Genomic DNA, 230,686 nt, shown 5'->3' with positions numbered 1-230,686 from the left:
GGGCCACCCGTCACGTTGAGTGGCGGCTTCAGGCGGGACTGTGGGGGGCGGTGGTGCTCACGCTACTTTCTGCCTGCCTGACCGGCCCCTGGCTGCACGGCGTGCTGCGGTTCTTTATTGGCTGGGCCAGCGGCTGGGCCATGGTACTGGTCGCCGCCTGGAGCAACGACCAGCTGCACCGGCTGGGGCGGGCAGGGCTGAGCGCGGCGGTCTTTGCCGGACCCGGCACCGGCATTTTCATCAGTGGCATGCTGGCGGTGCTGTTACACAGCCAGCAAATCACGGCCGCCTGGGCGTGGATCGCCTATGGCCTGCTGGCCCTTGTGCTGGTTCTGCCGGTGGCCCGTAATCTGCCGCGCCGGGGAGAACTGCATCGTCCCGAAACAGCGCCCGAGCCGCTGATGCTGACGCCCGGCCTGAAAAAGCTGGTCTGGAGCTACAGCCTGGCTGGGTTCGGTTATATTTTGCCGGCCACTTTTCTTTCACAAATGGCCGCAGCCCGCTTCCCGGACAGCCCGTTTGCCCAGTTTGTCTGGCCTGTATTTGGCGGCGCGGCGGTGATTGGCATCGGCCTGGGGATTCTGATGCGCCGTCGGGGCAGCGCCAACGTTCGCCTGGCGATTACCCTGTGGGCGCAGGCTGCTGGCGTCTTCTGTGCGGATGCCATCCCCGGCCTGAGCGGGCTGGTGCTGGGTGCCGTTCTGGTGGGCGGAGGGTTTCTGAGCGTGGTGCAGCTTTCACTGCAATATGGCCGCGAACTGGCACCGCGTCACACCCGCTATCTGGCCGGTCTGCTGACCACTGGTTATGCGGTGGGCCAGCTGGTGGGGCCACTGCTCTCCGCGCTTTCCACCTCGCTGACCCACAGGCTGGAGCCTGCGCTCTACGTGGCAGGCGTGGGACTGCTGATCGCGGGGGCGCTGGTCTGGCGGCGTGACCCGGCGGCGGAATGAAACTGTTTCACCGGCGTTTAAATTGATTCGCTGGATTAACGGGGCATTGTGTACCAGAATAGCGCCTCAGAAATAAGGCCGGTTCCACAGGGATCGGTAAGTCACCTGCTGGAGAAGAAATCACCATGGCTACGTTAAGTCAGGAAGCCGCACTGGTTCACGAAGCGCTGCTTGCCCGTGGATTGGAAACCCCATTACGCGCCCCGGCGCGGGAAATGGATGACGAAACGCGTAAGCGTCTGATCGCGGAGCATATGACCGAAATTATGCAGCTGCTGAATCTCGATCTGACCGACGACAGCCTGGTGGAAACGCCGCACCGCATCGCCAAAATGTACGTTGACGAGGTTTTTTCGGGGCTGGATTACGCCAATTTCCCCAAAATCACCGTGATCGAAAATAAGATGAAGGTAGATGAAATGGTGACGGTGCGTGAAATCACGCTGACCAGCACCTGCGAACACCATTTCGTGATAATCGATGGTAAAGCGACGGTTGCCTATATCCCGAAAGATAAAGTCATTGGCCTGTCGAAAATTAACCGCATCGTGCAGTTCTTTTCCTCTCGTCCGCAGGTGCAGGAACGGCTTACTCAGCAAATCCTGGTGGCGCTGCAAACGCTTCTGGGCACCAATAATGTGGCTGTCTCCATCGATGCGGTGCACTATTGCGTGAAGGCGCGCGGTATCCGTGACGCGACCAGCGCCACCACGACCACCTCGCTGGGCGGCCTGTTCAAGTCCAGCCAGAATACCCGCCAGGAGTTTCTGCGCTCGGTACGCCACAGCTGATTAACCGGCAGGATCGCCCCCTGCCGCCGTGAAGTAAAACGTCGCCGCCAGAGCGGAAAGATTGACTGGACATGGGAAAGCGTCATGCCGCGCATTCACACGCTGGATTTCATTCGTGGATTGGCCATTCTGGGGATCCTGCTGCTGAATATTGTGGCGTTCGCGCTGCCCAGCGCGGCTTACCTTAATCCTGCGTGGCAGGGAAGGGTGTCCTCAAGTGATGCCTGGACCTGGGCGCTGCTCGATCTCTTTGCCCAGGTTAAATTTCTCACCCTCTTTTCGCTGCTGTTTGGCGCCGGTCTTCAGATGCTGCTGCCAAGAGGTAAGCGCTGGCTCCAGGCGCGCCTGACCTGGCTGGTTCTGTTCGGTTTCTGCCACACTGTTTTTTTCTGGAGTGGCGACATTCTTTTTGACTACGGTCTGCTCGGCCTGGTGGCCTGGCGGATGATCCGTGATGTGCCTTCCAGTAAACAGCTTTTCAATACCGGCGTGCTGCTCTATCTCGTCGGTAGCGGTGTGCTCATCGTGCTGGGAATGGCTTCCGGCAATCAGTCCAACAGCGCCTGGCTGCCGGGACCCGCCCTGGTGCAGTATGAAACCTTGTGGAAAACCGGCGGCGGATGGCTTGCGGTGCAAAACCGGCTGGATCTGTTTTCTTCCGGACTGCTGACGCTGGCCGCCCAATATGGCTGGCAGCTTGCCGGTCTGATGATGATTGGCGCCGCCCTGATGCGCAGCGGCTGGCTTAAAGGCAGCTACAGCCTGCAGCACTATCGCCGCAGCGCGCTGATCCTCATCTCCGTTGCCTGGCTTATCCAGATCCCCGGCATCTGGCTGCAATGGTGGTCCGGCTGGGATTTCCGCTGGGCTGGCTTCTTTCTTCAGGTCCCGCGGGAAATCGGCGCGCCGCTCCAGGCCATCGGCTACGCGGCGCTCTGTTTTGGCTACTGGCCCACGCTATCACGTCTGAAAGTGACGCGCGCCATCAGCCTTACCGGACGGATGGCCCTCAGTAACTACCTGCTGCAAACCCTGATCTGCACCACGCTGTTTGAACACTTTGGCTGGTTCAATAAACTGGATCGCAGCCAGTTGCTGGCGCTCGTTCCTCTTATCTGGCTGGCCAATCTGCTTTTCTCGCTGCTCTGGCTGCGTTACTTCCCGCAGGGGCCGGCTGAGTGGCTGTGGCGTAAACTGACGCTGCTTGGCGGCGGCCCGCCGCTTGACGGCACCCCAGTTAAGAATGATTTGCGTCACAAAGGTTAAATAATTGTATGTAACCGTTTTCATCGCTGTGACCTGTTTCACGTAGTCCCGCCTTAACCCCTGCCAGAATAGCCGCCAGGCACACTGCGTCTGGAAGAGTTATGCAAATTTTATCAAGAGTGAGCGATCATGATTACCATCCGTGATGTGGCGCGGGAGGCTGGTGTCTCCGTGGCGACCGTGTCACGCGTGCTGAATCAGAGCGCTGCGGTCACGCCCGAAACGCGCGATATGGTGCTACATATTGTCGATGCGCTCGGATACCGGCCCAACGCGAACGCACAGGCGCTGGTCACCCAGGTCAGCGACACCATTGGCGTGGTGGTGATGGACGTTTCCGATCCATTTTTTGGTGCGCTGGTTAAAGCCGTGGATACGGTGGCGCAGCGTATGAATAAGCACGTCCTGATCAATAACTCCTACCATCAGGCTGAAAAAGAACGCCATGCCATTGAAGTTCTTATCCGCCAGCGGTGCAATGCGCTGGTCGTGCACGCAAAAGCGCTGGATGACGCCGAACTCGCCGCGCTGATGGAGCAGGTGCCCGGTATGGTGTTAATCAACCGTACCCTGCCGGGCTACGCTCATCGCTGCGTCTGTCTGGATAACGTCAGCGGCGCGCTGATGGCGACACGCATGCTCCAGCAGCAGGGCCATCAGCGTATTGGCTATCTCGCGTCAAGCCATCCAATCGAAGATGTGGAGCAGCGCCGCCAGGGCTGGATCCAGGCGCTGGCTGAGCAACAGCTGGTGGCACAGGAAAGCTGGACGGCGAGCGCGGAGCCCGATCTGCAGGGCGGGGAAGCGGCCATGGTGGAGTTATTAGGGCGGAATCAGCATCTGACGGCGGTCTTTGCCTATAACGACAGCATGGCCGCCGGCGCGCTGGCCGCGCTGAAGGATAATGGCATCGCCATACCGCAGCAGATTTCGGTGATCGGTTTCGATGATATCCCCATTTCCCGCTACACCGATCCTCAGCTAACCACGGTACGCTATCCTATTGTTTCCATGGCTAAAACGGCGACAGAACTCGCACTGAAAGGGGCGGCTGGCCTGCTTGATGAGAACGCCACGCACTGTTTTATGCCGACGCTGGTTCGCCGGCATTCCGTCGCGGCCCGGCAAAATGTGGTGCCCGTCACTAACTCAAGCGATAGCGCCGTGTAACCGTTTTCAAATTGTGAGTAAATTCACAGTTAATTAACATCGCCTTCTCTATGATGGCAGCGACTCAACGGGTGTGAAACATTATGTAACGCGGTTCAAGCCCCCCGGACCGCCAGTTTACCGCCCGCTGAAACCCTTTTTTACACAGCTTTCTGGAAGCGTTGCCGTACAGGGAAGTCGGGTTTGGTTTTAACAAATAATCGGCTTTGCGACACGTTACCCCAACATTTCGCCTCGCCGTAACCATTGCGCCGCCACGCTCACTGATAACGAGCCGGGCGCTGAGAACGACCCTACAAAAACCGGAGATACCATGAATAAGAAGGCTTTCACGCTCACAGCCCTGGTTGCCAGCATGATGTTTGGCGCAACGGCTCACGCCGCCGACACCCGTATCGGCGTGACTATCTACAAATATGACGACAACTTTATGTCCGTTGTGCGTAAAAATATTGAGAAAGAAGCGGATAAAACCGATGGCATTCAGCTGCTGATGAATGACTCTCAGAACAGCCAGTCAACGCAGAACGATCAGGTTGACGTTCTGGTGGCGAAGGGCGTGAAAGCGCTGGCGATTAACCTGGTTGACCCGGCTGCGGCCGCGGTGATTATCAGCAAAGCCAAATCAAACGATATTCCGGTGGTTTTCTTCAATAAAGAGCCAACCGCCAAAGCGCTGGCCAGCTACGACAAAGCTTACTATGTCGGTACCGATTCGAAAGAGTCTGGCGTCAAGCAGGGCGAACTGATTGCGAAACACTGGAAAGCGAGTCCGGCCTGGGATCTGAATAAAGATGGCGTGATCCAGTTTGTGCTGCTGAAAGGCGAGCCAGGCCATCCGGATGCAGAAGCACGTACGAAATATGTTATTGATACGCTGAACACCGGCGGCGTGAAAACGCAGCAGCTGCACCTTGATACCGCGATGTGGGATACGGCGCAGGCGAAAGACAAAGTGGATGCCTGGCTCTCTGGTCCGAACGGCAACAAAATTGAAGTGGTTATCGCCAATAACGATGCGATGGCGATGGGTGCGGTAGAAGCGCTGAAGGCCCACAATAAGTCTGCGGTTCCGGTCTTTGGCGTGGATGCGCTGCCGGAAGCGCTGGCGATGGTCAAATCGGGCGCCCTGGCGGGCACCGTGCTTAACGATGCTGAAAACCAGGCAAGAGCAACCTTTATGATGGCGAAAAACCTCTCTGAAGGTAAAGCCGCCACCGAAGGCACCGATTACAAACTGGATGGCAAAGTCGTGCGCGTCGCTTACGTGCCGGTTGATAAAGAGAATCTCTCTCAGTTCACGAAATAACCGTTCCGCAACCGGGCGCAGTTCGCTGCGCCCATTTCCGGGCTCGCAGTCGGGTCAGCCCGATGGTGCGCCACATTCAGCCAGGTAGAATTATGGGCAGTGATAAAGTTCAGCCAGAGCGCGAATATCTGCTGGAAATGACCGACGTCAGTAAGTCATTTCCCGGCGTGAAAGCGCTGGATAACGTGAATTTAAAAGTTCGCCCGCACTCTATTCACGCTCTGATGGGTGAAAATGGCGCGGGGAAATCCACGTTATTGAAATGTCTCTTCGGCATTTACAGTAAAGATTCAGGCAGCATTCTGTTTCAGGGGAAAGAGATTAATTTTAATAGCGCAAAAGAAGCGCTGGAAAATGGCGTCTCAATGGTGCATCAGGAACTGAACCTGGTTTTACAACGCTCGGTCATGGATAACATGTGGCTGGGACGATATCCCCGAAAAGGGGTATTTGTTGACCAGGATAAAATGTACCGCGATACCAAAGCGATCTTTGAAGAGCTGGATATTGATATCGATCCGCGTGACAAAGTGGTGACGCTCTCTGTTTCGCAGATGCAGATGGTGGAAATCGCCAAGGCGTTCTCCTATAACGCAAAAATCGTTATTATGGATGAGCCAACGTCATCGCTGACGGAAAAAGAAGTTAACCACCTCTTTACGATTATTCGTAAACTCAAAGAGCGTGGCTGCGGTATTGTGTATATCTCGCATAAAATGGAAGAGATATTCCAGCTCTGCGATGAGATCACTATCCTTCGTGATGGACAGTGGATTGCGACCCAGCCGCTGGAAGGGCTGGATATGGACAAAATCATCGCTATGATGGTCGGGCGTTCGCTTAATCAACGCTTTCCTGACAAGTCCAATGTTCCGGGTGAAACCATCCTGGAAGTGCGTAACCTGACCTCGCTGCGCCAGCCCTCTATCCGGGATATCTCGTTTGATCTCCGCAAAGGGGAGATATTGGGCATCGCGGGACTGGTTGGCGCAAAACGCACCGACATTGTGGAAACCCTTTTTGGTATCCGCGAAAAATCTGGCGGGACGATTAAGCTGCACGGCAAAAAAATTAATAACCACAGCGCGAATGAAGCTATCAACCACGGCTTTGCCCTGGTGACTGAAGAACGACGCGCGACGGGGATTTATGCTTTCCTGGATATCGGCTTTAACTCGCTGATTTCAAATATCCGTAAATATAAAAATAGTTTTGGCCTGCTGGATAACAGCCGCATGAAGAGTGATACCCAGTGGGTGATTGACTCGATGCGGGTGAAAACGCCGGGGCACCGGACATCCATTGGCTCGCTCTCCGGCGGGAATCAGCAAAAGGTGATTATTGGCCGCTGGCTGTTAACCTCGCCGGAAATACTGATGCTGGATGAACCGACGCGCGGTATCGACGTGGGTGCCAAATTTGAAATTTATCAGTTGATCTCCGAGCTGGCGAAGAAAGATAAAGGCATCATTATTATCTCTTCCGAAATGCCGGAGCTTTTAGGGATTACCGACAGGATTCTGGTAATGAGTAACGGCATGGTCGCGGGTATCGTTGAAACAAAATCGACAACGCAAAACGAAATATTACGTTTGGCATCGTTGCACCTTTAATAGGGTAAGGGCTGTTACCATGAATGCAGTAAATAAAAAAAACGCGCTCAACTGGTTTAAAGAGGGTGGGATATATGTGGTGTTGCTGGTGCTTCTGGCGATTATTATTTTCCAGGACCCGACCTTCTTAAGTCTGATGAACTTAAGTAATATTCTGACTCAGTCCTCCGTGCGTATTATTATCGCGCTCGGCGTGGCTGGTCTGATTGTGACTCAGGGAACCGATCTCTCCGCCGGACGTCAGGTTGGTCTGGCGGCCGTTGTGGCGGCAACGCTGCTACAGGCGATGGATAACGTCAATAAGGTGTTTCCACAGCTGGAAACGTTACCGATCGCGGTGGTCATCCTGATTGTCTGCGTTATCGGTGGCCTGATTGGCCTGGTGAACGGCCTGATTATCGCCTATCTGAAGGTGACGCCGTTTATCACCACCCTGGGCACCATGATTATCGTGTATGGCATTAACTCGCTCTATTACGATTACGTGGGCGCTTCCCCTATTGCAGGCTTTGACGAAGGGTTTTCGACCTTTGCGCAGGGTTTTATCCGCATGGGGGATTTCAAACTCTCTTATATAACTTTCTATGCCGCCATCGCGATCTTCTTTGTCTGGGTCCTGTGGAATAAAACGCGCTTTGGTAAAAACATTTTTGCCATCGGCGGCAACCCTGAAGCCGCCCGCGTTTCCGGCGTGAACGTCAATTTCAACCTGATCCTGATTTATGCCCTGTCGGGTGTGTTCTACGCTTTTGCCGGGATGCTGGAGGCGGGCCGTATCGGCTCGGCAACCAACAACCTCGGCTTTATGTACGAGCTGGATGCGATTGCTGCCTGTGTGGTGGGCGGGGTTTCCTTCGCGGGCGGTGTGGGTACGGTAGCAGGCGTGGTGACTGGTGTGCTGATCTTCACCGTGATCAACTACGGGCTGACCTATATCGGCGTTAACCCTTACTGGCAGTACATTATTAAAGGCGGCATCATCATTTTCGCCGTGGCGCTGGATTCACTGAAGTACGCCCGGAAAAAATAACCGGGGCCGTACGGCGCTAAAAGCGTCAGCAGTGCAGGCAAAAACGCATCCCTCAACGGATGCGTTTTTTTATTTCTTCGCTTTTTTTTCCTGCTGCTGCTCCAGCTCCAGTAGCTGCTCCGGCGTAACGGCCGGGTAGCTTTGCGCATCTTCCGGGATTTCGTATCGGGCAGGGATCGGCACCAGCGGCCCAAGGAAACGCGGTTCCCGTTTCATCAGAAACAGATCGGCCAGCGCACCGAGACGGGCGCCCACTTCACGTACGCGGATATTGAGCATGTTTTTCGGTGAAGGCACCGCATAGCACTGCGCCTGAATGCCCATATGTAATGCGATAAACAGCGCACGCTCGCAGTGAAAGCGCTGCGTGATGATAATGAAGTCGTTAGTATCAAACACTTTACGGGTACGCACGATGGAATCCAGGGTGCGGAAGCCTGCGTAGTCCAGCACGATATCCGATGCGGGAACGCCTGCGGCGATCAGATCGCGGCGCATCGTCATAGGTTCGTTATAACTTTGCAGCGCATTATCTCCGCTGAGCAGCAGATAATTTACCTTGCCGCTGTTATAGGCGTTAATCGCTCCCTGAATGCGATAGCGGTAATACTGGTTAATGCCGCCCGTACGGTAGTATTTCGCGGTGCCCAGCACCACACCGACCTGGCGGTAAGGCAGCGTTTTGAGATCGTCATAGACGTAGGGAGCCGTTTTGATGCTTATCCAGCGATCGAGACCGAGCGCGGTCATTACTATCAGTGTTGCTATGATAATAAGACCAAAAATCAAGCGTTTTATCATGCCGGATGTTGCTCAGACTTGCGGGGAAAAGGTGGATTAAGGCTACTTTACCCGGCCTGGCGAAGCAAGCCGGGGTTCGCCGTATGACGGGTTTTCGCACAATTTTCGCGCGTGACAGTTGCGGCCGGTAAATAAAAGGTGCGCGAATGCGTTATTTCTTAACATCCTTCTAACTTCCCGCGGGGAAACAGGCCGGGTAAAGGAATACCCGGCACTCGTCGTCAGATGGAGGTTCGGCGGTAATTACGGTACTGCGGCAGCCAGAAGTTAGCGGCAATGGCGCGTGAAAGCACATCTTCGGACGTGACCACGGCGACGCCCGCCAGCTGTGCCGCCTTGCCAACGGCCATGGCGATCAGCTTCGATACGCCCTGAATATCCTTCACTTCCGGCAGTACCGGGCCGAAACCGTCGTTGACCAGCGGCGAGCAGTCTGCCAGCGCGCGGCTGGCCGCCATCAGCATGCTGTCGGTGACGCGGGTGGCGCCAGAGGCGATCACGCCAAGCCCGATGCCGGGGAAAATATAGGAGTTATTGCACTGGGCGATCGGGAAAACCTTCTCCTTCCACATGGCCGGTGCAAACGGGCTGCCGGTGGCCACCAGCGCTGCGCCTTCGGTCCAGGCAATAATATCCTGTGGCGTGGCTTCAACACGTGACGTTGGGTTAGAGAGCGGCATCACAATCGGACGAGCACAGTGCTTATGCATCTCGCGTATAATTTCTTCGCTGAACAGGCCCGGCTGGCCGGAAACGCCAATCAGGATATCCGGACGGGCATTGCGCACCACATCCAGCAGCGAGAGCGCGTCAGAGGTGACGTCCCAGCCCGCCAGCGCGTCGCTTTTCTGTACCAGCTTGCTCTGGAAGTTCAGCAGGTTTGGCAGCTTGTCGGTTAACAGGCCGAAGCGGTCCACCATAAATACCCGCGCCCGCGCTTCTTCATCGCTCAGTCCTTCCGATTTCATCTGGGCAATAATCTGTTCGGCAATACCACAACCGGCAGATCCCGCACCGAGGAATACCACTTTCTGCTCGCTCATTTTGCTGCCCGCCGCGCGGCTGGCGGCGATTAGCGTGCCCAGCGTGACCGCCGCGGTGCCTTGAATATCATCATTGAAGCAGCAGACTTCATCACGGTAGCGCTCCAGCAGCGGCATGGCGTTCTTCTGGGCAAAATCTTCAAACTGCAACAGCACGTTCGGCCAGCGGCTTTTTACCGCCTGGATAAACTCGTTGACGAAGTTGTCATACTCTTCGCCCGTGATACGCGGGTGACGCCAGCCCATATAGAGCGGATCGTTGAGTAGCTGAGTATTATTGGTTCCCACGTCCAGCACTACCGGCAGCGTATAAGCGGGGCTGATACCACCGCACGCGGTATAAAGTGACAGCTTACCGATCGGGATACCCATGCCGCCGATGCCCTGATCCCCCAGGCCAAGAATGCGCTCGCCGTCGGTGACGACAATCACTTTCACGTTTTGCTTGGTGGCGTTTTGCAGCATATCTTCGATGTTGCCGCGATTGGGGTAGGAAATGAATACGCCGCGCGCGCGACGATAGATTTCTGAGAAGTGCTCGCAGGCGGCGCCCACCGTTGGGGTATAAATGATGGGCATCATCTCTTCCAGATGATTGTCCAGCAGGCGGTAGAACAGTGTTTCGTTAGTGTCCTGAATATTACGCAGGTAAACGTGCTTATCGTTATCGTTTTTAAAATCCTGAAACTGGCGCCAGGCGCGCTGGGCCTGCTCTTCAATGGTTTCCACCGTTTCAGGCAGCAGGCCGCGAAGATTGAACTCATTACGCTCCTCGACGGAGAAAGCGCTGCCTTTGTTCAGCAGGGGAAATTCCAGCAAAATAGGGCCAGCATAAGGGATATAAAGCGGACGTTTACTTTCGTACTCGAGTTCCATGCAATCTACTCATCAATTCAGGATGTGCGGCAATCCTAAAATAATTCATCTGAAAGTACAGCTTTTGTTACCTGCTGATAACAAAAGCTGTGACTTGTATGCGGTGAAGCCGCAGGAAAGGGTCAGTTCAGCGGAACGGTCGTGACATTGGCGCAGCCAAGCGCCTGCAGGGTAGCCAGTGTCGCCTGGCGCTGAATCACGCTGGCGTCGGGGGCTTCAGCCAGTACCGCCCGCTGGATCTTCAGCACATCACGGCCAGAGAGACTCAGCAGATTCAGGGCGGCCTGCAGCGGCGGCAGGCTCGGGTTAAAGGCGGCGTTTTCGGCATAACTTCCGGCGAAAATCGCGCCGTCCTCGCTTTGCAACGCCACGCCGCTCCAGGCCTGCGTATAGGGCGCATGGCTGCGGTTAGCGGCCTGAAGCGCCGCCTGGCTGAGCGGATCGCCTTTCAGGGTGAAACCGTGATCGACTTTATCCAGTAGCAGGGTTTTGATATCCAGATCGCGGGGACCAAAGGCGTCCGGCAGGTAGTCGCCCAGCGTAGCGGGCTCCCGGCCCGGCAGAGAAATCTGCAGCGCGGTGCCGCTGTTAAGTTCATTCATAAACTGGCGGCAGTGGCCGCAGGGCGTGTAGTTCACGGTGATCGCCTCAAGTGAGGGTTCACCGCGTAGCCAGGCGTGCGTGACGGCGCTCTGCTCGGCGTGGACCGTCTGCTGCATGGTACTGCCGGCAAACTCCATATTGGCCCCAAAATAGAGGTGACCGCTGCTGCCGCGTGCCAGCGCACCTACGCTGAAGTGGGAAAGCGGAACGACGGCGCAGGCGGCGGCCAGCGGCAGCAGGGCAAAAGCCAGCTCGCTGTCATTCATCCCTGTCTGGCTTTTAACCCTGTCGATCTGTTCCGGCGTTAAAAAAGCGGCAAAGTCATCAGCGGCAAGAACTGGGTGCAGGGCGCTTTGCAGCGGCGCAGGCAGCGTGGCAAAAGCAGTCTGGAAACGTGGGTGCATATCGGGCCTCTCAGGGTGGTCGGCCGCTTATTCTGTCGGGCCGTCCGGGCGTTGTATGTGATTTTTATCACATTTAGAATGTAACCTGTGAAATTCATTTCTTAAATGCGGGACTTATCGCAACTTTTATCCCCAGAGTGCCATCAGCAGTGGATAGATAAAAGGTGCCAGCAGCGAGGTGATGATGCCGCAAATCACCAGCGCCAGCGAACTCCATGCCCCTTCCTGATAGTCCAGCTCGACGCAGCGTGCGGTGCCCAACGCATGGGAGGCATTGCCTATCGCCAGCCCACGCGCTGGTTTGCTTTTTATCTTAAAGAGGTTAAGCAGCATATGACCGAATACGGCACCCAGCACGCCGGCGATAAGTACGCAGATGGCGCTGATAGCCGGGATACCGCCGAGCGTGCCAGAGATCGCCATAGCGATTGGAGTGGTCACGGATTTGGGCAGAATAGTGGCGGCAATCTCCGGCGTAGCCCCCATCCAGAGCGCGATGGCCGTGCCGGAGATCATGGCAGTCAGGCTGCCAATAAAGCAGATGCTGATAATCGATTTCCAGCGCGCACGAATTTGATGCAGCTGTTCATAAAGCGGCAGCGCCAGCGCGACGACGGCAGGCTGCAGAAGCTGGTTCAGCACGCTGCTTCCCTGAAAATAACGGGCGTAAGGCATCTGCAGCAGCAGCAGCAGGGGAATAATCACCGCCATGGAGATCAGGAGCGGATTCAGCAGCGAGATTTTTACCTTCGCCGCCACCTTACGGGCGAGAAAGAAGACCACAAGGGTCAGCGGCAGCGACCACCAGATATCACTCATCGCCTGCTCCTTTCTTCGCCGGGACCCGGCTGTGCACCTGGTGTGAGGTCAGCCCAACGGTCAGCAGCACAATAAAGGTGCTGGCGACGCAGGAGACCACAATCGGACCAAACTGCGCGGTCAGCACGTCCATATAGCTCATCACGCCGACGCTTATCGGCACGAACAGCAGCGCCATATAGCGGATCAGCAGAAGGCTGCCTGGCTTCACCCAGTTAACGGGGACAAGGCGGGAAACCAGCAGGAAAAAGAGAATAAGCATGCCCAGAATGCTGCCCGGGATGGTCACAGGAAGCAGGGCAGCCAGCCCGATGCCGGCATAAAGACAGAGATAAATGATGATAAAGGCGCGAAGATAACGCCAGATAACGGACAGCGCGCTGCGCATGATAAGCTCCCGGTATTCAGAACGTTAATCATACGTCGAAATAATAAAACGTGCTATGAGTCACGCTCTGAGGATAAAAAAAGGGGCGAATCAGATCGCCCCTTACCGTTTCTGCGGTGAAGGTCGTTACTTCACCTGCATGCCGGGTTGAGCGCCGCTGTCGGGACTCAGCAGGAAAATATCCTCGCCGCCAGGGCCCGCCGCCATCACCATGCCTTCGGAGACACCGAAGCGCATCTTACGCGGCGCCAGATTGGCAACCATCACCGTCAGACGCCCCACCAGCAGAGCAGGGTCAGGGTAAGCCTGACGGATGCCGGAGAAGACCTGGCGGGTTTCGCCGCCCAGATCCAGCGTCAGGCGCAGCAGCTTGTCCGACTTCTCTACCAGTTCGGCATTCTGAATAAGCGCGATGCGCATATCGACCTTCGCAAACTCATCAAAGCTGATGGTTTCCTGAATCGGGTCGTCAGCCAGCGGACCGGTCAGCGTAGGCTTGCTGGCCGCGACGGCATCTTCCTTTGACGCCTCAATCAGCGCGTTGACTTTGTCCATCTCCACACGGTTGTAGAGCGCCTTAAAGCTGGCGACGGAATGGTTAAGCAGCGGCTGCTGAATGCCTTCCCAGCTCAGTTCCTGATTGAGGAAGGCTTCGGCGCGCTCGCTCAGCGAAGGCAGCACCGGCTTAAGCCAGGTCATCAGCACGCGGAACATATTGATGCCCATTGAACAGATGGCCTGCAGCTCGGCGTCGCGGCCTTCCTGCTTCGCCACTACCCACGGCGCCTGCTCATCCACATAGCGGTTGGCGACGTCGGCCAGCGCCATAATTTCACGCACGGCACGGCCAAACTCGCGGCTGCTCCAGGCCTCACCGATGCTGGTTGACGCATCGGTAAAAGTTTTATAGAGCGCCGGATCGGCCAGTTCAGCGGAGAGCTTGCCGTCAAAACGCTTATTGATGAAGCCCGCGTTACGTGAGGCGAGGTTCACCACTTTGTTAACGATATCGGCATTGACGCGCTGAACAAAATCTTCGAGATTCAGGTCAATATCGTCAATGCGCGAGGAGAGCTTGGCCGCGTAATAGTAGCGCAGGCTGTCGGCATCAAGATGCTGCAGCCAGGTGCTGGCTTTGATAAAGGTACCGCGTGATTTGGACATCTTCGCGCCGTTCACCGTCACGTAGCCGTGCACAAACAGGTTGGTCGGCTTGCGGAAGTTGCTGCCTTCCAGCATCGCTGGCCAGAAAAGGCTGTGGAAGTAGACGATATCTTTACCGATGAAGTGATAGAGATCGGCATCGGAATCTTTCTGCCAGAAAGCGTCGAAGTCGATATCGCCGCGCTTGTCGCACAGGTTTTTGAACGACCCCATGTAGCCGATAGGCGCATCCAGCCAGACGTAAAAATATTTGCCTGGCGCATCCGGGATTTCGAAGCCAAAGTAGGGCGCATCACGCGAGATATCCCACTGATGCAGGCCGGATTCAAACCACTCCTGCATTTTGTTCGCGACCTGCTCCTGCAACGCACCGGAGCGTGTCCACGCCTGCAGCATCTCGCTGAACTCCGGCAGATCGAAGAAGAAGTGTTCGGAATCACGCAGTACCGGCGTGGCACCGGAGACCACGGACTTCGGATCGATCAGCTCGGTCGGGCTGTAGGTGGCGCTGCACACTTCGCAGTTATCGCCATACTGATCGGGCGATTTACATTTCGGGCAGGTGCCCTTCACAAAACGATCTGGCAGGAACATGCCTTTTTCGGGATCGTAGAGCTGCGAAATAGTGCGGTTTTTGATAAAGCCGTTCTCTTTCAGCCGGGTATAAATCAGCGCGGAGAGTTCGCGGTTCTCATCACTGTGCGTAGAGTGATAGTTATCGTAGCTGATATTAAAGCCGGCAAAATCGGTCTGATGTTCCTGACTCATCTCGGCAATCATCTGTTCAGGCGCGATGCCCAACTGCTGCGCTTTCAGCATAATGGGCGTCCCGTGCGCGTCGTCTGCACAGATGAAGTAAACCTGATTGCCGCGCATTCGCTGGTAACGAACCCAAATATCTGCCTGGATATGCTCGAGCATGTGGCCGAGATGGATGGAGCCGTTAGCGTACGGCAGTGCGCACGTTACCAATATTTTTTTCGCGACTTGAGTCATAGTGGGACTTGTTATACCTGATTAACTAGGGGGCTTAGATGGTAACTGAGTGTCGTCGCTGCGTAAACATTCCCGCGATCCCCACGTCGTTTTTGCTTTCCCTGCGCCTCATCTGCGGCCACTTCTGATATGCTTAACGCACGAAAACCAATATGAAAACAAGGAGCCCGGATGCGTTCTCAATCCCAGGGGCAACACTCACCGGAGGCGCTGCGCGCGATGGTGATGGGCGTATTAACGGCGTTTGAACACCCCACGCTGACCCACAATCTGACCCGACTGAAAGCGCTGCATCACTGTACGCTGCTGGACAATACGCTGCACGTCGATCTGGTGATGCCGTTCGTCTGGAACAGCGGGTTTGAGGCGCTGCAGGAGCAAACCAGCGCCGAACTGCTGCGCCTGACCGGTGCTGAGGCGATCAGCTGGCGGCTGAAGCATGAGGTCGCCACCATGAAGCGGGTCAAAAATCAGGCTGGTGTTAAAGGCGTAAAAAATATTATTGCCGTCAGTTCCGGTAAGGGCGGCGTCGGCAAGTCCAGCACTGCAGTGAATCTGGCGCTGGCGCTGGCGGCTGAAGGGGCGAAAGTGGGCCTGCTTGATGCGGATATTTACGGCCCGTCGATTCCTGACATGCTGGGAACACGCGACGAGCGACCCACCTCGCCGGATGGCACCCATATGGCCCCGATTATGGCGCACGGCCTGGCCACTAACTCGATCGGCTATCTGGTGACTGAAGATAATGCGATGGTGTGGCGCGGCCCGATGGCGAGTAAAGCGCTGATGCAGCTGCTTAACGAAACGCTGTGGCCCGACCTGGATTATCTGGTGCTGGATATGCCGCCAGGCACCGGTGATATCCAGCTGACGCTGGCGCAAAACGTCCCGGTGACCGGTGCGCTGGTGGTGACCACACCACAGGATATCGCGCTGGTTGATGCCCGCAAAGGCATCGTGATGTTCGAAAAAGTGGATGTGCCGGTGCTGGGCGTGGTGGAGAATATGAGCATGCATATCTGCAGCCAGTGTGGTCATCACGAGGCGATCTTCGGCAGCGGCGGCGCGCTGAAACTGGCGGAACAGTATCAGACGCGCCTGCTGAGTCAGCTGCCGCTGCATATCACGCTCAGGGAAGATCTGGATGACGGCCAGCCAACCGTGGTTCGCCGGCCAGACAGCGAGTTTACCCAGATCTATCGCCAGCTGGCGGGCAACGTCGCCGCACAGCTCTACTGGCAGGGCGAGGTGATCCCTGACGATATCGCTTTTCGCGTTATCTGAGGCCTTCTCCCGGCGGTGCTGCCGGGAGAGAATCGATTAACGCAGTACGGCTTACCTGTCACAAAACATAGTGCATCAACCAGTATTCGCCGTGCTCGCTCTCCCCATCGCTTATCACCTGCCAGCCATGTTTCTGATAAAATTTCACCGCAGCGGTATTCGCTTTCATGCACTTAAGCGCCCCGGATGAGGTGAAATTTTGCTGGACGGCGTCGAGCAGCGCCGTGCCAACGCCACGGCCCTGCCAGGCGGGATCGACAAAAAGGCTGTGCAGGAAATTGTCGTTAGGCAGCACGGCGGCAAAGCCGGTACGGTGCCCATCCGCTTCCGCAACCAGAATACGTTCTCCCAATGTCACTTCATCGAAATCTTCCAGCTGCCATTCGCTGCCGTCCAGCCAGTGCCAGTTGGCCCGGCGGGAGGCCAGGAACAGCGTGCGTAAAAAAGGGCGGTCAGCTTCGGTAAAGGGGCGGATATTCATGGCCAGAGATCTCTCGTTAAAATGATGCGCGACGCCGCCCTGTATGGGCTGTTATACACGACGTTTAAGGCTACGTTTCAGCGTACAAGCTTGACATGTCTTTCGCCGTCAAGACCGCTACCGCGATAATCATAGTCAACCTTTCCGGCATCAAACAGCTGATTGAGCAGGGTGAAGTTATCTGGCGGCGTTACGTTACAACGGTGATTCAGCACCCTATCCTGGATAGAAAACGCTGGATCGCCGCGTGAGATGCGTTCCAGATAATTGAGCATCTGCAGCGCCGCCACGCTGATACCGTACTGTTCGTTAAGGGGTCTGATCATGTTGTCTCCCGTCGTCTGCCGCTCTCTGACCGGGCGGTTGTCGAAAAATTGCTGGCCGGACTTTAGCAAAAAGCGGAAGCAGAGGGGAGAGCCGTCAGACTTATGGCGCATAAAATGAGTGGTGAGCAGGTCAATGCTGATGGATATTCTTGCTACGATGACAAGAAAGCAGGCAGTAAGCGTCAGGCGCAGCAAGAATCGTGGAACCACAACTGTCAGCGAAACCTGAAAAAGTGTTAACCATTGCTGATGCGTAGGCCATGTACAAAGATGAAAAGGGGCTCAACTGGACGAAACCGATCTCAATGGCGAGTGCTCGTTACATGGAAGTGTTGTTAACGGTCTTGGGAGGGGAAACTGATGTCACGGCGATCACAAAGCAGGACATTAAACAGGTGATGGAAGTTGTTGAAAATCTCTCTAAGCGCGTTGTTCAGCCTTACCGCTCAATGACCATCCAGCAACTGATTGAATGTGATGATGTTCCACCGGATCAACTGGTAGGCGTTGAGGCCATCCATAAGCATCTCAAGCAGTATAAATCACTCTTCAAAACCTTCCTCACAGAAAGCAAAGACATTTTATCTAAGGCGCCAACTGATGGCGTAGTGGCTGCACCTTCAAAAGCGAGATTTGGCGCTTAGAGCACAGCAGAGATGAAAAAATTTGTAGGATGGGCGCTCAAGCAGCCAGATAACTGGCAAAAATGGATCACGTTGTTGGCATACACTGGAGTCAGAAGAAGTGAGATAGGCAAGCTGGAAAAGTCACAGATCAAATTCGATGAGGACAGCCAGCGTTACTACTTCCTGATTGCCGAAGGAGGGCAAGGGAAGACGGAGAATGCTACAAGACAGGTAGTTATTCATCCTAAGCTGATCGAATGGGGATTCATGGAATATGTTGATCGCCAGTGGAAAGAGCGGATTTTTTCAGAAGTGGCAGGTACGAACATGACGAAGATCGGTAGAGTGTTTGCTGATGTTCGAGATCAGTTGGGTATTCCTTATCTGGACGATTATGGACAACGGCGGTTACTGCATTCTATCCGTCATAGTGTTTGCTCTTCGGCAATGGCTGGTTAGGTGAAAAACATTCTGCACTTACAGCAGACCGTGGGCCACGAGAAAAGCGGAGGGATCACAAAACGCTATTTACATACGTTTCCTTTGTCCTCAGTTTCTTATGTGATTGATGGGATTCATTGGAAGTGAATAAAATAGCCAAGCGTAAAACTTGGCTATTTATTTTATTGTCGTTAAATGAATGATGGTAAATAGAAAACTGCTAGCATCATGAATAGAAAAATAATACCAACGATGGAAAGTCGCACTTTTATACGTAACCAATCGGTGTGCTGATTAGGAAGTTCTTTAATGAAGCGTATTTGTTCATTATTCATCCCTCGCGTATGGAATGAGTTTTCTTTAAAGTATAATGCTTTGATAAAGAACGCATCACGCATAAACGAGAAAAAGAAACCCCCACCTTGATAAATTAAAACTTCTGCTGGTCTTGCGCCAAATTTATTTACGAATAGTGAGCAAAGCGTAAGGAATTTTTCTTTGGATAATTTGTCGTGTATTATGCTGAAAGCGTATGTTATTATTCCGAGAATCATAAAGATTCCAGAAATCTCAATTCGATGCATGGTCAGAAAATTAATTGCCGTAGACATCATACAGCTGCTCCCCGCTTAATTCCCCAACAGCACTCCCTACTGTGCTACCTGCATAGCCTAAACCAATACCGGCAATGACAGTACAAACAAGCCCACCAACACCTGCACTACCAACGCCAATTGCTACACATAATGGTATAGCGTTGCCACCAGCGTAAATACCACCGACTGTACCCAAAGCAAAGCTACCAATCTCAGTATACTTTTTCTTAGTACATTCAGCTTCGCGACCAACAGAACACGCTTCATGAATTTCGTTAAGAGAATGGAGTCCGCTAAAACCAATGCCTAAATAACCAGTGTAACGCATTGCTTTTACGTATTTAGCTGCCCGTTCGATGTGGGTAGCATAGCCTTCAATGTCACTGATCCCCGTTTCATTCCATTTGTGGGTAATAGAACTGCTGGAAAGGCCGAGTGCATTTTTTATTTTTATATACTCACCGAACTTCATAGCCTTATTAAGGAAACTGACTTTGAGTATGGATTCAAGTTCTTTAAACAACTGGCTACGTCTGACATAAAATTGTTCTCCAATCAATGAGCCTCTTGTTATGTAGGTATTCTTATACGTTTCTTGAATCTCTTTGAGTATTTTTTCGATACTCTCAAAGTATTTTCCAACAGGATCAGCAGCAAGGCCAATTCCGGTATCAGCGTAGCTGGTGAAATTAGCTATGGTAGCGTAATGTTTATGAAGGAAGTTAGCCTCTTCATGCGTCAGCGGTTCTAACGCAGCATCGACTCGCGCTTTCGCGGCTTTCATGTGGGCGATCTGTTCGTCGTCCTGCTTCTCAGGATCAACCAGAAGCATAATCGAACCAGCTTTGTATCTTTCATCCGGGCCGTTCAGCGTAGCGAATAGTTCCTTTGCTCCCGCTGGTGGGGTTTCGGTGAATAGCAGACGTTGCCAGGCTTCTGTAGTGCCGCCGTAGGGGAGAACGGCAAAACCTGCGTCGATACCTGTTTTCTTTTGCGCTACCTGGGCGTGCTGATCTGGTCCTGGCTCAATCGGGCCAGGCAGAACAGGAAACTCTACCTCGTGATAATTGTCTGTGGTTATTGTTGACTGGCTCTCAAGTTCATAATCATCAACGAAGTTTGAAGGAACGAATTTCGATTTGCATGGGCAGGAGCTATAGCTGTGCAGTGTTCCAGCTATTCTTTTTCCATGTATGTCGTCGTTATTAAGACCGCCGCAAATACGATAATATCCTGGATGTTTGCCACAGGTTACTTTATGGCCTTCACAGGCCATGTCTTTATCAAAAAACTGGTGATCGGTACATCCTTCAAGAATTCTGCCACCGCAAACAGTCTTATCACCCCTGAATAGATAATTACCCCTGGCTCCCATTAGTGCTTACTCCCTGGCATGGTTAGGAATCCATTCGGGAGAGTGTCACCTTCACGGAATACCAGTCTATTGCTGGATTGTGGCGTTGAGATTATTTCATCTCCATTATCAAGCATACTTCCAACCAGTGCAGAGGATACCCCCTGCATTACTCGTGCTGCACCAGCACCGGAAATGATAGTGGCTTCACTGCCGTCTGCGTCTACAACCTTATCTCCTACTCGTGCAACCTGAAATCCCCCGGCAGTGCTCTTACCTGATGCTTTTTGATGAACGCTACCGTTACAGGTAAGACTCCCGATCGTTGCTATCCTGAACATTAGCTTTACAGGGCAGGTGGCTAATCGTGTAATCAGGTTTAGGACTTCTTGCTGCGTGCTTTCGTCAAATGTGGTGATCTCTTCAGCTGCGAATGGTGGTTGAGCACATAATTTTTTAATTTCGGTGGTTAGTTCGCTGGTGTATTGATGCATAAGTCCCTCTACTTGTTATGGAAATAATCACGATGGTCATTTTACAATCAATGGCTACATGCGCAACCAGTATTAAACCTAAGTTAAACTTCGTTTCTTAACAGAAGGTTATCCGATTAAATTGTGGGGGGTGGTCTTCGATAAATTTTAGTTAGGGGATGTTATGACCGGTGTATTGGCAAGCACGGCGGCTGCGGTAGGGATTCTTGATAAAGCGGTGAGCATCACCCAGAAACTGCGAATAACAGTGATGAACTGGACAAGGCCACGCTCAAACTTGAGTTGGCTAATCTGATGGTTGAACTTGCTAACGCCAAGATAGAAGCCGTGACAATGCAAACACTTTTGTTCGATGCCGAGCAAAAGATCAAAGATCTTGAGGGGAGTTTAAATGAATCGCCACGGATAACCTAGACACTTCCGAGCCGTTGATAATATTGGTTTTCATATTCTGCCGGTGAAATCTGATTGCTCGAACCATGCCGACGCTTACTGTTATAAAACATTTCGATGTAATCAAAAATATCGCTGCGGACTTCCTCCCGCGTTCCGTAGATCTTTTTCTTTATCCGCTCGCGTTTCAGTAACTGGAAAAAGCTTTCTGCAACCGCGTTATCGTGACAGTTACCGCGACGGCTCATACTCCCCTCTAGGCCGCGTGATTTCAGGAACGACTACCACTCATGGCTTGTGTACTGACTGCCCTGACCGAGTGAACCAGCACCGCCATACAGCCATCAGCAGTGCGTTCAGGACAATGTCCTTTGTCATCCGGGATTGCATTGACCAGCCGATAACCTTACGTGAGAACAGGTCAACAACCGCGGCCAGATACAGCCAGCCTTCGTGGGTTCGGATGTAGGTTATGTACGTTACCCAACGCTCATCCGGAGCATCCGGATTGAACTGTCGCTGGAGCCTGTTGGGCGACACGATACTGGCCTCGCCTTTGCGTGCCCGCAGACTCCGGTACCCGACCTGAACCTTTATCCCGACACGCTTCATCAGTCGCCAGACTCTGTTCACTCCGCATTGTTGCCCGGTATCCCGCAGATCGAGATAGATCTTGCGATAGCCATAAACGCAGCCCGATTCCAGCCAGAACTGCTTGATATGCCCCGTCAGCTTCAGGTCAGCATGATACCGTCGTGAATGTGGCTGCTTAAGCCAGGCGTAAAACCCACTCGGATGCACATCCAGCACCTGGCAGAGCAGGCGGACAGGCCAGCAACGATTGTTGTCACGGATAAAGGCGTACCTCAGTCGGACAGCTTTGCGAAGTACGCCGCGGCTTTTTTTAATATGTCCCGTTCGTCAGTAATCCGCTTCAGCTCCTTCTGGAGTCGGCGGATCTCGGCCTGAGCATCTGACTGTCCTTTATTAGCTGATGAGTCCGGACCGTACTTCTTTATCCAGGCGTAAAGGCTGTGGGTGGTGATATCGAGACGTGTTGCAACGCTGGAAACAGAATGACCGCGATCAGCAACCTGTTTTACTGCTTCAATTTTTAAACTCTTCGGGATAACGCTTACCGCTCAGGGGCACCTCTCTTCAGGTCATTTTAAATGATTCTGAGGTGTCTGTTAAACCTGTGGCGATTCATTTTGCTTCCCTATGGGGTACAAAACGGGGCACAAGGTGAGGTACAATGCTCAATAGTGAAGCTCGTAAAAACAAGCTTATATAAGCATGTGATTTTATGTAACTCATTAATTAATAAATAAATGCAATCTATATGACTCGGGGTGCCCGTAAGGGCTGAGAAATACCCGTTGAACCTGAACTGGATAATGCCAGCGTAGGGAAGTCAGATGCCTGACCGCATCAGCCTTCTTGATCGCCGGTTGGGAGCTTTACCATGATCCAACCTCAACGCTTTACGGCGGCCGCCGCCTCGCTCACGCTTTTTCATCAAAAAAAACCGCTTATCCACTGCCTCACCAATGATGTTGTGCAGACGTTCACCGCCAATGTTCTGCTCGCGCTGGACGCCTCGCCCGCCATGGTCATCGATCCGGAGGAAGCCGGACAATTTGCCGCGCTGGCTGATGCGCTACTGATTAATGTCGGAACGCTCACGCAGGCCAGTCGCGAAGCGATGCTGGCAGCGGTAGAGGCTGCCGCTGCGGCAGAGAAACCCTGGACGCTCGATCCCGTCGCGGTAGGGGCGCTGAGTTTTCGCAGCGAATTTTGCCAGCAGCTGCTTGCTTATCGTCCCGCCGCCATACGCGGCAACGCCTCGGAAATTCTGGCGCTGGCGCGTCAGCCCGTCTCCGGACGCGGTGTGGACAGCCTGCACGCCTCCAGCGCTGCCCTGGAAGCCGCTCACCAGCTGGCGCTCGACTGCGGTGCCATCGTGGCGGTGACCGGCGAAGACGATTTTGTGACCGACGGGCAACGCTGCCTGCAAATCCCCGGCGGATCGCCGCTGATGACGCGGGTTGTTGGCACGGGCTGTGCGCTTTCAGCCGTGGTGGCCGGGTTCACCGCGCTGCCGGGCGATCGTCTCTGTCATATCGCCAGCGCCTGCCGGATCATGAGCCTGGCCGGGGAGCGTGCTGCTGCACTTGCAGGCGGGCCGGGCAGCTTCGTTGCTGCCTTTCTCGATACGCTTTACGGCCTGAAGGGAGAGACGATCCAATGAAACGCATCAATGCACTGACAATCGCCGGCACCGATCCCAGCGGCGGCGCGGGTATCCAGGCCGATCTGAAAACCTTCTCCGCGCTTGGCGCTTACGGCACCAGCGTGATCACTGCGCTGGTGGCGCAAAACACCTGCGGCGTCCAGTCGCTTTACCGTATTGAACCTGACTTTGTCGCCGCGCAGCTGACGTCGGTGCTGAGCGATGTACGTATCGACAGCGTCAAAATCGGCATGCTGGCAGAGAGCGATATCATTGAGGCGGTGGCGGAAGGTTTACAGGCGGCGCCGGTTCCCTGGATCGTACTGGACACGGTAATGCTGGCGAAAAGTGGCGATGCTTTACTCACGCCCGGCGCGGTGGCAACGCTACGTCAGCGGCTGCTGCCACAGGTGTCGCTAATCACGCCGAACCTGCCCGAGGCTGCCGCACTGCTTGAATGTTCTGTCGCCACCAGCGAGCAGGAGATGCGTCAGCAGGGCAGAGCGCTGCTGGGATCAGGCTGCCGGGCTGTACTGATGAAAGGCGGCCATCTCAGCGATACGGAAAGCCCGGACTGGCTGATCACGCCCGATAGGGAGCTGCGCTTCACCGCGCCGCGCGTACCGACCCGGCACACGCATGGTACGGGCTGTACACTGTCTGCGGCCCTGGCCGCGCTCCGGCCCCGGCATCAGGAATGGGCGACGACCGTGCAGGAGGCGAAGCGCTGGCTGCAGGGCGCGCTTGAACAGGCCGATACGCTGGAGGTAGGCAAAGGCATCGGCCCGGTTCATCATTTCTGGCGCTGGTGGTAGCGGTGAAAATTTCCGTGGGATGGTTCTGAAAAATGGCGTCAGCCATTTGCGTTAGCCGGTGCAACGGGTCCAGGCTGTCTGGGTTCAGGAATCACTAATTCCCTTCAATCAGGAGCTAACATGACGGACATCGTAAAGTTACTGGGCAATGAAGCTGACGCACTGCTGCAACACCGTTGTATGACTATCCCTGCCGCAAACCTTTATCTGCCTGGTGCGGATTATGTTGATCGGGTCATGATCGACAATAACCGTTCACCCACGGTCCTGCGTAATATGCAGACGCTCTACAATACAGGCCGTCTGGCGGGAACGGGTTACCTCTCTATCCTGCCCGTTGATCAGGGCGTGGAGCATTCGGCAGGGGCGTCGTTTGCCGCCAATCCGCTTTACTTTGATCCGCGCAACATTGTCGAGCTGGCGATTGAGTCAGGCTGTAACTGCGTCGCCTCGACCTTCGGCGTGCTCGCTTCTGTTTCGCGCCGTTATGCGCACCGCATTCCGTTTATGGTCAAACTGAACCATAACGAAACGCTGAGCTACCCGACCCAGTATGACCAGACGCTTTATGCCAGCGTAGAGCAGGCTTTTAACCTTGGTGCGGTTGCCGTTGGGGCCACTATTTACTTTGGATCGGAGCAATCCCGCCGTCAGCTGGAAGAGATCGCCGTGGCGTTTGAGCGGGCGCACGAACTTGGTATGGTTACCGTACTGTGGGCTTACCTGCGTAACAATGCCTTTAAAAAAGAGGGTGTTGACTATCACGCCAGCGCCGATCTTACCGGGCAGGCAAACCATCTGGCTGCGACCATCGGCGCGGATATCGTGAAGCAGAAAATGGCGGAGAACAACGGCGGCTATAACGCCGTGAAGTTCGGCTCTACCGATGAGCGGGTTTATACCCATCTGACCAGCGACAACCCGATTGATCTGGTGCGATATCAGCTGGCCAACTGCTTTATGGGGCGGGCCGGGCTGATCAATTCCGGCGGCGCCTCGGCGGGCGAAACGGATATGGCCGAGTCGGTACGTACGGCGGTGATTAACAAACGAGCGGGTGGCATGGGGTTAATTCTGGGACGTAAGGCGTTTAAAAAGTCGATGAAAGAAGGCGTGGCGCTGATCAATGCGGTGCAGGATGTCTATCTGGCTAAGGATGTGACCATCGCCTGATGGGAACTGACGGGCAGGCTTGTTCCTTAGCGGCAGGCCTGCCTGAGCGTCAGGGTTGCTCGAACCACTCGCTGTTCTGTTCCGCGATTGGCGTTATCGAAAAAATCATCTCCTGAAGATGACGACGCAGCGCGGCTTCCGCGCCCTCAACGTCCTTTGCCACCAGTGCCTGATAAATTTCATTATGCTGCGCGATCAGGATTTCCGGCGGGGAAACTTTACTTAAGGTCAGAAAGCGCACCCGATCCATGGCGGCTTTGATATTCTCGATAGTCTCCCAGGCCAGTTCGCACTGGATACTCTGCGCGATAATCAGATGGAATTCATCGTCCAGCAGCAGAAAGGCCTGGCTGTCATGGCGCGCGGCGGCCATTTTCTGTAGCTGAAGATTCTGTTCCAGTCGTGACAGGGAGGCGGCCGAGGCCTCCAGCGCGGCGCGGCGCACCACGGCAACCTCCACCGCTTCGCGAATAAAACGGCCATCGGCAACGCGCTGCGCGGAAATTTTGCGCACAAAGGTGCCGCGCTGGGGAAGCACCTGTACAAGATCGGCTTCGGCCAGCTTAATAAAAGCTTCACGCACCGGCTGGCGCGAGACGGAGAAGCGGGCTGACACCTCTTTTTCTGACAGCAGCGAGCCCGGCGGGATGGCGCAGGTGACAATATCCTGGCGTAAAAAGCGATAAATCTGCTGATTAACGGGTTCGCTGGCGGTGATGGTATAAGCAATAGACATTCGGCACGATTCGTTATGGGTAAAGCCTCACTGAGGCTGGCGCAGGAACATTCAGTCTAATCAGCCTGATGCACCAGCGCCAGCCCTTTCGCCGTGAAACGATCAGTAAGCCGCAACGACCTGTCTGACTGCCTCTTTTGCACCCACTTTTAGCAGCAGCGCATAGTAGTGAATGACTTTTTCGCAGAACGCTGAGCTGTCCGGCAGATCCTCACCGAATACTGATTTCAGCGAGAGCAGGGCAGCGACGCGCGGCTCGCCTTGCTCGCTGGTGGCGACCAGCTGCGCCAGGGTTTCATGCATTGGATCGTTGATAATAATCGGCTGACCCTGTTCATCAACGCCGCCCACGAAGCGGATCCAGCCCGCCACGCCCAGCGCCAGCAGATCGAAACGGCTGCCGTTATTCAGGTGCCAGCGAATGCTGTCGAGCCAGCGCTGCGGCAGCTTCTGCGTGCCGTCGGTAGCGATCTGATAGGTGCGGTGACGAATGGCGCGGTTCTTATAACGGGCAATCAACGAATCCGCATAGGCGACCAGATCCACATTTTCAGTCCGTAATGTCGGAGCCTGCTCGTCTAACATCAGCTTACGCGCTGCCTGTAAAAAGGCTTCATCGCCCATACAGTCGCTGATGTGCTCGTAGCCCGCCAGATAGCCGAGATAGGCCAGCAGCGAGTGGCTGCCGTTGAGCATACGCAGCTTCATCTCTTCAAACGGCAGGACGTCCGCCACCAGTTCGGCTCCCGCTTTTTCCCACTCAGGGCGGCCATTGACGAAGTTATCTTCAATCACCCACTGAAAGAAGGGCTCGCACTGTACGCCGGCCGGATCGGCGCAGCCCAGCTTCTCTTTTAGCGCATCGAAGGCCTGTTCGGTCATCGCGGGCACAATGCGATCGACCATCGTCGAAGGGAAGGTGATATGGGTGCGGATATAGTCTGCCAGTGCCGGGTCGGTTTGCTCCGCAAGTTGGGTGACGACGTTGCGGGTGACGTGTCCGTTTTCCGGCATATTGTCGCAGGACATGACGCTGAAAGGCGGCAAACCTGCATCGCGGCGGCGGCGAATGGCGGCAAGGATAACGCCTGGCACCGATTCCGGTTCCTCAGGGTGCGCGAGATCGTGCACGATGGCCGGATGATCAACGATAAGCTGGCCGGTAGCGGGCTGATAGCAATACCCTTTCTCGGTGACGGTAATAGAAACAATCGCCACCTCAGGCTGACACAGGGCGGCAATCACGGCGTCGATGCCGTCGCCGTTGCGGTAGAGCGCCTGCCTGACCACGCCCACGACCCGGGTGTTCAGTCCGCTGTCGGCCATCTCGGTCACGCTGTAGAGCATATCCTGCTGGCGCAGCGCGTTGATCAGCTCACCCTGGTTAAAAGTGCTGGTTTCACACTCACAATACCCCCAGTCGCTGTTATGTTCAGCCGCCAGTCTGTCTGCACAGACGGCCTGGTGTGAGCGATGAAACGCCCCGAAGCCAATATGCACGATGCGCGCGCGCAGCCGGTTACGATCGTAGCGGGGAATGAGGGTGCCTTCAGGCAGTTGCTCAAGGGATAGCATAATTAATCCTTAATGTAATCGCGGGCGCGCCCTTGCGCGCCCAGTTAAACTCAGACAGATACCGCTTTGGCGGCAGGCCCTTTTGGACTTCTGATCACAAACAGCACCAGCATCGCGCCCAGTGCGGCAACACCGCCCGCCAGGACGAAGGCGCTGTCGAATTTGCCGGTTTGCTGAACGATAACCCCGGTCACGTAAGGGCCAATGATACCGGAGAGGCTGCCGACCAGATGGATGAAGCCGCTGATACCGCCCACGCGGCTCTTATGCACCACATCCTGCACAATCGCCCAGTAGATAGCGCCGGTGATATAGAGGAAGAAGATAGAAACTGACATCAGAATCACCGCCGGATAGACGCCCTTCACGGAGCCAGCGAGCGCCACGCAAATCGCCGCAGCAAGCAGGGAAACCACCAGGACGATTTTACGTGAAAGCAGGAGGCGACCCGTAATGTTGAAGATTTTATCGGAGATCCAGCCACCCAGCGCCAGCCCCACGAAACCGACAATCCAGGGGATCATGGTGGTATAGCTCATCGATTTGATGTCGAGGTTATGCGCCTGCACCAGATAGGCAGGAAACCAGCTGAGAAAGAAAAAGAGAATGTAGTTGTAACAAAAGAAAGCGAAGGCCGTGACCAGGATAACAGGCTGACGCAGATAGTGGCCCAGCCCGTAAGAGGACTGAGTCGCTTCTGACTCTTCAGACGCGGCCTGCTCCTCTTTCATCTGCAGAATCAGCGCACGTTCCGCTTCACTGACGCGGCGGCTTTTCAGCGGGTTATCAGCGGAGAGGAAGAACCAGAACACCATCCAGACCAGGCCGATGGAGCAGATGATCATAAAGGCCGGACGCCAGCCAAAGGCGAGTGCCAGATAGCCGATAATCGGGCCGGCAACCGCGCCACCGAGCGGCGAACCGGCGCTCAAAAAGCCCATGGCGGTGGCGGCCTGTTTTTTGGGGAACCAGCCGTTAATCGCTTTGTTGGCCGAGGCGCAGATCGGTCCTTCGGCCATGCCAAACAGCACGCGCAGGATCAGCATCGACCAGAAGCCGGTCGCCAGCGCCGTAAAGCCGCAAAACAGCGACCAGAGCCCTACCGCGACGCCAAGCACCAGAGTTGGGCCATATTTGTCGGTGGCCAGGCCGCCAACGAAATTGAAGATCGCATAGCCGAAGAAAAAGCTACTGAAAATTAAACCGAACTCTTCGGCATTGAGCATCAGATCTTTTTCAATCAGCGGCAGCGTCAGCGAGAGCGCTACCCGATCGAGGTAGTTGATCATATAGACCATGAACAGTAGCAGTACAATAATCCAGCGTAGGTTCTTAAACATAATAATACCTTGATTATATTTATCTTTATTATCTGAGGGATTATCCCGTCGGTCTGTGAGCTCGATCCGGGCAGACGTTTTTCTGCCGCTGACTCAAAACCCCACCGACCGACAGGCCGATGTTCAGGCCAGGCTCAGTATGACCTTACAGCAGTGTCGGGGATCTTTTTCAAACAGCGTCATGGCCTGTTCAATATCCGCCAGCGGGAAATAGTGGGTCACCAGTTTTTCCGGCTGGATCAGGCCCTGCTTCATCCAGTCGATCACCTGCGGAAAGCGATGGCTGTTAAGCCGTGAGGTGAACAGGGAAAGCTCTTTGCTGGTCAGGCTTTGCTGAGTCAGCGTACAGGGCTCGCCGGAGAAGCCGAGCAGGCCAATACGGGCAGCCGGCGAGGCCAGCGCAACGGCTTCTGACAGGATGGCGGGATGGCAGGCGGCATCGATAATCAGCGTCGGCATTTCGCCCTGCAGCAGATCTGAAAGCGGCTGCTCGCTGTTATTCAGTACTACGTCCGCACCGCTCTCGCTGGCCATCGCCAGACGCTCAGGCAGCCGATCGGCGACAATAACTTTGCGCACGTTATAGACGCCTTTCAGCACCTGAATCGCCGTCAGGCCCATCGGACCAGAACCGTAAATCAGCGCCACATCATCCGGCTGAGGTTTCAGGAAGGCGGTGATATTGGCCGCAATGGTAAAAGGTTCAACCAGGCTCGCCAGCTTATCCGGGATACTTTCCGGCAGCGTATAGGCGTTTGCTGCTGGCGCGACGGCATACTCGCTGAAGCCACCGTCGCGGTGTACGCCAATCACCTTGAGTTCGCGACAGACGTTAGGACGTCCGACCGAGCAGGGATAGCAATGACCGCAGCTGACCACCGGATCAACCGCCACGCGTTCTCCAACGCGGGCCGCGTCAACGCCTTCGCCTACCGCCTCGATCAGGCCAAAAAATTCATGTCCGATAACGCGCGGATAGCGGGCGAACGGATTATGACCATGCCAGATATGCACATCGGAACCGCAGATGCTGGCATATTTTACGCTGACGCGGACTTCACCTTTTGCCGGTTCCGGCAGAGGACGATCCTGTAATACCAGCTCGCCCGGACGTTCTATCACTACACTTTTCATCATTTTCTCCTTACCAGTTCCTGAGCGTGCCGTCTTCATGACGGGCGGCTGACAAAAAGTCAGGTTCACAGGGATACTTTGCCGCCAGCTTCTCAACATTTCTGCCGGAGCAGTGAATAAACACTTCAGCCCTGACGATCATCATTTTTGCCTTTGATAGTCATACTGATGTCTGGACGTTAATCACTATCGTACTACCATACAAGGCGACAGGTGCAAATCAGCGATCGTGATCACAGAGTTTTTGAAGCGGGATGGCAAAGCAGACGTTATCTGACGGGCGTGAAAAGAGGATGAAAAAAACACCGGATGAGGACGATATTTGATGAGAAAAACTGAAAGGCGGGGCCTTTCAGTCAGATGAGCCCGGAAGAGATCAGGCTAAGAGTTCACAGTCGGGCGGCAGGCGGCACAGCAGGGCATCCGGCATCACCTCAATGTGAAAGTCGGTGCCGCTGAGCGGTTCGCCATCAAGGTTAAACGTCATCTCATTGGGTGAGGTGATCCTCAGCCACGGCAGCGTGGCGGAAACGATATTCGGATTCTGCTCATCGCTGGTTAATGAATGCAGAAGGGTGGATAACAGTTCCTGCGAGGTGAGGATGCTGACGTTTAACAGGCCATCGTTGATTAATGCCGATGGGCAGAGCCGCTGACCACCGCCCGCCTGGCGTCCGTTACCAATGCCAATCACCAGCGCATCGCCCTGCCAGTTGAAGTCCGGACCGCTGAGCTCGCAGCTGTCCGCTTTCAGCTCATCCATCCGCATCAGGCCATGAATAAAATAGGAAACCCCGCCCAGCGCCGATTTCAGTTTAGCTGGTGTCTCGGTAGTAATCCGGGTGCCGAAACCGCCGGTGGCCATATTGATAAAATAACGCTCATGGTTCACGCAGGCCAGATCGACAGGCGTCGCCTTACCAATAATGGCCAGGCGCAGCGCGTTATCCATTTCATCGGGAATGCCGGCGCTGGTGGCGAAATCGTTCGCCGTTCCCAGGGGAAGAATGCCTAAAACAGGGCGTTGCGCCGCGTCGATGGTCGCCAGCGCCGTGGCAATTTCATTCAGGGTGCCGTCGCCGCCGCCGGCCACGATAGTGGCTGCCCCGGCTGCCAGCGCTTCTTTGACGTAACGTTCACCGTCGCCATATTCCCAGGTTACGCGAACCTCTACCGGCAGGCCCTCTTCACGCAGGGCGAGGATGGCCTCACGCAGCGCCTCATTGCCCGCGCTTTTACCATTAAGGATCACGAAAGACAGCGAATGTTTGTCCATGGTTGAAATCTCGTCAGAACAGGCCGTCAGGCCGGAAGTGTCATTGTTATAGCATATTCAGGGAAGGGCGGAACGGGGCTACGTCTGAATTCACGGCAAAGAAAAGCCCGCCCGGGGGAGCCGGACGGGCGAATGAGGTGGTGCATGGTGAAGCCTGCTGTTTCGTCTTGCTCATTTTTAGCAGGCCTTATTCTATCCAGAAACCGCCAGGGGTTATGTGATCAAATTCTAATTAAGGTTACTTCAGGTAACTTTAACGTAGTTATTGTCAACTGACGCCGTGACTGGCGGGCTTGTTGCAAGATTCCGCATCAGCAGTGCATAGGAAAGATCGACCTCATCCGGCACCGGGATCCAGACAAAATGCCCGTTACCCGGTGCGACCTCCACCGGCTGCGCTTTACGGTTCTCCATCCGGGCAAGCGTAAAGGTCAGATTACCGGCGGGGGTCATCATTTCCAGGCTGTCGCCGAGGGCGAATTTATTTTTTACATCGACCAGTGCCAGCCCGTCGCGGCGCTCCCCGGTAAATTCGCCAACAAATTGCTGACTGTCCGAGGCGGAGTAGTTGCGATCGTAAGTCTGATAGCTGTCATGCGTATGGCGGCGCAGGAAACCTTCGGTATAGCCGCGGTGCGCCAGGCACTCCAGCGTTTCCAGCAGGGTGGGATCGAAGGGCTTACCGGCTGCCGCATCGTCAATCGCACGGCGGTAAACCTGAGCGGTACGCGCGCAGTAGTAGAAGGATTTGGTCCGCCCTTCGATTTTCAGCGAATGGACGCCCATCTGCGTCAGCCGCTCAACGTGCGCTACCGCACGCAGATCTTTGGAGTTCATAATGTAAGTGCCGTGCTCATCCTCAAAGGCGGTCATATATTCGCCAGGACGCGTCGCCTCTTCAATCATAAACACCTTATCGGTTGGCTGACCTTCGCCCAGTACCGGCTCCACGTTGCTGACCGGAATAGGCGCATGCTGATGAACAATGTTGCCAATTTCATCCTGCTTGCCTTCCTGTACCTTATATTCCCAGCGGCAGGCGTTAGTGCAGGTGCCCTGATTAGGGTCGCGCTTATTGATATAGCCAGAAAGCAGACAGCGACCCGAATAGGCCATACAGAGCGCACCGTGAACGAAAATCTCCAGCTCCATATCGGGTACCTGCTGGCGGATTTCAGCAATTTCTTCCAGCGACAGTTCGCGCGAAAGAATGACTCTGGTGAGCCCCATCTGCTGCCAGAACTTGACCGTGGCCCAGTTAACCGCGTTGGCCTGGACCGACAGATGAATATCCATCTGCGGGAAGGCTTCCCGGACCATCATGATCAGGCCAGGATCGGACATAATCAGCGCGTCCGGTCCCATCTCGACCACTGGCTGGAGGTCGCGGATAAAGGTTTTCAGCTTGGCGTTATGCGGTGCGATGTTAACCACGACATAAAATTTCTTTCCCTGCGCGTGGGCTTCATTAATGCCGATCGCCAGGTTTTCGTGGTTGAATTCGTTATTACGCACGCGAAGGCTGTAGCGAGGCTGACCGGCATAGACGGCATCAGCGCCATACGCAAAGGCGTAACGCATATTTTTCAGCGTACCGGCCGGGGAGAGCAGTTCCGGTTTGAACATAGGGGTTTCCTGATAGCAGATCGGCATGACTTGTTGTTGCCGCACTTAGGCGCCGCTGCCTCAATACGCCATTAAGCGCAGGTAAAGCGCGCCCTGAGACGCTGTGCGATATTCAACAGAAATTTCGTGTTTCGCCCTGTGCGCCAGCGCGAGCCGGAACAGAGCGGATAACGTCGGGCAGATAAGGCTGCTCTACGGGCAGCCTTACTGAATGTGCGGGGATTGTAGAAGCTGGCAAAACAAATGTAAATTGCGCTAGATCAAACGGCAGACATCTGCCTCCCAGCGGTAACCCATGCCATAGACCGCCCGGATAAACGGCTGGTCGGCGTCCAGTCCCTCCAGCTTGCGTCGCAGATTCTTAATATGACTGTCGATGGTGCGGTCCGTAACCACGCGATAGTCATCGTAGAGATGGTTAAGTAACTGTTCGCGCGAAAAAACCTTGCCCGGCTCCTGCGCCAGGGTTTTGAGCAGACGGAACTCTGCGGGCGTCAGATCCAGATTAGCGCCGTCCCAGCTTGCCTGGAAACGATCTTCGTTGACCAGCAGGCGCGACGCCTTCTCCGCTTCTTCCGGCGTACGCGAACAGCGCCGCAGAATCGTTTTCACGCGGGCGACCACCTCGCGTGGGCTGAAGGGCTTACAAATATAGTCATCTGCGCCGATTTCCAGGCCCAGTAAACGATCGATTTCCTCCGTTTTGGCGGTGATCATCATCACCGGCACGTCGGAGAAGCGGCGGATTTCACGACAAAGCGTCAGGCCATCCACGCCGGGTAGCATCAGGTCCAGCAAAATCATCTCCGGCGAGGCCTGTTTTACCCATTCAATCACTTCAGCGCCATGCAAAATATGGTGCGTGCGGTAGTTGGCAGCCTGCAGATAGTCAGTCAGTAACTGACCCAGTTTAGGTTCGTCTTCTACCACCAGAACCAGTGGGGCAAGCGTTTCTTGATTCATGAGATACCTGCTTAACGCATTAAAATCGCTCAATGATTTTTGTGCGGTAAGTGTACCGTAATTCGCACTCCTCCGGCATCAGAGTGATCCGCTTTAATGGTGCCATCATGCGCTTCCACAATATTCTGACAGATGGCAAGCCCCAACCCTGAACCGCCGCTGGCACGGTTACGCGAGTTTTCAGCCCGGTAAAAACGTTCGAATATCTGCTGGCACTGTTCATCAGTAATGCCGGGCGCGGAGTCGTCAAAGTAGATCCATTCTCCGTCAGGACGATTTTCAAGCGCGATCGTCAGCCCGCCGCCAGCGTCAGTGTAGCGCAGGCTGTTTTCCATAAGATTGGTAAAAAGCTGCATCAGACGATCGGGATCGCCGAACAGAGGCGCCTGTTCCGGCAGCCTCAGTGTCAGCCTCAGCGCACGGCTGCTGAAGCGACCGGCAAAATTGCTCGCCACCATTTCCAGCAGCGGCACCAGGTCGGTGTGGCGTTTCCGGTAGGCGAGCGCGCCCTCGTCTGAAAGCGAAAGCTGATGGACGTCGTCAACCAGCTTGGTCAGGGTACTCACTTCCCCCTGAAGAGAGACGATCGACTCCGGCGTCAGTTTGCGCACGCCATCCTGAATCGCCTCCAGTTCACCGCGCAGGATCGCCAGCGGCGTACGTAATTCATGCGAGATATCGGCCATAAAGGCGCGGCGCATCCGCTCATTTTTTTCCAGCGTGCTGGCCAGCCGGTTGAAATCCTGGGCCAGCCGGCCCAGCTCGTCACGGCTGCTGGCCTCGACGCGGCTGGTGAAATTGCCCGCCGCCAGATGCTGTGTTCCTTCGACTAAGCGTTTGACCGGCGCCAGCAGCCCACGGGACATCAGCCAGGTCACCAGCGCCGCCAGCAGCATGGTCAGCGCCACGATAATCCAGCTGGTACGCCTTTGCTGCTGATCGAAGTTGATATCCGCGCTGCGCGTCAGTCGCTCCGGCGGCGAGCCGATAACCCAGCCGACGATGCGGCCATCGCTGGTGGTAATGTTACGACGTGTGCCTTCAGGCGGAACCGGTCCGCGAGGGCCAATCATCACGTGAAAATGCTGATCGATGACCCAGAACGGGGTGCGCCAGCCGTGAGGCGGCAGGGTGCTGGTAGCGTCAGGATTCTGCTCCAGCGAGCGGAGGATCTGAAATATGAGTTTGTTATTGTGCCGCAAAAAATCCCAGTTGCCGTGCTGTTCGTACTGATCGGAGAGCGCATCGCTCAGCATAATAAGCCGCTGTTCGTTGCCCTTCTTGATGTAATCAATAAAGCCGTGCTCAAAGCTGAGCCGCACGCCCCAGTGCATGGTAATCAGCACCAGCATGCAGGTGGAAAAGATGGCGGCGAACAGCTTGGCGGTGATGCCAATGCGTATTTTCGCAAACATTAATGTGTTCTCCTGCGGCTGAGCTGTGCGTTTTTGCTGGCGTCAGGCGGCACGCGCCAGAAAATCAGCGCCGGCAGCGCAATCACCACAGCCACGCAAAGCCAGCTGTAAATAAAGGCCTGGTGTACCACTGCACTCCCCGCCAATGCCTGTTGACCGAAGGTGCCGAGCAGCAGTCCGGCGACGGTGACGCCGATACTCATCGACAGCTGCATCACCATCGAGAGCAGACTGTTACCGCTGCTGGCAAGATCGTCCGGCAGCGCCTTCAGCGTCAGCGTGTTCATGGCTGAGAAACGGATACCGTTGACCATCCCCTGAAAAAAGAGCACTACGGGCAGCAGATAATTCCATTCAAGCAGCGCAACCGCGGCAAACAGTAGCACCACCGCCGCCAGACCGAGTGTCGATCCCACCAGCACATTACGGTAACCGAAGCGGTTAACGATCTGTACCACGATGCGTTTTATCCCCATGCTGCCCAGTACCATCGGGATCATCATCAGTCCGGCATGAAACGGTGAAAACCCCATCCCGACCTGAAGAAATATCGGCGTCATAAATGGCAGCATTCCGCTGCCAATACGGCCTGTCAGGCTGCCCAGCAGACCCAGCGAAAAGAGACGGTTATCGAACAGCTTCAGGCTGAAAAGCGCGTTAGCGTTGCCGCGTGCATGCAGTAAATAGCCGAGCAGGGAAAAGAAGCCCAGCAGGATTGCCGCGCCGGTCATCAGAGGTAAAGCGCCCAGGCTGCGCTGCCCATCCAGCGCCAGGGTCAGCGTGGCCATGCCGACAGCCAGCAGCAGGAAACCTGCAAAATCAAAGCGGCGGGGCGGCATTCGCAGATTCGGCATCAGCATCAGCGTCGCCGCGGCACCGATCAGCCCTACCGGCAGATTGATCAGGAAGATCCAGTGCCAGCTGGCGTACTCCACCAGCACGCCGCCCAGCGCCGGACCCAGCAGCGGGCCGATCTGGCCGGGCAGCGTGACGAAGGTCATCGCCGCCATATACTGCTCACGCGGCACCAGCTTCATCACCGTCAGCCGCCCGACCGGCACCATCATTGCCCCACCGATCCCCTGCAGCACGCGGGCTGCGATCAGCTGATCGAGCGTGGAGGAGAGCGCGCAACATAGCGAGCCAAGGCTGAACAGCACGATGGCGCTGAAAAAGATATTCCGCACCCCACAGCGATCGGCCAGCCAGCCGCTGACCGGCAACATAACGGCGACGGTCAGGAGATAGGAGACGATGACCGAATGCATATGCAGCGGATCCTGCCCCAGGCTGACCGCCATTGAGGGCAGGGCGGTATTGACGATGGTGGTATCCAGCGTCTGCATAAAAAACCCGAAGGCAACGATCCAGAGCTGCCAGCGTACATTCTGGGGAAGCGTATTCATCGCCTGACGGACTCCTCCTTCACGCCGCGCCGGTTATGAAAGGGCACCGAGGCGTTCTGTCGTTTTCTTACGCCGCAGTTTATCCATATAGAGATAGACCACCGGCGTGGTGTAAAGCGTCAGTAGCTGACTCATTACCAGACCGCCAACGATGGTAATTCCCAGCGGCTGGCGCAGTTCAGCGCCGTCGCCGGAGGTCAGGACCAGCGGCAGCGCGCCGAACAGCGCGGCCAGGGTGGTCATCATAATGGGCCGGAAGCGCAGCAGGCTCGCCTGGAATATTGCCTCACGGGCGCTCAGATTGCCGCTACGCTGCGCATCAAGCGCAAAGTCCACCATCATAATGGCGTTCTTCTTCACGATACCGATAAGCAGCAGAATGCCGATAAGGGCAATCAGGCTGAAAGGCGCGCCAAACAGCTCCAGCGCCAGCAGCGCACCCACCCCGGCAGAAGGCAGCGTGGAGAGGATCGTCAGCGGATGCACGTAGCTTTCATAGAGCATTCCCAGCACGATATAAACGGTGGCAATCGCCGCCAGAATCAGCCAGAGCTGACTGTTTTGCGACTCTTCAAATACCTGAGCCGTACCGGCGAAGCTCCCGCGCACGCTGGAGGGGACACCCAGGGAAGTCATGCTGCGTTCAATCGCTTCTGACGCCTGAGACAGGGAAACGCCCTCCGGCAGGTTAAACGAGATAGTGGAGGCCGCAGAAAGGCCTTCATGGTTGACCGACAGCGGTGAATTGGCAGGCTGCCAGCTGGCGAACCAGGCAAGCGGGATCGCCTTGCCCTCGCTGTTAATTACGTACATTTTATCCAGCGCGCTGATATCCTGGGTATAGCGCGGATCGACCTGCATAACGACCTTGTACTGATTCAGAGGCTGGTAAATGGTAGAGATCTGCCGCTGACCAAAGGCGTTATTCAGCAAGGTATTCGCCTCTGAAACATCAATCCCCAGCCTGGCCATGCTTTCACGATCGTAGAGTAAGGCCATCTCCGACCCTTTATCCTGCTGATCGGAGTTGACGTCCGCCAGCTGCGGCAGGGCGGCAAAGGCCCGGCGGATTTTGGGTTCCCACTCACGCAGCTCGTCCAGGTCATCCGACAGCAGAGAATACTGGTAGCTGGCGTTTGACTCACGTCCGCCTACGCGCAGATCCTGCACCGCCATCAGAAAGAGGCTCGCGCCCGGCTCTTTCGCCAGTTTCCCTCTCAAACGAGCAATCACTGCCTGAGCGCTCTCGCTACGCTGATCCAGCGGCTTAAGCGAGATAAACATGGAACCACTGTTGGTACGCGAGCCGCCGGTAAAGCCCACCACGTTATCGACAGCCGGATCGTCATGAACGATCTTCATAAAATCTTCCAGCTTGCCGCGCATCGACTGGAAAGAGATGCTCTGGTCGGCCTGAATAAAGCCCATCAGCCTGCCGGTATCCTGTTCCGGCATAAAAGTTTTGGGGATCACCACGTACAGATACATGGTCAGTCCGATGGTGGCGAGAAAAACCAGCAGCGTCCAGCGTGAGTGATTAAGCACCCAGTTAAGCGAACGGCCATAGCCCTGCTGAAGTCGCAGAAACAGCTTGCCCGCTCCCCGGAGGCGGGACTGCTCGCGCGGGCGATGAGGGCGCAGCAGACGGGCGCACATCATTGGTGTCAGCGTCACTGAGATCAGGAGCGAAATGGCAATCGATACCGAAAGCGTGACGGCAAACTCGGTAAAAAATCGTCCGATCAGCCCCCCCAGCATCAGCAGCGGCAGGAAAACCGCGATCAGCGAAAGGCTCATCGACAGCACGGTAAAACCCACTTCCCGCACGCCCTGTAACGCCGCCTGGACCGGTTTCATGCCCGCCTCAACGTGGCGGGAGATGTTTTCCAGTACCACAATGGCGTCATCGACCACGAAGCCTGTCGCCACCGTCAGCGCCATCAGCGACAGATTATTCAGGCTGAAGCCGCAGAGATACATGGCGGCGAAGGTGCCAATCAGCGACACCGGCACGGCGACGGCGGGAATAAGGGTGGCGCGGCCGGAGCGCAGAAAAACAAAGACCACCAGGATGACCAGCCCCACCGAAATCACCAGTGAATGCTCCACTTCCTCCAGCGAGGCGCGAATAGTGGGAGAACGATCCTGCGCAATCTCAAGATGGATGGAGGCTGGAATAATGTTTCTCAGCTCGGGCGCTTCTGCACGGATGCGATCGACAGTATCGATAATGTTGGCTTCGGGCAGTTTGCGTACCAGCACCAGAATGGCCGGTTTGCCGTTGGCCATCCCGGCGTTGCGCGTATCCTCTACCGAGTCGGTAACGTTGGCCACATCTGCCAGACGCACGGCGCTGCCGTTACTGTAGTGCACCACCAGAGAGCGGTATTCGGCGGCGCTTTGCAGCTCGTCATTAGTTTTTAACTGCCAGCGGTGCAGCTTCTCCTCAATGGCACCCTGCGGCCTGCGCTGGTTAGCGCTGGCAATTGACTCCCGCACCGCGTCCAGCGAGACACCCTGGTTAAACAGCGCCTGTGGGTTAAGGTCAACGCGCACGGCAGGCAGCGAACTACCGCCGATGGTCACGTCGCCGACACCCTCAATTTGCGCCAGTTTCTGTGCCAGCTGAGTGGAGGCGAAGTCATAAAGCTGGCCGGGCGAATAGGTCTCTGACGTCAGCGACAGGATCATAATCGGCGCGTCAGAGGGGTTAATTTTACGGTAGGTCGGGCGGCTCGGCATACCGCTCGGCAGCAGGCTTTGCGCCGCGTTAATCGCTCCCTGGACGTCGCGCGCGGCGCCGTTAATATCACGATCGTAATCAAATACCAGTATCACCCGCGTGCTGCCAAGTGAACTGGTTGAGCTCATTTCGCTGACGCCCGCAATGCGGCCAAGCGCCCGCTCCAGCGGCGTGGCGACCGAGGAAGCCATCGTCTCTGGCGACGCGCCCGGCAGCGAGGCGGAGACCAGAATGACCGGAAAATCCACCTGTGGCAGCGGGGCCACGGGCAGCAGACGGAAGCCGAGAATACCCGCCAGCGCGATGGCGATGGTCAGCAGAATGGTGGCAACCGGCCGGTGGATAAAGAGCGCAAAAAATTTCACTCTGCCTCCTCACGCACCAGACGACGGCGGGTCGCCTGTGCCAGGCGGTCGAACAACAAATAGATCACCGGCGTGGTAAACAGGGTCAGCACCTGGCTGACAATCAGTCCGCCAACCATCGCCACGCCGAGCGGCCGCCGCAGCTCGGCACCGACCCCCTGGCTCAGCATCAGCGGCAGGGCGCCGAGCAGGGCGGCCAGGGTGGTCATCAGAATGGGCCGGAAGCGCAGCAGGCAGGCCTGATAAATGGCCTCATAAGGCTTCATGCCCTGCTCACGCTCGGCGGCCAGCGCAAAGTCGATCATCATGATGGCGTTCTTCTTCACGATTCCGATCAGCAGAATAATCCCGATGATGGCGATCACATCCAGCTCGTTACCGCTCAGCATCAGCGCCAGTAACGCCCCGACGCCTGCGGTAGGCAGCGTGGAGAGGATCGTGACCGGATGAATAAAGCTCTCATAGAGCACGCCGAGTACGATATACATCGCCACAATAGCGGCGACAATCAGCCACACGGTGCTGGAGAGCGCCGCCTGGAAAGCCAGGGTACTGCCCTGGAACTGGGTCATGATCTCCGCTGGCATCGCCAGATCCTGCTCAGCCTGGGTGATGGCATTCACCGCCTGTTCCAGAGAGTACCCGTCGCTGACGTTAAACGAGAAGGTGGTGGAGGGGAACTGATCCAGATGATTGATGGTCAGTGCGCCGTGACGCTGCTCCACTTTGGCGATCGCGCTGAGCGGCACCATGCCGCCATCGCTGCTGGTCAGGCGGATCTCATTCAGCGCCGCGAGGCCCGGTGTGCTGGCAATATCCTGTTCAAGCACCACGCGGTACTGGCTGGCCTGCGTATAGATGGTGGATATCAGGCGCTGGCCGAAGGCGTTATAAAGCGCATTATCGACGTCCGCCATACTGATGCCAAGGCGGCTGGCGCTGTCGCGATCGACGCGGATAAAGGCTTCCAGCCCCTGATCCTGCCAGTCGCTGCTGACATCTTTCAGCTGCGGCAGCGTTCCCAGCGTTGCCAGCAGCTTCGGCACCCACAGGCTCAGCGAGTCGAGCGATCCGGTCTGCAGCGTAAACTGATACTGGGTACGGCTTACCTGGGTATCGATGGTCAGATCCTGCACCGGTTGCAGGTAAAGCTGAATGCCCGGCACCCGGTCTACTTCAGCCTGGAGACGGTCGATAATGGCCGGAATCCGGTCATCGCGCTCGTCGAGCGGCTTAAGGTTAATCTGCAAACGCCCGCTGTTGAGCGCCGGGTTGGTTCCGTCAACGCCCACAAAGGAGGTCAGGCTCTGGACGGCCGGATCTTTCATAATCAGTGAAGCGACCTGCTGCTGGCGTTCTGCCATATTGGCATAGGAGACCGACTGAGGCGCCTGCAACGTTCCCTGAATAATGCCGTTGTCCTGAAGGGGAAAAAATCCTTTCGGAATCGCCACCCAGAGCAGCACGGTAATGGCCAGTGCGCCCAGCGCCACGCTCAGGGTGATCCAGGGATGGTTAAGCACGCGACGCAGCATCTGGCCGTAGCGGGCGATGATACGTTCAAACATCGCCTCGCTGGCGCGCGAAAAGCGATTCTGTTTACGCAGGGATTCCGCGCTGAGCATACGGGCGCACATCATCGGCGTCAGCGTCAGCGATACCAGGGCGGAAATCAGGATGGCAACGGCCAGCGTGACCGCAAATTCCCGGAAAAGCCTGCCGACGATATCCCCCATAAAGAGCAGCGGGATCAGAACGGCAATCAGCGAGAAAGTCAGGGAAATAATGGTAAAAACGATTTCGCCGGTGCCTTTCAGCGCCGCGGCCATCGGCTTCTCGCCTTTTTCGATATAGCGCGAAATATTCTCAATCACCACGATGGCATCATCCACCACAAAGCCGGTGGCGATAGTCAGCGCCATCAGCGTCAGGTTATTGACCGAGAAGCCAAGGAAATAGATTACCGCGAAGGTGCCCACCAGCGAGAGCGGCACGGCGACGGCGGGAATAATGGTAGCCGGCACATTTCGCAGAAACAGATAGATAATCATCACCACCAGCGCCAGCGCCAGCATCAGCTCAAACTGCACATCATGTACCGAGGCGCGGATGTTGGTGGTGCGATCGCTTAGCACCTTAACCTCGACCGACTTCGGCAGTGAGGCGGTCAGGCCCGGCAGCATCCGGCGAATGCTGTCGGCGGTAGTAATGATGTTCGCGCCGGGCTGGCGCTGTACGTTCAGCACGATAGCAGGCTGACGGTTAGCCCAGGCGCCAAGCCAGCGGTTTTCCGCGCCGGTCTCGACTGTGGCCACATCCCGCAGACGAACCGGCGATCCATTCTGGTAGGCCACGATCAGCTGGCGGTAGTCCTCGGCGGACTTCATCTGGTCATTGGCGGAGAGGGTGATAGAGCGCTCTGGCCCGTCCAGGCTGCCCTTCGCCGAATTGACGTTGGCGCTGGTGATGGCGGTGCGGATCGTCTCGCTGTCAAGGCCCAGCGCCGCCAGCGCCTGAGCGTTCAGACGCACGCGAACCGCCGGACGCTGGCCGCCGGAAAGCGTGACCAGCCCCACGCCTGAAACCTGGGAAATCTTCTGCGCGATGCGCGTTTCAACCATATCCTCGACCTGGGTCATCGGCATACTGGTTGTGGTCACGGCGAGCGTCATGATGGGCGGATCTGCCGGGTTAACCTTGCTGTAGACCGGAGGATTAGGCAGGTCAGACGGCAGCAGATTGGTGGCTGCATTAATGGCGGCCTGCACCTCCTGCTCTGCCACGTCCAGCGGCAGCGTTAGCTGAAACTGGAGCGTGACCACCGACGCGCCGCCGGAGCTTTGGGACGACATCTGCTTGAGGCCGGACATCTGACCAAACTGGCGTTCGAGCGGTGCGGTAATTGAGGAAGTGACCACATCCGGGCTGGCACCAGGATAGAGAGTGACGACCTGAATAGTGGGATAGTCCACTTCCGGCAGCGCGGAGACGGGCAGGGCGCGGTAGCCCAGTATCCCGGCCAGCAGGATCGCCACCATCAGCAGCGTTGTGGCGACTGGCCGCAGGATAAAGTGGCGGGATGGCCCGCCGCTGGCGCTTGGAGGCATCACCTGCATCAGTCGCTGGCTCCCTTCGCTGGCTGAACGCTTTTCGCGGAGGTCAGGGGGGTTGACTGTGCGGCAACGACTTCCACTGCAGCGCCTTCGGTCAGACGGTCGATGCCGTCAGTAACTACCCGCTCGCCAGCTTCCAGACCAGCCTCAATCACCACTCTGGTACTCTCCTGCAGGCCGGCTTTGACGCTCTTCTTGCTCACCTTGTTGTCACTGTTCACGACCCAGACAAAATTGCCTTCGTTACTCATCTGCAGCGCAGCCGCCGGAATGACAATGGCATTCTGTAGCGTGTTGACCTTCAGCCGGGCATTCACAAACTGGTTAGGGAAAAGTTCATCACCCTCGTTGGTAAAGCGGGCTTTCAGCTTCACCGTCCCGGTGGTGGCATCGATCTGATTATCCATGCTCAGCAAGGTGCCGGTGGTCAGCAGCGTGCTGTTGCTTCTGTCCCAGGCTTCAACCGGAATCGGCTCACCGCTTTTCTGCGCGGTCAGGATCGTGCTGATAGTGTTTTCCGGCAGGCTGAACACCACGTCGATAGGGTGAGTCTGGGTAATGACCACAATGCCATTGGTATCGCCGCTGGTAATATAATTGCCAATATCCACCTGTTTTAAGCCAACGCGTCCTGACACCGGCGCGGTGATGCGGCTGTAGGTCAGGTTAAGCTGTGCGCTGGCGACGCTGCCCTCATCGGCTTTCAGGGTGCCGAGCGTTTCGCTGACCAGCGAGCGCTGGGTGTCGATCTCCTGCTGAGAGACGAGATTGGTCTTGGCCAGCTTTTCGTAGCGCGCCAGGTCGCGCCGGGCATTTGCAAGCGTAGCCTGATCCTTCGCCAGCTGTCCCTGAGCCTGCATCAGTGCCACCTCATAGGGACGCGGATCGATCTCCGCCAGCAGTTGGCCCGCTTCAACCTCTTCACCTTCTTTAAAATGCAGCGCGATAAGGTTGCCCTCCACGCGGCTGCGCAGCGTCACGGTATTGACGGAGGTCACCGTTCCCAGGCCGGAGAGATACAGCGGTACGCTCTCACGCGTGGCGGCGGACGCCTGCACCGGCGAAAGCGGACCACGGCCTTTGCTGCCCGGCCCGCGGGGATCGCCCGTACCGCGGGCGGTTTCTGGCGATGATGCATGATGACTTTGCCACCAGTAGTAGCCGCCTGCCGCAGCGGCCAGAACGATCAGGATAAGGACGAGCGAAGGAAAACGGCGTTTGGCGTTCATGCTGTGGTGAGCTCTCCGGTAGCAAATTACAAAGTCAGGGCCAAAGTAAGTCCCATAATGGCGCTAGTGTAGCGAGTTTGCAGGACAAAAAATTGAAGGAATTAAGGATAACTTGCGCAGGAGGTGTAACTATTCATGTCCTTACATACTTTTACGTTAAGATGACCAGGCAGTACAAAGGCCGGGAATAGTTTAAGCTTACCTGCGCTCAAAACTCAAAGGGCAAAGCCCACACTGACTGCCTGGCACAGGCGCGGCGGATCGGCGGGTGAAGGCTACCGCCCTGGCGGCGGCAACCCTGAGAACGAATCAGCAAAAGCTGGCTTTAGCGGAACATCACCTGCGCCCAGCGCGCCAGACCGGCGGTGACGGAGCCGAAATCATCGCCGCTGGTAAGCGGGATGCCCGGCAGCATTTGGTTGATTGCCTCGCGCAGCACCGGCGATTTCGCGCTGCCGCCGGTCAGAAACACCACATCCGGACGTACGCTGCTGCCGTCCAGCGCCAGCTTCACCTGCTCCCTGATGCGCTCAAGCGGCTGGGCGACGGCGGCCTCCAGCGTGTCGGTGGTCAGGGTTGTTTCCAGCGCCTGCTCAATAAAATGCAGCGTACTGGTGACTGCCTGACGATCGGAGAGGGCGATTTTACTCTCTTCAGCGGCCCGCACCAGCCGGTAGCTGAGACGCTGCTGCCAGACTTTCAGCAGGCGCTTCACTTTTTCCGGCTCAGCGGCGTCGCGTATCAGCTCCTGAAGCTGCTTGCGGCTGGCCGTGGCGTAAAAATCACTCTGCGCGGGAACGTCATTAATGGCGACCGCGTTCCACCACGGCAGCGCGGGCAGGGCAATGCCTTTTTCCGTCGCTCCACCCAGCCCAAGCAGCGGCATTAACTCTTTAAACGCCAGCATAATATCCAGATCGTTTCCGCCGACGCGGCAGCCGCTGTGGCCCAGCAGGCTGCTGCTGCGCTCTGCTTTATCGTGCCATTCCGGCCCCATCAGTAGCATGGAGCAGTCGGTGGTGCCACCGCCGATATCCACCACCAGCACCCGGGTTTCTTTATCCAGCGTCGCTTCGAAATCGAGTCCTGCCGCCACAGGTTCAAACTGAAACTCGACGTCTTTAAAGCCGGCACGGCTTGCAGCGCGCGCCAGAATGCCCTGCGCCTGGCGGTTTGCCTCATCGCCGCCCAGCCCCTGGAAATTCACCGGGCGACCTATTACCGCCTGGGTCACCTGCGCATTCAGCTGCTGCTCCGCCGTCTGGCGAATGTGCAGCATCATGGCGCAAACCAGATCCTCGAAAAAGGCGACCTGTTGCGGCTTAAGGCCGCCTGCGCCCAGAAAGGATTTGGGCGATTTTACAAACCAGACGTCTTCCGGATCGGCCATATAGTGCGCCAGCGAAGCGAGGCCAAACTGGACGCTGCCGGGCAGCACGTCGATATCTTCTTCGCGATTCAGCGTCAGCGCCCGGCGCAGGATCGCCTGATTCTCCGCCGCCGGGGTGGGAACCTGATGATGGCGGAACAGCCATTCGCTGACCGCATCGCGTGTGGGGGCGCAAAGCATAGAAGGCAGTAGCGTGGAGCCCTGCTCAAGGGGCAGCAGCTGCGGGCTACCCTCATTCATAATAGCGACCGAGCAGTTTGCCGTGCCGTAATCAAAGCCGATGAACATTCGTCCCCTCCGCTGGCAGTGAAAAAAGGGGGCGACTTTAGCCCAGCGATGACGGCAGAGCAAGAACCGGCGCGTATTTTGTCTTAGATCGGGAGGCCCTGTTCACCATGTGACGCAGAGGAATCGCGCAGAGAGGATCGGCACCGCCTCCGCAGGATCAGTTTTCCGGGCGGGACGCCGTCAGCGGCGTTGGTGGCGGCGCTTCGTAAACGGCAAGCTGCCCACGGCCGCTACGCTTGGCGCGATAGCAGGCCATATCGGCCTGAGCCATCGCCTCGCTGGCGCTGTTACCGGCGAGGATGGCAGTAAGTCCGGCACTGGCGCCAATACGATGCAGGAGATTTTCCCAGACGAAAGGATACCCAAGTACGGCGCTGATAATCTGCTCCACCCGCTCACGGCCATTCTCCAGTGGGCAATCCTGCAGAAGGAGACCAAACTCATCGCCGCCCAGGCGGGCAAGCACGTCGCTGTGGCGGAGATGGCTTTTCATCACCACGGCGATTTCACGTAACAGCGCATCGCCTGCCGCATGTCCCGCCGTATCGTTCACCGCTTTGAAATGATCGAGATCGAGGAAAACCAGTACGTGCTGACGCCCCTGTTCAGCGGCGGAGTGCAGCATTGTCATCAGCTGATGTTCAAAACTGACCCGGTTTGGCAGACGCGTCAGCATATCATGGGAGGCGCTGTAGCTCAGATGACGCAGCATGGCACGCGATTCACTGACGTCCTGCATCACCATCACGCTGCCGATATTCTCTCCCTGCTGGGTTTTTAGCGGGGTGATACTGTAATGGATATCAAACCGCTCGCCGTCGCTGTTATGCAGCACCAAATCCCGATCGAGATCGGGAACGGATTTTTTGGTTGGCAGTTTACAGAGCAGGAGGTTCTCAACTTCCGGCCCGTCATTCCCCTCGGTGATGCGCAGGATTTCACTGATGGGCCTGGCGACGGCCTCTTCCTGGCGCCAGCCGCTCATCTCTTCCGCCACCGGGTTCATAAAGATAACCCGCATCTCCTCATCCGTCGTGATAACGGCTTCACCGATAGCGTCCAGCGTAATATGCATCCGCTCTTTTTCCTGATAAAGCGCATCGGTTAACTGGTGCATGGTGGTGACATCCTGATTGATGCCCAGCATTTTCTCCACTTCGCCCTGTTCATCCAGCATTATCCGTGCCTGGCTGCGGATATAGCGGGTGCCATGATCGGTTGCAATACGGAACTGGATATCGATAGGCGAGGCGGTTTTAATGCTCAGATTAAAGGCGTCTATCGCACCCTGTCTGTCAGCAGGGTGCATGCAGTTGACCCAGGTCAGATAGGTCGCTTCGCCTTCCGTTTGCAGATCGTAAATCTGCAACATCCGCTTGTCCCAGTGCATTATGCCGGTTTTCAAATTCCAGTCCCAGACGCCGATACCTCCCGCTTCATTTGCCAGCGTGATGCGCTGCATCAGCCGCTTATTCACCTCTTCGGTATGCCGGAGCCCGGTAATATCCTCGATCTGAGAGATAAAATAGAGCGGCAGCTGCTCACTGTCTCTGACCAGCGAAACCGTCAGTAAGGCGCGGACAAGTTCGCCATCTTTGCGTAAATAGCGTTTTTCCATGCTGTAGGTTTCAATATCGCCGAGCAATAACGCGTGAAGCTGACGAAGGTCGGCATCCAGATCGTCAGGATGCGTGATCTGCTGGAAGGTCATCGCACTCAACGCTTTTTCGTCATAACCCAATAGCTGGCAGAGTGACTTATTGACCTGCAGCCACTGACCCTGAGGCGAAACAAGCGCCATACCGATCGCCGAATATTCCATCGCGTGGCGGAACCGGGTTTCACTTTCGGTAATGTGCTTTTTCTCTTTGCGAAAGGAGTGCATCACCAGCGCCATCATATGGCTGGGGATAATCGCCATCAGAAAGGGCAACCAGGGGACGCTGCTGAATATACCCGTATCCGCCTTAACATTGAGCCTGTTCAGCGCAAGGACCAGCGTCATCAGGGTCAGCGTTGCCAGGAAGACCATAAAGGCTTCAAAGCGAGGCAGCCGCACGGCGCTGTAAAAGAGCACCACTATTACAAAGGTAAAGGGCCAGGGAAGATAACGCAGGGATAACCAGGTCAGCGTCAGCGTGATCGCCAGCGTCAGTAGCGTTTCATAAAGTACGGCGGGATTGAAATTGGTGCGAAAGTAATCGCCCCGCCAGAGCAGACAGACCGGACCCAGCGAGAGCATGCCGATCGCCTCGGAAACTATCCAGGTGGAGAAGAGCTGCGGACTGGCGCGATCGAACAGCGTCATCAGCCAGCTTACCATCAGCGCGCCCGCCAGCGGCGTCAGAACGCCGGTTGTTATGACCATCTTGCTCCAGCTGAGCAGCGATCCGAGCGGGGATTTCCGATCCAGCAGCCGTCGCAGCAGCGCACCGCCCATCATGGCCTGGAAAAGGTTGATCAGCGGAAACAGAATATGCGGAAATCCGGGCCCGGAAATTGCAGCGATGGCGGCGGCGTTGCCGGCGGTGCAGGCAAGCGCAATCAGCGGCAGCGAGGCGACGGGCTGGCGAAAGATCAGGACCGTCAGCAGCGCGGTGCTGAACCACAGTGGAGAAACCGCGCCGCTGACTTCAATCAGCGTCATGCAAAAAAAACTTAACGCAAAGGTGATGGCGCCAAACGTCAGGGCGGCGCGCCACGGCAAACAGGTGCGGTTTAGGCTAAATAAAGTCTCAGTCGTCATCACTAATCCAGCAGGGTGCCAGACGCTCCTGTCCGCGCATTTATCTGTACATTAGTTATGCTAACATATCGTTTTCTTCCTGCCTGCCGCTAATTCAAAACACCCCTCTGTTCGGACGATTGACCCGGTATTTTGCCGGAAAAGTGGTGCTACTGACGAAATTTAAACAGATCACTGCGTGTCCAGGGGTGATCGATACCGGCGATCTCAACCGACAGACGCTGCAGAAACTGCTGCGTGGTGGCGATGCGGCCATGGCTCAGCAGCAGCAAAGGCAATAAAAGCGCGATGCAGAGCTGACCGGCGGAGAAGGTTTTCAGCTGCGATCCGCGCTGGCTGACCAGAAAAGCGGTACTGAGCGTGAAGCCGAGCAGCAGGCCGGTGACGACTTCGCTGTGGGAGTGATAGCTCAGTATCAGCCGTGACACGCCAACCATCAGGGGGATCAGATAGCCGATACCGACGGCAACGCCGCGCCAGAATCCTTTCAGACGACCGCTGAGCAGCCAGAGCATAACCGGCCAGAGCGTGGCGGCCATCGCACTGTGGCCGCTGAACCCGGTAAAATTGTAGCGTGCGCTGCCGATGCCAAAGCCAAGGAAGGCGATTTTTGACAGGCTGACGATGGCGCCCGTGGCGCAAAAGGCGAGGATCCAGTACCAGACCGCACGACGGTTACTGTTTTTCCAGGCAATCAGAATGGCCATAATGGCGGCGGTCGGGATCAGCAGCCAGCTGTCGCCAAAGTAGGTCAACGTATGAATAATTTGCCAGTACACCATCTTTCCTTTTTGCTGTGTTAAGGAGCCAGACACGCGGCGAACCAGGTTAATGCTGGGATTAACCTGCGCGGGTAAGGGCGGTTCGCTGGCTCAAAATGTGAAGCGGATCGCAATAAAAACAGTTTACCGGTGAACACAAACCGCGCCTAACGGGAAAGTCTGAAAAGCATTCCGGCGCTTTTCACTGGCATCAACCCCGCGAAATCCCTATAATTACGCGCGAATTCTCCTCTCCATTGTCTCTGACAACCAGTAACCAGGTCTTTAATTTATGACTGACAAGTCGCATCAGTGCGTCATCGTAGGTATCGCCGGCGCATCTGCCTCGGGAAAAAGTCTTATCGCCAGTACCCTTTATCGCGAAGTGCGCGAGCGGGTGGGTGATGAAAATATTGGTGTGATCCCTGAGGACGCGTATTACAAAGACCAGAGCCATCTGACGATGGATGAGCGGGTTAAAACTAACTACGACCACCCCAGCGCGATGGATCACAGCCTGCTGCTCCAGCATTTGCAGATGCTGAAGACGGGTAACGCTATCGATCTGCCGGTCTACAGCTATGTTGAACATACCCGTACTGAACAGACCCTGCTGCTTAAGCCGAAAAAGGTGATTATCCTTGAGGGTATATTACTGCTGACCGACGCGCGCCTGCGCCAGGAGATGAATTTTTCCATCTTCGTAGATACGCCGCTGGATATCTGCCTGATGCGCCGTATGAAGCGCGACGTCAACGAACGCGGCCGCTCTATGGATTCCGTTATGGCGCAGTATCAGAAAACCGTCCGGCCGATGTTTCTGCAGTTTATCGAACCTTCCAAGCAGTATGCCGACATTATCGTGCCACGCGGCGGTAAAAACCGCATCGCGATCGATATTCTGAAGGCGAAAATAAATCAATTCTTCGAATAGTCGCGACGGTAGCCTGTCCGGCTTCAGGCCCGACGGGCTATCCGACATGCAGGAAGCGTTGCAGCCAGCTTCCTGATAGAGTTCAGGCACTTTTGACCCATGTGGAGTTTCCGTCATGAGATTATGCGATCGCGATATTGAAGCCTGGCTGGACAGCGGCCAGCTTGATATTTCCCCCCGTCCTCCGGTAGAGCGTATTAATGGCGCTACGGTTGATGTGCGTCTGGGTAACCAGTTCCGGACCTTTCGCGGGCACACTGCCGCGTTTATCGATCTGAGCGGCCCCAAAGCGGAAGTCAGCGAAGCGCTGGATCGCGTGATGAGCGATGAGATTGTGCTGCCGGAAGGAGAAGCTTTCTTTTTACATCCCGGTGAGCTGGCGCTGGCGGTCACGTTTGAGTCAGTCACCCTGCCAGACAATCTGGTCGGCTGGCTGGATGGCCGTTCGTCGCTGGCGCGTCTGGGGCTGATGGTGCACGTCACCGCACATCGTATCGATCCTGGCTGGCAGGGCCGCATCGTGCTTGAATTCTACAATTCAGGTAAGCTGCCTCTGGCGCTGCGTCCCGGTATGCTGATTGGCGCGCTCAGTTTCGAACCGCTTTCCGGTCCGGCGGCGCGTCCCTATAACCGCCGGCAGGATGCGAAATACAAGGGGCAGCAGGGCGCTGACGCCAGCCGGATAGATAAAGATTAATACACAGCGTTGCCGGTTTGCCCGCCAGGCATTACCTCCTGTTCTCCGTCTGTACCCATAAAGAGCAGGTCAGCCCATGCAGCAGCGAACCGACAGGGATAAGGGGAAGGAATGAGAAGATTCATTACCACGCTGGCTATTTTGCTGGTGGTGATCGTAGCGGGCATGACCGCGCTGGTTCTGTTGGTTAATCCCAATGACTTTCGCGATTATATGGCGCAGCAGGTTGAACAGCGCAGCGGCTACCGTCTTGCGCTGGATGGCGATCTGCGCTGGCATGTCTGGCCCCAGCTCAGCATTTTGTCCGGCAAGATGACCCTGACCGCGCCCGGCGCGACGCAGCCGGTGGTCAGTGCTGACAATATGCGGCTCGACGTGAATCTTCTTCCTTTACTTTCCCATCAGCTGGCGGTTAAGCAGGTGATGCTGAAAGGCGCGGTGATCCGCCTGACGCCTGACAGCGAAGCGCGCCGTCCGGCTGATGCGCCGGTTGGGCCGCGGGATGCGACTCCACCAGTCAGCACTCAGGGCTGGAAGTTTGATATTGCAGACCTCAGAGTGGCGGACAGCCTGCTAATCTGGCAGCAGGCAAGCGGCGAACAGCTGAACGTACGCGACCTGAATCTGCAGATGTCGCAAAATCAGCGCCGCCAGGCGCACCTTGAGCTGAGCAGCCGTATCAGTCGCGATCAGCGCGAACTTCAGGTCACTCTTAACGCGGATATGGACGTCAGTCGTTATCCGCAGCACCTTTCCGCGATGATCAACCAGCTCGACTATCAGCTAACCGGAGCCAGCCTGCCTGCGCAGGGCGTGGCGGGGCAGGCGAAAATGCAGGCGGAATGGACGGAGAAAAGTCACGCCTTTAGCCTGAAAGATCTCGCGATGAGCGTTAACGAAAGCCAGCTTTCCGGCAGCATCAGCGGTGAACTGGCCGCGCGGCCAACGCTCAGGATCGATCTCCATTCACCGATGCTCGACATCGATTCACTGATGGGGCTGGCGTCTGGTGAAACTGACAATGATGAACGCGTAGCTTCGCCGCGTTCCGCGCCCGGACCGGTTATCGCCCGCACCGTTGAGGAAGAGCATGCCGGTGAGATCCTGAATGCGGTGGATGGTGAAGTGGCGCTTGCGATCGATAAGCTGCGCTGGCGGGGAATGGATTTGCAGCAGGTTGCGCTCAATGCCACAGGCGAGCAGGGTGTACTCAGCCTGAACACGCTGAAAGGGAAAGCCGGAAACGGTGAATTCTCTCTGCCCGGCAGTGTTGACGTGCGCCAGAGTAAAACCGCCGTCAGCCTGCAGCCCGCGCTGAGCAATATCGCCGTGGCGCCGCTGCTGAAGGCCTTTGATATGCCCGCCTCGCTCAGTGGCGATCTGTCGCTGACGGGACGCTTTACCGGCACGGGACTGTCGATCGCTGCCTTTAAGCGCGACTGGCAGGGCAAGGCTCAGGTCCGTCTGAGCGATGCTCAGATGGCCGGGCTTAACTTTCAGCAAATGATCCAGCGGGCGGTTGAGCGCAGCAGCGACCGCGTGCAGGGTCCGGATGAAGCCACGACCAGCAGCGCGCTTCAGCAGATCGAAGGCGGAGCCACGCTGAATAACGGTGCACTGGACTTTATCACGCTGAATGGCAGCAGCAGCATGCTTAATTATCAGGGCAAAGGCAGCGTAGACCTGATCAAACGCCTGGCAGATCTCCACTTTGGCATCACCGTGACGCAGGGCTGGCAGGGAGACGGCGAACTCGTCAGACGGCTGCAGCAGACCCCGGTGCCGTTGCGGATTTACGGTCCCTGGGCCGGACTGCATTATTCACTGCAGGTTGACCAGGTGCTGCGTCAGCAACTTCGCGACGAGGCGGAAAAAAGGCTTAAAAACTGGGCGGAACGGAATCAGAACGGGGAGACCAGGAGCCCGGTACAGAAGCTGATTAATAAGCTTTAAACCGGTAACGCCGCCTGCGGGCGGCGTTTATACTTCGTAATCCTGTTCGCTGTTTTCTAACGGTATAATCTCTACTTTCTGCACCCGATGGCTTTCAATCTGCAGGATGCGGAACAGGTAATCGCCAATCTGAATTTCTTCCCCTTCCTGCGGAATACGCTGCATATGTTCCATCAGCAGCCCGGCCAGCGTGTGATATTCACGTTTTTCACTCATCGGCAGCGCCACATACATCACCAGATCGTCAAGCGGCATATGGCCGTTAGCGATCCAGTGTCCCTCAGGAAGCTGCTGAATATCATAACGGGGATCGAGACGCTCATCTTCGTGAGGGAGATTGCCTGCGATCGTCTCCATCACGTCACTCAGCGTTACCACACCTTCCACTGAGCCAAACTCATCCACCACAAAGGCAAAATGCGTTCTGGCTGCCCGGAACTGCTCCAGCGCCGCCAGCAGCGTAAGCTGCTCCGGGAAAACCAGCGGCTGACGGACAAGCGAGCGGATATCCAGGTCACTGCTGTGCAGAGACTGATGGAGCAGGTCGATCACATGCACCACGCCAAGCGGATCGTCGCTATTGTCGGTAACCACCAGTCTCGTATGGTGATTATTGTCCAGCACTGCCATTATTTTGTCGGGTGATTCACTGAGATCCAGATGCGTGACGTCATGACGCGACGTCATAATGCTGCTGACGGATCGCTGCGCCATTCCCAGCACGCTGGCGATCATCATCCGTTCCTGCTTGTTGAATACCGGCTGACGCTCACCGTTGTCCGCGACCATCAGGGAGGTTTCCGTATCCAGCGTGACCGGTTCATGACTGCCGCGCAGCAGGCGTAACACCGCTTCCGCCGTGCGCTGACGTAGCGGCGATTTTGCCGTCAGGAAGCGGCGGCGGTTAAACTGCGCGAGTTGATTCAGCCCTTCGATAACAATTGAAAAGCCAATGGCGGCATAGAGATAGCCTTTCGGCACCGGATAGCCAAACCCGTCGGCGACCAGGCTGAAGCCAATCATCAACAGGAAGCTCAGACAGAGAATAACGATGGTAGGGTGGGCGTTAACGAAGCGGGTTAGCGGCTTACTGGCAAGCAGCATCAGACTGATGGCAATGATTACCGCCGCCATCATCACCGCAAGATGATCGACCATACCGACTGCGGTGATCACCGAATCCAGCGAGAAGACCGCATCCAGGACCACTATTTGCGCGACAACGGGCCAGAATTTAGCGCCGCGCTTTTGTAGATTTTCCGTCTCATCCTTCCCTTCAAGCCGTTCATTAAGTTCGACGGTGGCTTTAAACAGCAGAAAGAGGCCGCCGATCAGCATAATCAGATCGCGGGCGCTGAACGCATGTCCGTTCAGGGTGAAGAGGGAATGGGTTAAAGAAGAGAGCCAGGAAATTGATGCCAGCAGCAGCAGACGCATCACCAGCGCAAGGAGCAGTCCGGTAACGCGTGCTTTGTCACGCTGAGCAGGAGGCAGTTTTTCCGCCAGAATCGCAATAAAAACCAGGTTATCAATGCCCAGCACCAGCTCTAAAACGACCAGCGTGACAAGGCCAGCCCAGATTGACGGATCGACGATCCACTCAAACATCACATTCTCACCAGAAGAGGTTTCAGGAGCAATCATGATGCTAGCGATGCTGGCGCAATTCAACAAATAATCCCAACGCGAGGTCAGGGAACAGATTATCGCCACAATTTAAGCGGGGATGTCGGACTAATAGCGTTGAAAAAAGGCGGAAATATCTGCGCTTTTTTTCAAGAATATTCGCATAGGTTGATTAAGCGAACTGGGGGATACTTATCCGGCAATGAGAAAGCGTTAAGGATTATTCTTATTTTCAGATCGAATTAGTCTGAATTTTAACTGACGGGGGAAAGAAGAAATGCAAGGTACTGAGTGGAACGGAAGGTAGTCTTAATCCTAAAAGGGAGTACGGACGGGGACGAACTCTTGTAAACAGGCCATTTATAACTAGTATAGCAACGTGTTAGTAAATGTCTGAGTTAATCAAAAATTAACGCGGTAACGGTGTCTGATTGGCATTTTATGCGTACAGCAGCGCATAAAGTGACGAACGCGCCAGCCTGCCGGTCAGAGAGGACAGGATAAAACCAACAAAGCGTCGACCGGTACAGTGCATTGGTAGCTACAAGCCAGGGGCGGTAGCGTGCCTGACGGGACGAGTTCCTGACGGAAATATGTACCAGTAACTGGCGTTGTTGTTGATTTTACATGTCAATTCTCTACGGCATCGCTTGTTACAATGACCTTTTATACACAACTCCCAAAATACGTTTCCTGTGTAATAAATGATGTGAGTAAAACCACGCAATTATTTCCAGAGATGGAAATTAATAAATCACAGGCTTCCGGAAAAGAAATTAAGAGTTAATTATGCGCGATATTGAATACACCTTTAAAGGGCTACTAATAAAACTGTCATTGGCACTCTCCGATCTCATTTGTTTCAATGCCTCTTTATTTATTGCCATCTTATTTATTAAGGCTTTACCAGGGGATTTGCTAAATGATATTTCTTCCTCGACGTTACAATTAAAGATTGTAACGCATATTGCCCTGTCCGTTCTCTGCGTTGGCTGGTTCTGGGTACGCCTGAGGCATTATACTTACCGCAAGCCTTTCTGGTTTGAGTTAAAAGAAATATTCAAAATCGTCCTGATTTTCTCAGTCATCGATCTGTCGATTACTGCCCTGTCAAAATGGGAAATGTCCCGCTGGATCTGGGTATTCACCTGGCTGCTGGCGATGGCGTTAATTCCACTGGGACGGGCAATCGTCAAACGCATTCTTAACCATTACGGCCTGTGGAAAAAACAGTCGATTATTATCGGCAGCGGCAAAAATGCGGAAGAAGCCTGGCTGGCGCTGCAGAGCGAAGAAGTGATGGGCTTTGACGTTGTCGCCTTCTATGACGTTGATAACACCACGCCGGCACACGCTCTCTTTGGCGTACCGGTAATCCGCGAAGAAGGCGAGCTGTGGCAGCTGGTTAACAGCGAAACACAGTTCATCGTGGCGGTCGAGTATGAGCAGAGCCAGTACCGCGATCTCTGGCTGAAAAATCTGGCGAAGCATAACTGCCGCTCCGTATCCGTTATCCCTTCACTGCGTGGCGTACCGCTTTATGGTACCGATATGGCCTACATCTTCAGCCATGAAGTGATGATACTGCGCGTGAGCAACAACCTGGCGAAGCGCACGTCACGCATTCTGAAACGCACCTTTGATATCGTTGGCGCGCTGGGGATTATCACCATGCTGATGCCAGCGCTGGCGGTGCTGATCTTTATGGTTGCCCGTGACGGTGGCAATCCTATCTACGGCCATGAGCGTGTGGGTATGAATGGCCGTAAGTTCAAATGCCTCAAGTTCCGCTCAATGGTCATTAACTCTAAAGAAGTGCTGGAAGAGGTGCTGCGTACCGACCCCGTTGCGCGTGCTGAATGGGATAAAGACTTCAAACTGAAAAACGATCCCCGCATCACGCGTATTGGTCATTTCATCCGTAAAACCAGCCTGGACGAGCTTCCTCAGCTGTGGAACGTGGTTCGTGGCGAGATGAGCCTTGTCGGCCCGCGTCCGGTTATTGAAGATGAGCTGGAGCGTTATGCAGGCGATGTTGATTACTACTTCATGGCGAAACCGGGCATGACCGGACTGTGGCAGGTAAGCGGCCGCAACGATGTGGATTACGAAACGCGTGTCTATTTCGATTCCTGGTATGTCAAAAACTGGTCGCTCTGGAACGATATCGCCATTTTGTTTAAAACCATCGGCGTGGTATTGAAACGCGATGGCGCTTATTAACGGTCTGTTTTATCAAAAAAGAAGTGGGTTAATTGTCAGCGCAATTCTACCCGCTTCGGTTGACTGTTTGTCATTAGTTTGCGAACTAAACATTTTTTTTGAATCTGGTGTTGAGCGTCACATATCGCGCCGGCAAGCCATTAAAGGATAGGGAGTTAAATTAAATGACCGACAATAACCGGGCCTGAGCAACGGACTCACCTGAATACTTTTGCATGACGCTACACAGCGGCGATTTCGCCACTATCATTCAAATTACTGATAGCGATGATATAGATGATTAAAATCAAAACCAAATTGATACCTCTGTTGGTATCGGCAGCCATTCTGTCCGGTTGTACTGTTTCACCGGGCACAAAACTTTCCACCAGCGGAAAAGATGTCATTAAGCAGCAGGACAGCAATTTCGATATCGATCAGTACGTCAACGTCTTCCCAATGACGCCTGCACTGGTCGAGCAGATGCGTCCGGAACCTGTCGTGGCGCGGCAGAATCCGGAGCTGCAAAATGAACTGCAAAATTACGAATACCGTATCGGCGTTGGCGACGTCCTGACGGTTATCGTCTGGGATCACCCTGAGCTGACCACGCCTGCCGGTCAGTACCGCAGCGCCAGCGACACCGGCAACTGGGTTCACTCCGACGGCACGATTTTCTATCCCTATATCGGCAAAGTACGCGTTGCTGGCCGCTCCGTTCAGGAAGTCCGCGGCGATATCGCTCGACGTCTTGCGCAGTACATCGAGAGTCCGCAGGTTGATGTCAGCGTCGCTTCCTTTAAATCACAGAAAGCCTACGTAACAGGTGAAGTGACCAATTCTGGTCAGCAGCCGATCACCAACGTGCCGCTGACTATTCTTGATGCGGTCAACGCCGCCGGTGGTCTGACCCAGGACGCCGACTGGCGTAACGTGGTACTGACCCATAACGGCAGGGACATGCCTATCTCCCTGCAGGCGCTGATGCAAAACGGCGACCTCAAGCAGAACCATCTGCTTTATCCGGGCGACATTCTTTATGTACCACGCAATGACGATCTGAAAGTGTTTGTGATGGGCGAAGTCCGGCAGCAGACCACCCTGAAAATGGACCGCAGCGGTATGACGCTGGCTGAAGCGCTGGGAAGCTCGCAGGGCATGGATCAGACTGCAGCAGATGCCACCGGCGTGTTCGTTATTCGTCAAATTCCGGGCAAAAACCGCAAGAAGATTGCCAATATCTATCAGCTGAATACCAAAGATGCTTCAGCGATGGTGATGGGATCGGAGTTCCGGCTGCAGCCTTACGACATCGTCTACGTGACCTCGACGCCGCTGACGCGCTGGAACCGTGTGATTTCGCAGCTGGTACCAACTATCAGCGGCCTCTACGATGCAACGCGCAACGTACAGACGATTCATAACTGGTAAGTACTGGAAGATATGATGATTAACTCAATCTTGGTGGTGTGCGTCGGAAATATCTGCCGCTCGCCAACGGCAGAACGGCTGCTCAAGTCGTCGCTGCCGGAAAAAAAGATTGCATCTGCGGGACTGAGCGCGATGACCGGCCACGCGGCGGATGAAACTGCCGCAGGCGTGGCCAGTGAGCACGGGGTTTCACTGGAGGGGCATGTCGCCCAACAGCTGACCTCAGACATGTGCCGGGATTATGATCTGATCCTGGTGATGGAAAAAAGACATGTCGAGTTGGTCAATCGCATCAACCCTTCCGTACGCGGCAAGACCATGTTGTTTGGTCACTGGCTCAACCAGCAGGATATAGCGGATCCTTACAAGAAAAGCCGCGAAGCCTTTGAAGCCGTGTACGGATTACTCGAAAACGCTGCCCAGAAATGGGTCAACGCATTAAGCCGATAGTTGGGATTATCCATGAATATAAAAAGTAAGGTATCGCCATCGCCGAAAGAGGGCGCCAATGGCTGGGATTTGGCGCATCTTGTGGGACAACTTATCGATCACCGCTGGATCATTATAGCTGTTACCGCCTTCTTCTTACTGATAGGCACGTTATACAGCCTGCTGGCGACGCCAATCTACAGCGCCGATGCGCTGGTGCAGGTTGAGCAGAAAAGTCCTAACACCGTACTGAATCAGCTGGGCGATATGCCACCTGCACCGGCTTCAGCGACTGAAATACAAATCCTGCAGTCCCGCATGGTCATCGGCAAAACGGTTGAAGATCTCGGTTTAGATATTCTGGTTGAGCAGAACTTCCTGCCGGTTATCGGCCAGGGCCTGTCACGCCTGATGGGTAACAAGCCTGCGGAAATTGCTGTTTCCCGCCTGACGCTGCCTGATGCCTGGGGTGAAAACACCCTGGAAATCGAGGTTGATGGCCCGGACAGCTATATCGTCTCTAAAGATGGCGATGAACTGTTTAAAGGCAAAATCAACCAGCTCGAAAACCATAATGGCGTCACGATGCTGGTTAGCGGCATTGATGCTGAACCCGGCACCAGCTTTACCATCACCAAGCTGTCCGAACTCTCTGCAATCAAAATGGTGGTCGGTAACCTGGCCATTGCGGATAAAGGGGCGGATACCGGCGTGCTGGGGCTGACCTATACGGGTGAAGACCCTGAACAGATCAGCAAGGTTCTGAACCAGATTATCAACAACTATCTGGTACAGAATATCCAGCGTAAATCAGCGGAAGCGCAGAACAGCCTGGAGTTCCTCGAACATCAGATGCCGCTGGTGCGCACTAAGCTGGACGAAGCCGAAGACAAGCTCAACACTTACCGTCGTAACAACGAATCAGTTGATATGTCGCTGGAAGCCAAGTCTGCGCTCGACTCTTCGGTCAGCGTCCAGACGCAGCTGAACGAGCTGACGTTCCGTGAAGCGGAAGTGTCCCAGCTGTTTAAGAAAGATCACCCGACCTACCGCGCACTGTTAGAAAAACGTAAAACGCTGGAAGACGAGCAGAAAAAGCTGAACCAGAAAATTGGTCAGATGCCGCAAACCCAGCAGGAAATTTTACGACTGACCCGAGACGTGCAGGCAGGCCAGGAAATTTACATGCAGCTGCTGAACCGTCAGCAGGAACTGCGTATCAGCAAGGCCAGTACGGTTGGCGATGTGCGTATTATCGACCACGCGGCCACCGGCGCGAAACCTGTCGCACCGAAGAAAGCCATGATTATGCTGGTCAGCCTGATCCTTGGCCTGCTGGTTTCCGTCGGGCTCGTGCTGCTGAAGGCGCTGTTCCATCACGGTATCTCCAGCCCTGACCAGCTTGAAGAGCACGGCATGAACGTCTATGCCAGCGTGCCGCTCTCTGAATGGCAGCGCAAGAAGGATGCTGAAGCCTTACTGAAGCGTGGCGTCAGCAATAAGCAGGACCCACATAACACGCTGCTGGCGTTGGGCAACCCGACTGACCTTTCTATCGAAGCGATTCGTAGCCTGCGTACCAGCCTGCACTTCGCCATGATGGAAGCCAAAAACAACGTACTGATGATCACCGGTGCCAGCCCGGGTATTGGTAAAACCTTTATCTGCGCCAACCTGGCGACGCTGGTGGCGAAAGCGGGCCAGAAAGTGCTGTTTATCGATGGCGATATGCGTCGTGGTTATACCCACGAACTGTTAGGTGCCAGCAGCAAAGTCGGCCTGTCCGATATTCTGTCCGGCAGAAAACCGTTCACGCCTGAGCTTATTCAGCATGGTGATTATGGTTTCGATTTTATCGCCCGCGGTCAGGTGCCGCCTAACCCTTCTGAGCTACTGATGCATTCACGTATGAATGAGCTGCTGGAGTGGGCGAACAAGAACTACGATCTGGTGCTGATCGATACGCCACCTGTGCTGGCCGTTACCGATGCGACCATTATCGGCAAGCTTGCCGGCACCTCGCTGATGGTGGCGCGTTTCGAAACCAATACGCTGAAAGAAGTAGACTTCAGCTACAAGCGCTTTGCACAAAATGGCATTGATATTAAGGGCGTTATCCTTAATGCCGTGGTGCGCCGTGCCGCAAATGCGTATGGCTACGGTTATGATTATTACGATTACAGCTATAAAGGTGATAGCAAAAGTAAAGCGTAAGGAGAGGCGCCTTTCAGCCAGTGGCTGGAGGGCGCTCTTTACCGGAAATCATCTCTAATTAAGCCGTTTCTTCGTAACGTTAAAAGGTGCCTGGCAATGAAGGATATTTTCTTTTCCATCGTCATTCCTGCATATAATGCATCAGAATCAATTATCACGACGCTTGACTGCGTTAAGGCGCAAAGTTATCAGAACTTTGAAGTGATTATCGTTGACGATAAATCCGCCGATGCCGCAAAGCTGGCCGACGTGGTTAACGGCGAGCGCTACAGCGAACTGAAGAAAACGCTGCTGCTGTCTGAGGTGAAACTCAACGGCGCAGGAGCCAGAAACAAAGGTATCGATCTGGCAACGGGCGATTATGTCTGCTTCCTGGATGCTGACGATGAGTGGCATCAGGATAAGCTGCTGGAAACCGCCAAAAGAATTGAAGAGCTGACCGCACAGGGCAAAGATCGCGTGGTGATCTTCAGCCAGGTCAATATTATTCAGGATGGGGCATTCCTTAAAGTTATGCCGCTGAACCTGCCCGCCAGTGACGAAAGCATCGCGGAATATCTCTTCGGCTGCTACGGTTTTATTCAGACCAGTACCATTGTGCTGAAACGTGAACACGCTGCCGAAATTAAATTCGACGAACGTTTTATCCGTCATCAGGATTACGACTTCTGCATCCGGGCGGATAAAAGTGGTTTCGAATTCAATATGATTGCCAAACCGCTGGCCAATTATCATATGGTGACCTCGTTTAACTCGAGTCATAAAGGCGAGTCTGTGAAGTATTCCAGCTTCTGGCTGGAAAGTATGAGCCCGTACCTGAGTAAGCGGGATGTTTACACCTATAAAGCCTATAAGCTTCCAATTCGCTACAAAATGGATGGCAAAGTCCTCCATGCCAGCCTCAGCTTCGCGCAATATTTCTTCCTGACAAATAAAGGTAATCGCAATTATTTTATCGGTCGTATAAAACAGAAGTTTTCTGAACGCTTGTCGAAAAAATAGCACCGATTAGAATAATACGGCGGAAAATTAGCATGGCAATTTATTGGATTATCAGTTACAGCATTATGGCATGCTGTATTTTTGAGTTGGCAGCAATAAACCAACTGAATGACACCAGGATTAAACGCTTTGTTACTTACCTGGCTTTTATCTGCACCATGGCACTGATCATCTTTGGCGGGATTCGTGGTGCAAATTCAGGGATGGACGATCATCAGTACCTGGATTTCTTTCATAACTTCTTTTATCAGTTACAGATAACGGATTATGAGGCAATCACCGATACTTACCGATATGAAAAACTGTTCATGCTGCTGGCCTGGTTTTTCTCTTTGTTTACCCGGGAAAGCTACTACTTTCTTTTCTTTATCTGTGCGATTGCAGTTACCACTAACGCCTACTGCTATAGAAAATATGCACCGCTGATGCTCTGCTCGCTTTGCTTATATTCAGCTCACCTGTTTATAAACAAGGATATGAACCAGATTCGCTTTGGCCTTTCCAGTGCTTTTGCTGTTGCGTTTGTCTGCTCACTCGCCACGAGAAAATATATTCTGGCGGCCTGCTTCTTTGTGCTGAGTACCCAGTCACACGCGACAGGCTATACCATTATTCTGGTTTTACCCTTTATTTTTCTGCGGGAAAGAAAGTATCTGCCTCTTTTCCTGATTATGTGCGCCATCCCGTTAGGGATTATTGGTGGCAGGAAACTGTTCCTCGACTCGCTGGGGATCATTCCGGGGCTGGGTGAAAGGGCGGTAAGTTATACCGGCACCAACTTTGATGCCTCAGCGCCGGTGTTTGGACTGGCTAACCTGAAAAATATCGCCTTTGTGTTTATGTTCACGATCTATTACTTCCGTAATGGCATCATGAAAGGAGATCGCTTTGTTTATCTGTTACTCATCACTTACAGCTTAGGTGCGGCTATCCGTATTACCTTCTCTGACTTTACCATATTCGGCGGCAGGGTCGGCAATCTGTTCCTGCATACTGAGCCGCTGCTGTTTGCCTTCCTGATGATGCGGATAAGAAATATCTTAATAAACTTTGGGATACTTTTTGCTATTACGTCCTATTATCTTGCCTACAATACGATTCTTTCCGCGCAGTCTATTCTCGGTTATAGCGTGGCGCCCCTGTTCAGGCTGTTTGGGTAAGCTCTCCAGCATCTGAATTTTTCAGCGTCGCTGAATATCATTACGCAGTACACAGAAGTTACTGGCGACAGTAACTTCTGTTTTTTAAGCATGCCCTGTTCGCTGGCGAAGCCAGCCAGTGATTTTATCGGGGGAGTATTTCCCCAGATAGCTTGGATCGATTTTATAAATGGGATGATTTGAATGTACAAATTGCTGATTCTTATCGACAGAATTTCCAACAGTGGCGGCACCGACCGCGTGGCCAGTACGCTGTCAAGTTTACTGTGCAAGGACAATTATGATGTCACGCTGTTTTCGCTGGAAGAGGGCGAGCCTTTTTATCCGATCGCGCCTGAAGTCAAAATTCGCTATGCCCGCTCTGCCAATCGCCAGATGAAACTCCTGGAGTTTATCCGCTTCGCCCGCGGCGAGCACCCCGACGGAATTATGATTATTTCGATGGGTAAGCTCTCCGTTCAGTCGATCCTCGCGCTGAAGCTGTTCCGGATTAAAGCTAAGATTATCTGCTGCGATCACGTCTCAATTGAAACCTTCAAGCCCGCCATTCGTAAGCTGAAAGTGTTCTGTTATTCGCTCGCCGATAAGATCGCCGTATTAACCAACCACGACAAGCACTACCTTGAGACCAAATACAAGGTGAAAAACGTCCATGTGGTGAGGAACATTTCGCCTTTTGCCGGTGAGCGTGAGGCGGTTAGCTTCGACACGCTGTACGCCCAGAAACAAAATAAAGTCCTGGCGGTGGGGCGGCTCACCTACCAGAAAAATTTTGGCCGTATGCTGGATGTCTGGAAAAAGGTGAATAAGCAGGGATGGCAGCTGCAAATTGTTGGTAAAGGCGAAGAGCAGGAGGAGCTGCTGCAAAAGATTAAAGCCAGCGGCCTCGAAGAGAGTACGGAAATCGTCACGCCCAATAAGCAAATCAATGAATTCTACCGTTCAGCTGGCATGATTATTATGACTTCGCGCTATGAAGGCCTGCCGATGGTACTGATTGAGGCGAAAGATTTTGCGCTACCGGCCATTGCCTTCGACTGTAAAACCGGTCCGGCGGAAATCATTAAAGATGATGGCTACGTCGTGGAATATGACAATGACGATCTTTTTGTTCGCCATCTGAATGAACTGATCGCTGATAACGAAAAGAGAAAAGCGTTAGCACAGGCGGCCTGGCGTAATTCCGAAAATTACGGACCGACGCTGATCTTAAAGAAATGGAACGACATCCTGAATTAATAAGAAGGTAATATGTTTTCAGTACTTATTTCACTCTATAACCGGGAAAAGGCCGACAATCTCGAACAGTGCCTGCAAAGTTTACATCAGCAGACGCTGCAGGCGGATGAAATTGTCCTGGTCTATGACGGTCTGGTCGGCGACACGCTGAAGGCCGTGGTGGAGAAGTGGATGGGGTTACTCCCGATAATCATCTTACCGCTGGAGAAGAATGTCGGGCTGGGCAAAGCGTTAAACGCAGGCCTCGATCGCTGTACGCACAATATCGTGGCGCGTATGGATACCGACGATATCTGCCTGCCTGAACGTTTTGCCATGCAGATCCCTTATATGGAAGCGCATCCCGATGTGGCGTTGCTGGGCGCTGCCGTCATTGAGTTTGATGAGCATGGCAAAGAGCGTCTGAAACGCCTGCCGCTCAGCAATGAAGAGATCCGCCAGTTCGCGCGAATGAAAAACCCGTTCAACCATATGTGCGTGGTGTTCCGTAAAGATAAAGTGATTGCAGCAGGCAGCTATCAGCATCACCTGTTTATGGAAGATTACAACCTGTGGCTGCGGATGATGGCGCAGGGTTATCAGGTCGCCAATCAGCATGAGGTGCTGATGAAGGTCAGGGCTGGCAGCGAGATGGTGAGCAAGCGTCGCGGCATGACCTATATCAAAAGTGAAATGCAGCTTTATGCGCTCAAGATGAAGCTGAAACAGACCAACCTGATAAACGGCACGCTCTACTTTTTGATCCGCACTTCCACGCGTGTGATGCCTGCCAGCGTGATGCAGTTTCTCTATGAGAAAGATCGCAAAGGCTGAGCCAGTCACGCCATGTTTATCTCAGTAATAGCCCCTTGAAGAGGGCTAATACGCAAGCCGGCAGGACCCGCTGCCGCTTTTAGCGGCAGTCGCGGCCCAGGAAGCAAAATACAAATAACAGCCCGGCGCAAAAATACTCTGGATAAATACCCGCAATTCATTAATTAACCACGGAATTTTCTATGAAACGCAGAGATTTAATCCGGACAGCATTCTCTTCGGTTGTGGCTACCGCGGCATTAGGCGCGCTGCCAGCCCAGGCGCGTGGCGATGAGTGGGGGCCGGTAAAACTTAAAAAAGTCCCTAAAGAAGCCATTCCCAAAAGCGACGTGCCTATTTTCTCCCCTGACGATGTCTTTACCATGCCGGACCGCTTCTGGCAGGATTTCAGGGGTAAGCTTTATATAGGGAAAGCGGGTCAGGACCCGACCCAGCCGCAGAACCTCGCCGACGTCTTCTTTAAGAATGCCCGGGGTGAGGTCGCTCTGCTGCAGCAGCCCATTATGCTGACCAGCGACACGTTGAAGAAATTTGTGGCTGAAAAAGGCGCGCTCTGGTCAGACAGCGAATACTCAATGGCGCTCTATAACGATCGCGATGAGCAGCTGTTCTACGTTCCGGATGTGAAAAACAGCGGCGTGTCTGAATTCAGCCGCCGCCTCGCTCAGCCCTCGGGCTATCAGCTTATCGGAGAGATCGCCTCCTGGGCCGATCTTCAGCAGACGCGCCCGCTCTTTGCCGGTGCGAAAGTACGCCTTCAGGGCTGGCATACGGGATCAAACGTGGGCGGCGGCGCGTTTGTCGGTGAACTTACGCAGGCGGAAGATGACGGCGGCTATATTGCTTCAGCGGGCAAAGATTATCACTGGCGTCGTGTAGCTGACGATCTCAACCGGATGACGCTGTTTGACTTCGGCGCGATCGCGGACGGCGAAACGGATTGCCGCCCTGCCGTGATGGCGATGTATCGCTGGGCGCAGAATAAAAACCAGCGATTGTCGATCCAGTTTCCCGCCGGGCGTTTCTTTCTCTCTTCATTTGATATTGCAGATAACTATCTGCCTTTTTTCAGGCTATCAGGCGCGACGGTTAATTTCGGCTATTTTCCGTCCACCACGCTGCTTTCAGATGGCAATGCCGACTTCCTGTTTAAGGTAAATGCCCGCTGGGTTGAAATCAGCAATATCAGTTTCGACGGCCAGACCAATAAAAGCGCAAATACGCAGGGCATTTTCCATAACAGTTGCCCGGCCGGACAATATTTCCGGGGTTCCTGTTTGCGTTTCGTTAATGTCGGGGGCGTCTCGCTCAGCCTGATCGATACGCTCGACTGTAAAGTTGATCAATGGTATGCAAAGCGCTGCACCGGCGATGTGATTAAAGCCACCTGGTCTATGACCAAAAAAGGCAACTGGGATCACAGCACGGCGATCGAACTCTCCAATTTCAACGTGCAATATTGCACCAAAGGCAAAGTGCTTAATCTGCCTCGTTGTACACAGTCCCTCATCCATAACGGCTGGATCGAACATAGCGAGTTTCCCGGCGATATTTCCAACGGACAGTGGATTGTCGATGCGTTGAGTCTTGAGGATTGTGATAATCCGCTGAATGCCCACTTCTCGCGGCTTAATATGCGCCAGACCAATCTGCAGTCCGGTAGCTGGATTGATAACTCGCAGAGCGGAGATGAATGGCTCAGCGCCTTCGAGCGTGGCTCCACCCGCGTGGAATCCTGGGGGATCGCGGTTGATGGCAGCATGAAGTACAACTATCTGACTTCCCGCTTTCGCCTTGAAAACCACAGCAATCAGGAAAAATGGTTTCTGCTTGGTAACATCCATACGCCGGACGTGGGCGACAGCTGGGAAATCGAAATACTGGGTCAGTCGCAGTTCAGTAACGGTACAGACAGCAAGCCGCTCAAAAATGTTGTTGTTGATCGTAACACGGGCGGCAGGGCGCTAATCAGTTTACACCGGAAGGTGAAAGGCTTTGAAGCCAGCTGGCATGCTGAAGGCAGCAGTCCCATCGTCGATGTGATCTATACCACCAGGCAAGATGCGGATACCAGAGTCTATGTAAAGCTGACGGGTTGGGTCGGTTCAGCAGGCGTGTTAATGAAAACCACGGCGAAGGATCGGTTCAGCACCGGTCAGTGTGCTCGCTTTGACAGCAAGATGAGTGCAGAAAATCCGCCTCAAGGGGATAAAGCGCACCGTGCGGTGCGTCGTTTTTCACTGCACAACGGAAAAGCGGGCATCGGTGCTAATGAGCAGGGCGATCTGTTAATGCAGTCGCGGCGCCTCAAAGAAGAGGAGGTCGAGACTTCACAGCCGGGCGGCTATATCTCGGTGGTGGTGAATGGTCAGCAGGTTGCCGTACCTTGGTTTGCCTTAAAAAAATAAGCGATTTGCCGGGTTTTTGCCCGGTGCAGAGCAGTAACCTGCCAGTGAATGTCACGTTACGTCACCTCCTTCTGTAAAGCTTCAGACGGAGTACTCTGTTGATTTTTAGGATAATTACTCTTAATTATTTAGCCGGCATGGTTAATAATATATTGTAAAATTACAAAAAAACTTGTGGGGTTCTATGAAGATTTTGTTGGTTGGCAATCACACCTGTGGAAATCGTGGTGATGGCGCTATTTTACGTGGGATTATTGATTCGCTTAACCTCGCAAGAAACGACCTGGAAATAGATGTCATCAGTCGCTATCCCACCAGCTCAGGATATCTTCTGCAGCGGGAGATCATGCCGGATGAACTCTACCTGGAAACGAAAAAGAAGAGCCGGCTGATCGATAAGGTAAAACGCCGACTGATGCCAAAAATTATGATGGCGCATATCAGCGGGCGCGGGATATTTAAGTCTTTCGCCGTTCCTAAATATTTGCAGGATTTCACCAATAAGCTTCAGCAGTATGATGCTGTTATTCAGGTGGGGGGATCATTCTTTGTTGATCTTTATGGCCCATTACAGTTTGAGCACTCGCTTTGTGCGCTGCTGGCGAAAAAACCTGTCTATATGATTGGGCACAGCGTCGGACCTTTCCAGAAAGAAAGATTCAACGAAATTGCCAATTTTGTCTTCGCCCGGGTGAACAGCCTTGTACTGCGCGAAAGCGTCAGCCTGGAAATGATGAAGAAAAGTAACATTACCACAGAGAAAGTGGTGCAGGGCGCGGACACTGCCTTCCTGGTCCGGGCGCGCAATGTGGAATCACCTGCTTATAACCTGGTTCACTGGCAGCAGCAGATTGCTGCGAAAAAAACAATTGCCATCACGGTCCGTGAACTGGCGCCGTTTGATAAACGTCTGGGCATCACGCAGCAGGAATATGAGGCCGCTTACGGCAAAGTAATTAATGCCATGATTGCCCGTGGCTACCAGGTCGTGGCGATGTCTACCTGTACCGGCATCGACAGTTATCATAAAGATGACCGTATGGTCGCCATGACGCTGCGCGATCAGGTGGTTGAGAAAGAGAATTACCACGTCATTATGGATGAATTCAACGATCTGGAGCTGGGTATTTTGCTGGCCGGATGTCATCTGACCATCGGGACCCGCCTGCACTCCGCGATAATCTCCATGAACTTTGGGACACCTGCCGTGGCGATTAACTATGAGCACAAATCGCTGGGCGTAATGAATCAGCTGGGCCTGCCGGATATGGCGACCGATGTGAAAAGTTTAATGGATGGCAGCATCATCACTAAAGTCAATGGCATCCTGGATAACTACGAGGCGGTGAAGCAGCAGGTCGATCTCGCAGTTGAACAGGAAAGGATCCTCGGAAATAAAATTACTGAAGACGTCGTCAGGATTTTAGGGTGAATCGATGAAACTTACCTTCTTCACTATGCGGTTTCCGGTCTCGTCAGAGACCTTCGTGCTTAATCAGGTCATCCATTTTATTGACAACGGCTATGACGTTGACATCATTTCGGTTTTTCCCGGCGATCTGGTTAACCGGCATGGTGCTTTCGACCAATATAACCTGGCCGATAAGATTCATTACCTTCTTCCTGAAGATAAAGATACCGGTAAGGAAAAGCTGAAGCAGCGTCTGCAAATTGTCCTGCCAAAAATCTTTAAGCCAGCGACGTTCAAATCGCTGAACGTGGGCCGCTATGGGGCACAGTCTATCAAACTGCTGCTGCCGGCGATTGTCGCCCACGCCAAAGAGACCATCACGGCGGACGTTTTTCTGGTGCACTTCGGTTATGCGGGCGCGCTGGCAAATAAATTGCGTGAGCTTAATGTGCTGCGCGGTAAACAGGTAACCGTTTTTCACGGTGCCGATATTTCCCGCCGGCATATTCTCGAAGAACATAAACAGGATTACCAGCACCTTTTCCGCCAGAGCGAACTGCTGCTGCCGATCAGTAATCTGTGGAAAAACAAGCTGATTACCATGGGCTGTCCGCCCGAAAAAATTCAGGTTACCCGGATGGGGATTGAGCCTGAGAAATTCAATTTTAAGGCGCGCGAATCGCTTCACTCGCCGCTGCGCATCCTCTCCGTTGCCCGTCTGACCGAGAAAAAAGGCCTTAACGTCGCCGTTGAAGCCTGCAAATACCTGAGAGATCAGGGCGCCAACTTTGAATACACCATCATCGGCAATGGCGACCTTGAGGAAGCACTTCAGGCAGACATCCGTAAATGGAATCTGGAAGAGAACGTGAAAATGGTGGGTTTTAAGCCGCAGGAGGAGATTAAGCGTTATCTCGATGAAGCGGACATTTTCCTGTTACCGTCTCTCACCGCCGCCGATGGCGATATGGAAGGGATCCCTGTTGCACTGATGGAAGCGATGGCGGTAGGACTGCCGGTTGTTTCCACCGATCACAGCGGCATTCCTGAGCTTATTGAAAACAACGTTTCCGGCTGGCTGGCGCCAGAAGGGGATGCGAAAGCACTGGGTGAAATCCTGCTCAGATTGGCGAAGAGTGAAGTTGACGTCGCGCCCGTAGTGCATGCCGCGAGAGAAAAAGTGGAAACGGAATTTAATCAGCATATCGCCTACCGTGATCTGGCGAAAATTCTGGAGCAACTGGCGTGAGTGGTTTAAAAAACCAGGCCGCATGGCTTTTTGGCGGCACCTGCTTTGCCGCCGCGCTTCAGGTGATGCAGCTTGGCGTGCTCGCCCGCAAGCTTGAAACGAGTGAACTGGGTATCCTGGCGATTATCAATGCGATCCTGGCGGTGGCGATGGTCCTTCAGGATATGGGGATGAGCAGCTATATTGTGCATCGCCAGAACATTACCCGTAAAGAACAGAGTACTATCTACTGGGTGAACGTGCTGCTCAGCCTGCTGACCGGCCTGCTGCTGATTGCGATCGCGTGGCCGATCGCGCATTTTTACCATATTCCGCAGCTGACCGGGCTGATTATGCTCACAAGTCTTAACTTCCTGGTGCTGGGTTCGCTGTCGCAATATCAGGCGCATTTTATTAAAACCAAACGCATGGTGCTGCTGGCGAAAATAGAAATGGTCACGAAACTGCTGGCCTTTCTGTTCACCGTGGGTCTGCTTTATTACACGCCGCTGAATGTCTCTGCCGTTATTCTTGGCTTATTTGCAAATGCCGTTATGCGTATTATGTGCATGATCTGGTTTGGCGAAAAGTCCTGGCGCCCCACTTTTGAATTTGATAAGACGACCTTTTTCAGCTCCATTAAGTATGGCATTTACCAGCTGGGTTCCCAGACCATTAACCAGCTTCGCACCCAGGCCGACTCGCTGATTGTGGGCAAAGTTATGGGCGCAGAAATGTTGGGCATTTACTCGCTGGCGAAGGAGCTGGTGCTTCAGCCGCTCAAGCTGGTTACGCCGGTGATTAACCGTCTTGCGCTGCCGCGCTTTGCTGAGAAGCAGCATGAGCCGGCGCAGTTGCAGAAGCTGTTCCTGAAGGGCACGCTGGTCATTATGTTGTTCAGCAGCCTGCTCTATCTGGGCATCGGCATTCTCTCGCCAGTGATTGTCCGGGTACTTTATGGACCGGCGCATGAAACGGTAGGGCACCTTATCCCACTGATGCTGCTGTTTGGTATGCTGAGACCTATGGGCGGGCTGACCGGGGCCATTTCGCAGGCAAACGGCCGTACCAACTCCGAGTTCTACTGGAACGTGGTGGCAAGTATCATCGTGGTAATGGTGCTGGCAACGACCTGGTTCTACCCGAACGTTTGGTACGTGGCGCTGACGCTCTCACTCTCCCAGGTACTGATTTCAGCCTTCGCCCATCCGTTCTTTATCAAACCTGTCATTGGTATTGGCTTTATCCCCTATGCCCGACAGTGGGTAGCCGTCTCGGTGGCTTTCGTGGGTATTATGGGGCTTGTCAGCTACTATAATCTCTATATCCGGCCTGAGTGGTTTAGCGGTTGGTTCTGACGTTAAATTTCATGTTAAACAAAAGGTAACCGTGCAGACGGTTGCCTTTTTTTATTTTAGTCGGCTTAATATTACGCGGGATAAAATGGTGTGAAATTATACCCATCGCCTGATAGTTATTTCCGCTTAATAATCATGCCGCCTCTTAAGGCAAATCCACGGGTTACTTTTGCCTGATAGTGGGTTAATTAAGGCCTTCAGCGATACCATTTTCAGATTAAGATTATACTTGCTAATCATTTCTTTAATGCATAATCGATGAACGCTTTTTACCTCATTTATATGGAAAAATTATGACCAAGCTTAAAGCAGTTATCCCCGTTGCGGGTCTGGGTATGCACATGCTCCCTGCTACAAAAGCCATTCCTAAAGAGATGCTGCCCGTCGTGGATAAGCCGATGATTCAGTACATCATCGACGAATGCGTGGCGGCAGGTATCAAGGAAATTGTCCTGGTCACTCACGCCTCGAAAAATGCCGTTGAAAACCATTTTGACACCTCCTATGAGCTGGAAGCGCTGCTGGAAGCGCGCGTCAAGCGTTCACTGCTGAGTGAAGTGCAGTCAATTTGTCCTCCGGGCGTTACTATCATGAACGTACGTCAGCCTCAGCCGCTGGGCCTGGCGAACTCAATCCTTTGCGCACGTCCTATGTTGCATGACGAAGCCTTTGTGGTTATCCTGCCGGATGTGCTGCTGGACGACTCTACCGCCGATCCGCTGCGCTATAACCTGGCGGCGATGGTTGCCCGCTTTGAAGAAACTGGCCGCAGCCAGGTACTGGCTCACCACATGCCGGAAGCCGATCTGAGCGAATACTCGGTAATCAAAACCCGTGACGTGATGGATAACCCAGGGCAGATCAGCGAGATCGTCGACTTCGTTGAAAAACCTGAAAATCCACAGACGCTTGATTCTGACCTGGCTGCTGTGGGACGCTATGTGCTCTCTGCGGATATCTGGGCTGAGCTGGAAAATCTGGAGCCGGGCGCCTGGGGCCGTTATCAGCTCACCGACGCCATCGCCAGCCTGGCGAAAAAGCAGCCGGTTGATGCGCACCAGCTATCCGGTACAAGTTTTGACTGTGGCCGTAAGCTGGGTTATATGAAAGCGTTCGTCTCCTGGGGACTGCGTAACAATGCGCAGGGCCGGGAATTCCGCGATGCTATCCAGACCATTCTGGCAAAGTAATCCGTCATTCGATCATGGCCGCGCCGCTGCGCGGGCTGACAAGGAGTTAACATGGCTATTTTAGTTACGGGCGGAGCGGGCTACATCGGTTCTCACACGGTGCTGACGCTGCTTGAGCGTGGCGACGACGTGGTGGTGCTGGATAACCTGAGTAACGCCTCACGGGAATCCCTGAGCCGGGTCGAGAAACTGACAGGCAAAAAGGCGGCCTTCTGCGAAGGTGACATTCTGGATCGCGCCTGCCTGCGCGATCTTTTTACTCAGCATGATATCTCTGCGGTCATCCACTTTGCCGGCCTGAAGGCGGTAGGGGAGTCAACCCGTATTCCGCTGGCCTATTATCAGAACAACGTCACCGGGACGCTGGTTCTGCTGGAAGAGATGCGCGCTGCTGGCGTCAATCAGTTTATCTTCAGTTCATCCGCGACGGTGTATGGTGCTGATGCGCCTGTCCCCTATGTGGAAACCACAACGATTGGCGGCACGACCAGCCCTTACGGCACCTCGAAGCTGATGGTTGAGATGATTCTGCGTGACTATGCCAAAGCCAACCCGGAGTTTAAAGCCATCGCGCTGCGCTACTTCAACCCGGTTGGCGCGCATGAGTCTGGTGAGATTGGCGAAGATCCGAACGGCATTCCTAACAACCTGCTGCCATACATCGCCCAGGTTGCGATTGGCCGTCTGGAGAAGCTGGGCATTTTTGGTGGTGACTACCCAACCAAAGATGGCACCGGCGAGCGTGACTATATTCACGTCATGGATCTGGCGGAAGGGCATCTGAAAGCGCTGGATCACATCGATGCGGTCACCGGTTATAAAGCCTATAACCTGGGCGCGGGCGTTGGTTACTCGGTGCTGGAAATGGTGAAGGCGTTTGAGAAAGCGGCAGGTAAGGAGATCCCTTACGACATCAAACCGCGCCGCGATGGCGATCTGCCTGCCTTCTGGGCCGATGCCTCACTGGCGGACAAAGAGCTGGACTGGCGCGTCTCACGCGGCATTGATGAGATGATGCGTGATACCTGGAACTGGCAAAGTAAGAATCCGAACGGTTACAGATAATGTTGAAAAGCTCATAAGAACGCTCCCCTTTATTGTATTGAAAGGGGAGCATTTTTTTTGTGAAGCCATGTAAATCAATACCCTGACGGAGTACATTATTCAGATAATGGGTAAAAATGGCCCCGATTGCGTGTGAAATAACCACTTAAACGTACAAAATGCAATTATCCTTGGGCTTAATGTAAAATTTGCCTAATCTTAGCTTGTTTATGACAAAGGGAAGTACGAAAATCGGCGTTCCTTTTGGCAACAGGCTCGTGATAAGTACAGCAGAAAGACCTAAAGTTGTTTTAGGATAATTCTGGATTTAGAGGCGTACCGTGCGCGTATCCTGTTGCTTAGTACACATAGCTGACGTTGATGCAGCAACTGGTTGCTGGGAGCCAGGGGCGGTAGCGTGGTTTTGTTATTTCACAAGATTTTTCATTTGTATGACTTTCCAATAGAAAACATCGTTAACGATAAAACTGGAAATTAATTGGCTGCTTAGAAGGTGGAAAATTACATGACGCTCGATATTTTGATTTCTACTTTTGGTAAGCGACTGCCCGCAATAGAGAACATCATCTTACCTAAAAATGACGCAGTACATTACTATATATGTCATCAAAATCCATCCCTTATAGATAATAAATTGGATTTTTTGAACCGTGAAGACGTCACTTATATTGCTTCAGAAACAATAGGGGTAACAAAAAGCCGTAATATACTCATTAAAAGAGCTACGGCGGATATTGTTTATTTTTGTGATGATGATGTTCTTTTACGTGATGATATTTACAATTTATTAGTAAGTCAGCACCAAAAATTTAGCGACGATGTTATTTTGTTCAGTATTAAAGATGAATATGGTCGCTTTCGAAAAAAATACCCCAACGGGGTCACGAAAAAAAATAAAATGAGTATTCTGTCAGTTGGGACCATTGAAATATCTATGAAAAATAGAAGAGTTCCTGAATTCCCTGAGGATATGGGAGCAGGAAGTACTTATCCAATTGGCGATGAAGCTGTTTTTTTAGCCAAAGTTTTAGCAGCGAAAGGTACAATTGTTTTTGTTCCGGAGACGATAGCCTTTCACCCGATGGATTCGACTGGCATGGTTCCTGATGCCAAAAGTATAATTGCACGTGGCATCACATTGAAACGCGTCTATGGTAATTTGGCCCCCTTTTTAGCAATTATATTTTTTATCAGAAGACGGAATTTATTTAAGATTCCCCAAGGCTATATTGAAAGCATGAAACTTCTTATTAAAGGCGTCGTGCAGGGGTAACTTCTTCTTTTTAAAATTATCCGGTGTATCATATATAATGAATAGTGCTAAAATTTCCATAATAACTGCGACTTATAATTCTTTGCCTTACATTCGTGAAACCTATGATTCTATTGTGCAGCAGACCTATAAAAACTGGGAATGGGTAGTAACTGATGATTGCTCTAATGACGGGACATATGAATACCTATTGGAATTAGCCGCCAGCAACGAAAAGATTAAAATTTCCCGCAACGAGCACAATAGTGGAGCTGCGGTTTCTCGTAATAAATCTCTGAGCGCTGCATCTGGCGATTTTATTGCCTTCATAGATAGTGATGATCTATGGACGACGAATAAGCTGGAATTGCAATTATCTGTTATGTTGAACAAAAAACACGATTTCACTTTCACTGCTTATGAATTAATTAATGATAAAAGTCAATCTTTGAATAAAGTTGTTGATTCAAAACAAATTAATGCGGTTGATTATCAGGATATGCTCAAGAAGCAAGCTACTTTGGGTTGTTCAACAGTAATGTTACGTAAAGCAGCGTTTTCTGACTTGTCAATGCCTTTACTGCTTACAGGGCAGGATTATGCTCTGTGGCTCAAGCTATTAAAAATGGGCTGCTGTGCTTATCCAATAAATGAAGTGTTGATGAAATATCGTGTGCTTCCCAATTCAATATCTAGAAATAAATATAAAAAAGCAAAAAGGCAATGGCAAATTTATCGGGAGCTTGAAAAACTCTCTTTACTAAAGTGCTGCGTATGTTTTGGTTTCTATGCATGGCGAGCTGTTTTCAGAAAATAAACATATTTGTATGCCAGTTTTGCAAAATCCTTATTGCGAAAAACACTTGAATTACCAGCCAAAATGGTATCTAAGAAGTATATATTCATACCGAGTTGTTTAATTATTATGCTTTAGCTGAAGCAAATCTATCACATCAATTGCTTCTCCTTTACAACGACCTAAGTTAACATTATCAGTAAGGTCGGTATCAATTATCGATAGCTAATCTATCAGACAGGAGTATATAATGTCCAAGCAACAGATCGGCGTTGTAGGTATGGCGGTTATGGGCCGTAATTTGGCTCTGAATATTGAAAGCCGCGGCTATACTGTATCTATATTTAACCGCTCACGTGAAAAAACTGACGAAGTTGTCGCCGAAAATCCGGGCAAGAAGCTGGCTCCTTTCTATACGATAAAAGAGTTTGTAGACTCTTTGGAAAAACCACGCCGAATTCTGCTAATGGTCCAGGCTGGTGAGGCAACGGATAAAACTATCGCCTCACTGACTCCACACCTGGACAAAGGCGATATCCTGATTGACGGAGGTAACACCTTCTATAAAGATACGATTCGCCGTAACAAAGAACTTTCTGAACAGGGCTTTAACTTTATTGGTACGGGTGTATCCGGTGGCGAAGAAGGCGCACTGAAAGGTCCATCAATCATGCCTGGCGGTCAGAAAGAAGCATACGAACTGGTCGCGCCTATCCTGGATAAAATTGCAGCACGTGCAGAAGGTGAAGCTTGCGTAGCCTATATGGGCCCAGATGGTGCAGGTCACTATGTGAAGATGGTACATAATGGTATTGAGTATGGCGATATGCAACTGATTGCTGAAGCTTACTCTCTGCTGAAAAATGCCCTGAATCTGAGTAATGACGATCTGGCTAAGACCTTTAGTGAATGGAATAAAGGCGAACTGAGCAGCTACCTGATCGACATCACTAAAGACATCTTTACCAAGAAAGATGAAGAAGGCAACTACCTGGTTGATGTGATCCTGGACGAGGCTGCGAATAAAGGTACCGGTAAGTGGACCAGCCAGAGCTCGCTGGATCTTGGGGAGCCGCTTTCACTGATCACTGAATCAGTATTTGCCCGCTACCTCTCCTCGCTGAAATCCCAGCGCGTTGCAGCGTCTAAAGTGCTGAGCGGCCCAGCGGTCAACACCATTCCAGATGATAAATCTGAATTTGTTGAGAAAGTGCGTCGTGCACTCTATCTCGGTAAAATCGTCTCTTATGCCCAAGGGTTCTCTCAGCTGAAAGCAGCATCGGAAGAGAATAACTGGAACTTGCACTATGGTGAAATTGCGAAAATCTTCCGTGCTGGCTGCATCATTCGCGCGCAGTTCCTGCAGAAAATTACGGATGCTTACGCTAATGATGCTGACATCGCAAACCTGCTGCTGGCACCTTACTTCAAAAACATTGCAGATGAATATCAGCAGGCGCTGCGCGATGTAGTAGCTTATGCTGTCCAGAATGGTATCCCAGCACCGACGTTCTCCGCAGCTATTGCCTACTATGATAGCTACCGTTCAGCGGTACTGCCTGCAAATCTAATTCAGGCTCAGCGTGACTACTTTGGCGCGCACACTTATAAACGTATTGATAAAGAAGGCGTTTTTCATACCGAGTGGCTTGATTAAAGAAAACGTTGGACTTCCGCCTCGGCGGAAGTTTCTGCTTGTCAGTAGAGTTTTGCAAAAAAAATAAAGATGTTTCTTTCCCCCCGTATATTTAACATATTCCAATGTTATTGTGATATTTAATTTATGGTTAATTTATTTGACGGCGAATCGCTATATAAAATTTACTGATTCGGTGATAGGGAAAAGTAAAAATCGGCTATCAGAACTAAAATTTATTATCAGGGATAATCTTTTAAAAATTACCTCCTCAGTCAACTTAATAACATCGCAATAATACTAAATATAATTAAAACAGAGATTAACTGATATTAGCTATTGATAAGTTTAATTATTAATATCAGTTAGTGTCTTTGGAATTCAATATGGTCGTTGTTTTTTAAACATGAACAATGATCAATGGTTTAAATAATATTAATCAGGATATATATGACTAAAGTAGCTCTCATCACCGGAGTAACCGGACAAGACGGCTCCTATCTGGCAGAATTTCTGCTTGAAAAAGGTTACGAGGTACATGGTATTAAGCGTCGTGCGTCCTCGTTTAATACTGAACGCATCGATCATATTTGTCAGGAGTCTTATTCAAATCATCCAAAATTTCACTTACATTATGGTGATCTAACTGACAGTTCCAATCTGACCCGTATTTTATCTGAAGTTCAGCCGGATGAAGTATACAACTTAGGTGCAATGAGCCACGTTGCAGTATCTTTTGAGTCGCCTGAATACACTGCTGATGTTGATGCTATGGGAACACTGCGACTACTTGAGGCTATTCGTTGTTTAAAACTGGAAAAAAAGACGCGTTTTTATCAAGCCTCGACCTCTGAATTGTATGGGTTAGTGCAGGAAATTCCTCAAAAGGAAACGACGCCTTTTTACCCACGTTCGCCATATGCAGTTGCTAAGCTTTATGCATATTGGATTACAGTTAATTACCGGGAGTCTTACGGAATTTATGCCTGTAATGGTATTCTGTTTAACCATGAATCTCCACGCCGTGGTGAAACCTTTGTGACACGCAAAATCACACGCGGTATTTCCAATATTGCGCAAGGGTTGCAGCCATGTCTTTATTTAGGCAACATGGACTCCTTGCGTGACTGGGGTCATGCAAAAGATTTTGTAAAAATGCAGTGGATGATGTTGCAACAGGAGCAACCAGAAGATTTCGTTATTGCCACTGGTGTGCAGTATTCAGTACGCCAGTTTGTTGAAATGGCGGCAGAAGAACTGGGTATTACACTGCGTTTTGAAGGGGAAGGTATAGAAGAGAAGGGCATTGTGACTACAGTTACTGGTAATAATGCCCCGGGTGTAAAACCGGGTGATGTGATTGTTTCTGTGGATCCACGTTATTTTCGTCCTGCTGAGGTGGAAACATTACTGGGTGATCCAAGTAAAGCTTATAAAAAACTTAACTGGAAACCAGAGACTACCCTTAAGGAAATGATCGCTGAAATGATTGCTAAAGACCTAGAAGCAGCTAAAAAGCATGTATTGATGAAGTCTCATGGTTATGATGTTCATATTCCTTTGGAATAAGTGTATTTAAGTATGTTCTTCGATAAATTTTATTGTTGATTTAAGCTACGTCTTCCGGACGTGGCTATCAACATGTTTTAGGTGAGATATGCGTTTATAGTTTAATTTCTAATCAGTCAGGTGATATCCACTATAAGAATTTTGCTCTGTCTCTTCTAAAGTATATGTGATTTCATCTTAGTGGAAATTAATATTCAATTATAAAAACAAACACTTTTAAAATTAATTTTTTCCACATTTATATTTTATTAAATATAAAAATGATAAGAAAAATATTTATAAAAGTCATCCAGCTTCACCGTAACTATTTGTGGGAATAGGGTGTGGTTTTTAACTATGAAACGCGTAAAGACTGAATTCTACACCTTGTGAGGGGAAGAGTAGGTCAAGGAGTTAGCATGTTTATAAGCAATGATGACTTCGCTACTATTGTACGAAGTACACCGCTAATTTCAATTGATTTAGTCGTTGAAAACCCGGCGGGACAATGTCTGCTAGGTTTGCGCACTAATCGCCCGGCTCAGGGATACTGGTTCGTACCCGGGGGTAGGGTACGAAAAGAAGAAACCCTCCATGATGCTTTTAGAAGAATAACTAAGATGGAGCTAGGGATAACATTTGATTTAGAAAAAGGAAAATTTAATGGCGTATGGCAACATTTTTACAAAGACAATTTTTCAGGGGAAGATTTCTCGACACATTATATTGTACTCTGCTTTATGTTGCGCGTGCACCAATCGCGACTACCGTTAACTACGGAACAGCATAGCGCTTATTTGTGGCTAGAGCCGGAAGAAATTTTAAAGCGTGATAATGTGCACGATAACAGCCTTGTTTACTTCAAATCACGCAGTCAAATTGCCGACGTGATTGGTCTGAATATAAATGGAAAAAATGATGAATAATTCACCACTCCTTCCAGTTGTTATGGCTGGAGGTACAGGTAGTCGACTCTGGCCTCTTTCCAGGGAATTATATCCTAAACAATTTTTAGTTTTAGATGGTGAGTTATCAATGCTTCAGGCCACAATTATGCGCCTGGAAGGATTAAACTGTTCCTCTCCAGTCGTCATATGTAATGAGCAGCACCGTTTTGTAGTGGCTGAACAATTACGAAATATTAGTAAATTAGCACACAATATTCTTCTCGAACCTGTTGGTCGCAATACTGCGCCAGCAGTTGCTGTAGCAGCATTATCATCATTGCGAAACAACGCTGAAGATGATCCTTTGCTACTAGTCTTAGCCGCCGACCATACCATTAAAAATGAAAGCAAATTTAGAGACGCGGTGAATGCTGCCATTCCTCTGGCTGTGTCAGGAAAGTTTGTTACCTTCGGAATTGTTCCTACGCATGCAGAGACGGGCTATGGTTATATTCATGCTGGAAGTGAAGTAAATTCACCCAATGCAAGCGATAGATCCTTTGCATTCAATGTTAATGAATTTGTTGAAAAACCTGATAAAGAAAAAGCAACTGAATATCTGAAGAGAGAAAATTATTACTGGAATAGCGGCATGTTTTTATTTAAGGCAAGTCGGTATATCGAAGAACTTAGGAAGTTCAGACCAGATATTTTGAATGCTTGTCAGATCGCCATCGAAAAATCTAAAGCTGATTTAGACTTTGTTCGTATAGATATTGATAGTTTTACTGATTGTCCTTCAGAGTCAATAGATTATGCAGTAATGGAAAAAATTGATGATGCGGTTGTAGTCCCTCTTGATGCAGGCTGGAGTGACGTAGGATCCTGGTTATCGCTTTGGGATATAAGCGACAAAGATAACGAGGGAAATGTTCATCAGGGAGACGTTATTAGTCATAACAGTCAGGAGAATTTGGTATTCGCTGAATCAGCATTAGTGGCTACTATTGGTGTTAAAGATCTTGTCATAGTACAGACTAAAGATGCTTTGTTAATTTCTGCCAAACAAAATGTGCAGGATGTAAAAAAAATCGTTGAGAATATTAAATCTGCTGGGCGAAAAGAGTATCGCACTCATCAGGCAGTTTACACTCCCTGGGGTAAATATGATGCAATTGAACAAGGTGATCGCTACAAAGTTAAAAAGATTACTGTGAAGCCGGGGGAAGGATTATCTCTTCGCATGCATCATCATCGTTCAGAACATTGGGTGGTTGTTTCAGGAACTGCCTTGGTGACTTTGGGTGAAGAAAAACGACTTATGGTTTCTAATGAATCTATATATATCCCACTGGGAGCTACTTATAGTCTTGAGAATCCCGGATTAATACCACTTCATCTCATTGAGGTGAGTTCAGGGGATTATCTTGAAGAAGATGATATTGTGCGATTCAAAGAGCGCTATGATGCATTCTAAAGAATGAATATAATTAAGTAAGATTACACATATGAAAAAATTAACCTGTTTTAAGGCGTATGATATTCGTGGTCGTCTGGGTGATGAACTCAATGAAGATATTGCCGTCCTTATTGGCCGCGCCTATGGTGAATATTTGAAGCCAAAAACTGTAGTGTTAGGAGGAGATGTTCGGCTAACCAGTGAATCCCTGAAGCAAGCACTGGCTCGAGGGCTTCAGGATGCCGGAGTAAACGTGCTTGATATTGGTCTGTCGGGCACAGAAGAGATCTATTTCGCTACCTGGCATCTGGGTGTGGATGGAGGCATTGAGGTGACCGCCAGTCATAATCCAATAGATTATAATGGCATGAAGCTGGTTCGGGCAGGCGCTCGTCCTCTAAGTGGCGATACAGGCCTACGGGACATACAGCGTCTCGCTGAAGAGAATAATTTTCCTCAGGTCAGTGTAAATGAACGTGGGAGCTACCATAAGGTTTCTGTTCTGGATGCTTATCTCGATCATTTGTTTACCTATGTCGATTTTACGGCCTTTAAGCCGCTTAAGCTGGTCATAAACTCAGGTAATGGCGCTGCTGGTCCGATTATAGATGCAATAGAAGCGCGTTTCACAAAACTTAATGTCCCTGTTACTTTCGTTAAAGTGCATAATAATCCTGATGGACACTTCCCTAACGGTATTCCTAATCCATTGCTTAAGGAATGTAGGAAAGATACCCGTGATAGTGTTATCGAACAAAGCGCAGATATGGGAATTGCCTTTGATGGCGATTTTGATCGGTGCTTTCTGTTTGATGAGAAAGGGCAGTTTATTGAAGGTTATTATATAGTAGGCTTGCTTGCTACTGCATTCCTCGAAAAAAATCCTGGGGAAAAAATTATCCACGATCCACGTTTAATCTGGAATACTGTTGATTTAGTCTCGAAAGCTGGAGGTAAACCGATCATGTCAAAAACAGGTCATGCTTTTATCAAAGAGCGTATGAGAGAAGAAGGTGCCATTTATGGTGGAGAAATGAGTGCCCATCATTATTTTCGGGACTTTGCTTATTGCGACAGTGGGATGATTCCCTGGTTATTGGTGAGTGAACTTTTATGTGTGACAGGGAAAACGCTCAGTGAATTCACGCAAGACTGCATGGTTTCCTGGCCAGCGAGTGGTGAGATTAACTGTAAGCTGGAAATGCCAGAGGAAGCAATCGAGCGTGTAAAGCAATATTATGCGGCTCAGGCTAGTGATATTGATTATACTGACGGGGTCAGTATGTCCTTTTGTAACTGGCGTTTCAATTTACGTTGTTCTAATACCGAACCTGTTGTGCGTCTAAACGTCGAATCGAGAGGCGATGCAGAGTTAATGCATACTAAAACGCAGGAAGTTATGAAGCTTTTAAATGCATAATAGTGGGTATCCAATGTAGGTTATCTCTTTTTAATTTTACTTATAATAGCCGGAATTGAATGATATTCATATGCCAGCTGATATAACTTGCCAGAATATGACGTTGTACAGTGATGTGAAGAAAATGAAGAAACTGATAGTTGCATTTTCACGCTTATATGAGGTTATGCTTGCCTTTTTTTTACTAAAAATTGTTTCGGATTACCTGATACCGAGCGAATATGCTAAGCTAAATCTATTTATTGCTATAACGCAAGGTGTTGTTCTTTTCTTTATCTCACCGCTGCAGAATTGGATTTTGGTAAATAACATTAAATCGAGTGAAGAAAATTGGCTTGGTTCCTTACTTGTATTTGAATTTATTTATTCCATGATAATATCATTAATAACGTTAATGGTGGTATTTTTTATTGACCCACCCTGGTTTTCACTAAATGTTTTATTCTGTATTGTTTTAATTTTTTCAATTGTTACACCAATTCTGGTCCAAACCGTGGTGCCAATTTTTAATATACACCATTATTCAAATATTTTTGTTATCCTCTCCATAACAGGTGCAACGTTTTCCTTCGTATTTCCCGTTTTTTTTGCAAAGGTTGTTGCCAAAAAATACGAGTTATGGTTACTGGGTGTTTATCTCGCTCAGGCGGCTCTGTGTATTTTTGCAATCAGAATGCTGATTGTAAAAAATATTATTAATATGAATAGTGCATTGTCGAAGTTGACCACCCTACCTTATAAGCAAATACTAAGGTTTTCATTACCATTAAGCGTGGCGGTAGGATTTCAATGGTACAATTCGCAAGGATTCAGACTACAACTAGAAAACGCCATTTCCCTTGCCGCATTGGGAGCATTTATTATGGGATTTGGTTTTGGCGGAAAATTTTTAAACGCCATAGAAAAAGTGTTTACAACAGTTTTGATGCCAGCCCTTTATAATCGAAATGAGAATGTCTCAATAAAAAAAGCATGGATGACATATTTTTTTAAAATGTCAGCTATATATATATTATCTACAATTGCCCTTTATTTTTTGGCTAGTAATTTATATAAGATATTAATATCTGAAGAGTATCAATCAGGAGTAAAATTTATTGCTGCCGGTATGATGTTTGATATGTTCAGATGTATTTTGAATAGCGTATATCAGTATAATATGATTACATCCAAAAATGGATTGCAATTCATTGTCAATGCTATAGTAACGTTGATGATCTCTGCTGTTATTTATATTGTATTCATGTATAAGTTAAATTTTGACATATTTGTTTATGCTATGCCATCTATAATGGCAGTCGTGACATTTATATGTTTTATCATCAACTATTTGGATGCTAAGAAAATTGAAAATTGTTAATCTTTATGGCGGATTAGGTAATGTTCTTTTTCAGGTAAGTCTGGCTCTTCATTTGCAAAGTTTAGGTCATATAGTGAAAATCGACACATTAGGTCTGGAGAATACGTTCAGAGACAAAGTTATGTATTTTCTCTCTAAGTGTTCTATTAATTTGGAAGAGTGCACTGTAGGAGAACGCTTCAAAAATTGCCGAGCTATATCTACAAAAAGAATTAAAGCTAAAGAGTTAAAATTATTAAAAACTTTATTCCCTAGAAGTATATATGTAGAAAAGGAATGGGGTGAGATTCCTGATGATAGTTATAATTATTTTTTTGGTTACTTCCAAAATATTAATTTGGCGAAAAAATATAGCTCTATATTTTATGATGCATTAAACTTAATTGCCAGAGAAAACAATTTTGTACAATCTGAATCTGAGTACTGTTTCATTCATGTCAGAAGAGGAGATTATTGCACTCCTCAAGCTATGGCTGTGCATGGGATAATGACTGAAGAGTATTACAATAGCGCAATTGAAGTATTCGATAAAAAAATCAGATTTGATGTTTATAGCAATGATTTAGCATGGGTTAGAGAAAATTTGTTGATATCAAATATGCATGTTATGGATAATGTGCTATTTCAATATCCTGATATAGTCGATCTTTACCGAATGTCGACTTATCAAAATGGAATTATAGCAAACAGTACGTTTAGCTTCTGGGCAGCATTAATTGGGTCGGAAAGAACACAAAAAAATATTGTTTGTCCTGAGCAGTGGTTTGCCGACCCGCATTTGCAGAAGTTATCCTATAAGTTAAAAAATTCCAAATGGATTTATAAATGAAAAAAGTATCTGTGCTAATTGCATGCTTTAATGCTGAACAATACATCGAGCAATGTTTAAGGTCTTTGTTTGTTCAAACTTTAGATGACTATGAAATTATAATTGTTGATGATGGTTCTACAGACTCAACAGTCAACATTATTCATTCCTTGATTCAAGGAATGAATAATGTGATTTTTATTCCAAGAAAAAACAATTTAGGCACTATTAAAACAAGAAATGAGTTGCTCAACCTGGCTGAAAATCGAAGCGAATATATTGCCTGGTGTGATGCTGACGACATATATCATAAAGATAAATTAATAACTCAGTACAATTTTCTTAAAAAACATCCGGACTACCTGGGATGTGGAACCTGGTATAAAAAATTTGATTCAGTTAATAAAAAAGTATTTAAATTCCTCAATGCGAAAGCTAACACGCTATTTACATGTTTTGGTTCACCTGTCGGGTTTCCAACGTTTATGCAAAAAAATAATATCGGAATTTTATTTGATGAGACTCTGGATTCTGGCGAAGATTACGCCTATATCAGTGAGTTAGCTAAGTCAGGCAGTATTACTAATATAAAAAGATTCCTGACATATTATCGGGTACATGCTAAGCAGGAATCTACACTGAATTATCAACGACAGAAAAAAGTTCATGACAAAGTTTCACGGGAAACATGTAATTTTCATTTAAAAGACAAAGAGAATCTTTATCAATACATTACCAACCCAGTCATTTCAGATAGTTGCTGTTTAAGCAAATTCGTTAAGCAGATAAACCATCTTAATTACAATAAAGACGATGCTATTTTAGCCTCAATATTCGATTATCGATTTTTGTCTTATAATAAAAGAAATATAAAATTTGTAATGAGATATTTTCTTCACCGCAATGTTAGAATGTTGAGCATCATAGGGTTGTATATTAGATAAAAGATTGCTGCAAAAAGTAACTTTCTTATTTCCCTAAATGCTACTTAATATTTTTTTAGTTGGTAAAAGTGATGATTTTTTAATGTGAAATACTCAAAAAGTAAATTTTACAGTTTGATATTCTCAAATTAAATGCAGTTTTAAACCGAGAGCGAAGAATTCAAACATGCTAAAAGTACAGGACGGTTTTCTAATATTTATAGTTTTACTCCTAACTAGTAAGTATATGATCTTCTCAGTGACTGAAAGTAGTACTATGCTGGTATTGCTAGCGTGCGTTATATTACTGGTTTTATTTTCGCGTAAGGCTTTTATTCTTCGCAAAGGATCTGTCAGTGAACAAGCTGGCCTTATTTTTTTTATTATGGCATTTTTGCTATTTAATGTTTCGAAATTTTTTGGTGAGCTGACATTCGTAAATGCAATCATCCCGACCGGTATAATTCTTTTACTCATGGTCCTGGTGCCTTTTTTTGTCGATCGAAAAAGCTTAAAGGATGCATTGCTTCTCTATTGCAAGTTTAATAGTTTTTTGCTTACAGCAGGTCTTGCTGTGTTTTTCTTATCATTAACAGGCTTTATACACAGTGATGTTCTGGTTCATGCCAGCGATCATGCTAATCCTGAAGGGTATGTTTCCCTCTACGGACTGGCTTATTACCCCGCATGGTTCAAAATAAGTTTATCCGGACTGACATATTATCGCTTTTCCGGTGCTTTTTGGGAGCCCGGCACTCTGGGTTTATATTTGGTTGTATTGATAACAATTGAGCTCTCGCTCTTTTATTATAATGACTCTGGTTCGCGATTCCGTATTGCCATTTTCCTTGCAGCCGGCTTTGCATCGTTATCAATGCTATTTATAGGTGCTATGTCAATTTTATTGTTTATGGGTGCTTTCCTGAAAATAAGTAATAAGAAGTTTTTATCGTTTTTTATTATTTTCATGATTTCACTATTAATTATTTTCATCAACTATTATGATGAGCTTTACAGGTTAGTATTGTACAGGCTAGATTTTGACCCTCAAAGAGGCTTTGTTGGAAACAATCGAAGTGGCGTTTTGTCTACTTTTCTTTTCCAGTTTTCAAATATCCCTATTTTTCAGCAATTGATTGGCGCGGGGCCGTACGTTGACTTTGAAGGAGATCCTACCTCTTTTATTATAAAAATAATGCAACGTGGCCTGGTAGGATTTTCTCTTTTGGTGATTTCATTTTTCCTTTTTTGTATTGGGAAGAAATATAAATTTTTAGTACCTGTCTGGCTTTTTTCTCTGGCTATTTTATGCCAGTTTGAAGGGGCAATTTTCTTGTTAATACTATCTACTCTTATTCTTAATGAAAAGAAGAAGTCTGTCCATGCTTTAAGGGCGAATTATTAGACTCTGTGATTTGCTATAATAATAGTTAAGAATTTATTTAATATTAATCGATAAATTAAACTTCAAAGTACCGTAATTAAAAGGTGATATTTTGAAAATTCTACTTACTGGCGCCCGGGGCATGGTTGGGAGAAATATTCTTGAGCATCCTGAGTCCAAAAATTTTGAGTTCCTTTCTCCTGCACGAGCAGAATTAAACCTGCTTGATGCCCTTGAGGTTGATAATTATTTAAAAAAACATAACCCTGAGTTTATTATTCATGCGGCTGGTGTTGTAGGTGGAATACAAGCTAATATTAAAAACCCTGTAAATTTTCTTGTTGATAATATGTTGATGGGAATTAACCTCATCACGGCTGCGCGTAATAATAATATTAAGAACTTGCTGAACTTAGGAAGTTCATGTATGTACCCACGGGGCATTGATAGTGCATTACATGAACAACTAATCCTTAAAGGTGAACTTGAGCCTACGAATGAAGGCTATGCGCTTGCTAAAGTCGCAGCGGCACGCCTTTGTGAGTACATTGTTCGGGAAGACCCTGATTTTTTATATAAAACAGCTATTCCGTGTAATCTGTACGGAAAATATGACAAGTTTGATGCGCAAAATTCACATATGATTCCGGCAGTAATTACAAAGATAGCTGAAGCGGTCGCTCAAGGGCAGGAAAATATTAATATATGGGGAGATGGTGAAGCAAGACGTGAGTTTATGTATGCCGAAGACCTCGCAGAATTTATATTTTATGCTATCGATAATTTTTCCCGTATGCCGCAAAATTTGAATGTCGGTTTAGGCTATGATTATTCAATAAATGACTATTATAAAGTTATCGCTGAAGTCGTGGGTTATGCTGGCACATTTAAGCATGATTTAACAAAACCCGTAGGCATGCGCAGGAAATTAATTGATAGCACGCTATTGGCTCAGTTCGGTTGGAAGAGTAAAACTGATTTAAATACGGGCATCACTAAAACGTATCAATATTTTTTAAATGAGGTTGTAAAATGATTAAATTTCCTCTTGCGAGCAGTACTTGGGATGAAAAAGAGCTGAATGCTATCCAGGGTGTCATTGATAGTAACATGTATACGATGGGTAGCTCTGTAAAGCAATATGAGAAGGACTTTGCCGAGTTTTTCGGATCTAAATATGCTGTTATGGTAAGCTCTGGATCAACTGCTAACCTTTTGATGATTGCCGCACTGTTCTTCACTAAGGCTGCAAGACTTAAACGTGGCGATGAAGTGATTGTGCCTGCCGTATCCTGGTCGACTACCTATTTTCCTCTTCAGCAATATGGGCTAAAAGTTAAGTTTGTTGATATTGATAAAAAAACGCTTAACCTGGATCTCAAGAAACTCGAAACAGCCATTACGGATAATACTAAAGCCATTCTTACCGTAAATTTGTTAGGGAACCCAAACGATTTTGAAGCTATTAATTCACTTATAAAGGATAAGAATATTATCCTCTTAGAAGATAACTGTGAATCTATGGGAGCAACGTTTGGCGGAAAACAAGCAGGCACACACGGTTTGATGGGGACTTTTAGCTCATTTTTTTCTCATCATATTGCTACGATGGAAGGTGGTTGTGTTATTACTGATGATGAGGAGCTTTATCACGTTCTTCTGTGTATGAGAGCTCACGGTTGGACGCGAAACTTACCTGAATTTAATAAAGTTACTGGTCAGAAAAGTAGCGAACCTTTTGAAGAATCTTTTAAATTTGTATTGCCTGGATACAATGTACGGCCACTGGAAATGAGTGGTGCAATTGGCATTGAACAGCTTAAAAAATTACCGGGATTCATTGATATGAGACGGAAAAACGCCGAGCTTTTCATCAAGCTTTTTTCTGAACATGAATATATAGATATCCAACGCGAAACAGGTAAAAGTAGCTGGTTTGGATTTGCGTTAATCCTTAAAGAAAATGCAAAAATTTCCCGTGAACAACTAGTAAAAAAACTTTTTGAGGCTGGGGTTGAATGTCGGCCAATAGTAACCGGGAATTTTCTTAAAAACACCGAAGTTCTCAAATATTTTGACTATTGTGTGGCTGGTGATGTTACTAACGCTGAATACATAGACAAACATGGACTTTTTGTAGGTAATCATCAAGTTGACCTTAGTAATGAGATAAACTATCTTCATGAAATTCTGAGTTGAAGAAAATATAATTGATTGAACGAGTTAGCAGAGGTCTGCAACTTTGTACGTCTCTGCTTTCAAATTCATTTTTAAAAATTCTATTAACATGGGATTTTTTGTCTAAACTCCACTGTGCAAATAATCAGTTTGAATTTTCTGACTGCTTCAGATATTTTTATTATATGCATTGAAGAATTCATTCAGATATGTAATTAACCACTTTGATTTTCGTTGAGTGATGTTTCAAGGAAATTATGAGCGATAACAATAAGCCCGATGTAACCGAGCAGTCTCTCCTGCGTCAGACCTTCTACAACAAGAATGATGAACTCGACCTCATTGATGTTGTAATTCAACTTTGGCGTGGAAAAATTACCATTATTGCAACAGTCATTTGCATGATGCTGTTTGGAATCATTTACGTTTATACTGCTAAAGAGAAATGGACTTCTGAGGCCATTATCACCCAACCTAGTGCCGGGCAAGTTGCTAATTATAACGCAGCATTAAACGTTCTTTATGCGCAATTCCCGCAGGACAAGATGCCAATTAGCGATCTTCAGCATCAGCTGTTTGTACGTTTTAGCGCTTCTATTTCTGCTCTTTCTCGTTCACTACAAAACCTTGAAAATCCAGAGGATTTGAAAGCAGAACCCGTTGTAAAAGGGCAAGCCTATCCATTGAGTATTACCTTTTCTGCCCATACGGCTAAAGAAGCGCAACAACGACTTACCAAATATATACAAACCGTTAACGATGAAGTTGTTGACGATTTTGGAGGTGATATAAAGCTGAATCTGGCTGTTAAAGAGCGTGAACTAGTTGAATCACTGAATTCTCAGAGCCAGATCGCAAAAGAAAAGAAAGATCAGCGTATCGAAGTGCTTAAACAGGCACTCAAAATCGCAGAGGCCTCAAATGTGCAGGCTCTACAGCTAAGTCAGGCTGAGTACCTCTCAGATGATACGCTATATTTGCTTGGAACATCTTCACTCCAGGCAATGATCGCTAATGAAAATACAAAACCGCTGACATTTGATAATGTTTATTATGAGACGCAGCGTGCTTTATTAGCACTCAAAAACTTAAAAATCCAGGCCGACAATCTACAGTCATACCGTTTTATTATGAAACCGGATTTGCCTCTTCGTCGCAACAGTCCAAAAAGGACGCTGATAATGTTGTTGTCTGTCATGCTTGGCGGCATTATCGGTTCAGCGATTGTGCTGGGCAGGAATATGGCACGTCGGTATCGCGGAACGCATTAAGTAATCCACCTTTAAAAACCCGGCATTCGTCGGGTTTTTTTTCGTCTGTTGTATGGCTGTTGCCAACCTCCTGGTTACGTTGTTCTCACCAACCGATGAACCGGCCTCATCACACATCCTAATTTTGCAGCAGCGTTACGATAGTTAGCCTGGAGGCTTATAACTTCAGGGTGGACATTCCCCGCAGCCGTCAACGCTGCCTCAATGGCGTTTCCTATCCTTTAGACATGCTTAGAGAGCTGTGCGGTTACCTAAGTTTTTCAACGTGGCGTACCGACATCCCGTACGAAGCGGCAAGCAGATGATAGCCGGCTCGGGTTTGACAAGGGGCAGGCGGGCCTGCTTATGAAACTGCCATGCGCTGTTCAGCACACTCCCTATACCCGCTATTCAGAGCGCTGCGGAAAAATTGATGAACGTATGGAACTTTTTTTTAATCCAAATATCATGGACAATACCTTGCTTTTGTTCACCCCGACGTAAAGAAGGAAACTCACCGCCAGTCCAATCAGCGTTATCGTCGCAACATAGCTTAGCGGCCAGGCTTTTCCGAGCCAGGAGTCGGCGTACCAGGATAAGAAGATCACCACGGGATAATGCATGATATAGACCACCAGCGCTGAATCCACCACCAGCTTCACTGCCTTACTTTCCTTAATGGCCATTTTTTCGAAGAAAAACACCAGCCAGAAAGAGAACAATACGGAGAAGACGCTGGCAATCAATGTAGGGATATACTTCACTACCCCTTCAATCTGTCGATCAAGAATAAAGTAAAATGACAGATAGGTCATCAGTCCGAAGGGCAGCAGCAGCCAGGATTTCAGTATAAAGCTGGTTTTTATCTGCGGGATCTGGTCTCTGTTTACATATAGCGCGTAACCCGCCACATAGTAGATAAAGAAGCGTGCTGTTACTGGCAGTAGCGCCACCAGTTCACCCCAGTCTTTGACCAGGAATTTCACAACAAAGAAGAAGTTACAGGCAATGATAACGAGGGCTGCGATTACCGGCAGAGGAAGCGCACGAAACCATAACGAAATCTTCTCACACCAGCTAACCGGGATAATCAGTGACATGATCGACAGCGACACCAGGAACCAGAGATGATGCAGGTATCCCCAGGAATGCAACAGACCATTATTCGTAATGGTTTCACCATCGATAAAGGCGGTAATTAAATACATCACAGGGGGAATAAAGGCGAAGGCACCCACCAGCGGAAGCAGAACCCGTTTTTTCCGGTTATCTATAAAGAACGCCTTGCCTTTACGCAGAATAACCATGGCGGAGAACATTCCGGAGAGGAAAAAAAAGGCCTCCATCCGGAAGGTATGCACAAATTCGATCAGCGCAGAAAAACCAACCGATTCATTTTTATCAGCGATATAGTACCATTTATTATTATCACCCGGCAGGCTTCTGGCGGCATGATAAAGTACCCCTTCAAGGATAAGTATGGCCCGTAAAAAATCGAGACCGATATTTCTTTTGGCTAAAAAAGGTGAGGTTTCCATAGTGTTGCCTTCAATAAGGAAAAACTGATAGTTGTTAATTATTATCTCTTTAAACGCTGTCATTACTGCGAACATCACCCCCAGGGCAGTGATTTTGTAAATCCTGCTAATTCCGTACAGCGCAAAAGATCATATCACCCTTGTCAGTGAAAATTTACAATCAAAAAAGAAATTCGGACAATCCCCCACACAGTTCATTAACTATCTAAAAAAAATTACAGTTGGTTTTCTAATGCCTGGTTTAGTGAAATAGCCTTTCGTCCGAATTTTTACATTTTACTATTTCAAAATATTAATAAGAGTGCCGGACGCATTTTTTCTAATATTGGTATTTGAAACATGTATTTACGCACAGCATCCTGAATTGTCTGTAAAAAGTTACGTGAAACAGGTCAGTTTTACGGATAGCTGCCGGGCAAATAAGATGTAATGTTAACCTAATGTTATCTTTGTGTTTCATGATTTTCTTTTGCGTATTTTCGGTTTATTCTTAACTATTTGGCAACTCTACTTTCGACCGCCGGATTGCGTTGTTTCTGATGGGAATGCAAGAAATATCAGCTATTCCAGGATTTTGATTATACGGCTGGTTTTTGACCTGTGTTACTGTTTTATTTGAAGCGTGTCGGTCTGCCTGCTGAGTTTGTTTAAATTTAAACGTTATTTTTGAATTAAGGTTCTGTATGTTTGTATACATTATGCTTTCTTTACTCGCGCTGTCGTCTTTTATGGCACAGGCGAAAAATGTTGATGACAAAGTCATTATCGAAGCGTATGGCGGGTCGAGCACAGCCGGCGTTGTTGCAGTCAGAAAGCCTGATGGCCGGCTGACGAATGTCATCTCCAGACATAACGAGATAGGCTTTCTCCGCGATGCGCTACAGAAGAAATATGGCGAGAATATAGACGTCATCAATAAAGGGAAGCCCTCCGCCCAGGCAATTGAACTTCTCTACGGCACCTATAAATATAAAGATAATGAAAGGTGGGCGGATGAGATGAAAAAATCCAGGGCAAAAATCATTATCCTTAACTTCGCCACCAATGATGCACGGCACTACCGTTTCAAGGATGCCAAACCCAGCTATGTGCTAAGCCCGGTGCAGTATCAGGAGGTGATGACCCGGCTCGTTAACATCGCGCGTGAAAACGGCAAAGAAGTGGTCTTGCAGGAGCCGCATCCGCTATGTGGAAAAGCAGAGGGGTGGAATGTCTCTCCGTTTAACGCCCGGCTGGATACCCTGTCGAAAACGCTCTCCGTTCCACTGGTAAGGCAGTATGAACGTATTCAGTCAATGACTGACTGGCAATCGATGATGTCGCCAGACTGTATTCATCCCTCTGAAGCGCTTTATAAAATCAAAGCTGAAGAGACCTACAAAGTCATTGATAAGGATTTCGCTTCGCTGCTGGCAAAAAGGTAAGCGGGGAAGGGCGCTACTCAGGTCGGGCAGGCAAAGCCTGAGATGATCGATAAACCAGATTAGCCGATTGGGTCTGGTTGTCTGATCAAAAAAAGGCCGGTTTCCCGGCCTGTTTGCGTCTGGCCTGTTACTTATGCCGCTGGCGCAGATTATTGATGATGCGGCTTAAATCGAGATCCTGATCCTGCAGCAGCACCAGCAGATGGTAAAGCAGATCGGAGGCTTCGTTGGTTAGCTCTTCGCGGTCGTTGACCGTTGCCGCTAACGCCGTTTCAACCCCTTCCTCTCCCACTTTCTGCGCAATACGCTTCGTCCCGCTGGCATAGAGGCTGGCAGTATAGGAGCTTTTCGGATCGGCATGTTTACGCTCCGCCAGCAGTTGCTCAAGCTGATAAAGGAACGTCCAGTCAGGTGCCGCCGGAGAAAAACAGCTTGAGGTACCCAGATGACAGGTCGGCCCGACAGGGTTTGCCAGAATCAGCAGCGTATCGTTATCACAATCCGGCGTGATGCTGACGACGTTCAGGTAGTTCTCTGAGGTTTCGCCTTTCGTCCAGAGCCGCTGTTTAGTGCGGGACCAGAAGGTCACTTTGCCGCTAGCCAGCGTTTTCTCCAGCGCTTCCTGGTTCATATAGCCATGCATCAGTACTTCACCCGAAACGGCATGCTGTACGATCGCCGGCATCATGCCGTCCGTTTTTTCCCAGTCGAGCCGGGTCAGCTGTTGTTCTGTTAACACGCGCGAATCTCCACACCTTTTTCGATCAGGAACCTTTTCAGCTCGCCGATATTGATAATCTGCTTATGAAAGACGGAAGCAGCCAGCGCACCATCGACGTCCGCATCCCGGAAAGCCTGATGAAAGTGCTCCATAGTGCCAGCCCCGCCGGACGCGATAAGCGGTACGTGGCACACTTCACGGACTTTTTGCAGCTGAACGAGATCGTAGCCGTTGCGCACGCCATCCTGATTCATCATGTTCAGGACAATCTCGCCCGCGCCGCGCTGCTGGACTTCCCTGACCCACTCCAGCGTCTCCCAGGTTGTGACTTTAGTGCGGCTTTCGTCACCCGTGTACTGATTAACGTGATACTTGCCGCTTTCGCTGTCAAACCAGGTATCAATGCCGACCACGATGCACTGTACGCCAAATCTGTCGGCCAGACGGGTAATCAGTGTCGGATCGGCCAGAGCCGGAGAGTTGATGGAGATTTTATCGGCACCAAAGGAGAGGATTTGCGCCGCATCTTCTGCGGATTTGATGCCTCCGGCGACGCAGAAGGGGATATCAATCACTTCCGCCACGCGGGACACCCAGCTTTTATCCACGACCCGGCCGTCAGAAGAGGCGGTGATATCATAAAAAACCAGCTCATCCGCGCCTTCCTCAGCATAGCGCTGCGCCAGCGGCACAATATCACCGATGATTTCGTGATTGCGGAACTGTACGCCTTTGACCACCTGGCCGTCACGCACGTCCAGACAGGGGATTATCCGTTTTGCCAGCATGAAATTGCCTCCTTGACGGTAAATTTGCCTTCCAGCAGCGCGCGACCCACGATCACGCCTTTAGCGCCGCTGCCGCGAAGGGCCGCAATGTCATCCAGCGATCCGATGCCGCCCGAGGACTGGAAAGCGACAGCCGGATAGCGCGCCGCCACTTCGCGATAAAGCGCGACGTTGGAGCCACTGAGCGTACCGTCGCGGGAGATATCGGTGCAGAGAACGTGTTTCAGGCCCCAGGGGCTGAATTGTTCAATGACTTCTTCTAGCGTCACGCCAGCCGCTTCCTGCCAGCCGCTGATCGCCACTTCCTTGCGGCCTTCTGCAATGCGCACATCCAGCGCCAGAACGATCGCCTCAGCGCCATACTCGCTGAACCAGCGCTGCACTTCCTCCGGATGTGTCACGGCGGTAGAACCAACCACAACCCGGCTGGCACCAGCTTCCAGCAGCGCAGCCACGTCGTCACGATGACGGATGCCACCGCCAACCTGGACCGGGACGCTGACGCCTGCCAGCAACGTTTTCAGCAACGGGATCTGGCGGGCAGCCGGATTTTTCGCGCCGGTCAGATCGACCAGATGCAGCACGCTGGCGCCCTGAGCTTCGTAATCCTGCAGGCGGGGAAGCGGATCGCTGCCGTAATCGCGCTGCTGGCCGTAATCGCCCTGATGAAGGCGTACCACCTTGCCATCAATCAAATCTAGTGCGGGAATAATCATGCCCGTTACATCTCCAGGAAATTTTTCAGCAGCTGGGCGCCGGCGGCACCGGAACGTTCCGGATGGAACTGCACGCCGAAGAAGTTATCTTTTTCCACCGCGGCGGTGAAGGCTTCGCCATAGCTGCACTGCGCGATGGTGTACTCATTGACCGGCATGGCGTAGCCGTGAACAAAGTAAAAATACGCCCCATCAGGAATACCGCGAAACAGATGGTTACCCGCCTGGGAAGTGATCTGGTTCCAGCCCATATGCGGCAGTGGCAGGCCGTGATCGGTCATGCGTGAGACCGGCTTATCGATAATGCCGAGCGTTTTTACGCCGCCGCTCTCATCGCTTTCCGCCCCAAGTAGCTGCATGCCGAGGCAGATACCCAGTACGGGCTGGGTACAGGCTTTAATCAGGTCGATCAGATCGCGTTCCGCCAGCTGATCCATCGCCGCGCGCGCGGTACCGACGCCTGGCAGGAACAATTTATCCGCCTGCAGCACGACCTCTGACTCGCGGCTGACGACGGGCTCGTAACCCAGGCGCTGTACCGCCCACTTTACCGAAGAGAGGTTGGCACAGCCGGTATCAAGAATAACCACGTCCATCACAACACTCCTTTCGAGCTGGGCAGCGTGTTGCCTTCAACGCGGATTGCCTGTCGTAGCGTGCGGCCAAAGGCTTTGAACAGGCTCTCGACGCGGTGATGGTCATTTTTGCCTTTGGTTTTCAGATGCAGGGTGCTGGCCATCGTGTAGGAGAGCGAGCGGAAGAAGTGCTCGACCATCTCGGTGCTCAGATCGCCCACGCGCTGGTAGGTAAATTCCGCTTTGTACTCAAGGTGCGGACGGCCGGAAATATCCAGCGCGCAGCGCGCCAGGCACTCATCCATCGGCAGCACAAAGCCGAAACGCCCGATGCCGCGCTTATCGCCAAGCGCCTTGAGCAGCGCTTCGCCCAGCGCGAGGCCGGTATCCTCGACAGTGTGGTGATCGTCGATATGGAGGTCGCCTTTTACTTCAATGTTCATGCGGAAGCCGCCATGCGTGGCAATCTGATCCAGCATATGGTCAAAAAAGCCGACGCCGGTGTTAAAGCGACTTTCACCTTCGCGATCCAGCCATACCTCAACCTTAATCTGGGTCTCTTTGGTATTACGGTTGACCAGCGCATGACGATCGCGCTGCGTCAGCTGCTGCCGGATTGCCTGCCAGTTAAGCTCATTCTGCGAGTATTGCAGCGCGCCGATGCCCATATTGTTCGCCAGCTGGACATCGGTCTGGCGATCGCCAATCACATAGCTGTTCGCCTTATCCAGCGCGCCTTCCGCCAGCCAGCTTTCCACCAGCCTGGTGCCGGGCTTACGGCAGAGACAGTTATCCTCCGGCAGATGCGGGCAAATCAGCACCTCATCAAAGGTAATGCCCTGCGAGCTCAGCACCTGCATCATCAGGTTATGCGGGGCATCGAAGTCTGCCTGCGGGAAGCTGCTGCTGCCCAGGCCATCCTGGTTGGTGATCATGATCAGCCGGTAGCCTGCGGCCTGCAGCGCCAGCAGGGCAGGGATCACATCCGGCTCAAAGGCCAGCTTGTTCAGGCTGTCCACCTGAAAATCTTCCGGCGGCTCGGAGATGATCGTGCCGTCACGATCGATAAAAAGAACTTTCTGGCTCATGCTTGCTCCATGGAAACGGACGTGCCGGGTAAGGTTTTCAGCGCAGCGATCAGGCGTTCGCTCTCTTCACGGGTACCCACTGAAATGCGCAGGCAGCCGGAAAGCCCCTGCTGCTTGTTCTGGTCACGCAGAATAATGCCCCGATCCCACAAGGATTTAAAGACCTCACTGGCGGCGGTGAAGCGGACAAGAAGGTAGTTGGTCTGGCTGGGGAACACGGTTTCCACGCAGGCACACTGACGCAGCGCGTCAACCAGCCATTCGCGGGTGGCGATAATCTCGCTGACGTGCTGTTTCATCAGCGTCAGGCCCTGCTCGCTCAGCGCCTGAGTGGCGATATCGGCCACCGGCGTGGAAAGCGGATAGGGGGCGATAACTTTCATCAGCAGGGCAATTACCTCGGCGCTGGCCAGCGTAAAGCCGCAGCGCAGGCCAGCCAGCGCAAAGGCTTTCGAAAGCGTGCGCAGCACTACAAGATGGGGATACTCCGCCAGCCAGCCGGTGAGAGTAGCGTCAGGACAGAACTCAATGTAAGCCTCATCTGCCACCACCAGCGCTTTATCGCGGGTCATCTCCAGCAGCTGGCGGAGATCGTCACGACTCACCAGATTTCCGGTCGGATTATTCGGGCTGCAGACGTAAATCACTTTCACACCATCAAGCTTTTCTGCAATCGCGTCCAGGTTCAGCTGCCAGTTTTCACGTGCGTTGACCGTGCGGTATTCCACGCCGAAGGTTTCGGCGCTGACGCTGTACATCCCGTAGGTGGGCGGGCAGAACAGGACGGCATCTTTGCCCGGTTCACAAAACGCGCGAATCAACAGCTCGATGCCTTCATCGGCACCACGGCTGACCAGCACCTGCTCTGTGGACAGGCCGGCGTAGGCCGCATAGCGGGCAATCAGCGCTTTCGGCTGGCACTCTGGATAACGGTTCAGCGTCTGCTGGCTGAGGTCGAACGGCACCGCCAGCGGATATTCATTGGCGTTCAGCCAGACGTCGCCGTTACCGCCAAGGCGACGGGCGGACTGATAGGGCGTTAGCGCACGAACGTTGGCGCGGGCCAGCGCTTCAATGTTGCTCATGATTCCTCCCGGAGCGCGTCAACGCGCAGCGTAACGGCGTTTTTATGCGCGGTCAGTTGCTCCGCTGCAGCCAGTAATTCAATGGTAGGCGCCAGCCCCATAAAGCCCTGCTTTGTGAGTTCCTGAACGGTCATGCGTTTCTGAAAATCGGCCAGGCCCAGGCTTGAACAGGTAGAGGTATAGCCATAGGTCGGCAGCACATGATTGGTGCCGGAAGCATAATCTCCTGCCGATTCAGGCGACCAGTCGCCCAGAAAGACCGAACCGGCGTTGGTGATGCTGTCGATCAGGTCACGGGCGTTACGGGTCTGAATAATAAGATGCTCAGGCCCGTAGCGGTTACTGATCTCCACACACTGGGCGATATCCCGGGTGACGATCAGGCGGCTGCTCTCCAGCGCCTGACGGGCCGTTGCCGCCCGCGGCAGCGCGGCAAGCTGCTTCTCAACCGCCCCGGCGACGGCGCTGGCCATCTCTGCCGACGGGGTCAGCAGGATAACCTGTGAGTCGGGGCCGTGCTCGGCCTGAGAAAGCAGATCGGAAGCCACAAAATCGGGCGTCGCACCGGCATCGGCAATTACCAGCACCTCGGAAGGGCCTGCCGGCATATCAATCGCGGCCCCGTCCAGACGCTGGCTGACCTGGCGTTTGGCTTCGGTGACGTAAGCGTTACCCGGACCAAAAATTTTATCGACCTTTGGCACCGATTCGGTACCCAGCGCGAGTGCTGCAATAGCCTGCGCGCCGCCAACCTGGAAAACCTCCGACACGCCACACAGCTTCGCCGCATAGAGGATCTCGTCGGCAACCGGCGGCGGCGAGCAGAGCACCACGCGGCGGCAACCGGCGATCCGTGCTGGCGTGGCGAGCATCAGCACCGTTGAGAACAGCGGCGCCGAGCCGCCGGGAATATAGAGGCCGACAGCATCAACCGGACGGGTGATCTGCTGACAGCGCACGCCAGGCTGCGTTTCGATATCAACCTCAGGCAGTTTCTGCGCGAGGTGAAAGGTTTCAATGTTGCTGACGGCGACAGCCATCGCCTGCTTCAGCTCATCGCTCAGGCGGGCGGAGGCGGCCTCAATCTGTGCCTCGCTGACCTTAAGTGCACCTACCTTCGTCTTATCAAAGGTCGCGCTGTAGTGACGCAGTGCAGCGTCGCCTTCCGCCTTAACCCGCTCCAGAATATCGCGTACGGTAACGGTGATCGTTTCTGAGGCAGAGATGGCCGGACGCGTCAGTAAGCTCTGCTGCGCCTCTGCACTGCAAGTCTGCCAGTCGATGGGGGTCGCAAAATTTGCCATTGATCGTTACTCCATCATCTTCTCAATAGGCAGGACGAGAATGGAACTGGCACCCAGCGCCTTCAGTTTTTCCATCGTTTCCCAGAAGAGGGTTTCGCTGCTGACCATGTGCATCGCCACGCGGCTCTTGTCGCCCGCCAGCGGCAGGACGGTAGGACGTTCGGCGCCAGGTAACAATGCCACAATCTCTTCCAGGCGTTCGCTTGGGGCGTGCAGCATAATGTATTTGGATTCACGTGCCTGAATAACGCCCTGAATACGGGTCATCAGCTTATCGATCAGCTCCTGCTTGGCACCCGGCATTTCGCCATCACGCTGGATAAGGCAGGCTTTAGAGCGGTAAATCACATCCACTTCGCGCAGGCCGTTGGCCTCAAGCGTCGCGCCAGTTGATACCAGATCGCAGATGGCATCCGCCAGACCCGCACGCGGTGCCACTTCCACCGAGCCGTTCAGCAGGCAGGATTTAAAAGCGATGCCCTGTTTGTCGAGATACTGTTTCAGCAGGTGAGGGTAAGAGGTGGCGATACGGGCATTTTGCAGGCACTGCGGGCCGGTATATTCATCATCCACCGGCATCGCCAGCGACAGGCGGCAGCCGCCGAAATCGAGACGACGCAGCGTGAGATAACGCGGGTCTTCCCCCTGGGCGCGACGGGTAAGCAGCTCTTCTTCCAGCACGTTCTCACCGATAATGCCCAGATCCACCACGCCGTCCATTACCAGACCGGGGATATCGTCATCGCGAACGCGCAGAATATCGATCGGCATATTTTCAGCGAACGCGATCAGCCGCTGCTGCTGCAGGTTGATTTTGATACCGCAGCGTGCGAGCAATTCGCGTGATTCATCGCTTAAACGGCCTGATTTCTGCATAGCTATGCGTAAACGGGTATTATCTAACATCAGTTCTTATCCTCTTTTCCTGTCTGCTTCAACGTCTGTTTATCCGCATTCACTCTCAACCGGGCCGGGCTTGCGCCCAAAAAAAAGCCCCCGGAAGACGATCTTCCGGGGGCTATCTTGCGTTCTGCACCACTGGAAGATCCTGAATGTCTTCCAGCACACATCGCCTGAAAGACTAGTCAGGGTGATGGTGATGATGGTGGTTAAACTGAACGCGTGTCATAAAATTCTCATTGATGAATGTATATTCATTTCGTGTCCATTAACCTAACCGGGATAAGAAACACGCGCAACCCTTTTTTTGCCAGCGAAGCAAGATAAACCGTGCGGGTAGATTGTCACTGAGCAAACCCTGACGTAGCTTAGGGGAAGTTAATATGGATAAACAGAGGATGGACGGCATGAAAAAAGTGGCAATTGTGGGGTTGGGCTGGCTTGGCATGCCTCTGGGTCTGGCTTTAAAGGCGCGGGGATGGCAGGTCACGGGCAGTAAAACCACGGAGGATGGCGTGGAGGCTGCGAGGATGTGCGGCATTGAAAGCTACCTGCTGACGCTGACCCCTGAGCTGGAATGTGATGCTGACGACCTGGAAGCGTTAATGACCGCCGATGCCCTGGTGGTGACGCTTCCTGCCAGCCGCACGGCTGAGGGCGGGGAAAATTACCTGCTGGCCGTACAACAAATTGTGAACAGTGCGCTCTCCTTTAACATTCCGCGGATCGTGTTTACCAGCTCCACTTCGGTCTATGGCAGCGGTTCGGGCGTGATGACCGAAGAGAGCCCGCTTGAGCCGGTGACCGTTGCCGGTAAAACCCTGAAAGAGCTGGAAGGGTGGCTGCATCAGCTTCCCGGCACCGCCGTGGATATTCTCCGGCTCTCCGGGCTGGTGGGGCCGGAGCGCCATCCTGGCCGTTTCCTCGCGGGCAAGCGCGAGCTCACTAATGGTTCGCATGGGGTAAACCTGGTGCATCTGGAAGATGTGACTGAGGCAATTTTACTGCTGCTTGAAACCTCTGAGGGGGGACATATTTATAACCTCAGCGCAACTGAACATCCCGCCCGCAGCGACTATTATCCTGCGGTGGCGCGCCAGCTTGGTCTGAATCCACCAACCTTTCAGCCAGAAGATGATGGGGATAAAGGAAAACTCATCGACGGCAGTAAAATCTGCCGTGAGCTGGGGTTCGCCTACCGTCACGCCGATCCGGCGCGGATGCCTCTACTGTAAAAACGTCATGCCGTTTCTTTTGATGCCGGGGCAGACGGCTAGACGCCGAGCCTGTCCCGCAGTGAATACCAGGCGGCGCCGATCGCCGTCAAGGGAGCGCTGAGACGGCGGCCGCCGGGGAAGGGCAGGTGCGGCAGTCTGGCAAAGGCATCGAAGCGCGCGGGCTGGCCGCCAATCGCCTCCGACACCAACTTGCCGGCCAGATGGGTGAAGGTCACGCCATGCCCGCTGTCGCCCTGAACATAGTAAACGCCATTTTCCAGTCTGCCGATTTGCGGCATGCGGGAAAGGGTTAGCAGAAAATTGCCGCTCCAGGCGTAATCAAAGCTAATGTCGGCCAGCTGCGGAAAGGTTTTCAGCAGTTTTGGCCGGATGAGCGCGGCGATGTCGTCCGGCTCTTTCGCCCCATAGATCACGCCGCCGCCGTAAAGAAGCCGGTTATCGGCCGTCAGCCGGAAGTAGTCCAGCAGATAGTTACAGTCTTCCACGCAGTAGTTATTGGGCAGCAGCGTCAGCGCTTTATCGGCTGACAGCGGTTCACTGGTGACGATCTGCGAACCGCAGGGAATGCTCAGGCGGGTAAGCCTCGGTTCAAGATGCGGCGCAAGGTAAGCGTTACCGGCGAAAATGACATATTTTGCCGCCACGTGGCCCTGCGTCGTCTGGATTTGATGCGGAGCGCCATAGATGACGGCTGTCACCGGCGATTTTTCATAGATCCGTCCGCCATGGCGTCGGATCGCTTCTGCCTCACCGAGCGCCAGATTGAGCGGGTGCAGATGGCCGCCGCGATGATCCAGCAGGCCACCCACGTAGCGTTCGCTGCCAATTTCCCGGCGAATGCCCACCTCGCCGAGCAGTTCCATTTCATGATTGCCATAAGCCTGCCAGCGCTTATGCTGCGCTTTCAGCTGCTGAAACTGACGCTTGTTGAGCGCGGCGAAGATCCCGCCCGGATGGTAGTCACAATCGATGGTATAGCGGTCAATGCGGTCACGGATAACGCCCGCGCCTTCGAACATCATGCTGCCAAGCAGTTGGGCGATTTCTTTGCCGTAGCGCTGCTCAATAACGTCGACATCGCGGCTGTAAGAATTGACCACCTGGCCGCCGTTGCGGCCGCTGGCGCCATAACCAATGTGGGCGGCTTCCAGCAGCACCACGTCATAGCCCGCTTCGGTCAGATAGAGCGCAGAAGAAAGCCCGGTAAATCCGCCGCCAATCACGCAAACGTCACACTGGATGCTGTCGTTAAGCTGCGGCCAGGGCGTATGAGGATTGGCCGTGGCGGTATAGTAATTGTTCACATAATCCATCACTTCCTCCTGAATCAGGCACGTCCCTGCGGCTGGGGCCGGTTACGGGCTAAAAGGTTGCCGGCGTGTGTGCACTGATAATGCGACACGGCTGCGTTGACGCGTTCGTAAAGCTATGGGGAAGGCCGGTATTGATGACGTAACTTTGTCCGGCGTGCAGCTGGTAACGCTCACCGTTAATGGTCAGCGTAATTTCCCCTTCCAGCAGGGTGCCGGTCTCTTCCCCAGGATGACGGATTTTATCGCCAGTCGTCGCGCCGGGTTCGTAGGTTTCCAGCAGCATGGCCAGCGTCCGTTCAGGATTGCCATTATGGATCAGACGCAGAGAGACGCCCTGACCGCCAATATCAATCAGCGCCTCTTCATCCACGACCACCTGAGGAGCTTCGACCCGCGCCGGCTCTGAAAAAAATTCCGAGAGCGACAATCCGTACACCTTCAGCAGCTTCTGCAGCGTGCTGACCGCAGGACTAACCTTATCCTGCTCAATGGTGCTGATGGCGCTGTGCGTCAGGCCGGAAAGCTCTGCCACGCGCCGCTGCGACAGGCCCATCTGCTGGCGAATTGACGATAACCGCCGGCCAGGTGCCAGTGTGGTATCACTCATAACCCTGTTTCCTTTCGTTGCCTTTGGCAGGCGTTGATAAATCCTGTGAAGAGCTGACGGGAGAGCGGATCCTGCCCGCTTTGCCATTCAGGATGCCACTGCACCGCCAGCGCAAAAGGATGATCCCGCAGGCTGACGGCTTCAGGCAGACCATCATCTGCAAGCGCTTCGATGCGCAGCCGGTCGCCCAGCGAGCGGATCCCCTGTTGATGCAGTGAATTAACCCGGAACCGTTCGTCACCCTCTGCCAGTTGCGCCAGCAGCCCTCCCGGCTGGATATGAATGTCATGAACGGGGGCGTAGCGCGCAGTCAGCGCCAGGTTCTGGTCTTCACGATGATCCTGGCAACCTGGCACACGCTGAAGCTGCCGGTGAAGGCTGCCGCCCGTGGCGACAACCAGCTCCTGCAAACCACGGCAGATCCCCAACAGCGGTAGCTGCCGGTCTGTCGCAGCCTCAATCAGCGCAAATGCCAGTTTATCGCGCCCCGGATCGGCATACTCTTCCATGGCGGCATCACCATAGTGATGAGGCTCGATATTACTGGGGCTACCCGTCAGTAACAGACCGTGCAGCGCGCCCAGCACCTCATCAGGAAGAGGAGGCGTTGAAGCGAGATGATGGGGGAGCGCAAGAGGAATGCCTCCCGCCAGCACGACCGCTTCCAGGTATTTGTTCTGCACCATCTGTACCGGATGACCATCTTTCTCAATCTGGCACATCACCACGCCAATTAACGGCTTGTTCAAAATAGTGGCCATGGTTGTCCTTGAAGGCTGTCAATTATTTTTACCGCAGATGGCGCAAAGGGTGTTGTTTTGTACAATATATTTACAACTTAGCAACCACATGGTCAATATTCAAACGGATTTGCCGCCAGCGAAAGTGCGGTGTGGCATTTGATTAAGCCAAATGTTGGCGCTATGTTAGAAATGTGGCTGTTATTTTGAGCAACGCTCAGTGACTGAACGAAGGCGGGTGGTATGATGACCAATCTTGTCGAAGTGAAAGACTTCACGCGGCACAGTGAAGAGAAACGAACCAGCGCGTTCCAGCAAGAAGTCAGCGCTTATCTGGAACGCCATCCTCAGACTCAGTTTGTCGATATTCTGCTAAACGATCTCAACGGCGTCTTTCGTGGAAAACGCATCCCCGTCACTAACCTCATTAAGCTCGAAAAAGGCTGCTATTTTCCCGCCTCGGTATTTGCGATGGATATTCTCGGTAATACGGTAGAAGCGGCCGGACTGGGACAGGCTCTTGGTGAACCCGATAATATCTGCGTCCCGGTTGAAGGCTCGCTTATTCCTTCGGCGGCCGATCCGGAACATCTGGCGCAAATCCTGCTGACCATGCGCAATCAAGATGGTACTCCCTTTGACGTTGAACCACGGAATGTCCTTAATCACCTCTGGCAGCAGCTGCGTAACAGAGGGTTATTTCCGGTGGTAGCGGTAGAGCTGGAGTTCTATCTGGTGGATAAAAAACGTGACGCCGGAGGCTTTATCCAGCCTCCCTGCGCGCCGGGCAGCGATGAACGCAACCGGCAAAGTCAGGTTTACTCCGTGGATAATCTCAATCACTTTGCTGATGTGCTGCGCGATATCGACGAGCTGGCCCGGTTGCAGGGCATCCCGGCCGATGGGGCGCTCGCTGAGGCCTCGCCTGGCCAGTTTGAAATCAACCTGCATCATACCCGGAATGTGCTTAACGCCTGCGATCACGCGGTACAGTTAAAACGGCTTGTGCGGCAGGTAGCGGAAAATCACGGGATGAACGCCACCTTTATGGCCAAACCCTATGAAGAATATGCGGGCAGCGGCATGCATATTCATATCAGCATGCTGGATGCGGCCGATCACAATGCTTTCGCCGGTGATGATGGCAGTGACTCCCCGCTGCTGAAACGTGCGCTGGCCGGTATGATCGACCTGATGCCTGCTTCAATGGCGCTGCTGGCGCCCAACGTCAATGCCTATCGTCGTTTTCTGCCCGAGGCCTTTGTTCCGCTACAGGCTTCCTGGGGACATAATAACCGTACCGTTGCGCTACGTATTCCCTGTGGCGATCGCGAAAACCACCGCATTGAGTATCGCGTTGCGGGCGCTGATGCTAACCCTTATCTGGTTGTGGCGGCTGTGCTTGCCGGGATCCTGCATGGCCTTGATAACGCGCTACCGCTGCCGCCAGCGGTGACCGGAAACGGGCATCAGGCAGAGGGAAATCCATTGCCCATCCGCCAGAGCGATGCGCTGTGCGAATTCGAAGAAAACGCAGCCCTGCAACTGCTTCTGGGCGATCGTTTCGCTTCTGTCTGGCACAGCTGTAAACATCACGAGATGATGCACTTTGAGCGTCTGATTACCGCCACTGAAATCGACTGGATGCTGAAAAACGCCTGAAGAGCGTAAGATGAGCCAGCGGGATAAAGCAGCGCGGATAAAGCGGGGAGGGTTGCAGAGCGGCAACCCGCTGAACGCCTGTGCGTGGCTATTTTGTGTCTTAATGAACAGGGGAAGCGAAACAGACAACAGGCGGTAAAAGCCGGTTCATTTTTATCTTCCCTTTACCGTCCGCAAAGAAATTGTGACGTAAGGCCCGAAACGCTTGTTTTCTTGCCTTCGTGTGGTGCAAAATACGCGCCCTGCAAATGATGCTATCAACCGACGCTTTCCGCGCCGGTTATTTTTTTGCAGAAACCTAATCGCATTCAAGAGGCCGGTCTAAAACCGGATAGATACACACACTTTAAACACGCACGAACGTGTCATGTTGAGGAATAAGAACAATGGGGCAGCACTTATTTACTCCGGCTCGCGCCGGCACCCGCCAGCGCGATGACTACGGCGCCATGTCAGGCTTTGCATTCACTCCCGCCTGTCAGTCCGTTACCCCCCTCAAGAAAAACTATCGCATGACGCGAAGTTTCCCTGTGGTTCAACCCAGAAAGGTTGACGCTATGGGGAGGCTGAACCATGTCGCTTGATCATCAGACCTCTGCGGGCCACTCCCGCCCACACCTGAAAAAATCGCTCACCCTGCTGCCAGTGGTGATGATGGGTCTTGCCTATATGCAGCCGATGACCCTGTTCGATACCTTTGGGATCGTTTCCGGGCTGACCGACGGTCACGTTGCCACAGCTTATGCCTTTGCGCTGGTAGCAATCTTATTTACCGCGCTGAGCTACGGTAAGCTGGTTCGCCGCTTCCCTTCAGCCGGTTCTGCCTACACCTATGCACAGAAGGCCATCAGCCCGCATGTTGGGTTTATGGTGGGCTGGTCATCGCTGCTGGACTATCTGTTCATGCCGATGATCAACATCCTGCTGGCGAAGATCTATTTTGAAGCGCTGGTGCCGGGAATTCCCTCGTGGATCTTCGTTTTCATGCTGGTTGGCTTTATGACCCTTTCTAACCTGAAAGGCATCAAAACCGTGGCCAACTTTAACAGCGTTATCGTGGTACTTCAGGTGGCGGTGATGGTCGTCATTATGGGTATGGTCGTGTATGGCGTCGCGCATGGCGAAGGTGCCGGAACGCTGGTAAGCAGCCGGCCTTTCTGGTCTGAGGATGCCCACGTGGTCCCGATGATTACCGGAGCGACTATCCTCTGCTTCTCGTTTCTGGGTTTTGATGGCATCAGTTCGCTGTCGGAAGAGACAAAAGATGCAGGCCGCGTGATCCCAAAAGCGATCTTCCTGACTGCCCTGTTTGGCGGCGTGATCTTTATTGTGGTCTCTTATTTCCTGCAGCTGTACTTCCCGGATATTTCCCGCTTCAAGGATCCGGACGCGTCTCAGCCGGAAATCATGCTGTATGTGGCGGGCAAAGCCTTCCAGTTCGGTATTCTGATTTTCTCCTGTGTGACCGTTCTGGCTTCCGGTATGGCGGCGCATGCTGGCGTTTCCCGCCTGATGTATGTGATGGGCCGTGATGGCGTATTCCCGGAACGTTTCTTCGGCTACATTCATCCGAAGTGGCGGACCCCGGCGCTGAACGTGCTGCTGGTGGGTGCGATTGCTCTTTCGTCCATCACCTTCGATCTGGTGACCGCGACGGCGCTGATTAATTTTGGTGCGCTGGTGGCGTTCAGCTTTGTGAACCTGTCAGTGATCTCGCAGTTCTGGGTACGTGAAAAACGCAACAAGACGCTGAAAGACAACATCAACTTTCTGCTGTTGCCGCTGTGCGGTGCGCTGACGGTGGGCGCGTTGTGGATCAACCTGGAAGAAAGCTCAATGATTCTGGGTCTGGTCTGGGGCACGATTGGCCTGATTTATCTGGCGTTCGTGACCCGCAGCTTCCGTAATCCGGTGCCGCAGTGCAACGAAGAGCTGATCTGAGAAGATCGCTAAAGGAAAAGGGCGCTACGGCGCCCTTTTTGCTGGCCGTTTCACGGCGGCGTGAACGGCTTTTATCGGTTTAGCATCGTATCCGGTTAAGACACGAGCTCCCGCGCGTAATCGAACAGCGCCTTAAGCTGGTTCATTTTGGCCTGATCCCCTTCATACTGCGCAAACAGGCTTTCCAGCTCCTGCACATAGGCCTGGACACGTTCAGGATTCAAGGCTTCGCGACGATGCTGCAACCAGCGGTTCTGCTCGGCTTCGTCCAGCGTGCCGGGAAAATTACGCGCCCGGTAGCGGAACAGCAGCTTTTCAATACGTGAATCATTGAAGGTGAGATCGAGCGCCGGCAGATTCTCCGGTGCCGTTTGCAGAATAATTTTCATTGCTGCCCGATCGGCATCGCTGAAAAAGCCGTCGTAAAGCTGGGCGTCAACGTCCTGGGAAGGAGTGAAAGGTTCTGCCTCGGCAAACAGAGTGACGACTTTTTCCCGGATCTCCGGATGCTGACGCAGCAGCGCAAGGTTATCCAGACAGCGCTGGCGATCAATACCCAGACGCGCCGCATCTTCAGGCCGCAGGGTGTTGGCTGGGGCCACCACCGGACATTTATTGATATGGACCAGCTTCACCGGTACCGCGGCATCCTCACCTAAATCTTCCCGCCGTGTATAGAGCCGTTCACGTAGCCGATCCGCATCAAGGGTCAGAAGCGGCGTGATATCGCCCGCTAAATCGCAGGCAATCAGCGCATTTTTATTCACCGGGTGCCAGGCAAGCGGGGCGATCCAGCTGGTATTACCGCGAAAAGCGCCAAACATGCCGGAAATATGTACCAGCGGCTTCATCTGCGGAATATCTACCAGCGTGGCGATCTTCTGTTTGCTCCGGTGACTGAAGAGAAAATCATACAGTCGCGGCTGTTTCTCTTTCACCAGCTTTGCCATGGCGATAGTGGCGTAGACGTCAGACATCGCATCGTGAGCATTTTCGTGCGCCACGCCGTTGGCTTTTGTGAGATGTTCCAGGCGGAAGCTGGGGAAGCCATCGTCGTTTTCCGGCCACTCAATCCCTTTCGGGCGCAGCGCGTAGCAGGCGCGCATCACGTCCAGCAGGTCCCAGCGGCTGTTCCCATTCTGCCAGCTCCAGCCGTAAGGATCGTAAAAGTTGCGGTAGAGGAGATTGCGCGTCACCTCATCATCGAAGCGAACATTGTTATAACCGACGATACAGGTATTAGGTTCGCTGAAAAGCTGATGAATGCGCTGGGTGAAAGCAGCTTCGCTCAGCCCTTTTGCCTGCGCCAGCTGAGGCGTTATGCCGGTGATCATGACCGCTTCCGGCTGCGGGAGATAGTCATCGGCGGGGCGGCAGTAGAACACTTCCGGTTCACCGATAATATTAAAATCCATATCCGTGCGCACCCCGGCAAACTGCGCAGGTCTGTCCAGCGACGGGCTTTTGCCGAAGGTTTCGTAATCATGAAAAAGGAACGTAGGCTGTGCTGGCTTATCTTTCACTGTTTTTCTCTGTTCATTTCTGTTCGTTAGTTTCCTGAAAACGCAGTGCTCAACGTGTTGCTTACGGCTCCATACGTTCACTTGTGTTCACTTGCGCTTGTTAGTGTTCTCTTTCATCGGCGCGAGTTCGCCGACTCAGTGGGGACAGAATCCAATATTATTATGGCTCTCAGCGATATCAGGCATCGTTCCTTACATGGTAAACCATAATGGGGTAGCTCAGAAGTGTCAGGTGTTGATGGCTTTAGTCCCGGTAAAGACGAAATGGGACACCTCAGTAGCTTGGGCTTGGTCGTTGTACGACCATAACCATTAAGGTTGCCAGATCTGTTACTGCACATTCGCTCATAAATATGGCAGTAGAAAAGGCTAACGCTTTTAATTTGGAAAGCGTTAGTCGATAAAAGCATGAATATTGCTGTTTATTTGGATAACTGGTATGAGGGTAACATTGAGGTTGCTTTGAGCTTTAAGGCTAAAAATCTGTATGAATCAACCCGTCCCAAAAAAATATACATTGCGCATTTACCGATCAACCGATCTTGAATCTTACGGCAAATCAGTGGATGGATCTTTCAGCGAAACGGATAAAGGAGAGTCCGAAGCGTATTTTATAGATTGCCATGGCGTTTGGATGTGAAATGACCTTCATGGCCACTAAAAAAATTAAATCACCTCTTTAACTTAAGTGAGGTGTAAGGTTTTTTTTAAATAGAAATCTTAACGAAACTTCGTAGATATAAACTGCCAGAAGGGGGAGGGTTAGTCCAGATAATACATATATAGGCCAAGTGTTTATATTTTTGTAGTGTGAGTACGTTGCTGATGTTGTTATATCGTACTTACCAATAAGATAAAATACCAAATCGACAATGAAGAATGATAAGATGTGGTAAGTCATAATGCTTTTTGTATTTTTTGAAATAAAAAGAATAATCGCGTAATGGCCTCTTATATTTGCCAGTGAATAGCATAAAACAAAAATAACATATATGCCAGAGAGGGAGGTTAATATACTCAAGAGAATGCCAGAGGGATATTCTGACCAGGCAATATTTAACCCTTGAAGAAGGCCTTGATTTTTCATTACTAACATTATGAAAAACAATCCAACCATAATATCCACTCTGAGTATTCTAAACCAGTGCTTTCTTAACAAGTAACCAGTAAGGATAAATCCTGATGCAGTACATATCTGTGATAACAAGTTGGCTATATAGTGACTTCTATCCACATGTAGAGAAGGAAGGTAAAGCATGCCAAAGTAAAAAAATATCAAAATAAAAATAAATATAAAGGTGTTTTTAAATTTTGTTTTATCTATCGCTGCCACTAATAAAATGCAAGCTAAGCTGGATAGCATATAAGCTAATAAGAACCAACCAACAACAAAAAGGCTATTATTGCCAAAGTTACTTTTAACTATTAATTCTATTGTGCTAATTATACTGTCAGCAAAAGGCTTTCTCTTCTCGACTCCAAAATATGAAACCAGAAAAATGGAGATGACACCTGTGATAGTGTAACCTTTAATAAGGTACCAGCCATGCTTAGTTATTGTTTTTTTTAATTTCAATGCAAGTCCGTTATTTATGGATAAAAGCAATCCTCCCAAAAAGAAGAATAATGGCATGTGAAAAACGTAAGGTTGCATCACGTCGAAAGGTTGAAAGTAAAAATGCCCGATAACTACGGCCATAATTCCAGTAGCTTGAGCAAAAGATATAGTTTTTGATTCGATATCATTTAGCATAATTGTTTTGCCGGTTCGGTTGATTGTAGTGGTGTCACTATTAAATTCACACTATCATTTTAATTACTTTTGCAAGAAAAGGTTATATCTAAGTAACGATTTTATCAAGACAAAAGAAGATTTTTTATGTTTACAAAAAAAAGATGGTGAAAATTTATTGCGGTTATAATTGTGCATATGAAACTGGAGTCTATTAGAATCCTCTAGTCATTACAGCTTAAAATGCTTTTGCTTTAGGCGAGTCTGCAAAATTTTCTTTTCGTCTTGACTGGGGGTCTTAAATACTCATATTGCTGTATATAAAATCAGTAAACTATAAATTTATGGGATGCAGATAAAACAGTGCATCAGAATCCAGGGCAAACATCAGTTAAAGGCGAGGCGCAAAACATCACGACGGATCACATGCACAACCTGTCACTATAGGGACATGAGTGAAGCATGGCAGAGGCGATCGCTAAGTAGAGCACTACGAGTCAATGTTCAAAGGCATATTCACGAGGCCGGGCGAGCGCCATACGTTACATCTGTTCGACCGGAACAACGCGGGTGGTACGTCAGCGTCCCAATATCAATTGCAGATCATATTAAGATGAGGCCTGTTTTCCCCCACCTTCTTACTCACCTCCCTGCGCGATAACACCCTGCGGCCCATCACCAGCTTTTTTCAACTACCCTGTATCAGGTAAGTCAGCTAACAGATGACAGCAGGATCCCGGCATTACGGTTCGGCATTTCCCAGTCAGCGCTAACGCCATTTTTACAGGCGCTATCGTGAAACCATTGCCGTTTGAAGTTCTATCCTGACGACCAGTACCTTAATTTTTAACCCTTTTTCTCATTCAGGAGTATGCAGATGAATATCGAATTAGTGCAGCGCGAAGCCAGTCACGTCGCCGGCTTCCATCTCATCGGCCCATTTGAAGAGACCGCGCCGCAGGGTTTTGACAAACTCGCCGCCTGGACGGATAAGCACCAGCTCGTCGGACCCTGGATGAGCGTTTACCACGGTAATCCCCGTGAGGTGCCAGCGGAACAGCTCGAAATTGATACGGCGATCGGCGTGCCGTCCGATTTCGAACTGCCTGAAGGGAGTGAGGGAGTGACCGTTACAGAACTGCCTGCTGGATACTACGCGATGGCGCGTGTCCACGTCACTGATGACGATTTTACCGGGCCGTGGTATCAGTTCTTCGATGACTGGTTACCCAACAGCGGTTATGTGATGGCGGAAGGGCCCTGTTTCGACCACTATCTGAATGACGGGTCGGAAAGCGGTGAGTGGGATATTGAACTCTTTATACCAGTGAACAAACCAGAGTAAGGCGAGCCTGCATTTTCCCTCTCCCTGGCGGAGAGGGAAATTGTTCAGCAAACTTACTTACCCATTTCCTCTTTCAGATCGGCGACGTCACTGGCGCTGACCGGCGGCGCGGCGTTGCCCCAGCTGTTGCGGATATAGGTGATGGCATCGGCCATCTCTTCATCGCTTAGCGTGCCATCAAAAGAAGGCATGGCCGGTGCCGTAGGCCGGGCGTCGGTATCCACGCCGCGGCTGCCTGCGGTGACAACATGTATCAGTGAGGTCGCCTGCGGCGCATTGATCAGCGGGTTGCCCGCCAGCCGTGGGAAAATCCCCTCAACGCCTTCGCCCTTCGGCGCATGGCACGCCGAGCACTTAGTTTCATAAATCAGTGCACCGGTTTTCATGCGTGCGTCACTGGCGGCCAGTGCGGCGGGTTTATCATCCTTGCGCGCTGGTACAGCCTTAAGATAAGTGGCAACCGCCTTAAGATCTTCATCGCGCCAGTATTGCGTGGAGTGTTTTACCGCATCGGCCATCGGTCCGGAGGCAATGTCATAACGGTTCATACCGGTACGCAGATAGGTAACTATGTCTTCCTGCGTCCACTTGCCCAGCCCGGTATGGTCGTTGCTGGTCAGATCTGGCGCCCACCAGCCTTCCACTACCGCACCAGAGACAAACTGGCTGTTCTTGTCGCCACCCAGCAGATTTTTTGGCGTATGACAGGTACCACAGTGCCCCAGTCCTTCCACCAGATAGGCGCCCCGGTTCCACTCTGCGGATTTGCTCATGTCCGGCTTGAATTCCCCTTTGTCGAAGTTGATCCAGTTCCAGGCGATAAGGCTGGTCCGGACGTTAAAGGGGAAGGGCAGCAGGTTCGTTTCCACTTGCTGGTGAACAGGCTGGAGGGTCTGTAGCCAGGCCCATAAATCTTCATTATCTTTGCGGGTCACTTTGGTGTAGGCAGTGAACGGCATTGCGCCATAGAGCCGCTTGCCGCCGTGGCCGACGCCTTCAGACATGGCGCGCTGGAAATCGTCAAAGCTCCAGTTGCCGATGCCGGTTTCAGGATCCGGCGTGATATTTGCCCCAACCAGCGCGCCAAACGGCGTATTGAGCTTAACGCCACCGGCGAAAGGTTTCTCAGGATCGGCAGTATGGCAGGCCGTACAGTCGCCCAGCGTGGCGATGTAGCGACCCCGTGCCACCTGGTCATATTCCGGCTGCGCCAGCGCCTGGGAAACCGTCAGGGCCGAGAGGGAAATCGCAGCAAGTGCGAAAAACGTACGCTTTTTCATGCGGTGATCATCTCCCCTGGGCGTTTGAGGTAATACTTACGAATGTCATGGGCTGCCTTGTAGGCGAGCGCGCCGACGGTGCCGGTGGGGTTATAGCCGGGGTTCTGCGGGAAAGCGGAAGCGCCGACCACAAACAGGTTCGGCACATCCCAGACCTGCAGATGTTTGTTTACCGAACTTGTACCCGGATCGGCACCCATCACAAAACCGCCGCAGACGTGCGAAGACTGATAAGGGACGCTGCTCCAGTGGCCGGTGGTCGGTTTCGCCACCAGCTCCCGCGGGTTCATTGATTTGGCGATTTCAGCTACCTTACCGGTGCAGTATTGCGCCATGCGCAGATCGTTTTCCGGGAAGTCAAAAGTGATGCGCAGCAGTGGCCGGCCTCGCGGATCCTTGTAATTAGGATCGAGCGAGAGATAGTTGGTGGGCGTGGTATAGCTGCTCGCCTCACAGCCGATGCTCATGGTGCTCAGGTAATTTTTGACCACCGCCTGCTTCCACTGTTTGCCCCACTTCGGCGTACCGGGCGGTACAGGGCGGCTGTTAATTGGCGCGGCGCCGATAGGCGTTACGCGGATGCTGCCCCCGCCAAAGAAACCCAGCCCGCTGTGATCGAAATTATCATTATTGAATTCATCGATGCCCATTCCGACCGCACCGGCGCCGATAAACGGATTGAAGTTTTTGTCGTCGAAATAGAGCGTTACGCCATTCGCTGTCTGGTAGGCATAGTTACGTCCGGTCGTGCCGCTGTTGGTGACAGGATCGTAAGGCTTACCGATATTGGACAACAGCATCAGGCGGACATTTTCAAAGGTGTAAGCCGCGACAATCACCAGGTCTGCTGGCTGTTCCCACTCATCGCCGCTGGAGTCCACAAAAATGATGCCGGTGGCTTTTTTGCCGCTCGAGTCGGTCAGCACTTCTAACACTTCACAATGGGTGTGGGCGGTGAAATTGGGTTTGCGCATCAGCGCAGGCAGAATGGTGGTGATGGCGCTGGCTTTCGAATAGTTGGCACAGCCAAAGTTGGTGCAAAATCCGCAGAAGGTGCAGGGACCCATCGTCACGCCAAGCGGGTTGGTATAAGCTTCAGAAACCAGCGAGGAGGGCACGGCAAACGGCTTATAGCCCATATTGCGCGCCGCTTCGGCAAACAGCGTTGGCCCGTACGGCTGCTTAAGCGGTGGGGTAGGGTATTCACCGGAACGTGAACCTTCAAACGGATTTCCGCCTTCCTGTTTAACGCCATTAAGCACGCCCGCTTTTCCTGAGGTGCCGGCCACGCGTTCGAACTGCATATAGTGTTTTTCGATTTCATCCCACTCCATGCCCCAGTCCTGCAGCGACAGATCGGATGAAATGGCCCCGGCGCCGTAGCGTTCGGTCAGATGGCTGCGCAGGCGAAACTCTTCCGGCTGAAAGCGAAAAGTGATCCCGGCCCAGTGGTTCCCCGCGCCGCCGGTGCCGTTGCCGGGGTGAAAAGAGCCCCAGCTGCGCATTGGCAGCGCCGTTTGTGAAGGATTGTTGCGCATGGTGCAGGTGTTCTGCCGGGTGCGCAGCATCAGCTCCTGGCGCTGGACGTAGCGGAGTTCATCGGTGACGGTCGCTACGTTAAAGTCCCGTGCGGTATCCCGCCATGGGCCGCGCTCAAAACCCATCACGCTCAGGCCCTCATCGGCCAGTTCATTGGCGATGATAGAACCGGCCCAGCCCAGGCCAATCACGACCGCGTCAGTCCGTGGTAATTTCTTTGCCATATCAGGCTCCTTTTTGGGTATTCGACAGGTCGTTGATGCTCACGGGCTGCAGCTGTAAGTCCTGATTGTGCCGTTCAATTAAATCCCGGTAATCGTACCGGGCGCCGGGAAAACCGATCATTTTCCAGGAAACCATATCCTTGTTGCCGCCATAGATGGGATCGGCAAAGAAGCCTTCCATAGTGTTGATCAGGATCTGCGCAAAAAAGGCGGCGCTGTCATAACCATCCAGCGCAATCTTGCCACTCTCCAGATTGTGCAGAATGTCATCCTGTTGCTCAGCGTTTAGCTCCCGGAACGCTTTTTGATGTGTCGCCTGCGTATAGTTATTAAGGGCGGCGAGGCCTTTACGATAGCGTTCGCGGGGCACCAGCGGTGACTGGTCGCCCTGCTCAGCCGTGCCTTCGGTAAAGGGACCTTCCATATAAAGGCGTTCAAAGGTGCCGTAAAAGCCGTGCAGCTGACGGTCGATAAAAATGGCGCAGCCGGCTTCTTTACCGCCAATGCTTAATTCATCCGCTGGGATAAGCCGGTCGACGATAGCCTCGACCGTGGCGGCTTCTTCAGCAGTAAAAAAAAGCCAGCCGGCCTTGTCGAAGGTCTCAGGGGGATTATCAGAGAATGGCGTCCAGCCGGGGGCGCCGGTCAGCGTGACCGCTTTCGCCATGCCTGACGCGGTCGCCGCAAGAGCGCCTGTTGACCAGGTCAGAACCTGACGTCGGGTGACACCCGGTGCGGTGGGGGTCGGTTTACGCATTGCATTTCCTTGTGACGGGCAGAATGTAAAGTTATACCCGGTTAGTGTAAATAGAACGTGGGCTGGTCAATCTTATGTATAACAGTTGTTTCTGTATTGTTAATTTGTGTTATTCCCTTTTTTCCTCAGGGTTTTGCGTGCGTAAAATGGCAAAACAGCCCCTTACGCTGGCCGTTTGTTCGGGTATGATGCCTGGCGAACATCTGACGTCAGGAGAATTCTGTGCGCCCGGACAAGCCAATATCGGCGATTGAATACACCCTCTACCGGAATTACCGGACCGTTCACGGCATCCGCATTGCGCTGGCATTTGTTCTGACTTTCTTGCTGGTGCGGCTGCTGCATATTCCTGAAGGCAGCTGGCCGCTGATCACCCTGGTGGTGGTGATGGGGCCGGTTTCCTCATGGGGAAATGTTTTCCCCCGGGCGATCCAGCGTATCGGTGGCACTATTTTTGGTGCCGTCTCCGGGCTGATTGCGCTAAAGCTTGAGCTTATGTCACTGCCGGTGATGCTGGTCTGGTGCATGATTGTGATGTTTATTTGCGGGTTCCTGACGCTGGGTAAACATCCTTATATGGCGCTGCTGATTGGCATCACGCTCGCCGTCATCAGCGGCGCACCGCCGGGCGATATGACTCTGGCGTTGTGGCGGGCCGGAGACGTGATTCTGGGGTCGCTGCTGGCGCTGCTGTTCACCAGCATCTGGCCGCAAAGAGCCTACATTCACTGGCGCTTACAGCTGTCAGACTCGCTGCTGGAAACCGCAAAAATTTATCATGCCGGTTTCTCACCGAACCTGGTCGATAAGCCACGGCTGACGCGACCGCTCCAGCGCCTGCTGACCGGCGTGGTGAAGATGCGCGCGCTGATTGAACCTGCCAGCAAAGAAACCCGAATCCCGCGCTCCGTCTTTGAAGGTATTCAGACGCTGAACCGCAATATGGTCTGTACGCTGGAGCTGCAGCTAAACGCCTGGTGGACCTCACGCGAGAGTCACCTGATCATGCTTAATGCTCCCACGCTGCGCCGTACCCAACAGATGACGGAACAGACGCTACGCTCGCTGTCGGCGGCGATAGTGGAGGGCAACGCCGATAAGATTGCGGCGAACAGCGCCGGTCTGGCGGATATCGCCCGTGAGCTGCGGCAGCTGATTAACGAATCAGACAGCGCCGAACGGGTGGAAACGCCCATCCATGGCTACGTCTGGCTCTGTCTGGAAATGGCATCTCAGCTCGAAAGAATGTCTGATCTTACGCGGCTGGTGCTGCGTAAATAGGCGATTTGCAACAACTTACTGCGGGCGTCCGCACTTCGCGGTAAGATAAGCGCAGTCCGATTCCACAATTTGAGAATTGCTTTCGGCTGAGGCCAGCCGCTAAGCTGAAAGCTACGATAATGACGCCTGTGTGAGCAGGCCTAAATGAAAGGTGTCTTCATGGAAAATGCAAAGCAATCATTTCAGAACGTGCTTGAATTTGTACGGATGTTCCGCCGCAAAAATAAACTGCAGCGTGAAATTCACGATAACGAAAAGAAAATCCGTGATAACCAGAAGCGCGTTCTGCTGCTCGACAACCTGAGCGAATATATCAAACCGGGAATGAGCGTGGAGGCGATCCAGGAAATCATCTCCAGCATGCGCAGCGACTATGAAGATCGCGTGGATGATTACATCATCAAAAATGCCGATCTCTCGAAAGAGCGTCGCGACCTGTCGAAAAAACTGAAATCGATGGGCGAGCCTAAGCCGCAGTAATTTCTTCTGAGGGCGATCGTCAGATCGCCCTTTGTTTATCTGCATCGGGCAATGCCGTATGCACGCGCTCCTTCACGCTGCGCGAATCTCACCAGCGTCCCGGTACGGCACTCACCGCCTGCCCTGAGCGTTAAGCCCCAGACTGACATCATTTGCTATCAAAAAAACTTTGCATATTTGTCAGGCTTTTACCATCATCATTCAGGCCCTCTTCCTCTTTTCAAGCTGGTATTCACTTGCAAAACTTCAGAGTTTCACTGCTGGAGGCGATGACGCGTTCGGCGTGGTATAAAAAAAGGCGTTCCAACCGGGTTTTATTCTGGCGTGAAATCACTCCGCTGGCGGTCCCGATTTTTTTTGAGAACCTCTGCGTACTGCTGATGGGCGTGCTGAGCACCTTCCTCGTCAGCTGGCTGGGGAAAGAGGCGATGGCGGGCGTGGGCCTGGCCGACAGCTTCAATATGGTGGTCATCTCTTTTTTTGCCGCCATCGATCTGGGGACGACCGTGGTGGTGGCCTTCAGCCTGGGCAAGCTTAAGCGGGAACGGGCCCAGGCGGCAGCTCGTCAGTCGCTGGTGCTGATGACCATTTTTGCCGTACTGCTGGCGATCCTGATCGAGTTCTTTGGTGAGGCGATTATCGATATGATCGCCGGGAGCGCGGAGCCGGCGGTCAAAGCGATGGCGCTCAGCTACCTGACGATCACTGCCTGGAGCTATCCCGCTGCGGCCATCGCCCTGATTGGCTGTGGTGCATTGCGCGGCGCGGGCAATACCAAAATCCCGATGCTGATCAACGGCGGCATGAATATCCTGAACATCATTTTCAGTTCGGTGCTGATTTACGGCTGTTTCTCCTGGGACGGCCTCGGTTTTATCGGCGCAGGGCTGGGGCTGACCATTTCGCGCTACGTTGGCGCGGCGGCGGTTATCTACGTGCTGATGATCGGCTTTAACCCCCAGCTTAAGATTACGCTGAAGAGCTATTTCACCCGGCTTGATCTCAGCATCCTGAAAGAGGTGCTGGGGATTGGTATTCCTGCAAGTATCGAGTCCGTATTGTTTAACGGCGGCAAACTGCTGACGCAGGTTTTTGTGGCCGGAATGGGGACCGACGTCATTGCCGGTAACTTTATCGCCTTCTCCATTGTTTCGATGATTAACCTGCCGGGCAACGCGCTGGGAGCCGCCTCAACGATTATCGTCGGAACGCGCCTGGGCAAAGGGCAGCTCAGGCAGCCGGAGCGCCAGCTTAAATATATTTTCTGGCTCTCCACCTTCGGACTCTGCGTGCTGGCAGCGCTGACGGTGCCTTTTGCCGGGATACTGGCTTCATTCTATACCCGCGAAGCTGACGTCATTGAGGTGGTCAAAATACTGGTCTGGCTGAATGCCGCCTTTATGCCGTTCTGGGGTGCGTCGTGGGTGTTGCCCGCCGGCCTGAAGGGGGCGAGAGATGCGAGATTCACCATGTGGGTCTCAATGCTCGGCATGTGGGGAGGCCGTATCCTGGTCGGTTATACGCTTGGCGTGCTGCTCGGGTTTGGCGTGGTAGGCATCTGGCTCGGTATGTTCCTCGACTGGATTGTGCGCGGGCTGTTTTTTTACCGCAGGATGGTCACCGGCCGCTGGTTGTGGAAATATGCCAGACCGGCGGACCCGCCCTGATCCGCCAGGGGCTACCCGCAATTTTTGCTAACTTTCATCAGGAACAGTCATGCCTTTCTCTTCCCCCGTGGCGGCCGATTCGCTGTTTCAGCATCGCGCCTTTGTCGCCTTCTGGCTGGCGCGCACCTGCTCCAGCTTCGGATTTCAGATGTTATCGATTGCGGTCGGCTGGCAGATTTATGCCGTCACCGGCAGGGCACTCGACCTGGGGCTGATCGGCCTGGCGCAATTTCTCCCTGCCGTGGTGCTGGCGCTGCCCGCCGGACACATTGCTGACCAGTTCGATCGCCGCCGCGTGGTGCTACTGGGGCAGATAACCGAGTGGGTCGCCATTGTCCTGCTGGCCACACTGGCACTGCTCCATAAAACGGATGAGCTTACTATCCTTGGGCTGATCTTTGTTATCTCCATCGCCAAAACCATCGAAGCCCCTTCGCTACAGTCGATGCTGCCCGCGCTGGTGCCGCCCGCCATCCTGGCGCGTGCCACCGCAGCCAATGCGGCCTCAATGCAGACCGCCGCAATGCTCGGCCCGGCAATTGGCGGCTTCCTCTATGTGGCGGGGCCGGGCGTGGTCTACGCCACGACCGGCGTGCTCTATTTTATTTCTATTGTGATGGTCAGCCGCCTGCGCTACGAACATGCGCCACCGCCGCGCACACCAGCCACCTTCGCCAGCGTCTTTGCGGGGGTGAAATTCATCCGTAACCGGCCCGATGTTTTAGGGGTAATTTCCCTGGACCTTTTTGCGGTACTGCTGGGCGGCGCCACGGCGCTGCTACCCATATTTGCGAAGGATATTCTGCATACGGGGCCCTGGGGGCTGGGGCTGCTGCGAAGCGCGCCGGCGGTAGGCGGATTGCTGGTGGGATTCTGGCTGAGCCGCCGTAGCCTGGACCGCAACGTGGGCATGATTATGTTCGCCTCGGTGGCAGGGTTTGGTGTGGCAACGCTGGTTTTCGCACTTTCCCGTGAACTGTGGCTGTCGCTGCTCGCGCTGTTTATGCTGGGCGGTTTCGATATGGTCAGCATGGTGATTCGCGGTTCGCTGGTGCAGCTGGATACGCCGGATGAGATGCGGGGCCGCGTCAGCGCGGTGAATTCGATCTTTATCAATACCTCCAATCAGCTCGGTGAGTTTGAATCCGGCCTGCTGGCCGCCTGGCTCGGCGCGGTGCCTGCGGCCGCGGTGGGCGGTATCGGTACGCTGATTGTGGTGGGTCTGTGGATGGTCTGGTTTCCCGGCCTGCGGCGACGCCAGCGGCTTCATCATGGCGAGTAATTCGCTGCGCCCCGGCCACGTAATTGTTTCACCGGCGGTGGCTGACAACCTGGTGCCCGCTGGCTGTGCCACAGGATTTGATTTAAGCTTTCGGCACTCAGTAAAGCGGACATAATCAGGATGAACAGCATGAAAGAACGGTTTCCTCAGGGCTTTATGTGGGGCGGCGCGACGGCCGCGAATCAGGTTGAAGGCGCGTGGGATGAAGATGGCAAAGGGCCTTCGATCGTCGACGCTATTCCCGGCGGCAAGGCGCGCTTAAGCATTGTTGCCTCACCTGAGTTTGATTTTACGATCGACAGCGACCGCTATACCTATCCGAATCACAAAGGCATCGACCACTATCATCGCTTTCGCGAAGATATTGCGCTGTTTGCTGAGATGGGGTTCAAATGCTATCGCTTTTCCATTGCCTGGACGCGTATCTATCCGACCGGCGTGGAGTCTGAGCCGAATGAAGCGGGCCTCGCGCACTATGATGAGGTGATTGATACCTGCATCGCGCATGGCATAGCGCCGGTTATTACGCTCTCACACTACGAAATGCCACTCCATCTGGCGACAGCGTTTGGCGGCTGGAAGAACCGCGACGTCATCGGACATTTCGAGCGCTATGCCCGCACGGTGCTGACACGCTATGGTCACAAAGTGAAGTACTGGATGACCTTTAATGAGATCAACAGCGCGGCGCATTTCCCGATGATGAGCCAGAGCCTGACGGTGAAAACGGGCGCACTGGATCCCCAGGCAAAATATCAGGCCTGGCATAATCAGTTTGTCGCCAGTAGCCTGGCAGTCAAGATTGCGCATGAAACCGATCCGCAGATCCAGATGGGCTGCATGATCCTTTTTGCCACCACCTATGCCTATGACTGCCATCCGGTGAATCAGTTAGCCACGCTGAAAGAGACACAGGCGTTCAACTTCTACTGCGCAGATGTTCAGGTGGGGGGTAAATATCCCTACTATGCCCGGCGTTTATGGCAGTCGCTTGGCGTGACGCTGGATATTCAGCCTGGTGACATGGAGCTAATAGCCGCGCATAGGGTCGATTACATCGGCTTCAGCTATTACATGTCCACCACGCTGAACAAAACCGATCCAAAAGCGGACGCCGCCCAGGGCAACCTGCTCGGCGGCACGCGTAACCCTTTCCTGGAGGCGAGCGACTGGGGCTGGGAAATCGATCCTACAGGGCTGCGCATTGCCCTGAATCAGCTCTACGATCGTTATCAGAAGCCGCTGTTTATCGTGGAAAATGGCCTGGGAGCTGTAGACAAGCCGGACGAAAATTTCACGATTAATGATGATTACCGTATCAACTACCTGCGCCAGCATATCGAAGCCATGGCTGATGCGCTGGAAGATGGTGTTGAGTTGATGGGCTACACGCCGTGGGGCTGTATCGATCTGGTCAGTATGTCCACCGGCGAAATGAGCAAGCGCTACGGCTTTATTTACGTCGATCTGGATGACACTATCTCCGGCACCGGTAACCGCTATAAGAAAAAATCGTTCAGCTGGTATCAGAAAGTGATTGCCAGCAACGGCAGCGATCTTCGCTAGCGGAAACGGCCCGTCACGTTATCCGGGCCCTGAAATGTAACAGCAAAAAGACCGCCTGAATGGCGGTCTTTTAGATTAGCTGCTTTATTTGCTCAGTTGAGCTGATACGTAAGCGTGATTGTCCACGCGGGCACCGGTGATTTTATAGCTTGTGCCGGACGCTTTCGCCTGCGAGGCGATTTTCGCTTCCGCCCCGGCCAGGGTGGGCGCGGTAACGGTGACGGTCTGTGCGAAGCTGGCAAAAGCGATGAGCGAGAGCGCACTTGCTGCAACAAAATTCTTGATTAATTTCATGTTCGTTTCCCCAGAGTGTTTTGTTTTGAGTGAGGCTTGCTGCCTCAATAAAATCAATAATAGAGGTCTGAAAGAAGAGTTGATAGCGAGTACATTTGCTGACTAAATTCAAAAAAAATGAATAAGATTTAATCGCCATGGTGGGCTGTAACGCGGCAGCAACCATCAGGATATTTTACTTTGGCTGACTTAAGCGGCCCTGCAGCCGCTACGCTGATACTGGCGCCGATAAGTTTCGATAATCTTTTTCTCCCACGAGACAGGGATTTTCAGGTACTGGAAGAGGGGATAAAACCCCCGATATTCTTGCACAAGCGGCTTATTACGCATTGTTCCGGCAGATTTTCCTGTCGGGCAGGGCAAAATTATTCACCGCCCAACCTCAAATGTTTTTGCAGAATGCCGATAGTAACCCTAATCCTCAGTCACTTCGGTAAACCTTCATGAAAATTTCCACCCGCCTTACCACAGGGTTTGGCTTTATGGTCCTGCTTCTGGTGATCTGTGCCGGAGTGGCTATTAACGCCCTGAATCATGCCCGGGATGGTATGGACGATGTCGTTAACGACAAAATGCAGAAGTATCAGCTGGCGCTGGATATGCGATCCAGCGTGAGCAGCATGACGATCGCAGTACGAAACCTGGCGCTGCTGACCTCGCCGCAAGAGATGCAGCCAGAATGGGAACGCATTGAAACGCAGAAGCAGCTATTTATCAAAAACCGGGAAGCGCTGGCCCGGTTAATGAAGCTTGAATCGGATCCGGCTGACCGGGAAGCCTTCCAGCTTATCCTTGAGCGAGAAGGGCCTGCGCTGAGCGGCTTCGAAAAAGCGGGACAGCTGGGGTTGCAGAATCGTCAGCAGGAGACACTCGATTATCTGCTTAACGTTTCCCGCCCGACGCAGCGCGCGCTGCAGGATGCACTGAATGCCATGACGCATATCCAGATGCAGAATGCGCAGAAAGCGGTAAGCAGCACCAGTGATGAAAGTCGCGAGGCAGGCTTTTTACTGGGCCTGATTGTGATCGCCTCAGCCCTGCTGGCTGCCGCTATCGGCTTTATGACGGTCAGAGTGCTGATGCGTCAGCTGGGCGGCGAACCGGCACAGGCACAGGCGCTGGCGGCAGCAATTGCCGCAGGCGATCTGACCTCGCCAATGCGGTTACGCGCCGGAGACAGCACAAGCCTGCTGGCTTCACTGGCCCGGATGCAGACCGGACTGGCTGAAATGGTGACGCAGATAAAAGACGCTTCTGCCTCCGTTGCGCTCGCCTCTGATGAAATCGCCCGTGGCAACACTGAGCTTTCTGCCCGCACGGAGCAGCAGGCCGCTGCGCTGCAGGAAACCGCCGCCAGCATGGAGCAGCTGACTGCCACGGTGAAAAGCAATACGACAAGCGCCAGCCAGACGGCGACCTCGGCGCGTGAAACCGCTACTCTGGTGCGCGATGGTGAGGAAAACGTCCGTAAGATGACGAAAACCATGGCGGATATCTCGCTCAGCGCGGCGAAGGTGGGAGACATTACCGGGACCATTGAGAGCATCGCGTTTCAGACCAACATCCTGGCGCTGAACGCCGCTGTCGAAGCCGCCCGCGCCGGTGAGCAGGGCCGTGGTTTTGCCGTTGTGGCGAGTGAAGTGCGCTCGCTGGCACAGCGCAGCGCGACTGCCGCCCGCGATATCAAGGGGCTGATTGAGGCCGCCGCGGCGCTGGTCGGTGAGGGTGTTGCGGTGGCTGACAGCACCGCAGCCAACATTATGAGCGTGGTTGGCATGGTCAGTGAGCTGGCCGGCGCGATGGATGAAATTGCGCTGGCCTCCGGTGAGCAGATGCAGGGAATTTCCCAGATCACTGTCGCCGTGAGCCAGATGGACGGCGTGACGCAGAGCAACGCCGCGCTGGTGGAGGAATCATCCACGGCGTCGCAGTCGCTGGCGGAGCAGGTGCATGGACTGCGCGGCATGGTAAATACTTTCCAGATCTGAAAGTAAAAACGTTAGTTTCTCTTTCCTGCCAGCTCATCCTCACCGGGGGAGAGCAGGGAAGAGAGGCGCGTCAACCCTGCCGGACGCTTCAGCATTAAGGGAATCAGGAAGCGCGTACGGCAATTCACGAGTTGCCTTGTGACACCCCGATTCATAAATTATGCTTTGGTATTAAAGTGAACAGGATAGCTGGCTCTTGAACAAATATGCAGGCAACACCACTCCCACACGACTGATGCGTACCAGCCTTGGCAGAAGCATGACGGCCTTCCTGCTCACAACAGTCCTGGCGGTCCTGAGCATTAACAGCTGGGCACTCTGGCACGCCTGGCGGCTTGAGCTGGCTGAGCGGGAGGACGATGCCCGCAATCTTTCCGTATCGCTGGCAAAACAGGCTGAAGATGCCTTTCTTCAGGTCGATATCACGCTGGCTGATGCGGTACGACAGCTTGAGCAGAACGGGCTTGATTATGCGGCCACGCCAGCATTTAGCCGCCAGTTAAAACAGCAGCATGGCAAGCTGCCCCAGCTCCACGGCCTGTTTATCTATGATGCTCAGGGGCACTGGGTTGCCACGTCCGGCGGCTACTCGCCAGCGAAGGCCAGCAATGCCGATCGCCCCTATTTTATCTGGCACCGTCAGCACCCGGATGCTGGCGTACGTGTCAGCCGCGTGATTCGCAGCCGTTCGACGGGAGATTTGGTTATTCCTGTCTCCGTACGCCTGAACGACGCGGCAGGTCAATTTGCTGGCGTCGCACTGGCCACGGTTAAGATTGACTATTTCAGGCAGTTTTACAGTTACTACACGCTGGGAAAACGGGATGTGCTGGGGCTTATTCTGGCGGATTCTTCCGTGCTCTATATTCGTCCTCTGCCGGAAACGGCGATTAACCGTAGTCTTTCGGCCAGTCCGCTGTTTCAAACCGTCCTGAAGTCCTCGGCCAGCGGCAGTGCAACATGGCATTCGGCCCTTGACGGTATTGAGCGTATCTATGGTTACGCTCGTCTTCAGCAATATCCCCTGATTGTCGCCGCCGGATATGACCGCGAAGCGGTGTGGCAAAGCTGGCTGGCGGCCAATATGACCGATGCGTTACTGAACCTGATTTTGCTGGCCATCATGATTGGCATGGGAGTATTCATTCTGCGTCAGGTCAGGGCCAACCTGAAAAATCAGCTGGAGCTGATCCAGACCCGTGATGAGCTGACCACCCTTAATCACACCTTAACTTCGCTGGCGCTTTTAGACGGTCTGACCGGGCTTGCTAACCGCAGACAGTTTGATATTCAGCTGGAGCAGGGGCTGGAGCGTTCGCAAAAAACCGGTGAGCCGCTGACGCTGATTATGGTCGATATCGATTACTTCAAACTTTACAATGAGGCTTACGGTCAGGTCGCCGGGGATCGCTGTCTGAAAACGGTTGCCGCACTGCTCAGACGATTTATGCAGCGCAGCGGCGACGTGGTGGCCCGCTACGGAAGCGCGCAATTCGCCATTCTTCTTCCTTTTACCAGCGCGCCGGATGCCAAAACGCTGGCTGACCGGGCGGTGATGGCAGTGGTGGGCGCGGATATTGTACATAAAGCGACGCTGCTTCCAGAAGGTGTGATCACCATCAGCGCCGGATGCTGCACGGTGATCGCCAGCGGGCAGCAGGGCGAAGCGGAGCGGCTAAAAGCCCGGGTGGACGGGGCGCTGCTTGAGGCAAAACGCAACGGGCGAAACCGCGTACATTACGGGTGATCTTAAGGATCACCGGCAGTTCCATTCCTGTCTGGTGATTTCCCAGAGTTCCGACTCCATCTCCCCGCCGACATAGGCTGCTTTACCGGTCTTGATAAGACGCATGCCCATAGTGGTCGATAACTTTTTCGAGGCAAGATTGGGGCTCGCTTTGGGGGCGCGTAAGCGTTCCCGGCCAAGTGTGTTGAACCAGAAGTCCGTGACGGCTGTGCTGGCTTCAGTCATATAGCCTTTGCGCTGCCATTCCGGCACAAGCCAGAATCCCCGGTTGTTGTCCGGCTCGTCAGAAAGGCAAATCAGTCCTGTGATGGTGTGCGGATCTTCTTTGCGCCGGAGGGTCCAGAACCAGGCTGTGCCATTCTCTGAAGTGGGCAGGGCAACGTTATTCACATAATGGAACGCACCCGCTTCCGGGAAGGGCCAGGGGACGCTGGCTGTCAGATAACGCACAATCTCCCAGCGTGGAAAAATGTGCTGGATCTGGATGGCATCTTCCGCAGAGAGTGGTCGCAGAAAGAGGCGGGGAGTTTCAAGTTCCGGGGTTTTCATCGTTCCTCCTTACCTTGCTCGCATTCACGTGTCTTCTTTACTATCTCCTTTTCCCGCAGGCGTTTCCAGAGAGGAAATAGACAGCGGGTGAAACTCAGCGCACCAGCAGTCATCTCTCACCGTTTTTAACCGCGTCAGGAAGTTCCCGTCAGCAACATTCTTTTACATCAATAACTAAAATGATTATACTTCTCATTCGCTTTACTGGTGTAGTGGGAAAAATCCGCTAAATCAATGGGTTTAAGACCAAAGTCAGCGTGAAGGTTTCCTGTGGCCCCGTGCAAAACAGGAACTGAACCGTCCAGGCTTATGAAAATTAAAAAATTTTTTGAGGGTTAACAATGTCTGTTTCTTTGCCTCATCTCAGGGAAAACCGCGCACGCCAGAGCGCGTCTCTTCACCGTACGTTGCCATCGGTTTCACTGCTGGCGCTCTTTATTGCCACGGCTTTGCAGATGCCTTATGCCGCAGCGGAAGAAAACACGCTGGTCGTTAGCGCAGCCCCTGAAAGTCCGGAGACTACGCAAAGCAGCGATTACAACGTGCCCGTCACCCGCGCCGGCACCAAAATGGCGCTAACCGCGCGTGACACGCCGCAGTCCGTCAGCGTTATCAGCGAGCAGCGGATGGACGATCAGCAGCTTCAGTCTCTGGACGAGGTACTGAAAAATACCACCGGCATTTCTGAATCCAATTCCGGCACCAGCCGCAGTAACTTCTACTCGCGCGGCTTTATGATCGATAACTATATGGTGGATGGCATTTCCACCTCGTTTGAACCGCAGTGGAATATGGGCGATGCCCTTGCCGACACCGCTGTCTACGAGCGTATCGAAGTCGTGCGCGGCGCCACCGGTTTAATGACCGGCGCGGGCAGTCCGGCAGCCTCGATCAATATGGTGCGTAAACATGCCGACAGCCGCGAATTCGTTGGGGATGTCACCGCCACTTACGGGAGTTGGGATAAGCAGCGTTATGTGGCCGATCTCTCGGCGCCACTGACCGAATCGGGTGACGTCCGTGGCCGCATCATCGCCGGCTATCAGGATCAGGACAGCTGGCTTGACCGCTACAGCACCACTAAAAAGTTTCTCTACGGCGTGCTGGATGCGGACCTGACTGATGCCACTACCGTTTCTGTCGGCTATAACTATCAGGAAAATAACACCGATGGTGCGACCTGGAGCGGACTGCCGGTCTTCTATGCCGACGGCAGCAAAACCAACTATGACCGCAGCACCAGTACCGCGCCGGACTGGGCCTATAATGACAAAACGTCAAAACAGGTCTTTGCCAGCATCAAGCACAACTTTGACAATGGCTGGAATTTTACCGCTAACGGTACGCACACCGAGCAGGACTTTGACGGCAAGATGCTGTATATCGACGGCTTCTTTGATAAGAATACCGGCATCGGCGTCAGCCCTTATGCTGGCTCGCCGAATGTAGGCGGCACCGGCTGGAACCGCGGCACCCGCAAGCTGGATTCCGTCGACGCCTTCGCCAGCGGTCCCTTTGAGCTGCTGGGCCGGCAGCATGAGCTGATGGCGGGCGTCAGCTACAGCCGCCAGCATAACCAGTACTTCAGCACCTGGAAGAACATCTCCTCCCAGGAAGTGGGCAATTTCAACAACTGGGACGGCAGCTTCCCGGAAAGTGACTGGGACGATTTCAGCGAAGCGCAAAACGATACCGTGCATCAGAAATCGATCTACGCCGCAACCCGCATCTCGCTGGCTGATCCTCTGCACCTGATTATCGGCGCCCGTTACACTAACTGGACCACCGACACCCTGACCCAGAATATGGAGAAAAATAACACCTCTCCCTATGCCGGTCTGATATATGACATCAACGACACCTACTCGGCCTACGCCAGCTACACCACCATCTTTAAGCCGCAGGCTTATCGTGATGGGAGTGGCGCGTACCTGACGCCAATCACCGGCAAAAACTACGAAACCGGTCTGAAAGGTGACTGGATGAACAGCCGCCTGACCGCGTCTGTCGCAGTGTTTCGCATTGAACAGGATCATGTCGGGCAGACTGACTACAGTGTGATCCCTGGCACCAATGAATATGCCTATACGGAAACTAACGGTACCGTCTCGAAGGGCGTTGAGTTTGAGGTCAATGGCGCCATCACCGATAACTTGCAGATGACTTTCGGCGCGACGCGCTACGTTGCCCAGGATGGCGAAGGGGAAGATTTCAATCCTAATCTGCCGCGCACCACCGTTAAACTGTTCACCAGCTATCGCCTGCCAATGCTTCAGGACCTCACTCTGGGTGGCGGCGTGAACTGGCAAACCCATACCTGGGATCGCGTCAGCGGCCCTGGCGGCAATGGCAGCCTGTATGCTGAACAGGGTAGCTACGCGCTGGTGGATCTCTTTGGCCGGTATAACGTTACCAAACAGCTTTCACTGCAGGCGAACGTCAATAACCTGTTCGACAAATCTTACAATGTCGATGCAGGCAAAAGCCTGGTCTACGGCGCACCGCGCAACTTCTCTGTCTCAGCTAACTACCGCTTCTGATTTGTATCAAAGCCTGTCCCCGCAGCGGGGGCAGGCTTTATCGTCCCTCGCTTCTCGTTAATTCATCAGCGCGCCGCCTTCGATAGCGATCACCGTACCGGTGAGGAAGTGGGGCAGCGATGAACAAACAGCTATTATCCAGATCATTCGTGCGGGCATATCTTCTGGTTCATGTCTCTATTTTAGTTAATATATTGCAAATGCCGTACTGCTTTGCCGTAAGCGTACGGCTCACTCAGCAGCACCGGCCTGAGCCATTTCCCGGCACGCGTCGGAAAACCACCAATCCCTTACATCACTTTCACTGAAATCGCCGGATGCGTCTTCAGTTTTCTCACGACGACGCATGCGCCTTTCCTCCCACCCCTGTAAGGTGATTTTATAGCTTTACATCTATATAGCGCTTAACCTATATTATCAGGAGGGCCCGTGTGGACGATTAAAACAACGGATACGTTTGATCACTGGTTTACCTCGCTCAACGATAGCGATCGGGCCAGTGTGCTTGCAGCGCTGATGGTTCTGCGGGAGAAAGGGCCAGGTTTACCCAGACCTTATGCCGATACGCTTAAAGGCTCGCGCTTTAGCAATATGAAAGAGCTGCGTATTCAGAGTCGGGGGGAACCGATACGGGCGTTTTTCGCTTTTGACCCTGTCCGTACCGGCATTGTGCTTTGCGCCGGAAATAAAGGTGGTAACAAACGTTTTTACGATGAGATGCTTCCGGTTGCTGACCGGGAATATACAAACTGGCTGAACACCACTAAAAAGGAGTAACGCGATGGGCAGAACGCTGGAACAGCTTATTGCGGATGAGAAACCAGAAGTCGTGGCCGACGCCCAGGCGATGGCGACGGAGATCCTGCTCAATATTCACCTTGCTGAGCTGCGTGAGAAAGTGCAGAAAACACAGGTCGAAATGGCACAGGCGCTGGGTATCAGACAACCTACCGTGGCAGTAATGGAAAAACCGGGCCGCGACCTGAAACTTTCCACGCTCAAACGCTACGTGGAGGCGACAGGCGGCAAACTACGTCTGGATATTGAGCTGCCGGATGGTTCCCACTACGGATTTGTGCTGTAAACGCTGTCGCTTTCTACACCGGGCGTCAGACCGGCTGCGGGGACACCTTCACGTTCTGAGGCGGAGAAGCTATTCACATTTTCCACTGAAGGGCTGACACAGCATGTCGGAACCTATACCAGCAAAAAGACCGCTCAGGTCCCCTGTGCGGACTTTTTGAACTTAGCTTTACTGACTAAGGGCATGTTTGTAACGGGCTGATAAATAAGCTAACTCTGGATTCTTTTTCAGGCATTACCACCAGAATAACCACTCATGTTACCTGAAACGGGTTTGAGCGTGGTGAGCATTCTGTTGCCCCACTCAACGGGCGTTGAGGCTGCTTCCGTCGTGGAATGTATCAAGAAGACCCGACAGTCTGTTAGTGCCAGGACTGAGGTGGCAAACAATATTGTGTAATCTGTGCCTGTTCTACTCAAAAAAACCGTTTTTTCTGAATAACTGACAGAACCACATGTAAGCCGCACGCCATAAAGTAGGTCCCTGCCTCTGGGCCTGAACGTTAACCCCCTGCAATAGCATCAAATCCTCGCTGAGCGACAAAACCGAATTACCGCACAAAATAGCCATATCAAAACCTTTCGCAACGCAGCCGGAACGCTTATGATTTATCTAGTGTACTAGATAATCAAGTGGCAGGTTTTCAGACAATGAAATTTAAAGGAAATATGGAAATCGGTAAGCAGCTTTCGTTTGCCCTTTACGGCGCGGCAAACCGCATGAACCGGCTTCATAAGCCATTTCTCGACCCGCTGGGCCTGACATTTCCGCAGTATCTGGTGATGCTTGAGCTGTTCTGTGGCACACCACGGGCAGTGGGGGAGTTAGGCAGTAAGCTGGATATGGATACGGGCACCATCACGCCGCTGCTGAAGCGTCTGGAAGCTTCCGGCAGGGTAAAGCGTACACGTGACCCTGATGATGAGCGCCGGGTACTGATCACTCTGACCGAAGCCGGAGATGCGTTACGCGAACCACTTTGGTGTATCACCGACAAAATCAAAACTGCCTGTCAGTTAAGCGAAGAAGGTCTGGCTCAGCTCCGCGATACGCTGAATGCCCTGTCTCATCCCGCCTCTGACCAGGTGTCGTAGCAATCCCCCTCTAAGCAAGGAGTTGATTATGAAGATTGGCATCATTGGCGCAGGAAATATCGGTGCAACTCTGGCCCGCAAACTCGCCGCTGGCGGTCATAAGATAAAGCTCGCCAACGCCAGAGGGCCGGACAGCATCCGCGAACTTGCGCGTGAAGTGGGCGCCGCCGCCGTTACGCGTGAAGATGCAGTAAAGGATGTTGACGCGATTATCCTTGCCATTCCGTTTGAAAAACATCGTGGCCTGGCCGATCTGTTCAGCCAGGTGGCGGAGAGTGTAGTGGTCATTGATACCGCTAACTACTATCCATTTCGCGATAACGCCATTGCCGGCGTTGATAACGGCAAACCGGAATCCGTATGGGCGAGTGAGCAAACCGGACGGCCACTGATCAAAGCCTGGAATGCTGCATTAGCCGCCACGCTGGCTGATAAAGGTCTGCCTACGGCCACGCCAGGCCGCATTGCGCTGCCCGTCGCCGGAGACGATGCCTGGACGAAAGCCGTTGTGCTTAAGCTGGTTAGCGAAACCGGGTTTGACGCCCTGGATGCTGGTTCCCTCAGTGAATCCTGGCGTCAGCAGCCCGGCACGCCTGCCTACTGCACTGAGCTGGAAACTGAGGCGCTTAAAGCCGCACTGTTATCGGCAGATGCCGTCCGTGCGCCGAAAAACCGCGATGCGCTGCTGAAGGTATTTATGACGCCCGGAGCCAGCTTTACTCATGAAGAAATTGTCGCACGTAACCGGGCGATGACAGCTTAACGCCATCCCGCCCGGACCTGTCAACATTGACAGGTCCGGGCGCAGCGTCTTCCGGGGCTAAATTGCCGGATTTCCATTTCAGAGATGTCACGGTCAGATGAACTTCCTCTCTCTGAAAGCAAACCCCCATTCAGGAGAAAAAGATGAATCAGCAATCCCCTCTCAGCATCGGTATCCTTGGCACAGGCCATATAGGTAAAACCCTGGCCCGCAAGCTGGCTGCCGCAGGACATAGCGTAAAGGTTGCTAACTCACGTGGTCCGGAAACGATTGATGCCGACACCCTCGAAACAGGGGCCGTGCCGGTTAAGGCTGAACAAGCCGTCAGTGACGTTGATATCGTCATACTTTCAGTACCGCTTATACGGATCCCTGAGATTGCGCCGCTTATCCTCAGACTGCCCCCTGAAGTCATCGTGGCTGATACCTCTAATTACTATCCGCACCGGGATCGGAAAATTGACGCTATAGAAGGCGGTCAGGTGGAAAGCCAGTGGGTTGAAGAGCAGTTGGGCCGACCGGTTATTAAGGCATGGAATGCGATTGGTTCCGGATCTTTTGCCGCTAAAGGCAAACCCGCAGGCGCAGAGAGCCGTATCGCCATTCCGGTGGCTGGTGATAACAGCGCGCATCGCGAGCTGATTATGAAGCTGGTCAGTGATACCGGTTTTGATGCTTATGATGCCGGTAGCCTGGCAGACTCCTGGCGGCAGCAGCCGGGGTCACCGGTCTACTGCACCGATCTGCATTATAACGAGATAGCCGCCGCTCTGGCATCCGCTGAAGCATCCCGTCTGGCCACCCGAAGGGATCTTGCCGCCGCCATATTCCACGAACGGGCCGGTGACAGCACGACCAATCCGGATGCGGATTTTGGTGTGAAAGTATCACGTTTACTCTTTATGTGATTATTTACCGGGCGCTGCTGGAGCGCTTAACACGCCCATCGGTCAGTAAGGCGTTCGTGGGATTACGGCGAACGCCTGGATTGCTGCCGGATGACCTTCCCCCCATATGTCGGTAAAAACATCATCTAACTACCATTACCAAAATTCATACCAGCAAATAGGTATGGGTTCGATTGGCATCGGGCGGTTTTTAGTAAACGAGGGTGAAGCTGAAGAAGGGGAGAACCAGCTGGCACAAACAACAAAAAGCCCGCTTAAGTTGCCTTAAGCGGGCTTTTCTGAATTTGGCTCCTCTGACTGGACTCGAACCAGTGACATACGGATTAACAGTCCGCCGTTCTACCGACTGAACTACAGAGGAATCGTTGGAACGGGGCGCATGATATCCAGCGTGGTACTGGATGTCAAAGCCTGTTTTCGGCTTTTTATCTGACTGCTGAATAAATCAGCGTTTCAGCGGAGGTAAGGGCTATTTTACCCGCTTCGCTACGGAACGAGAGAGAAGTTAAGCGCCGTTCGGGAGAAAGAAATACGTTTTTACGGCCAGCGAAAAGGATCGCAGGACGGCCCGGTTAGCGCATTGCGCAAAAGCCCATTCCATCATTCAGGGAATGGGCCAGTGAAGGCCGGACCGTATAAGTCAGGTCCGGCAACAATTCCGCTTAACGGAACGGCGGCTCGTTAAACGTCCGCAGCTTGCGCGAATGCAGGCGTTCACCTTCCTCACGCAGCAAATCGATGGCGCAGATGCCGATCTGCAGGTGTTCCGATATCGCCCCTTCATAGAAGCGGTTGGCTTGTCCAGGTAACTTAATTTCGCCGTGCAGCGGCTTGTCTGAAACGCAAAGCAGCGTGCCATAAGGAACGCGGAAGCGGTAACCCTGTGCGGCGATGGTCGCGCTTTCCATATCCACCGCCACCGCGCGGCTTAGGTTGAAGCGCAGTGCGGAGGCAGAGTAGCGCAGCTCCCAGTTACGGTCGTCGGTGGTGACGACGGTGCCGGTGCGCAGCCGCTGTTTAACCCGTTCTCCCGGCATACCGCTGACGAGGCGGGTAGCGTCATAGAGGGCGCGCTGTACTTCGGCAATACTTGGCACGGGAATATCGGGTGGCAGCACCGCATCCAGCACGTGATCGTCGCGCAGATAGGCGTGTGCCAGCACATAATCGCCGATGGACTGGCTTTCACGCAGCCCGCCGCAGTGGCCAATCATCAGCCAGGTGTGCGGACGCAGTACGGCCAGATGGTCGCAGATAGTCTTGGCATTAGACGGCCCGACGCCGATATTGATCAGCGTGATACCCTGACCATCTTTGGCAATAAGGTGCCAGGCGGGCATCTGATGGTTTTTCCACGCCATGCCGGAGATGGTTTCCTGCGGATTTTCCGTTTCAGCGGTCACCAGTACGCTGCCTGCGCAGGAGAGCGCCTGATAGGGAGAGGCGGGATCGGCAATCTGTTCGCAGCCCCAGCGGACAAACTCATCCACGTAGCGGGTATAGTTGGTGAACAGCACATAGCCCTGAAAATGTTCAACCGGCGTGCCGGTATAGTGACGCAGGCGGGCCAGCGAGAAATCAGTTCGCAGCGCATCAAAGTGAGAGAGTGGGAAACGTTCGCCGGGCTGGTAGAGGCCATCAGCGTTCTCATCGCCGATCCGCGCCAGTTCGGTGGTGGGAAAGTGAGCGGCCAGGCCGGCGCTCATGGTGCGATCGAGGGCCAGGCTTGAACCGTCTATCACGTAGGGGAAAGGGATCTCCTGGCTGGAAGGGCGGACCTCAAGCCTGACCGGATATTCTGCCGCCAGCATCTCCAGCTGTTCAGTCAGATAGTGGCGGAAGAGCGCGGGGCGGGTGACCGTTGTCGCATAGCTGCCCGGATGGGTAAAACGCGCAAACGCCCTGGAGGTACTCTGTCCGCTGCTGTCGCCCAGCCAGCTGACGCGCAGCTCTGGATAAACAAATAGCCCCTTCGTCCGCGCCTCCGGGTCCGGCAGCGTACCCTGACTGATAAAGTGCGTGATTGCGTCCCGCAGCGCGGCGACCGCCTGTTCGTACAGAGAATCCAGTTTATCCAGCGCCTCTTCAACAGTGAGGCCCTGGGGGGCTGAAGGCTGATTCATGCGATCTCCTTTGGCATTTTTATTGATTTCAATACAGCATGTTAGCTGAATTAGCCGTCCCGCGCGCGCTGACTGCGCTATCATTCACGCCGGTATGCCTCTTCGCATCATTTATCCAGGCATGTACTGAACAATTAAGCGCACGTGAGGACTGGATAGTTTCTGGAACAGGCATTTCTTGATGTCACAGGTGCAGCATGCCTGAGTAAAGCATGCTGAAGCGAGCAGCTTTGCTGAAAGCATGCTAACCATGCCAGTCCCCGTATGCTTCTCACCGTCAGGTTAATCAGTCCACCGGATGTGATACGGACAATTCTATCGATCGATTATGACGATCAATATTTAGTTATTGATCTGCATAAACATTTATACACAGAGTGATTACCGGGATATTATCAGGCGGCATTATTAACAAAGCCACACCAGGTTCGTTTCAACCCTCTCCGGAGGGTTTTTTTTGCTAAAATTTTGCACGCCTGATGATAGGCCGCTTAGCGAATCACGGTCTGAGAAAGTAATATTCTTTCAGGAAGTTGTGCCGACTGAACAGGATCTCCCGTCGTGCCAGAGAGAGACGACACCAGCCAGAACAAAGGAGCGGATATGGAGAATGCGTGTGGAATAATTATTGTCGCGGCTGGTCAGGGGCTGCGCTTTACGCAGGCGGGCGGCGAAGGAAATAAGCTGCTGGCTACCTTTGCGGATCGGCAGGGGAAAGTTCGTCCACTCTTTGCTCATACGCTGCTGGCCGCGCAAAAAAGCCAGCTGCCGCTGTGCGTGGTGACCCGCCCAGAGCGTTCGGAGATACGTCACTACTGCCAGCAGGCGGCTATCCCGCTGGTGCTGGTGGACAATAAACGGCTGGGCGAGTCGATAGCGGCAGGCGTGCGGCGCATGTGTCACTGGCAGGGCTGGATTGTACACCTGGCCGATATGCCGTTTGTGACGGAGACGCTGTTTCAGCAGGTTGCTGAAAGGATGATAGCAGAAGGCATCGTCAGGCCGGTCTGGCGGGGCAAGCCGGGGCATCCGGTGGGCTTTGGGTGCGATACTTTCACCGCGCTAAGCGCTCTGACCGCAGAAGAGGGCGCGCGGGGCTTGCTGAAACAGTTCCCGGTCAGGACCTTTGAGGTGGATGATGAAGCGGTGGTGCGGGATATTGATCTGCCCTCTCATCTCCCGCATGAGTGATGAGAGGGCAGCGTTCAGGGCAGGTTAAAGAAGTTTCTCCTGGGTGATCGGCAAATCACGTATGCGCTTGCCGGTGGCATGAAACACCGCGTTAGAAATGGCGGCGGCAACGCCCACGATACCCAACTCGCCAACCGCCTTACCGCCGAGCGCGGTGGCGAGGAAATCGGGTTCGCCGACGTTAATGGTTTCCAGCGCCGGTATATCCGCGTTCACCGGCACCAGATAGTCGGCCAGATTGGCGTTGATGATCCGGCCGTCGCGCGAATCGATCATGCCTTCTTCCAGCAGCGCCTGGCCGATGCCCATGACCATCCCGCCAATCCACTGGCTCTCGGTCAGCTTAGGATTGTAGACGCGGCCTGAATCAAAGGCGCCGACCATTCTGCGCACCCGTACCGTGCCAAAATCTTCATCCACCACCACTTCGACAAAAATCGCGCTCCAGCTGTGGGCGGATACGCCACCTGCGGTCGGCGGGATCATCATCGACGAGGTGCTGGCGGCGGCGTCGCGATCTTTTTCTCCGGCCTCTTTATCGAAGGTATCCTGATGCGCCACCAGTTCCCCGTTGCCGCTGAGCTTCAGCAGTTCGGCCAGGCCAATCCGCTTGTCGTGCTGTTCATCCAGCCAGAGTGCGCCTTCCGCAAGCCTGATTTTATCGGGAGAGACCTGCCAGAGGGGCGAACCGGGCGTGCCAACCGCCAGCGTGATTAACGCATCGCGCAGCGCCAGCGCCGTTTTATGCACCGCGCCGGTCAGCACATTCGCCAGTTGCGAACCGCCTGCCACGGGCGCCCGCGCCAGGCGCGTATCCCCCAGCGTCACCCTGATGCTGTCGGAGGGAACGTGCAGGACATCCGCAGCGGTCTGCGCCAGAATGGTATAGGTGCCGGTACCGATATCCGCGCCGCTGCTCTGCACTTCAATACTTCCGTCGCCATGCAGCACGATCTGCGCTTCGCCGGGCGTGCGTCTGACCGGATAAGTACCCGAAGCCATGCCCCAGCCAATCAGCTGCCGCCCTTCACGCATTGAGCGCGGCTCCGCGGGACGCTGATCCCAGCCGAACGCCTCAGCGCCCGCCTGATAGGCTTCTTTCAGACGGCGTGAACTCCAGGCCACGCCCGCCTGCGGGTCCTGCTCTGCGTAATTCTTCAGTCGCAGCGCAATCGGGTCCATCTTCAGTTCGCAGGCCAGTTCATCCATAGCCACTTCAATCGCGAAGGAGCTGGGATTCTCGCCCGGCGCGCGCATCCAGCCAGGATTGACCGTATTGAGATGAATCAGCTTATGGTGGGAAAGAAAATGGGGTGAGGCGTACATCAGCGGCGTCACCGAGTTACAGGGTTCGGTATGCACATCCTCCAGCGCCGTTTCGTTCCAGCTCTCATGGACGATGGAAACCAGTTGCCCCTCCCGCGTCGCGCCCAGCGCAAGCTGCTGATGCGTGCGTGGCCGGCCGCCGAAAGCGGTAAAGGTTTGCGGGCGGGTCAGGGCGAGCTTCACCGGACGACCAAGCTCGCGGGATGCCGCGCAGGCCAGCGCGCTGTGGGGCTGAATGCCGCCCTTACAGCCGAATCCGCCACCCACATAAGGAGAAAGCACGCGGACGTTTTCACTGTCGATGGCCATCCACTCCGACACAACCTGACGGGCGCCGCCGACCCACTGGCTCGGTTCCCAGAGCGTCAGTTCACCGTTCTGCCAGTGAGCGATACAGCCGTGCGGCTCAATCGGGCAGTTGTACTCTCTGGGCGTGGTGTAAACGCCACCGACCTGAACCTCAGCCTCTGCGAGGCGGGGCAGTGCGTCGCCCCAGCTGACCGTCATCGCCTCCGATGATTCCGGCTTTGCCAGCGGATCGTCAGGATGAATCGCGGCCTCTTCCCCGCTGTATTCGGTGGTGATCAGCGCCGCCGCTTCGGTGGCCTGTTCCAGCGTTTCTGCCACCACCAGCGCAATATGCTGACCGTTCCACAAAACTTTGTCGCTCTGCAACGGCAGAAAAGCCTGCGCCGCCGCGCCACCGCTGGAGAAGGTTTTGGCCGGATGGATTTTCAGTCCACTCAGGTGGTTATAGACCGTCAGCACGCCGGGAGCCTGACGGGCGCGGTCAATATCCATATGCGCGATCTTACCGTGAGGGATAGTTGACTGTACCACCACGGCATGGGCCAGATTCTCCAGCGAGTGCTCAACGGCGTAAGGGGCAATCCCCTGAATTTTCAGCTTGCCGTCAGCACGATCGCGCCGGCTTCCCAGCGCCTGGTAGCGCTCGTCAGTTTGCGCTTCCGGACGGGTTTCGGTTGTACTCATGCCAGACCTCCCACGGACATCAGCGCCCGGGCGATAACGCGGGGCGTGAGGGTGATTTTGTGGCTGTTATGCTGGTGGGCGATGGCGCCCTCGGTTGCCAGTTCCGCGGCCTCGCGTAGCACTTTCTCGTCCAGCGGCTGGCCTTTCAGCGCCTGCTCAACCTGGCGGACGCGCCATGGCCGCGTGGCGACGCCGCCAAGGGCGATGCGTACATCACGGATAGTGCGGCCATCGCTCTCCAGCTCCAGTCCCACGGCGGCGCTGGCGGCGGCAAACTCATAGGAGCTGCGATCGCGTACCTTGAGATAGTGCGAGTTAGCCAGTGCCGGGCTGAGTGGCAGCGTGATGCGGACAATCACTTCGCCTGCCGCCAGTTGCGTTTCCTGGTCCGGACGGGAGCCGGGCAGAAGGAAGAAATCATCGATCGCCACACGGCGCTGCTGACCGTTGGTCCCCTGAATATCCAGCACCGCATCAAACGCCGTCAGCGCAACGGCAAAATCGCCGGGATAGAGCGCAATGCAGCTTTCGCTGATGCCCAGCACGGCGTGGTTATCATTCAGTCCCTCTTTGGCGGCGCAGCCCGAGCCGGGCTGGCGTTTATTGCACTCTGGCCAGGCGTGGGGATCGCGAAAATAGGCGCAGCGCGTACGCTGCAGAATATTGCCACCCAGCGTCGCCATATTTCTGAGCTGTGCCGATGCGGCGAGCAGTAAGCTTTCCGCCACGGCTGGTGCAGCAGAGAGCACCTCCGGACTGTCGGCGGCCTGGCTCATTTTCACCAGCGCGCCAAGTTCCAGCGAAGCGGCCTTCAGAGAGATATCGCGCAGATTGTCGAGATGGGAGATATCGATCAGCCGTGCGGGACGAAATACGTCGCATTTCATCAGATCGAGTTGCGTGGTGCCGCCGGCAAGAATATGGGTGTCAGGCTGGGCGCTTTGCTGCGTGGCGCTGGCGAGATCGGCGGCGCGATAATACTCAAATTCCCGCATCGTATGCCTCCGTGTTCAGCCGCGCAGCGGCCTCTTTGACCGCCTTAACGATATTGGTGTAGGCACCACAGCGGCAGAGGTTGCCGCTCATAAATTCCCGGATCTCGTCGTCGCTGCGCGCATGGCCTTCATCAATACAGGCCACCGCAGACATGATTTGCCCCGGCGTGCAGTAGCCGCACTGGAAGGCGTCGTGCTCAAGGAAAGCGGCCTGAACGGCGTGGAGAGTGCCATTCTGCGCGAGGCCTTCGATCGTCTTCACCTCGCGGCCCTCAGCCTGTGCCGCCAGCGTCAGGCAGCTCAGCACGCGCTGGCCATCAACGTGTACGGTACAGGCGCCACATTGTCCCTGGTCGCAGCCTTTTTTGGAACCGGTCAGGCCGGCATGTTCACGCAGCGCATCCAGCAGTGTGGTGCGGGAATCGACGCTAAGCTGCCGGGGCGTGCCGTTAATCGTTAGCGTTATGGATCGTGGTTGTGCCATCGTACTCTCCAGTTCTGGGAGGTCTCAGACAGCGTGGGGCGGCGCGATGGGAATTTGGTGGCGGCCCGGCACACTGCCACAGTGCTTCAGTAATGAAAGCTTCAGGCAGGCCTGAAAAAATGTTGCCGTAACCAACGCCACGGCGTGATGGGCTGTTCTGTTGTCGAAAGTCCCCACAAACAGCATAGACGAGAAATTGTGGCGCGCCGGACGGCGGAGGTCTGGTGAGCAGTCCGGTAGCGTCGGGGGAGGGTTGATACGCGATAGCAGATAATTGTTTCGCCAGGCCTTTCAGAAGGGCGGATCTGACTACAAAGTGAGGGGGCCGGTTCGCCTGTTTACAGGTGCTGGTGCGGCTAAACCGCCGGGTCTCTGGCGCTATTTTTTCGGTACTGGAGCGGCGTTTTACCAATGCCTTTTTTGAACGAAGTAATAAAGTAGGTCGCGTCGGCAAAGCCAACTTTGCTGCCGATTTCATGAATGCTTAAATCGCTTCGCAGCAGCAACTCACAGGCCTTTCGCAATCGGTAGGTGGTGACATAGTCAATGATCTTCTCTCCCGTCTCAGCATGAAAACGGCGTGAAAGGTAGCTCATCGATTTCTGTAAATCTGCCGAGAGCGTCTCCAGGCTCACTTTGTGCATATAATTTTCCTCCACCCATAACATCACCTGACGGGAGAGCCGGTATTCATCCTCACGGATGCTTCTCTCCTGCGCCGGGATCATGCTGAACAGGGAGAGTAGTAACGTGGCGGCGTTCTCCTGATCCAGCTCATGCCCTTCGGCCAGCGCGCTGTAATGCGTGAACAGGGTGTTAATCCAAAGATGTAAATCCGTCAGATCGGCAACAAAGGCTTCGCTACCGCGAGCGGAGAGTTGCAGAAGCTTCTGTTTCTGGTGGGGGAAGGCGTCAAGCGTCTTAAGGATCGCATTCTGATCAACATGAATGATGGTGCGACGATAGATAGTGGCTGCACGCTCCTCCACCATAATTTTATGCAGAGTGAAGGGAGGGAAAACGAAAATGCGCCCTGGCCGCATGGTGTAATGGCGGTTGTCAGCAATCACTACGCCATAGCCTTCCTCCACGTACAGCACTTCCAGGCACTGATGCCAGTGATGATAGCGCACCGGGTTCGCATTCAGCCGGCTGAACGAAATAATGCTGTCCCGCAGCGAAATAAGCTCAAGTTTATCGGCAAGGGAAGTCGGATGCATGGTGCAAAATTTTTAATTTTTGGGAGAGATTAACCATTAATAAAACGTTTTTTTAAATTTTCAAGACCGCTGTACCAGGCGCATGCCGCGTCTGTGACTCCGCTAACGTTTTACGCCATGCCGCCTCCTTATTCTCTGCGCATCAGCCTGTTATGCCCGTTAACCCGATCGCTTATTTTCTGATGACGCAGTGACTGCGATCAGATGCCAGAGGTAAGAACATGCATCGCGAGACTATAAAATCAAATCCCTTGTCCTCCCGGCAGGAAGTTATTCAGTTCCTGCATGCGCTTCTGGAACCGCTGGATAACCAGTTTTCAGCAGGAGAGGCTGGCTTTTCACTCGGTGATACCTGCGCGCATTACGGGCCTGAGATTGCCCGCATGGAGGGATTATCCCGCGCCCTGTGGGGAATCTTCCCGCTGATGGCTTCCGGCGATAAAGAACACTTCAGTGACCGTTATCTTCAGGCCGTAAAAGCTGGCACCGACCCGCAGTCACCCGCTTACTGGGGAGAAGCCGGTCCCTACGATCAACGCTTTGTTGAGATGGCGGTTTATGGTCTGGGGCTGGCGCTGTTGCAGCACAACCTGACGGATAAGTTCAGCGAAAAAGAGCTTGCTAACCTCTGCCGCTGGCTTGATCAGATCTCCACCGCCGTTATGCCGGACAGTAACTGGAACTACTTCGCCATTATGGTCCAGCTCGGTTTTAAACGGGCTGGCTTACCCTGGGATGAGGCGGTGATCCACCAGCGATTTACCATGATGGAAGCCTATTATCTCGGCGGAGGCTGGTATTCCGATGGTGAAGGGCGACCCCGCGATTACTATATTTCCATGGCGTTCCACTTTTATGGATTGATCTACGCGACGCTGAATAACGACGACGACCCGGAGCGCGCCGGAGAACTGCGTGACCGGGCCAGACGTTTCGCCGGTGATTTTGTTTATATGTCTGATGAAGAGGGCGCCTCCATCCCATTTGGCCGTAGCCTGACCTACCGGTTTGCCACGGTCGCCTTCTGGAGCGCAGTGGCCTGGTCCGGACTGGATGTTTTCACGCCAGGCCAGATCAAGGGCCTTATCCTGCGTAATTTACGCTGGTGGCGGGATAAACCGCTCCTGGATCGGGACGGCATTATGACGCTGGGTTACAGCTATCCGAACCTGATCTTCTGCGAAGATTACAACTCTCCCGGCTCGCCTTACTGGGCGCTGAAAACCTTTCTTATTGTTGCCCTTCCTGAGACGGATGCGTTTTGGTCAGCGACGGAGCAACCGCTGCCTGAACGGCAGACTAAACATGTAATTCCCCAGGCCGCGCAGATTATTCTGCATCCGCCTGGTGGCGGGCAGGTTTATATGCTGACGTCCGGCCAGCTGGAGCTGAATAATTACGTCAATACCGCCGCGAAATATACCAAATTTGCCTATTCGAGCCGCTTCGGTTTTACCCTGGAACGGGGACGCTACGGTATTAAACATGCGGCCAGCGACTCCATGCTGCTGCTGTGTGAAAACGATAATTACTGGCGTGGCAGGCGGGAGTGTGAGCAGGTTTTGGTAACGGAGGACTACATCTGGTCGCGCTGGTCTCCCTGGCAGGATGTGCATATTGAAACCTGGCTCATTCCCTGTCACGAATGGCATGTCCGCGTCCACCGCATCGACAGTGCGCGCCATCTGCAAACGGCAGAAGGCGGATTCGCCGTGATAAACGGCCCGGAGATCCACGCTGCACCGGATGGCTGTGAAAGCCTGCTTTGTGCCAGCAACGGCACCAGCGCGATTCGTGATCTTTCTCCCGTAGTTTCCCGGGTGCCGGATTATGTCGTCACGCCTCCCAATAGCAGCATCACCTTTGCGGAATGCGCCGCCATTCCTCTGCTGACAGGGCCGGTTGCGCCAGGCATAAGCTGGCTGGTCAGCGCCGTGGTCGCGACCGGCGAGCGCAATAAAGGCTACAGCTGCAAACCTCAGTTCCGGATGAATGAAAACTCTTTCTCTGTCAGCGATGACGGCACGGAAACTGACGTCTTTGTCAGGCTCTGAACCGGCAGGAAATGACTGACTCTTATCGAGGCGTTTATGAAAAATATCACTTCTGAAAATCGCGCGGAATATTACAAAATTAGCGCATTTATTTTTATGTATTTTTTTACCTGGTCTGCCAGCATCGGCCTGCTGGCGATCTGGCTCGGTCAGAAAACGAACCTGAGCGGCACCGTTATCGGGACGGTTTTTGCGGTTAACGGGATTTTCTCCGTTATTCTGAAACCGGTTTACGGCTATATCCTCGATAAACTGGGGATGAATAAATACCTGCTCTATTTCGTGGTCGGCATGTCTGCCCTGATGGCCCCTTTCTTTATTTACGTCTATCAACCTCTGCTGTTATCCAGCACGCTGGTGGGCATTATTGTCGGGGCGATTTACCTCAGCTTTGCCTGGTATGCTGGCGTGGCGGCCTGTGAATCTTATGCGGATCGCTACAGCCGCCTTAACGGCATGGAGTTCGGGCAGATCCGCATGTGGGGCTCGCTGGGCTGGGCGGTGGCCTCCTCGTTTTCCGGGATCCTGTTCAATTTATCCCCGGCGTACAACTTCATTCTCGGCAGCCTGACTTCGGTAGTAATGCTGTTCGTTCTTTTTAGCCTGAAGGTGAACACCCATACCGTTCACGCCAGTGAAGTCCTTTCCAAAGAAAAAATCGTACCGGCGGATGTCTCGGCACTGCTGAAAAGCAGTAAGTTCTGGGCGTTCTGTCTCTATATCGCGGGCGTCGCCTGGATGATGTTTATCGCTGAGCAGCAGTTCTCTCGCTATTTTGTGACCTTCTTTGATGATGTACATCAGGGAAATGCGGTATTTGGCTATCTGGGCACGGTGCAGTCCGGAATGGAATTTATCATGTATATGATTATTCCTGCCTTTGTGAATTACGTGGGCGCCAAAAAAGGGCTATTGATTGTCGGTTTAGTGGTGGGTGCGCGTCTGATTATTTCGGGACTGTGCGATTCCCATTTATTAATTTCCGTGCTTAAACCGCTTTACGGTCTGGAAATCTGCCTGCTGCTGGTCTCGGTATTTAAATATATCGCTGAGCACTTTGATAAACGCGTCAACGCGACCATGTATCTGCTCGGCTATCAGGCCATGCTCTACGTCGGCAATGTGGTGGTATCGTCACCCGCCGGTCTGCTTTATGACCGCATCGGCTTTGAAAAGACCTACATCATTATGGGCTGCATTGCGCTTCTCTTTACGCTGATCTCTTCGCTGACGCTCTCTGCCTGCAGAAATAAAAGGGGAGGTGTGCTCAGTACGCCAAATAAAAATGCCCCGGAAGAGATTCGTCAATAAATCTACCGCCAGCTAACAGGCAATCCGGCCGTCACAGGAGTCGAACTATGTTGAAAAATTGCACCAAAGAACCGTTGCGTCTGGAAATAGACGATAGTCAGGAAGCGAGCCAGTTTTACGATCTGTTAAGCCAGACGCGCGATGATGTGCTGAAAAAAATCGCACGTAACTTAGCCGATTTTGGCGAGCGTTTTCCCGCAGAGACCTGCCGTGACGGCTATTATCCACTGACGGAGAACGTGGAATGGACGACCAGCTTCTGGACCGGTCAGCTCTGGCTTGCCTGGGAGATGAGCGGGGACGAACGTTTCCGTGAGATGGCTGAGAAACATGTCCGGTCGTTCGGGTTGCGTATCGCTGGCCGCCATGACACGAATACGCATGATCTCGGCTTTCTCTATACGCTCTCCTGTGTGGCGGCCTGGCGGCTGACCGGTAATCAGGAAGCGCGCGGCTTCTCGCTGCTGGCGGCAGAAGCACTACTGGAGCGTTTTCATCATAAAGCCCGCATCATTCAGGCCTGGGGCGATCTGGCCGATCCGGCGCAGGCGGGAAGAATGATTATTGACTGTAATATGAATCTTCCGCTGCTCTACTGGGCCAGCGAACAGACAGGCGATCCACGCTTCGCACGGGCGGCTTATGAACATGTGCAGCAGGCTGCCCGTTATCTGATCCGTGAGGATGCGTCCACCTATCACACCTACTATATGGATGTCCTGACCGGCGAGCCTCGCTACGGTGACACGCAGCAGGGATACGCAGATGATTCCTGCTGGTCGCGGGGGCAAGCCTGGGGAATATACGGTTTCACGCTCAGTTTTCTCTACACGGGTAACCGGGAGCTGCTGGAGCTGGCCAAAAAAGTGGCCAACTATTTTCTCAACCGCCTACCGGAAGATGGTGTCTGTCACTGGGATCTGGCGTTACTGGGGACGGACGCGCTGCGCGATTCCTCGTCGGCGGCGATTGCCGTCTGCGGTCTACTCGAGCTGTGCAAACACCTGCCGGTTACCGATCCCGAAAGGGAAACTTACCTGCGGGCCGCCAGATGGATAATGTCATCCCTGACGCAGCATTACCTTGCCGGCCCTGAAGAGCCCTGTAACGGACTGCTGAAACATTCTGTCTATCACCTCGCCAGCAATAAAGGCGTGGATGAATGTGCCAGTTGGGGAGATTATTTTTACGTGGAAGCGTTAGTCAGAATGACGCAAAGCTGGAAGATGTACTGGTAGAAAGCAAAAAAGCAGACATCCGGGGATGTCTGCTTTTTCTAATCTGGCCCCTCTGACTGAGATTGTCTTAGCCATTAATGAGCTGATTAAAAAAGCTAAACGAATCGTCACGGATAACCCAGACACTTCCGGGTCGTTGATAATATTGATTTTCGTATTCAGAAGGTGGCATCTTAGTACTCGAACCATGCCGGCGCCTACCGTTATAAAACATTTCGATATAATCAAAAATATCGCTGTGGGCTTCTCTCCGCGTTCCATAGATCTTTCTCTTTATTCGTTCACGTTTCCGGAAGCTACGCCGCATTTCGTTTATCTGCCTCGTCATAATCCTTTGAACCGCAAAAACAGTTTTCTATTATCGGCCTTCTTATCGCGAACCAAGCTCCCGCCTGGACGAAATGCGTCATGACCTGAAAGAAGCGACTGATGTATCAGGATGGTCGCCGTTTTATTGGCACTGCCGCCTTTGAAAACGACCGGATTTATCCTTCGATAGATTAAGGCTTTCTTCACGCTTTCTGACGCTAAGGAAATGACAATGAATCTGATGAATAATTGTGCATCGCCTGCCATGGGTGTTATATTAAAATATAATATCCGGAGGTGCTCTATGTATACAACTCGTCTGAAAAAGGTCGGCGGATCCATCATGCTGGCGGTTCCTCCCGCCGTGCTGAAAACGCTGGCGCTGTCGACAGATAGCGAAGTGGGTATGACCATTGATAATGGCTGCCTGATTATTGAACCCCAGAAACGGCCCCGTTATTCGCTTGAGGAACTGCTGGCGCGGTGCGATCCGCACGCCGAAATGAGCGAGGGAGATAGGAAATGGATTGATTCGCCTGCCGTGGGCAAGGAGATCCTGTAAATGGACAGAGGGGAAATCTGGCTCGTTTCATTGGATCCGATTGCCGGTCATGAGCAAAGTGGAAAACGTCCGGTGCTTATCGTATCGAAGGCATCGTTTAACAAGCTGACCCGGCTACCCGTAGTTGTTCCTGTCACCAGCGGAGGAAACTTCGCCCGTACAGCCGGTTTTACCGTTTCACTGGAGGAAGCGGGAACAAAAACAACGGGCGTTATTCGCTGTGACCAGCCCAGAACCCTTGATATGGTAGCCCGACACGGCAAACGCCTGGAACGTATACCTGACGCTATTGTAAATGAGGTGCTGGCGAGGCTGGACGCTATTCTGAGCTAAGCTCAACGGACACAAATGCAAAAAGCCTGCTTTAAAAGCAGGCTTTTTAGAATCTGGCTCCTCTGACTGGACTCGAACCAGTGACATACGGATTAACAGTCCGCCGTTCTACCGACTGAACTACAGAGGAATTGTTTCAACGGGGCGCATAGTATCGACGGTGCCGGTGAATGTCAAAGCCCGAAAGTTAAAATTCTGTTCAAGCGCGCGCAAAATCAGCAATTCGCTGTTTTTCCGATCCTTCGTGGGCAATTTCTCTACCGGATGAAGAGCAGGCACCAGCTAATCGGCAGAGTATGCCGCCGGGTTATTTAACTGAGCAGGGTTGTTATGCGGGGTGCCTCAGCGTCCGGGCAGGAAGCGGGGATCGAAGAAAAATGGTTCAGACGTCACAGTCTTCAGCGCTGCATTAGCAGCGGGATGCGCAGGATTAAGCAGGGCATTCCATTCACCGGTCAGGGTACTCGGCACTTTCAGCACCATCCCGTCGGCGTCACTTTTCAGCCAGTCATCACCAATATATTTTGTAGAGAGCGGGGCAGGATCGGCTTGCCAGTCTTCAGGCAGGATCTGCATATCGAGCTGGCGGATTAGCGCGGTAGGGATCTCTACGGAAAGCATCACATAGTGGTTTGCCAGGTCGTCCAGCGTCAGATGCACCAGCGCTTCCAGTACGCATAATGCCTTGCTGGAGCCGAGATAAACGCAGGCCCGGCCCGCCGAATTCCACCTCCCACCATAGAGCCTCGCGCCCTCACCATCGAAGGCGCGGTCAACCCAGGCTTTTTTCACCAGCCGGTAAAAGGTGACCGAGGGCATCAGGTGATTACGCCATGCTCAATCTGGCCGATCAGCGTAATGACCGCCTCTGCGCCGGCGGGTGTTGAGATGATATCGGCCGGTTTTTTGCCCCCCAGTCCTTTTGCGGGGCGTTCAAGCCACTGCGCCACACGGCCCATGTCACCATCAAACAGCCGGCTGGCAGCGGAAATCACGCGGATCAGCATATAGACCCGGCCACTCTGCTCAGCCGAAAAGGTCTGGCTTGCGCTGCTTAACCGGCGGCTGTAGGTATTACGATCGATGCCAGCCATGCGGCAGAGCAGCGCCTCTTCAAGGCTGGAAAGGGAGGCGATGCGCCGCAGCAGGGTGGCGCTCAGGCCGTGCGCGATACGATCATGCGCCTCGGTCAGCGTTTCGGGAAGATCCAGTGAAAGCAGCAGTGAACTGTGCGGCGGACGTTGATGCGGCGTATAGAGAGAAAAGGCCATGATAACCTCCACGAGTTCATTTGCGCTTAATTTTAGCTCAATTGAACAGAGCAGGCAAGGCGCGAGGGCGCGAGAGGCCTTAACCGGCGGGGAAGTTGCACATCGCGGCAGCAACGTCTGCACCATTCTGGTGCTTTATCATGAGCGCTGACAGCAGCCTCGCTATTATGGATGCTAATTAACCCTTAAGAGGTAATCAGATTTTCTTATTTTACCGTCGGTTAGCTGACAGATGAGAGGTGAGGCGTTTTAACAGCATTTTCTGGCACGTCGCTTGCAACTCGCCTTCAGCACAAGGGGAAAATCTCTTTAAAGTAATTTGGTATTCAGCGACCTATGACGGAGGCAACATGAACTTAAGACGACTGAAATATTTTGTGAAAATCGTCGATATCGGCAGCCTGACCCAGGCAGCAGAAGTGCTGCATATTGCGCAGCCTGCACTCAGTCAGCAAGTGGCCACGCTGGAAAATGAACTGGATCAGCAGCTGTTAATTCGTACCAAGCGGGGCGTGACGCCCACCGATGCCGGTAAAATTCTGTACGATCATGCCCGTACCATTTTACGGCAGTGTGAACAGGCGCAGGCTGCGGTCATCAACGCCGGACAGACGCTGAACGGCCAGGTGACGGTTGGGCTTGCGCCGGGCGCAGCTGCCTCTTCGCTGACGATGCCGCTGTTACAAACCGTACGCGATCGGTTTCCCGATGTGCGGATCTATCTGCATGAAAACAGCGGCCTCTTACTGAATGAGAAAGTGATGAGTGGTCAGCTAGATATGGCAGTACTCTACGACCATTCGCCAACGGCTGGCATTACCAGCCAGATGCTGATGAAAGAGGAGCTTTATCTGGTTGGCGCCACAACCTGTCCGGGAGCGAGCGTGGAACTGAGCCAGGTCGCACAGATGAACCTCTTTTTACCGCGCGACTACAGCGCCGTACGCAAACGGATAGACGAAGCCTTTACGCTACGCCGGCTCAGCGCGCGGATTATCGGTGAAATTGAATCTGTGGCCACGCTGGCCGCGGCCATCGCCAGTGAAACGGGTGTCACCGTGCTGCCGGAGTCTGCCGCCCGCACGCTGGTCAGTTCGACCAATGCCTGGATGGCGCGTATCAACAGCCCGGCGCTGAGCCTGCCGCTTTCGTTAAATATTTCCTCCCGCACGCCGCTCTCTGCATCCGCTCAGGCGGTGAAGGATATTCTGCTGTCGCTTTTGAACAAACCGCTCGTTGAAAATCGCGAGCTGTTACTGGTGAGCTGAGCCTGGCTCTCACTCTTCGTCTCTTCGCCTGTCCTGCATACCGTCGCGAAGCAGCGTCTCTCCGGACGCTGCTTCCGCCCCGCAAGCCTGAAGAATTCATCGATAAAACAGGGATTAGCTGGCATGCTACTGGCAGCAGCCAGAGAGCACACCCTCGTGCGGAACAGGCTGCGGTTATGAGGTAGAGAGCAACATGCCTGCACCAATTCGATATGTACAGGACAGCCGGTTCTTTCCCGGTTCGGCGGATGTCGTGGTGATCGGCGCCGGCATTGCCGGCACGGCCGCGGCCTATGAACTGGCGAAACAGGGGATCAGCGTGGTGCTGATTGAGAAAGGACTGGTCGGCGGCGAGCAGTCAAGCCGCAACTGGGGCTGGTGCCGCCAGCAAAACCGCGACGAGCGCGAGCTGCCGCTGATTATCTATGCGCTACAGCGCTGGGAAGCGCTCGGCCCTGAAACGGGTGAGGAGCTGGGCTTCCGCCGCTCAGGACTGGTCTATGCCACCGGCAACCGGCTGGATATCGAGGCCTGGGAAACCTGGGGGAAAATGGCGAAAGCCTACGGTATCCGCAGCGACATCCTGACTGCCGACCAGGCGAAAGCGATGACGCCGGGCAGTACCAGCCGCTGGCTGGGCGGGGTCTCTTCTCCCACCGACGGGCATGCGGAGCCGTCGCTGGCCACTGCCGGGCTGGCCATTGCTGCTCAGCGCCTTGGCGCAGGCGTATTTCAGCAGTGCGCCGTGCGCGGGCTTGATATTTCCGCCGGGAGGGTCAGCGGCGTCATTACCGAGCGGGGAACGATCAAAACCAGCCGGGTAATCTGCGCTGGCGGCGCGTGGACCTCAATGTTCTGCCGCCGGCACGGCATCGATTTACCTCTGGGGAACGTAATCGGCACGGCATTTCGTACCGCGCCGGTTACGCAGGCGATCGGTATGCCGCTTTATACACCTTCATTTGCCTGCCGCCCTCAGCTGGACGGGAGCTATACCGTCTCTGTCTCCGGACGTGGCCGCCTGACGCCCGGCGCACAAGGGCTGCGCTATGCGCGCCAGTTTTTCCCCACCTGGCGAGCCCGCCGCAAAAACCTGGTTATCGATCTGGGGATTGACGCCTTTTTCAGCGGGCCGGAATCGTTTGCCCGCTGGCAGTTTGACCAGATTTCACCCTTTGAGAAGGTGCGTATTCTCGATCCGGCCGCCGACAGCGCCGTGGTGCGGGAGGGGCTGGCCGCGATGATTAAAGAGTATCCTGCGCTGGAGAACCTTCGGGTGGAGCAGGCCTGGGGCGGCATGATTGACAGCACGCCGGATGCCATCCCGGTGATCTCAACCGTCGCGACGCTGCCCGGTCTGGTGATTTCTGCCGGATACAGCGCGCATGGCTTTGGCATCGGTCCCGGCGCAGGACGCCTTGCTGCCGATCTTGCCACCGGGGCGACGCCCATTGTCGATCCTGCCCCGTTCCGCTATTCACGGTTATTTGACGGGGCTGGTCTTGATTCACCGGGAATGCTTTAAAGGAGGAGCAAAAGTGGTTGAGCTAAAGACGATGAATGAGACGCACCTCGCTGAGGCCTGTGAGCTGACCCGCCGCCTGAACTGGCCGCATCGCTATACGGACTGGCAGCAGGCGCTGTGGCTGGGTGAGGGCGTGGTTGCGGAGGAAAACGGCAAACTGCTGGGCACGACCCTGTTCTGGCGCTGGGGCAGGGATTATGCCTCGCTGGGGCTGGTGATCGTCGCTGACGAAGCGCAGGGTAAAGGCACAGGAAAAGCGCTGGTGCAGGCGGCCCTGACAGCGCTTGAAGGAAGTCACGTCAGGCTTCACGCCACGGAAGCAGGTAAAGGCCTCTATGAGAAGCTGGGATTTGTGGCCACCGGCCAGGTTTCACAGCACCAGTGCCTGCAACTGACTGCGTTTTCTTCGGTTCTGCCAGTAGCGGGGAGCATCCTGCGTCCGGCTCGTCCAGAAGATAGTGCCGTACTGACGACGCTCGATACCCAGGCCCATGGCCAGGTCCGTCCCAGACTTATCGCCATGCTGCAAAAAAATGCGGCCCGTATGCTGGTTCTCGAAGAACAGGGCAGCGTAAGCGGCTTTGCCTGCCTGCGCCGCTTCGGGCGGGGGTATGTTGCCGGACCGGTAATCTGTCGCGATCTCTGCCAGGCAAAGGCGTTAGTCAGTGAGCTGCTGAGCGGTCTGGAAGGCCAGTTTGTCCGTATGGATACCCACACGACCTCGGGACTGGGCAGCTGGCTGAGCCACCTCGGCTTGCATGAGGTGGACAGACCGACCGCGATGATCCGCGGTACGCCCTGGCAGCCAGCAGGCATGCTGGCGTTTGGGCTGATGAGTCAGGCGATGGGCTGAATCCGCTGCTCTTTTCCCTTATTTGCGCGGCCTGCCCGGAAATCCTGAGGATTGCCCGCGCTTTGCGCCGCTTCAACTATCATTAACTGCTCATGTATCAAAAAGGATGGGGCTGATAATGAGCAGCAAGACCAGTGATTTTTTTGTTGAGCGTCTTAAAGCCTGGGGCGTGACGCGTATTTACGGCTATCCCGGCGATGGCATCAACGGCGTGCTTGGTGCCCTTCAGCGGGCGGAAAAGCGCGGCGAGGGCATTGAGTTTATTCAGGTGCGCCATGAAGAGATGGCCGCGTTTATGGCCGTCGGCCACGCCAAATTCACCGGCGAAATGGGCGTATGCCTTTCTACCGGCGGGCCGGGCGCCACGCATCTGCTGACCGGTCTGTATGATGCGAAAATGGATCATGCGCCGGTGCTGGCCATTGCCGGTCAGGCTGAAACCACCGCGCGCGGCGCCAGCTACCAGCAGGAAATGAACCTTGATCGGGTATTTGCCGACGTGGCAAATTTCGTGCAGGAAACGGCCACGCCCGCTCAGCTGCGTCACCTTGTCGATCGTGGCGTGCGCCTCGCCAAAGCACAGAACGGCGTCGCCGTACTGATCATTCCTAAAGACGTTCAGGATGAGCCGTGGGAAGCCCCGGCGCACGCGCACGGCTTTACCCATTCTGCCGTAGGCTACCAGCGGCCTAAAGTTATCCCTTATCAGGAAGACCTCCAGCGTGCTGCCGATGTACTGAACAGCGGGAAGAAGGTCGCTATTCTGATTGGTTCCGGCGCCCGGGGCGCTGCGGTTGAAGTGGTGCAGGCCGCAAACGTGCTGGGAGCAGGCGTGGCGAAAGCGCTACTGGGCAAAGATGTGTTGCCTGACGACGCGCCTTTTGTGACCGGATCTGTTGGCCTGCTGGGCACCAAACCCTCCGCCGATATGATGAAATCCTGCGATACGCTGCTGATGATCGGCTCTGGTTTCCCCTGGACGGAATTTCTGCCGGAAGAAGGGCAGGCGCGGGGCGTTCAGATCGATATCGACCCGGCGATGCTCGGTCTGCGTTATCCCTGCGAGGTAAACCTGCACGGCGATGCCGCCGAAACGCTGCGGGCGCTGCTGCCGTTGCTTAAGCAGAAGGAAGACCGCTCATGGCAGGAAGAGATTGCCGTTGGCGTTCAGGAGTGGTGGAAGGTGATGGAAGAGCGGGCCATGGCTTCAGCTAATCCGGTCAATCCTCAGCGCGTGGTATGGGAAATGTCGCCGCTGCTGCCGGATAACGCCATCGTCACTTCTGATTCCGGCTCCTGCGCTAACTGGTTTGCCCGTGATTATCGGGTTAAGCAGGGGCAGCGTGCTTCTCTTTCAGGCGGACTTGCCTGTATGGGCGCAGCCGTTCCCTACGCGATAGCGGCTAAATTCGCTGAGCCGGAGAAGCCGGTCGTTGCGCTGGTGGGGGATGGCGCGATGCAGATGAATAATATGGCGGAGCTGATCACTATCCAGAAATACTGGCAGCAGTGGGCAACGCCACAGCTGATCGTCTGCGTCTTCAATAATCAGGATCTGAATCAGGTGACCTGGGAACAGCGGGTTATGGAAGGCAACCCACGCTTTGTCTCCTCACAGGCGGTGCCTGATGTGCGCTATGCACAGTTTGCTGAATCGCTGGGGCTGAAGGGGATTTACGTCGACGATCCCGAAAAGCTCAGCGCCGCATGGGCTGAAGCGCTGAGCGCCGACCGTCCGGTGGTGCTGGAAGTGAAAACCGACCCGGAAGTGGCGCCGCTGCCGCCGCACATTACCTTCAAACAGGCGAAGGCGTTTATGGCCTCGATGGTAAAAGGCGATCGCGGGGCGGGTCAGGTGCTGGCCAATACCGCCAGCCAGTTGCTGAATGAAGTACTGCCTGGCAAGAAATAACGGTATGCCAGGCGCGTCAGGTAGATTAATGCCTGACGCGCCGTCAGTATAAGCCTAAGCCAGTGCCTGAGTGAGCAACGGCAGGCGAGACTCAGGTTTTTAGTGAATGCCTTATTCTTTCTCCGCTTATTGTGCCTGAGAAAAAGCTACGGCACGCCTAAGGCAACCTTATGCCATCGTTCAGCCACTGCCCATGTTGAGCCTGTCATGAACGATCGCTCAATCCCCTTACTGATTTTTATCGCGTGACGTTATTGTCGCCGGACTTTTAACGTCAGCGTTATGCCGCCGATCCGGCACCTTACCTGGTCAAAGGGTCCGCATCGCGCTCAGTCCGCAACGGGATTCATCCTGCCGACATTCAGCATTCACCCGACTGTCATCTTTCTCCGTCACCCTTAACGCAAATCCTTAGCGGGTTGGGGCCGCTTGTGGGCTGCCACTGCATTTCATCACTACCGGAGATTTCCTGTGCTCAACTTATCTCGCTGTCCGACCGCGGCTTATCAGGCCATCGCTGCTCAGCTGGAGCAGGAGCTCTGCAATAACTATCGTTGCGGAGAGTATCTTCCCTCGGAAAAACAGCTGGCGGAACGCTATGCGGTAAACCGCCACACGCTGCGTCGCGCGGTAGATGCGCTGGTGGAAAAAGGGCTGGTGCAGCGCCGCCAGGGCGTGGGGATTCTGGTGCTGATGCGGCCCTACAGCTACCCGCTCGCTTCGCAGGCCCGCTTCAGTCAGAATCTGATGGAGCAGGGCAGCCATCCCACCAGCGAGCGGCTGCTGGCAGTATTACGCCCCTGCAATGCGGAAATTGCCGCCGCGCTGGCCCGTCAGGAAGGCGAACATGTGATTCACTTGCGGACGCTGCGCCGGGTTAACGGCGTGCCGATCTGCATTATCAATCACTACTTTGCCGATTTACGCTGGTGGCCCGCGTTACAGCAGTTTGACAGTGGCTCGCTGCATGACTTTATTCAGCGGGAGCTGGCGGTGAATTTAGTGCGTAAGCAGACCCGTATCACGGCCTGCCGCGCCCAGGCAAAGGAGAGCCGGCTGCTGGAAGCGGCGCTGCATTCGCCGCTGATTTGCGTACGTACGCTGAACCACTGCGCGGAAAAGGGCCAGTTGGCGGAGTACTCCGTCAGCCTCACCCGCGCAGATATGATCGAACTGACGCTGGAGCATTAAGGCGCTTCCTGCTCGCTTCCGGCATCGCCTGCCAGGCAACGGGCAGGGATATCGCCGGGTGCAAAAGGAAGAGCAAAAGCACCGCAATTCGTCGCAGCAACTATTTTTCTCAGGAGAGAGTGTATGACCTTACTTGCAAGCCTTACCCATCCGGTCGCCGAGGTTCAGCATGCCTTCCGGCGGATCCTGAAAGCGATGAGCGAGCCAGGCGTGCTGGTTACCCTGCCGACACTGACAGGCTGGGGTAGCGCTTCGCCCGCCGCGACGGCTGTGCTGATGGCGCTGGCGGATCGTGAAACGCCGGTCTATATCGATAAGGCGCTGAGAAATGAGGCTCTGCTGACCCAGTTACGTTTTCATACCGGCGCGCCGGAGGCCACACCTGAGGCCGCCTCGTTCGCGCTGCTGCATGCCAGTCCAGACTCTGAGATCGCTGCTTTTACGCCGCAAGAAGAGGGAAGCGAAGGCCGAACAACTACGGTGATTATTGAGGTGACGGCCCTGAGCGGCGGTCTGACGCTGCGCCTGAGCGGAGCGGGTCTGCAGGAGCGGCGGGCAATTGCGCCACAGCTGCCGGAAAGCGTCCTGCGTTATTTGCGCACACGTCCGCGTTATCCTCAGGGAATCGATCTGATTTTTACCTGCGGTGAGAAGATGATGGCACTGCCGCGCACGACTGATGTGGTGGTCTGCTAAATAAGAAGGAATCCGGAGAGCCGCTCTCCATGGCGGGGCGAGCGGCGGCGTTAACGGTTAACCGGCGACATCCCACCAACGTTTATTCAGCGTGAAGTAGCGATCATTTTTATCCAGCGGCTTATCCCAGGGTTTATCGATAATATAATGAATGTTCTTCACTTCTGACAGATCCCACATCGCCGGATGCTGGTGCGGCAATGTTTTCAGCGCGTTATAGATATAAGGCAGCGGCTGCCAGCGCTGATGATAATAATCGTTGAGAAAATCCTGCTCGGCGAACAGGTAGCGGGAGAGATCCTCCAGCGCCGCCAGTTGCGCCAGCATATCCTGATAGACTGCCTCATCCGGTTTCAGCACCAGAAAGCCGCCGTTCAGGTAGTTGTCCACCTCTTCCGGCTCCTCAGTATGCTCAAGGCCCTGACAGTAGCTGTAAAAACAGTTCTCAGGCCGCCAGCTTTTAGGGTAGCTGGGGATTTTGTTCGGATTACAGCGGCAGGCGTGGCAGGCGGCAATCTCATCTTCATTGAGCGCCAGATCGAACAACTCATCCATATTCTGAATAACCAGCATGTCGGCATCCAGAAACACCAGCCGCTCAAATTCGGTCAGCTGCCAGGCAGCCAGCTTGGTCCAGACTTCCGAGAAGCGGGCGTTGGCGTAGCTGGATTTCAGGCTGCTTTCCGGGCCGACAGGCTGAACGTTGCGCAACAGGCATCCCTGCTGCTCAAGCGATTGCCGGGTGGTGGCATCGATATTCTCGGTGACCATCACCACCAGCGGCCAGGCGCTCTCTACGTTCTGCAGTGATTTATGCAGCGCCCTGACGCCCACCGCATAGCCCGGCTGGGTCAATAGGGTAATCCATGCCTTCATTCCTCTTCTCCCGGTGTTAACTGAACAGTTCTGCGGTAAACGCGTTGCTGAATTTATGCTGGGGATCCAGCGTGTCCCGTACTGCCTTAAAGGCTGCCCATTGAGGATAAAGCGCTGCCCAGTCATAAAGGGAGGCGTCAAAATATTTTCCCCAGTGCGGCCTGCCCCCTTCTTCCGCCAGCAGTTTTTCCACCGCGATTAAAAAGTTGACGCCTTCCTCAGAGAGCGATCCATCTTCCGCGTAGTAGACGACGAAGCCGAAGAAACAGGTATCGGCGCCAGCGGACGGGCTAAGCCAGGAGGTGGAAGGGCCCGTACAGCGCAGAATAATCGGGTAATGCATATGCGGCTGCGTTTCGCGGTGCCAGTGTTTGATTTTCTCAATCACCTTTGCCGCGCGCGCCAGCGGGATCCCGATCTCAACATTAATCTGCGGTGTGGCAATGCCGCGGCAGAATACCTGATAGATATCGCCGGTTACGTCAGAGAAATCCTTAAAACGGGTGACGGTACGAAAAGGTTTGCCGTTTTCGTCAAGGATCTGCGTATCGCTGCGCATATGTTCCAGCGTCTGATCGATGGTTTCATTCATCGCATCGCTGGTGTTTTCAAAGGCGATCAGCTCGTCACCATTCGCGTGATAGCGGGCTGTCTCTTCCTCGTTGGCCTCGCGCGCTGACCAGACGTGAACCTGATTCTCATTGGGAAACCACCAGGCTTTACTCAGCGCAAAATTCTGGTTCCAGTCGGTTAAATCCTCTCCGAGGCTGTCCGCGCTAACCGCATTTTTAAAGCAGGTGTAAATCCGCGACGGCTGCGTGCGCAGCGTTACCTGAGTGACCACGCCCAGCGTCCCGAGTCCCAGCTGGACGGCGTTGAACGAGGGGTGATCGCGGTCAAACTCCGCGACGCTACCATCGGCCAGCACCATACGTATCCGCAGCGCTTCATCGGCGATGGTACTTTGCGCCAGCCCCTGCCCGTGGGTGCCGGTCGCCAGCGCGCCCGCCAGTGTCTGTGAGGCAATCACGCCGGGTGAGGAGGGCAGCATTCTGCCCACGGCAGAGAGAACTTCATAGACCTCGTGCAACGGGGTGCCCGCTGCGAAAGTGGCACTGTCGTCGTCAATGGCGATCAGGCCTGCGAGTTGGCTGAGATCGAGGAGAACGTCGCCAGGCGCCATCAGTTTGAGCATCCGGCCAGAGGACATTTTACTGCCCATAACGCGGATTTTCCCGGAAGTACGGGCGACGATGGCCTGAAGTTCCGCTTCTGAAGCGGGCGCGGTGACCGCTGCCCGCTGTCCGATGGTTTCATTTTGCGCCCAGTTCCACAGCAGGGATTCATCCCCGGCCAGCTGGGTTTTACGACGGGGATAGCCGGTATCATCGCGCGTCATCGACAACTCCTTTTTAAAAGACAATAGAATTTTTTCTGTAGCGTCAGGTACCGGCGCGTACGTCAGTCCGTGATTATACTCTGCCTAAGGGTAGCTGAAGCGTCAGGCTTCAGACAGCATAAAATTGTACATAAATTTTTTGTTTGTACAAATTCAGGGTGAGGCGGGACGCAAATAGCTGAGGGTCGCCTCCACCACCAGACGACGGTTACGCTCGATATTTTGTTGCTCGCTTTCACCATCGCCAAACAGCGTGTTAAAGGTGTAGCGGTTCGCGACGTTATGGGTACAGATACTGCTAATCAGGCGGTGAACATCAACCGCTTCCACAGCAGGATTAAATACGCCGTCCGCTTTTCCCCTGACGAGAATGTCCTCCAGAATAGCCAGCGCGCTCTGATTCACCGCTTTGATCCGGGTGGACTGGCTGATATAGCGCCCCCGCATCAGGTTCTCACTACAGACCAGCCGCAAAAAGTCGGGATGGGAAAGGTGATAATCGAAGCTGGCTTCCGCCAGGCACGCCATGGCCATCTCAGGGGGCAAATCAGCCAGATCCAGGCTGGCTTCATGGGCGCGGATCGCCTGATATACGGCTTCCAGCACCTGCATATAGAGGTTCTCTTTATTGCTGAAGTGATACACCACCATGCGTTTGGTGGTTTCGGCGCGTTCAGCAATCTGCTCCAGGCGCGCGCCCTGCAGGCCGAACTCGGCAAAGGTCGGCAGGGCGCCGGCAAGGATGCGTTTTTTCAGCCCTTCAGGGTCATTTTTTCGTTTTGCAGAAGCGGGAACGGGCATAGCAGGTCTGTTAATCCATAGTCTGACGAAAAGAAGTGGTTAGCGGAGGGGATCATAGCATATCGCCCCATGAAGGGTGTGGCGTTGTGAATGCGCCACGGGGGAAATGAGGTCTGAGGTCGGGGGGCCAGGAAGGCTGGCAGAAATCAGTGGCGTCCAGGCGCTTAACGCAGATCCCTGCCGCTTAGCTTATTGCAGAATGGATGCGGGCAGCGGCCCGCCGTTTCTGGCTGTGGGCGTACCGGCACTGTTTTTTAGCTTTCAGCTTTTAGCGATCGCGGGCGTGCCGGCTTCAGAAGCCGGGATGAGTCCCTTCAATCACGCTGTCGTAATGGCTTTTGATTTTTGCGCTCAGGCGCGCCTTATCCGGCAGCGCATGACCGCGCAGCACCGCTTCGGTGGCGAAGCAAAAAATCAGTATCGCCCGGCTGCAGAGGTTTGCGGCCTCCACATAACTTTCCAGCGATCGAAACCAGGCGTCGCTACTGAGCGTTTTTTCGCTACTTTCCTGCACCAGCGGGCGGAGCATGCGATATATTTCCGTGGCTTCGCCCAGCAGCGGCAGCTTGCCGAGAGAGAAAAGAAGAATTTTTTCTATCCGGATAAAGATGAGCTTACGGCTGCTCAACGCAAACAGCTCTTCCAGCGTTTCAAGCCAGAGCGCGAAGGTGGTGGTAAACAGATCGTTTTGGACCATTTGCGGCGAGGCGTGCTGCCAGTCGAAATGGGTGCTGAGCTGGAAAAAGGCGGCCTGATAGGCGAGAAACGCCTGTTCATCCTGGCCGTCAAACTGCGAAAGCGCATTGCTGATCATCTCAAAGCGCTCAATTTCTTCACGTATGCCGGCATCCTGCCAGTTAATTAACCGGGTTTTACGCTGCTGAAGCGTTTTAAGCCCTTCCAGCGTGTGAAACGTTGCCATTGCGATCTCACTCGCCATCAACGCTTTATTAATCAACTTGATATCGTCAGATGACTCCACCACGGAGCGTTCCGCGAGCAGGTCGTTGCGGCGGTTCAGGTAAGCGGCGGCAGGAGTCAGGAAGTTGCTCATAGGCAATCTCGTCATTGTCATTGTCAGGCGGGAACAGCGCACCAACACCATGTTCAGGAAAGGCTCATTATGGCATATGTGGCCGGGAAGAAAATTATGCCCCTTTGCTTTTCAGGAGAATGCGCAAAACGAGATGCCCATTTTCTACTTTTAACTGGCATAAAAATTTCTTTCTGGTCGCGAAATGATATCTCGTCAGGAGGTTCTGCTGAGGAGGGTCCTGAGCACTCTTACTGCTTGTATCGCCAAAGTTGGAAGGAGACTCACGGGCAGGCTTTCTGGCATGAATATCAGTTTATTATATGTCATGTTGCAACTGAGAGACCGGACAGCAAAAAGCCCGCTTAAGTTTCCTTAAGCGGGCTTTTAAAATATGGCTCCTCTGACTGGACTCGAACCAGTGACATACGGATTAACAGTCCGCCGTTCTACCGACTGAACTACAGAGGAATCGGTTTCGATGGAGCGCATAGTAGCGATGCGCTGCGGGGCTGTCAACAGCAAAAAACACGCAGGCTTTCAACTGGCTACGATTAAATCAACCCGATGGCTTAGTGTACAGTTTCATCTGCCAGCGGCCCGTCAGTGCCGTTACTGAGCCGCAGGCCTGGGTCCTGACGATAGAACTGCGTGAAGCGGCGGTAAAGCGAAGGGAAGCGGTCGTTAAGCAATTCGGGCGCGCTGAAAAAATATTCTGACAGCACGGCAAAGCATTCCGCTGGATCGCTGGCGGCATAGGGATCAATGCTGGCCGCATTCTCGCCGACCAGGTCGATCTCGTCCTGAATTTCGGTCATTGCCGCGTGCAGATCCTGTTCCCATCCCGCTACATCACGCAGTGGAATTGCAGGTACGCCATTAGCATAACCGCTGCCGCGCGCATCCAGTTTGTGGGCGACTTCATGGACAATCAGGTTATAGCCGGAAAGATCAAACGAATCGAGTACGTCCATCCAGTTCAGCACCACCGGGCCCTGCTGCCAGCTCTGGCCGGAATGCACCATGCGCTCACTGTGCACCAGGCCAAACTCATCCTCCCACTCATCGTCCACGGTGAAAGGTGAAGGATAGACCAGAACTTCGTGAAAACCATCCAGCCACTCATAGCCCAGATTAAGGACCGGCAGACAGAACAACAGCGCCAGACGTGCGCGCATGATCTCGCTCAGCGCAAGACCCTGTAAGGGCACAACGCGCTTTTGCTGTAAAAAGCGGCCGGCAAGCGCGATCAGCGTGCGGCGTGAGGTTTCATCAAGCGAAGCCAGCACTGGAATGGCGATCGCCTCATCCCAGAGAAGGGCGTCTGAAGCTCCCTCGTGCGTCTTCCACGGCCATTTGATCATCATGCAACCTGCTGAGGAGATAGTGACTATGCCATAGCGCAAACGGCGCCGCTTCTGATACCTCGGGCAGCAGAAAAAGCGGGTGATAAAGAAGGGGATGCGCTCGGGCGTAATGCCAGATATTCAAACAGTTATTGACGCGCTTGTCTGTGACTGAGCGCATAAAGCGTAGTGAAAAGCGTCGTTGAGAAGGCCCGACGGCAAGGTGCCGTCGGGCAGTCGGGCAGCTAAATACGAGTGAAATCAATCACCCAGACCCAGGGGTTCACTTCCCAACTGGTGCCGCCATACTGTAACGCCCACTGTTTACGATAAGCATCTTTTGAGGAAACGGCTTCGCTGTGCATAGTGAAAAAATTATTAAGGAAATGAGAGTCGGTCTGCACGCCCTCTGCAATCACATCGTCGTCGCTGATATCCTGAATTTTTTCTGCACGAATGCCGGTAATAAGCAGATCGATGCGGCTGGCCCAGCGCGGCATATGGATGCCGGCCTGCCAGCCAAAGGGCTCATCTTCTTCTTCCGCCGTCGCGAACTGACTGGTATCAGCGCGATACTGGCAGTAACGGGCGTGTTTGAAATCAGCTGGAGAACGTTCGTAAGCCGCCATCTCCTCAGGAGCAATAACCGGACCTCGCCAGGTTTCCCTGACCCAGAGCCGATCGCCGGGCTGCCCAAAGGGACAATGGTAACTGACGTTTTCCATGCCCATCACGCGATTCCCCTGCAGATTATTGCTCAGTACATCAATACCATAGCAACCCTCATGATTATCCTGCCCAGGCCCAAAGGGCTGGGATTTCATGATGCGCCGGGTCTGGCTCTGCTGACCAGAGAGCAGCGCTCGCACCCGTTGATCGCTGAATAAAATCGGGCGTTCTTTCATGGTTTGGCCTCTGTTGCTTTTGTGTGGAAATGTCGTTCACCGCCGCCTGAAAAAGACAATACGGATAAATACGGACATAAATTAACTCTGAAACGTTATCGTCATTGTTATGGTGAAACATTAGCTGTGCTTTCTAATTTTTTGCTGAAGAGCGCGCCGGGTTGCTCCCTCAGGAGACCTGGTATGACCTCCTTGTCAGACGCCTCAATATAACCTGGAACCCCTCAAAGTCACAAATTTGACATATCCCCTGATTACAATCTGTTAGAGGATATGAAGACAAACTGTCACTTTTCAACCGGGTCAGGCGACGGGCAGGGATCGCGGCGCGATAACGGACAAGTTTATCCAGGTTTCAGCAAAAATACAGGAAGCCGATCAATTTGAGTTCATTATCTCCGTTAAACGATTAGCTTAAAAACTAATCAACCTTCTGGCCCTGGGAATAACCTTAAAATCCTTAAAAAGCGCAAATGTGTTGTTAAGTTGTTAACGCTCAGGCTATAAACATGATCAAGATCTCATTTTTGCCTGCAGGTTTTACTCACCTGCCTGTTTATTGACCGGTTTGTTACGCCCCGGCGGTTCCGGCAAGTCGCCCGTAAGGAGAAGTCTATGTCACTGAGTCACTGGCAATTACGCTTTGAGCGCTGGCTTGATGAAACCTGGCCACAGGATGATAAGGCGCATGACGTGGCGCACCTGCGCCGCGTATGGCATACCGCACAGCGTATTATGAAAGGAAGCGGGGCCGATGAGCTTGTCGTGCTGACCGGCTGTTATTTCCATGACGTCGTAAACCTGCCAAAGAATCACCCGGAACGGCATCTCGCCTCGGCAAAGGCGGCGGTAGAAACCCGCCGCGTTTTGCTGGAGGTTTTTCCCGACTTTCCTCTGGAGAAGCATGACGCCGTTTCCCATGCCGTTCACGCACACAGCTTCAGTGCCGGCGTACCTGCTGAAACCCTTGAAGCGAAAATTGTTCAGGATGCGGATCGACTGGAGTCGCTTGGGGCTATCGGACTGGCGAGAGTATTTTACGTCTCCGGTGCGCTTGGACGCTCCCTGTTTGACAGCATCGATCCTCTCGGACGCGACAGGCCGTTGAATGATACCGAGTGGGCGCTGGATCATTTCCAGAAAAAGCTCCTGAAGCTGCCAGAAACCATGCAAACGGCAGAGGGCAGACGTCTGGCAGAGCATAACGCTAATTTTCTTGTGACCTATATGGCCAAGCTCTGCGCCGAACTGAAAGGCGATTTTTGCACCCTGGATGAAGAGGTCCTGCGGGAATTTACCCCGGCCCTGGAGAAATATTAAATTTTTGTGACAGTATAGTTAACGGGTTAATTTCAGGCTAGGGTGTCGTGGCCTACACACAAGGAGAACCAGGTATGACCGATACTGTTAGCTTAACGCTTAAGATTGATCCTGCTTTAAAAGAAACGCTTAAAGCGCTCGCCCAGGAAAACCAGATTTCACTCAGTCAGGAAGTGGCCCAGCGTCTGCAAAGTAGTCTTTCAACGCACGCCCATCCTTCCGTGGATAGCACAAGTACCACAGAAGAGGTTGATCCCCAACTGTCTTCTGTCGAGATAAAACAGATCCGCGCCTTACTGAAAAAATCGAGAAAGAAAAAGTAACTACAAGCCCCTGATATTCAGCTCAGGGGCAAGATTGCCTCCTTCTCCTCAAAGTACAAATTGCCTGACGCTTTCCGCCAGACGCTGAGCATGAGATACCAGCTGTTCTGAGGCGTTTGCGCTACGCGTCGTCAGCGCTTCACTCTCCCGTACCCGATCGCTAAGCTGCGTGATTTCTCCGGCGACATTATTCACCCGCTTACTTTGCGCACTGGCGTTCTGATGCAGTTCTTTCAAAAGCGTTACCACGCCGGTGACTGACTGGGCGATTTCCCTGTAGAGCGTTTCCAGTGACTGAACTTTAGCAAATCCGCTGTCGATATGATGATGGGTGCTGTTAATCAGGTTATCGATGTTGCGGGTGGAAGCGCCGCTTTTTTCAGAGAGCATACCGATCTCTTTTGCCACTACCGCAAAGCTGCGGCCATACGTACCGGCGTGAGCGGACTCGATGGCCGCATTCAGCGCCAGTAATTTGGTCTGCACGGACAAGCTCTCCAGCAATGTGACGATGCCGGCGATTTCACCTGAAGCGTCAACAATTTTCCGCATCTGTGCCTCCACATCATTTACCATCACGCCACAGCGCAGGGAGAGACTGTCCGCTGCCTGGATCTGCTGGGTGGCATGGTGAGTGAAGGTCACGCTCTGGCCGACCTCCTCTGCCACGCGGTTGAGCCGTTGGCTGATATGGGCAAAAGCGGCGCTCTGTTGACTGTTCTGCGCGCTGAACGCTTCACTCTGCTCCGCCATCTGATCGGCGCTAATCATCACGGCCTGTGAAACGGCGTTAATTTCCGTCACGATATGCTGAAGCCCTTCCTGCATCTCCGTAATAGTGTCGGTCAGCTGACGCATTTCCATCGTCTGCCAGCCCGTGACGCTAAGACGGCAGGATATATCCCCGATCGCCACGCGTGAAAGATGCGCCGAGGCGCGGTTGAGCGGTAAAATCACGCCTCGTAACAGCATTATCCCACCGGCGAGCAGCAGCGCTAACAGTAGCGCGGCGATCATCAGTGAGGTGGTACGGCTGTCAGTGAGCGCCGACAGCGTTGTCTGATTAACGCGGGCCAACCTGGCGTTAGACTCTGCAATAGTCTGGTAGTAAGCGGTATTGAACTGCTGCTGAAAGGCCTGCATCGGCACCATAAAAAAAGCGTCGATGTCACGAGCGTTCAGTCCGTCAAGCTGTTCACTGAGCCCGTCGGCCAGCATCCCGAAACTCGCTTTTAGCGGATCGTCTCCGGCGACAGGATACTGCGCGAAGAGATCTCTGGCGTTGGCAAGCGACTGACGGGCGCTCTCGGCGAGACTTTGCCAGCTGTCTACCGAACCGGTTTGCTGATCCTGCATCAGGTAAATGCCCGCGCCGTGACTGTTATCACTTGCGGTCAGCAGTTCCATACGCGCTTTATCCAGTAGCGACTGCCGTTCAGCAAGCTGGTGTGAAACCGTGACATTATGTTGCGCGTTATTCACCTGCCGGGACAGTAACAGGGCGCTTGCGCACTGCAGCAGGAAAAATAGCAGTAAAAACAAGACGAATGCGACTCGCAGGCTGTGTAACCGGACGGGTAACCTAATCTTAAAGCGGCGTAACTGACTGAGGCGAAGGGGCAAAGTGGTCAGCAGGGACATAAAGGGGCTCCAGAAATAAAAGGGAGTATTCGCCGCATTTATGTCAGTAGTGTTACAGCGCCAGCCTGATGTGGTGAAAAAGAGTTAGATCCGCTGATAACGCAAATTGGTTCTGATATCTCGCCATTTTTGACCCGGTGAAAAGTCACAGCTAGCGAAAATCGTTCAGCAGTTAAGCAGGTCACGATTAATCAGGGATTTGGCCTGGCAGCGCGATGGTGAAGTGATAAACTGGCGGCCGTTGATTCCTGGTAATGAGTGACTATGAGCGAGATCGAGCGCGAGGCGGTGAAAGCAGCCGGAGAAGAGAGCCTACGAGAGCAGCATAACCTTCTGTATGAGCAGCAGCTGGTTCGGCAGGTACTGGATATCTACGATCGGGAAACCGTGGCGGCAAGGCTGCGCACGGTCACTCCCCATGGCTGGACGCGCGATGCCCTTAAGCGCTGGCTCATTGCCGGAGACCAGGCCCGGCGGTTAAGCGAAGCCGAGATCGGCGAGCTGCAAAAAATGTTGCCTGAACCGCCCGCCCATCATCCCCATTATGCGTTCCGCTTTATCGATCTGTTTGCGGGCATAGGCGGTATCCGCAGCGGTTTTGAAGCAGCAGGCGGTCAGTGCGTCTTTACCAGCGAATGGAATAAATTTTCTGTACGTACTTATAAAGCCAACTGGTATTGCGACCCGGCTGAACACCGTTTCAATCAGGATATTCGCGATATCACGCTCAGTGCCAATCCGGCGGTAAGCGAGCAGGCGGCGTATCAGCATATCGATCAACAGGTCCCCGATCATGACGTCCTGCTGGCCGGTTTTCCCTGCCAGCCCTTTTCACTGGCTGGCGTCTCCAAGAAGAACGCGCTCGGACGCGCGCACGGCTTTGAGTGTGAAGCGCAGGGCACGCTTTTCTTTGACGTGGCGCGGATTATCACCGCCAAAAAGCCCGCTATTTTTGTGCTGGAAAACGTCAAAAATCTCAAGAGCCATGACAAGGGCAAGACCTTCCGGATTATTATGGATACGCTTGATGAGCTGGGCTATGACGTGGCGGATGCTGACGCCAGTGGAGCGGGCGATCCAAAAATTATCGACGGCAAGCATTTTCTGCCTCAGCATCGTGAGCGCATCGTGCTGGTCGGTTTTCGCCGCGATCTGAAGCTGCCCCGTTTCAGCCTGAGCGCGCTTGCGACCTGCTATCCGGCCCGCAGAACGCCGCTGCGGGATCTGCTGGAGCCGGCGGTCGAGGCAAAATATATTCTTACGCCGACGCTGTGGAAATACCTTTATCAGTACGCGAAAAAACATCAGGCGAAAGGCAACGGCTTCGGTTACGGGCTGGTCGATCCGGCGAAAGAAGAGGGTGTGGTACGCACGTTGTCCGCACGCTACTACAAGGACGGCTCAGAAATATTGATCGATCGCGGCTGGGATCGCGCGCTGGGAGAAACCGATTTCGCAGATCCGCAGAATCAGCAGAGGCGTCCCCGCCGGTTGACGCCACGGGAATGTGCGCGTCTGATGGGGTTTGAGGCGCCGGGCGGCTATGCGTTTCGTATTCCCGTTTCTGACACTCAGGCCTATCGCCAGTTTGGCAACTCCGTGGTGGTGCCAGCCTTTGCCGCTGTGGCGCAACTGCTTCTGCCATGGATCAAGCAGGCTGTAAAGCAGCGGTAAGCGTTCTGCACAAGGGGCCGGGAGGATGCTGACCCCTGAGACGCATCAGCGTCTATACTTAGCCAAAGCATAAGGATGATAACGATGGCTGACGTTCACTCCTCTGAAATCCGCAGTAAAAACATGCGTGCAATCCGCACGCGGGATACCTCCATTGAAAACAGGCTGGCCGAGCTGCTGGCCGGGTTAGGCCTGAGCTACCGCGTGCAGGATAAGAGCCTGCCTGGTCGTCCCGATTTTGTGTTGGGTCAGTACAAGACCATTATCTTTGTTCATGGCTGCTTCTGGCATCGCCATCACTGCCATCTCTTCAAGGTTCCGGCAACCCGTACCGCTTTCTGGCTGGGAAAAATCGACAGTAATGTGGTCCGCGATCGACGCTATATAGCTGAACTGAGCGCAGCAGGCTGGAAAGTGCTGGTGGTGTGGGAGTGCGCGCTTCGCGGCAAAACGAAGCTCGAAGAGGCCGCGATTCAAGCGCGGCTGGAAGAGTGGATCTGCGCCGGCAGCGGCAATGGCGAGATAGATGCGCTTGGGATTCACCAGATGCTCTCCTGAGGCGGTACTCGCCCGTGTTTCAAAGCGGGCGATAAGTATCTTAGCCATTGCCGCTTATCAGTAAGCGGCCTGCTGCCTTTACGGACAGCGTTCAATACGCGGCCTGGGCGGGAAAAGATATTTACCCAGCGTGACCAGAATGACGGCCAGCACAATCACCGCCAGCGCCAGCCATTCGCGTGAGCTCATGGTTTCGCCACCGAAGCTGATCCCCAGCAGCACCGCGACAACTGGATTGACGTAGGCATAGCTGGTGGCGATAGCGGGCGTCACGCTACGGATAAGAAACATATAGGCGCTGATTGCGATAATTGAGCCAAACAGCGTCAGGTAGCCCAGCGCCAGAAACCCCTGAAGCGTGGGGCGCGCCGAAAGCTGCTCCCCGGCCAGGCTGCTGGCGACCAGCAGTACCACGCCTGCGGTCAGCATCTCAATGGCACCCGCCATCATGCCCTGCGGCAGGGCGACTCGCGATCCCCAGACGGAGCCAAAAGCCCAACTGAGCGATCCCACCAGAATCATCACGGCACCCCAGGGATTTCCACCCAGATGGCCGCCGCTGTTCAGAAGAATAATGCCTACCAGCCCCGTGGCGATGCCAACCCATTCGATCCAGCGCGTTTCAATGCCAAAAAGCCGGCTGAAGCACATCGCGAACAGCGGCACCGTAGCCACCATTACGGCGGCAATGCCGGATGGCACATCCTGGTGTTCGGCGACCGTGACGGCGCCGTTACCGATGGCTAGCAGTAAGATGCCGACCAGGGCCGCATTGCCCGCAGCACGTAGCGAGGGAAGCCGCTCGCCTTTTAACAGCAACCAGGCCATCAGTATCGCGCCCGCCATCAAAAAACGCAGGCCCGCCATCATCATTGGTGGCCAGCTGGCCACGCCCAGACGAATCACAAAATAGGTGGAACCCCAGATAAAGTAGAGCGCAAAGAGCGCGGCGATCAGCGGAAGCAGGGCGGGGGGACGGCGAAGCATGTTAAGTCTCACTGAGGGTTAAAAGGGGATTAACTTAACGCTATAAGGGGGATTCAACCAGATGAATTCGCAATTTTTTTTGCCGTCAGGCCGGATAAGCGTCACAACATTTGCATCCCTCGGCCATAATTGCTTAGATCACACTCTTTTCAAATCTTTCGTAACGGTAAACCATGGCCAGTATCAAACTGACGGTCAGACGCCTGTATCAGATCAGCGATGAGCGAATGGTGGCAACCCGGGCTCAGGCGCGGATCTATGTGGGCGATAAGCTGGTCGCAACGGAAGAAATTACGGGCATGACGGAAAGCCCGGTCAGCAAGTATCTGCACCATCAGGAAACGGCAGGAGAGCCGTTACGGGTGGAGTGGGATTGTGAAGGGATCGCCGATATGGCGGTAGTAGAAATGCAGGTTTGCCCCTGTTGTCAGCATGATGATGAATAAGGAACACTATTGTGGCAGGAACGAGCTTACTGACGTTGTTGGATGATATTGCCACCTTACTGGACGATATTTCAGTGATGGGCAAGCTGGCAGCAAAAAAAACGGCGGGTGTACTGGGAGACGATCTGTCGCTGAATGCGCAGCAAGTTTCGGGCGTGAAGGCTAATCGCGAGCTGCCGGTGGTATGGGGAGTGGCAAAAGGCTCGTTTCTCAACAAGCTGATCCTGGTACCGCTGGCGCTGGCCATCAGCGCGTTAGCGCCCTGGGCCATTACGCCGCTGTTAATGATTGGCGGGGCTTATCTCTGCTATGAAGGCGTGGAGAAAGTGGTCCACAGTTTTCACAAGGGGAAAGAGGAAAAGACGCCGGAAGCGCGAGCGGAGCGGCTGAAAAGCCTGAGCCAGGAGAACGCGGCCGATTTTGAGAAGAAGAAGATCAAAGGTGCTGTTCGCACCGATTTTATTCTTTCAGCGGAAATCGTAGCCATCACGCTTGGCATCGTATCCGAAGCTCCCCTGATAAATCAGGTGCTGGTCCTCTCAGGGATTGCGATCCTCGTCACCGTAGGTGTTTACGGTATCGTGGCCGGCATCGTTAAAATTGACGATCTTGGCATGTGGCTGCAAAAGCGCTCGTCTGCGGTTGCGCACGCCATCGGCGGCGCGCTGCTGGCAATGGCGCCATGGATGATGAAAATTCTTTCCGTGGTGGGCACGCTGGCGATGTTCCTGGTCGGTGGCGGTATCATTGTCCACGGCCTGCCCGCGCTTCATCATCTGATTGCGCATGCGGTTGAAGGATATAACGGCATTATCGGATCGCTGACCACCAATCTTGCCAACCTGATCATTGGTCTGATTGTGGGTTCTGTTGTGCTGTTAGTGGTAAATCTGATTGCCAGACTACGGGGTAAATCCGTATAAAGGCAGCTTGTTAGCCTGTTACGTTTTATGGAGTGATGATGAAAGACGATATTTTTGAATTTGATATTGATGCCCAGCTGGAAGAAGCTGAAGCCAATGCGCAGAAAAAGGCCAGCGAAGTGCCCACTGACCTGAGTGATGAAGCGGATTGCGAAGGCTGTAAAATCTGATCTCACATCGATCTCTGAAAAGCGGGTAAGGTAACTTACCCGCTTTTTTTATCGGTCGCATTTATAACTGCCCCTGTGTTTCTACCGGAAATTTTACGCTGCCTTTACGGAAGATATCCTTAATGCCTGCTATACATTAATTTCCCCGTCAGAATGAAATAACATCGTTCAGGAGAGAGGCATGTTGATGATCGGTCAGGAAGTGCAGCTTAAAGAAGGTGGTCCGGCACTGATTGTGACAGGTTACGCCAGCGGTATGGTCGAATGTCGCTGGTATGATGGTCACTGCGTCAGAAAAGAGGCCTTCAGAGAAGAGGAGCTGATGCCGGTCAACACAGAGCGTCAGCTGGTCAGCTAGCGCTTGGGGCAGATGGGGCAATCGCGCGTTGTCCTTTCCATTTTTTCCGGGTTTGATCTCCCGCATGGCACGACGCTGCCCCTCAGGCTAAACTCAGCGCATTGGCTTTCAGCCCTATCGCTTGGGAGTTCGTCAGCGTGACTTTCAGTCGGGAAATCGTGCTTTCCCGCCCCCGGATTGTTATCCATCTCTGCTTTTCACTGGTTTTTCTTTTTTCCACCACGCTCACTTGGCGTGAAATGCTGCTGCTGAAAGAAACCTATGAGATCAGCCAGCGGGCGCAGCTTAACAGCATGGCAAACGCCCTGGAACGGGAGTGGCAGCGCAGCGAGGATGAACTCTATTTCTTTCGCAGTATGCTGCAACATGCGATTCTGTCGCCGGTGGAAAATGAGAGTATTCGTGGTCAGCTCACGGCGTTCAACCGCCTGCGGCATCAGCCGGTCTGGTACTTAAGAAACAGTACGGCCCGCAGTATCCCGATAAACGGCATATCAGACGCGGCGCTGACGGCATGGCCGTTGCTCAACCGGGATGATGGCGAGCGGCTTCGCAATGAGCTGACCGCGGCGCTGGAGATGAGTTTCATTCTGCAACTCAGCGACCCAAATAAGAATTTCCATTCCCGCCTGTGGTATATCTCCCGCGCCGGTTTTTATCTTTCCTCCACGCCGCCGAAAAACGACAGCGAAACGCTGACCAGCTTCCGCACGATGATGGCGCGCAGTTACTTCACCGAAATGGCGCCGGAACGCAATCCGCAGAGAAAACTGTTCCGGAGCGGCATCTATCGTTCCCGTCAGGATGAAGGCAACTTTATCACCAACACTATTCCGGTTGATGTGGCGGGCTACTGGTACGGTGTTCTGGCGGTAGAATTTTCGGCAGAACGCATCGCCATGCACCTGCGCGAGGCCTTGCCTGAGGCGGAGAAAGGCAACGTCATGCTTTACGACCGCGAGCTGAAGCTGGTGGCCCAGACGGATACGGCTGAGTCACCAGACGAGCCGCTGAATGCAGAAACGCTCAGCCAGCTCAGACACAAAATGGCGCACCAGCAGCAGGGCGTTATGCGAAGCGGTACACACTTCATTACCTGGATAAAGTATGCCCCTTCACGCGGCGTGCTGGTGAAGAGTGAAACCCTGCGTGAAGGCGTGAAGGGCGAAATCGGGCGCGTCGCACTGGTTCTGACCGGCATGTGGTTGCTCTTCAGTCTGGTGCTCTTTTTTACTCATCAGGCCATTATCCGGCTGGTCAGCAAAATGCTGGAGCTGCATAACAGACTGCTCTGGCGCGCTAACTATGACAGCCTGACCCGACTCTTAAACCGGGGAGCCCTGTTTGATATTGCCGAACGGCAGGCGAACGAATGTCAGCAAGCGAGTAAGCCCTTTGCGGTCATTCAGCTCGATCTCGATCGCTTTAAGCAGGTTAACGATAACTGGGGACATCAGGCTGGTGATCGGGTTCTCAGCTATGCGGCTGCAGTGCTGGAGGAAACGGTGCGTAGCCGTGATTGCCTGGGACGGGTCGGCGGTGAAGAGTTCTGTATCGGGCTTCCTGACACCCGCAAAGCAGAAGCGGTGGACGTGGCTGAACGCATCAGAGCCAGACTGGCGAAGAAACAAGTTATGCTCTCTGGTGGGCAAATCCTGAACGTGACCGCCTCGCTGGGTGTGGCCTCCAGCGAGGAAGTGGGCGATTACCAGTTCGAGAGCCTGCAATCGCTTGCGGATCGCAGGCTGTATCTTGCCAAACGGACAGGGCGTAATCGCGTACAAGCGGAAAACTAACCTAGACCTTTCCGGCGTTATCCTCCTCCACCGCCTGATAAATCCGCTGAAGGATATCCGGGAAAGCTGACTGCACGCGGCTCCAGCTGGGGATAAAGGGTTTTTCGTTAGGGCGTTCAATAAAGGCCTGACCCGCGTCCAGAATCGACTGGGTAAACATTTCCACCGCGGCCTCTTCGGCATGCTGATCGAAATGCAGACCATTCATGGTGGCCTCATGATGATAGGTTTCCATCATATCCAGCGCGTTGCGGTAGTAGGTGGCCTTCAGCACCCGGAAGGAGTCACTGGTGAGATGAACGCCCATCGTGGCCATTTTACGCATCAGCGACTGCACAATATCGTTACTCATGCGACGAAGCCCGCCGGTGCCATCCTCTTCGGAAAGCGGCTGATGCTTATGGTCGTAATTATCTGCAATTTCCACCTGGCAACTCTGCCGCGTGGTGTAGTTGCGATAAATTTCCGACAGAACGCCGATCTCCAGCCCCCAGTCGCCGGGGATTTTGATGTTATTCAGCACATGCGTGCGCATCGCAAACTCTCCGGAGAGCGGATAGCGAAAGCTCGCCAGATAGTCCAGATACTCGGAGTGGCCGTACACTTTTTGCAGCGAGCGTAGCAGCGGCCCTACCAGCAGACGACCCACGCGGCCATTCAGTTTATTATCCGCCACGCGGGCGTAGAACCCTTTGCAGAACTCATACTGGAAAGAAGGGTTCGCCAGTGGATAGAGCAGGCGCGCCAGCATTCCCCGCTCGTAGGTGACAATATCGCAATCATGCAGCGCCACGCAGGCGGAACGCTCGGAGGCCAGCGTAAAGCCGGTACAGTACCAGACGTTACGGCCTTTTCCCGGCTGGGAAGGTGAGAGGCCTTCTTTATCCAGCTCCGCATCAATCGCTTTCAGACGGGGACCGTCGTTCCATAAAATCCGGTGACGCTGCGGCAGGCGGGAAAAAAATTCCCGTGCATGCATAAACTGATCGCGATCGGCCTTATCCAGACCGATAACGATCTCTTCCAGGTAGGGCACTTTGGCCAGCTCATCCACGATGTGGCTCAGCGCCGGCCCTTCCAGTTCGGAAAAAAGTGAAGGCAGAATCAGCCCCATTTTTCGCCGGTGGGAGAAGCCCACCAGCTCCTGTTCAAGATCCTCGACGGGGCGACCGGTCAGATTGTGAAAATTCGTAATTACGCCATTCTGGAAAAAATCACTCATCTACTTCCCCTTAAAACGGTCTCTACCGCGCAGGACATTTTCATTTATTCCTGCGACACAAAATGCGCCAGCCCCTCGCTCCAGCCTTCGGGACCGTAAAGCGTGGTTGTATAGATATTCTGGTTATCTGTTCTGGAAAGCGTTACCGGCTCTTTACTGTAACCTTTAATAATCACCGCATAATCGACGCTGTCGAGCATCACGGCATCGTTAGGGCCATCGCCCAGCCCGATGGTGATGGGCGGCTGACCCGTACGGGTGGGAATATTTTTTAGCAACCACCGCAGCGCAGAACCTTTATCATTGCCCTCGCTGGTCACTGTCCAGAAGCGACCGCCCTGGATCAGCGTCAGCTTCTCATCTTGCAGCGCCTGCTGGAAACGGGCAAAGTTCTCCGGCGTATCGCGCCAGATAATGCTTTCCGATCCCTCACGCTGCATGGCGAGTTCCGCATCCGCTGGCGTCAGACCGGTCCATTCCGCAACTTCCTTTTCCGTGACGTCGTTAAAGCCGGTAAATTTAAAACCAAAATCTTCCCTGAACTGCGAAAGCGTCTGGCAGATAGCGGCATAATCTTTTGCTTCCGGGACCCGCATGGCGGGCAGGTCGCTCAGATCACCACCGCTGACGATTGCGCCGTTTTCACTGATAAACGGGGCGCCAGCAATACCCAGCGCCCGTTGCAGGGGCAAAATCTCCGCAGCCGTTTTGCTTGTGCAGAGCACCAGCGGAATATCCGCCCCGGTGAGGCGGTCCAGCCAGTACTGAGCAGGCTGCCAGCTGTAGGTATGATGGTCGAGCAGCGAACCATCTAAATCCGTTACGATCATCAGCGGATCTTGAAGCGTCAGCATTGCCGTTTCTCCCTCGGTGGCGGACATGGCAAAAAAGGTAGAGTAATCATGGAGTATAGTTCGCGCATTAACAGGCGATAGTGACCACACCGCAAAAGCCTGGAGCAGGCCTGGATATTAAGAATCGTCTTAAATTAAAGTGGGTGAAAACGCTAAAAAGTGGCGGGTGTGGTTACGTTTACAACCCGCGCCACAACTGGATTTCTAAAAAATCTTCCTGTACAGAAAAAACTGGTCTGTACAGCTTTCAGGTAAACCTTAAGACTTGTCTTAGAGTGCGGCTGCGTTACTATCCTGAGGTCAAAGAATTTCCTGTGTGACGAATTTCATTTCAATGAATTTTCATTCCCGGCCTCAGGCCGGGATTTTTTTAGCGGTTAACTTCAGTCACCGTGAAATCCCGGATATCCAGCTCAAACGCCTCGGCCAGTTCGGTGTAAGAACGGTATTCCCGCCCGTCGACCTGCACATGATGCTGTTCCATAAACTCTTTCACATCGCCGCCCGAGCGTGACTCAATGGTTTCCAGCAGCGCCTCGACATCGATGTTGATTTCATGCTGAACGCTGTCGCTATACTCTTTTGCCGTCGTCATGATTTATACCCTCAGTCCCGTTCAGAAGAGTATAGATGGCACCGCAGGTTGCAACAGATGACACAAACAAAAAAGCCCGCGCAGGGCGGGCAAAATTCTTGTGACTTTTTATTACTGCTTTTGGGGGGCAGTGAGCAAAGTATAAACACCTTGACCGACAGAAATCTCGCAGCAAACGGTCAGGAAAAGGTAAAGATTCTGCCAGGCACAATCATTACGTTGTTTTACACTGCTTAGCGGCAGAATGGGATAAGAACGACTATAGTTATCAAGCGATTATAAGATAATGATTAACCTGTGCTATGGAGGCGACATGGATTTACTTCGAATTATTATTGCTATCATTCTTCCCCCCGTTGGTGTGTTTATGCAGGTGGGCTTTGGTGGCGCTTTCTGGCTCAACATTCTGCTTACTCTCTGTGGCTACATCCCCGGTATCGTGCATGCGGTCTGGGTCATTGCCCGCCGTTAATGAAGCGCTTTCTCTCCGGCGAAACCGCCCGTTTTACGATAAACTTAGTGGTTTCAGCCGGGGAGGAAGGTAATGAAAGTTAACGATAAGGTGACGGTAAAAACCGATGGTGGGCCTCGCCGGCCCGGGACAGTGCTCGCTGTAGAGGATTTTAGCGAGGGCACCATGTTTCTGGTGGCGCTGGAGGAGTACCCGATGGGGATTTGGTTTTTCAATGAGGCTGGCCATGAAGATGGGATCTTCGTTGAACCGCACCCCTGACCGCAGATAATTTTGTCATTTTCCGGCTATGCCCGCCGTGGCATTTGAGTCAGGCCGGAGCCGCTAATTTAAGCCAGTCTCAGCTAAAAAACCAGCAGGTCAATTCAGACCTGCTGGTTACTTCCCTCAGAATTTTTCCCAGTGATCGCCTTCAGCCAGCGCGGGCCGTGCCGGTAGTGCCAGCGCTTCCGTTCGCGGCGCTTTTAGCGTGGCTGGCGACGGTGTACGCTCGCTGTTTTCAGTAAGGTGAAAAGCGGCAACGGCCTGCGTCAGCCGGGCGGCCTGCTCTTCAAGCGAGGCGGCGGCAGCGGACGCCTCTTCCACCAGTGAGGCGTTTTGCTGCGTCACGTTGTCCATCTCAGTGACGGCCAGGCTGACTTGCTGAATGCCCCGGCTCTGCTCATCTGAGGCGGCGGCGATTTCCGCCATGATATCGGTGACGCGGTGAACCGCGCCCACGATCTCCGTCATCGTTTCACCCGCATGGCCCACCTGTGAAGAACCCTGGCCAATTAAGCTGACCGATTCGGCTATCAGCCCCTCGATCTCTTTGGCCGCGCCCGCGCTGCGCTGGGCCAGGTTGCGTACTTCGCTGGCGACCACGGCAAAACCGCGCCCCTGTTCGCCTGCTCTGGCCGCTTCCACTGCCGCATTCAATGCCAGAATATTGGTCTGGAACGCGATGCTGTTAATGACGGTAGTAATTTCCGCAATCTTTTTCGAGCTGCTGGAAATATTGTTCATGGTTTTTATCACGCCGGAGACAATGTCACCGCCCTGGCGCGCTTTCCCCGAAGCATCGGCGGCAAGCTGGCTGGCATGATGGGCGTTATCGGCGTTCTGCTTAACGGTTGCGGTCAGCTCTTCCATACTGGCTGCGGTCTGCTCCAGCGCCGCTGCCTGCTGCTCGGTCCGGGAAGAAAGATCGGTATTACCGGCGGAAATTTCACCGGAACCCTGAAAGATCGCTACTGCACCTTCACGTACAGTACCCACGGTGTTAACCAGTGACTGCTGCATAATTTGCAGATTACTGCCGAGCGTGCCAATTTCACTGCGTCCCCAGGTTTGCGGCGGCGCGGTCAGATCGCCTCTTGAGATCTGCTCAATGCGGTCCACCGCCTGGCGCAGCGGCGTGATTACTACCCGGCGGAGGAAGATGAACGTCGCCAGCGTTAACAGCAGGGCGGCAATGAAGGCGCAGGCCATCATAATAAAGCCAAGATGCGTATTCTGCTCTGCTTCAACGTTCATCATTGCGGCCCGTTCGGTACGGATCTTAATGGCGTCGAGCAAAATACCGTTGTAGGCATCGTCCAGCTGACGGGTTTTATCCGTTTCATGCGCGATGACGCCCTCAAAACTGCCATCTTTGGCGCTTTGTACCATCGGCATCAGGCCGCCAGTGATATAAGCTTCAAAACGGTCAGATAAACCGGCATCCAGCGCGATATCCTGCGGCGTCTTCACCCGACGTTCCTGATAAGCCTTGAAGCTGGTTCTGGCCTGCTCTATACGTTTTTGCGCTTTCGCCAGATTCGCCTCAAACTCTTCCATTTCGCCAATTCGCGCCGCGGCACCGGCATGAATGATATTCAGCCTTGCTGTCCGGAGGTGGTTAGAACTGTTAGAGATTGCCATGCGAACCTGAATCTCCTGAGTGACATCTTTTAATGACTGGTTACTTTGGATCAGGAAATAACTGGCGAGGCCAATACAGAGGGCGAATAACAAAAGTATCCCGCTCAGAATAGCGGCGAAGAGGGGAACGAGACGGAGATGTTGCCAAAAACTAATCCTGCTGGGTTCAGCACTGAGGTGTGATGATTTCATATCCTTTGCTCTCTTTGAGGGGTAAGCGAAGCTGCGCTTCGACATCTCAGAAGAACATCGGCAGCGCGTCAAAAAGCGTGAGCGCAGAAATGGGATCGACTTAACAAATTTGAAAATCAGGCAGCAAAAAGCCGGCTTTCGCCGGCGTCGTTGCAGCACTATCTCACATTGACATAAATACCGCTGGTCACGTTATCCGTCAGGCGGACGACATGATAAATAACTTGCTTGTTGTGTGTTTTAATTTTTCTTTTAATGTTTCCTTTATGTGAGGAAACTGTTTTGGCCTTAATTTGCATTTTATCCGATATCTGAATCGTATCGTGGCCAGACATCCACATCTTCAACATATTTGACTCGGTCTGACTCAGGGTCAGTGGATGTACATCGTAGCCCGCAGAATAGCGGGGTGACACATTGAGTTTCTTTTGAAAATAAGGCACCAACAGATTGTCCAGCGTGGCTGGTTTTATCGATTTTGATGTAATAATCAGGTTCTTACGAACGTAGAGGTATTCCTCAAAATGGATATTGGAGATAGCCATAAATATAAAGAAGATGGTGTCAGGGTTCTGCATAATAATATCTTTTATGCGCTGACTCGCATCTGCTTCATAGATAAAACAGTCCTCGTTAATAAATACCACGCCGGGTTGGCATTGCTGGCATTTCGTCTGTAATTGATCAATGTCATTGACGGAGGTGATGTTTTTCTTTTTAACACCTTTCACTGACATATAATCCATAAGCCCAAGCCGTGTGTAGCTGCATGAATCCATAATAATCGTTGGCATACTAGCGACCCTCACCAAATTGTTATCCGTTTAAATCAACGATGAATTACGCGTTTGTGTAGTTACGAAAGTAAAATGTTACTTAATAGAGTTTTATTATTTTTGAAACCAACATCAGATCTTGCCGGGGAATAGCCGTAGAAGGCAGACCTGTGCAAGCCTGATTTTATAATTGAGTTATGGCGACACATAGCCCTGGCAGCGGTCTGCGAAACGCGGGTTCACAGAGACACCGTCGGGCAATTTGTGTTGGTACCGCACAGTCACATCTCCACCTACCTCGTCACTATCACGCAGTATGCGGAAAAATCTGATAGGACGATTCCTAAAAAACATTCATTTCACGAATGTGTGTCCGAAAACGAGCGAAGACAATGCCGCAAAACACGATTTGATACAAGATAAAACGTGAAAAATAAAATAACTAGCAAAAACATGAGCTTGTATATTTTATGAACGTTAACGATATCTTAACAACTCACTCATTTCGGTAAACAAAATACGCTAATTGGAATTTAATAAGAATAATTTTCATTGAGACGCGAGGTTTATCAGAATTTCCTTAAGGAAATTCTGGTAAACATGGTTTGAAAATTGCGCAGAAACATCGCGAGGGCTAATCAATGATCAATAAACGATCGGGCGATACTTAAGGATTGCTGTCGGGTAATTCACTCAGGAACACGGCCAGTAAATCGAAGACTTCACTGAACAAATGCTCACAGAAAGGAGCAAGAAGCGGCATCATCAGGCTGATAAATACAATACCCAAGGATAAGGTAACCGGGAAGCCAATAGCGAAAACCGAGAGCTGAGGTGAAACACGGTTTAACAAACCCAGGGCCAGGTTAACAATGAGGAGCAAAGTTATCAGCGGTAGCGCTAATCGCATACCGTTAAGGAAAATCAGTCCCGCTGCTTTAGTGAGCGCGAGGAACGCATTACCATTTAGCGGCTCGCCGCCGATGGGTAATGTATGAAAACTGTCCGACACCATTGAGATTAACCAGAGATGGCCGTTAAACGTCAGAAACAATAACATCGCCAGTAAATCGAGGAAGCGTGCCAGTACCGGCATATTCAACCGGCTGGACGGGTCAAAAAAGGTGGCAAAAGAGAGTCCCATCTGTAATCCAATCACCTCGCCAGCCGTTCTTACCGCAGCGAACGCGAATTGCATCGTAAAACCTATAGCCGCGCCTATGAGAATTTGCTGAATCAGCAGCCAGAAACCGCCAACTGAGAACAGTGTCACATTGGTGGGCGGTAAAGAGGGGATGAGTGTCCAGGTAATCATCAGCCCGAGGCCAATTTTGACCTTTCGGGAGATCGACTTCTCGCTGAGCACCGGCGCGGTCATGATAAGCGCCAGTACTCTGGCGAGTGGCCAGAAAAGCTGGCCTATCCAAAGCAGCAGCTGGCTGCTGTCAAAGTTAATCATCAGCCGATCATATAAGGAAGGTTGGAAAACAGCGTGCGCATATAGTCGAGCACCAGGCTGAGCATCCAGGGACCAGCGATAACGATCGTTGCCACAACCGCCAGAATTTTAGGAATAAAGGAGAGCGTTTGTTCGTTGATCTGGGTCGCCGCCTGCAGCAGGCTGATAAACAGCCCGGTGGTCAGCGCCGCGAGCAGCAGCGGGGCGGCCAGCGCCAGCGCCACTTTCAGCGCTTCATGCCCAATAACCATTACCGATTCAGGTGTCATAGTGACTCCGTAGAAAACTTTCTGAGCGGGCGAACCGTCCGCCGTTTGCGTCGCTGGTCAGGGCAACCCTGCCAGCCATCGTTATGAGTAGAAGCTTTGCGCCAGCGATCCCACCAGCAGTTGCCAGCCATCAACCAGCACGAACAGCATCAGCTTGAAGGGCAGTGAGATGGTCGCCGGCGGCACCATCATCATCCCCAGCGCCATCAGCACGCTGGCGACCACCAGGTCAATAATCAGAAACGGAATAAAAACGGTAAAGCCAATCTGGAACGCGGTTTTCAGTTCGCTGGTGACATAAGCCGGAAGCAGGATACGCATCGGCACAGCTTCCGGACCCTGTAACGGCGGCGTGTTTGCCAGACGGGCGAAGAGGGCCAGATCGGCCTCGCGCGTCTGTCGCAGCATAAACTCGCGCAGCGGCTGCGCGCCTTTTTCAATCGCCACTTCCATGGTGATCTTGTCCTGGCTGAACGGCAGGTAGGCATCCTGATAAATTTTATCGAACACCGGACCCATAATAAAAAAGGTCAGAAACAGGGAAAGGCCAATCAGAACCTGGTTTGGCGGCGCGGAGGGCGTACCCAGCGCATTTCGCAGCAGGCCAAATACGATGATGATGCGCGTAAAGCTGGTCATCATCAGCAAAATCGCGGGCAGGAAAGTCAGCGAGGTGATAAACACCAGCGTCTGAACCGGCAGCGACCAGCTCTGCCCGCCGTTCGCCGTCGGCTGGCTAATCAGTCCCGGCAGCTGGGCGTGAACGTCAGGCGTCAGCAGCAGAAGCAGTGGCAGCAGGGAAAAAATACGTTTCATTGAGGCTTTCCGGGGCGTTTGATTAGCGTCTGTAGAAGCTGGCGGAAATCTGCCGCCGCAGCCGGCGGTTCCGGCGTGTCCTGCTTAGGTGCGGGCGGCAGCGTATGCAGATGAGTAATCTGCTGCGCGGTCACGCCCAATACCAGTCGTGCATCTTCCACATCGATAATCACGACGCGCTCGCGCTGGCCAACCTGACGCGTGGCGCTGATGTTCAGGCTGGTCTGGCCGCGAAGTCCGTGCTTAGGCGCAAAGCCCAGGCGTTTCGCCAGCCAGGCACAGGCCAGGATGAGCAGAATAATCACCGCCAGCACGCTGCTGACCTGCGTCAGCATCGAACCGGTAGAAATGGCCGGCTGCCCTGCTGGCTGAAGTTGTACCTGGGTGGTCTGTGGATTCATTTAGCGGCTCAGACGACGCATACGTTCGGATGGGGTGATAATGTCAGTGATGCGCACGCCATATTTATCGGCCACGACAACCACTTCGCCCTGGGCAATCAGGTAGCCGTTAATCAGGATATCCAGCGGCTCACCGGCAAGGCCTTCCAGCGCCACTACCGATCCCTGAGAGAGACGCAGCAGCTCTTTGATGGTCATTTTGGTGCGGCCCAGCTCAACGGTCAGCTTGACCGGAATATCCATGATCAGGTCGATATCCTGCAGGGAACCGGCCACATCATTGCTTTCCAGCGTTTTAAATACCCCTTCAGAAGAGGCGCTGCTGGACTGTTCGTTCAGCGCGTCAGCCCACAGGTCGTCCGCAGAGATCTCCTCTTCGGAGGGCTTATTTGTGTCACTCATCGGGCTGTTCCTCACTCATCGAATTCAAAATCGGGTTAATCAGATGTTCCACACGCAGCGCGTACTGCCCGTTCAGGGTGCCGTACTGGCTGGTGAGTACCGGCACGCCATCGACGTGAGCGATAATGCGGTCCGGTTTTTCAATCGGTAATACGTCGCCGGGTTTCAGGGCCAGCAGGCGCGAAATACGCATTGATACTTCGGCAAAGCTGGCAATCAACTCCAGTTCGGAATGCTGAACCTGCTTCACCAGCGTTTCCCGCCAGCTGTGATCTTCCTGCCGCGAGTTTTCCAGCGGTGGGTTAACCAGCGTTTCGCGCAGCGGTTCAATCATGCTGAACGGAATACAGATATTAAATTCGCCCACCAGGTTGCCGATTTCCACCTGGAACGGCGTGGTAATCACGATATCGTTCGGCGAGGTGGTGATGTTGGTGAACTTCACCTGCATTTCCGAGCGAACGTATTCCACTTCCAGCGGATAAATCGGTTTCCACGCCTCGCTGTAGCCTTCCAGCGCCAGCTTCAGCATTCTGCGAATAACGCGCTGCTCGGTGGCGGTAAATTCACGGCCTTCCACCTTGGTCGGGAAGCGACCATCGCCCCCGAACAGGTTATCGACGGCAATAAACACCAGGCTCGGTGAAAACACCACCAGCGCCGTGCCGCGCAGCGGCTTAAGATGAATCAGGTTCAGGTTCGTCGGCACCGGCAGGTTGCGGGCAAATTCGTGATAAGGCTGAATTTTAATCGCACCTACCGTGATGTCCGGGCTGCGGCGAAGCAGGTTAAACAGCGCCATACGATAGGAGCGTGCAAAACGTTCGTTAATGATCTCCAGCGCCTGCAGACGCTCGCGAACCATGCGGCGCTGGGTATTGGGATCGTAGGGGCGAACGTCGCTTTCGCCCGCTTTGCTCACATTTTCTTCGACGGCACTTTCGCTGTCGCCGTTGAGCAGCGCGTCGATTTCTGCCTGAGAAAGAATGCTGTCGCCCATGCCTTTACCTCAAGATGAAGGCGGTGAACAGAACATCGCTCACGACCTGCTGAGGTTGATCCCGTACCAGCGGCGGCGCCAGCACGGCCTTAATCTCTTTAATCAGTTCCTGCTTACCCTGCTCGTTGGTGAGTCCGGCGGCATTCTGACGGGAGAGCAGCAGCAGCAGGCGGCTGCGGACTTCCGGCAAATAGTCGTTCATACGGCTGCGTGTCGCTTCATCAGGCAGACGCAATGTGAAGCCGACGTAAAGCACACGGTCAGGATCGTTGTCCGGATTGACCAGGTTGACCGTAAAGGTATCCAGGGCGAAAAAGACCGGCGCGGGCGCTGGCTCAGGCTTGGCAGCATGTGCCGCGTCGGCGGGAGCCTTCATCATGCGCCAGACCGTATAGCCCGCGACGCTACAAGCGACCAGCGTTACCAGTAGTAACAACGGTATCAACAACTTACGTTTGCCGCTTTTGGCTTTTTTATCAGACATATGAACGATTACTTCCTGTGATGATTTTCGGGGGGCGGTACAACTTTATTCGCTGGCCCACGGCGATATGGGCAGATTATCCCGCGTCCTGTGCTAAACAATGGGTAGAAAAGACGCGGGTTTTGCCACTAGCTTGTGCGTTTGTTGCCGTCAGGCGAAAATATCCACGGCGTTGGTACCGTCGGCGCGGGCCTGCAATGAGGCTGGAACGGCCACTGGCGTGACCTCGCTGTCATTTTCTCCCGCCAGGCTGAAGGTGTTGCCGCGGCTGTTGCGCTGCTGCTCCTGCTGACCGTTAAAGTTCTGGCCCTGCTGGAACGCATCGCTGCTCACGTTGCTCTGACCAAGGTTGATACCGCTTTCAGCCAGCGCGGCACGCAGGTGGGGCAGCGCGGCTTCTGCTGCCGCACGTACCTGGCTGTGGTTAGAAATCATACTCAGCTGAGCCTGATCGTTATCCAGCTTGAGGCTGATCTGAATACTGCCCAAATCCTGGGGATGCAGATGCAGCTCTGCCGTATGCTGTCCATTCCGGCTGAACATCAGGATCTGCTGACCCAGCGCCTGTTGCCACTCCGGGCTGCCCAACTGGGCATTCAGCTGGGGCGTCGCTGGCGCGGTTACCATAGTGGTGGTGGTGGGCGTAAGCGCAGCAGAAGCGCTGCTGACAACATGATGCGTTAACGTCGGGTTAGTCAGAGAACTTGAATTCTCTTTTTCACCCTCTTTGCCCGCCTGGCTGGCTATTTGCTGGAAGGCGCCGTTCAGCACGGGCGCGTCAGCCGGGGTTTTCGGTGAAGAAGTTCCGGAAACCAGGCCATGCAGGCCACCAGCGCCCGCTTTTTCATTGCCTTCGCCTTTTTTATTCCCTTCAGCATTTACGCTGCCGGAGGCCAGCAGCGAGGCGAGAGAGGCCTGTTTCGCGCCTTTCTCGCTGGACAGGCCTGATGCATCGCTCACTCTGGCCGGTGCGGCAGCTGGGGTATTTACCGCAGGCGGCAGCATGGCAAACAGCGCCTGAAGCGTCTGCATATCACTGTCGCTGAGCGATGAAACCGGATCTTTATCATCGGCAGTGACAATGCCGGCTTTATCGCTGGCTTTACCTTCAGGCTGTAGCAGTGCAGTCAGCGCTTCAGGATTTTCCAGCGCGGCCAGCATGGCGTTGAGTTTGGATGGCGTGGCGGGCTTAAACTCAGCCACACCGGCTTGCGGCGTCGCAGCCTGACCGGACGCTTCGTGCTGAACGAGCGTTAGTAATTTATTACCCAGCAGGCTCACAAACCCCTGTGTGCCGCCGGTATCAGTCCCTTCTGCGGAAACTCCCGCTTCTGCCGTCAGGCCGGTATCTGCTGCGGAAGCCGCGGCGGTAGTGCTGGTTTTTGTCCCGGAAATGACAGCGGGCAACGTAATCATTCGCCTTTCCTCAGTGATGCCCGTTGGGCAAATTCATCCATCCGTTTCTGATCGAGACGGTTTTCAATTGATAATGCGTCCGCGGCCGCACGGGCCTGAAGCGTTTCATAAGCGTGTACACGCTGCTGCTTGTCGCGCCAGAAGCGCAGGGCGCCCTCAAGGCGGCTGTTCCAGTGCGACAATTGCTGACGGTGCTGCTCAATGGCTTTTTCCAGCGTTTCAATAAACTGGTGGTAGTTATACCAGCGGGTGCTGGTAATCCCTTCGGACATATTGTTATTCAGTGACTTACGATATTCATCCTGATAGTTCATCAGCATGGAGAGCTGTTCATCAGCCTGTTTCTGTCCGCGCCGTACGTCGCCCAGCTGAATGGCGGCCTTTTCCAGGTCTTTCTGTGCCAGATCGCACAGGGTATCGATAGGTGATGCCTGTTTTGCCATAACCCCCCCGGGAAAAGCGTGCCGTTAACCAAATATCGCCTGGAGATGTAAGCAGGCGTCATCAAAGGTGCTGCGTTCAAACATGCCCTGCTGCAGAAACAGCTCCAGCTCGGGATAAAGTTTGATCGCTTTATCCAGTGTCGGATCGCTGCCGGCGGCATAGGCGCCCACGCTGACCAGATCGCGGTTACGCTGATAGCTGGAAAGCAGTTGCTTAAACTGGCGGACGCGCGCGTAGTGCGGTTCATCAATCAGGTGCGCCATCACGCGGCTGATTGAGGCTTCGATATCGATGGCCGGATAGTGTCCGGATTCCGCCAGGCGACGGGAGAGCACAATGTGGCCGTCCAGAATTGCACGGGCAGAGTCCGCGATAGGGTCCTGCTGATCGTCGCCTTCAGTGAGTACGGTATAAAAGGCGGTGATAGAGCCGCCGCCGTCGATGCCGTTACCCGCGCGCTCGACCAGCGCCGGAAGTTTGGCGAAGACGGAAGGCGGATAGCCTTTGGTCGCCGGTGGTTCACCGATCGCCAGCGCAATCTCACGCTGCGCCATGGCGTAGCGGGTCAGGGAATCCATAATCAGCAGGACGTGCTGCCCGCGGTCGCGGAAGTCTTCAGCGATGCGCGTGGCGTAAGAGGCGCCCTGCATACGCAGCAGCGGAGAAACATCCGCCGGCGCGGCGATCACCACAGCCCTGGCGCGTCCCTCGGTGCCGAGAATATTTTCTATGAAGTCTTTAACTTCACGTCCACGCTCGCCAATCAGCCCCACGACAATCACGTCCGCTTTGGTGTAGCGTGCCATCATGCCCAGCAGAACGCTCTTGCCGACGCCGGACCCGGCGAACAGGCCCATACGCTGCCCGCGACCCACGGTCAGCAGGGCGTTAATGGCACGGACGCCGGTGTCCAGCACGTCGGTAATCGGCGTACGCTGAAGCGGGTTAAAGGGGGGAGTAATCAGCGGCGCACGGTAGCCGGTTTCCGGCGCGGGCAGGCCATCCAGCGGGCGGCCGCTGCCATCCAGCACGCGTCCCAGCAGTTCCGGACCGAGCATCAGCTGTTTGCCGCTGTGCTGGTTGTCGCCGCTGACGCGTGCATAGACGCGGGCGCCGGGCAGGATCCCTTCGACTTCTTCCAGCGGCATCAGAAAGAGGCGTTGACCGTTGAAGCCAACCACTTCACTTTCCACTTCCGAAATGGTCTTGCCGTCGCTGCGTTCAATGACACAGGTGGCACCCAGCGGAAGCTGCAGGCCGGTGGCTTCCAGCACGAGGCCGGTGGCACGAGTCAGACGACCATAGCGGCGAACGTCCGGCACCTGGGCCAGACGTTGTTCAAAGGAGTCAAGCGTGCCAAGCCAGCGTGAAAGGCGAGTGGTCATTACAGTTCTCCCGGCGCGGCCAGACGGCACAGTTCATGCCAGCGGGTGGCGATGCTGGCGTCCAGATCGCCATCTTCCGCGCTGACTTTACAGCCGCCAGGATGAATGGTGCTGTCCGCCATCAGGCGCCAGCCGTGCAGGCTGAGCGTGGCGCCCAGCGTCTGGTCAATGCGCTGTAAGTCATCAGGATGGACGCGCAGGGTCGGTTTGCCGCTGAACATCGGTTCCTGCTGGATCATACCCTGAATCTGACGAAGCAGGGCGGTACCATCCACATGCGGAGCCTGGCCAATAACCTGACGGGCCGCTTCCAGCGCCAGCTGCATCAGACGGGCAGCGATGACGCTGTCCAGTGCTTCCAGCGTATGGTGGAATTCGGAAACAAGCTGCTGCATACGCGCCTGAAGCGGCGCCTGCTGCTGCTGTGCTTCTGCCAGACCTTGCTGAAAACCGGCGTCGTAACCGGCTTTCTGCCCTTCAGCAAAGCCCTGCTGCTGACCTTCCGCATAGCCAAGGCCCTGCGCTTCGTTGCGCACCTGGCTTTGCATCTGCTCAAGCTCATCCTGCTGCAGCGCGAAGGGATCCTCCGGTAGCGCTTCAGGAAGCTCGAAGGCTTCGATCACCGGCTTATTAAGCTGCCCAAGATCGTTGGGCTGCCACCGCTGCCAGGGCAGGGACGATTGATCAGACATACTGTTCCTCGCCGCCGCCGATTACCATATCGCCACTCTCTGCCAGACGACGGACAATCAGCAGGATAGCTTTCTGTTCGTTCTCTACCGCAGACATACGCATCGGGCCGCGGTTGGCAAGATCGTCGCGCAGAATATCGGCCGCACGCTGCGACATGTTGCGCAGGAATTTCTCGCGAAGCGGCTGTTCGGACCCTTTCAGGGCGATCAGCAGCGACTCGGATTCCACTTCCTGAAGCAGGCGCTGGATGCTGCGGTCGTCCACTTCCACCAGGTTTTCGAACAGGAACATCTCGTCGATGATTTTCTGTGCCAGCTCGCCGTCGAATTCGCGAACGGCTTCGATAACCGCTTCTTCCTGCTGGGTTTTCATCAGGTTGATGATCTCCGCCGCGGTTCTCACGCCGCCCATCTTCGCCCGCTTGAGGTTCTGACCATCAAGCAGCCCGTTAAGCACTTCGGTAAGCTCGGCCAGCGCGGCAGGCTGGACGCCGCCAAAGGTGGCGATACGCAGCATCACATCGTGACGCAGGCGTTCGTCGAACTGCGCCACGATGTCGGCGGCCTGAGAACGCTTCAGGTGGACCAAGATGGTGGCGATAATCTGCGGATGCTCGTCGCGGATCAGATCGGCAGCAGCCTGAGGCTCCATAAAGTTAAGCGTTTCCATACCGCTTGTGGTGTCGCGGGTTTCGAGAATATCTTCCAGCAGGGTGGAAGCACGCTCTTCGCCCATCGCTTTAATCAGTACAGAGCGCAGGTACTCATTCGAGTTGAGGCTGAGCGCAGCGAACTGCTCTGCATCGGTTTCAAACTCGCGCAGCACGTCGGTCAGCTGCTTATGTGACACCTGACGCATATTGGCCATTGCGGTGCTCAGGTGTTGTACCTCGCGGGAGTCGAGGTGTTTGAACACCTCGGCTGCACGATCTTCGCCAATCGTCATCATCAGAATGGCGCTTTTTTCTGTACCGGTGAGACTCATAGTTCTTCCTTCATCCACTGGCGAATGACCAGAGCCACCACGCGGGGATCGTTCTCGGACATATCGCGAATACGCTGGCTCATTACCTCAGCACTCATGCGGTGCTGAGATTTACGTTCCTGGTCAATCTCGTCTCTGGAGAGCGTGACCGACACGGCGTCATCTTCGTTAGCTGGCGCGGTAGCCAGCACGGCGGCTTCGGCAGCGATCTTCTCCTGTTCGGCCTTACGGCGCAGCTGAGGACGGACCAGCTTACGGTAGAGGATCCAGGCGACAATCAGCACCAGCAACCAGCGTCCCGCTTCCATCATCTGATTAATGAAGGAGGTCTGCTGCCAGAATGGCAGTTCACCACCGGTCACATCCGTCTCGTTAAACGGCGAGTTCACGACGTTCAGGCTGTCACCGCGCTGTTCCGAGTAGCCCATCGCTTCACGGGTCAGGTTTTCAATCTGCTTCAGCTGGTCTTCGGAAAGCGCAACCGGCTTACCCTGAGCATCCGTTTTAAAGTTAACCACTACCGCCACAGAGAGACGTTTCACTTCGCCCACATTCATCTTGGTGTGGAGAATGGTGCGGTCTACTTCGTAGTTAGTGGTTTCGTCAGTCCGGGTGTTCGACGGACCGGCGTTAGCGGTGCTGGTCGTGGTTCCTTCATTCGCCTGCGCGTTGTTAGCCGCGTTAGCGCCATTGTTCTGGCCGTTAGCATTGTTCGGCGGCGTGGTGACCGGCGCGGTATTGGCCGGGGCTGGCTGATTAGAGAGCGCGCCCGGTACGCCGCCCGGATACTGACCACCCAGCTGCTGACTGTTGCTGCTCTGGCGTGAACGCATCGCCTGATTAGCCGGGTTGCTGTTAGGCTGATATTTTTCATCCGTCTGCTCACGGGCGTTGAAGTCGATCTGCGCCGTCACCTGAGCGTGCACATTACCGTTGCCGAGGATAGGGTTCAGGATCGCCTCAATGCGCTGCTGGAAACGGCCTTCAACATCGGTGGCATATTTCAGCTGGGCATCATTCAGATTACGGCCGGCGTTGTCGGACTGGGTCAGTAAGTGACCGGCCTGATCGACAACCGTGACGTTACCCGGCGGCAGGCCCGCCACGCTGCTGGAAACCATATGCACGATAGCGCTGATCTGGCCCTGGTCCAGGGCACGGCCAGGCTGCAGCGTCAGGGTCACCGACGCGGAAGGAGCTTTCTGCTCGCGCACAAACAGCGAAGGCTTGGGCATCGCCAGGTGAACGCGGACGTTCTTGACGGGGCCAAGCGTTTCGATAGTGCGGGAGAGTTCACCTTCCAGCGCGCGCTGATAGTTAACCTGCTCGCTGAACTGGCTGATGCCGAACTTCTCTTTATCCAGAAGTTCGAAGCCGACGGCTCCGCCTTTCGGCAGGCCCTGCTGGGCGAGGCGCAGGCGCAGCTCGTGCACCTTGTCCGCCGGAACCATCAGCGCGCCACCCGCCTCATCAAACTGATAGGGGATGTTCATCTGGGTCAGCTGAGTGACGATGGCGCCGCCATCTTCATTACTCAGATTGTTATAAAGCACGCGGTACTCTGGCTGTTTTGCCCAGAGCACCATGGCGACAACGATGGCAATCGCCGCCGCAGCGGCAATAAGAATAGGAATACGAGGATTAGCGCGTAGGCGAGCGAAAAGGTCGTTCAGCCCCTTCTTCTCTGGATTATCCTGCGTAACGGTTGCATTCATAACTCTTTCCTGCCTGACAGTTGACCGGACTGTTTCGTGTTATGCATTAACAAAAATGACTCCCTGATGCGGCTTGCAATAACATTCCCACTTCTAATGGCTGCCATTATTTTCTTAAACGGAATTTTCGATGGGTGGATAAGGTGTGTTTTATGGGCTCATTTAGCGGCTTTGTCTCATTGACATTGTGCTAAGTTTTGCCACAGAAAATTTTTACCGTAACCATGACCGGAGCAAATAATGGCAATTCAGGGTATTGAGAGCGTTGTCCAGCAGCTGCAAACCGCCGCTATTCAGGCGGGCGGCAGGCAGACAGACGCGTCGAACCATGCGGATTTCGCAGGTGAGCTTAAATCCGCGCTGGATAAAATCAGCGGCATTCAGACAGCGGCGCGCACGCAGGCGCAGGATTTTCAGTTAGGCAAGCCGGGCGTCAATCTTAACGACGTCATGATCGATCTGCAGAAATCGTCAGTTTCGATGCAGATGGGCATCCAGGTGCGTAACAAACTGGTCAGCGCCTACACCGATATTATGAATATGCAGGTGTAGAAGTTTTACATCCTGCCGATAACGAGTGTCATAACGATTCATTAACGGTGAGGTAACACGTGGATAATTTCCAGAAAGAGGTTGATGAGAGAGCGAATCTCGCATTATCCAACAAGTTTGAGCTTTTACTGTTCCGTCTGGGCTCCGATTTGGCCGGCGGTAAGTCAGAGCTGTACGGCATTAATGTGTTCAAGCTCCGCGAAATTGTCCCGATGCCTGCCGTGACCAAAGCTGCTGGTATGAAATCTCCGCTGCTCGGCATGGCGAATATCCGCGGGCAGCTGATCCCGGTGATCGATCTGCCAGCCGTTGCCGGTTGTACGCCCGCCACCGGCCTGAACCTGCTGCTGGTGACGGAATATGCCCGCAGTACCCAGGCGTTTGCCGTGGAATCCGTGGAAGATATCGTGCGCCTGAACTGGAGCCAGGTTCACACCGCTGAGTCGGGCGTGGCGAACCGCAACATCACCAGTATCGCCCTGCTGGAGGGTGAACAGCACGCCAATGAGATGGCGCTGGTGCTGGATGTTGAGCAAATCCTGCATGATGTAGTGCCGTCGGTGCGCGATGTTAAAGAAGGCGATATCACCCTGAAGAATTTTGCGATGAAGCCGGGTGCCGTCTGCATTGTGGCGGAAGATTCGAAAGTCGCCCGTTCCATGCTGGAGCAGGGCCTGAAAGTGATGGGGATCCCGGCGCTGATGCACAACACGGGGTTGGAAGCCTGGAATAAAATCAAACAAATGGCGCTGGAAGCGCAGGCGGAAGGCTGTCCGATCACCGATAAAATCGGGTTGGTGCTGACCGATCTGGAAATGCCGGAGATGGATGGTTTTACCCTGACGCGCAATATCAAAGGTGAACAGCAGCTACGCTCGATTCCGGTTGTTATCCACTCCTCGCTCTCCGGCAGCGCCAACGAAGACCACGTTCATAAAGTGGGCGCGAATGGCTATGTGGCGAAATTTGAGATCAATCAGCTCTCGGCGGTTATTCATAAGGTGCTGGAAGAAGCGGCGGGCTGATGGCACTGATTATATAAGGTAATTCGTCCGAAAAGGCCGATAACTTGGACAATCAGGGGAAGGGAGTGGTAAGATGTCTGCTCCCTACGATAAAAAAAGAAGGTTTCTATTACACCTGTAAAATTTAAATGCCCCGCCTGTCAGGGCTGTCAGTACCGTTTTTCTCTCTTCAACGTTTCGTCTAAAAATCCCCACGGGGCGAACTGTATTTTCTGTAAATCTTCCATGACCGTCAGCTATCACTTCCAGGTTTGTTAGTGCTCAGCGGTAGCGTTATTCCGCCACCGGATAGCCGACCTGACTCCATGAGTATGCTCATGGAGCCATTGCAGGCCATTGTGCCGGTGTTGTAACGCAAATCGTTCATTCATTTATCCTTCACTACCGCCACGCCCGGGTTTTCTAATCAGGAAGCGTTGTTTTTACGGCAGCTACAGTCAGCACTGCACTCACTGCCAAAACAACCGCCACTGTCAGCACTGCCGCCACCGTCAGAACAACTGCCACCCTCAAAACACCTTTCACGATCGGTTACTTGTCTCTGTCTGTAATAGCACTCGCTGGTACAGAAGCAGACAGACCTCACAAAACTCCCTCTTGATATGCCCTCACGCCGTGTCCGCGCACGCCGCAAAAAAAATTGTTCTTATTTTCAGCAGGCTCACAAAAGTGCTGCGGAAAACGGTTGATCGCGGCCTTCAAAGAAAATACTGTATATCCAACCAGTCTTTATCAGAGGAGGTACCCTATGATCACTCTTGCAACGCTTTCCAGACCCGTGCATTACAGCCTGAAAGGGCAACCGCAATCGCTTTCTTCAGCCGTTTATCCTGGTTTTCACTGGCCAGTTTTTCCCGGCGTCGGGCTTTATAACGACTCTTGCATGTGCCCCCAGGCTGACATTTTTTCCAGATAATCTGTGTCATAACTACCTCAATTTCCAGAGTGGGAAGGGGAAATGACCGCATCAGGCGATCTGTTAACGGTCGGAATGTATCCTTATCAAAAACAATAGCTATAGTTATTATTAATATCAATGGCTATTGGTGAAATAACTTTAGTTATTGGTGTATGTGGTTGATTTAATTGGATTTGGCTAAATATTTTCGCTTTTTTTACCCGATGTGATGGCGATTTCATGAAAATCTTTACTAATCTATTCAGTTGAATCAATGCGCCAAAAGCCCTCTGCGGCTTATGCATTCCAGAGGGCGGGTTTTCGTGAGGATAAACTGATGATATCTGTGCTGCACAGAGTGTCCGGGGGGCACTATAAGGAGACTATCCTCCAGGAGGAGGAGGTAAGCGCTTACCGCCTCAAGTCACGGATCAGGAAGATAGCGACGCCAACTAACGCCGAATCGTCCGAAAGCTCTACGGCGGGCAGTCGGGGGTCGTCAACGGTTAAAAAACCACTGGAGGGGCCTTCAAGATAGCGATACACAGAGACCCTCGAATTGACCTGGGCGATAACTAAATCTCCAGATTCGGGTGGTACTTCTGTGTCGACAATGACTATACTCCCTGCGGTGGCTTCAGCACAGCCGCTGTTGCGGTCAAGAATGTAGGCGCGCCAGGTCTTTTTCGCCTTTACACCGTTAGGGGCTGAGACCAGATCGCCTGTCTTACCTTCCGGCCCCCACACGGCTATAGTAGTACCGCTTTTGACTTTGTCCGCAGCACTCAGCGCGTGGGTTCCCCGCATCTCTCCTTCGCCGCTGGCTAACCACTGGACGTTAACGTCAAGCGCCCGGGCAATATCGACCAGCTTACGGGATCCTTCGGCCTCTCCTTTCGTCAGACGCCAGATCGTGGGTTGTGAAACGCCCGATGCTTTTGCTAAAGCACCTTGTGTTATTCCCATCATGGACATGACCATGTTCAGCCGGTAGGCCAGTGTATTCGGTTTCATATACCAGAATTTATAGCGACGCGTATTTTTCGTCAAACACGCTTTGCTATTGGCAAGATTAATACTCTATGCTATTAATTAAGTAATGCGATACTTTAACGGATGATAGGCCGATATGGCAAGTTATCGTCCACTGCTCTTTGACAACCTGGCCGTCCAGCCTAATCGCTGGCACACCTTCAACGGTGATCTCACCTGGCGGACACCTGTCTGCCGATGAACGTGCACTGTTCAGAACTCATGCTGAACCGCACAGATTCTCCCGCCTGGCCAGAAACAGTCTGGCCAGGCGATATCTCACTCGAAGGAGGTTGTAATGCGAGACATCAAAAAGTTACTTGAGATGTGGGGAGGCTGGGCGGCCACGGAAAAGAGCGGCATCAACTATCCGCACATTGCAGCAGGATTTCGCGGACTGATTACCGCCGCGCCGTCCAACAGGCCAGTATGCAGCGACAACGACGGTATGATCCTTGATAGCTGTATCAGCCGCCTGATGAAAACGCACCCTGATGAACATGCGCTGCTGGTTGCCCATTATCTCTACCGGATATCCCTTCGCTCTATTGCCCGTCGCCGACGTTGCGCTGATGGCACCATTCGTAAACAACTCCAGACGGCAGAAGGATTTATTGAAGGCGTACTCTGTACGCTGGAAGTGACGCTGGAATGTGAAAGTGAATTTTTTTAAAAAAAAGTGGTTGCGTACGCAATTTCAACACTACTGTGTTAGAAACGCATTTAATAATCCATCAGGGCGCTAATATAAATTAACCCTGCGATGAACTTACCTTGTTTATTTATATTTATCCTGTGGCAGAGAGTTCCATGCCTGAGGGTTTGGTTAGTGAATTCACCAGGGAATTTACCTTTGTTTTTTTTCGGGGCGTATATTCCAATTGTGAGGTGAGCTATGAGTAAAATAATCCAGATACTGGCTTATGAAGAGGGCTATAAAGATAAGCCCTATATTGATACTGAAGGTTATCCCACTGTGGCTTGTGGGATAGTTATTGGACCGAAAAATGCGTCACTGAATAATTATCAGTTTAGCGTTCCCCGCAGCGTTGGGGATATCTGGATGCAGAAAATACTCGACGAGAAAATACGCGAAATGATTATGCGGCCCACGCTTGTTGCGGCATTACGGCAGTGTAATCCGGCCAGAGCTGACGTCTTATACAGCATGGCTTACCAGATGGGGGTGGAAGGTTTAGCCGCTTTTAAAAACACGCTGATACTGATCTCCAATGGTAATTTTGATGGCGCGGCCGAAGGCATGTTAGCCAGCCGTTGGGCGAAGCAGACGCCCGCACGCGCCAGGCGTCATGCTGAAATGATGCGTAGTGGAAATTATGATGCCTATCGGGGGGTTATATGAAATTCATCCTGTTTATCCTGATGGTGCTGGCGGTAATTGTTATCGTCTGGTGGGTGAAGAAACACGGCAAAATCGAATTTGTCTCTCACGCCCGGTTATTATTTAAAACCTGGTCGGTATGGCTGGCCACCGGCGGTTCCGCTATCGGTGCCTGGGTGCAGACATTCCCGGATTCCGCGATGAATGCCTGGAATGGGTTACCGGTCGATGTGAAATCTTTTATTCCGCAGCACTATCTGGGATTAATTGCCTCATTTATGGTGGCAATGGCGGTTATTGCCCAGTTTATCCGTCAGAAAGGACTCAAAGCGCAAAACGAAAGGCAGAAGGAGAATCATGTATGAATACGCTTATGGCTCTTTTTTCCGGCAGCTGGCACCTGCTTGCTGGCATCGGCGTCGTGATTGCGGCGGTTGTGGCGAGCTGGTTTGGCGGCAAGAAAATTGGCAAGGTGCAGGAGAAGTCCCGTGCGGATGTCGATGCGGCAAAAAATGAAACGGCCCGCGTTTCCGCTGTCGCCAATAAACAGGATGAGAATATTAAGGAGGCAAAAAATGTTCAGGCCATTAATCATTCTCTCAATGACGATGATGCTCGCGACAAGCTGCGTAGGTCGTCACACCACAACGACCAGTAGTCCACAATTACTCACTGATTCATCCTGTACATTATTTTCACCTATTTATACCTACGGTAATGACTGGCAGGTTATAGATATCCGCACGGTGAAGCAAATTAATGTACACAATGAGTTATGGGATAAAATTTGCGCCGATAAAATTAACTGAGCGCAAAAGAAACTGCTACCGGATAAGGCAGTGAATAAATAACAGGGCGTTATATCACTTCAATGAACGACTTATATCACTTAAATAACACAGGCGATTAGCTACGGCATTCGCTCCTGGAGGCTATTATGATCGAAGTAAACTCTTTTGCTGAACTGAGAACAACGAAACCGCCAAAGTCGGGTGAAATTGCAATGCTACGTCGTTATTACGATAAAGACGCGAGTTTTAAAGGCGGCGGGGATTTTGTAGGTTTTGTCCAGTCAACGTCGCTGCCTAAGGATGATGGCGGGACCTTTGCTGTGGGCAACGGCTTTTTCTGGAAACGCATTATCAACAATCCGGAAGAGGTGAACATCCTGCACTTTGGCGCTAAAGGCGATGGGGTAACCGACGATACAGAGCCCTTTAAAGCGATGATGGTTTGGGCTCAGAGCTTCAATAACAGTGCGAAAAGTCTGGGGGTACGCTTCCCTGTGGGCAAGTTCCTGATTAAGCCTATCGACTATTCCGCTACCGAAATGCCTGTCTTTTATCTGTATGGTGACGATAATCCCCACGGTGCGATGCCCAGAACGACCATTGTCTCCGACAAATCGAACTTGCCGGTCTTTAAGGTGAAAGCAAGGCGGACCGCCATTAAAGGGATCGCCTGGAACGGTCAGGCCACAGCGGATATCAAAACCCTTACCGGGCCGGTTCAGCCATCCCAATGTACTAACCAGCAGCCGTTTTTTGAAAATACCATTGTGGCCGGTCAGTCGGTGGTCATTTCGCGATTTCGGGCACAGAATAATGGCGGTACGGTGATCAAACTTCAGGACACCCTCGACACCAAGTTTGATCAAATTTATACCGTGACCACCTATGGCCGTATCTTTGAGGTAGGCTGGTCTGGCACCGCTACCGGCGTATGGGATCACGCAACGGCGATTGAGCTCACCAATGCAAACTTCCAGACAGGTTACGGTGACGGCACGCTGGTCATGCCGCGCGTAACTCAGGGTGTACTCAATAACGTCTGGATTGAGCATACCCGTAACCCCGGCGATCTCTCGGAAGGACAGTGGCTGATTGATGCGCTGAGTCTTGAAAACTGCGTACAACCTCTGGATCTGAGTAATGGTCGCGTGCAGTTACGCCAGCTCAATCTTCAGGGCGGTTCTAAGGTTAAGCTTGAAAGTAACCTTGAGAACCGCTGGCTTTCCAACTATGAGTATGGCTGGCGCCGCGATGAGAACTACGGTACAGAGTTTACCGGTTCGATGAGGGCTGGATGGTACAGCGGCTATAAGGTGTCTAACACATCTTCAACCGACAAATGGTTCAAGCTTGGCAAAGTTCATATGCCGAAGGATAACCAGCAGTGGGTTTTTGAGATGGTCAGCAAAGCCACCAATGATGTCCCTGGCGCGCTGTCCGGAAACCCGGTAACCACCATTGCCTCCTGTATTACCTGGCTGAATGTGGCTCGCTGTGCCACAGCGGTTTATGCGGATATCCAACATAAAGGCGCACCGGCAGTTGTGGATGTGAAGCTGAACCGGATCGGGCTGAGCTATGCGGAAGTCTGGGTGAAACTGAAAGCCCGCTCTGGCGATATGGTATTCAACCTCACGACAACCGGGCCGACTCGCTTTGAGACCGGGGTAACTTCCCTGTTTATGCCTGATTTGTCAGAGGTTACCGATCTCAGTACCATCGGGACCACATCGCCTAACGCGCGAATGAGCTTCCATAATGGACTGGCGGGAATTGGGGCAAATGAAAAAGGAATACTGACGTTAGCTACCGCAACGGCAGTAGCACCAACCGCCACTAAAGCCACGGGCTATATTACGGTAAACATCAACGGAACGGACCGTAAAGTGCCTTACTACTGATAAATAGCCCACACCTGGCCGCCCTTAACGGGCGGCTTTTTTTTGCGTCTGCGGGGCGGATTTGAAGTTAAATGAACTTCTGCGGATCGGCAGAGTCGGAATTTAGGCGTACATTTCAACTTAATGAGGAGAACGAGATGAGTGATAACACAGAACACAAATCGCCCACAGACCATTTACGGGACGTGACCTCGCAGCTGAAAGAGATGCGGCACTATGCGCAAACCAATACGGAAACCCTCTCAACCCACTGGCTGGCGTTTGATCAGGGGGAGTATTCGCATAAAGAGTATGCTGAGCGTATTAACGATCTTCTGACCAGACAGGGTGGTCTGCTCGATGAGCTCGACAGCACCATTCAGGATATCGAAATCGAGATTAACCGCGTCGAAAACGAAGCCTGACGCTGAACCCTGCACACCCCGCTACGGCGGGGTTTTTTTATAACGTAAACCGGGGGCTGACCTGGTTACGTCCGCTGCTTTTGGCCAGATAGAGCTGGCGGTCGGCGCTGTTTATCGAATCGTCAAGGCTGCCGGAATCGGAAATATTCAGCGTGCTGATACCGATACTGACCGTCACGCTGAGATCGTTCTCGTTCAGCACAATCTTATTCTCTTCCACTGCCCGCCTCAGCCTGTCCGCCAGCAGAAATGCCCGCGGCTGCGAAATGCCCTCGATCAGCACTAAAAACTCCTCTCCGCCCATCCGGCTGATAATCGCCCCAGATTGCAGCGTCTGTCTCAGGCACTCAGCGGTTTTCGCCAGCACATGATCCCCCGCCGCATGGCCGAAAGTATCATTAATATTTTTGAAGCGATCGATATCAATCACAAAAGTGGCGCCGTAAAAGCCGACCTGTTTATTTCTGCGGGAAAGCAGGGCATCGACTCTGGATGAAAGGCCGCTGCGCGTTAGCGCCCCGGTCAGAAAGTCGTAATCCGCACGCTGGGTAATCCGGGCGACCAGCTTGCGGTTGGAGGTGGTGCTCAGCGCCACAATCAGCGGGCTGATGGTCATTGCTGCCACGCCCAGGCGAGAGGAGGCGAGGCTGTCGATGCGGAAAAAGTCATCGCTGCCCTGGATATTCAGTACGTTGTTTGCCACCAGAATGATCTCGGCGATGCCGGTCACTAAGGTCAGCAGGCAGGTGATAAAAATAGGGTAGCTGATGGCGCACCACATCAGCGCGGGCAGGGGGAAGATCAGGCTGCCGCCGCCGCCGACGTAGATGCCGGTTATGGTTGAAACGATAAGGGAGATAACTGGCAGCAGCGAACTCTCTTTCAGTTCGCCGAAGATCTGCTTCAGCTCATCCCGCCGCGGCAGGGTGATCGCCACCGGCAGCAGCAGAATCGAGGTGGAAACCTGCTCGCAAAACCAGGAGATCCAGCCCTTAAGCAGGACATCATGAAAATAGTGCTGGCTGGCAAAGGTGCCGGCCAGCGCGCAGGCGGCGGCGGCGACGATGGAGGCGGGAAACACCCTCAGCAGCGCCTGAAGCCGTCGCGGATAGGAGCGTGACAGTATAGGAGAAAGCAAAACCATTCTGCCGACGATGATAAACAGCATATTTGCCGCGTTTAATCCAAGCGCAATACTGAAGGGCGTGCCATAAAAAGTATCCGCCAGCACCATCGCGCTATATATCACCGGCAGACTCAGAACATTATCAAAGGCCGGAAAGCGGATCATCAGCCCCAGTAATAGCGCGTTACAGGGCCAGAAAAGAGAAAGCGCCTGCAAGCTCCGGCACTGAATACCAAATGCGGTTAAGCCCAGCGCGAGCAAAAAAAGAAACAGGCTGTGATCAAGCTTATATTTGTTCGGTGACATTCTTCTGACTCGAAATCTTACAGGCCCGTGATATGGCGGGGAGATGCGCGCACCGGCTTGTCAGGCTGGTTGAGGCTGGCGGCAGGCTTAACGTGCGGCTTTTGCGATAAAAACCAGCGCGCACAACATACGTGAGCCACTGGCAGAACGCAACCGCTTACGCATGCTGCTTTTTCAGACAGATGCATTATTCTGCGGGAGCCGCCAAACAATTTTTCCGCCAGGCGGATAGCGGCTCACCAATAAAGATACGATCGCCTTATTTAACCCGCTTGCGTTTGCGTCGGCGCGTAAAGTTTGCCTTTTGAAATGATAATCTGCTGCGCTTAAGATTACGCTTAATATGCCGCCGGGGTCAGCAAAGGATAAACATATTGCAGTAACAGGCGTCAGCAATAGAAATGTGAAAGGTTTTTTGCGGCCGCCAGGGCCGCAGGGGATTACAGTTCGTTCTTAATACAGAATTCTTCCCAGCTCATGCCCAGCGCGGCAGCGTGATCGCGCAGATAGGTTTCAATCGCCTGCGCGGCAACGGCCTTATCCGGCTCCGCAAGCTGAATGGCAAAGAGCATGCCGTCGAGCTTTTTCTCACGCGTGTAGGCGGCCCAGGCGCGATCGGTTTGCAGTGACTGGAGCTGAGGCAGGGTCATGCCCAGCGCGCGGGCATCTTCTTCCGTCAGTGCGGCAATACCGCTTTTAATCTCCGGCCAGGCTTCAAGAAAGATCGCTTTAGCCGTAACGTAATACTCTTCAATGGTCTTCATAATCGGTCCTGCATCACAATTTGCGCTAGTGTACACGCGGGCCGCCTGAGGTGGAATGGTGGCAGGCGCAAAGCGGCACAATCCTCTACGTCCGGACCAGGTCGGTGCTGCTGCACGGGGGAGGAAAGGAAGAGTCGCTTGCGGTCATAATGGAGAAATTATAACGTAGCGCCATTCGACGAGTCAGGAACTGAAAATGAAAAAGTGGATTGTAATGACCGCCGCAGCCGTTGCGCTGTCGGGCTGCGCCCAGATACCTAACTATCAGAGTGCGGTAAAGACGCCGCCGCCGGCACAACTGGTCGGTAACTGGCAGACGATGGGGCCGCAGTCGGGTCTGGTCAGCCCTGAAGCGATAGCCAGCCTGATTATCACGGAGCAGGGCGATACGCTGGACTGCCGCCAGTGGCAACGCGTTATCGCCAAGCCGGGCAAAGTCACTCGTCTGAACGATAGCTGGATAAACGTCAATAATCAGCAGCGGGTGATGCCGCTGGAGCTGGAAGGAACGGCGCTGCACTATGACGATCTGGTCCTGCAAAAGGTCAGTCAGCCGACCCTGGCGTGTCAACAGGCGCTGGAGGCGCAGCACAAGACGCCAGAAGTGGAAGAGAAACCGGCGGATGAGAACAGCGAGAGCTATCCCGGCCAGGAAAGTGAAGAGCCGATGTTCTGACGGATCCTAACAGATAAGCCTGTAAATTCAGCCCCGCGCTCAGCCGTATGGGGCTGAGTGGTCACGCTGGCAGGGTCAGGCCTGGGCGCATCACCCGTTATCAGCCGCGGGGATCTGAGTGAGGCACACGCCATTAACCGCTTTTTAATCTCTTTTTCAATCACGGCTCTTAACACCTTCCCGATGTTCAGTTACGTCACCGCTTTAAAATCCTTACCGCTATTCCTTATCCCGCACAGGAATCATCATTAATATTTCCTGCTTAAGCCGCTGAACTGCCCGCAAACGTACGCACCCCGTCAGAGAGGTCGCTGCCTGATGACTGTCAGAAAGTGCCGGGATGCGTGTGGCTGCGTCGCAAGCTTTACGCTCTGGCGGGGGTTAAGAGGCGCCAGTTCCCTGCGCCCTGTACGGACTGAACGTGAAAAAAGAAGTGGGCAAAGAGAGCGCGGGTCAGAATACAAAACAATGTTGTCTGCTGACCCGCGGGCTGGAGGGAAGATTAGTCATAATATTAGCAACGGTTTTCAGGCAGATCCGTTCGGGAACAGCACCACGCCTGACATATTACCATAGGCAGAATTGACCGATTTCTGACGGGAATTCTGACCGATAAGCTGCGACAGCTCACCCATACGATCCTGAAGCAGACGCTTAACTTCCGCTTCATTGTCGAGGATATGGCGCAGCACCGGACGCAGCTGCTCCTGCGTCCGCGCGGGAACGCTTATCTCACGCGTGGTTTCCGCCAGCTTCTCAACGGTGCTGACGTAATCCACTTCACGTTCAATCAGCTCATCCCATTTTCCTTCTGACGCCAGACGGGTCATGGACTGACTGATGTGCAGCAGCTGCTGATAAATTCCGAACATATGTGGGGCGATATTCATTTAGAGAGCGTCCTGAACCAGAGCGGGAGAACCTGAAACCTCTTTCCAGGCGTCAGCGATATTACGTAGTAGTGCTTCGACCTCTTCAATACCTGCTACGTCGTTATCAAGATTGGCACGCAGCAGACGATGCACCATATAACGGTACAAACTTAACAAATTACGTGTTAATTCATCTTCGCTCGCTTCATCCAGCCCGACCTTCAGGCCGTTATCAATGATATTAATGGCCTTGGAAAGAGATTCACCCTTTCTGACGATATTACCTTCCTGCAAAAACAGCCGTGCCCGGACCAGCGCGCTCAGCGCGCCGTCGAACAGCAGGGTGATCAGCTGGTCTGAGCTGGCGCTCATCACCGCGCTTTCTACGCTGACTTTTGCATAGGCCTGGGTACCGCTTGCGCTATACATTATGACTCCTTATTTCTTGGAACTTGAGGTTAAAGCGTCGAACTGCGATGTGAGATAGCTGCTGGTGCTGTTCAGCTTGCTCACCATTAAATCTAACGCGGTAAATTGTTTTTTATAACGGGCAATGGTCGCGTCAATCCGCTCGCTGGCCGCGTTATAGCTCTCCGTCAGATTATTCAGGGTTTTGCTGACACCAGCGGTTGCAGCCTGCAAAATACCTGAACTTGAGAGCCAGCCGGTCATGCTGTTACCCATTTGAGTGGTAATGCCGGTAGTCTTGCCGTCGCCAACGATCATTTCTTTCACGCCATCCGGATCTTTCGCCAGCGCGGCATCAAGTTTGGTCTGATCCAGTTCAAGCTTACCTGTCGATGGATTGCTGGTAACGCCAATCTGCGCTAGCGTTTTATAAGCGGAAGTGCTGCCGTTGTTGTTCAGTAGCCCTTTCAGCTGAGTCTGGATGGTACGCAGCGTGCTATCACCCAATAGGGCTCCGTTGCTGCTGTCCTGCGTTTCCGTACCTGCATCAACCGCCGTATATTTTGTCAGGCTACTGAAAGTGTCCTGCAGCTTATTGTAGGCATCTACCCAGGCACTGACGGCGCTTGACGCTTTGGATGTGTCCTGGCTAACGGTCAACGACTGATTACCGCTGGTGATGTCGCTCAGATTCAGCGTAATCCCTTCCAGCGCATCGCTGATGTTGTTGCTGCTGCTCTCGATCGCGACATTATTTACCGTCAGTTTCGCATTCTGTGCCGGAACGCTTTCGGTCAGGTTGCCGCCGCTGCTGGCTAAATAACTTTCCAGCGCGCTGTCGCCGCTAACGCTGACGGTCATCGCATTATCTTCACCGGTTTTGGTGGAGGTCATCGAGAGACGGTAAGCGCCTTCGCCGGTTTTGATAATGCTGGCGGTAACGCCCGCGTCGGCTTTGTTGATCGCATCGCGGATGCCGGTCAGCGAAGAATCACCTGCCGCGAGTGTAATGGTGACAGGTTTGGCATCGGCACCCGCCGGCTGGAAAGTGATAGTGCTGTCTGCGCTGGCGATCGCCGTTTTATTATCGCTCTGTACGCCCGCGGTCAGCGTTTGTGCAGAGGCCAGCTGAGTCACATTGATAGAATATTTCCCGGCAACGGCACCTGCTGAGGTGGTGGCGCTGAAAGCGGTCGAGGTAGTGGTCGCTTTCGAGGCGGCGAACAGGTCGGCTTTACTGAGCGCGGTGTTCGCTGTCTGGAAGGTGGTCAGGGCGCTTTTTAGCGTGCCATAGGCGCTCAGCTTAGCGGTATAGGCTGACTGCTGCGCCGAGATCGGTTTCAGAGACGTCTTTTCGGCTGCAGTAAGGCTGTCCAGAATACTGCTCAATTCAAGGCCTGAACCGATACCTAGTGAAGAGATACTTGCCATGATGTTTCCTTATCTGTTCAACACGGGGAGTGATTAGCGTGGTTATCGGCCAGTGATAAGGAAAGTTTACGACGAATTAAAAGCGGGTAATGGAATGAATAGCGGTAATAGAGAAGGGTAATTCGGCGATTAGGGCTGAGCGAAAAAAAATGCGCCTCTTGCTAAAAAAATTCTAAAGGTTGGGGTAAGGCAGACGATAACAACTTTGACGGCGATGAAGCCGGGGGGCAACAAGCCCAACACCTTAAACCCGATTCGATTTAACAGGAAACTTTATCATGGCACAAGTCATTAATACCAACAGCCTCTCGCTGATCACTCAGAACAACATCAACAAGAACCAGTCTGCTCTCTCTACCTCTATGGAGCGTCTGTCTTCTGGTCTGCGTATCAACAGCGCGAAAGATGACGCTGCTGGTCAGGCAATCGCCAACCGTTTTACTTCTAACATCAAGGGTCTGACTCAGGCTGCACGTAACGCTAACGACGGTATCTCTGTAGCGCAGACCACTGAAGGCGCACTGTCTGAAATCAACAACAACTTACAACGTGTTCGTGAGCTGACAGTACAGGCTTCTACCGGCACTAACTCTGATTCTGACCTGTCTTCAATCCAGGACGAAATCAAATCACGTCTGTCTGAAATTGACCGTGTCTCTCAGCAGACTCAGTTCAACGGCGTGAACGTACTGGCTAAAGACGGCAAAATGTCTATCCAGGTTGGCGCGAACGATGGCGAAACCATCGATATCGACCTGAAAAAAATCGATTCAAAGACTCTGGGTCTGGACAGCTTCAACGTTAACGGTCCGAAAGGCACCCTGACTGAATTGACAGGTGCAGCAGCCTTTAAAACCTATTACGGCGAAACCACTCAGGTTGCAGCAGCGGAAGTATCTGAAAAAACCGCTGGTGCTCTGGCGACTCGTCTGGGTGTTGCAGCAGGTAGCGTTTCTCTTGAAGGTGCTAAAGTATTCGCAGATGAAAACGGCAACGTCTTTGCTAAAGTAACCGTGACACCAGCTGATGCTGCTGAAGTAAACAATCTGAAAAATAACGGTATTACAAGTACTGCAACTGAAGCACAGGAATTCACTATCGCATTGGATCCTCAGGCGGCAGATGTTACTGACCCGACTAAGGCTGTATTTACTATCAATACCGATAACATGGATCCATCTTCACTGACTAAGGGTTCTTCTACCGATCCGCTGGCTAAGCTTGACGACGCAATTGCTTCTGTAGATAAGTTCCGTTCTTCACTGGGTGCGATTCAGAACCGTCTGGGTTCTGCAGTTACTAACCTGAACAACACGACGACTAACCTGTCAGAAGCACAGTCTCGTATTCAGGATGCTGACTACGCGGTTGAAGTTTCTAACATGTCTAAAGCACAGATCGTTCAGCAGGCAGGTAACTCTGTACTGTCTAAAGCTAACCAGGTTCCACAGCAGGTTATGTCTCTGCTGCAGGGCTAATAACCTTAGCTTTCAGCTCAATCTCCTAAAACCCCGCTCCGGCGGGGTTTTTTATGCGCCAGTTTAGACCACTTTTTATCCGTTGTTCCTGCAATTAATTCCCCATCGCTGATCTACTCTTTGATAAAGAAATTTCATATTTTTATTACGAGTGTAAACAGGTAAAGAATGAAAAATATTACTGTCATTGAGCCGCAGTTTGTCAGTGTCTTTCAGTGTATTGGCAGTGAATGTCGGGATCACTGCTGCAAAGGCTGGGACATTACCCTCGATAAGCCAACGGTAAATCGCTACTTAAAGTCCTCCCGGATTGAAATAAAAACCCTTGCTGCAGAAAATATCGTCACAACCCGACGCAGCTATGAAAACTGGGGGAAAATGAAGCTCAATACGGCCGGAAACTGTGCCTTTTTGGATGAAGCACGGCTGTGCAAAGTGCATTCCGAATTAGGTGCATCGGCACTAAGTCCTACCTGCGCTACTTATCCAAGGGGGGCGAAGATTTTTAAATATGAAAAGCAGAAGAGCTTAGCGCTCTCTTGCCCGGAAGCGGCACGCCAGTTATTGTCTTCGCCCGATGCCATGCTGTTCGAACAGACGAATTACCTGCAGCCGGAAGCGAATAAGGCACAAGAGCTCGATCAAGAGAAAAAGCTGCTGAATTTAATGTGCCTCAATATTGTCAAATATAGCGGTGAACACATTGATGAGGCATTTTACGCCCTGGCCAGTTTTTTACTCTATACAGGGAAAGTGAATGACGCTGACGATCGCGTGGCAAAGCTGGAGGATTACTTTGCTCAGACCATTAGCAGCCTGACCCAGGGCGGGATCAGACAGCAGCTTGATCAGGTAAAGCCGGATTACAATTTGCAGTGGTCACTGCTGTTGCGCATGCAGACCTATTTTGGGGGGATAACTAAATTGCGCGGCTTGCCGATGTTAGATCATTATATCAACAAGCTTATTTATATACAGACTGAAGGTGCAAAAAATAATGATATCAACCAGTCGATGGTAAGGCTGGAGAACGCCTGGCAGAGTAAAATGATGCCCTGGTTTGCAGAACGTCCCTGGGTAATGAATAATTATATTCAATACCGTATTTATGATAGCTTCTTCCCCGGTGATGACAGCCTCACGCCACTAATGAAATTATATTTGTTGACGGCTGACTGGTTCCTGTTGAAATCACTGATCGCCGCCAGCGTCGAGATGGTAGGCCAGGTTGATGAGGATGATATTATTAATATTATCTACAGTTACCATTCGGTTACCAAACACACTGCGAAGTCGGCGTTGGCTTTTGTGGCGGAAATTAATAAAACCAAAGTCAATGATGATTTGTCGCTTATCTATCTGTTAAAATAAACGGATGCTATGAAGTAACGGCCTTGTTTTGGCGGTTACTTGTCACTAGAAGGCAGCAGTCATGCGCTTAACATATTGTTCACCTTTCCGGTGCGTAGAGGTGAACAATTCAGATAGGCAGAAATATCTTTATTTCTCAACTATTGCCTACATTACAGTTATTCTTCAACCTGCCGATAACACTTTTCAGAGCCCCTTATAACTTTTAATCATTTCTCTGGAGTGTTGCTATGCGCTTCAACGTTGACCTGCAACCCGGCGATCTGCTGAGCTTTGACGACATCGCTCAACGCTATGCGCTGAAATTCCCCGAAGAGAAAGCGCTGACCGCCAGAGCGCTGCTCAGTCCTTCCACCAGCTATCGCCATCTGATTATTCGTGCGATTTTCGCCAACAATGAAACCAACAGTCCGCTTGAGGATCTTTTGTTCATTACTAACGATAACGAACGAAAAAGCTATCTGCGGCGGCTGGAGTATTACCTCAAGCAGCAGTTGCCTTTCTACTATTTCCGCCGTACCGACGCCGCGAAGCAGGAGAACCGCTGGAAGGTGATGGGGGAGAGCCGCGTTTACGCCATGCTCGATCCTGCCTCCGCCGCGGCGCAACAGCTGATTGCCAGCCGGGGCTACACGCTTTCGCTGATGCGTCACGAAGGCGATGAGGCGTACTGGCAGCTTTTTGATGCTGGCGCGCATCCCTGCTTCAGCGTGTCCCGCCGGATTCAGTTTATGGCGGTGATTTCCAGTCCGCTACAGCCGGTGCCGCCCGGCGTAATGCCCGGTACGCTGGTGGGCAGAAAGGTGAAGGCGCAGGTCTGGCAGCAGGCAAGCCAGGCGGAGTTTGCCGCCGCCGTCAGGACACGCTACCGCGCCTGCATCATCACCGGTACGCCGCTGCCGGAGAACGCAACCCATCCCTGGGTGGAAGCCTGCCATATTCTGACGGAAGAGAATGAAGAGGGCTTTCTCAGCGATAACGGCGTGGACAACGGCCTGTTTCTGCGCAGCGATCTTATGCGGCTGTTTATTAACCGCCTGCTGACCATTGATGCCGTTACCGGCTGCGTCCATCTGCGCGGTATCAGCCCGCTTAGTGAAGATTTACGTCAGGCTTATCAGGCGATTAACGGCCAGGTCTGCGCACTCTGGCATCAGGTTCCTGAAGCCACGCGCGCAAAACTCCGGCAGTACGGCTGATTTTTCCGAAGCGGCTGCGTCATGCGCCGCTTTTTTACACAAAAGTGAAATTACCCGCCTTTAGTACCGCTATTCCGCCAATCAATCCGCACTACAGAAATAGATAATCATGCCGATAACTTAACTAACGCAGGGTAGTCAGGGTGAATGATTTCTATACCGCCGATGGGGTGATGGATAAAAACTCGCTGTGGCAGCGATATGTGCCGCTGGTGAGACATGAAGCGCTGCGTCTGCAGGTCAGACTGCCGGCCAGCGTGGAGCTCGACGATCTGCTGCAGGCAGGAGGAATAGGGCTGCTGAACGCCGTGGAGCGCTATGACGCGTTGCAGGGCACCGCCTTTACCACCTACGCCGTGCAGCGCATCCGTGGCGCCATGCTCGATGAGCTGCGCAGTCGCGACTGGGCGCCACGCAGCGTCCGGCGTAACGCGCGCGAAGTGGCAGGCGCGATGCATCGGGTTGAACAGACGCTGGGCCGTTCCGCAACCGAACAGGAAGTGGCGGCGCAGCTGGAGGTCTCGCTGGAGGAATACCGCCAGATCCTGCTGGATACCAATAATAGTCAGCTGTTCTCTTACGACGAGTTTCGTGAGGAGCACGGTGACAGCGCGGAACTGGTGACGGACGGCCATGAAGAGGCCAATCCGCTGCACCAGCTGATGGAAGGAAATTTGCGTGAACGCGTCATTGAAGCGATCGAGGCGCTGCCGGATCGCGAAAAAATGGTGCTGACACTTTACTACCAGGAAGAGCTGAATCTTAAAGAGATTGGCGCAGTGTTGGAGGTCGGGGAATCCCGGGTCAGCCAGCTGCACAGTCAGGCGATCAAACGCCTGCGCGCCCGGTTAACGGGAGCGCGCTGACAGAGTCAGCTTCGCACTCTCAACACCAACCGGGGACTCAAGATGGGATCCAACGTAAAAATGAGGCCGTTAAGCCGTTATTTAAAAGACTATAAACACAGCCAGAGTAACTGTTCACATTGTGGCAAAGTTCTGGACCGTATGGCGCTGGTGTTTCGTGGTCAGATAATAAATAAAGAGGCGATTGCCCGGATGGATCAGCTGATCGACGATCAGGTCTGGTTAAAACTGCAGAATGAGCTGACGGCGCTTTGCCGCTTTTGCAGCGATATTTTCTGTAATACGCATCCAACCTATTTTGACATTATGGCGTTTAAGCAATACCTGTTTGAACAGACAGAAATGAGCCACAGTACGATTCGCGAATATGTTGTTCGCCTGCGTCGCCTTGACGATATGCTGTCCAAACGCAATTTCCCGGCGGAAAAGTTGCGCGGTAACAGCTGGCACGAATGCCTTGAAAACGATCTGCCTGATGCCGGCAATAATAATTACCGTATTGCCCTGCGCAAATACGATCAGTTCCTGGGCTGGCAGCGTAATTAGGCTGCCGGTGGCACCCGCTTTTTTCGTTACCTTTTGGCAAACTTCTGTAAAACTGTAAGGATAACTTTTTGCGCGCTCTCAGGAGGCCACGTTGTCCTTACATCTTTTAAATGCCTTTCCCCGGCTGGAGCTGCTTGGTGCTCCGACGCCACTGGAACACCTGCCCCGTTTCTCCGACTATCTTGGTCGGGATATCTTCATCAAACGTGACGATGTCACGCCGGTAGCACTGGGCGGTAATAAGCTCAGAAAGCTGGAATTTCTTGCCGCCGACGCGCTGCGTCAGGGCGCCGATGTGCTGCTGACCGCGGGTGCTATTCAGTCTAACCATGTTCGCCAGACTGCGGCCGTTGCGGCGAAGCTCGGCCTGAAATGCGTAGCGCTGCTGGAGAACCCGATTCACACCACGGCGGAAAACTACCTCAGCAACGGCAACCGCCTGTTACTCGATCTGATGGAGGCGGAAGTGATCATGGTGGACGCGCTGCACGATCCTGACGCTCAGCTTGAAGAGCAGGCGACACGGCTGGAAGCGCAGGGTTTCCGTCCCTATATCGTGCCGGTCGGCGGTTCTAACGCGCTGGGCGCGCTCGGCTACGTTGAGTGTGCCCAGGAAATCGCACATCAGAGCGAAGGCGTGGTCGATTTCGCCGCCGTGGTGGTTGCCTCCGGCAGCGCGGGTACGCACGCCGGTCTTGCGGTAGGGCTGGAGCAGCTGCTACCCGACACTGAGCTGATTGGCGTTACCGTTTCCCGTATAGCGGACGAGCAGCGCCCTAAAGTGCTCGCTATTCGTGACGCGCTGGCGGCATCGCTTGAGCTGAATGCCAGCGCGCCGGTCAATTTGTGGGATGATTATTTCAGCCCGCAGTACGGTATGCCGAACGAAGAGGGCATGGAAGCGATCAAATTGCTGGCCCGGCTCGAAGGGATCTTTCTCGATCCGGTCTATACTGGCAAGGCAATGGCGGGGCTGATTGACGGCATCACGCAAAAGCGCTTCCGTCGCGAAGGGCCCATCGCTTTTATCCATACCGGCGGCTCGCCCGCATTATTCGCTTATCATCATTTCGTCTGAAAAGAGAAGAATAATTTCCCCGGCGGCTGGTATAAACGCGCCGGGTCGAATAGATTCTTGGTGTCAGAAAATGCCAGAACGCCTGGCAACACTGCCAAAGCGGTCATTATAAAGAGAAGCGGGAGCTCGCCTCCCAACGCTATCCACTAACCTAACGGAGTCCTTATGAATTTTTCTCTGGTGCCTCGCCAACTGATGATGGGCGTCATGTCGCTTGCTCTGGTCGCCGGTTTTTCCGCCAGCACCCAGGCCGCGGAAGGCAATTTACTCAGCAAAGTGAAAGATCGCGGCTCGCTGCTGGTCGGCCTGGAGGGCACCTATCCGCCGTTCAGCTTCCAGGATGAAAACGGCAAGCTTACCGGATTTGAAGTGGAATTTGCCCAGGCGCTGGCTGCGCATCTGGGCGTTAAGGCAAACCTGAAACCGACCAAATGGGATGGCATGCTGGCCTCGCTGGACTCTGGCCGCATTGATGTGGCGATTAACCAGGTGACCATCTCTCCGGAGCGTCAAAAGAAATATGATTTCTCCACGCCATACACCGTGTCCGGCGTGCAGGCGTTGACCAAAAAAGAGAAGGCAGCCAGTATCAGCAAACCGGAAGATTTGAGTGGTAAGAAAGTGGGCGTGGGCCTCGGCTCCAACTACGAGCAGTGGCTGCGTGAGAACGTGAAAGATGTTGATATCCGCACCTATGATGATGACCCGACTAAATATCAGGATCTGCGCGTTGGCCGTATTGATGCCATCCTGGTTGATCGTCTGGCCGCGCTGGATCTGGTGAAGAAAACCGGCAATACGCTGGCGGTCTCCGGCCCGGCGTTCTCACGTCTGGAAGCGGGCGTCGCACTGCGTAAAGGCAACCCTGAAATGCTGAAAGCGATCGATGAGGCCGTTGCTGAAATGCAGAAAGACGGCACGCTGAAGACGCTGTCTGACAAATGGTTTGGCGCGGACGTGACGAAATAATGCAGGAAAGTATTCAACTGGTGCTGGATTCAGCACCTTTTTTACTTAAAGGGGCGCTTTTCACCCTCGAACTCAGCATTGGCGGGATGTTTTTCGGCCTGTTGCTGGGCTTCCTGCTGGCGATGATGCGCCTTTCGCCCTTCTGGCCGTTTGCCTGGCTCTCGCGCATTTACGTATCGATATTTCGCGGCACGCCGCTGATTGCCCAGCTCTTTATGATCTATTACGGTCTGCCGCAGTTCGGTATTGAACTCGATCCCATTCCCTCGGCGATGATAGGTCTTTCGCTGAATACCGCGGCCTATACCTCTGAATCCCTGCGCGGGGCGATTTCTGCCATCGAGCGCGGGCAGTGGGAGGCGGCGGCCAGTATCGGCATGACCCGCTGGCAGACGCTGCGCCGGGTTGTCCTGCCGCAGGCAGCCAGAACCGCGCTGCCGCCGCTGGGGAACAGTTTTATCAGTCTGGTTAAGGATACCTCTCTTGCCGCCACTATCCAGGTGCCGGAGCTGTTCCGCCAGGCACAGCTGATCACCTCGCGCACGCTGGAAGTTTTCACTATGTATCTGGCCGCTTCGCTGATCTACTGGGTGATGGCGACGCTGCTGTCCATGCTGCAAAGCCGTCTGGAAGATCACGTTAACCGTCAGGATCGGGAGCCAAAATGAGTGCCATCGAAGTCAGTAAACTGGTCAAACGGTTTAACGGTCAGACGGTGCTGCACGGCATCGATCTGGAGGTGAAATCGGGCGAAGTAGTCGCGATTATCGGGCCGAGTGGATCGGGGAAAACCACGCTGTTGCGCAGCATCAACCTGCTGGAGGTGCCGGATGAAGGCACGATTAAAGTGGGGGAGATCCTGATCGACGCCGCTCAGGGAATGAACCGGCAGAAGGAGCGGGTGCGGCAGTTACGCCAGCAGGTGGGGTTTGTCTTCCAGAGCTTTAATCTGTTTCCGCACCGCTCGGTGCTGGAAAATATCATTGAAGGTCCAACCATCGTCAAGCGTGAACCCCGTCAGGAAGCCATTGCGCGGGCGCGACAGCTCCTGGAAAAGGTGGGGCTTCAGGGGAAAGAAGAGAGCTATCCGCGACGGCTCTCCGGCGGTCAGCAGCAGCGCGTGGCGATTGCCCGTGCGCTGGCGATGCGGCCTGAAGTGATCCTGTTTGACGAACCGACCTCGGCGCTGGATCCTGAACTGGTGGGCGAAGTATTAAACACCATTCGCGCCCTGGCGGAGGAGAAACGTACGCTGGTGATTGTGACCCATGAAATGAGCTTTGCCCGGGATGTGGCGGACAGGGCGATTTTTATGGATCAGGGGCGGATTGTCGAGCAGGGTGATGCGAAATCCCTGTTCAGCCATCCTCAGCAGCCGCGCACTCAGCAGTTCCTCGAAAAATTCCTCACAGCCTGATCTTCACGGGCCTCTTCGCCAGCGGGGAGGCTTATTTATTCCGCTTTTCTTTGAGGAAAATCTTAAATAACCCATTTTCCCTTCTGGCTATATGTTTGAGAATTATCCGTTGTTGTTTAATTTTATCTTTCATATGCCATGCCATATTGCCATTTAAGAGTAACCTCATAGTGTTTTTGCCAGCATAAGTAAATAATTCGTTATGTTATTGTGTCTTGCTGGAATATAAAATGGCCACTGCTGGAAAAAATGAAGTTCTGTGGATAAACACGCTTAAGGGCGGTTGTATATTGCTGGTGGTGTTGCATCACACGATTATCACGACCTTTGCACCTTCTCTGCACTATCTTACGGCAGGCCTGCTACCAGCCCAGCTTTGGGTGGCGTTTAATCAGTATCTCTCTCCGCTGCGAATGCCAGCGTTTTTCTTTGTCTCCGGTCTGCTGGCGGTGAACGCCATCAGCAAAAAATCCTGGTCAGAAGTCTTTACTAAAAAGTTTAGTAATATCATCTACCTCTACCTGCTCTGGGGGGTGATCCAGTGGACGTCTATTTATAATATTTCCACGCATTTGATAGGCCAGAAGCTCTCATCCGCCACGAATGCAGCCTATGCCGACTCACCGCTGGAGTTTGTTAAGCTGCTGGTGCTGTCGATGACCAGCCTCTGGTATCTCTATGCCCTGGCGGGCTATTTTGTGGTTGCTAAGCTTTTTCATCGCCAGAAGTATGCGCTGTTTCTGGCGGCGCTGCTGGTGAACTACGCCACGCAGTTTAGTCTGGTGCCGGGTTGGGGGCCTGCCAGTGTCGCACAGAACTTTATCTACTTTCTGCTTGGCGCTTTCTTCAGTCACCATCTTGTGCAGCTCAGTTTTATGAACCGCAGGAACGTTCTGATTGTAGGTGTCTTTATCGTTCTCGGCCTTGGGCATCATGCCATGGGACTTTATAAAAATCCTTTTTACTGTCTGCTGTCGATTGTTTTCGGCATCGTCTTTTGCCGTGCGTTGAATAACCGTTTCAATATGGGCTGGCTGAACTGGATTGGCCGTAACACGCTGCAAATTTACGTTCTGCATCGTATATTTATTGAGCTGCTGGGGCTGACTTTGCTGACGCTGGCGGTCAGTTATCATCTGTTCAGCAACCCCCTGTTTTCCCTTGTCTGGGCGGTCTCGCTTCCTCTTGTCGCCGTCAGCCTTTGTACTGCCGTTTCCCTGCTGGTCTGGTCGCTGCTTAATCGGGGACCTGGCCGTGCGCTGTTTCTTTATCCCCGCCTGATGAAGAAGCCGGAAAAACGTCCCGAAGCAGCCAGTAATGGCTGAACACTTTCGCCAGGGCCGATAATATCGGCCCTGATTTTTATCACCACCGAAAAAATTGCACCCGATAATAATAAATAAAGCGAAGGAATCATCCTCGTCTAACGCCTTTTTATAAAAATGAGTACACCAGCTGGAGTAAAATAATGAATTCTCCTCATAAGAAAGAAATCGTCTGGGTTAACAGCCTGAAGGGCGCCTGCATTTTGTTAGTGGTTTTGTATCACGTGGTTCTGCCAGGTTATGCTGAAATGGTTCCTCAGCTGACTGCCGGATTTATACCGGCAAAATTTTGGGTGGCCTTCAATCACTATCTCTCGCCGCTACGGATGCCGGCCTTCTTTTTTGTCTCCGGTTTGCTGGCGGCAAACGCCATTCTCAACCGGCCCTGGAAGCAGGTCTTCACCAGCCGCGTTACCAATCTGTTCTATCTCTATTTTCTGTGGGGACTGATTCAGTGGCTGATGATCAATGGTGTTTCCGGCGGCATTATGGGCGATCAGCTCTCCAGTAATCTGAATGCCGCCTGGGCTTCATCGCCCTATGAGTTTATCAAGCTGATGTTGCTTGCTATGAGCTCCTCCTGGTATCTCTACGCACTGGGACTCTTCTTTGTGGCCGCCAAGCTGTTCCGTGAGCAAAAGCTGGCAATCATGCTGATGGCGCTGGTGCTTAACTATGCTGCGGTTATCAACGTTATTCCAGGCTGGGGACCGGAAAGCCTCTCGCAATATTTTATTTTCTTTCTGTTCGGCACCTTCTTCAGCTCTGTCATGGTGCGCTGGAGCGAATGGCACCGCAGCAATCTGCTGCCCTGGGGCGTGCTGGCGGTACTCGCGGTAGCCCATACGCTGCTGGGCATGCCGGAGAACCTTTTCCTCTGCGTGCTTGCCATTCTGCTGTGCATCGCTGCCTGCCGGTCGCTGAATAACCTGTTCGATATGGCCTGGCTGAACTGGATGGGGAAAAATACGTTACAGATTTACGTCCTGCACCGCATTTTTATCGAGTTTTTCGGCATGTCAGCGATTCTGTTCTCGCAGAAACACGATCTTTTCGCCAGCAAGGCTTTCTCGCTGATCTGGGCCGTCGGCTTCCCGCCGGTTATGACGGCGATTTGCGCTGCCTGCTCCGTCGGGGTCTGGACGCTGCTGAACCGTGGCGTGGGCAAAAATTTGTTTATCTATCCGAAGCTGCTGCGGATGAAGTTTGATACCTGATGGCATAAAAAAGGGCTTACGCGAAGGTAAGCCCGGTGAGTGTTGTGCTGTCTGCGGGAACAGGCCTGCCCGCAAAGTCGCAAAAAGCCTTGTTCCTGAAAAGGAAATTACGTGAGGGTAAGCCCGGGGGAAGTTGACGCCGTTCCTGCCTGAGATGCTTTACTTCCCGTCCCTGTTTTCTCGCTTTACGTTTGTTATTAACCTGAAAACCTAGGTGATAACTATAAGCTTTCAGGGTTAAGCGAGTTATGCACCCCAGTAATGTGGATCATCCGCCCGCGTCGGAAAAGTAAACGTTCCGCGCGGGCGTCTGCTGAATGCCCGGCACTAAGGCCAGGCATAACGCGGAACGCTGTGCGCCTTAGCCGATGGTCATCAGGCTGGCATTACCGCCCGCCGCAGCGGTATTGACGCTCAGCGAACGCTCAATCAGCAGGCGCTCCAGCAGAAGATTAGTCTCTCCCCGCGCAAAGCCCTGTACGGAGACAATCGCTCCTTCACGTTCCGCCACCGTTTCACAGACTACCCGTAGCTGATCGGCATCGCCGTGATAGATCACCGCATCAAAGTTGGTCTGTTGTCCCAGCGGCTGGTCAGTAAAGTCGATCCGCTTCTGCACTTCCTGTGGCAGTGAACGGAGCAGCGTACGATGCAGTTCATCCTCTGGCCAGAGCGCCCGGCTGCCTACCGCAGTGATGGCAGCCAGCTGGGTCAGCGTATCTTCCTCATTGTCTGCCAGGCAAAGCACCCGCTCGCGCGGCAGCAGGGCGAAGGTATTACGTTCGCCTGTTGGTCCCGGCAGTAAACGTACCGTTCCGCCCTGGCCCAACTCAGCGTAGTGCATGCAGAGCGCGGCCAGCGCCGGCTTCTCTTTTGCCCAGCCGGTCAGCGCCTGATGCGGCGTCAACAGAGTCTGGCGCAGCGAGGCGTCTACCGGACGTTCACTGTCCTGACGGTCAAGCGTCTGACGTAACGCGCCATCCGGACGGTGAGAGAGCAGGCGATAGAGATAGAGAGGCCCACCCGCTTTCGGTCCGGTACCGGAGAGGCCTTCACCGCCAAACGGCTGCACGCCGACCACGGCACCGACCATATTGCGGTTAACGTACAGATTACCTACATGGGCGCTGTTGGTGACCTGGGTGATGGTTTCGTCAATGCGGGTATGTACGCCCAGCGTCAGTCCGTAGCCGGTGGCGTTAATCTGCTCAACGATCTGCGGCAGCGTGTTACGCGTGAAACGCACCACATGCAGCACCGGTCCAAATATTTCTTTATCCAGATCGGCCACGTTGTTCAGTTCAATCAGCGTTGGCTGCACAAAAGTGCCGCTCTGCCACTCCTTGCTGTCCTGCTGGTTTTGCACCACGGCCTGATAGACGTTCAGCCCTTTGCTGCGCATCGCCTGGATATGTCGCTCAATATTCTCCTTCGCTTCCGCATCGATAACCGGGCCGATATCCGTGGAGAGCCGCTCCGGATTACCCATACGACATTCGGCCATCGCGCCACGCAGCATCTGCAGCGTGTGATCGGCCACGTCCGCCTGGACGCACAGCAGACGCAAGGCAGAGCAGCGCTGGCCCGCACTGTCAAACGCGGACGCGACGATATCCATCACCACCTGCTCGGTCAGCGCGGAGGAGTCGACGATCATGGCGTTCATCCCGCCCGTTTCCGCAATCAGCGGCGTTGGACGCCCCTGAGGATCGAGGCGGCCCGCCAGGTTACGCTGCAGCAGGGTGGCCACCGCCGTTGAGCCGGTAAACATCACGCCGCGAACGCGGGGATCGCCAGTAAGCTGCGCGCCCACGGTTTCACCCAGACCTGGCAGCAGCTGCAGCGCACCGGCCGGTACGCCCGCTTCATGCAGTAGCGCCACGGCTTCAGCCGCGATAAGCGGGGTCTGCTCGGCGGGCTTCGCCAGTACGCTGTTGCCCGCCGCCAGCGCGGCGGCAATCTGACCGGTGAAAATCGCCAGCGGGAAGTTCCACGGGCTGATGCAGACCACCGGCCCCAGCGGACGGTGAGTCTCGTTATCGAAGTCGTCGCGCACCTGGCCCGCGTAGTAGTAGAGGAAGTCGACCGCTTCGCGGACTTCGGCGATGGCGTTGCTGAACGTTTTACCGGCCTCGCGCACCAGAATGCCGATCAGGCGCTGAAGCTGACCGTCCATCATCACGGCGGCGCGTTCCAGGATCGCGGCGCGCTCTTCCGGCGGCGTGGCGAACCAGATCGGACCGGCGCTCTCAGCCGCATCCAGCGCGGTGGAGACATCACGCTCGCTTGCGTACTGCACGTAGCCGACGATATCGCCTGGATCGGCAGGGTTAATGACCGGCAGCCGTTCACCATCTTCCAGGCGACCGTCAATCATTGGCAGCGCCAGCCAGGGCTGGGCTGCGCTGTTGAGCAGCGCGCTGGAAAGCGAGGCGAGACGATGTTCGTTCGCCAGGTCCAGACCTGATGAGTTCACGCGTTTGCTGCCATAAAGGTCGTGCGGCAGCGGGATTTTAGGATGCGGCAGGCCGATCGCGCCTTCTTTAGCCGCCAGTTTTTCCACTTCTTCTACCGGATCGGCCACCAGTTCATCAATCGGCAGCGTCTGGTCAGCGATACGGTTCACGAACGACGTGTTGGCGCCGTTTTCCAGCAGGCGACGAACCAGGTAAGCCAGCAGCGTTTCATGCGTGCCGACTGGTGCGTAGATCCGGCATGGGCGGTTCAGCTTGCCGTCGGCCACTTTGCCCACCACCTGCTCATAAAGCGGTTCGCCCATGCCGTGCAGGCACTGGAACTCATACTGTCCCGGATAGTAGTTATTACCCGCCAGCTGATAAATGGCCGCCAGGGAGTGGGCGTTATGGGTGGCAAACTGCGGATAGATCAGGTTTGGCACCGCCAGCAGTTTACGGGCGCAGGCGAGATAAGAAATATCGGTGTAGACCTTGCGGGTATAGACCGGATAGCCCTCCAGCCCCTCCATCTGGGCGCGTTTGATTTCACTGTCCCAGTAGGCGCCTTTCACCAGCCGGATCATCAGGCGGCGACGGCTGCGCTGGGCCAGATCGATCAGGCCATCGATCACAAACGGGCAGCGTTTCTGATAGGCCTGAATGACGAAGCCGATGCCGTTCCAGCCTTCCAGCTCCGGCTCAAAGCAGAGTTTTTCCAGCAGGTCGAGAGAGATCTCCAGCCGGTCCGCCTCTTCGGCATCGATATTGATACCGATATCGTAGGAGCGCGCCAGCAGCGTCAGGGATTTGAGAACAGGGTAGAGCTCGCTCATAACGCGATCGTATTGCGCCCGGCTGTAGCGCGGATGCAGGGCGGAAAGCTTAATTGAGATCCCCGGACCTTCATAAATGCCGCGTCCGTTGGAGGCTTTACCGATGGCGTGAATCGCCTGCTGATAGGAGACCAGGTAAGCTTTGGCATCTTCGGCAGTCAGTGCCGCTTCTCCCAGCATATCGTAAGAGTAGCGGAAGCCTTTCTCTTCCAGCTTGCGGGCGTTGGCCAGCGCTTCGGCGATGGTTTCGCCCGTCACAAACTGCTCGCCCATCAGGCGCATCGCCATATCCACGCCTTTGCGGATCAGCGGCTCGCCGCTTTTACCGATAATGCGGTTAAGCGAGCGGGAGAGGTTCGCTTCGTTATGGGTGGCGACCAGGCGACCGGTGAAGAGCAGGCCCCAGGTGGCGGCGTTCACAAACATCGACGAACTGCGCCCCAAATGCGACTGCCAGTTACCGTTGCTGATTTTATCGCGGATCAGGGCGTCGCGGGTTGGCTTATCAGGAATGCGCAGCAAGGCTTCTGCCAGGCACATCAGGGCGACGCCTTCCTGTGAAGAGAGTGAAAACTCCTGAAGCAGACTTTGCACCATACCGGCGCGTCCGGTTGCCCCTTTCTGGTGCCTCAGCTTCTCAGCCAGCTGATGTGCAAGACGGTAAGTGTGCTGTGCGAGCGGGGCAGGCAGGCGGGCCTGCTCAAGGATCATCGGCACCGCTTCGGTTTCAGGCCGGCGCCAGGCTGAAGTAATGGCTGCGCGGGTAACCGACTGCGGCAGGATCTGCTCCGCAAAATCCAGGAAAGGCTGTCGGGACTCTTCTTCCGGGCGCTCCTCGCCCTCCGATGAGACGGACTGAACGGGGAATTCAGGCAGGGTGGTGCCTTTTTCCAGCTGCTCAAGGTAGTTGAAAATCGCCTGCTTGATTAGCCAGTGTGGGGTACGGTCAATCTGACCAGCGGCCAGCTTGATGCGCTCACGCGTCGCATCATCCAGCTTCACGCCCATAGTAGTTGTGGCCATGCCTGAAAACTCCTTCATCGAAATCGTCGTTGTTAGCGAGCAATATCACTTAAGTTGCAACTTTGTGCAACCGTGTTAAATGTGACCGCCCACGCAGAGTTATTATCCGACGCACCTAAAGCGGCACGCTTATTGCTGCAATCTCCTTGCCAGGTGATGCAGACCCTTATTCTTCGCGGCTGGAAGCGATTTCTGCATCAGGTGCAACCCTGCAAATGTGATCCAGTACAACCTGTTGAGAAATGTCCTGTGACGAAGGGTGAATTTGCTGTAACTGATGTGTTAAATGATTTGTGCGAGTAGTTGCTTTACGGCAGGATACTCCGCCTCGGGAGCCAGGAAGTCGCACCGTTACGTTCCGGCGATGCGATACAAGCCCGACGCGATAGCGCGTTTACAACAATAAGTGGAGAAACTGGATGACAGTAAGTACACCCATGATGGTGACCTTTTGCGTTTATATCCTCGGCATGGTGCTGATTGGTTTTATTGCATACCGGTCTACAAAAAACTTCGACGATTACATTCTTGGCGGCCGCAGCCTGGGCAGTGTGGTCACCGCACTCTCTGCTGGCGCATCCGATATGAGCGGCTGGCTGCTGATGGGCCTGCCTGGTGCGATTTTCCTCTCGGGCATCTCAGAAAGCTGGATTGCCATCGGTCTGGCGCTGGGCGCTTACCTTAACTGGAAATTTGTGGCGGGCCGGCTGCGCGTGCAGACTGAACATCACGATAACGCCCTGACGCTGCCGGACTTCTTCTCCAGCCGCTTCGAGGATAAAAGCCGGATGCTGCGCGTTATCTCGGCGCTGGTGATTCTGGTCTTTTTCACCATTTACTGCGCCTCAGGCATCGTTGCGGGCGCGCGGCTGTTCGAAAGCACCTTCGGCATGAGTTATGAAACCGCGCTCTGGGCCGGGGCTGCGGCGACCATCCTTTATACCTTCCTTGGCGGATTCCTGGCGGTAAGCTGGACCGATACCATCCAGGCCGGATTGATGTTTTTTGCGCTGATCCTGACACCGGTCTTTGTGATCCTGGCGGTGGGCGGCCTCAGCGATTCGCTGGCGGTGATTGAGGCGAAGAGCGTTGAAAACCTCGATATGCTGAAAAATCTTAACTTTATTGCGGTGATCTCTCTGCTGGGCTGGGGGCTTGGTTATTTCGGTCAGCCCCATATTCTGGCGCGCTTTATGGCGGCGGATTCGCATCGCTCCATTCGCAGCGCTCGCCGTATCGGCATGACGTGGATGATCCTTTGCCTGATCGGCGCTGTGGCCGTGGGTTTCTTCGGCATCGCCTACTTCCAGAACAACCCAGGCCAGGCCGCTGGCGTTTCGGAAAACGGTGAGCGTATCTTTATCGAGCTGGCCCGTATTCTGTTTAATCCCTGGATCGCCGGCATTCTTCTCTCCGCTATTCTTGCTGCGGTGATGTCGACGCTGAGCTGCCAGCTGCTGGTCTGCTCCAGCGCGCTGACGGAAGATCTCTACAAAAACTTCCTGCGTAAAAATGCCTCACAGCGCGAGCTGGTATGGGTAGGGCGCCTGATGGTGTTGGTGGTTGCACTGGTGGCGATTGCGCTGGCGGCGGATCCTGACAACCGCGTCCTGGGCCTGGTCAGCTACGCCTGGGCTGGTTTCGGCGCGGCGTTCGGACCTGTGGTACTCTTCTCCCTGATCTGGAAGCGGATGACACGCAACGGTGCACTGGCGGGGATGATTATCGGCGCGGCGACCGTGCTGATCTGGAAACAGTACGCCTGGCTGGACCTCTATGAGATCATTCCGGGCTTCCTGTTTGCCAGCATCGCTATCGTGGTGGTCAGCCTGATGGGACGTGAACCTTCGACGGCAGCGCAGCAGCGTTTTGACGCGGCGGAAGCGGAATTTAAAGCTCACTAATCCTGCCTGACAATGCCGGGCATTATTGCGATGTCCGGCATCACTCATCCTCAAGCTTCATATCCACAGCGCAGCGAGTCCGGGACTATCACCCTGATAGTTGCTGTCCCCCTTTGTTCATTTTCCGAGCCATGGCGATCTGTCGCTGCGAACCTTCGCAAACACCAACGATACGGTGACCTATGCTCCGTGCGATATTTTTAAACATTCGCCAGGTTTGCTCAGTATACGCTGGATGCGTGAAGGTTTTATTTCCGAACATGCCGCGCGCCGCAGAGGAAAGGAGAGGCCGATCAACTCAGCCTGCCGGATTGACAGACGGGGGGGGTATATCAAGCCAGCCGGCGGCCGTTATTTCTTTGTCCTGCCGGGCGCCAGCGATAATAAACATTATCCCGGCCAGGCTTTACTGGAGGCCTGAACTATTAACCCTCGGACCTCCCGTCACGCGGGAGGTTATTTTTTAAGCAAATTAAAACGCCGCTTTTTCATCGCCTCCGCGACGAGTATTTCTTATCAAAACGCGTACGCACTTTATAGTTATCATGTTGATTTAAAACTTAATACTATTTATTTTCGCGGATTGTTCCGCATTATAAATTGCCGTTGTTTATTATCAGGTAAAATAGATGTTGCATTCCTGTCGGGATCTGTTGCAATTTAAACACGACGGCAGATAAACGCATTAACTGAAGCCTCAGGGAGATCGCGAATGGTAAAGTCCTTCCACGGACAACAGCGTCAGAACATGATCACCCGCGCCTTGATTTGTGAGGCCGCTCTGGCTCCGCCGTCTCTTTTCTCTCTTGTTGTTATCCACATTCAGCACGCATTATTCAGCATTCCGGTGTCTGAACAGGCTCGTGCTTTGCCAGACACTTTTACCCACGGCCAGACAAGGCTTACAAGGAAGCCACCACAAAACCTCTAAAGCGTTCACGTAATCGCATCTGCGTCAGATGCGGGAGATGAAACCAACTGTAAGGTGCCACTATGGGAAGACAGAAAGCAGTGATCAAAGCTCGTCGTGAAGCAAAACGTGTGCTTCGTAGCGATTCACGCAGTCATCGTCAGCGTGAAGAAGAATCGGTCACCTCGCTGGTGCAGATGGGCGGACTTGACTCAATTGGCATGGCGCGGGATTCCCGCGATCATTCGCCGATCGAAGCCCGTAATGACGCTCAGGCGCACTATCTTAAAGCCATAGAAAGCAAAAAACTGATTTTCGCCACCGGCGAAGCAGGTTGTGGTAAAACCTGGATAAGCGCTGCGAAAGCAGCCGAGGCCCTGATCCATAAGGATATTGACAGGATTATCGTTACGCGACCGGTACTACAGGCGGATGAAGATCTGGGATTCCTGCCAGGAGACATCTCCGAAAAATTCGCCCCTTATTTCCGTCCGGTCTATGACGTTCTGGTTAAACGTCTGGGTTCTTCCTTTATGCAATATTGTCTGCGTCCCGAGATTGGCAAGGTGGAAATCGCGCCCTTTGCTTATATGCGCGGACGTACCTTCGAAAATGCGGTAGTGATCCTTGATGAGGCGCAAAATGTCACCGCCGCTCAGATGAAGATGTTTCTGACGCGCCTTGGGGAAAACGTGACGGTCATCGTCAACGGCGATATCACCCAGTGTGATTTGCCGGCCCACGTTCAGTCCGGCCTCGGCGACGCGCTCTCCCGCTTTGAGGAGGACGACATGATTGGCGTGGTGCGTTTTGAGCGGGAGGATTGTGTGCGCTCAGAACTCTGTCAGCGCACGCTGATGGCCTACAGCTAACCCGAAGCAACGCAGACAGAGCCCGGATATCACGTCCGGGCTTTTTTTATGCCCGGCAATCCGCTCACGGGCGGCTAAACGGCTTTCTGGTTTCCCTTTTAGCCAGCGGGGCCATCCATGGCAACGTGGGTCAGGGAAGCTGAGGATAAACGCCAGGGCCAATCGGTAACCCCAGCATATACCAGGCGAGCAGCAGCGCGATCCAGCTGATAAAAAAGATCAGCGGATAGGGGAAGATCAGCACGTAATAGGTGCCAAGCTTCGCCTCTTTCATATAGCGTTGCAGAAAGGCCAGAAACAGGGGCAGGAAAGGGGACATCGGCGCCAGCGGCAGCACGGCGGAATCGGCGATACGGAAAATCATCTGCGCAAAGGCGGGATGGAAGCCGAGCAGCATAAACATCGGCACAAACACCGGCGCGAGAATCGACCAGATTGCCGATCCGCTGGCGATAAACATACAGAGAAAGGCGGAGAGAAATATCAGGCCGAGAAACGCAGGTACGCCGCTGATTTCTGCACTCTCAAGCAGGTCGGTCAGGCCAATCGCCATAAACTTGCCCATGTTGCTCCAGTTAAAGAACGCCACGAACTGCGAAAGCGGAAAGACCATGACAATAAAACCGGCCATATTTTTCATCGGATCGATCAGCAGCTGCGGAATATCATCCGGACGCCGGACCTGCCGGGTGACCACGCCATAGGCAATCGCCACCACAAAGAAAAACAGGATGATAACAGGGACGATGCCCTTAATAAAAGGCGAAGGAATGACCGAGCCGGTGGCAGGATCACGCAATGGCGCGTTCTCCGGTATTACCAGGAGCGCAATTAATGCAATAAACAGCAGGGCGGCAATGCCAGCCGCGCGGAGACCGCGGTTCTCCAGCGGCGTTAAGGCGGCAAGCCGTTCATCGCTGCCTTCGTTCCATTTTGGCAGGCGCGGTTCAATAAATTTGTCAGTCAGCAGCGCGCCGACAAGCGTCAGCAAAATCACTGACGCCGCCATAAAGTACCAGTTATCAATGACGCTGACCTGCACCGTATCGCTTACGGCTTTTGCCGCTTCGCTACTGATCCCCGAGAGCAGGACGTCCGTAGTGACAATCAGCAGATTGGCGGTAAACCCCGACCCCACACCAGCGATTGCCGCCAGTAAACCGGCCACCGGATGACGCCCGACGGCCAGAAAAATCAGCGCGCCAAGCGGCGGCATCACCACTAATGCGGCGTCCGACGAAATATGACTGAAAAAGGCGATGAACAGCACCATATAACTGGCGTAACGGCGGCTGACGTGTGACGCCATTTTCACCATCAGCGCCTGCAGCAGGCCCACTTTTTCGGCCAGGCCCGCGCCGATAACCAGCGCCAGGATCGATCCCAGCGGCGTAAAGCTACTGAAGTTATGAATGATGTTCGGCATAATCCACTGCAGGCCGGTGACGCTCAGCAAATTTTTCACGCGCACCAGCTCGCCGTTCGAAGGATTGACCACGGCCATATCCAGCGCATCAATGATGGCCGTTGCCACCATCAATATGCCAGTCAGGTAGACAAAGAGTAAAAAGGGATTGGGCACTTTATTGCCGATGCGCTCAATCCAGCTGAAAAGCTTTCCGGGGCTGCGATTTTCCGTTGCTGCTTCCATTCCTGTTTCCTCATCATGTGTTTGCAATCTGTTTTTTTTATGTCGGTACGCATCCGCAGACGCGTCCGGTGCTCAAACGGCGAGTTTTGAAGGGCTGATGCCTTCCGGGATGGGACATTGATAAGGCTGCGCCTGGCGAGCCTGGTCAAATTCGGCGCGGCAGCTTGCCAGCGCCTCAGGATTTTCCAGCAGCGTGAGTGTGGTCGCAGCCATCACTTTAGCGGCTAATAACATGCCCTTATGCGCGATGCTGGTGCGGCCCTGCGCGACCAACTGCCACGTGTGAAGCGGCGTACCGAAGGTGAAACAGGGCGCAAAGCACTGCGCCGTTGGCGTCATCCAGCTGACATCTCCGACATCCGTCGAGCCATACAGCAACGCCTGCGTGATCTGGTAGGGAGCGACCTCATCCATGAATAGTTTGTCGCACTGCTTTTCGATCCACGCCTGACCCGCTTCCCCGCCGGTACGTGCTGCGTTAAGTCGCGCATTGCGCAGATCGTCTTCGCTCAGCGTGGCACGGATCTCTGCGGCAAAGGCGCGCTCTGCATCGCTGTAATCGGGTAAACCAAACTGATGCAGAAAACCGACCATTACCGCTTCAAGCGCCCGGTTTGGCCGGTAGTTGGAGCAGGCCTTATCAAAGCGCACCGTTAATTGTGTGTCAGTCATCAGCGCCGCACCTCTGGCGATATTGATAACGCGCTGATAGATAGCCTGCGCCTGCGGCAGCTCAGGTGCGCGGATCAGGTAGAGCACTTCCGCGTCAGCCTGGACCACATTTGGCGAAACGCCGCCGCTGTTGGTTACGGCGTAATGCAGACGCGCCTCCTGCACGATGTGTTCACGCAGAAAGTTAGCGCCGGTATTCATCAGCGTCACCGCATCCAGCGCGCTTCGTCCCAGATGCGGCGAGTTAGCGGCATGCGCCGCCACGCCTTTAAACTGAAACGCCGCCTGAATATTGGCCAGCGTACTGAGGTTAAACATGCCGCTGAAGCCTTCCGGATGCCACGTAACGGCGGCCTCCACATCGTTGAACAGGCCTTCACGCACCATAAAAGTTTTGCCCGATCCGCCTTCTTCACCCGGACACCCGTAAAAGCGGACCGTTCCGCCAGTGCTGTTCGCCTGCATCCACGCCTTAACGGCAAAGGCGGCGGCCAGCCCGGCGGTGCCAAGCAGGTTATGACCACAGCCGTGACCGTTACCGTTTTCCACCAGCGCTTCAGGTTGGGCACAGGCGGCCTTCTGGCTGAGTCCGGCCAGCGCATCGAACTCCCCAAGGATGGCAATCACCGGCCTGCCGCTGCCGAAGCTGGCGATAAAAGCGGTGTCGAGACCGCCCACGCCGCGCGCCACCTCAAAGCCTTCTTCTGCCAGCGCATCCGCCAGCAGGGCGGAAGAGCGGGTTTCGTCAAACCGGGTTTCCGGTACGTCCCAGATGGCATCGCTGAGGGCGCTGAAACGCGCCTGATGCTGCGTGATGTAGTCGGCAATAAAGGGTGCAATCATCGGGTGCCTCCAAAATCTGTCTGGTTTAACGCCAGCGTGGAAAGAAGAGTGACGGCGGTTGCCATGACCTGCTCATCAAAATCGAATTTTGCGTTGTGATGACCGGCTGCCAGCTCACAACCGAAAATCACGTAAGAAGCTTGTCCGCCGTGCTGCTTAACGCGTTCCATCATGTAAGTGGCATCCTCCGATCCGGCGGCCTGCGGTTTACGATCCACAACCGACTGAAAGAGGCCAAGCGCGTCAGCCTGCTGGTGAATAAAATCAACCCAGGGCTGAGTGGGCGTACAGCTACGCGCCGCGCCCATCAGCTTCACCTCGTAATCGACGCCATACATCGCCGCAGCACCGGCAATAACCCGCAGCGCCTGCTGGTAGATATCATCGTTGACCTCATTACTGGCCCCGCGCGTTTCAACCTTCATCAGTGCGCAATCGGCGACCACATTGCGGCCCGTTCCTGCCTGTAATACGCCAACGTTGACGCGCGCCACGCCGCCGCTGTGCTGGGTCAGGCCATGCAGGGCGAGTGTCGCCTGTGCGGCGGCAAGCAACGCATTACGGCCTTCTTCTGGCCGGCCACCGGCATGGGCGCCCACGCCGGTAAAGCTGACATCCAGCTTGGTGGTGGCCAGAAAACTGTCGCTGCCGCAGACCAGCTCGCCTGCCGGTACCCCCGTTCCGAGATGGATGGCCGTAAACAGATCAACATCATCCACCACGCCCGCCCCGACCATCGCCTTCGCTCCCCGCACGCCTTCCTCTGCGGGCTGAAATATCAGTTTGAAGGTGCCGCTGAGCCGATCTTTCATCGCCATAAGCACGGATGCGACACCAAGACCTATCGTGGTGTGGCCATCATGACCACATGCATGCATCATGCCGGGATTGCAGGAGGCGAAGCCCTCCCGCTGCGGGGGATGATCTGCTGCCTGGCTTTCATTTAAATCCAGCGCATCCATATCCACGCGAAAACCCATCACCGGACCGGGACGACCGGTTTCGAGCGTCGCCACGATGCCGCAAAAACCGCCTGAAAAGTGGGACAGCCACTGGGGAAGCGCACCTTGTTCCAGCGCACGCGCCTCCTGCTGTTTTATCACGTCGGCTGAAGGCACTCCCATCCGCGCACCAGCATCAATAACCTCGCGGCCCAGCCGCAGCTGATAGCCCAGATTGTGCAGCACCTCAGCAACGTGAGTTGCCGTACGGAATTCCAGCCAGCCGGATTCAGCATAATGGTGGAAATCTCGCCGCCACCGTTGCATCTGTGGCATCAACGCGCTGACGTGGTCTGAAAGTGTTTTCATGAGTGATATCCTTAGTGATGGTTTTTTAGGCACACCCTGGAATCTACACAATGGAAAAGTGGCGCATAAGATGCGAATATCTTCTGCTTGATAAATAATGGTTATCACATAAACGATGCCTGCTAATTTCAAACTTCATCAGCTACGCGCCTTCGTCGATGTCGCCCGGCAGGGCAGCATTCGCGCTGCCAGCCGTTTTTCAGGCCTTTCGCAACCTGCGCTTACTAAAGCCATTCAGGAGCTGGAACGGGTGGTGGGTGCCAGACTATTCGTTCGTCATCAGCAGGGGGTGGTGTTAACGGATATTGGTGATAACTTTTTTCGCCATGCCAGCCTGGTGTTTGAAGAGTTGCGGGTTGCCCAGGAAGATATCCAGCAGCGACTGGGATTAAGCGGGGGGCAGGTCAATATTGGCGTTGGCGGCAGCATAGCGCGCACCATCATGCCGCAGGTGATCACGCAGTTTCATCGTGAATATCCATTGGTCAATGTGCGGATCGTTGAAGGGCAGCTGGTTTCTATGGTGACTGAACTGCGGCAGGGAGCGCTGGATTTCACTATCAATACTTACGATCAACATCATCTTGATCAGGAGTTAGTTTACGAGCGGATGATGGAGCGTGAATATAAAGTTGTGGTGAGGAAAGGACATCCGCTTGAACACGCACGTTCGCTGGCAGAGCTTCAGCAATGCAACTGGACAATGCCAACGCCGAAAGGCAGTTATTATCGTTTGCTTCACGATCTTTTTGGCGAGCGGGACATGGCGCTGAAAATTAAGGTGACGTGCGAGACGTTTATGGCCTGCATAAGCCTGGTGGCACAAAGTGATTTTGTCTCAATATTGTCGGTGGATGTGATAGACGACCCCATCCTGGGACGGCAGCTGGTGGCGCTTGATCTGGATGAGCCGCTGCCCAGGGCAACCTTTTATCTGATTCAGCGAAAGGATACCGCGCTGACGCCGATGAGCAGTTATATGGCGCAGCTTTTTCGCCGTTATTGTCAGTAGAATTGCTGCTCAGACGGTTTTATCCGCTGATGCGGGAGTCTGACAGCCGCTCAGTAAGCTGGTCTGATGGCCCGATAATTCAGCATATAAGGGCGGTGAACAGATAAACTGGGTTTCTGCAACAGGGATAGGCAGCGAAGCCTCTGAATAAAGTTTACGGCAACCTGGTGGTTTGTCTCTTACCGGCGCTGGATGATGCAGCTGCCTTAACCGTACGCAAAAAAAGCCTGAACTTTCGCTCGGGCTTTCTCTTTAAATATGGCGGTGAGGGAGGGATATCACGAGGCACATGTCCGTCTCGTCCATGTGCCTCGCCCTGCGGGCAGCGGAGCTGTGCAAAACGGCAGGGGTTGCCGTTTTGTCGAACCCTGTCGAGTGTTCTCACCCTCCCTCATGGGGAATAGGCATAAAAAAAAGCCTGAACTGTCGCTCAGGCTTTCTCTTTAAATATGGCGGTGAGGGAGGGATGTCACGAGGCACATGTCCGTCTCGTCCATGTGCCTCGCCCTGCGGGCAGCGGAGCTGTGCAAAACGGCAATCCCTGCCGTTTTGTCGAACCCTGTCGAGTGTTCTCACCCTCCCTCATGGGGAATAGGCATAAAAAAAAGCCTGAACTTTCGCTCAGGCTTTCTCTTTAAATATGGCGGTGAGGGAGGGATTCGAACCCTCGATACGTTGCCGTATACACACTTTCCAGGCGTGCTCCTTCAGCCACTCGGACACCTCACCATATTTTATACTGCTTCGCCCTCAGGGGCGACGGGGCGCTACTATAGGGAGTCGGACGGGTAGGGTCAAGCAGAATTTTTTCCTTTCGTTATATCTGGTTAAGGCGTGAGCGGATCTGTTTAGCGTCATCGAAATACAATTCAATATCGGCAACTTACAGGCTCTACCTTTGCGTATGACCGGAAGTGTGTGCTTTTTTAATTAGCTTGATGATATTGCTGAAGTTACGAATGCGTTATCTGAAAATGAAAAGCTAATGATAAGCCGGGTCGCTGCCGCAGGGAGGCGGCAGCGAAGCCTCCAGGGAAGGATTGACGGCGTCCCGGTGTTCTGGCTCTTGCCGGAGCCGGTCTCCGCTATCACAGAGAATACAACCAGACTACTCAGCAGCTCATTTACCGGAGCAGAACCACGGAACCGCCTTAACACAGGCATAAAAAAAAGCCTGAACTGTCGCTCAGGCTTTCTCTTTAAATATGGCGGTGAGGGAGGG

Annotated in this window: 197 protein-coding genes, 4 tRNA genes, 4 pseudogenes, 1 riboswitch and 1 other annotated feature (1 of these 207 cut by a window edge); of the genes and pseudogenes, 108 read left to right on the top strand and 97 right to left on the bottom strand. The window is 53.4% G+C overall.

All coding sequences use genetic code 11. The features are described 5' to 3' along the window. The 7 genes from EA20_RS0101160 to mglC all read left to right on the top strand — a co-directional run. On the top strand, positions 1-953 hold the 3' portion of the coding sequence (locus EA20_RS0101160) for a YbfB/YjiJ family MFS transporter (RefSeq protein WP_024965081.1). 184 nt of this gene lie to the left of the window's left edge; the window shows 953 of its 1,137 coding nt (coding positions 185-1,137); its start codon lies beyond the left edge, outside the window; its stop codon occupies positions 951-953. Positions 954-1,078: 125 nt separating this feature from the next. Further along, positions 1,079-1,744 (top strand): GTP cyclohydrolase I FolE, encoded by a 666-nt coding sequence (gene folE, locus EA20_RS0101155; RefSeq protein ID WP_024965080.1) that lies wholly within the window; start codon positions 1,079-1,081, stop codon positions 1,742-1,744. 84 nt (positions 1,745-1,828) lie between these two features. Continuing rightward, the gene (yeiB, locus tag EA20_RS0101150; protein WP_024965079.1) at positions 1,829-3,010 is read left to right on the top strand and encodes a DUF418 domain-containing protein YeiB; all 1,182 of its coding nucleotides are present in this window, start codon (positions 1,829-1,831) and stop codon (positions 3,008-3,010) included. A 129-nt stretch (positions 3,011-3,139) separates the two neighbouring features. Then, the gene (galS, locus tag EA20_RS0101145; protein WP_024965078.1) at positions 3,140-4,180 is read left to right on the top strand and encodes an HTH-type transcriptional regulator GalS; all 1,041 of its coding nucleotides are present in this window, start codon (positions 3,140-3,142) and stop codon (positions 4,178-4,180) included. 313 nt (positions 4,181-4,493) lie between these two features. Then, the gene (gene mglB / locus EA20_RS0101140) at positions 4,494-5,489 is read left to right on the top strand and encodes a galactose/glucose ABC transporter substrate-binding protein MglB (RefSeq protein WP_024965077.1); all 996 of its coding nucleotides are present in this window, start codon (positions 4,494-4,496) and stop codon (positions 5,487-5,489) included. A gap of 92 nt (positions 5,490-5,581) precedes the next feature. Continuing rightward, positions 5,582-7,102, top strand: coding sequence for a galactose/methyl galactoside ABC transporter ATP-binding protein MglA (mglA, locus tag EA20_RS0101135; protein WP_024965076.1), 1,521 nt, complete (start codon positions 5,582-5,584; stop codon positions 7,100-7,102). A 19-nt stretch (positions 7,103-7,121) separates the two neighbouring features. Then, positions 7,122-8,132, top strand: a complete 1,011-nt coding sequence (gene mglC / locus EA20_RS0101130; RefSeq protein ID WP_024965075.1) for a galactose/methyl galactoside ABC transporter permease MglC — start codon at positions 7,122-7,124, stop codon at positions 8,130-8,132. Between the two features lie 69 nt (positions 8,133-8,201). Here mglC and sanA read toward each other — a convergent pair whose 3' ends face one another. The 6 genes from sanA to metG form a co-directional block, all read right to left on the bottom strand. Continuing rightward, complete coding sequence (gene sanA / locus EA20_RS0101125) at positions 8,202-8,933, bottom strand: outer membrane permeability protein SanA (RefSeq protein ID WP_024965074.1); 732 nt, start codon at positions 8,931-8,933, stop codon at positions 8,202-8,204. Positions 8,934-9,154: 221 nt separating this feature from the next. Continuing rightward, on the bottom strand, positions 9,155-10,852 hold the full coding sequence (locus tag EA20_RS0101120; RefSeq protein ID WP_024965073.1) for an NAD-dependent malic enzyme: 1,698 nt from the start codon (positions 10,850-10,852) through the stop codon (positions 9,155-9,157). 122 nt (positions 10,853-10,974) lie between these two features. Then, on the bottom strand, positions 10,975-11,859 hold the full coding sequence (gene cdd / locus EA20_RS0101115; protein ID WP_024965072.1) for a cytidine deaminase: 885 nt from the start codon (positions 11,857-11,859) through the stop codon (positions 10,975-10,977). A 126-nt stretch (positions 11,860-11,985) separates the two neighbouring features. Then, entirely contained in the window at positions 11,986-12,678 is a 693-nt protein-coding gene (locus EA20_RS0101110; RefSeq protein ID WP_024965071.1) for a CidB/LrgB family autolysis modulator, read from the bottom strand. Continuing rightward, entirely contained in the window at positions 12,671-13,066 is a 396-nt protein-coding gene (locus EA20_RS0101105; protein ID WP_024965070.1) for a CidA/LrgA family protein, read from the bottom strand. Before EA20_RS0101105 ends, EA20_RS0101110 begins: the two co-directional genes overlap by 8 nt. A 126-nt stretch (positions 13,067-13,192) precedes the next feature. After that, positions 13,193-15,226, bottom strand: coding sequence for a methionine--tRNA ligase (metG, locus tag EA20_RS0101100; protein WP_024965069.1), 2,034 nt, complete (start codon positions 15,224-15,226; stop codon positions 13,193-13,195). Between the two features lie 171 nt (positions 15,227-15,397). On the opposite strand from metG, the gene apbC reads away from it, so the two are divergent. After that, positions 15,398-16,510, top strand: a complete 1,113-nt coding sequence (gene apbC, locus EA20_RS0101095; RefSeq protein ID WP_024965068.1) for an iron-sulfur cluster carrier protein ApbC — start codon at positions 15,398-15,400, stop codon at positions 16,508-16,510. A 58-nt stretch (positions 16,511-16,568) separates the two neighbouring features. On the opposite strand, the gene EA20_RS0101090 is transcribed toward apbC, so the two are convergent. Together EA20_RS0101090 and EA20_RS0101085 are read right to left on the bottom strand one after the other, a co-directional pair. Continuing rightward, entirely contained in the window at positions 16,569-16,991 is a 423-nt protein-coding gene (locus EA20_RS0101090; RefSeq protein ID WP_024965067.1) for a GNAT family N-acetyltransferase, read from the bottom strand. Positions 16,992-17,068: 77 nt separating this feature from the next. After that, on the bottom strand, positions 17,069-17,317 hold the full coding sequence (locus EA20_RS0101085; protein ID WP_024965066.1) for a hypothetical protein: 249 nt from the start codon (positions 17,315-17,317) through the stop codon (positions 17,069-17,071). A gap of 209 nt (positions 17,318-17,526) precedes the next feature. Here EA20_RS0101085 and EA20_RS19465 point away from each other — a divergent pair. Beyond that, positions 17,527-18,531: pseudogene (locus tag EA20_RS19465) on the top strand (tyrosine-type recombinase/integrase); the annotation flags it as partial. Positions 18,532-18,575: 44 nt separating this feature from the next. On the opposite strand, the gene EA20_RS0101070 reads toward EA20_RS19465, so the two are convergent. From EA20_RS0101070 to EA20_RS20020, 4 genes and pseudogenes are all read right to left on the bottom strand, one after another. Further along, positions 18,576-18,998 carry a hypothetical protein gene (locus EA20_RS0101070; RefSeq protein WP_024965063.1) on the bottom strand — a complete coding sequence of 141 codons (423 nt, stop codon included), beginning with the start codon at positions 18,996-18,998 and terminating at the stop codon, positions 18,576-18,578. Next, positions 18,979-20,355 (bottom strand): PAAR domain-containing protein, encoded by a 1,377-nt coding sequence (locus EA20_RS0101065; RefSeq protein WP_024965062.1) that lies wholly within the window; start codon positions 20,353-20,355, stop codon positions 18,979-18,981. The genes EA20_RS0101070 and EA20_RS0101065 overlap by 20 nt, the downstream gene beginning before the upstream one ends. Then, the gene (locus EA20_RS0101060) at positions 20,355-20,828 is read right to left on the bottom strand and encodes a PAAR domain-containing protein (RefSeq protein ID WP_024965061.1); all 474 of its coding nucleotides are present in this window, start codon (positions 20,826-20,828) and stop codon (positions 20,355-20,357) included. The genes EA20_RS0101065 and EA20_RS0101060 overlap by 1 nt, the downstream gene beginning before the upstream one ends. 410 nt (positions 20,829-21,238) lie before the next feature. After that, positions 21,239-22,367, bottom strand: a pseudogene (locus tag EA20_RS20020) (IS3 family transposase). A gap of 192 nt (positions 22,368-22,559) precedes the next feature. Further along, a riboswitch (TPP riboswitch) is annotated at positions 22,560-22,650 on the top strand. 36 nt (positions 22,651-22,686) lie between these two features. On the opposite strand from EA20_RS20020, the gene thiM reads away from it, so the two are divergent. From thiM to fbaB, 3 genes are all read left to right on the top strand, one after another. Continuing rightward, positions 22,687-23,472 carry a hydroxyethylthiazole kinase gene (gene thiM / locus EA20_RS0101035; protein WP_024965058.1) on the top strand — a complete coding sequence of 262 codons (786 nt, stop codon included), beginning with the start codon at positions 22,687-22,689 and terminating at the stop codon, positions 23,470-23,472. After that, positions 23,469-24,269 carry a bifunctional hydroxymethylpyrimidine kinase/phosphomethylpyrimidine kinase gene (thiD, locus tag EA20_RS0101030; protein ID WP_024965057.1) on the top strand — a complete coding sequence of 267 codons (801 nt, stop codon included), beginning with the start codon at positions 23,469-23,471 and terminating at the stop codon, positions 24,267-24,269. The genes thiM and thiD overlap by 4 nt, the downstream gene beginning before the upstream one ends. 120 nt (positions 24,270-24,389) lie before the next feature. Then, the gene (fbaB, locus tag EA20_RS0101025) at positions 24,390-25,442 is read left to right on the top strand and encodes a class I fructose-bisphosphate aldolase (RefSeq protein WP_024965056.1); all 1,053 of its coding nucleotides are present in this window, start codon (positions 24,390-24,392) and stop codon (positions 25,440-25,442) included. Between the two features lie 49 nt (positions 25,443-25,491). Here fbaB and EA20_RS0101020 read toward each other — a convergent pair whose 3' ends face one another. The 16 genes from EA20_RS0101020 to EA20_RS0100945 form a co-directional block, all read right to left on the bottom strand. Further along, positions 25,492-26,178, bottom strand: a complete 687-nt coding sequence (locus EA20_RS0101020) for a GntR family transcriptional regulator (protein ID WP_024965055.1) — start codon at positions 26,176-26,178, stop codon at positions 25,492-25,494. 102 nt (positions 26,179-26,280) lie between these two features. Next, positions 26,281-27,753 (bottom strand): mannitol dehydrogenase family protein, encoded by a 1,473-nt coding sequence (locus EA20_RS0101015; RefSeq protein ID WP_024965054.1) that lies wholly within the window; start codon positions 27,751-27,753, stop codon positions 26,281-26,283. Between the two features lie 50 nt (positions 27,754-27,803). Beyond that, entirely contained in the window at positions 27,804-29,093 is a 1,290-nt protein-coding gene (locus EA20_RS0101010) for an MFS transporter (protein WP_024965053.1), read from the bottom strand. A 123-nt stretch (positions 29,094-29,216) separates the two neighbouring features. After that, positions 29,217-30,227: a Zn-dependent oxidoreductase gene (locus EA20_RS0101005; protein WP_024965052.1), complete on the bottom strand. Its 1,011-nt coding sequence runs from the start codon at positions 30,225-30,227 to the stop codon at positions 29,217-29,219. A gap of 10 nt (positions 30,228-30,237) precedes the next feature. Beyond that, positions 30,238-30,372, bottom strand: a complete 135-nt coding sequence (locus EA20_RS21255; RefSeq protein ID WP_369699771.1) for a hypothetical protein — start codon at positions 30,370-30,372, stop codon at positions 30,238-30,240. A gap of 231 nt (positions 30,373-30,603) precedes the next feature. Next, a complete protein-coding gene (yegS, locus tag EA20_RS0100995; RefSeq protein ID WP_024965051.1) occupies positions 30,604-31,503 on the bottom strand; it encodes a lipid kinase YegS in 900 nt (299 codons plus the stop codon). Between the two features lie 243 nt (positions 31,504-31,746). Continuing rightward, a complete protein-coding gene (gene yegQ, locus EA20_RS0100990; protein ID WP_024965050.1) occupies positions 31,747-33,129 on the bottom strand; it encodes a tRNA 5-hydroxyuridine modification protein YegQ in 1,383 nt (460 codons plus the stop codon). Positions 33,130-33,384: 255 nt separating this feature from the next. Next, positions 33,385-34,092, bottom strand: a complete 708-nt coding sequence (gene baeR, locus EA20_RS0100985) for a two-component system response regulator BaeR (RefSeq protein WP_024965049.1) — start codon at positions 34,090-34,092, stop codon at positions 33,385-33,387. A 29-nt stretch (positions 34,093-34,121) separates the two neighbouring features. Next, positions 34,122-35,507: a two-component system sensor histidine kinase BaeS gene (gene baeS, locus EA20_RS0100980; protein WP_024965048.1), complete on the bottom strand. Its 1,386-nt coding sequence runs from the start codon at positions 35,505-35,507 to the stop codon at positions 34,122-34,124. Then, on the bottom strand, positions 35,507-36,913 hold the full coding sequence (gene mdtD, locus EA20_RS0100975; RefSeq protein WP_024965047.1) for a multidrug transporter subunit MdtD: 1,407 nt from the start codon (positions 36,911-36,913) through the stop codon (positions 35,507-35,509). Before mdtD ends, baeS begins: the two co-directional genes overlap by 1 nt. Before the next feature lie 33 nt (positions 36,914-36,946). Further along, positions 36,947-40,021, bottom strand: coding sequence for a multidrug efflux RND transporter permease subunit MdtC (gene mdtC / locus EA20_RS0100970; RefSeq protein ID WP_024965046.1), 3,075 nt, complete (start codon positions 40,019-40,021; stop codon positions 36,947-36,949). Then, a complete protein-coding gene (locus EA20_RS0100965) occupies positions 40,018-43,137 on the bottom strand; it encodes an MdtB/MuxB family multidrug efflux RND transporter permease subunit (RefSeq protein ID WP_024965045.1) in 3,120 nt (1,039 codons plus the stop codon). The genes mdtC and EA20_RS0100965 overlap by 4 nt, the downstream gene beginning before the upstream one ends. After that, positions 43,137-44,363, bottom strand: a complete 1,227-nt coding sequence (locus EA20_RS0100960; RefSeq protein WP_024965044.1) for an MdtA/MuxA family multidrug efflux RND transporter periplasmic adaptor subunit — start codon at positions 44,361-44,363, stop codon at positions 43,137-43,139. The genes EA20_RS0100965 and EA20_RS0100960 overlap by 1 nt, the downstream gene beginning before the upstream one ends. Positions 44,364-44,688: 325 nt before the next feature. Further along, entirely contained in the window at positions 44,689-46,041 is a 1,353-nt protein-coding gene (yegD, locus tag EA20_RS0100955; protein WP_024965043.1) for a molecular chaperone, read from the bottom strand. Between the two features lie 157 nt (positions 46,042-46,198). Continuing rightward, positions 46,199-48,787 carry a diguanylate cyclase gene (locus tag EA20_RS19450; protein ID WP_051516325.1) on the bottom strand — a complete coding sequence of 863 codons (2,589 nt, stop codon included), beginning with the start codon at positions 48,785-48,787 and terminating at the stop codon, positions 46,199-46,201. Positions 48,788-48,936: 149 nt separating this feature from the next. Next, on the bottom strand, positions 48,937-49,569 hold the full coding sequence (locus tag EA20_RS0100945) for a phosphatase PAP2 family protein (protein WP_152540195.1): 633 nt from the start codon (positions 49,567-49,569) through the stop codon (positions 48,937-48,939). Between the two features lie 271 nt (positions 49,570-49,840). On the opposite strand from EA20_RS0100945, the gene udk reads away from it, so the two are divergent. The 3 genes from udk (at position 49,841) to asmA (ending at position 53,132) form a co-directional block, all read left to right on the top strand. After that, a complete protein-coding gene (gene udk / locus EA20_RS0100940) occupies positions 49,841-50,482 on the top strand; it encodes a uridine kinase (protein ID WP_024965041.1) in 642 nt (213 codons plus the stop codon). A gap of 115 nt (positions 50,483-50,597) precedes the next feature. After that, entirely contained in the window at positions 50,598-51,179 is a 582-nt protein-coding gene (dcd, locus tag EA20_RS0100935) for a dCTP deaminase (protein ID WP_024965040.1), read from the top strand. 111 nt (positions 51,180-51,290) lie between these two features. After that, the gene (asmA, locus tag EA20_RS0100930; protein ID WP_024965039.1) at positions 51,291-53,132 is read left to right on the top strand and encodes an outer membrane assembly protein AsmA; all 1,842 of its coding nucleotides are present in this window, start codon (positions 51,291-51,293) and stop codon (positions 53,130-53,132) included. Between the two features lie 27 nt (positions 53,133-53,159). Here asmA and EA20_RS0100925 read toward each other — a convergent pair whose 3' ends face one another. Next, complete coding sequence (locus tag EA20_RS0100925; RefSeq protein ID WP_024965038.1) at positions 53,160-54,740, bottom strand: TerC family protein; 1,581 nt, start codon at positions 54,738-54,740, stop codon at positions 53,160-53,162. 807 nt (positions 54,741-55,547) lie between these two features. Between EA20_RS0100925 and wbaP the strand changes: the two genes are divergently transcribed. The 28 genes from wbaP to wzzB all read left to right on the top strand — a co-directional run bounded on the left by wbaP (position 55,548) and on the right by wzzB (position 90,830). Beyond that, positions 55,548-56,981 (top strand): undecaprenyl-phosphate galactose phosphotransferase WbaP, encoded by a 1,434-nt coding sequence (gene wbaP / locus EA20_RS0100920; protein ID WP_024965037.1) that lies wholly within the window; start codon positions 55,548-55,550, stop codon positions 56,979-56,981. Positions 56,982-57,257: 276 nt separating this feature from the next. Next, the gene (locus EA20_RS0100915) at positions 57,258-58,391 is read left to right on the top strand and encodes a polysaccharide export protein (protein WP_024965036.1); all 1,134 of its coding nucleotides are present in this window, start codon (positions 57,258-57,260) and stop codon (positions 58,389-58,391) included. 15 nt (positions 58,392-58,406) lie between these two features. Next, entirely contained in the window at positions 58,407-58,841 is a 435-nt protein-coding gene (locus tag EA20_RS0100910) for a protein-tyrosine-phosphatase (RefSeq protein ID WP_024965035.1), read from the top strand. Between the two features lie 12 nt (positions 58,842-58,853). Further along, complete coding sequence (gene wzc / locus EA20_RS0100905; RefSeq protein ID WP_024965034.1) at positions 58,854-61,034, top strand: tyrosine-protein kinase Wzc; 2,181 nt, start codon at positions 58,854-58,856, stop codon at positions 61,032-61,034. Positions 61,035-61,130: 96 nt separating this feature from the next. Continuing rightward, entirely contained in the window at positions 61,131-62,036 is a 906-nt protein-coding gene (locus EA20_RS0100900; protein WP_024965033.1) for a glycosyltransferase family 2 protein, read from the top strand. A 32-nt stretch (positions 62,037-62,068) separates the two neighbouring features. Then, complete coding sequence (locus tag EA20_RS0100895) at positions 62,069-63,196, top strand: EpsG family protein (protein ID WP_024965032.1); 1,128 nt, start codon at positions 62,069-62,071, stop codon at positions 63,194-63,196. Positions 63,197-63,379: 183 nt separating this feature from the next. Further along, positions 63,380-64,435 carry a glycosyltransferase family 4 protein gene (locus tag EA20_RS0100890; RefSeq protein WP_024965031.1) on the top strand — a complete coding sequence of 352 codons (1,056 nt, stop codon included), beginning with the start codon at positions 63,380-63,382 and terminating at the stop codon, positions 64,433-64,435. 12 nt (positions 64,436-64,447) lie between these two features. Further along, entirely contained in the window at positions 64,448-65,248 is an 801-nt protein-coding gene (locus tag EA20_RS0100885) for a glycosyltransferase (protein WP_024965030.1), read from the top strand. Positions 65,249-65,430: 182 nt separating this feature from the next. Continuing rightward, a complete protein-coding gene (locus EA20_RS0100880; protein ID WP_024965029.1) occupies positions 65,431-67,656 on the top strand; it encodes a phage tailspike protein in 2,226 nt (741 codons plus the stop codon). A gap of 184 nt (positions 67,657-67,840) precedes the next feature. After that, positions 67,841-69,088, top strand: a complete 1,248-nt coding sequence (gene wcaK, locus EA20_RS0100875) for a colanic acid biosynthesis pyruvyl transferase WcaK (RefSeq protein ID WP_024965028.1) — start codon at positions 67,841-67,843, stop codon at positions 69,086-69,088. Positions 69,089-69,092: 4 nt separating this feature from the next. Then, positions 69,093-70,316 carry a glycosyltransferase gene (locus tag EA20_RS0100870; RefSeq protein ID WP_024965027.1) on the top strand — a complete coding sequence of 408 codons (1,224 nt, stop codon included), beginning with the start codon at positions 69,093-69,095 and terminating at the stop codon, positions 70,314-70,316. Continuing rightward, a complete protein-coding gene (locus tag EA20_RS0100865) occupies positions 70,313-71,653 on the top strand; it encodes a lipopolysaccharide biosynthesis protein (RefSeq protein ID WP_024965026.1) in 1,341 nt (446 codons plus the stop codon). Before EA20_RS0100870 ends, EA20_RS0100865 begins: the two co-directional genes overlap by 4 nt. A 293-nt stretch (positions 71,654-71,946) precedes the next feature. Then, positions 71,947-72,843 carry a UTP--glucose-1-phosphate uridylyltransferase GalF gene (gene galF, locus EA20_RS0100855; protein ID WP_024965025.1) on the top strand — a complete coding sequence of 299 codons (897 nt, stop codon included), beginning with the start codon at positions 71,947-71,949 and terminating at the stop codon, positions 72,841-72,843. Between the two features lie 51 nt (positions 72,844-72,894). Beyond that, positions 72,895-73,908, top strand: coding sequence for a UDP-glucose 4-epimerase GalE (galE, locus tag EA20_RS0100850; protein ID WP_024965024.1), 1,014 nt, complete (start codon positions 72,895-72,897; stop codon positions 73,906-73,908). Positions 73,909-74,413: 505 nt separating this feature from the next. Beyond that, on the top strand, positions 74,414-75,181 hold the full coding sequence (locus tag EA20_RS0100845; protein WP_024965023.1) for a glycosyltransferase family A protein: 768 nt from the start codon (positions 74,414-74,416) through the stop codon (positions 75,179-75,181). Positions 75,182-75,218: 37 nt separating this feature from the next. After that, a complete protein-coding gene (locus EA20_RS0100840) occupies positions 75,219-75,977 on the top strand; it encodes a glycosyltransferase (RefSeq protein WP_024965022.1) in 759 nt (252 codons plus the stop codon). A gap of 229 nt (positions 75,978-76,206) precedes the next feature. Further along, positions 76,207-77,613, top strand: coding sequence for an NADP-dependent phosphogluconate dehydrogenase (gene gndA / locus EA20_RS0100835; RefSeq protein ID WP_024965021.1), 1,407 nt, complete (start codon positions 76,207-76,209; stop codon positions 77,611-77,613). Positions 77,614-78,042: 429 nt separating this feature from the next. Further along, on the top strand, positions 78,043-79,161 hold the full coding sequence (gmd, locus tag EA20_RS0100830; protein ID WP_024965020.1) for a GDP-mannose 4,6-dehydratase: 1,119 nt from the start codon (positions 78,043-78,045) through the stop codon (positions 79,159-79,161). Between the two features lie 398 nt (positions 79,162-79,559). Continuing rightward, a complete protein-coding gene (locus EA20_RS0100825; protein ID WP_024965019.1) occupies positions 79,560-80,066 on the top strand; it encodes a GDP-mannose mannosyl hydrolase in 507 nt (168 codons plus the stop codon). Beyond that, positions 80,059-81,504, top strand: coding sequence for a mannose-1-phosphate guanylyltransferase/mannose-6-phosphate isomerase (locus tag EA20_RS0100820; RefSeq protein ID WP_038381461.1), 1,446 nt, complete (start codon positions 80,059-80,061; stop codon positions 81,502-81,504). The genes EA20_RS0100825 and EA20_RS0100820 overlap by 8 nt, the downstream gene beginning before the upstream one ends. A 31-nt stretch (positions 81,505-81,535) precedes the next feature. Continuing rightward, positions 81,536-82,906, top strand: coding sequence for a phosphomannomutase CpsG (cpsG, locus tag EA20_RS0100815; protein WP_024965017.1), 1,371 nt, complete (start codon positions 81,536-81,538; stop codon positions 82,904-82,906). A gap of 70 nt (positions 82,907-82,976) precedes the next feature. Further along, positions 82,977-84,266, top strand: coding sequence for a hypothetical protein (locus EA20_RS0100810; RefSeq protein WP_024965016.1), 1,290 nt, complete (start codon positions 82,977-82,979; stop codon positions 84,264-84,266). Continuing rightward, the gene (locus tag EA20_RS19940; RefSeq protein WP_161635076.1) at positions 84,253-85,095 is read left to right on the top strand and encodes an alpha-1,2-fucosyltransferase; all 843 of its coding nucleotides are present in this window, start codon (positions 84,253-84,255) and stop codon (positions 85,093-85,095) included. Before EA20_RS0100810 ends, EA20_RS19940 begins: the two co-directional genes overlap by 14 nt. Next, positions 85,092-86,018 carry a glycosyltransferase family A protein gene (locus EA20_RS0100800; protein ID WP_024965014.1) on the top strand — a complete coding sequence of 309 codons (927 nt, stop codon included), beginning with the start codon at positions 85,092-85,094 and terminating at the stop codon, positions 86,016-86,018. Before EA20_RS19940 ends, EA20_RS0100800 begins: the two co-directional genes overlap by 4 nt. Before the next feature lie 166 nt (positions 86,019-86,184). Next, positions 86,185-87,402, top strand: coding sequence for a hypothetical protein (locus EA20_RS0100795; RefSeq protein ID WP_024965013.1), 1,218 nt, complete (start codon positions 86,185-86,187; stop codon positions 87,400-87,402). Positions 87,403-87,493: 91 nt separating this feature from the next. Continuing rightward, positions 87,494-88,417 carry an NAD-dependent epimerase/dehydratase family protein gene (locus tag EA20_RS0100790; RefSeq protein ID WP_024965012.1) on the top strand — a complete coding sequence of 308 codons (924 nt, stop codon included), beginning with the start codon at positions 87,494-87,496 and terminating at the stop codon, positions 88,415-88,417. After that, positions 88,414-89,580, top strand: a complete 1,167-nt coding sequence (locus EA20_RS0100785) for a DegT/DnrJ/EryC1/StrS aminotransferase family protein (RefSeq protein ID WP_024965011.1) — start codon at positions 88,414-88,416, stop codon at positions 89,578-89,580. Before EA20_RS0100790 ends, EA20_RS0100785 begins: the two co-directional genes overlap by 4 nt. Before the next feature lie 236 nt (positions 89,581-89,816). Continuing rightward, positions 89,817-90,830 (top strand): LPS O-antigen chain length determinant protein WzzB, encoded by a 1,014-nt coding sequence (gene wzzB / locus EA20_RS0100780; RefSeq protein ID WP_024965010.1) that lies wholly within the window; start codon positions 89,817-89,819, stop codon positions 90,828-90,830. Between the two features lie 386 nt (positions 90,831-91,216). Here the strand turns inward: wzzB and EA20_RS0100775 are convergent, their stop codons facing one another. Next, positions 91,217-92,347: an acyltransferase family protein gene (locus EA20_RS0100775; protein WP_038381496.1), complete on the bottom strand. Its 1,131-nt coding sequence runs from the start codon at positions 92,345-92,347 to the stop codon at positions 91,217-91,219. 683 nt (positions 92,348-93,030) lie between these two features. Here EA20_RS0100775 and EA20_RS19440 point away from each other — a divergent pair. Beyond that, complete coding sequence (locus EA20_RS19440; RefSeq protein ID WP_038381460.1) at positions 93,031-93,771, top strand: SGNH/GDSL hydrolase family protein; 741 nt, start codon at positions 93,031-93,033, stop codon at positions 93,769-93,771. 127 nt (positions 93,772-93,898) lie between these two features. Here EA20_RS19440 and hisIE read toward each other — a convergent pair whose 3' ends face one another. The 9 genes from hisIE to hisL all read right to left on the bottom strand — a co-directional run bounded on the left by hisIE (position 93,899) and on the right by hisL (position 101,177). After that, complete coding sequence (gene hisIE, locus EA20_RS0100765) at positions 93,899-94,510, bottom strand: bifunctional phosphoribosyl-AMP cyclohydrolase/phosphoribosyl-ATP diphosphatase HisIE (protein WP_024965008.1); 612 nt, start codon at positions 94,508-94,510, stop codon at positions 93,899-93,901. Then, positions 94,504-95,280 carry an imidazole glycerol phosphate synthase subunit HisF gene (gene hisF / locus EA20_RS0100760; protein ID WP_024965007.1) on the bottom strand — a complete coding sequence of 259 codons (777 nt, stop codon included), beginning with the start codon at positions 95,278-95,280 and terminating at the stop codon, positions 94,504-94,506. The genes hisIE and hisF overlap by 7 nt, the downstream gene beginning before the upstream one ends. After that, complete coding sequence (gene hisA / locus EA20_RS0100755; protein WP_024965006.1) at positions 95,262-95,996, bottom strand: 1-(5-phosphoribosyl)-5-[(5-phosphoribosylamino)methylideneamino]imidazole-4-carboxamide isomerase; 735 nt, start codon at positions 95,994-95,996, stop codon at positions 95,262-95,264. Before hisA ends, hisF begins: the two co-directional genes overlap by 19 nt. 5 nt (positions 95,997-96,001) lie before the next feature. Further along, a complete protein-coding gene (gene hisH, locus EA20_RS0100750; RefSeq protein WP_024965005.1) occupies positions 96,002-96,592 on the bottom strand; it encodes an imidazole glycerol phosphate synthase subunit HisH in 591 nt (196 codons plus the stop codon). Beyond that, positions 96,592-97,659 carry a bifunctional histidinol-phosphatase/imidazoleglycerol-phosphate dehydratase HisB gene (hisB, locus tag EA20_RS0100745; RefSeq protein WP_024965004.1) on the bottom strand — a complete coding sequence of 356 codons (1,068 nt, stop codon included), beginning with the start codon at positions 97,657-97,659 and terminating at the stop codon, positions 96,592-96,594. Before hisB ends, hisH begins: the two co-directional genes overlap by 1 nt. After that, on the bottom strand, positions 97,656-98,744 hold the full coding sequence (gene hisC, locus EA20_RS0100740; RefSeq protein ID WP_038381459.1) for a histidinol-phosphate transaminase: 1,089 nt from the start codon (positions 98,742-98,744) through the stop codon (positions 97,656-97,658). The genes hisB and hisC overlap by 4 nt, the downstream gene beginning before the upstream one ends. Next, positions 98,741-100,048 carry a histidinol dehydrogenase gene (gene hisD / locus EA20_RS0100735; protein WP_024965002.1) on the bottom strand — a complete coding sequence of 436 codons (1,308 nt, stop codon included), beginning with the start codon at positions 100,046-100,048 and terminating at the stop codon, positions 98,741-98,743. Before hisD ends, hisC begins: the two co-directional genes overlap by 4 nt. Before the next feature lie 6 nt (positions 100,049-100,054). Then, positions 100,055-100,954, bottom strand: a complete 900-nt coding sequence (gene hisG, locus EA20_RS0100730; protein ID WP_024965001.1) for an ATP phosphoribosyltransferase — start codon at positions 100,952-100,954, stop codon at positions 100,055-100,057. Between the two features lie 78 nt (positions 100,955-101,032). Beyond that, positions 101,033-101,154, bottom strand: a sequence feature (His leader region). Then, positions 101,130-101,177, bottom strand: coding sequence for a his operon leader peptide (hisL, locus tag EA20_RS20695; RefSeq protein WP_100396937.1), 48 nt, complete (start codon positions 101,175-101,177; stop codon positions 101,130-101,132). (Overlaps the previous feature by 25 nt.) 178 nt (positions 101,178-101,355) lie before the next feature. On the opposite strand from hisL, the gene EA20_RS0100725 reads away from it, so the two are divergent. Beyond that, a complete protein-coding gene (locus EA20_RS0100725) occupies positions 101,356-102,183 on the top strand; it encodes an SDR family oxidoreductase (protein ID WP_024965000.1) in 828 nt (275 codons plus the stop codon). Positions 102,184-102,221: 38 nt separating this feature from the next. On the opposite strand, the gene EA20_RS0100720 is transcribed toward EA20_RS0100725, so the two are convergent. Genes EA20_RS0100720 through puuD form a run of 3 tightly spaced genes read right to left on the bottom strand, consistent with a single transcriptional unit; the run spans position 102,222 to position 104,867 of the window. After that, complete coding sequence (locus EA20_RS0100720; protein WP_024964999.1) at positions 102,222-103,499, bottom strand: FAD-binding oxidoreductase; 1,278 nt, start codon at positions 103,497-103,499, stop codon at positions 102,222-102,224. A 49-nt stretch (positions 103,500-103,548) separates the two neighbouring features. After that, the gene (gene puuR, locus EA20_RS0100715) at positions 103,549-104,106 is read right to left on the bottom strand and encodes an HTH-type transcriptional regulator PuuR (protein ID WP_024964998.1); all 558 of its coding nucleotides are present in this window, start codon (positions 104,104-104,106) and stop codon (positions 103,549-103,551) included. Further along, a complete protein-coding gene (puuD, locus tag EA20_RS0100710; RefSeq protein ID WP_024964997.1) occupies positions 104,103-104,867 on the bottom strand; it encodes a gamma-glutamyl-gamma-aminobutyrate hydrolase in 765 nt (254 codons plus the stop codon). The genes puuR and puuD overlap by 4 nt, the downstream gene beginning before the upstream one ends. 222 nt (positions 104,868-105,089) lie before the next feature. On the opposite strand from puuD, the gene EA20_RS0100705 reads away from it, so the two are divergent. Both EA20_RS0100705 and EA20_RS0100695 read left to right on the top strand, forming a co-directional pair. Then, positions 105,090-106,508, top strand: a complete 1,419-nt coding sequence (locus tag EA20_RS0100705; protein ID WP_024964996.1) for a glutamine synthetase family protein — start codon at positions 105,090-105,092, stop codon at positions 106,506-106,508. Positions 106,509-107,081: 573 nt separating this feature from the next. Continuing rightward, complete coding sequence (locus EA20_RS0100695) at positions 107,082-108,449, top strand: APC family permease (RefSeq protein WP_024964994.1); 1,368 nt, start codon at positions 107,082-107,084, stop codon at positions 108,447-108,449. A gap of 95 nt (positions 108,450-108,544) precedes the next feature. Here the strand turns inward: EA20_RS0100695 and sbcB are convergent, their stop codons facing one another. Then, on the bottom strand, positions 108,545-109,972 hold the full coding sequence (gene sbcB, locus EA20_RS0100690; protein WP_024964993.1) for an exodeoxyribonuclease I: 1,428 nt from the start codon (positions 109,970-109,972) through the stop codon (positions 108,545-108,547). 679 nt (positions 109,973-110,651) lie between these two features. Further along, the gene (locus tag EA20_RS0100685; RefSeq protein WP_024964992.1) at positions 110,652-111,725 is read right to left on the bottom strand and encodes an acyltransferase family protein; all 1,074 of its coding nucleotides are present in this window, start codon (positions 111,723-111,725) and stop codon (positions 110,652-110,654) included. An 856-nt stretch (positions 111,726-112,581) separates the two neighbouring features. Here EA20_RS0100685 and sbmC point away from each other — a divergent pair. Then, complete coding sequence (sbmC, locus tag EA20_RS0100680) at positions 112,582-113,049, top strand: DNA gyrase inhibitor SbmC (RefSeq protein ID WP_024964991.1); 468 nt, start codon at positions 112,582-112,584, stop codon at positions 113,047-113,049. A gap of 53 nt (positions 113,050-113,102) precedes the next feature. Here sbmC and EA20_RS0100675 read toward each other — a convergent pair whose 3' ends face one another. The 3 genes from EA20_RS0100675 to EA20_RS0100665 are packed head-to-tail and all read right to left on the bottom strand — an operon-like array spanning position 113,103 to position 116,849. Then, complete coding sequence (locus EA20_RS0100675) at positions 113,103-114,329, bottom strand: cytochrome c (protein ID WP_024964990.1); 1,227 nt, start codon at positions 114,327-114,329, stop codon at positions 113,103-113,105. Next, entirely contained in the window at positions 114,326-116,092 is a 1,767-nt protein-coding gene (locus EA20_RS0100670) for a GMC family oxidoreductase (protein WP_024964989.1), read from the bottom strand. The genes EA20_RS0100675 and EA20_RS0100670 overlap by 4 nt, the downstream gene beginning before the upstream one ends. Position 116,093: 1 nt before the next feature. Beyond that, complete coding sequence (locus EA20_RS0100665; RefSeq protein WP_024964988.1) at positions 116,094-116,849, bottom strand: gluconate 2-dehydrogenase subunit 3 family protein; 756 nt, start codon at positions 116,847-116,849, stop codon at positions 116,094-116,096. A gap of 222 nt (positions 116,850-117,071) precedes the next feature. On the opposite strand from EA20_RS0100665, the gene EA20_RS0100660 reads away from it, so the two are divergent. The 5 genes from EA20_RS0100660 (at position 117,072) to EA20_RS0100640 (ending at position 123,125) form a co-directional block, all read left to right on the top strand. After that, complete coding sequence (locus EA20_RS0100660; protein WP_024964987.1) at positions 117,072-118,130, top strand: FUSC family protein; 1,059 nt, start codon at positions 117,072-117,074, stop codon at positions 118,128-118,130. A gap of 159 nt (positions 118,131-118,289) precedes the next feature. Continuing rightward, a complete protein-coding gene (locus tag EA20_RS0100655) occupies positions 118,290-118,610 on the top strand; it encodes a DUF496 family protein (RefSeq protein ID WP_024964986.1) in 321 nt (106 codons plus the stop codon). Between the two features lie 236 nt (positions 118,611-118,846). After that, on the top strand, positions 118,847-120,277 hold the full coding sequence (locus EA20_RS0100650) for an EmmdR/YeeO family multidrug/toxin efflux MATE transporter (RefSeq protein WP_024964985.1): 1,431 nt from the start codon (positions 118,847-118,849) through the stop codon (positions 120,275-120,277). 49 nt (positions 120,278-120,326) lie between these two features. Next, the gene (locus tag EA20_RS0100645) at positions 120,327-121,559 is read left to right on the top strand and encodes an MFS transporter (protein WP_024964984.1); all 1,233 of its coding nucleotides are present in this window, start codon (positions 120,327-120,329) and stop codon (positions 121,557-121,559) included. Positions 121,560-121,688: 129 nt separating this feature from the next. Further along, positions 121,689-123,125: a glycoside hydrolase family 1 protein gene (locus EA20_RS0100640; RefSeq protein WP_024964983.1), complete on the top strand. Its 1,437-nt coding sequence runs from the start codon at positions 121,689-121,691 to the stop codon at positions 123,123-123,125. A gap of 84 nt (positions 123,126-123,209) precedes the next feature. On the opposite strand, the gene EA20_RS0100635 is transcribed toward EA20_RS0100640, so the two are convergent. Continuing rightward, a complete protein-coding gene (locus tag EA20_RS0100635) occupies positions 123,210-123,419 on the bottom strand; it encodes a hypothetical protein (protein ID WP_024964982.1) in 210 nt (69 codons plus the stop codon). Positions 123,420-123,862: 443 nt separating this feature from the next. Between EA20_RS0100635 and EA20_RS0100625 the strand changes: the two genes are divergently transcribed. Together EA20_RS0100625 and EA20_RS0100620 are read left to right on the top strand one after the other, a co-directional pair. After that, entirely contained in the window at positions 123,863-125,407 is a 1,545-nt protein-coding gene (locus EA20_RS0100625; protein ID WP_024964981.1) for a methyl-accepting chemotaxis protein, read from the top strand. A 235-nt stretch (positions 125,408-125,642) separates the two neighbouring features. Beyond that, entirely contained in the window at positions 125,643-127,154 is a 1,512-nt protein-coding gene (locus EA20_RS0100620; RefSeq protein ID WP_024964980.1) for a sensor domain-containing diguanylate cyclase, read from the top strand. A gap of 9 nt (positions 127,155-127,163) precedes the next feature. On the opposite strand, the gene EA20_RS0100615 is transcribed toward EA20_RS0100620, so the two are convergent. Continuing rightward, positions 127,164-127,703 carry a GNAT family N-acetyltransferase gene (locus EA20_RS0100615; protein WP_024964979.1) on the bottom strand — a complete coding sequence of 180 codons (540 nt, stop codon included), beginning with the start codon at positions 127,701-127,703 and terminating at the stop codon, positions 127,164-127,166. 341 nt (positions 127,704-128,044) lie between these two features. Here EA20_RS0100615 and fhuE point away from each other — a divergent pair, with 341 nt between their 5' ends. The 6 genes from fhuE to EA20_RS0100575 all read left to right on the top strand — a co-directional run bounded on the left by fhuE (position 128,045) and on the right by EA20_RS0100575 (position 134,092). Continuing rightward, positions 128,045-130,243 carry a ferric-rhodotorulic acid/ferric-coprogen receptor FhuE gene (fhuE, locus tag EA20_RS0100610; protein WP_024964978.1) on the top strand — a complete coding sequence of 733 codons (2,199 nt, stop codon included), beginning with the start codon at positions 128,045-128,047 and terminating at the stop codon, positions 130,241-130,243. Positions 130,244-130,672: 429 nt separating this feature from the next. Continuing rightward, complete coding sequence (locus EA20_RS0100600) at positions 130,673-131,020, top strand: type II toxin-antitoxin system RelE/ParE family toxin (RefSeq protein WP_024964977.1); 348 nt, start codon at positions 130,673-130,675, stop codon at positions 131,018-131,020. 4 nt (positions 131,021-131,024) lie between these two features. Further along, on the top strand, positions 131,025-131,327 hold the full coding sequence (locus tag EA20_RS0100595; protein ID WP_024964976.1) for a helix-turn-helix domain-containing protein: 303 nt from the start codon (positions 131,025-131,027) through the stop codon (positions 131,325-131,327). A 650-nt stretch (positions 131,328-131,977) separates the two neighbouring features. Beyond that, entirely contained in the window at positions 131,978-132,421 is a 444-nt protein-coding gene (locus tag EA20_RS0100585; protein ID WP_024964975.1) for a MarR family winged helix-turn-helix transcriptional regulator, read from the top strand. A gap of 28 nt (positions 132,422-132,449) precedes the next feature. Further along, positions 132,450-133,184 carry an NADPH-dependent F420 reductase gene (locus EA20_RS0100580; protein ID WP_024964974.1) on the top strand — a complete coding sequence of 245 codons (735 nt, stop codon included), beginning with the start codon at positions 132,450-132,452 and terminating at the stop codon, positions 133,182-133,184. Positions 133,185-133,327: 143 nt separating this feature from the next. Continuing rightward, a complete protein-coding gene (locus EA20_RS0100575; protein WP_024964973.1) occupies positions 133,328-134,092 on the top strand; it encodes an NADPH-dependent F420 reductase in 765 nt (254 codons plus the stop codon). Positions 134,093-134,377: 285 nt separating this feature from the next. Here EA20_RS0100575 and EA20_RS0100565 read toward each other — a convergent pair. Continuing rightward, positions 134,378-134,453 (bottom strand) — tRNA-Asn (locus tag EA20_RS0100565). A 301-nt stretch (positions 134,454-134,754) separates the two neighbouring features. After that, a complete protein-coding gene (locus EA20_RS0100560; protein WP_024964972.1) occupies positions 134,755-136,215 on the bottom strand; it encodes an AMP nucleosidase in 1,461 nt (486 codons plus the stop codon). A gap of 603 nt (positions 136,216-136,818) precedes the next feature. Here EA20_RS0100560 and EA20_RS0100555 point away from each other — a divergent pair. Beyond that, entirely contained in the window at positions 136,819-137,406 is a 588-nt protein-coding gene (locus EA20_RS0100555; protein WP_024964971.1) for an NTP transferase domain-containing protein, read from the top strand. Positions 137,407-137,430: 24 nt separating this feature from the next. Here EA20_RS0100555 and EA20_RS0100550 read toward each other — a convergent pair whose 3' ends face one another. The 4 genes from EA20_RS0100550 to EA20_RS0100535 form a co-directional block, all read right to left on the bottom strand. Then, on the bottom strand, positions 137,431-139,725 hold the full coding sequence (locus tag EA20_RS0100550) for a xanthine dehydrogenase family protein molybdopterin-binding subunit (RefSeq protein WP_024964970.1): 2,295 nt from the start codon (positions 139,723-139,725) through the stop codon (positions 137,431-137,433). Beyond that, positions 139,722-140,720, bottom strand: coding sequence for a xanthine dehydrogenase family protein subunit M (locus tag EA20_RS0100545; RefSeq protein ID WP_024964969.1), 999 nt, complete (start codon positions 140,718-140,720; stop codon positions 139,722-139,724). Before EA20_RS0100545 ends, EA20_RS0100550 begins: the two co-directional genes overlap by 4 nt. Then, positions 140,707-141,204: a (2Fe-2S)-binding protein gene (locus tag EA20_RS0100540; RefSeq protein WP_024964968.1), complete on the bottom strand. Its 498-nt coding sequence runs from the start codon at positions 141,202-141,204 to the stop codon at positions 140,707-140,709. The genes EA20_RS0100545 and EA20_RS0100540 overlap by 14 nt, the downstream gene beginning before the upstream one ends. A gap of 356 nt (positions 141,205-141,560) precedes the next feature. After that, complete coding sequence (locus EA20_RS0100535) at positions 141,561-142,424, bottom strand: helix-turn-helix domain-containing protein (RefSeq protein ID WP_024964967.1); 864 nt, start codon at positions 142,422-142,424, stop codon at positions 141,561-141,563. Positions 142,425-142,645: 221 nt separating this feature from the next. Between EA20_RS0100535 and EA20_RS0100530 the strand changes: the two genes are divergently transcribed. The 3 genes from EA20_RS0100530 to EA20_RS0100520 are packed head-to-tail and all read left to right on the top strand — an operon-like array spanning position 142,646 to position 147,027. Then, positions 142,646-144,478: a DUF2264 domain-containing protein gene (locus EA20_RS0100530; protein ID WP_024964966.1), complete on the top strand. Its 1,833-nt coding sequence runs from the start codon at positions 142,646-142,648 to the stop codon at positions 144,476-144,478. A 36-nt stretch (positions 144,479-144,514) separates the two neighbouring features. After that, positions 144,515-145,789 (top strand): oligosaccharide MFS transporter, encoded by a 1,275-nt coding sequence (locus tag EA20_RS0100525; RefSeq protein ID WP_024964965.1) that lies wholly within the window; start codon positions 144,515-144,517, stop codon positions 145,787-145,789. Positions 145,790-145,836: 47 nt separating this feature from the next. Further along, on the top strand, positions 145,837-147,027 hold the full coding sequence (locus EA20_RS0100520; RefSeq protein WP_024964964.1) for a glycoside hydrolase family 88 protein: 1,191 nt from the start codon (positions 145,837-145,839) through the stop codon (positions 147,025-147,027). Positions 147,028-147,094: 67 nt separating this feature from the next. Here the strand turns inward: EA20_RS0100520 and EA20_RS19435 are convergent. Beyond that, positions 147,095-147,316 (bottom strand): annotated as a pseudogene (locus tag EA20_RS19435) (IS3 family transposase); the annotation flags it as partial. A 324-nt stretch (positions 147,317-147,640) separates the two neighbouring features. Here EA20_RS19435 and EA20_RS0100510 point away from each other — a divergent pair. Further along, complete coding sequence (locus tag EA20_RS0100510; RefSeq protein WP_024964962.1) at positions 147,641-147,898, top strand: antitoxin; 258 nt, start codon at positions 147,641-147,643, stop codon at positions 147,896-147,898. Then, positions 147,899-148,231, top strand: a complete 333-nt coding sequence (locus EA20_RS0100505) for a type II toxin-antitoxin system PemK/MazF family toxin (protein WP_024964961.1) — start codon at positions 147,899-147,901, stop codon at positions 148,229-148,231. A gap of 54 nt (positions 148,232-148,285) precedes the next feature. Here the strand turns inward: EA20_RS0100505 and EA20_RS0100500 are convergent. The 3 genes from EA20_RS0100500 to EA20_RS0100490 all read right to left on the bottom strand — a co-directional run bounded on the left by EA20_RS0100500 (position 148,286) and on the right by EA20_RS0100490 (position 149,502). Beyond that, positions 148,286-148,361, bottom strand: a tRNA-Asn gene (locus EA20_RS0100500). 212 nt (positions 148,362-148,573) lie between these two features. Continuing rightward, a complete protein-coding gene (locus tag EA20_RS0100495) occupies positions 148,574-149,050 on the bottom strand; it encodes an RES family NAD+ phosphorylase (protein ID WP_024964960.1) in 477 nt (158 codons plus the stop codon). Then, on the bottom strand, positions 149,050-149,502 hold the full coding sequence (locus tag EA20_RS0100490; protein WP_024964959.1) for an antitoxin Xre/MbcA/ParS toxin-binding domain-containing protein: 453 nt from the start codon (positions 149,500-149,502) through the stop codon (positions 149,050-149,052). Before EA20_RS0100490 ends, EA20_RS0100495 begins: the two co-directional genes overlap by 1 nt. Positions 149,503-149,852: 350 nt before the next feature. On the opposite strand from EA20_RS0100490, the gene nac reads away from it, so the two are divergent. The 6 genes from nac to phnH all read left to right on the top strand — a co-directional run bounded on the left by nac (position 149,853) and on the right by phnH (position 156,947). Beyond that, on the top strand, positions 149,853-150,770 hold the full coding sequence (gene nac / locus EA20_RS0100480) for a nitrogen assimilation transcriptional regulator NAC (protein ID WP_024964958.1): 918 nt from the start codon (positions 149,853-149,855) through the stop codon (positions 150,768-150,770). A 193-nt stretch (positions 150,771-150,963) separates the two neighbouring features. After that, positions 150,964-152,295, top strand: a complete 1,332-nt coding sequence (locus EA20_RS0100475; RefSeq protein ID WP_024964957.1) for an FAD-binding oxidoreductase — start codon at positions 150,964-150,966, stop codon at positions 152,293-152,295. A gap of 31 nt (positions 152,296-152,326) precedes the next feature. Then, positions 152,327-153,148: a GNAT family N-acetyltransferase gene (locus EA20_RS0100470; RefSeq protein WP_024964956.1), complete on the top strand. Its 822-nt coding sequence runs from the start codon at positions 152,327-152,329 to the stop codon at positions 153,146-153,148. A gap of 118 nt (positions 153,149-153,266) precedes the next feature. Beyond that, positions 153,267-155,060, top strand: a complete 1,794-nt coding sequence (locus EA20_RS0100465; RefSeq protein ID WP_024964955.1) for a thiamine pyrophosphate-requiring protein — start codon at positions 153,267-153,269, stop codon at positions 155,058-155,060. A gap of 471 nt (positions 155,061-155,531) precedes the next feature. Next, complete coding sequence (phnF, locus tag EA20_RS0100460; protein ID WP_024964954.1) at positions 155,532-156,251, top strand: phosphonate metabolism transcriptional regulator PhnF; 720 nt, start codon at positions 155,532-155,534, stop codon at positions 156,249-156,251. Between the two features lie 123 nt (positions 156,252-156,374). Continuing rightward, entirely contained in the window at positions 156,375-156,947 is a 573-nt protein-coding gene (phnH, locus tag EA20_RS0100455; protein ID WP_024964953.1) for a phosphonate C-P lyase system protein PhnH, read from the top strand. Positions 156,948-157,004: 57 nt separating this feature from the next. On the opposite strand, the gene EA20_RS0100450 is transcribed toward phnH, so the two are convergent. The 7 genes from EA20_RS0100450 to EA20_RS0100415 all read right to left on the bottom strand — a co-directional run bounded on the left by EA20_RS0100450 (position 157,005) and on the right by EA20_RS0100415 (position 163,307). Beyond that, positions 157,005-157,823, bottom strand: a complete 819-nt coding sequence (locus tag EA20_RS0100450) for a glycosyltransferase family 8 protein (protein WP_024964952.1) — start codon at positions 157,821-157,823, stop codon at positions 157,005-157,007. Between the two features lie 16 nt (positions 157,824-157,839). After that, entirely contained in the window at positions 157,840-159,222 is a 1,383-nt protein-coding gene (locus EA20_RS0100445; protein WP_024964951.1) for a D-arabinono-1,4-lactone oxidase, read from the bottom strand. A gap of 153 nt (positions 159,223-159,375) precedes the next feature. Further along, positions 159,376-160,023: a TetR family transcriptional regulator gene (locus tag EA20_RS0100440; protein WP_024964950.1), complete on the bottom strand. Its 648-nt coding sequence runs from the start codon at positions 160,021-160,023 to the stop codon at positions 159,376-159,378. Between the two features lie 292 nt (positions 160,024-160,315). Further along, entirely contained in the window at positions 160,316-161,077 is a 762-nt protein-coding gene (locus EA20_RS0100435; protein WP_024964949.1) for a hypothetical protein, read from the bottom strand. A gap of 374 nt (positions 161,078-161,451) precedes the next feature. Beyond that, positions 161,452-161,527: transfer RNA gene (locus tag EA20_RS0100425), tRNA-Asn, on the bottom strand. Positions 161,528-161,628: 101 nt separating this feature from the next. Further along, entirely contained in the window at positions 161,629-162,420 is a 792-nt protein-coding gene (mtfA, locus tag EA20_RS0100420) for a DgsA anti-repressor MtfA (RefSeq protein WP_024964948.1), read from the bottom strand. A 227-nt stretch (positions 162,421-162,647) separates the two neighbouring features. Beyond that, entirely contained in the window at positions 162,648-163,307 is a 660-nt protein-coding gene (locus EA20_RS0100415) for a hypothetical protein (RefSeq protein ID WP_024964947.1), read from the bottom strand. Between the two features lie 615 nt (positions 163,308-163,922). Between EA20_RS0100415 and EA20_RS0100410 the strand changes: the two genes are divergently transcribed. Both EA20_RS0100410 and EA20_RS0100405 read left to right on the top strand, forming a co-directional pair. Beyond that, a complete protein-coding gene (locus EA20_RS0100410) occupies positions 163,923-164,627 on the top strand; it encodes a phosphohydrolase (RefSeq protein ID WP_024964946.1) in 705 nt (234 codons plus the stop codon). A 74-nt stretch (positions 164,628-164,701) separates the two neighbouring features. Further along, the gene (locus EA20_RS0100405) at positions 164,702-164,950 is read left to right on the top strand and encodes a DUF6364 family protein (protein ID WP_024964945.1); all 249 of its coding nucleotides are present in this window, start codon (positions 164,702-164,704) and stop codon (positions 164,948-164,950) included. A 48-nt stretch (positions 164,951-164,998) separates the two neighbouring features. Here the strand turns inward: EA20_RS0100405 and EA20_RS0100400 are convergent, their stop codons facing one another. Beyond that, the gene (locus tag EA20_RS0100400) at positions 164,999-166,591 is read right to left on the bottom strand and encodes a methyl-accepting chemotaxis protein (RefSeq protein WP_024964944.1); all 1,593 of its coding nucleotides are present in this window, start codon (positions 166,589-166,591) and stop codon (positions 164,999-165,001) included. A 264-nt stretch (positions 166,592-166,855) separates the two neighbouring features. Between EA20_RS0100400 and EA20_RS0100395 the strand changes: the two genes are divergently transcribed. Next, positions 166,856-168,265: a DNA cytosine methyltransferase gene (locus tag EA20_RS0100395; RefSeq protein ID WP_024964943.1), complete on the top strand. Its 1,410-nt coding sequence runs from the start codon at positions 166,856-166,858 to the stop codon at positions 168,263-168,265. An 84-nt stretch (positions 168,266-168,349) separates the two neighbouring features. Continuing rightward, on the top strand, positions 168,350-168,823 hold the full coding sequence (locus tag EA20_RS0100390; protein ID WP_024964942.1) for a very short patch repair endonuclease: 474 nt from the start codon (positions 168,350-168,352) through the stop codon (positions 168,821-168,823). A 78-nt stretch (positions 168,824-168,901) separates the two neighbouring features. Here the strand turns inward: EA20_RS0100390 and yedA are convergent, their stop codons facing one another. Continuing rightward, entirely contained in the window at positions 168,902-169,810 is a 909-nt protein-coding gene (gene yedA / locus EA20_RS0100385) for a drug/metabolite exporter YedA (RefSeq protein ID WP_024964941.1), read from the bottom strand. 173 nt (positions 169,811-169,983) lie between these two features. Between yedA and EA20_RS0100380 the strand changes: the two genes are divergently transcribed. The 5 genes from EA20_RS0100380 to dgcQ all read left to right on the top strand — a co-directional run bounded on the left by EA20_RS0100380 (position 169,984) and on the right by dgcQ (position 173,503). Further along, complete coding sequence (locus EA20_RS0100380; RefSeq protein ID WP_024964940.1) at positions 169,984-170,256, top strand: hypothetical protein; 273 nt, start codon at positions 169,984-169,986, stop codon at positions 170,254-170,256. A gap of 11 nt (positions 170,257-170,267) precedes the next feature. Further along, complete coding sequence (locus tag EA20_RS0100375) at positions 170,268-171,179, top strand: DUF808 family protein (protein WP_024964939.1); 912 nt, start codon at positions 170,268-170,270, stop codon at positions 171,177-171,179. 38 nt (positions 171,180-171,217) lie between these two features. Beyond that, a complete protein-coding gene (locus tag EA20_RS21210) occupies positions 171,218-171,349 on the top strand; it encodes a hypothetical protein (RefSeq protein WP_255342851.1) in 132 nt (43 codons plus the stop codon). Positions 171,350-171,530: 181 nt separating this feature from the next. After that, positions 171,531-171,707, top strand: a complete 177-nt coding sequence (locus tag EA20_RS20005) for a YodC family protein (RefSeq protein WP_071995366.1) — start codon at positions 171,531-171,533, stop codon at positions 171,705-171,707. Positions 171,708-171,844: 137 nt separating this feature from the next. Further along, on the top strand, positions 171,845-173,503 hold the full coding sequence (dgcQ, locus tag EA20_RS0100360; protein WP_038381492.1) for a cellulose biosynthesis regulator diguanylate cyclase DgcQ: 1,659 nt from the start codon (positions 171,845-171,847) through the stop codon (positions 173,501-173,503). 1 nt (position 173,504) lies between these two features. On the opposite strand, the gene EA20_RS0100355 is transcribed toward dgcQ, so the two are convergent. The 3 genes from EA20_RS0100355 to yodD form a co-directional block, all read right to left on the bottom strand. Then, positions 173,505-174,725 carry a glycosyl transferase gene (locus EA20_RS0100355; protein WP_024964937.1) on the bottom strand — a complete coding sequence of 407 codons (1,221 nt, stop codon included), beginning with the start codon at positions 174,723-174,725 and terminating at the stop codon, positions 173,505-173,507. Positions 174,726-174,769: 44 nt separating this feature from the next. After that, complete coding sequence (locus EA20_RS0100350; RefSeq protein ID WP_024964936.1) at positions 174,770-175,579, bottom strand: mannosyl-3-phosphoglycerate phosphatase-related protein; 810 nt, start codon at positions 175,577-175,579, stop codon at positions 174,770-174,772. A 370-nt stretch (positions 175,580-175,949) separates the two neighbouring features. Beyond that, on the bottom strand, positions 175,950-176,174 hold the full coding sequence (gene yodD, locus EA20_RS0100345; RefSeq protein WP_024964935.1) for a YodD family peroxide/acid resistance protein: 225 nt from the start codon (positions 176,172-176,174) through the stop codon (positions 175,950-175,952). Between the two features lie 313 nt (positions 176,175-176,487). Between yodD and EA20_RS20000 the strand changes: the two genes are divergently transcribed. Beyond that, complete coding sequence (locus EA20_RS20000; RefSeq protein WP_038381456.1) at positions 176,488-176,646, top strand: YqaE/Pmp3 family membrane protein; 159 nt, start codon at positions 176,488-176,490, stop codon at positions 176,644-176,646. 72 nt (positions 176,647-176,718) lie between these two features. Further along, positions 176,719-176,907 carry a protein DsrB gene (dsrB, locus tag EA20_RS0100330; protein ID WP_024964933.1) on the top strand — a complete coding sequence of 63 codons (189 nt, stop codon included), beginning with the start codon at positions 176,719-176,721 and terminating at the stop codon, positions 176,905-176,907. A 126-nt stretch (positions 176,908-177,033) separates the two neighbouring features. Here the strand turns inward: dsrB and EA20_RS0100325 are convergent, their stop codons facing one another. The 15 genes from EA20_RS0100325 to fliF form a co-directional block, all read right to left on the bottom strand. Continuing rightward, a complete protein-coding gene (locus EA20_RS0100325) occupies positions 177,034-178,740 on the bottom strand; it encodes a methyl-accepting chemotaxis protein (protein ID WP_024964932.1) in 1,707 nt (568 codons plus the stop codon). Between the two features lie 158 nt (positions 178,741-178,898). Then, positions 178,899-179,534, bottom strand: coding sequence for a transcriptional regulator RcsA (rcsA, locus tag EA20_RS0100320; RefSeq protein ID WP_024964931.1), 636 nt, complete (start codon positions 179,532-179,534; stop codon positions 178,899-178,901). A 649-nt stretch (positions 179,535-180,183) separates the two neighbouring features. Next, a complete protein-coding gene (gene fliR, locus EA20_RS0100315) occupies positions 180,184-180,975 on the bottom strand; it encodes a flagellar biosynthetic protein FliR (RefSeq protein WP_024964930.1) in 792 nt (263 codons plus the stop codon). Then, complete coding sequence (fliQ, locus tag EA20_RS0100310) at positions 180,975-181,244, bottom strand: flagellar biosynthesis protein FliQ (RefSeq protein WP_024964929.1); 270 nt, start codon at positions 181,242-181,244, stop codon at positions 180,975-180,977. The genes fliR and fliQ overlap by 1 nt, the downstream gene beginning before the upstream one ends. Positions 181,245-181,325: 81 nt before the next feature. Then, positions 181,326-182,060, bottom strand: a complete 735-nt coding sequence (gene fliP / locus EA20_RS0100305) for a flagellar type III secretion system pore protein FliP (RefSeq protein WP_024964928.1) — start codon at positions 182,058-182,060, stop codon at positions 181,326-181,328. Further along, the gene (fliO, locus tag EA20_RS0100300) at positions 182,057-182,461 is read right to left on the bottom strand and encodes a flagellar biosynthetic protein FliO (protein WP_024964927.1); all 405 of its coding nucleotides are present in this window, start codon (positions 182,459-182,461) and stop codon (positions 182,057-182,059) included. The genes fliP and fliO overlap by 4 nt, the downstream gene beginning before the upstream one ends. After that, the gene (fliN, locus tag EA20_RS0100295) at positions 182,462-182,863 is read right to left on the bottom strand and encodes a flagellar motor switch protein FliN (RefSeq protein WP_024964926.1); all 402 of its coding nucleotides are present in this window, start codon (positions 182,861-182,863) and stop codon (positions 182,462-182,464) included. Then, a complete protein-coding gene (fliM, locus tag EA20_RS0100290) occupies positions 182,856-183,863 on the bottom strand; it encodes a flagellar motor switch protein FliM (RefSeq protein ID WP_024964925.1) in 1,008 nt (335 codons plus the stop codon). Before fliM ends, fliN begins: the two co-directional genes overlap by 8 nt. Positions 183,864-183,867: 4 nt before the next feature. Next, on the bottom strand, positions 183,868-184,347 hold the full coding sequence (fliL, locus tag EA20_RS0100285) for a flagellar basal body-associated protein FliL (protein WP_024964924.1): 480 nt from the start codon (positions 184,345-184,347) through the stop codon (positions 183,868-183,870). Positions 184,348-184,497: 150 nt separating this feature from the next. Beyond that, positions 184,498-185,763, bottom strand: a complete 1,266-nt coding sequence (locus EA20_RS0100280) for a flagellar hook-length control protein FliK (RefSeq protein ID WP_024964923.1) — start codon at positions 185,761-185,763, stop codon at positions 184,498-184,500. Next, a complete protein-coding gene (gene fliJ, locus EA20_RS0100275) occupies positions 185,760-186,206 on the bottom strand; it encodes a flagellar export protein FliJ (protein WP_024964922.1) in 447 nt (148 codons plus the stop codon). The genes EA20_RS0100280 and fliJ overlap by 4 nt, the downstream gene beginning before the upstream one ends. Positions 186,207-186,230: 24 nt before the next feature. Continuing rightward, complete coding sequence (gene fliI / locus EA20_RS0100270; RefSeq protein WP_024964921.1) at positions 186,231-187,592, bottom strand: flagellar protein export ATPase FliI; 1,362 nt, start codon at positions 187,590-187,592, stop codon at positions 186,231-186,233. Next, positions 187,592-188,284: a flagellar assembly protein FliH gene (gene fliH / locus EA20_RS0100265; RefSeq protein ID WP_024964920.1), complete on the bottom strand. Its 693-nt coding sequence runs from the start codon at positions 188,282-188,284 to the stop codon at positions 187,592-187,594. Before fliH ends, fliI begins: the two co-directional genes overlap by 1 nt. Next, complete coding sequence (gene fliG / locus EA20_RS0100260) at positions 188,277-189,269, bottom strand: flagellar motor switch protein FliG (protein WP_024964919.1); 993 nt, start codon at positions 189,267-189,269, stop codon at positions 188,277-188,279. Before fliG ends, fliH begins: the two co-directional genes overlap by 8 nt. Next, positions 189,266-190,984, bottom strand: coding sequence for a flagellar basal-body MS-ring/collar protein FliF (fliF, locus tag EA20_RS0100255; protein ID WP_024964918.1), 1,719 nt, complete (start codon positions 190,982-190,984; stop codon positions 189,266-189,268). Before fliF ends, fliG begins: the two co-directional genes overlap by 4 nt. Positions 190,985-191,224: 240 nt before the next feature. On the opposite strand from fliF, the gene fliE reads away from it, so the two are divergent. Beyond that, positions 191,225-191,536: a flagellar hook-basal body complex protein FliE gene (fliE, locus tag EA20_RS0100250; RefSeq protein WP_024964917.1), complete on the top strand. Its 312-nt coding sequence runs from the start codon at positions 191,225-191,227 to the stop codon at positions 191,534-191,536. Positions 191,537-191,595: 59 nt separating this feature from the next. Then, positions 191,596-192,561 (top strand): chemotaxis protein, encoded by a 966-nt coding sequence (locus EA20_RS0100245; protein ID WP_024964916.1) that lies wholly within the window; start codon positions 191,596-191,598, stop codon positions 192,559-192,561. A gap of 1,309 nt (positions 192,562-193,870) precedes the next feature. On the opposite strand, the gene EA20_RS0100235 is transcribed toward EA20_RS0100245, so the two are convergent. Then, positions 193,871-194,509, bottom strand: a complete 639-nt coding sequence (locus EA20_RS0100235) for a LexA family transcriptional regulator (protein ID WP_235192621.1) — start codon at positions 194,507-194,509, stop codon at positions 193,871-193,873. Positions 194,510-194,789: 280 nt separating this feature from the next. On the opposite strand from EA20_RS0100235, the gene EA20_RS0100230 reads away from it, so the two are divergent. From EA20_RS0100230 to EA20_RS0100205, 6 genes are all read left to right on the top strand, one after another. Continuing rightward, positions 194,790-195,164 (top strand): antiterminator Q family protein, encoded by a 375-nt coding sequence (locus EA20_RS0100230; RefSeq protein WP_024964914.1) that lies wholly within the window; start codon positions 194,790-194,792, stop codon positions 195,162-195,164. Positions 195,165-195,386: 222 nt separating this feature from the next. Further along, positions 195,387-195,854 carry a glycoside hydrolase family protein gene (locus tag EA20_RS0100225; protein ID WP_024964913.1) on the top strand — a complete coding sequence of 156 codons (468 nt, stop codon included), beginning with the start codon at positions 195,387-195,389 and terminating at the stop codon, positions 195,852-195,854. Next, positions 195,851-196,198, top strand: coding sequence for a hypothetical protein (locus EA20_RS0100220; protein ID WP_024964912.1), 348 nt, complete (start codon positions 195,851-195,853; stop codon positions 196,196-196,198). Before EA20_RS0100225 ends, EA20_RS0100220 begins: the two co-directional genes overlap by 4 nt. Beyond that, positions 196,195-196,491 carry a hypothetical protein gene (locus tag EA20_RS0100215; RefSeq protein ID WP_024964911.1) on the top strand — a complete coding sequence of 99 codons (297 nt, stop codon included), beginning with the start codon at positions 196,195-196,197 and terminating at the stop codon, positions 196,489-196,491. The genes EA20_RS0100220 and EA20_RS0100215 overlap by 4 nt, the downstream gene beginning before the upstream one ends. Positions 196,492-196,770: 279 nt before the next feature. Beyond that, positions 196,771-198,525, top strand: a complete 1,755-nt coding sequence (locus EA20_RS0100210; protein ID WP_024964910.1) for an amylovoran biosynthesis protein AmsF — start codon at positions 196,771-196,773, stop codon at positions 198,523-198,525. Between the two features lie 137 nt (positions 198,526-198,662). Beyond that, entirely contained in the window at positions 198,663-198,929 is a 267-nt protein-coding gene (locus tag EA20_RS0100205) for a hypothetical protein (protein ID WP_024964909.1), read from the top strand. A 37-nt stretch (positions 198,930-198,966) separates the two neighbouring features. Here EA20_RS0100205 and EA20_RS0100200 read toward each other — a convergent pair whose 3' ends face one another. After that, positions 198,967-200,361: a GGDEF domain-containing protein gene (locus EA20_RS0100200; RefSeq protein WP_024964908.1), complete on the bottom strand. Its 1,395-nt coding sequence runs from the start codon at positions 200,359-200,361 to the stop codon at positions 198,967-198,969. A 440-nt stretch (positions 200,362-200,801) separates the two neighbouring features. Continuing rightward, positions 200,802-201,125, bottom strand: coding sequence for a DUF6388 family protein (locus tag EA20_RS0100195; protein WP_024964907.1), 324 nt, complete (start codon positions 201,123-201,125; stop codon positions 200,802-200,804). 196 nt (positions 201,126-201,321) lie between these two features. On the opposite strand from EA20_RS0100195, the gene yedD reads away from it, so the two are divergent. After that, positions 201,322-201,801, top strand: a complete 480-nt coding sequence (gene yedD / locus EA20_RS0100190; protein ID WP_024964906.1) for a lipoprotein YedD — start codon at positions 201,322-201,324, stop codon at positions 201,799-201,801. A gap of 527 nt (positions 201,802-202,328) precedes the next feature. On the opposite strand, the gene fliT is transcribed toward yedD, so the two are convergent. From fliT to fliD, 3 genes are read right to left on the bottom strand one after another with little or no spacing between them, the layout of a single operon-like run. Beyond that, entirely contained in the window at positions 202,329-202,691 is a 363-nt protein-coding gene (gene fliT, locus EA20_RS0100185) for a flagella biosynthesis regulatory protein FliT (RefSeq protein WP_024964905.1), read from the bottom strand. Next, the gene (fliS, locus tag EA20_RS0100180) at positions 202,692-203,102 is read right to left on the bottom strand and encodes a flagellar export chaperone FliS (RefSeq protein WP_024964904.1); all 411 of its coding nucleotides are present in this window, start codon (positions 203,100-203,102) and stop codon (positions 202,692-202,694) included. Between the two features lie 9 nt (positions 203,103-203,111). After that, positions 203,112-204,512 carry a flagellar filament capping protein FliD gene (fliD, locus tag EA20_RS0100175; protein WP_024964903.1) on the bottom strand — a complete coding sequence of 467 codons (1,401 nt, stop codon included), beginning with the start codon at positions 204,510-204,512 and terminating at the stop codon, positions 203,112-203,114. Between the two features lie 278 nt (positions 204,513-204,790). Here fliD and EA20_RS0100170 point away from each other — a divergent pair, with 278 nt between their 5' ends. From EA20_RS0100170 to EA20_RS0100115, 11 genes are all read left to right on the top strand, one after another. Further along, complete coding sequence (locus tag EA20_RS0100170; RefSeq protein WP_024964902.1) at positions 204,791-205,990, top strand: FliC/FljB family flagellin; 1,200 nt, start codon at positions 204,791-204,793, stop codon at positions 205,988-205,990. 168 nt (positions 205,991-206,158) lie between these two features. Further along, complete coding sequence (fliB, locus tag EA20_RS0100165; RefSeq protein ID WP_024964901.1) at positions 206,159-207,361, top strand: flagellin lysine-N-methylase; 1,203 nt, start codon at positions 206,159-206,161, stop codon at positions 207,359-207,361. A gap of 230 nt (positions 207,362-207,591) precedes the next feature. Next, positions 207,592-208,560 carry an HNH endonuclease signature motif containing protein gene (locus EA20_RS0100160; RefSeq protein ID WP_024964900.1) on the top strand — a complete coding sequence of 323 codons (969 nt, stop codon included), beginning with the start codon at positions 207,592-207,594 and terminating at the stop codon, positions 208,558-208,560. A 143-nt stretch (positions 208,561-208,703) separates the two neighbouring features. After that, on the top strand, positions 208,704-209,426 hold the full coding sequence (locus EA20_RS0100155; protein ID WP_024964899.1) for an RNA polymerase sigma factor FliA: 723 nt from the start codon (positions 208,704-208,706) through the stop codon (positions 209,424-209,426). A 42-nt stretch (positions 209,427-209,468) separates the two neighbouring features. Next, the gene (fliZ, locus tag EA20_RS0100150; protein ID WP_024964898.1) at positions 209,469-209,972 is read left to right on the top strand and encodes a flagella biosynthesis regulatory protein FliZ; all 504 of its coding nucleotides are present in this window, start codon (positions 209,469-209,471) and stop codon (positions 209,970-209,972) included. A gap of 91 nt (positions 209,973-210,063) precedes the next feature. Beyond that, entirely contained in the window at positions 210,064-211,050 is a 987-nt protein-coding gene (locus EA20_RS0100145; protein WP_024964897.1) for a D-cysteine desulfhydrase, read from the top strand. Positions 211,051-211,215: 165 nt separating this feature from the next. Then, complete coding sequence (tcyJ, locus tag EA20_RS0100140; protein WP_024964896.1) at positions 211,216-212,019, top strand: cystine ABC transporter substrate-binding protein; 804 nt, start codon at positions 211,216-211,218, stop codon at positions 212,017-212,019. After that, positions 212,019-212,687, top strand: a complete 669-nt coding sequence (gene tcyL / locus EA20_RS0100135) for a cystine ABC transporter permease (RefSeq protein WP_024964895.1) — start codon at positions 212,019-212,021, stop codon at positions 212,685-212,687. Before tcyJ ends, tcyL begins: the two co-directional genes overlap by 1 nt. Beyond that, positions 212,684-213,436 (top strand): L-cystine ABC transporter ATP-binding protein TcyN, encoded by a 753-nt coding sequence (gene tcyN / locus EA20_RS0100130; RefSeq protein ID WP_024964894.1) that lies wholly within the window; start codon positions 212,684-212,686, stop codon positions 213,434-213,436. Before tcyL ends, tcyN begins: the two co-directional genes overlap by 4 nt. 230 nt (positions 213,437-213,666) lie before the next feature. After that, entirely contained in the window at positions 213,667-214,761 is a 1,095-nt protein-coding gene (locus EA20_RS0100120; protein ID WP_024964893.1) for an acyltransferase family protein, read from the top strand. A gap of 143 nt (positions 214,762-214,904) precedes the next feature. Next, the gene (locus EA20_RS0100115; RefSeq protein WP_024964892.1) at positions 214,905-215,978 is read left to right on the top strand and encodes an acyltransferase family protein; all 1,074 of its coding nucleotides are present in this window, start codon (positions 214,905-214,907) and stop codon (positions 215,976-215,978) included. Positions 215,979-216,339: 361 nt separating this feature from the next. On the opposite strand, the gene putA is transcribed toward EA20_RS0100115, so the two are convergent. After that, positions 216,340-220,290: a trifunctional transcriptional regulator/proline dehydrogenase/L-glutamate gamma-semialdehyde dehydrogenase gene (putA, locus tag EA20_RS0100110; RefSeq protein ID WP_024964891.1), complete on the bottom strand. Its 3,951-nt coding sequence runs from the start codon at positions 220,288-220,290 to the stop codon at positions 216,340-216,342. Between the two features lie 419 nt (positions 220,291-220,709). Between putA and putP the strand changes: the two genes are divergently transcribed. The 3 genes and pseudogenes from putP (at position 220,710) to phoH (ending at position 223,976) form a co-directional block, all read left to right on the top strand. After that, positions 220,710-222,194, top strand: a complete 1,485-nt coding sequence (putP, locus tag EA20_RS0100105) for a sodium/proline symporter PutP (protein ID WP_024964890.1) — start codon at positions 220,710-220,712, stop codon at positions 222,192-222,194. Positions 222,195-222,324: 130 nt separating this feature from the next. Beyond that, a pseudogene (locus tag EA20_RS21025) lies at positions 222,325-222,492 on the top strand (deferrochelatase/peroxidase EfeB); the annotation flags it as partial. Positions 222,493-223,187: 695 nt separating this feature from the next. Continuing rightward, on the top strand, positions 223,188-223,976 hold the full coding sequence (gene phoH / locus EA20_RS0100090) for a phosphate starvation-inducible protein PhoH (protein ID WP_024964887.1): 789 nt from the start codon (positions 223,188-223,190) through the stop codon (positions 223,974-223,976). A gap of 130 nt (positions 223,977-224,106) precedes the next feature. On the opposite strand, the gene abgT is transcribed toward phoH, so the two are convergent. The 3 genes from abgT to EA20_RS0100075 all read right to left on the bottom strand — a co-directional run bounded on the left by abgT (position 224,107) and on the right by EA20_RS0100075 (position 228,452). After that, positions 224,107-225,627, bottom strand: a complete 1,521-nt coding sequence (gene abgT / locus EA20_RS0100085; RefSeq protein WP_024964886.1) for a p-aminobenzoyl-glutamate transporter — start codon at positions 225,625-225,627, stop codon at positions 224,107-224,109. Between the two features lie 72 nt (positions 225,628-225,699). Continuing rightward, complete coding sequence (locus tag EA20_RS0100080) at positions 225,700-227,142, bottom strand: M20 family metallopeptidase (RefSeq protein ID WP_024964885.1); 1,443 nt, start codon at positions 227,140-227,142, stop codon at positions 225,700-225,702. Further along, positions 227,139-228,452 carry an amidohydrolase gene (locus EA20_RS0100075; protein WP_024964884.1) on the bottom strand — a complete coding sequence of 438 codons (1,314 nt, stop codon included), beginning with the start codon at positions 228,450-228,452 and terminating at the stop codon, positions 227,139-227,141. Before EA20_RS0100075 ends, EA20_RS0100080 begins: the two co-directional genes overlap by 4 nt. A gap of 115 nt (positions 228,453-228,567) precedes the next feature. Here EA20_RS0100075 and EA20_RS0100070 point away from each other — a divergent pair, with 115 nt between their 5' ends. Beyond that, entirely contained in the window at positions 228,568-229,464 is an 897-nt protein-coding gene (locus EA20_RS0100070) for a LysR family transcriptional regulator (RefSeq protein WP_024964883.1), read from the top strand. A gap of 641 nt (positions 229,465-230,105) precedes the next feature. On the opposite strand, the gene EA20_RS0100065 is transcribed toward EA20_RS0100070, so the two are convergent. Beyond that, positions 230,106-230,193, bottom strand: a tRNA-Ser gene (locus tag EA20_RS0100065). Positions 230,194-230,686 lie beyond the last annotated feature (493 nt).

Source organism: Pantoea sp. IMH (assembly GCF_000599885.1).
GTDB lineage: Bacteria > Pseudomonadota > Gammaproteobacteria > Enterobacterales > Enterobacteriaceae > Erwinia.
The sequence above is the reverse complement of the archived record's forward strand: the minus strand, read 5'-3'. Positions and strand labels throughout refer to the sequence as shown.

Bases quoted from the DNA above. Each gene is read 5' to 3' on its own strand.
- EA20_RS0100415 (WP_024964947.1), bottom strand. From the start codon at position 163,307: ATGAAAGAACGCCCGATTTTATTCAGCGATCAACGGGTGCGAGCGCTG.
- fliB (WP_024964901.1), top strand. From the start codon at position 206,159: ATGAAAAATATTACTGTCATTGAGCCGCAGTTTGTCAGTGTCTTTCAG.
- EA20_RS0100870 (WP_024965027.1), top strand. From the start codon at position 69,093: ATGAAACTTACCTTCTTCACTATGCGGTTTCCGGTCTCGTCAGAGACC.
- fliL (WP_024964924.1), bottom strand. From the start codon at position 184,347: ATGTCTGATAAAAAAGCCAAAAGCGGCAAACGTAAGTTGTTGATACCG.
- EA20_RS0100810 (WP_024965016.1), top strand. From the start codon at position 82,977: ATGCCAGCTGATATAACTTGCCAGAATATGACGTTGTACAGTGATGTG.
- fliN (WP_024964926.1), bottom strand. From the start codon at position 182,863: ATGAGTGACACAAATAAGCCCTCCGAAGAGGAGATCTCTGCGGACGAC.
- EA20_RS0100725 (WP_024965000.1), top strand. From the start codon at position 101,356: ATGAAAAAAGTGGCAATTGTGGGGTTGGGCTGGCTTGGCATGCCTCTG.
- hisB (WP_024965004.1), bottom strand. From the start codon at position 97,659: ATGAGCCAGAAAGTTCTTTTTATCGATCGTGACGGCACGATCATCTCC.
- EA20_RS0101105 (WP_024965070.1), bottom strand. From the start codon at position 13,066: ATGCGCAGCGCGCTGTCCGTTATCTGGCGTTATCTTCGCGCCTTTATC.
- sanA (WP_024965074.1), bottom strand. From the start codon at position 8,933: ATGATAAAACGCTTGATTTTTGGTCTTATTATCATAGCAACACTGATA.
- EA20_RS0100530 (WP_024964966.1), top strand. From the start codon at position 142,646: ATGCATCGCGAGACTATAAAATCAAATCCCTTGTCCTCCCGGCAGGAA.
- putP (WP_024964890.1), top strand. From the start codon at position 220,710: ATGACAGTAAGTACACCCATGATGGTGACCTTTTGCGTTTATATCCTC.
- fliT (WP_024964905.1), bottom strand. From the start codon at position 202,691: ATGAATATCGCCCCACATATGTTCGGAATTTATCAGCAGCTGCTGCAC.
- EA20_RS0100625 (WP_024964981.1), top strand. From the start codon at position 123,863: ATGAAAATTTCCACCCGCCTTACCACAGGGTTTGGCTTTATGGTCCTG.
- EA20_RS0100510 (WP_024964962.1), top strand. From the start codon at position 147,641: ATGTATACAACTCGTCTGAAAAAGGTCGGCGGATCCATCATGCTGGCG.
- EA20_RS0100540 (WP_024964968.1), bottom strand. From the start codon at position 141,204: ATGGCACAACCACGATCCATAACGCTAACGATTAACGGCACGCCCCGG.
- thiM (WP_024965058.1), top strand. From the start codon at position 22,687: ATGATCCAACCTCAACGCTTTACGGCGGCCGCCGCCTCGCTCACGCTT.
- dcd (WP_024965040.1), top strand. From the start codon at position 50,598: ATGAGATTATGCGATCGCGATATTGAAGCCTGGCTGGACAGCGGCCAG.
- EA20_RS20000 (WP_038381456.1), top strand. From the start codon at position 176,488: ATGGATTTACTTCGAATTATTATTGCTATCATTCTTCCCCCCGTTGGT.
- EA20_RS0100585 (WP_024964975.1), top strand. From the start codon at position 131,978: ATGAAATTTAAAGGAAATATGGAAATCGGTAAGCAGCTTTCGTTTGCC.
- EA20_RS0100560 (WP_024964972.1), bottom strand. From the start codon at position 136,215: ATGAATCAGCCTTCAGCCCCCCAGGGCCTCACTGTTGAAGAGGCGCTG.
- tcyN (WP_024964894.1), top strand. From the start codon at position 212,684: ATGAGTGCCATCGAAGTCAGTAAACTGGTCAAACGGTTTAACGGTCAG.
- putA (WP_024964891.1), bottom strand. From the start codon at position 220,290: ATGGCCACAACTACTATGGGCGTGAAGCTGGATGATGCGACGCGTGAG.
- fliG (WP_024964919.1), bottom strand. From the start codon at position 189,269: ATGAGTCTCACCGGTACAGAAAAAAGCGCCATTCTGATGATGACGATT.
- apbC (WP_024965068.1), top strand. From the start codon at position 15,398: ATGCGTTCTCAATCCCAGGGGCAACACTCACCGGAGGCGCTGCGCGCG.
- EA20_RS0101110 (WP_024965071.1), bottom strand. From the start codon at position 12,678: ATGAGTGATATCTGGTGGTCGCTGCCGCTGACCCTTGTGGTCTTCTTT.
- EA20_RS0100880 (WP_024965029.1), top strand. From the start codon at position 65,431: ATGAAACGCAGAGATTTAATCCGGACAGCATTCTCTTCGGTTGTGGCT.
- EA20_RS0100785 (WP_024965011.1), top strand. From the start codon at position 88,414: ATGATTAAATTTCCTCTTGCGAGCAGTACTTGGGATGAAAAAGAGCTG.
- EA20_RS0100775 (WP_038381496.1), bottom strand. From the start codon at position 92,347: ATGGAAACCTCACCTTTTTTAGCCAAAAGAAATATCGGTCTCGATTTT.
- hisA (WP_024965006.1), bottom strand. From the start codon at position 95,996: ATGATTATTCCCGCACTAGATTTGATTGATGGCAAGGTGGTACGCCTT.
- EA20_RS0101010 (WP_024965053.1), bottom strand. From the start codon at position 29,093: ATGTTTAAGAACCTACGCTGGATTATTGTACTGCTACTGTTCATGGTC.
- EA20_RS0100580 (WP_024964974.1), top strand. From the start codon at position 132,450: ATGAAGATTGGCATCATTGGCGCAGGAAATATCGGTGCAACTCTGGCC.
- EA20_RS0100440 (WP_024964950.1), bottom strand. From the start codon at position 160,023: ATGCCCGTTCCCGCTTCTGCAAAACGAAAAAATGACCCTGAAGGGCTG.
- EA20_RS0100210 (WP_024964910.1), top strand. From the start codon at position 196,771: ATGATCGAAGTAAACTCTTTTGCTGAACTGAGAACAACGAAACCGCCA.
- phnH (WP_024964953.1), top strand. From the start codon at position 156,375: ATGACCTTACTTGCAAGCCTTACCCATCCGGTCGCCGAGGTTCAGCAT.
- EA20_RS0100160 (WP_024964900.1), top strand. From the start codon at position 207,592: ATGCGCTTCAACGTTGACCTGCAACCCGGCGATCTGCTGAGCTTTGAC.
- EA20_RS0100895 (WP_024965032.1), top strand. From the start codon at position 62,069: ATGGCAATTTATTGGATTATCAGTTACAGCATTATGGCATGCTGTATT.
- EA20_RS0100435 (WP_024964949.1), bottom strand. From the start codon at position 161,077: ATGAGCAACTTCCTGACTCCTGCCGCCGCTTACCTGAACCGCCGCAAC.
- yedD (WP_024964906.1), top strand. From the start codon at position 201,322: ATGAAAAAGTGGATTGTAATGACCGCCGCAGCCGTTGCGCTGTCGGGC.
- EA20_RS0100795 (WP_024965013.1), top strand. From the start codon at position 86,185: ATGCTAAAAGTACAGGACGGTTTTCTAATATTTATAGTTTTACTCCTA.
- wzc (WP_024965034.1), top strand. From the start codon at position 58,854: ATGAATATAAAAAGTAAGGTATCGCCATCGCCGAAAGAGGGCGCCAAT.
- puuR (WP_024964998.1), bottom strand. From the start codon at position 104,106: ATGAGTGATACCACACTGGCACCTGGCCGGCGGTTATCGTCAATTCGC.
- EA20_RS0100390 (WP_024964942.1), top strand. From the start codon at position 168,350: ATGGCTGACGTTCACTCCTCTGAAATCCGCAGTAAAAACATGCGTGCA.
- hisH (WP_024965005.1), bottom strand. From the start codon at position 96,592: ATGGACGTGGTTATTCTTGATACCGGCTGTGCCAACCTCTCTTCGGTA.
- tcyJ (WP_024964896.1), top strand. From the start codon at position 211,216: ATGAATTTTTCTCTGGTGCCTCGCCAACTGATGATGGGCGTCATGTCG.
- folE (WP_024965080.1), top strand. From the start codon at position 1,079: ATGGCTACGTTAAGTCAGGAAGCCGCACTGGTTCACGAAGCGCTGCTT.
- EA20_RS0100960 (WP_024965044.1), bottom strand. From the start codon at position 44,363: ATGAACGCCAAACGCCGTTTTCCTTCGCTCGTCCTTATCCTGATCGTT.
- EA20_RS0100545 (WP_024964969.1), bottom strand. From the start codon at position 140,720: ATGCGGGAATTTGAGTATTATCGCGCCGCCGATCTCGCCAGCGCCACG.
- baeS (WP_024965048.1), bottom strand. From the start codon at position 35,507: ATGTTTGCGAAAATACGCATTGGCATCACCGCCAAGCTGTTCGCCGCC.
- EA20_RS0100825 (WP_024965019.1), top strand. From the start codon at position 79,560: ATGTTTATAAGCAATGATGACTTCGCTACTATTGTACGAAGTACACCG.
- fbaB (WP_024965056.1), top strand. From the start codon at position 24,390: ATGACGGACATCGTAAAGTTACTGGGCAATGAAGCTGACGCACTGCTG.
- EA20_RS0100115 (WP_024964892.1), top strand. From the start codon at position 214,905: ATGAATTCTCCTCATAAGAAAGAAATCGTCTGGGTTAACAGCCTGAAG.
- asmA (WP_024965039.1), top strand. From the start codon at position 51,291: ATGAGAAGATTCATTACCACGCTGGCTATTTTGCTGGTGGTGATCGTA.
- EA20_RS0100080 (WP_024964885.1), bottom strand. From the start codon at position 227,142: ATGATTGCACCCTTTATTGCCGACTACATCACGCAGCATCAGGCGCGT.
- fliS (WP_024964904.1), bottom strand. From the start codon at position 203,102: ATGTATAGCGCAAGCGGTACCCAGGCCTATGCAAAAGTCAGCGTAGAA.
- EA20_RS0100325 (WP_024964932.1), bottom strand. From the start codon at position 178,740: ATGAAATCATCACACCTCAGTGCTGAACCCAGCAGGATTAGTTTTTGG.
- EA20_RS0100355 (WP_024964937.1), bottom strand. From the start codon at position 174,725: ATGAGTGATTTTTTCCAGAATGGCGTAATTACGAATTTTCACAATCTG.
- fliO (WP_024964927.1), bottom strand. From the start codon at position 182,461: ATGAATCCACAGACCACCCAGGTACAACTTCAGCCAGCAGGGCAGCCG.
- EA20_RS0100535 (WP_024964967.1), bottom strand. From the start codon at position 142,424: ATGCATCCGACTTCCCTTGCCGATAAACTTGAGCTTATTTCGCTGCGG.
- EA20_RS0100820 (WP_038381461.1), top strand. From the start codon at position 80,059: ATGAATAATTCACCACTCCTTCCAGTTGTTATGGCTGGAGGTACAGGT.
- fliD (WP_024964903.1), bottom strand. From the start codon at position 204,512: ATGGCAAGTATCTCTTCACTAGGTATCGGTTCAGGCCTTGAATTGAGC.
- galF (WP_024965025.1), top strand. From the start codon at position 71,947: ATGACCAAGCTTAAAGCAGTTATCCCCGTTGCGGGTCTGGGTATGCAC.
- EA20_RS0100470 (WP_024964956.1), top strand. From the start codon at position 152,327: ATGAATGAGACGCACCTCGCTGAGGCCTGTGAGCTGACCCGCCGCCTG.
- EA20_RS0100885 (WP_024965030.1), top strand. From the start codon at position 64,448: ATGTTTTCAGTACTTATTTCACTCTATAACCGGGAAAAGGCCGACAAT.
- EA20_RS0101015 (WP_024965054.1), bottom strand. From the start codon at position 27,753: ATGCTATCCCTTGAGCAACTGCCTGAAGGCACCCTCATTCCCCGCTAC.
- EA20_RS0100380 (WP_024964940.1), top strand. From the start codon at position 169,984: ATGGCCAGTATCAAACTGACGGTCAGACGCCTGTATCAGATCAGCGAT.
- EA20_RS0100120 (WP_024964893.1), top strand. From the start codon at position 213,667: ATGGCCACTGCTGGAAAAAATGAAGTTCTGTGGATAAACACGCTTAAG.
- galS (WP_024965078.1), top strand. From the start codon at position 3,140: ATGATTACCATCCGTGATGTGGCGCGGGAGGCTGGTGTCTCCGTGGCG.
- fliE (WP_024964917.1), top strand. From the start codon at position 191,225: ATGGCAATTCAGGGTATTGAGAGCGTTGTCCAGCAGCTGCAAACCGCC.
- EA20_RS0101020 (WP_024965055.1), bottom strand. From the start codon at position 26,178: ATGTCTATTGCTTATACCATCACCGCCAGCGAACCCGTTAATCAGCAG.
- EA20_RS0100405 (WP_024964945.1), top strand. From the start codon at position 164,702: ATGACCGATACTGTTAGCTTAACGCTTAAGATTGATCCTGCTTTAAAA.
- fliI (WP_024964921.1), bottom strand. From the start codon at position 187,592: ATGACCACTCGCCTTTCACGCTGGCTTGGCACGCTTGACTCCTTTGAA.
- cpsG (WP_024965017.1), top strand. From the start codon at position 81,536: ATGAAAAAATTAACCTGTTTTAAGGCGTATGATATTCGTGGTCGTCTG.
- fliM (WP_024964925.1), bottom strand. From the start codon at position 183,863: ATGGGCGACAGCATTCTTTCTCAGGCAGAAATCGACGCGCTGCTCAAC.
- wcaK (WP_024965028.1), top strand. From the start codon at position 67,841: ATGAAGATTTTGTTGGTTGGCAATCACACCTGTGGAAATCGTGGTGAT.
- yedA (WP_024964941.1), bottom strand. From the start codon at position 169,810: ATGCTTCGCCGTCCCCCCGCCCTGCTTCCGCTGATCGCCGCGCTCTTT.
- EA20_RS0100520 (WP_024964964.1), top strand. From the start codon at position 145,837: ATGTTGAAAAATTGCACCAAAGAACCGTTGCGTCTGGAAATAGACGAT.
- EA20_RS0100665 (WP_024964988.1), bottom strand. From the start codon at position 116,849: ATGCGTAAACCGACCCCCACCGCACCGGGTGTCACCCGACGTCAGGTT.
- thiD (WP_024965057.1), top strand. From the start codon at position 23,469: ATGAAACGCATCAATGCACTGACAATCGCCGGCACCGATCCCAGCGGC.
- EA20_RS0100685 (WP_024964992.1), bottom strand. From the start codon at position 111,725: ATGCTAAATGATATCGAATCAAAAACTATATCTTTTGCTCAAGCTACT.
- EA20_RS0101005 (WP_024965052.1), bottom strand. From the start codon at position 30,227: ATGAAAAGTGTAGTGATAGAACGTCCGGGCGAGCTGGTATTACAGGAT.
- EA20_RS0100645 (WP_024964984.1), top strand. From the start codon at position 120,327: ATGCCTTTCTCTTCCCCCGTGGCGGCCGATTCGCTGTTTCAGCATCGC.
- EA20_RS0100720 (WP_024964999.1), bottom strand. From the start codon at position 103,499: ATGGATTATGTGAACAATTACTATACCGCCACGGCCAATCCTCATACG.
- wzzB (WP_024965010.1), top strand. From the start codon at position 89,817: ATGAGCGATAACAATAAGCCCGATGTAACCGAGCAGTCTCTCCTGCGT.
- fliP (WP_024964928.1), bottom strand. From the start codon at position 182,060: ATGAAACGTATTTTTTCCCTGCTGCCACTGCTTCTGCTGCTGACGCCT.
- cdd (WP_024965072.1), bottom strand. From the start codon at position 11,859: ATGCACCCACGTTTCCAGACTGCTTTTGCCACGCTGCCTGCGCCGCTG.
- EA20_RS0100445 (WP_024964951.1), bottom strand. From the start codon at position 159,222: ATGACGCGCGATGATACCGGCTATCCCCGTCGTAAAACCCAGCTGGCC.
- yegS (WP_024965051.1), bottom strand. From the start codon at position 31,503: ATGGACAAACATTCGCTGTCTTTCGTGATCCTTAATGGTAAAAGCGCG.
- EA20_RS0100220 (WP_024964912.1), top strand. From the start codon at position 195,851: ATGAAATTCATCCTGTTTATCCTGATGGTGCTGGCGGTAATTGTTATC.
- hisF (WP_024965007.1), bottom strand. From the start codon at position 95,280: ATGCTGGCAAAACGGATAATCCCCTGTCTGGACGTGCGTGACGGCCAG.
- phoH (WP_024964887.1), top strand. From the start codon at position 223,188: ATGGGAAGACAGAAAGCAGTGATCAAAGCTCGTCGTGAAGCAAAACGT.
- sbmC (WP_024964991.1), top strand. From the start codon at position 112,582: ATGAATATCGAATTAGTGCAGCGCGAAGCCAGTCACGTCGCCGGCTTC.
- gmd (WP_024965020.1), top strand. From the start codon at position 78,043: ATGACTAAAGTAGCTCTCATCACCGGAGTAACCGGACAAGACGGCTCC.
- fliZ (WP_024964898.1), top strand. From the start codon at position 209,469: ATGGGATCCAACGTAAAAATGAGGCCGTTAAGCCGTTATTTAAAAGAC.
- EA20_RS0100450 (WP_024964952.1), bottom strand. From the start codon at position 157,823: ATGAAGGCATGGATTACCCTATTGACCCAGCCGGGCTATGCGGTGGGC.
- EA20_RS21255 (WP_369699771.1), bottom strand. From the start codon at position 30,372: ATGATGATCGTCAGGGCTGAAGTGTTTATTCACTGCTCCGGCAGAAAT.
- EA20_RS0100915 (WP_024965036.1), top strand. From the start codon at position 57,258: ATGATTAAAATCAAAACCAAATTGATACCTCTGTTGGTATCGGCAGCC.
- EA20_RS0100465 (WP_024964955.1), top strand. From the start codon at position 153,267: ATGAGCAGCAAGACCAGTGATTTTTTTGTTGAGCGTCTTAAAGCCTGG.
- EA20_RS0100200 (WP_024964908.1), bottom strand. From the start codon at position 200,361: ATGTCACCGAACAAATATAAGCTTGATCACAGCCTGTTTCTTTTTTTG.
- EA20_RS0100890 (WP_024965031.1), top strand. From the start codon at position 63,380: ATGTACAAATTGCTGATTCTTATCGACAGAATTTCCAACAGTGGCGGC.
- EA20_RS0100225 (WP_024964913.1), top strand. From the start codon at position 195,387: ATGAGTAAAATAATCCAGATACTGGCTTATGAAGAGGGCTATAAAGAT.
- EA20_RS0100410 (WP_024964946.1), top strand. From the start codon at position 163,923: ATGTCACTGAGTCACTGGCAATTACGCTTTGAGCGCTGGCTTGATGAA.
- EA20_RS0100400 (WP_024964944.1), bottom strand. From the start codon at position 166,591: ATGTCCCTGCTGACCACTTTGCCCCTTCGCCTCAGTCAGTTACGCCGC.
- EA20_RS0100655 (WP_024964986.1), top strand. From the start codon at position 118,290: ATGGAAAATGCAAAGCAATCATTTCAGAACGTGCTTGAATTTGTACGG.
- EA20_RS0100205 (WP_024964909.1), top strand. From the start codon at position 198,663: ATGAGTGATAACACAGAACACAAATCGCCCACAGACCATTTACGGGAC.
- mglB (WP_024965077.1), top strand. From the start codon at position 4,494: ATGAATAAGAAGGCTTTCACGCTCACAGCCCTGGTTGCCAGCATGATG.
- EA20_RS0101060 (WP_024965061.1), bottom strand. From the start codon at position 20,828: ATGCATCAATACACCAGCGAACTAACCACCGAAATTAAAAAATTATGT.
- gndA (WP_024965021.1), top strand. From the start codon at position 76,207: ATGTCCAAGCAACAGATCGGCGTTGTAGGTATGGCGGTTATGGGCCGT.
- mtfA (WP_024964948.1), bottom strand. From the start codon at position 162,420: ATGATCAAATGGCCGTGGAAGACGCACGAGGGAGCTTCAGACGCCCTT.
- EA20_RS0100075 (WP_024964884.1), bottom strand. From the start codon at position 228,452: ATGAAAACACTTTCAGACCACGTCAGCGCGTTGATGCCACAGATGCAA.
- fhuE (WP_024964978.1), top strand. From the start codon at position 128,045: ATGTCTGTTTCTTTGCCTCATCTCAGGGAAAACCGCGCACGCCAGAGC.
- galE (WP_024965024.1), top strand. From the start codon at position 72,895: ATGGCTATTTTAGTTACGGGCGGAGCGGGCTACATCGGTTCTCACACG.
- udk (WP_024965041.1), top strand. From the start codon at position 49,841: ATGACTGACAAGTCGCATCAGTGCGTCATCGTAGGTATCGCCGGCGCA.
- fliH (WP_024964920.1), bottom strand. From the start codon at position 188,284: ATGTCTGATCAATCGTCCCTGCCCTGGCAGCGGTGGCAGCCCAACGAT.
- puuD (WP_024964997.1), bottom strand. From the start codon at position 104,867: ATGGCCACTATTTTGAACAAGCCGTTAATTGGCGTGGTGATGTGCCAG.
- EA20_RS0100525 (WP_024964965.1), top strand. From the start codon at position 144,515: ATGAAAAATATCACTTCTGAAAATCGCGCGGAATATTACAAAATTAGC.
- hisC (WP_038381459.1), bottom strand. From the start codon at position 98,744: ATGAGCAACATTGAAGCGCTGGCCCGCGCCAACGTTCGTGCGCTAACG.
- yegD (WP_024965043.1), bottom strand. From the start codon at position 46,041: ATGTTCATCGGCTTTGATTACGGCACGGCAAACTGCTCGGTCGCTATT.
- EA20_RS21210 (WP_255342851.1), top strand. From the start codon at position 171,218: ATGAAAGACGATATTTTTGAATTTGATATTGATGCCCAGCTGGAAGAA.
- EA20_RS20005 (WP_071995366.1), top strand. From the start codon at position 171,531: ATGTTGATGATCGGTCAGGAAGTGCAGCTTAAAGAAGGTGGTCCGGCA.
- rcsA (WP_024964931.1), bottom strand. From the start codon at position 179,534: ATGCCAACGATTATTATGGATTCATGCAGCTACACACGGCTTGGGCTT.
- EA20_RS0100475 (WP_024964957.1), top strand. From the start codon at position 150,964: ATGCCTGCACCAATTCGATATGTACAGGACAGCCGGTTCTTTCCCGGT.
- EA20_RS0101120 (WP_024965073.1), bottom strand. From the start codon at position 10,852: ATGGAACTCGAGTACGAAAGTAAACGTCCGCTTTATATCCCTTATGCT.
- EA20_RS0100620 (WP_024964980.1), top strand. From the start codon at position 125,643: ATGCGTACCAGCCTTGGCAGAAGCATGACGGCCTTCCTGCTCACAACA.
- EA20_RS0100705 (WP_024964996.1), top strand. From the start codon at position 105,090: ATGATGACCAATCTTGTCGAAGTGAAAGACTTCACGCGGCACAGTGAA.
- fliQ (WP_024964929.1), bottom strand. From the start codon at position 181,244: ATGACACCTGAATCGGTAATGGTTATTGGGCATGAAGCGCTGAAAGTG.
- EA20_RS0100925 (WP_024965038.1), bottom strand. From the start codon at position 54,740: ATGTTTGAGTGGATCGTCGATCCGTCAATCTGGGCTGGCCTTGTCACG.
- wbaP (WP_024965037.1), top strand. From the start codon at position 55,548: ATGCGCGATATTGAATACACCTTTAAAGGGCTACTAATAAAACTGTCA.
- EA20_RS0100945 (WP_152540195.1), bottom strand. From the start codon at position 49,569: ATGGTGTACTGGCAAATTATTCATACGTTGACCTACTTTGGCGACAGC.
- EA20_RS0100965 (WP_024965045.1), bottom strand. From the start codon at position 43,137: ATGCAGGTGATGCCTCCAAGCGCCAGCGGCGGGCCATCCCGCCACTTT.
- fliJ (WP_024964922.1), bottom strand. From the start codon at position 186,206: ATGGCAAAACAGGCATCACCTATCGATACCCTGTGCGATCTGGCACAG.
- EA20_RS0100910 (WP_024965035.1), top strand. From the start codon at position 58,407: ATGATTAACTCAATCTTGGTGGTGTGCGTCGGAAATATCTGCCGCTCG.
- metG (WP_024965069.1), bottom strand. From the start codon at position 15,226: ATGACTCAAGTCGCGAAAAAAATATTGGTAACGTGCGCACTGCCGTAC.
- EA20_RS0100695 (WP_024964994.1), top strand. From the start codon at position 107,082: ATGTCGCTTGATCATCAGACCTCTGCGGGCCACTCCCGCCCACACCTG.
- EA20_RS0100900 (WP_024965033.1), top strand. From the start codon at position 61,131: ATGAAGGATATTTTCTTTTCCATCGTCATTCCTGCATATAATGCATCA.
- EA20_RS0100490 (WP_024964959.1), bottom strand. From the start codon at position 149,502: ATGGCCTTTTCTCTCTATACGCCGCATCAACGTCCGCCGCACAGTTCA.
- mdtD (WP_024965047.1), bottom strand. From the start codon at position 36,913: ATGAATACGCTTCCCCAGAATGTACGCTGGCAGCTCTGGATCGTTGCC.
- EA20_RS0101070 (WP_024965063.1), bottom strand. From the start codon at position 18,998: ATGATGTCTACGGCAATTAATTTTCTGACCATGCATCGAATTGAGATT.
- EA20_RS0100505 (WP_024964961.1), top strand. From the start codon at position 147,899: ATGGACAGAGGGGAAATCTGGCTCGTTTCATTGGATCCGATTGCCGGT.
- tcyL (WP_024964895.1), top strand. From the start codon at position 212,019: ATGCAGGAAAGTATTCAACTGGTGCTGGATTCAGCACCTTTTTTACTT.
- EA20_RS0100615 (WP_024964979.1), bottom strand. From the start codon at position 127,703: ATGAAAACCCCGGAACTTGAAACTCCCCGCCTCTTTCTGCGACCACTC.
- EA20_RS0100230 (WP_024964914.1), top strand. From the start codon at position 194,790: ATGCGAGACATCAAAAAGTTACTTGAGATGTGGGGAGGCTGGGCGGCC.
- EA20_RS0100215 (WP_024964911.1), top strand. From the start codon at position 196,195: ATGAATACGCTTATGGCTCTTTTTTCCGGCAGCTGGCACCTGCTTGCT.
- EA20_RS0100550 (WP_024964970.1), bottom strand. From the start codon at position 139,725: ATGAGTACAACCGAAACCCGTCCGGAAGCGCAAACTGACGAGCGCTAC.
- yegQ (WP_024965050.1), bottom strand. From the start codon at position 33,129: ATGTTCAAACCGGAACTGCTCTCCCCGGCCGGTACGCTGAAAAATATG.
- EA20_RS0100640 (WP_024964983.1), top strand. From the start codon at position 121,689: ATGAAAGAACGGTTTCCTCAGGGCTTTATGTGGGGCGGCGCGACGGCC.
- fliF (WP_024964918.1), bottom strand. From the start codon at position 190,984: ATGAATGCAACCGTTACGCAGGATAATCCAGAGAAGAAGGGGCTGAAC.
- EA20_RS0100595 (WP_024964976.1), top strand. From the start codon at position 131,025: ATGGGCAGAACGCTGGAACAGCTTATTGCGGATGAGAAACCAGAAGTC.
- fliR (WP_024964930.1), bottom strand. From the start codon at position 180,975: ATGATTAACTTTGACAGCAGCCAGCTGCTGCTTTGGATAGGCCAGCTT.
- dsrB (WP_024964933.1), top strand. From the start codon at position 176,719: ATGAAAGTTAACGATAAGGTGACGGTAAAAACCGATGGTGGGCCTCGC.
- EA20_RS0100675 (WP_024964990.1), bottom strand. From the start codon at position 114,329: ATGAAAAAGCGTACGTTTTTCGCACTTGCTGCGATTTCCCTCTCGGCC.
- EA20_RS0100840 (WP_024965022.1), top strand. From the start codon at position 75,219: ATGAATAGTGCTAAAATTTCCATAATAACTGCGACTTATAATTCTTTG.
- EA20_RS0100280 (WP_024964923.1), bottom strand. From the start codon at position 185,763: ATGATTACGTTGCCCGCTGTCATTTCCGGGACAAAAACCAGCACTACC.
- mglA (WP_024965076.1), top strand. From the start codon at position 5,582: ATGGGCAGTGATAAAGTTCAGCCAGAGCGCGAATATCTGCTGGAAATG.
- EA20_RS0100350 (WP_024964936.1), bottom strand. From the start codon at position 175,579: ATGCTGACGCTTCAAGATCCGCTGATGATCGTAACGGATTTAGATGGT.
- EA20_RS19440 (WP_038381460.1), top strand. From the start codon at position 93,031: ATGTTTGTATACATTATGCTTTCTTTACTCGCGCTGTCGTCTTTTATG.
- EA20_RS0100395 (WP_024964943.1), top strand. From the start codon at position 166,856: ATGAGCGAGATCGAGCGCGAGGCGGTGAAAGCAGCCGGAGAAGAGAGC.
- EA20_RS0100070 (WP_024964883.1), top strand. From the start codon at position 228,568: ATGCCTGCTAATTTCAAACTTCATCAGCTACGCGCCTTCGTCGATGTC.
- mglC (WP_024965075.1), top strand. From the start codon at position 7,122: ATGAATGCAGTAAATAAAAAAAACGCGCTCAACTGGTTTAAAGAGGGT.
- EA20_RS0100845 (WP_024965023.1), top strand. From the start codon at position 74,414: ATGACGCTCGATATTTTGATTTCTACTTTTGGTAAGCGACTGCCCGCA.
- EA20_RS0101090 (WP_024965067.1), bottom strand. From the start codon at position 16,991: ATGAATATCCGCCCCTTTACCGAAGCTGACCGCCCTTTTTTACGCACG.
- EA20_RS0100170 (WP_024964902.1), top strand. From the start codon at position 204,791: ATGGCACAAGTCATTAATACCAACAGCCTCTCGCTGATCACTCAGAAC.
- EA20_RS0100635 (WP_024964982.1), bottom strand. From the start codon at position 123,419: ATGAAATTAATCAAGAATTTTGTTGCAGCAAGTGCGCTCTCGCTCATC.
- EA20_RS19450 (WP_051516325.1), bottom strand. From the start codon at position 48,787: ATGACGACTGAGACTTTATTTAGCCTAAACCGCACCTGTTTGCCGTGG.
- nac (WP_024964958.1), top strand. From the start codon at position 149,853: ATGAACTTAAGACGACTGAAATATTTTGTGAAAATCGTCGATATCGGC.
- hisD (WP_024965002.1), bottom strand. From the start codon at position 100,048: ATGGCAAATTTTGCGACCCCCATCGACTGGCAGACTTGCAGTGCAGAG.
- yeiB (WP_024965079.1), top strand. From the start codon at position 1,829: ATGCCGCGCATTCACACGCTGGATTTCATTCGTGGATTGGCCATTCTG.
- EA20_RS0100575 (WP_024964973.1), top strand. From the start codon at position 133,328: ATGAATCAGCAATCCCCTCTCAGCATCGGTATCCTTGGCACAGGCCAT.
- EA20_RS0100555 (WP_024964971.1), top strand. From the start codon at position 136,819: ATGGAGAATGCGTGTGGAATAATTATTGTCGCGGCTGGTCAGGGGCTG.
- EA20_RS0101085 (WP_024965066.1), bottom strand. From the start codon at position 17,317: ATGATCAGACCCCTTAACGAACAGTACGGTATCAGCGTGGCGGCGCTG.
- EA20_RS0100800 (WP_024965014.1), top strand. From the start codon at position 85,092: ATGAAAAAAGTATCTGTGCTAATTGCATGCTTTAATGCTGAACAATAC.
- baeR (WP_024965049.1), bottom strand. From the start codon at position 34,092: ATGAATCAAGAAACGCTTGCCCCACTGGTTCTGGTGGTAGAAGACGAA.
- abgT (WP_024964886.1), bottom strand. From the start codon at position 225,627: ATGGAAGCAGCAACGGAAAATCGCAGCCCCGGAAAGCTTTTCAGCTGG.
- EA20_RS0100195 (WP_024964907.1), bottom strand. From the start codon at position 201,125: ATGAAGACCATTGAAGAGTATTACGTTACGGCTAAAGCGATCTTTCTT.
- EA20_RS0101065 (WP_024965062.1), bottom strand. From the start codon at position 20,355: ATGGGAGCCAGGGGTAATTATCTATTCAGGGGTGATAAGACTGTTTGC.
- EA20_RS0100670 (WP_024964989.1), bottom strand. From the start codon at position 116,092: ATGGCAAAGAAATTACCACGGACTGACGCGGTCGTGATTGGCCTGGGC.
- yodD (WP_024964935.1), bottom strand. From the start codon at position 176,174: ATGACGACGGCAAAAGAGTATAGCGACAGCGTTCAGCATGAAATCAAC.
- EA20_RS0100495 (WP_024964960.1), bottom strand. From the start codon at position 149,050: ATGCCCTCGGTCACCTTTTACCGGCTGGTGAAAAAAGCCTGGGTTGAC.
- hisG (WP_024965001.1), bottom strand. From the start codon at position 100,954: ATGTTAGATAATACCCGTTTACGCATAGCTATGCAGAAATCAGGCCGT.